This window comes from Solwaraspora sp. WMMA2065 (genome assembly GCF_030345075.1).
GTDB lineage: Bacteria > Actinomycetota > Actinomycetes > Mycobacteriales > Micromonosporaceae > Micromonospora_E.
In genome coordinates, this window is the sequence record NZ_CP128361.1 from 114,116 (window position 1) to 344,801 (window position 230,686).

209 protein-coding genes, 2 tRNA genes and 2 pseudogenes (2 of these 213 cut by a window edge) are annotated in these 230,686 nt (G+C 71.7%); 134 read left to right on the forward strand and 79 right to left on the reverse strand.

Annotated elements, in window-relative coordinates:
* The 4 genes from tnpC to O7610_RS00520 form a co-directional block, all read left to right on the forward strand.
* Positions 1 to 1,486, forward strand: partial view of an IS66 family transposase gene (gene tnpC, locus O7610_RS00505; RefSeq protein ID WP_289212436.1) — the 3' portion only. The gene continues 170 nt to the left of window position 1, outside the view; 1,486 of the gene's 1,656 nt are visible here — the last part of the coding sequence; its start codon lies beyond the left edge, outside the window; it ends in the stop codon at positions 1,484 to 1,486.
* A 554-nt stretch (positions 1,487 to 2,040) separates the two neighbouring features.
* On the forward strand, positions 2,041 to 2,871 hold the full coding sequence (locus O7610_RS00510) for a hypothetical protein (RefSeq protein ID WP_289212437.1): 831 nt from the start codon (positions 2,041 to 2,043) through the stop codon (positions 2,869 to 2,871).
* A 37-nt stretch (positions 2,872 to 2,908) separates the two neighbouring features.
* Positions 2,909 to 4,450: an RNA polymerase sigma factor gene (locus O7610_RS00515; protein WP_289212438.1), complete on the forward strand. Its 1,542-nt coding sequence runs from the start codon at positions 2,909 to 2,911 to the stop codon at positions 4,448 to 4,450.
* Positions 4,451 to 4,549: 99 nt separating this feature from the next.
* Positions 4,550 to 5,125, forward strand: a complete 576-nt coding sequence (locus tag O7610_RS00520; RefSeq protein ID WP_281553806.1) for a GNAT family N-acetyltransferase — start codon at positions 4,550 to 4,552, stop codon at positions 5,123 to 5,125.
* On the opposite strand, the gene O7610_RS00525 is transcribed toward O7610_RS00520, so the two are convergent.
* Complete coding sequence (locus O7610_RS00525; RefSeq protein WP_289212439.1) at positions 5,106 to 6,560, reverse strand: serine hydrolase domain-containing protein; 1,455 nt, start codon at positions 6,558 to 6,560, stop codon at positions 5,106 to 5,108. The two genes, O7610_RS00520 and O7610_RS00525, sit on opposite strands and share 20 nt — an antisense overlap.
* A 97-nt stretch (positions 6,561 to 6,657) precedes the next feature.
* Between O7610_RS00525 and O7610_RS00530 the strand changes: the two genes are divergently transcribed.
* A complete protein-coding gene (locus O7610_RS00530; protein WP_289212440.1) occupies positions 6,658 to 7,263 on the forward strand; it encodes a hypothetical protein in 606 nt (201 codons plus the stop codon).
* Between the two features lie 36 nt (positions 7,264 to 7,299).
* On the opposite strand, the gene dinB is transcribed toward O7610_RS00530, so the two are convergent.
* A complete protein-coding gene (gene dinB / locus O7610_RS00535; RefSeq protein ID WP_289212441.1) occupies positions 7,300 to 8,526 on the reverse strand; it encodes a DNA polymerase IV in 1,227 nt (408 codons plus the stop codon).
* A gap of 90 nt (positions 8,527 to 8,616) precedes the next feature.
* The gene (gene ilvD / locus O7610_RS00540; protein WP_289212442.1) at positions 8,617 to 10,464 is read right to left on the reverse strand and encodes a dihydroxy-acid dehydratase; all 1,848 of its coding nucleotides are present in this window, start codon (positions 10,462 to 10,464) and stop codon (positions 8,617 to 8,619) included.
* A 150-nt stretch (positions 10,465 to 10,614) separates the two neighbouring features.
* On the opposite strand from ilvD, the gene O7610_RS00545 reads away from it, so the two are divergent.
* From O7610_RS00545 to serA, 6 genes are all read left to right on the forward strand, one after another.
* Positions 10,615 to 12,942, forward strand: a complete 2,328-nt coding sequence (locus O7610_RS00545) for a putative bifunctional diguanylate cyclase/phosphodiesterase (protein WP_289213541.1) — start codon at positions 10,615 to 10,617, stop codon at positions 12,940 to 12,942.
* Positions 12,943 to 13,139: 197 nt separating this feature from the next.
* Complete coding sequence (locus O7610_RS00550; protein WP_281553811.1) at positions 13,140 to 15,029, forward strand: acetolactate synthase large subunit; 1,890 nt, start codon at positions 13,140 to 13,142, stop codon at positions 15,027 to 15,029.
* A gap of 49 nt (positions 15,030 to 15,078) precedes the next feature.
* Positions 15,079 to 15,594, forward strand: coding sequence for an acetolactate synthase small subunit (gene ilvN, locus O7610_RS00555; RefSeq protein WP_281553812.1), 516 nt, complete (start codon positions 15,079 to 15,081; stop codon positions 15,592 to 15,594).
* 37 nt (positions 15,595 to 15,631) lie between these two features.
* The gene (ilvC, locus tag O7610_RS00560; RefSeq protein WP_502959098.1) at positions 15,632 to 16,711 is read left to right on the forward strand and encodes a ketol-acid reductoisomerase; all 1,080 of its coding nucleotides are present in this window, start codon (positions 15,632 to 15,634) and stop codon (positions 16,709 to 16,711) included.
* A gap of 177 nt (positions 16,712 to 16,888) precedes the next feature.
* Positions 16,889 to 18,124, forward strand: a complete 1,236-nt coding sequence (gene mpgS, locus O7610_RS00565; protein WP_281553814.1) for a mannosyl-3-phosphoglycerate synthase — start codon at positions 16,889 to 16,891, stop codon at positions 18,122 to 18,124.
* 246 nt (positions 18,125 to 18,370) lie between these two features.
* Entirely contained in the window at positions 18,371 to 19,969 is a 1,599-nt protein-coding gene (gene serA / locus O7610_RS00570) for a phosphoglycerate dehydrogenase (protein WP_281553815.1), read from the forward strand.
* 63 nt (positions 19,970 to 20,032) lie between these two features.
* On the opposite strand, the gene O7610_RS00575 is transcribed toward serA, so the two are convergent.
* Entirely contained in the window at positions 20,033 to 20,401 is a 369-nt protein-coding gene (locus tag O7610_RS00575) for a hypothetical protein (RefSeq protein ID WP_278167706.1), read from the reverse strand.
* 246 nt (positions 20,402 to 20,647) lie between these two features.
* Positions 20,648 to 21,571, reverse strand: coding sequence for an FAD:protein FMN transferase (locus O7610_RS00580; RefSeq protein WP_281553816.1), 924 nt, complete (start codon positions 21,569 to 21,571; stop codon positions 20,648 to 20,650).
* Positions 21,572 to 21,792: 221 nt separating this feature from the next.
* On the opposite strand from O7610_RS00580, the gene O7610_RS00585 reads away from it, so the two are divergent.
* Both O7610_RS00585 and O7610_RS00590 read left to right on the forward strand, forming a co-directional pair.
* Complete coding sequence (locus tag O7610_RS00585; protein ID WP_289213542.1) at positions 21,793 to 22,824, forward strand: 3-isopropylmalate dehydrogenase; 1,032 nt, start codon at positions 21,793 to 21,795, stop codon at positions 22,822 to 22,824.
* A gap of 354 nt (positions 22,825 to 23,178) precedes the next feature.
* Positions 23,179 to 24,276, forward strand: coding sequence for a branched-chain amino acid aminotransferase (locus tag O7610_RS00590; RefSeq protein WP_281555490.1), 1,098 nt, complete (start codon positions 23,179 to 23,181; stop codon positions 24,274 to 24,276).
* A gap of 52 nt (positions 24,277 to 24,328) precedes the next feature.
* Here O7610_RS00590 and O7610_RS00595 read toward each other — a convergent pair whose 3' ends face one another.
* On the reverse strand, positions 24,329 to 25,147 hold the full coding sequence (locus O7610_RS00595; RefSeq protein ID WP_475053733.1) for a tyrosine-protein phosphatase: 819 nt from the start codon (positions 25,145 to 25,147) through the stop codon (positions 24,329 to 24,331).
* 19 nt (positions 25,148 to 25,166) lie between these two features.
* Positions 25,167 to 25,628 carry a PRC-barrel domain containing protein gene (locus O7610_RS00600; RefSeq protein ID WP_281553818.1) on the reverse strand — a complete coding sequence of 154 codons (462 nt, stop codon included), beginning with the start codon at positions 25,626 to 25,628 and terminating at the stop codon, positions 25,167 to 25,169.
* Between the two features lie 336 nt (positions 25,629 to 25,964).
* Here O7610_RS00600 and cimA point away from each other — a divergent pair, with 336 nt between their 5' ends.
* On the forward strand, positions 25,965 to 27,569 hold the full coding sequence (cimA, locus tag O7610_RS00605; protein WP_281553819.1) for a citramalate synthase: 1,605 nt from the start codon (positions 25,965 to 25,967) through the stop codon (positions 27,567 to 27,569).
* A 55-nt stretch (positions 27,570 to 27,624) separates the two neighbouring features.
* On the opposite strand, the gene O7610_RS00610 is transcribed toward cimA, so the two are convergent.
* The gene (locus tag O7610_RS00610) at positions 27,625 to 28,632 is read right to left on the reverse strand and encodes an endonuclease/exonuclease/phosphatase family protein (protein WP_289212444.1); all 1,008 of its coding nucleotides are present in this window, start codon (positions 28,630 to 28,632) and stop codon (positions 27,625 to 27,627) included.
* Between the two features lie 206 nt (positions 28,633 to 28,838).
* Between O7610_RS00610 and O7610_RS00615 the strand changes: the two genes are divergently transcribed.
* Genes O7610_RS00615 through arfB form a run of 5 tightly spaced genes read left to right on the forward strand, consistent with a single transcriptional unit; the run spans position 28,839 to position 33,270 of the window.
* Positions 28,839 to 29,885: an AAA family ATPase gene (locus O7610_RS00615; RefSeq protein WP_348650097.1), complete on the forward strand. Its 1,047-nt coding sequence runs from the start codon at positions 28,839 to 28,841 to the stop codon at positions 29,883 to 29,885.
* The gene (locus tag O7610_RS00620) at positions 29,882 to 30,889 is read left to right on the forward strand and encodes a DUF58 domain-containing protein (protein WP_281553821.1); all 1,008 of its coding nucleotides are present in this window, start codon (positions 29,882 to 29,884) and stop codon (positions 30,887 to 30,889) included. The genes O7610_RS00615 and O7610_RS00620 overlap by 4 nt, the downstream gene beginning before the upstream one ends.
* Positions 30,886 to 31,848: a VWA domain-containing protein gene (locus O7610_RS00625; RefSeq protein WP_281553822.1), complete on the forward strand. Its 963-nt coding sequence runs from the start codon at positions 30,886 to 30,888 to the stop codon at positions 31,846 to 31,848. Before O7610_RS00620 ends, O7610_RS00625 begins: the two co-directional genes overlap by 4 nt.
* A gap of 50 nt (positions 31,849 to 31,898) precedes the next feature.
* On the forward strand, positions 31,899 to 32,795 hold the full coding sequence (locus O7610_RS00630) for a S1C family serine protease (RefSeq protein ID WP_289212445.1): 897 nt from the start codon (positions 31,899 to 31,901) through the stop codon (positions 32,793 to 32,795).
* A gap of 46 nt (positions 32,796 to 32,841) precedes the next feature.
* Positions 32,842 to 33,270, forward strand: a complete 429-nt coding sequence (arfB, locus tag O7610_RS00635) for an alternative ribosome rescue aminoacyl-tRNA hydrolase ArfB (RefSeq protein ID WP_281555491.1) — start codon at positions 32,842 to 32,844, stop codon at positions 33,268 to 33,270.
* A 34-nt stretch (positions 33,271 to 33,304) separates the two neighbouring features.
* Here arfB and O7610_RS00640 read toward each other — a convergent pair whose 3' ends face one another.
* Positions 33,305 to 34,852, reverse strand: a complete 1,548-nt coding sequence (locus tag O7610_RS00640; RefSeq protein WP_281553824.1) for a S8 family serine peptidase — start codon at positions 34,850 to 34,852, stop codon at positions 33,305 to 33,307.
* 326 nt (positions 34,853 to 35,178) lie between these two features.
* Here O7610_RS00640 and O7610_RS00645 point away from each other — a divergent pair, with 326 nt between their 5' ends.
* The 14 genes from O7610_RS00645 (at position 35,179) to O7610_RS00710 (ending at position 53,995) form a co-directional block, all read left to right on the forward strand.
* Positions 35,179 to 38,613, forward strand: a complete 3,435-nt coding sequence (locus tag O7610_RS00645; RefSeq protein ID WP_289213543.1) for a diguanylate cyclase — start codon at positions 35,179 to 35,181, stop codon at positions 38,611 to 38,613.
* Positions 38,610 to 39,104: a hypothetical protein gene (locus tag O7610_RS00650; protein WP_289212446.1), complete on the forward strand. Its 495-nt coding sequence runs from the start codon at positions 38,610 to 38,612 to the stop codon at positions 39,102 to 39,104. Before O7610_RS00645 ends, O7610_RS00650 begins: the two co-directional genes overlap by 4 nt.
* A 24-nt stretch (positions 39,105 to 39,128) precedes the next feature.
* Positions 39,129 to 40,058 carry a 3-methyladenine DNA glycosylase gene (locus O7610_RS00655; protein ID WP_475054803.1) on the forward strand — a complete coding sequence of 310 codons (930 nt, stop codon included), beginning with the start codon at positions 39,129 to 39,131 and terminating at the stop codon, positions 40,056 to 40,058.
* Positions 40,059 to 40,251: 193 nt separating this feature from the next.
* Complete coding sequence (locus tag O7610_RS00660; protein WP_281553827.1) at positions 40,252 to 40,440, forward strand: thiazolylpeptide-type bacteriocin; 189 nt, start codon at positions 40,252 to 40,254, stop codon at positions 40,438 to 40,440.
* Between the two features lie 81 nt (positions 40,441 to 40,521).
* A complete protein-coding gene (locus O7610_RS00665) occupies positions 40,522 to 40,710 on the forward strand; it encodes a thiazolylpeptide-type bacteriocin (protein ID WP_281553828.1) in 189 nt (62 codons plus the stop codon).
* Positions 40,711 to 40,852: 142 nt separating this feature from the next.
* Positions 40,853 to 41,782: an ABC transporter ATP-binding protein gene (locus O7610_RS00670; RefSeq protein WP_281553829.1), complete on the forward strand. Its 930-nt coding sequence runs from the start codon at positions 40,853 to 40,855 to the stop codon at positions 41,780 to 41,782.
* 1 nt (position 41,783) lies between these two features.
* Positions 41,784 to 42,539: an ABC transporter permease gene (locus O7610_RS00675; RefSeq protein ID WP_281553830.1), complete on the forward strand. Its 756-nt coding sequence runs from the start codon at positions 41,784 to 41,786 to the stop codon at positions 42,537 to 42,539.
* The gene (locus O7610_RS00680) at positions 42,536 to 45,238 is read left to right on the forward strand and encodes a lantibiotic dehydratase (protein ID WP_289212447.1); all 2,703 of its coding nucleotides are present in this window, start codon (positions 42,536 to 42,538) and stop codon (positions 45,236 to 45,238) included. Before O7610_RS00675 ends, O7610_RS00680 begins: the two co-directional genes overlap by 4 nt.
* On the forward strand, positions 45,231 to 46,409 hold the full coding sequence (locus O7610_RS00685) for a lantibiotic dehydratase C-terminal domain-containing protein (RefSeq protein ID WP_281553832.1): 1,179 nt from the start codon (positions 45,231 to 45,233) through the stop codon (positions 46,407 to 46,409). Before O7610_RS00680 ends, O7610_RS00685 begins: the two co-directional genes overlap by 8 nt.
* Positions 46,409 to 48,475 (forward strand): hypothetical protein, encoded by a 2,067-nt coding sequence (locus O7610_RS00690; protein WP_289212448.1) that lies wholly within the window; start codon positions 46,409 to 46,411, stop codon positions 48,473 to 48,475. Before O7610_RS00685 ends, O7610_RS00690 begins: the two co-directional genes overlap by 1 nt.
* 3 nt (positions 48,476 to 48,478) lie before the next feature.
* Complete coding sequence (locus tag O7610_RS00695; protein WP_289212449.1) at positions 48,479 to 50,428, forward strand: TOMM precursor leader peptide-binding protein; 1,950 nt, start codon at positions 48,479 to 48,481, stop codon at positions 50,426 to 50,428.
* 8 nt (positions 50,429 to 50,436) lie between these two features.
* A complete protein-coding gene (locus O7610_RS00700; RefSeq protein WP_289212450.1) occupies positions 50,437 to 51,666 on the forward strand; it encodes a nitroreductase family protein in 1,230 nt (409 codons plus the stop codon).
* Positions 51,663 to 53,486: a thiopeptide-type bacteriocin biosynthesis protein gene (locus O7610_RS00705; RefSeq protein ID WP_289212451.1), complete on the forward strand. Its 1,824-nt coding sequence runs from the start codon at positions 51,663 to 51,665 to the stop codon at positions 53,484 to 53,486. Before O7610_RS00700 ends, O7610_RS00705 begins: the two co-directional genes overlap by 4 nt.
* 89 nt (positions 53,487 to 53,575) lie before the next feature.
* The gene (locus O7610_RS00710) at positions 53,576 to 53,995 is read left to right on the forward strand and encodes an ArsR/SmtB family transcription factor (protein WP_281553837.1); all 420 of its coding nucleotides are present in this window, start codon (positions 53,576 to 53,578) and stop codon (positions 53,993 to 53,995) included.
* 11 nt (positions 53,996 to 54,006) lie between these two features.
* On the opposite strand, the gene O7610_RS00715 is transcribed toward O7610_RS00710, so the two are convergent.
* Both O7610_RS00715 and O7610_RS00720 read right to left on the reverse strand, forming a co-directional pair.
* Positions 54,007 to 55,368 carry a radical SAM/SPASM domain-containing protein gene (locus tag O7610_RS00715; protein ID WP_281553838.1) on the reverse strand — a complete coding sequence of 454 codons (1,362 nt, stop codon included), beginning with the start codon at positions 55,366 to 55,368 and terminating at the stop codon, positions 54,007 to 54,009.
* Positions 55,369 to 55,506: 138 nt separating this feature from the next.
* Positions 55,507 to 55,698, reverse strand: a complete 192-nt coding sequence (locus tag O7610_RS00720; RefSeq protein WP_281553839.1) for a hypothetical protein — start codon at positions 55,696 to 55,698, stop codon at positions 55,507 to 55,509.
* Positions 55,699 to 55,912: 214 nt separating this feature from the next.
* Here O7610_RS00720 and O7610_RS00725 point away from each other — a divergent pair, with 214 nt between their 5' ends.
* The gene (locus O7610_RS00725) at positions 55,913 to 56,506 is read left to right on the forward strand and encodes a winged helix-turn-helix domain-containing protein (protein WP_289212452.1); all 594 of its coding nucleotides are present in this window, start codon (positions 55,913 to 55,915) and stop codon (positions 56,504 to 56,506) included.
* A 48-nt stretch (positions 56,507 to 56,554) separates the two neighbouring features.
* Here O7610_RS00725 and O7610_RS00730 read toward each other — a convergent pair whose 3' ends face one another.
* Positions 56,555 to 57,754, reverse strand: a complete 1,200-nt coding sequence (locus O7610_RS00730; RefSeq protein WP_289212453.1) for a hypothetical protein — start codon at positions 57,752 to 57,754, stop codon at positions 56,555 to 56,557.
* A gap of 198 nt (positions 57,755 to 57,952) precedes the next feature.
* Between O7610_RS00730 and O7610_RS00735 the strand changes: the two genes are divergently transcribed.
* From O7610_RS00735 to O7610_RS00745, 3 genes are all read left to right on the forward strand, one after another.
* Positions 57,953 to 58,756 (forward strand): fumarylacetoacetate hydrolase family protein, encoded by an 804-nt coding sequence (locus O7610_RS00735; RefSeq protein ID WP_281553842.1) that lies wholly within the window; start codon positions 57,953 to 57,955, stop codon positions 58,754 to 58,756.
* 78 nt (positions 58,757 to 58,834) lie between these two features.
* Positions 58,835 to 58,909: transfer RNA gene (locus tag O7610_RS00740), tRNA-Gln, on the forward strand.
* A 112-nt stretch (positions 58,910 to 59,021) separates the two neighbouring features.
* A tRNA-Glu gene (locus O7610_RS00745) sits at positions 59,022 to 59,094 on the forward strand.
* 156 nt (positions 59,095 to 59,250) lie between these two features.
* Here O7610_RS00745 and O7610_RS00750 read toward each other — a convergent pair.
* The gene (locus O7610_RS00750; protein ID WP_123600449.1) at positions 59,251 to 59,937 is read right to left on the reverse strand and encodes an IclR family transcriptional regulator; all 687 of its coding nucleotides are present in this window, start codon (positions 59,935 to 59,937) and stop codon (positions 59,251 to 59,253) included.
* Positions 59,938 to 59,986: 49 nt separating this feature from the next.
* On the opposite strand from O7610_RS00750, the gene leuC reads away from it, so the two are divergent.
* The 3 genes from leuC to O7610_RS00765 all read left to right on the forward strand — a co-directional run bounded on the left by leuC (position 59,987) and on the right by O7610_RS00765 (position 62,937).
* Positions 59,987 to 61,444, forward strand: coding sequence for a 3-isopropylmalate dehydratase large subunit (leuC, locus tag O7610_RS00755; RefSeq protein ID WP_289212454.1), 1,458 nt, complete (start codon positions 59,987 to 59,989; stop codon positions 61,442 to 61,444).
* A 38-nt stretch (positions 61,445 to 61,482) separates the two neighbouring features.
* Positions 61,483 to 62,070: a 3-isopropylmalate dehydratase small subunit gene (gene leuD, locus O7610_RS00760; protein ID WP_281553844.1), complete on the forward strand. Its 588-nt coding sequence runs from the start codon at positions 61,483 to 61,485 to the stop codon at positions 62,068 to 62,070.
* 237 nt (positions 62,071 to 62,307) lie between these two features.
* A complete protein-coding gene (locus O7610_RS00765; RefSeq protein WP_289212455.1) occupies positions 62,308 to 62,937 on the forward strand; it encodes an HU family DNA-binding protein in 630 nt (209 codons plus the stop codon).
* Positions 62,938 to 63,026: 89 nt separating this feature from the next.
* On the opposite strand, the gene O7610_RS00770 is transcribed toward O7610_RS00765, so the two are convergent.
* From O7610_RS00770 to cofC, 5 genes are all read right to left on the reverse strand, one after another.
* Positions 63,027 to 63,923, reverse strand: coding sequence for an NUDIX hydrolase (locus tag O7610_RS00770; RefSeq protein ID WP_281553846.1), 897 nt, complete (start codon positions 63,921 to 63,923; stop codon positions 63,027 to 63,029).
* Positions 63,911 to 65,440, reverse strand: a complete 1,530-nt coding sequence (locus tag O7610_RS00775; RefSeq protein WP_281553847.1) for a CYTH and CHAD domain-containing protein — start codon at positions 65,438 to 65,440, stop codon at positions 63,911 to 63,913. The genes O7610_RS00770 and O7610_RS00775 overlap by 13 nt, the downstream gene beginning before the upstream one ends.
* Positions 65,441 to 65,523: 83 nt before the next feature.
* Positions 65,524 to 67,743: an RNA degradosome polyphosphate kinase gene (locus O7610_RS00780; protein ID WP_475051773.1), complete on the reverse strand. Its 2,220-nt coding sequence runs from the start codon at positions 67,741 to 67,743 to the stop codon at positions 65,524 to 65,526.
* A gap of 393 nt (positions 67,744 to 68,136) precedes the next feature.
* Entirely contained in the window at positions 68,137 to 68,334 is a 198-nt protein-coding gene (locus O7610_RS00785; RefSeq protein ID WP_123600457.1) for a cold-shock protein, read from the reverse strand.
* A 1-nt stretch (position 68,335) separates the two neighbouring features.
* Positions 68,336 to 69,061, reverse strand: coding sequence for a 2-phospho-L-lactate guanylyltransferase (cofC, locus tag O7610_RS00790; RefSeq protein ID WP_281553848.1), 726 nt, complete (start codon positions 69,059 to 69,061; stop codon positions 68,336 to 68,338).
* 148 nt (positions 69,062 to 69,209) lie between these two features.
* Between cofC and O7610_RS00795 the strand changes: the two genes are divergently transcribed.
* The 3 genes from O7610_RS00795 to O7610_RS00805 are packed head-to-tail and all read left to right on the forward strand — an operon-like array spanning position 69,210 to position 72,122.
* The gene (locus tag O7610_RS00795) at positions 69,210 to 69,950 is read left to right on the forward strand and encodes a lysophospholipid acyltransferase family protein (protein ID WP_289212456.1); all 741 of its coding nucleotides are present in this window, start codon (positions 69,210 to 69,212) and stop codon (positions 69,948 to 69,950) included.
* Positions 69,947 to 70,951 (forward strand): NAD(P)H-dependent glycerol-3-phosphate dehydrogenase, encoded by a 1,005-nt coding sequence (locus O7610_RS00800; protein WP_282229781.1) that lies wholly within the window; start codon positions 69,947 to 69,949, stop codon positions 70,949 to 70,951. The genes O7610_RS00795 and O7610_RS00800 overlap by 4 nt, the downstream gene beginning before the upstream one ends.
* 40 nt (positions 70,952 to 70,991) lie before the next feature.
* The gene (locus O7610_RS00805; RefSeq protein WP_289212457.1) at positions 70,992 to 72,122 is read left to right on the forward strand and encodes a cystathionine gamma-lyase; all 1,131 of its coding nucleotides are present in this window, start codon (positions 70,992 to 70,994) and stop codon (positions 72,120 to 72,122) included.
* A gap of 463 nt (positions 72,123 to 72,585) precedes the next feature.
* Here the strand turns inward: O7610_RS00805 and O7610_RS00810 are convergent, their stop codons facing one another.
* Complete coding sequence (locus O7610_RS00810) at positions 72,586 to 73,476, reverse strand: WD40 repeat domain-containing protein (RefSeq protein ID WP_289212458.1); 891 nt, start codon at positions 73,474 to 73,476, stop codon at positions 72,586 to 72,588.
* A 197-nt stretch (positions 73,477 to 73,673) separates the two neighbouring features.
* On the opposite strand from O7610_RS00810, the gene O7610_RS00815 reads away from it, so the two are divergent.
* The 3 genes from O7610_RS00815 to O7610_RS00825 all read left to right on the forward strand — a co-directional run bounded on the left by O7610_RS00815 (position 73,674) and on the right by O7610_RS00825 (position 76,691).
* Positions 73,674 to 75,062 carry an IS1380 family transposase gene (locus O7610_RS00815; protein WP_289212459.1) on the forward strand — a complete coding sequence of 463 codons (1,389 nt, stop codon included), beginning with the start codon at positions 73,674 to 73,676 and terminating at the stop codon, positions 75,060 to 75,062.
* Between the two features lie 179 nt (positions 75,063 to 75,241).
* Complete coding sequence (locus tag O7610_RS00820; protein ID WP_353850363.1) at positions 75,242 to 75,376, forward strand: DUF397 domain-containing protein; 135 nt, start codon at positions 75,242 to 75,244, stop codon at positions 75,374 to 75,376.
* 211 nt (positions 75,377 to 75,587) lie between these two features.
* On the forward strand, positions 75,588 to 76,691 hold the full coding sequence (locus O7610_RS00825; protein WP_281553861.1) for a D-alanine--D-alanine ligase family protein: 1,104 nt from the start codon (positions 75,588 to 75,590) through the stop codon (positions 76,689 to 76,691).
* A gap of 62 nt (positions 76,692 to 76,753) precedes the next feature.
* Here the strand turns inward: O7610_RS00825 and O7610_RS00830 are convergent, their stop codons facing one another.
* Positions 76,754 to 77,440 (reverse strand): DUF3515 family protein, encoded by a 687-nt coding sequence (locus tag O7610_RS00830; RefSeq protein ID WP_281553862.1) that lies wholly within the window; start codon positions 77,438 to 77,440, stop codon positions 76,754 to 76,756.
* Positions 77,437 to 77,670: an Lrp/AsnC ligand binding domain-containing protein gene (locus tag O7610_RS00835; RefSeq protein WP_123600471.1), complete on the reverse strand. Its 234-nt coding sequence runs from the start codon at positions 77,668 to 77,670 to the stop codon at positions 77,437 to 77,439. Before O7610_RS00835 ends, O7610_RS00830 begins: the two co-directional genes overlap by 4 nt.
* A gap of 112 nt (positions 77,671 to 77,782) precedes the next feature.
* Between O7610_RS00835 and O7610_RS00840 the strand changes: the two genes are divergently transcribed.
* Positions 77,783 to 78,721, forward strand: coding sequence for a thiamine-phosphate kinase (locus tag O7610_RS00840; protein ID WP_289212461.1), 939 nt, complete (start codon positions 77,783 to 77,785; stop codon positions 78,719 to 78,721).
* 63 nt (positions 78,722 to 78,784) lie between these two features.
* Positions 78,785 to 79,270, forward strand: coding sequence for a GNAT family N-acetyltransferase (locus tag O7610_RS00845; protein ID WP_289213545.1), 486 nt, complete (start codon positions 78,785 to 78,787; stop codon positions 79,268 to 79,270).
* A gap of 99 nt (positions 79,271 to 79,369) precedes the next feature.
* On the opposite strand, the gene rpmB is transcribed toward O7610_RS00845, so the two are convergent.
* Positions 79,370 to 79,564, reverse strand: coding sequence for a 50S ribosomal protein L28 (gene rpmB / locus O7610_RS00850; RefSeq protein WP_123600473.1), 195 nt, complete (start codon positions 79,562 to 79,564; stop codon positions 79,370 to 79,372).
* Between the two features lie 232 nt (positions 79,565 to 79,796).
* Between rpmB and O7610_RS00855 the strand changes: the two genes are divergently transcribed.
* The gene (locus tag O7610_RS00855) at positions 79,797 to 81,494 is read left to right on the forward strand and encodes a DAK2 domain-containing protein (protein WP_289212462.1); all 1,698 of its coding nucleotides are present in this window, start codon (positions 79,797 to 79,799) and stop codon (positions 81,492 to 81,494) included.
* Between the two features lie 22 nt (positions 81,495 to 81,516).
* Positions 81,517 to 83,730 carry an ATP-dependent DNA helicase RecG gene (gene recG / locus O7610_RS00860; protein ID WP_289212463.1) on the forward strand — a complete coding sequence of 738 codons (2,214 nt, stop codon included), beginning with the start codon at positions 81,517 to 81,519 and terminating at the stop codon, positions 83,728 to 83,730.
* Positions 83,731 to 83,874: 144 nt separating this feature from the next.
* Here recG and O7610_RS00865 read toward each other — a convergent pair whose 3' ends face one another.
* Entirely contained in the window at positions 83,875 to 85,062 is a 1,188-nt protein-coding gene (locus O7610_RS00865) for a cell wall anchor protein (RefSeq protein WP_289212464.1), read from the reverse strand.
* Between the two features lie 400 nt (positions 85,063 to 85,462).
* On the opposite strand from O7610_RS00865, the gene rsmD reads away from it, so the two are divergent.
* The 8 genes from rsmD (at position 85,463) to mutM (ending at position 90,878) form a co-directional block, all read left to right on the forward strand.
* On the forward strand, positions 85,463 to 86,026 hold the full coding sequence (rsmD, locus tag O7610_RS00870) for a 16S rRNA (guanine(966)-N(2))-methyltransferase RsmD (protein WP_289212465.1): 564 nt from the start codon (positions 85,463 to 85,465) through the stop codon (positions 86,024 to 86,026).
* A complete protein-coding gene (gene coaD, locus O7610_RS00875) occupies positions 86,023 to 86,517 on the forward strand; it encodes a pantetheine-phosphate adenylyltransferase (protein WP_278167761.1) in 495 nt (164 codons plus the stop codon). Before rsmD ends, coaD begins: the two co-directional genes overlap by 4 nt.
* 217 nt (positions 86,518 to 86,734) lie before the next feature.
* Positions 86,735 to 87,232, forward strand: coding sequence for a hypothetical protein (locus tag O7610_RS00880; RefSeq protein ID WP_123604406.1), 498 nt, complete (start codon positions 86,735 to 86,737; stop codon positions 87,230 to 87,232).
* Positions 87,233 to 87,313: 81 nt separating this feature from the next.
* On the forward strand, positions 87,314 to 87,877 hold the full coding sequence (locus tag O7610_RS00885; protein WP_123600479.1) for a YceD family protein: 564 nt from the start codon (positions 87,314 to 87,316) through the stop codon (positions 87,875 to 87,877).
* A 5-nt stretch (positions 87,878 to 87,882) separates the two neighbouring features.
* The gene (gene rpmF, locus O7610_RS00890; protein WP_123600480.1) at positions 87,883 to 88,056 is read left to right on the forward strand and encodes a 50S ribosomal protein L32; all 174 of its coding nucleotides are present in this window, start codon (positions 87,883 to 87,885) and stop codon (positions 88,054 to 88,056) included.
* Between the two features lie 133 nt (positions 88,057 to 88,189).
* Positions 88,190 to 89,152: a phosphate acyltransferase PlsX gene (locus O7610_RS00895; RefSeq protein ID WP_289213546.1), complete on the forward strand. Its 963-nt coding sequence runs from the start codon at positions 88,190 to 88,192 to the stop codon at positions 89,150 to 89,152.
* Positions 89,149 to 89,982, forward strand: a complete 834-nt coding sequence (gene rnc, locus O7610_RS00900) for a ribonuclease III (protein ID WP_281553869.1) — start codon at positions 89,149 to 89,151, stop codon at positions 89,980 to 89,982. Before O7610_RS00895 ends, rnc begins: the two co-directional genes overlap by 4 nt.
* Before the next feature lie 41 nt (positions 89,983 to 90,023).
* On the forward strand, positions 90,024 to 90,878 hold the full coding sequence (gene mutM, locus O7610_RS00905; protein WP_281553870.1) for a bifunctional DNA-formamidopyrimidine glycosylase/DNA-(apurinic or apyrimidinic site) lyase: 855 nt from the start codon (positions 90,024 to 90,026) through the stop codon (positions 90,876 to 90,878).
* A gap of 11 nt (positions 90,879 to 90,889) precedes the next feature.
* Here the strand turns inward: mutM and O7610_RS00910 are convergent, their stop codons facing one another.
* Positions 90,890 to 92,479, reverse strand: a complete 1,590-nt coding sequence (locus O7610_RS00910) for a CAP domain-containing protein (protein ID WP_289212466.1) — start codon at positions 92,477 to 92,479, stop codon at positions 90,890 to 90,892.
* A gap of 415 nt (positions 92,480 to 92,894) precedes the next feature.
* Here O7610_RS00910 and O7610_RS00915 point away from each other — a divergent pair, with 415 nt between their 5' ends.
* Positions 92,895 to 93,089, forward strand: a complete 195-nt coding sequence (locus tag O7610_RS00915; RefSeq protein ID WP_123600485.1) for a hypothetical protein — start codon at positions 92,895 to 92,897, stop codon at positions 93,087 to 93,089.
* A 292-nt stretch (positions 93,090 to 93,381) separates the two neighbouring features.
* Positions 93,382 to 96,957 (forward strand): annotated as a pseudogene (smc, locus tag O7610_RS00920) (chromosome segregation protein SMC); the annotation flags it as partial.
* Positions 96,958 to 97,015: 58 nt separating this feature from the next.
* Here the strand turns inward: smc and O7610_RS00925 are convergent.
* Entirely contained in the window at positions 97,016 to 98,845 is a 1,830-nt protein-coding gene (locus O7610_RS00925; protein ID WP_281553872.1) for a DUF7800 domain-containing protein, read from the reverse strand.
* 321 nt (positions 98,846 to 99,166) lie between these two features.
* On the opposite strand from O7610_RS00925, the gene ftsY reads away from it, so the two are divergent.
* The 20 genes from ftsY (at position 99,167) to O7610_RS01025 (ending at position 117,764) form a co-directional block, all read left to right on the forward strand.
* A complete protein-coding gene (gene ftsY / locus O7610_RS00930; protein WP_281553873.1) occupies positions 99,167 to 100,372 on the forward strand; it encodes a signal recognition particle-docking protein FtsY in 1,206 nt (401 codons plus the stop codon).
* A 6-nt stretch (positions 100,373 to 100,378) separates the two neighbouring features.
* A complete protein-coding gene (locus tag O7610_RS00935) occupies positions 100,379 to 101,209 on the forward strand; it encodes a phosphotransferase (RefSeq protein WP_281553874.1) in 831 nt (276 codons plus the stop codon).
* 357 nt (positions 101,210 to 101,566) lie between these two features.
* On the forward strand, positions 101,567 to 102,820 hold the full coding sequence (locus tag O7610_RS00940; RefSeq protein WP_281553875.1) for an ammonium transporter: 1,254 nt from the start codon (positions 101,567 to 101,569) through the stop codon (positions 102,818 to 102,820).
* A gap of 24 nt (positions 102,821 to 102,844) precedes the next feature.
* A complete protein-coding gene (locus O7610_RS00945; protein WP_199757473.1) occupies positions 102,845 to 103,183 on the forward strand; it encodes a P-II family nitrogen regulator in 339 nt (112 codons plus the stop codon).
* Positions 103,184 to 103,217: 34 nt separating this feature from the next.
* Complete coding sequence (locus O7610_RS00950) at positions 103,218 to 105,473, forward strand: [protein-PII] uridylyltransferase (RefSeq protein WP_281553876.1); 2,256 nt, start codon at positions 103,218 to 103,220, stop codon at positions 105,471 to 105,473.
* A 178-nt stretch (positions 105,474 to 105,651) separates the two neighbouring features.
* Positions 105,652 to 107,211, forward strand: coding sequence for a signal recognition particle protein (gene ffh / locus O7610_RS00955; protein WP_281553877.1), 1,560 nt, complete (start codon positions 105,652 to 105,654; stop codon positions 107,209 to 107,211).
* A 20-nt stretch (positions 107,212 to 107,231) separates the two neighbouring features.
* Positions 107,232 to 108,311: an amidohydrolase family protein gene (locus O7610_RS00960; RefSeq protein ID WP_281553878.1), complete on the forward strand. Its 1,080-nt coding sequence runs from the start codon at positions 107,232 to 107,234 to the stop codon at positions 108,309 to 108,311.
* 81 nt (positions 108,312 to 108,392) lie between these two features.
* Positions 108,393 to 109,799: a proline--tRNA ligase gene (gene proS / locus O7610_RS00965; protein WP_289212467.1), complete on the forward strand. Its 1,407-nt coding sequence runs from the start codon at positions 108,393 to 108,395 to the stop codon at positions 109,797 to 109,799.
* A 137-nt stretch (positions 109,800 to 109,936) separates the two neighbouring features.
* Entirely contained in the window at positions 109,937 to 110,587 is a 651-nt protein-coding gene (locus O7610_RS00970) for a ribonuclease FAU-1 family protein (RefSeq protein WP_281553880.1), read from the forward strand.
* Between the two features lie 232 nt (positions 110,588 to 110,819).
* Positions 110,820 to 111,317: a 30S ribosomal protein S16 gene (gene rpsP / locus O7610_RS00975; RefSeq protein WP_281553881.1), complete on the forward strand. Its 498-nt coding sequence runs from the start codon at positions 110,820 to 110,822 to the stop codon at positions 111,315 to 111,317.
* The gene (locus O7610_RS00980) at positions 111,292 to 111,552 is read left to right on the forward strand and encodes an RNA-binding protein (RefSeq protein ID WP_199757474.1); all 261 of its coding nucleotides are present in this window, start codon (positions 111,292 to 111,294) and stop codon (positions 111,550 to 111,552) included. Before rpsP ends, O7610_RS00980 begins: the two co-directional genes overlap by 26 nt.
* 2 nt (positions 111,553 to 111,554) lie before the next feature.
* Complete coding sequence (rimM, locus tag O7610_RS00985; protein WP_289213547.1) at positions 111,555 to 112,121, forward strand: ribosome maturation factor RimM; 567 nt, start codon at positions 111,555 to 111,557, stop codon at positions 112,119 to 112,121.
* A gap of 29 nt (positions 112,122 to 112,150) precedes the next feature.
* Positions 112,151 to 112,924, forward strand: a complete 774-nt coding sequence (trmD, locus tag O7610_RS00990; RefSeq protein WP_289213548.1) for a tRNA (guanosine(37)-N1)-methyltransferase TrmD — start codon at positions 112,151 to 112,153, stop codon at positions 112,922 to 112,924.
* A 171-nt stretch (positions 112,925 to 113,095) separates the two neighbouring features.
* Entirely contained in the window at positions 113,096 to 113,452 is a 357-nt protein-coding gene (rplS, locus tag O7610_RS00995; RefSeq protein WP_278167775.1) for a 50S ribosomal protein L19, read from the forward strand.
* Between the two features lie 320 nt (positions 113,453 to 113,772).
* Positions 113,773 to 114,621: a signal peptidase I gene (lepB, locus tag O7610_RS01000; protein ID WP_281553882.1), complete on the forward strand. Its 849-nt coding sequence runs from the start codon at positions 113,773 to 113,775 to the stop codon at positions 114,619 to 114,621.
* The gene (lepB, locus tag O7610_RS01005) at positions 114,618 to 115,256 is read left to right on the forward strand and encodes a signal peptidase I (protein WP_281553883.1); all 639 of its coding nucleotides are present in this window, start codon (positions 114,618 to 114,620) and stop codon (positions 115,254 to 115,256) included. The genes lepB (O7610_RS01000) and lepB (O7610_RS01005) overlap by 4 nt, the downstream gene beginning before the upstream one ends.
* A 91-nt stretch (positions 115,257 to 115,347) precedes the next feature.
* Positions 115,348 to 115,848, forward strand: coding sequence for an NUDIX hydrolase (locus O7610_RS01010; RefSeq protein ID WP_281553884.1), 501 nt, complete (start codon positions 115,348 to 115,350; stop codon positions 115,846 to 115,848).
* A complete protein-coding gene (locus O7610_RS01015; protein WP_281553885.1) occupies positions 115,842 to 116,690 on the forward strand; it encodes a ribonuclease HII in 849 nt (282 codons plus the stop codon). Before O7610_RS01010 ends, O7610_RS01015 begins: the two co-directional genes overlap by 7 nt.
* Complete coding sequence (locus O7610_RS01020; protein ID WP_123604412.1) at positions 116,687 to 117,010, forward strand: DUF2469 domain-containing protein; 324 nt, start codon at positions 116,687 to 116,689, stop codon at positions 117,008 to 117,010. Before O7610_RS01015 ends, O7610_RS01020 begins: the two co-directional genes overlap by 4 nt.
* Positions 117,011 to 117,206: 196 nt before the next feature.
* The gene (locus O7610_RS01025) at positions 117,207 to 117,764 is read left to right on the forward strand and encodes a M23 family metallopeptidase (protein ID WP_281553886.1); all 558 of its coding nucleotides are present in this window, start codon (positions 117,207 to 117,209) and stop codon (positions 117,762 to 117,764) included.
* Here O7610_RS01025 and O7610_RS01030 read toward each other — a convergent pair.
* The 5 genes from O7610_RS01030 to O7610_RS01050 all read right to left on the reverse strand — a co-directional run bounded on the left by O7610_RS01030 (position 117,747) and on the right by O7610_RS01050 (position 123,397).
* Positions 117,747 to 118,949, reverse strand: a complete 1,203-nt coding sequence (locus tag O7610_RS01030) for an aminotransferase class V-fold PLP-dependent enzyme (RefSeq protein WP_289212468.1) — start codon at positions 118,947 to 118,949, stop codon at positions 117,747 to 117,749. The genes O7610_RS01025 and O7610_RS01030 overlap by 18 nt on opposite strands.
* 65 nt (positions 118,950 to 119,014) lie before the next feature.
* Positions 119,015 to 120,016: a tyrosine recombinase XerC gene (locus O7610_RS01035; RefSeq protein ID WP_281553888.1), complete on the reverse strand. Its 1,002-nt coding sequence runs from the start codon at positions 120,014 to 120,016 to the stop codon at positions 119,015 to 119,017.
* Complete coding sequence (dprA, locus tag O7610_RS01040; protein ID WP_281553889.1) at positions 120,013 to 121,269, reverse strand: DNA-processing protein DprA; 1,257 nt, start codon at positions 121,267 to 121,269, stop codon at positions 120,013 to 120,015. The genes O7610_RS01035 and dprA overlap by 4 nt, the downstream gene beginning before the upstream one ends.
* On the reverse strand, positions 121,269 to 122,786 hold the full coding sequence (locus O7610_RS01045) for a YifB family Mg chelatase-like AAA ATPase (RefSeq protein ID WP_289212469.1): 1,518 nt from the start codon (positions 122,784 to 122,786) through the stop codon (positions 121,269 to 121,271). Before O7610_RS01045 ends, dprA begins: the two co-directional genes overlap by 1 nt.
* A gap of 248 nt (positions 122,787 to 123,034) precedes the next feature.
* Positions 123,035 to 123,397: a YraN family protein gene (locus tag O7610_RS01050; RefSeq protein WP_281553891.1), complete on the reverse strand. Its 363-nt coding sequence runs from the start codon at positions 123,395 to 123,397 to the stop codon at positions 123,035 to 123,037.
* Positions 123,398 to 124,131: 734 nt separating this feature from the next.
* Here O7610_RS01050 and O7610_RS01055 point away from each other — a divergent pair.
* The 8 genes from O7610_RS01055 to O7610_RS01090 all read left to right on the forward strand — a co-directional run bounded on the left by O7610_RS01055 (position 124,132) and on the right by O7610_RS01090 (position 131,792).
* On the forward strand, positions 124,132 to 124,524 hold the full coding sequence (locus tag O7610_RS01055; RefSeq protein ID WP_281553892.1) for a hypothetical protein: 393 nt from the start codon (positions 124,132 to 124,134) through the stop codon (positions 124,522 to 124,524).
* A 222-nt stretch (positions 124,525 to 124,746) separates the two neighbouring features.
* The gene (rpsB, locus tag O7610_RS01060) at positions 124,747 to 125,595 is read left to right on the forward strand and encodes a 30S ribosomal protein S2 (RefSeq protein WP_281553893.1); all 849 of its coding nucleotides are present in this window, start codon (positions 124,747 to 124,749) and stop codon (positions 125,593 to 125,595) included.
* Positions 125,596 to 125,634: 39 nt separating this feature from the next.
* Complete coding sequence (tsf, locus tag O7610_RS01065; protein WP_281553894.1) at positions 125,635 to 126,465, forward strand: translation elongation factor Ts; 831 nt, start codon at positions 125,635 to 125,637, stop codon at positions 126,463 to 126,465.
* A gap of 197 nt (positions 126,466 to 126,662) precedes the next feature.
* Entirely contained in the window at positions 126,663 to 127,430 is a 768-nt protein-coding gene (gene pyrH / locus O7610_RS01070; RefSeq protein WP_370461410.1) for a UMP kinase, read from the forward strand.
* 79 nt (positions 127,431 to 127,509) lie between these two features.
* Positions 127,510 to 128,067, forward strand: a complete 558-nt coding sequence (gene frr, locus O7610_RS01075) for a ribosome recycling factor (RefSeq protein WP_281553895.1) — start codon at positions 127,510 to 127,512, stop codon at positions 128,065 to 128,067.
* Entirely contained in the window at positions 128,067 to 129,440 is a 1,374-nt protein-coding gene (locus tag O7610_RS01080) for a phosphatidate cytidylyltransferase (RefSeq protein WP_281553896.1), read from the forward strand. The genes frr and O7610_RS01080 overlap by 1 nt, the downstream gene beginning before the upstream one ends.
* Positions 129,441 to 129,523: 83 nt before the next feature.
* The gene (gene rlmN / locus O7610_RS01085; protein WP_289212470.1) at positions 129,524 to 130,651 is read left to right on the forward strand and encodes a dual-specificity RNA methyltransferase RlmN; all 1,128 of its coding nucleotides are present in this window, start codon (positions 129,524 to 129,526) and stop codon (positions 130,649 to 130,651) included.
* Positions 130,652 to 130,688: 37 nt separating this feature from the next.
* Positions 130,689 to 131,792, forward strand: a complete 1,104-nt coding sequence (locus O7610_RS01090) for a DivIVA domain-containing protein (protein WP_289212471.1) — start codon at positions 130,689 to 130,691, stop codon at positions 131,790 to 131,792.
* Between the two features lie 74 nt (positions 131,793 to 131,866).
* Here O7610_RS01090 and O7610_RS01095 read toward each other — a convergent pair whose 3' ends face one another.
* Positions 131,867 to 132,088 carry a DUF2631 domain-containing protein gene (locus O7610_RS01095; protein WP_281553899.1) on the reverse strand — a complete coding sequence of 74 codons (222 nt, stop codon included), beginning with the start codon at positions 132,086 to 132,088 and terminating at the stop codon, positions 131,867 to 131,869.
* A gap of 250 nt (positions 132,089 to 132,338) precedes the next feature.
* On the opposite strand from O7610_RS01095, the gene O7610_RS01100 reads away from it, so the two are divergent.
* Positions 132,339 to 133,931, forward strand: coding sequence for a Rieske 2Fe-2S domain-containing protein (locus O7610_RS01100; RefSeq protein WP_281553900.1), 1,593 nt, complete (start codon positions 132,339 to 132,341; stop codon positions 133,929 to 133,931).
* A 40-nt stretch (positions 133,932 to 133,971) separates the two neighbouring features.
* Here O7610_RS01100 and O7610_RS01105 read toward each other — a convergent pair whose 3' ends face one another.
* Positions 133,972 to 135,621, reverse strand: coding sequence for a phytoene desaturase family protein (locus tag O7610_RS01105; protein WP_281553901.1), 1,650 nt, complete (start codon positions 135,619 to 135,621; stop codon positions 133,972 to 133,974).
* 54 nt (positions 135,622 to 135,675) lie between these two features.
* Here O7610_RS01105 and O7610_RS01110 point away from each other — a divergent pair, with 54 nt between their 5' ends.
* A complete protein-coding gene (locus O7610_RS01110; protein ID WP_281553902.1) occupies positions 135,676 to 137,868 on the forward strand; it encodes an MMPL family transporter in 2,193 nt (730 codons plus the stop codon).
* Here O7610_RS01110 and O7610_RS01115 read toward each other — a convergent pair.
* A pseudogene (locus tag O7610_RS01115) lies at positions 137,855 to 138,661 on the reverse strand (YhjD/YihY/BrkB family envelope integrity protein); the annotation flags it as partial. The gene O7610_RS01110 and the pseudogene O7610_RS01115 sit on opposite strands and share 14 nt — an antisense overlap.
* 180 nt (positions 138,662 to 138,841) lie before the next feature.
* Between O7610_RS01115 and O7610_RS01120 the strand changes: the two are divergent.
* The 5 genes from O7610_RS01120 to O7610_RS01140 all read left to right on the forward strand — a co-directional run bounded on the left by O7610_RS01120 (position 138,842) and on the right by O7610_RS01140 (position 145,605).
* Positions 138,842 to 139,465, forward strand: coding sequence for a Uma2 family endonuclease (locus tag O7610_RS01120; protein ID WP_281553903.1), 624 nt, complete (start codon positions 138,842 to 138,844; stop codon positions 139,463 to 139,465).
* 94 nt (positions 139,466 to 139,559) lie between these two features.
* A complete protein-coding gene (dxr, locus tag O7610_RS01125; protein ID WP_281555498.1) occupies positions 139,560 to 140,750 on the forward strand; it encodes a 1-deoxy-D-xylulose-5-phosphate reductoisomerase in 1,191 nt (396 codons plus the stop codon).
* Complete coding sequence (locus tag O7610_RS01130) at positions 140,750 to 141,997, forward strand: M50 family metallopeptidase (protein ID WP_281553904.1); 1,248 nt, start codon at positions 140,750 to 140,752, stop codon at positions 141,995 to 141,997. Before dxr ends, O7610_RS01130 begins: the two co-directional genes overlap by 1 nt.
* Positions 141,998 to 142,005: 8 nt before the next feature.
* Entirely contained in the window at positions 142,006 to 143,178 is a 1,173-nt protein-coding gene (gene ispG, locus O7610_RS01135) for a flavodoxin-dependent (E)-4-hydroxy-3-methylbut-2-enyl-diphosphate synthase (RefSeq protein WP_281553905.1), read from the forward strand.
* A gap of 285 nt (positions 143,179 to 143,463) precedes the next feature.
* Complete coding sequence (locus tag O7610_RS01140) at positions 143,464 to 145,605, forward strand: cellulase family glycosylhydrolase (protein WP_281553906.1); 2,142 nt, start codon at positions 143,464 to 143,466, stop codon at positions 145,603 to 145,605.
* 154 nt (positions 145,606 to 145,759) lie between these two features.
* Here O7610_RS01140 and O7610_RS01145 read toward each other — a convergent pair whose 3' ends face one another.
* On the reverse strand, positions 145,760 to 146,272 hold the full coding sequence (locus O7610_RS01145) for a MerR family transcriptional regulator (protein WP_281553907.1): 513 nt from the start codon (positions 146,270 to 146,272) through the stop codon (positions 145,760 to 145,762).
* An 87-nt stretch (positions 146,273 to 146,359) separates the two neighbouring features.
* Between O7610_RS01145 and O7610_RS01150 the strand changes: the two genes are divergently transcribed.
* On the forward strand, positions 146,360 to 146,896 hold the full coding sequence (locus tag O7610_RS01150; RefSeq protein ID WP_281553908.1) for a DinB family protein: 537 nt from the start codon (positions 146,360 to 146,362) through the stop codon (positions 146,894 to 146,896).
* 49 nt (positions 146,897 to 146,945) lie between these two features.
* Here O7610_RS01150 and O7610_RS01155 read toward each other — a convergent pair whose 3' ends face one another.
* The 3 genes from O7610_RS01155 to O7610_RS01165 form a co-directional block, all read right to left on the reverse strand.
* Positions 146,946 to 149,390, reverse strand: coding sequence for a low temperature requirement protein A (locus tag O7610_RS01155; RefSeq protein WP_281553909.1), 2,445 nt, complete (start codon positions 149,388 to 149,390; stop codon positions 146,946 to 146,948).
* 195 nt (positions 149,391 to 149,585) lie between these two features.
* Complete coding sequence (locus O7610_RS01160; protein WP_281553910.1) at positions 149,586 to 151,271, reverse strand: sodium:solute symporter family protein; 1,686 nt, start codon at positions 151,269 to 151,271, stop codon at positions 149,586 to 149,588.
* A complete protein-coding gene (locus O7610_RS01165; protein WP_289212472.1) occupies positions 151,268 to 151,609 on the reverse strand; it encodes a DUF4212 domain-containing protein in 342 nt (113 codons plus the stop codon). Before O7610_RS01165 ends, O7610_RS01160 begins: the two co-directional genes overlap by 4 nt.
* Positions 151,610 to 151,999: 390 nt before the next feature.
* Between O7610_RS01165 and O7610_RS01170 the strand changes: the two genes are divergently transcribed.
* Both O7610_RS01170 and O7610_RS01175 read left to right on the forward strand, forming a co-directional pair.
* Positions 152,000 to 152,413, forward strand: a complete 414-nt coding sequence (locus tag O7610_RS01170) for a hypothetical protein (protein WP_281553912.1) — start codon at positions 152,000 to 152,002, stop codon at positions 152,411 to 152,413.
* A gap of 119 nt (positions 152,414 to 152,532) precedes the next feature.
* The gene (locus tag O7610_RS01175; protein ID WP_289212473.1) at positions 152,533 to 152,949 is read left to right on the forward strand and encodes a hypothetical protein; all 417 of its coding nucleotides are present in this window, start codon (positions 152,533 to 152,535) and stop codon (positions 152,947 to 152,949) included.
* Between the two features lie 35 nt (positions 152,950 to 152,984).
* On the opposite strand, the gene O7610_RS01180 is transcribed toward O7610_RS01175, so the two are convergent.
* The 5 genes from O7610_RS01180 to O7610_RS01200 form a co-directional block, all read right to left on the reverse strand.
* Positions 152,985 to 153,599 carry a hypothetical protein gene (locus tag O7610_RS01180; protein ID WP_281553914.1) on the reverse strand — a complete coding sequence of 205 codons (615 nt, stop codon included), beginning with the start codon at positions 153,597 to 153,599 and terminating at the stop codon, positions 152,985 to 152,987.
* Positions 153,596 to 154,993 carry an ABC transporter permease gene (locus O7610_RS01185; RefSeq protein WP_281553915.1) on the reverse strand — a complete coding sequence of 466 codons (1,398 nt, stop codon included), beginning with the start codon at positions 154,991 to 154,993 and terminating at the stop codon, positions 153,596 to 153,598. The genes O7610_RS01180 and O7610_RS01185 overlap by 4 nt, the downstream gene beginning before the upstream one ends.
* Positions 154,990 to 155,793, reverse strand: a complete 804-nt coding sequence (locus tag O7610_RS01190) for an ABC transporter ATP-binding protein (RefSeq protein WP_475051694.1) — start codon at positions 155,791 to 155,793, stop codon at positions 154,990 to 154,992. Before O7610_RS01190 ends, O7610_RS01185 begins: the two co-directional genes overlap by 4 nt.
* Positions 155,794 to 155,898: 105 nt before the next feature.
* Positions 155,899 to 156,708: a zf-HC2 domain-containing protein gene (locus tag O7610_RS01195; protein WP_281553916.1), complete on the reverse strand. Its 810-nt coding sequence runs from the start codon at positions 156,706 to 156,708 to the stop codon at positions 155,899 to 155,901.
* Entirely contained in the window at positions 156,705 to 157,244 is a 540-nt protein-coding gene (locus O7610_RS01200) for an RNA polymerase sigma factor (RefSeq protein WP_281553917.1), read from the reverse strand. Before O7610_RS01200 ends, O7610_RS01195 begins: the two co-directional genes overlap by 4 nt.
* A 227-nt stretch (positions 157,245 to 157,471) precedes the next feature.
* On the opposite strand from O7610_RS01200, the gene O7610_RS01205 reads away from it, so the two are divergent.
* Complete coding sequence (locus O7610_RS01205) at positions 157,472 to 158,941, forward strand: SDR family NAD(P)-dependent oxidoreductase (protein ID WP_281553918.1); 1,470 nt, start codon at positions 157,472 to 157,474, stop codon at positions 158,939 to 158,941.
* Here O7610_RS01205 and O7610_RS01210 read toward each other — a convergent pair.
* Complete coding sequence (locus O7610_RS01210) at positions 158,920 to 160,395, reverse strand: hypothetical protein (protein ID WP_281553919.1); 1,476 nt, start codon at positions 160,393 to 160,395, stop codon at positions 158,920 to 158,922. The two genes, O7610_RS01205 and O7610_RS01210, sit on opposite strands and share 22 nt — an antisense overlap.
* Positions 160,392 to 160,763: a hypothetical protein gene (locus O7610_RS01215; RefSeq protein WP_281553920.1), complete on the reverse strand. Its 372-nt coding sequence runs from the start codon at positions 160,761 to 160,763 to the stop codon at positions 160,392 to 160,394. The genes O7610_RS01210 and O7610_RS01215 overlap by 4 nt, the downstream gene beginning before the upstream one ends.
* A 401-nt stretch (positions 160,764 to 161,164) precedes the next feature.
* Here O7610_RS01215 and O7610_RS01220 point away from each other — a divergent pair, with 401 nt between their 5' ends.
* Complete coding sequence (locus O7610_RS01220) at positions 161,165 to 161,518, forward strand: beta/gamma crystallin domain-containing protein (RefSeq protein WP_281553921.1); 354 nt, start codon at positions 161,165 to 161,167, stop codon at positions 161,516 to 161,518.
* Between the two features lie 231 nt (positions 161,519 to 161,749).
* Here the strand turns inward: O7610_RS01220 and O7610_RS01225 are convergent, their stop codons facing one another.
* On the reverse strand, positions 161,750 to 162,067 hold the full coding sequence (locus O7610_RS01225) for a hypothetical protein (RefSeq protein WP_289212474.1): 318 nt from the start codon (positions 162,065 to 162,067) through the stop codon (positions 161,750 to 161,752).
* A gap of 45 nt (positions 162,068 to 162,112) precedes the next feature.
* Between O7610_RS01225 and O7610_RS01230 the strand changes: the two genes are divergently transcribed.
* Both O7610_RS01230 and O7610_RS01235 read left to right on the forward strand, forming a co-directional pair.
* Entirely contained in the window at positions 162,113 to 162,379 is a 267-nt protein-coding gene (locus tag O7610_RS01230) for a hypothetical protein (protein ID WP_281553923.1), read from the forward strand.
* A gap of 95 nt (positions 162,380 to 162,474) precedes the next feature.
* Positions 162,475 to 163,314: a GNAT family N-acetyltransferase gene (locus O7610_RS01235; protein ID WP_289212475.1), complete on the forward strand. Its 840-nt coding sequence runs from the start codon at positions 162,475 to 162,477 to the stop codon at positions 163,312 to 163,314.
* Between the two features lie 589 nt (positions 163,315 to 163,903).
* On the opposite strand, the gene O7610_RS01240 is transcribed toward O7610_RS01235, so the two are convergent.
* Positions 163,904 to 164,980, reverse strand: coding sequence for a hypothetical protein (locus O7610_RS01240; protein WP_289212476.1), 1,077 nt, complete (start codon positions 164,978 to 164,980; stop codon positions 163,904 to 163,906).
* Positions 164,981 to 165,082: 102 nt separating this feature from the next.
* On the reverse strand, positions 165,083 to 165,253 hold the full coding sequence (locus O7610_RS01245; protein WP_289212477.1) for a hypothetical protein: 171 nt from the start codon (positions 165,251 to 165,253) through the stop codon (positions 165,083 to 165,085).
* A gap of 674 nt (positions 165,254 to 165,927) precedes the next feature.
* On the opposite strand from O7610_RS01245, the gene O7610_RS01250 reads away from it, so the two are divergent.
* Together O7610_RS01250 and O7610_RS01255 are read left to right on the forward strand one after the other, a co-directional pair.
* Positions 165,928 to 166,266: a TIM barrel protein gene (locus O7610_RS01250; protein WP_289213549.1), complete on the forward strand. Its 339-nt coding sequence runs from the start codon at positions 165,928 to 165,930 to the stop codon at positions 166,264 to 166,266.
* A gap of 286 nt (positions 166,267 to 166,552) precedes the next feature.
* The gene (locus O7610_RS01255; RefSeq protein ID WP_289212478.1) at positions 166,553 to 167,110 is read left to right on the forward strand and encodes a glycosyltransferase family protein; all 558 of its coding nucleotides are present in this window, start codon (positions 166,553 to 166,555) and stop codon (positions 167,108 to 167,110) included.
* 55 nt (positions 167,111 to 167,165) lie between these two features.
* Here the strand turns inward: O7610_RS01255 and O7610_RS01260 are convergent, their stop codons facing one another.
* From O7610_RS01260 to O7610_RS01280, 5 genes are read right to left on the reverse strand one after another with little or no spacing between them, the layout of a single operon-like run.
* Positions 167,166 to 168,728, reverse strand: coding sequence for a serine hydrolase domain-containing protein (locus O7610_RS01260; RefSeq protein WP_289212479.1), 1,563 nt, complete (start codon positions 168,726 to 168,728; stop codon positions 167,166 to 167,168).
* On the reverse strand, positions 168,725 to 169,282 hold the full coding sequence (locus tag O7610_RS01265; protein WP_281553930.1) for an ArsR/SmtB family transcription factor: 558 nt from the start codon (positions 169,280 to 169,282) through the stop codon (positions 168,725 to 168,727). Before O7610_RS01265 ends, O7610_RS01260 begins: the two co-directional genes overlap by 4 nt.
* 10 nt (positions 169,283 to 169,292) lie before the next feature.
* Complete coding sequence (locus O7610_RS01270; RefSeq protein WP_281553931.1) at positions 169,293 to 169,925, reverse strand: DUF998 domain-containing protein; 633 nt, start codon at positions 169,923 to 169,925, stop codon at positions 169,293 to 169,295.
* Positions 169,926 to 169,968: 43 nt separating this feature from the next.
* Positions 169,969 to 170,286 carry a hypothetical protein gene (locus O7610_RS01275; protein ID WP_289212480.1) on the reverse strand — a complete coding sequence of 106 codons (318 nt, stop codon included), beginning with the start codon at positions 170,284 to 170,286 and terminating at the stop codon, positions 169,969 to 169,971.
* A complete protein-coding gene (locus tag O7610_RS01280; protein ID WP_289212481.1) occupies positions 170,273 to 170,590 on the reverse strand; it encodes a hypothetical protein in 318 nt (105 codons plus the stop codon). The genes O7610_RS01275 and O7610_RS01280 overlap by 14 nt, the downstream gene beginning before the upstream one ends.
* 141 nt (positions 170,591 to 170,731) lie before the next feature.
* Here O7610_RS01280 and O7610_RS01285 point away from each other — a divergent pair, with 141 nt between their 5' ends.
* Both O7610_RS01285 and O7610_RS01290 read left to right on the forward strand, forming a co-directional pair.
* Positions 170,732 to 171,535 carry a Scr1 family TA system antitoxin-like transcriptional regulator gene (locus tag O7610_RS01285; RefSeq protein ID WP_281553934.1) on the forward strand — a complete coding sequence of 268 codons (804 nt, stop codon included), beginning with the start codon at positions 170,732 to 170,734 and terminating at the stop codon, positions 171,533 to 171,535.
* On the forward strand, positions 171,532 to 171,714 hold the full coding sequence (locus O7610_RS01290) for a DUF397 domain-containing protein (RefSeq protein ID WP_281553935.1): 183 nt from the start codon (positions 171,532 to 171,534) through the stop codon (positions 171,712 to 171,714). Before O7610_RS01285 ends, O7610_RS01290 begins: the two co-directional genes overlap by 4 nt.
* An 89-nt stretch (positions 171,715 to 171,803) precedes the next feature.
* Here O7610_RS01290 and O7610_RS01295 read toward each other — a convergent pair whose 3' ends face one another.
* From O7610_RS01295 to O7610_RS01315, 5 genes are all read right to left on the reverse strand, one after another.
* Positions 171,804 to 177,362 (reverse strand): NACHT domain-containing protein, encoded by a 5,559-nt coding sequence (locus O7610_RS01295; protein ID WP_289212482.1) that lies wholly within the window; start codon positions 177,360 to 177,362, stop codon positions 171,804 to 171,806.
* Positions 177,363 to 177,466: 104 nt separating this feature from the next.
* On the reverse strand, positions 177,467 to 177,817 hold the full coding sequence (locus O7610_RS01300) for a hypothetical protein (RefSeq protein WP_289212483.1): 351 nt from the start codon (positions 177,815 to 177,817) through the stop codon (positions 177,467 to 177,469).
* A gap of 490 nt (positions 177,818 to 178,307) precedes the next feature.
* Entirely contained in the window at positions 178,308 to 178,571 is a 264-nt protein-coding gene (locus tag O7610_RS01305; RefSeq protein WP_289212484.1) for a Txe/YoeB family addiction module toxin, read from the reverse strand.
* Positions 178,568 to 178,843 (reverse strand): type II toxin-antitoxin system Phd/YefM family antitoxin, encoded by a 276-nt coding sequence (locus O7610_RS01310; RefSeq protein WP_289212485.1) that lies wholly within the window; start codon positions 178,841 to 178,843, stop codon positions 178,568 to 178,570. The genes O7610_RS01305 and O7610_RS01310 overlap by 4 nt, the downstream gene beginning before the upstream one ends.
* Before the next feature lie 206 nt (positions 178,844 to 179,049).
* A complete protein-coding gene (locus tag O7610_RS01315) occupies positions 179,050 to 179,736 on the reverse strand; it encodes an aldo/keto reductase (protein ID WP_289212486.1) in 687 nt (228 codons plus the stop codon).
* A 294-nt stretch (positions 179,737 to 180,030) separates the two neighbouring features.
* Between O7610_RS01315 and O7610_RS01320 the strand changes: the two genes are divergently transcribed.
* Positions 180,031 to 181,221, forward strand: a complete 1,191-nt coding sequence (locus O7610_RS01320) for a S1 family peptidase (RefSeq protein WP_289212487.1) — start codon at positions 180,031 to 180,033, stop codon at positions 181,219 to 181,221.
* 9 nt (positions 181,222 to 181,230) lie between these two features.
* On the opposite strand, the gene O7610_RS01325 is transcribed toward O7610_RS01320, so the two are convergent.
* The 14 genes from O7610_RS01325 to O7610_RS01390 all read right to left on the reverse strand — a co-directional run bounded on the left by O7610_RS01325 (position 181,231) and on the right by O7610_RS01390 (position 192,916).
* On the reverse strand, positions 181,231 to 181,587 hold the full coding sequence (locus O7610_RS01325; RefSeq protein WP_281553941.1) for a hypothetical protein: 357 nt from the start codon (positions 181,585 to 181,587) through the stop codon (positions 181,231 to 181,233).
* A gap of 442 nt (positions 181,588 to 182,029) precedes the next feature.
* On the reverse strand, positions 182,030 to 182,632 hold the full coding sequence (locus O7610_RS01330; RefSeq protein ID WP_281553942.1) for a GNAT family N-acetyltransferase: 603 nt from the start codon (positions 182,630 to 182,632) through the stop codon (positions 182,030 to 182,032).
* 7 nt (positions 182,633 to 182,639) lie between these two features.
* A complete protein-coding gene (gene rnhA / locus O7610_RS01335) occupies positions 182,640 to 183,137 on the reverse strand; it encodes a ribonuclease HI (protein ID WP_281553943.1) in 498 nt (165 codons plus the stop codon).
* Between the two features lie 154 nt (positions 183,138 to 183,291).
* Complete coding sequence (locus tag O7610_RS01340) at positions 183,292 to 184,011, reverse strand: DinB family protein (RefSeq protein WP_281553944.1); 720 nt, start codon at positions 184,009 to 184,011, stop codon at positions 183,292 to 183,294.
* 64 nt (positions 184,012 to 184,075) lie between these two features.
* A complete protein-coding gene (locus O7610_RS01345) occupies positions 184,076 to 185,053 on the reverse strand; it encodes a hypothetical protein (protein WP_289212488.1) in 978 nt (325 codons plus the stop codon).
* 129 nt (positions 185,054 to 185,182) lie between these two features.
* Positions 185,183 to 185,989, reverse strand: a complete 807-nt coding sequence (locus O7610_RS01350; RefSeq protein ID WP_289212489.1) for an IclR family transcriptional regulator domain-containing protein — start codon at positions 185,987 to 185,989, stop codon at positions 185,183 to 185,185.
* 29 nt (positions 185,990 to 186,018) lie between these two features.
* Positions 186,019 to 186,525, reverse strand: a complete 507-nt coding sequence (pcaC, locus tag O7610_RS01355) for a 4-carboxymuconolactone decarboxylase (RefSeq protein ID WP_289212490.1) — start codon at positions 186,523 to 186,525, stop codon at positions 186,019 to 186,021.
* The gene (gene pcaD / locus O7610_RS01360; protein WP_289212491.1) at positions 186,503 to 187,321 is read right to left on the reverse strand and encodes a 3-oxoadipate enol-lactonase; all 819 of its coding nucleotides are present in this window, start codon (positions 187,319 to 187,321) and stop codon (positions 186,503 to 186,505) included. Before pcaD ends, pcaC begins: the two co-directional genes overlap by 23 nt.
* On the reverse strand, positions 187,321 to 188,712 hold the full coding sequence (gene pcaB, locus O7610_RS01365) for a 3-carboxy-cis,cis-muconate cycloisomerase (protein WP_289212492.1): 1,392 nt from the start codon (positions 188,710 to 188,712) through the stop codon (positions 187,321 to 187,323). The genes pcaD and pcaB overlap by 1 nt, the downstream gene beginning before the upstream one ends.
* Entirely contained in the window at positions 188,687 to 189,274 is a 588-nt protein-coding gene (gene pcaG, locus O7610_RS01370; RefSeq protein ID WP_289212493.1) for a protocatechuate 3,4-dioxygenase subunit alpha, read from the reverse strand. The genes pcaB and pcaG overlap by 26 nt, the downstream gene beginning before the upstream one ends.
* A complete protein-coding gene (gene pcaH / locus O7610_RS01375) occupies positions 189,271 to 190,017 on the reverse strand; it encodes a protocatechuate 3,4-dioxygenase subunit beta (protein ID WP_289212494.1) in 747 nt (248 codons plus the stop codon). Before pcaH ends, pcaG begins: the two co-directional genes overlap by 4 nt.
* Before the next feature lie 35 nt (positions 190,018 to 190,052).
* Entirely contained in the window at positions 190,053 to 190,820 is a 768-nt protein-coding gene (locus tag O7610_RS01380) for a CoA-transferase subunit beta (RefSeq protein WP_281553952.1), read from the reverse strand.
* Positions 190,817 to 191,656 (reverse strand): CoA transferase subunit A, encoded by an 840-nt coding sequence (locus O7610_RS01385; protein ID WP_289212495.1) that lies wholly within the window; start codon positions 191,654 to 191,656, stop codon positions 190,817 to 190,819. Before O7610_RS01385 ends, O7610_RS01380 begins: the two co-directional genes overlap by 4 nt.
* Before the next feature lie 36 nt (positions 191,657 to 191,692).
* A complete protein-coding gene (locus O7610_RS01390; protein ID WP_289212496.1) occupies positions 191,693 to 192,916 on the reverse strand; it encodes a 4-hydroxybenzoate 3-monooxygenase in 1,224 nt (407 codons plus the stop codon).
* 155 nt (positions 192,917 to 193,071) lie between these two features.
* On the opposite strand from O7610_RS01390, the gene O7610_RS01395 reads away from it, so the two are divergent.
* The 7 genes from O7610_RS01395 to O7610_RS01425 all read left to right on the forward strand — a co-directional run bounded on the left by O7610_RS01395 (position 193,072) and on the right by O7610_RS01425 (position 200,948).
* Positions 193,072 to 194,034 (forward strand): ABC transporter substrate-binding protein, encoded by a 963-nt coding sequence (locus O7610_RS01395; protein WP_281553955.1) that lies wholly within the window; start codon positions 193,072 to 193,074, stop codon positions 194,032 to 194,034.
* Positions 194,031 to 194,900 (forward strand): ABC transporter permease, encoded by an 870-nt coding sequence (locus O7610_RS01400; RefSeq protein WP_289212497.1) that lies wholly within the window; start codon positions 194,031 to 194,033, stop codon positions 194,898 to 194,900. The genes O7610_RS01395 and O7610_RS01400 overlap by 4 nt, the downstream gene beginning before the upstream one ends.
* Positions 194,897 to 195,679: an ABC transporter permease gene (locus O7610_RS01405; protein ID WP_281553957.1), complete on the forward strand. Its 783-nt coding sequence runs from the start codon at positions 194,897 to 194,899 to the stop codon at positions 195,677 to 195,679. The genes O7610_RS01400 and O7610_RS01405 overlap by 4 nt, the downstream gene beginning before the upstream one ends.
* 63 nt (positions 195,680 to 195,742) lie before the next feature.
* Complete coding sequence (locus O7610_RS01410; RefSeq protein ID WP_281553958.1) at positions 195,743 to 196,540, forward strand: ABC transporter ATP-binding protein; 798 nt, start codon at positions 195,743 to 195,745, stop codon at positions 196,538 to 196,540.
* Between the two features lie 29 nt (positions 196,541 to 196,569).
* A complete protein-coding gene (gene pcaF / locus O7610_RS01415) occupies positions 196,570 to 197,775 on the forward strand; it encodes a 3-oxoadipyl-CoA thiolase (protein ID WP_281553959.1) in 1,206 nt (401 codons plus the stop codon).
* A gap of 186 nt (positions 197,776 to 197,961) precedes the next feature.
* Positions 197,962 to 198,783: an SAM-dependent methyltransferase gene (locus O7610_RS01420; protein ID WP_281553960.1), complete on the forward strand. Its 822-nt coding sequence runs from the start codon at positions 197,962 to 197,964 to the stop codon at positions 198,781 to 198,783.
* A gap of 2 nt (positions 198,784 to 198,785) precedes the next feature.
* The gene (locus O7610_RS01425; RefSeq protein ID WP_289212498.1) at positions 198,786 to 200,948 is read left to right on the forward strand and encodes a putative bifunctional diguanylate cyclase/phosphodiesterase; all 2,163 of its coding nucleotides are present in this window, start codon (positions 198,786 to 198,788) and stop codon (positions 200,946 to 200,948) included.
* On the opposite strand, the gene O7610_RS01430 is transcribed toward O7610_RS01425, so the two are convergent.
* Positions 200,899 to 201,417, reverse strand: a complete 519-nt coding sequence (locus O7610_RS01430; protein ID WP_281553962.1) for a DUF309 domain-containing protein — start codon at positions 201,415 to 201,417, stop codon at positions 200,899 to 200,901. The two genes, O7610_RS01425 and O7610_RS01430, sit on opposite strands and share 50 nt — an antisense overlap.
* A gap of 35 nt (positions 201,418 to 201,452) precedes the next feature.
* Positions 201,453 to 202,436 (reverse strand): hypothetical protein, encoded by a 984-nt coding sequence (locus tag O7610_RS01435; protein WP_289212499.1) that lies wholly within the window; start codon positions 202,434 to 202,436, stop codon positions 201,453 to 201,455.
* Between the two features lie 422 nt (positions 202,437 to 202,858).
* Between O7610_RS01435 and O7610_RS01440 the strand changes: the two genes are divergently transcribed.
* Complete coding sequence (locus O7610_RS01440) at positions 202,859 to 206,587, forward strand: SpoIIE family protein phosphatase (protein WP_289212500.1); 3,729 nt, start codon at positions 202,859 to 202,861, stop codon at positions 206,585 to 206,587.
* Positions 206,588 to 206,614: 27 nt separating this feature from the next.
* On the opposite strand, the gene O7610_RS01445 is transcribed toward O7610_RS01440, so the two are convergent.
* Positions 206,615 to 206,929, reverse strand: a complete 315-nt coding sequence (locus tag O7610_RS01445) for an STAS domain-containing protein (RefSeq protein ID WP_281553965.1) — start codon at positions 206,927 to 206,929, stop codon at positions 206,615 to 206,617.
* 128 nt (positions 206,930 to 207,057) lie between these two features.
* On the opposite strand from O7610_RS01445, the gene map reads away from it, so the two are divergent.
* On the forward strand, positions 207,058 to 207,918 hold the full coding sequence (gene map, locus O7610_RS01450) for a type I methionyl aminopeptidase (protein ID WP_281553966.1): 861 nt from the start codon (positions 207,058 to 207,060) through the stop codon (positions 207,916 to 207,918).
* Here the strand turns inward: map and O7610_RS01455 are convergent.
* The 3 genes from O7610_RS01455 to O7610_RS01465 all read right to left on the reverse strand — a co-directional run bounded on the left by O7610_RS01455 (position 207,905) and on the right by O7610_RS01465 (position 209,562).
* Positions 207,905 to 208,432, reverse strand: a complete 528-nt coding sequence (locus O7610_RS01455) for a PadR family transcriptional regulator (RefSeq protein WP_281553967.1) — start codon at positions 208,430 to 208,432, stop codon at positions 207,905 to 207,907. The genes map and O7610_RS01455 overlap by 14 nt on opposite strands.
* Positions 208,433 to 208,527: 95 nt before the next feature.
* Complete coding sequence (locus tag O7610_RS01460; RefSeq protein ID WP_281553968.1) at positions 208,528 to 208,941, reverse strand: ferritin-like domain-containing protein; 414 nt, start codon at positions 208,939 to 208,941, stop codon at positions 208,528 to 208,530.
* Positions 208,942 to 208,974: 33 nt separating this feature from the next.
* A complete protein-coding gene (locus O7610_RS01465; RefSeq protein WP_348650095.1) occupies positions 208,975 to 209,562 on the reverse strand; it encodes a hypothetical protein in 588 nt (195 codons plus the stop codon).
* 290 nt (positions 209,563 to 209,852) lie between these two features.
* On the opposite strand from O7610_RS01465, the gene rimP reads away from it, so the two are divergent.
* The 16 genes from rimP to dapB all read left to right on the forward strand — a co-directional run bounded on the left by rimP (position 209,853) and on the right by dapB (position 226,855).
* Positions 209,853 to 210,500, forward strand: coding sequence for a ribosome maturation factor RimP (gene rimP / locus O7610_RS01470; RefSeq protein ID WP_281553969.1), 648 nt, complete (start codon positions 209,853 to 209,855; stop codon positions 210,498 to 210,500).
* The gene (gene nusA, locus O7610_RS01475; RefSeq protein WP_278167954.1) at positions 210,497 to 211,534 is read left to right on the forward strand and encodes a transcription termination factor NusA; all 1,038 of its coding nucleotides are present in this window, start codon (positions 210,497 to 210,499) and stop codon (positions 211,532 to 211,534) included. Before rimP ends, nusA begins: the two co-directional genes overlap by 4 nt.
* A gap of 42 nt (positions 211,535 to 211,576) precedes the next feature.
* Positions 211,577 to 211,876, forward strand: coding sequence for a YlxR family protein (locus O7610_RS01480; protein ID WP_281555502.1), 300 nt, complete (start codon positions 211,577 to 211,579; stop codon positions 211,874 to 211,876).
* 93 nt (positions 211,877 to 211,969) lie between these two features.
* On the forward strand, positions 211,970 to 214,933 hold the full coding sequence (infB, locus tag O7610_RS01485) for a translation initiation factor IF-2 (RefSeq protein ID WP_281553970.1): 2,964 nt from the start codon (positions 211,970 to 211,972) through the stop codon (positions 214,931 to 214,933).
* Between the two features lie 172 nt (positions 214,934 to 215,105).
* Positions 215,106 to 215,399, forward strand: coding sequence for a DUF503 domain-containing protein (locus O7610_RS01490; protein WP_281553971.1), 294 nt, complete (start codon positions 215,106 to 215,108; stop codon positions 215,397 to 215,399).
* Positions 215,400 to 215,499: 100 nt separating this feature from the next.
* Positions 215,500 to 216,033 carry a 30S ribosome-binding factor RbfA gene (gene rbfA / locus O7610_RS01495; RefSeq protein WP_281553972.1) on the forward strand — a complete coding sequence of 178 codons (534 nt, stop codon included), beginning with the start codon at positions 215,500 to 215,502 and terminating at the stop codon, positions 216,031 to 216,033.
* Entirely contained in the window at positions 216,030 to 217,067 is a 1,038-nt protein-coding gene (locus O7610_RS01500) for a DHH family phosphoesterase (RefSeq protein WP_281553973.1), read from the forward strand. Before rbfA ends, O7610_RS01500 begins: the two co-directional genes overlap by 4 nt.
* 123 nt (positions 217,068 to 217,190) lie before the next feature.
* Positions 217,191 to 217,598, forward strand: a complete 408-nt coding sequence (locus O7610_RS01505; RefSeq protein ID WP_281553974.1) for a hypothetical protein — start codon at positions 217,191 to 217,193, stop codon at positions 217,596 to 217,598.
* Positions 217,595 to 217,813, forward strand: coding sequence for a DUF6186 family protein (locus O7610_RS01510; RefSeq protein WP_281553975.1), 219 nt, complete (start codon positions 217,595 to 217,597; stop codon positions 217,811 to 217,813). Before O7610_RS01505 ends, O7610_RS01510 begins: the two co-directional genes overlap by 4 nt.
* A 423-nt stretch (positions 217,814 to 218,236) precedes the next feature.
* Positions 218,237 to 219,601 carry an MATE family efflux transporter gene (locus tag O7610_RS01515; RefSeq protein ID WP_281553976.1) on the forward strand — a complete coding sequence of 455 codons (1,365 nt, stop codon included), beginning with the start codon at positions 218,237 to 218,239 and terminating at the stop codon, positions 219,599 to 219,601.
* A gap of 110 nt (positions 219,602 to 219,711) precedes the next feature.
* The gene (gene truB / locus O7610_RS01520) at positions 219,712 to 220,554 is read left to right on the forward strand and encodes a tRNA pseudouridine(55) synthase TruB (protein ID WP_502959099.1); all 843 of its coding nucleotides are present in this window, start codon (positions 219,712 to 219,714) and stop codon (positions 220,552 to 220,554) included.
* 63 nt (positions 220,555 to 220,617) lie between these two features.
* On the forward strand, positions 220,618 to 221,580 hold the full coding sequence (locus O7610_RS01525) for a bifunctional riboflavin kinase/FAD synthetase (protein ID WP_281553977.1): 963 nt from the start codon (positions 220,618 to 220,620) through the stop codon (positions 221,578 to 221,580).
* Positions 221,581 to 221,765: 185 nt separating this feature from the next.
* Positions 221,766 to 222,035: a 30S ribosomal protein S15 gene (gene rpsO / locus O7610_RS01530; protein ID WP_123600601.1), complete on the forward strand. Its 270-nt coding sequence runs from the start codon at positions 221,766 to 221,768 to the stop codon at positions 222,033 to 222,035.
* Between the two features lie 237 nt (positions 222,036 to 222,272).
* Complete coding sequence (locus O7610_RS01535) at positions 222,273 to 224,618, forward strand: polyribonucleotide nucleotidyltransferase (RefSeq protein WP_281553978.1); 2,346 nt, start codon at positions 222,273 to 222,275, stop codon at positions 224,616 to 224,618.
* A gap of 11 nt (positions 224,619 to 224,629) precedes the next feature.
* Positions 224,630 to 225,997 carry a M16 family metallopeptidase gene (locus tag O7610_RS01540; protein WP_281553979.1) on the forward strand — a complete coding sequence of 456 codons (1,368 nt, stop codon included), beginning with the start codon at positions 224,630 to 224,632 and terminating at the stop codon, positions 225,995 to 225,997.
* Between the two features lie 93 nt (positions 225,998 to 226,090).
* A complete protein-coding gene (gene dapB, locus O7610_RS01545) occupies positions 226,091 to 226,855 on the forward strand; it encodes a 4-hydroxy-tetrahydrodipicolinate reductase (protein ID WP_281555504.1) in 765 nt (254 codons plus the stop codon).
* Positions 226,856 to 226,929: 74 nt separating this feature from the next.
* On the opposite strand, the gene O7610_RS01550 is transcribed toward dapB, so the two are convergent.
* Positions 226,930 to 227,511 carry a GNAT family N-acetyltransferase gene (locus O7610_RS01550; protein WP_281553980.1) on the reverse strand — a complete coding sequence of 194 codons (582 nt, stop codon included), beginning with the start codon at positions 227,509 to 227,511 and terminating at the stop codon, positions 226,930 to 226,932.
* A gap of 31 nt (positions 227,512 to 227,542) precedes the next feature.
* On the opposite strand from O7610_RS01550, the gene O7610_RS01555 reads away from it, so the two are divergent.
* Entirely contained in the window at positions 227,543 to 228,787 is a 1,245-nt protein-coding gene (locus O7610_RS01555) for a glycosyltransferase 87 family protein (RefSeq protein WP_348650127.1), read from the forward strand.
* Here the strand turns inward: O7610_RS01555 and O7610_RS01560 are convergent.
* Positions 228,774 to 229,499: a GNAT family N-acetyltransferase gene (locus tag O7610_RS01560; RefSeq protein ID WP_289212501.1), complete on the reverse strand. Its 726-nt coding sequence runs from the start codon at positions 229,497 to 229,499 to the stop codon at positions 228,774 to 228,776. The genes O7610_RS01555 and O7610_RS01560 overlap by 14 nt on opposite strands.
* Positions 229,500 to 229,862: 363 nt before the next feature.
* Here O7610_RS01560 and O7610_RS01565 point away from each other — a divergent pair, with 363 nt between their 5' ends.
* Positions 229,863 to 230,686, forward strand: partial view of a helix-turn-helix domain-containing protein gene (locus tag O7610_RS01565; RefSeq protein WP_289212502.1) — the 5' portion only. It continues 424 nt past the right edge of the window; only the first 824 of its 1,248 coding nucleotides appear in the window; its start codon is at positions 229,863 to 229,865; its stop codon lies off the right edge, out of view.

Here is a 230,686-nt window from a genome sequence, read left to right on the forward strand (position 1 = left end):
TTCGTCGGAGCGGGTTCGGCCGCAGCCGACGGCGGGCGACGGTGACGGCCAGGGTGGGTATGGCGGTGAGCCTGGCGAGCGTGAGCGGGAGAGGGCACCGCGGCGGGGGCCGGGAGGGCGGGCCGGTCGCAGGGATTACTCGCATCTGCCGCGGGTGGAGGTGGTGTGGGACTTCGCCGGGGGCGGGTACTGCTGCCCGGACTGTTCGTCGCGGTTCGAGGCGTTCGACGATCACGCCTTCGAGCAGGTCGATTGGCGGGTGACGGTGCGGGTGGTGGTGCACCGTCGGCGCCGGTACCGGCGGCGGTGCCGGTGTGCCGGGGCGAGGACGGTGACCGCGCCGGGCCCGCCGAAAGCGGTCGGCAAGGGCCGGTTCAGTAACGGGTTCATCGCGATGCTGCTGGTCGAACGGTTCGTGGCCGGGCGCTCCCGGAACTCCCTGATCGCCGGGCTGGCACGCCAGGGCGCCGAGGTCAGCTCCTCGACGTTGGTCGGGACCTGCGCGGCCGCCGGGACGTTGCTGGCGCCGTTGGAGGAGCGGATCGTCGCCCGGTCCCGTGATTCGTGGCATCCGCACGCCGACGAGACGTCGTGGCACGTGTTCACCCCCGATGGTGGTGACGGGCCGGCCCGCTGGTGGCTGTGGGTGTTCATCGGCGCGGACACCACCTGTTTCGTGATGGACCCGACCCGCGCCGGCGCTGTTCTGGCCCGCCACGCCGGGATCGACACCGCCACCGGACAGCTGACCCCGCACGCTGATGGTGGGCCACGGCGGCTGGTCGTCTCCAGCGACTTCTACACCGTCTACGCCTCGGCCGGGCGTAGGACCGACGGCCTGACCAACCTGTACTGCTGGGCCCATGTCCGCCGGTACTTCGTGCGCGCCGGGGACGCGAACCCGACCCAACTGGCGTGTTGGACCCGAGACTGGCTGGACCGGATCAAGGCCCTGTACCACGCCCACGACGAGCTGACCGACGCGTGGAACGCATCCACGGCCGCCGCAGGGACGGCGGCGACCCGGCTGGACGACGCGTACACCGCCTGGGACACCGCCCTGCAGGCGATCGACACCGCCCGGCAGGCCCAGATGGCCAGCCCCGGCCTGCAACAACCCGCGAAGAAGGCCCTGGCCACCCTGGACCGCGAGTGGGACGGCCTGACCGCGCACCGCGACTACCCGATGATCAGCCTGGACAACAACACGTCCGAGCGGGCACTGCGACGGCCCGTCATCACCCGCAAGAACGCCTACGGCTCCCGCACCGACGACGCCGCGCGCCTCGCCGCGACCGTCTGGACCGTCACCGCCACCGCCGAACAGGCCGGCCTCAACGTCCTGACCTACCTCACCGCCTACCTCGACGCCTGCGGTCGCAACGGCGGCAGACCCCTGACCGGTCCGGACCTCCAACGATTCCTGCCCTGGACCGCGTCCCCCGCCGACCTGCACACCTGGGCCCAGCCACCCCCGACCGGCTGACACCCACACCGACCACCGCGACGGCGACGCCACACCCGGCCACGCCGACCATCAGCATGCCCACAAACCGCGTCGCCCAACCCCACGAGACTTGGGACTACTTACGCTTGTCCTTCCGGCCCGTATCGGGGCAGCTTCCTACCAGGAATCGACTGCCTTGCGTGCCGGTATCTTCTCTCGTCGTGCCCACATAGTCCAGGGTGGAGACGAAACTTGTATTGATCATCTTCGTCCAATTCCGTTCCGGATCGGAGATGCTCGTCGAGCTTGATGCCAGAGGTGAATCATGATGCACCTGTGGCATCAAGCTCGCGGAGACACCTTGGGTCCGCAGAGCTGGCACGGGCACTCCACCAGCAGGTCAGCCGCACATCTGGCTGACCCGTCGGCGGCGCACCCGGCTGACGGGCCGGCGAAAAGTTGTTGGTCCTCGGCCGGCCGCCGCCTCTCACCCGTGTCCGGCGACGTCGCCGGACGTCCCGCGCCCCGGGCGGGCCGGGACCCGGTTGGGCGTCGACTCACCCGGCACGGAGAGGGAGAGGCTGGAGGGCCAGATGATCTACACGACCAAGTTCGGGGTGCTGGCGCGGCGGTCGACCTGGCGGTGGGGCACCATCACCTTCGCCGCCGCCGCCGTCCTGGGCGTGCTGCTCGCGGTGGTGTTGGCGGCCTGCGGCCCGTCCGGGGCCGGGCGAGTCGGCGTAGCGTCAGACGGTGGCCAGGCGTCCGGGGCAGCAGGGCTCGGTGGCGCGCCGACCGGGGGCGGCGACAGCGGGTCGGCCGGTAGCGGCGAGCCGCAGACCGGCGGCAGCGGCGACGATCCTGACCACCCCGACGGTGGGGGTTCCGGTGACGGCGGTGACGGCGGTGACGGCGGTGAACTGGAACCGCCGGTGCAGCCTGCCGCCGAGGACTGTGTGACGTACGACCCGGCGAACCTGACGATCGAGCAGAGCGGCGACGCGTGGCGGATGCGCGACGGCGGCCACGCCATCAAGCTCTTCGCCACCAAGACCGACGCCGAGGACGGCGTCAAAGTGGCCCGCAACTGGACCCGGCTCTGCTTCATCGGCCGGGGCAACGACCGCGCCGACCGGCACCGCTACATCATCACCTACTTCCAGGGCCCGTCCGGGCTGCCGTTCGGCCCCGCTCCGCACTTCGACTGCATCACGTACGACCCGGCGGAGCTGGCGGTGCACGGACCCGACGGCGACGGCTGGGGGCTGCGGGCCGCGGCCACCCCGCTGCTCTTCCTGGCCAGTGCGGCCGACGCCGAACGGGCCCGGCTGGTCGCGGCCGGCAACACCCGGCTCTGCCTCATCGGCCACGGCAACGGGCAGCCCGACCCGTCGCGCTATCAACTGGAGTATTGGCGACAGTGACCGCCCGGCCTGGACCGCGCCGCCTAGCATTGCCCGGGTGGACGATCGCGCCATCGTGGCCGCGCTGGTCGCCGGTGACCCGCGCGGCCTCGACCGTGCCTACCGCATGTACGCCGACCGGCTGTACACGTACTGCCGATTCGTGCTGCGCGACGCGGACGGCGCGGCCGACGCCGTCCACGACACGTTCGTCCTGGCCGGTCAGCGGGCGGCGCAGCTGCGCGACCCGGAGCGGCTGCGCCCGTGGCTGTACGCCATCGCCCGCAACGAGTGCCTGCGGGTCATCCGTGGCCGGCGACGGCAGTTGCCGCTAGACGAGGTAGGCGAACTGCCCGCCACGCCGGTCGACCCGGTCACCGGGCTCGGTGCCGAACAGCTGCGGGAGCTGGTCCGGTCGGCCGCCGCCGGGCTGAACCCCGGTGACCGGCAGGTGATCGAGCTCGCCATCCGGCACGACCTGTCCGCCGCCGACGTCGGTGCCGTACTGGGGGTCTCCGACAGCCACGCGCACGCCCGGCTGTCCCGGGCCCGGGCCCAACTCGAACGGGCCATCGGCGCGCTGCTGGTGGCCCGCACCGGTGCCGACGACTGCCCGACGCTCGGTGAGCTGCTGCACGGCTGGGACGGCACCCTCACCGTGTTGCTGCGCAAGCGGGTCAGCCGGCACATCGAATCCTGCCCGACCTGCGCCGACCGTCGCCGCCGGCAGGTCAGCCCGGCCGCGTTGTTCTCCGCGTACGCGACCCTGCCGATGCTCGCCGTACCGGCGGAACTCTGGCCCCGGCTGAAGCTGACCAGCGCTGACGCCGGGCAGGCGGCGACCCGGGCGCGGATCGAGCAGCGGGCCGGCCGGTTCGACCCGGCCACCGGTTTCCCCCGCCGGGGCGGGCCGCGTCGAAATCGGCTGCTGGCCGGCCTGGCGGCGGCCGCGGTGCTGGCCCTGCTGATCGGCGGTGCCGTGGTGGTGCCCCGGCTGGGCGCGGTCGACGACACCGCCCGGTCGGTGCCGGCCGGATCGCCGGGCCTGGCCGCGCCACCGCCCGTGCCGTCGGCCAGCAGCGCACCGCCGACCACCCCGGGCGAACCGGCACCGACGACGCCGACACCGACCGCGCCGGCCGGTGGCGCTCCCGAGCCGAGCGGCCCCGCCGAGCCGGCGCCGCCGCTGACCGTCCAGGCCGAGGCGCGGGTCTCCTGCACCGGATTCAGCCGCTACCAGCTGACCGTGGTCGCCACCGTCACCGGTGGCACCGTCGAGTCGGCGGTCCTCACCTGGACCAGCGGCGCGGCCGGTCCGACGCAGCCGCCGACCACGGCTCCCACGCAAGGGCCGGGAACCGACCCGGATCCGACGTCCGGACCCGGTGCCGGCGGCCCGGGTGGCATCGCCGCGCCGGGCACGGTGCCGGCGCGGGGCGGCGAGGTGGCGATGACGGTTTCCGGGGACACCGCCACCGGGCAGGTCTGGCGGATGGCCGTCGCATCGGTCAGCTGGCAGGTCGCCGTCGTCGCAGTCGACGGGCGGCGGGCCGGTGCCGGCCCGTACCCGGCAGCCAACCCGTGCCCGGTGCCGGGCTGACCAGGGAAGACCGGCGTCGATGCGCCCGGCGGGCAAGGGTCTGTGACCGACGTCCTGCCCGGTCGACGTCACCTCGGCCGAGACGGCAGGATGTCCGGCATGCAACGTGACACCGACGACGGCGACCGCTTCGACGACCAGCTTCGGATCTACCACCGGGCCGGCACGCAGGCGGACGTCCCGGCGGTTCTCGCGCTGCTCGACGACGCGGTCCGCTGGCTGGCCGAACACGGCCGTACCGGGCAGTGGGGGACCGAACCGCAGTCGACCGACCCGCGCCGGATCGCGATGGTCACCGGCTGGGCGAAGGAGAGCGGCCTGGTGCTGGCCTGTGTGCCGACCGGCGACGGTGGTGAGCGGGTCGTCGGGGCGCTCGCCGTCGGCACGGCCCGGTCCTACGCGCCGCCGGTCAACGAACCCGAGTTGTACGTGAACCTGCTGGTCACCGACCGGTCGTGGGCCGGTCGAGGGGTCGGTCAGGCGTTACTGGACCGGGCGCGGACGCTCGCCGTCGAACGCGGCGCGACCCTGTTGCGGGTCGACTGCTACGCCGGTGGTGACCGGGCGCTGGTGCGCTACTACGAGCGGGCCGGGTTCACCGCCGCCGAGCCGTTCACCGTCGACCAGCCGACCGGCCCGTGGCCAGGCCAGATCCTCAGCCAGCGGATCCGTTGACCGACCGGCCGGTCCCGGTGGTCGGCTGGCCGGAGCCGGCACGCCAGCCGGCCGGGTCGACCCCGCCCGGCACCGCTGTCGCCGGCTGGTACGGCCCCCGGGTCAGCACCAGGGTGCCGAGATCGAGATGGCTGACCGCGCCGGCCGCGTCCCGGCACACCCGCAGCGTCTCGTCGGCGTAGAAGCCCTTGAAGCCCAACCATCGGTCATCAGCCGTACGGCGGAATTGGGTGCCCCGGTTGGCCACGCCGATCGGGGTGAGCTGCAGGGTGCCGTCGCCGAGCAGGCGGAGCGCCACCGGGCGCGCACCCCAGTACCACGGTCCGGTCAGGTCGACCAGCGCCAGGTCGACATCGGTGGCCGGCCGCCACGGAGGCGGGATCACCGGCTCCCGGTCAGCGACGATCTTGACGAGGTCGGCGGCGATCTCGTCGATCTGCGGTCCCGTCGTGACATTGGCCAGCACCACAGCGGCGACGTCCTGGTCGGGGCAGGTCCACAGCGCGGCGAGGAAACCGGGTACCGAGCCGGTGTGCCCGGCCAGCTCCAGACCTTCGTGGCGGAGCAGTTGCAGGCCGAGGCCGTACCCGCAGTCCGGGTCCGCACTCTCCGGCGGCGAGGCAGGGGTGCGCATCCGGGCCAGCGAGTCCGCCGACAACAGCCGGGTGTCCGCGCCGAGCAGCACCGCCGCCAGCCGTCCCAGGTCTGCGGCGGTGGACCAGAGTTGTCCTGCCGGGGCGAGGTGACCGTACTGCGGCGTCGGCTCGGGCAGCAGCACATCCGCCCACGGATGCACCGCCCATCCGGTGGCGTGCCGTCCACTCGGCTCGGCGCCGGTGGCGGACATGCCGAGCGGGTCGAGCAGCGCCTGCCGCAGGTGGTCGCCGCACCGGTGCCCGGACAGCCGCTCGATGAGCGCGCCGAGCAGCGCGTACCCGGGATTCGAGTAGCGGTAGCGGTGCCCGGCCGGCCGTCGGTCGGACGCCGGCCCGAGCACGTCGGACAGTTCGGGGCGCAGCTCGCCGGGGGTGCGCTCCCACCACGGGCCGGGCGGCTCGGCAGGTAGCCCGCCGGTGTGTGCCAGCAACTGCTCCACGGTCGCCGCGACCCCGCAGCCGGGCAGGTGCCGCTGGATCGGATCGGTCAGCTCCAGCCGGCCCGCCTCCCGCAGCAGCAGCACCTGCACTGCGGTGAAGGTCTTGCTGATCGACCCGATCCGGTAGCTGGTCGCCGCGTCCGGTGTGCCGTGGTCGACCTCACCTCGGCCGGCGGCCCTAACCAGCCCGTCGGCGCGGACCACCGCCGCCACCATCGACGGTGCCCGCCCGTCGACCTGGCCGACGGCGAGTCGGTGCAGCAGCGCCCGCCGGGTCGTCGGCAGGAGGCCGGCGACGGTGTGGTCCGGCGTCGACCCGGGTCGTTCCTCCGTCGTCATGACCGCCATTGTGTCGGGTGCGGCCGGCGGCGGTGCCGTTGACCGCCCGCCGCTGCGGCACCATTGACCAATGCCAGGTTCGTGGCATGGTTAGCCGATGGATACCGCAGATCCTCCGCAGGCAGGCGTTCCGCCGCGTCCGTGGCTGGCCCGCCCGGTGGCGGTGCTCGGCGGTGTGGTCGCCGGGCAACTGCTGCTGGCCCGCAGTGACCAGGCCGCGGTGATCCTGACCAGTGTGCTGGCGTACCCGACGGGTTTCGAGTTCGACATCAGCGCGATCCTGCGGGCCCCGGAGCCGGCGACCGCCGCCGGTCCGGCACGGCAGCCGGCCGGCGCGTCGGGGCCGCCCCGGCCGCGTACCCCGGTCGACGGGGTCGGCGGCCTGCAGGTGATGGTCCGGTTCGCCGACGGTACGGCGCTGAGCAGCCTGCACCGCAGCACGTCGCAGGCCGACCGCGAACCCGCCGGCCCGCTGCTGTCGCCCGTGGTGGCCAGCACCGACCAGCAGCGGCACGACGCCCGCTTCTGGGTGTGGCCGCTGCCGCCGGACGGCCCGGTGACGGTGGGGTGCGCCTGGCCGGCGCGGGACATCCCGCACAGCCGGGTGGAGGTCTCCGGTGAGTTGATCCGGCAGGCGGCGGCCGGTGCCGTCGAGCTGTGGCCGGCGGCACCGCCGGCCGACCCGGCGGTGTCGGCCGGCTGACCGGAGGCCTGACGCTGGCCATCGTCGGTGGCCGGGTCAGTCCGGCAGCAGTGGGGCGGCGGGGCCGAGGTCGCGGCCGAGCAGCACCGCGCGGTTGACCGCGCTGGACCCGAACCGGTCCCGGACGGCGTCGAGCGCGGCGTCCAGGCTCTCCTGCCGGCCGACGGGGTGTGGCGCTGCCTGCGGCGGCGCGTCGGCCGAATCGAGGGGCAGCGCCAACTGGGTGGCCTGTCCGTCGTCGAGGTTGCCGACCGAGACGCCGACCAGGGTCAGCCCGCGTTCGCGGATCATCGGACCGGCGGCGGCCAGCAGGTCGCGGGCGGTGTCCAGGATGGTCGACGTCTGGGCGGTGGCCCGGGGCAGGGTGTGGGCGCGGGTGGCCCGGGTGAAGTCGCCGAACCGCAGCCGCAGGGTGACCGTCCGGCCGGTGCGCCCGGCGGCCCGCATGCGTCGGCCGACCCGGTCGACCAGCCCGGCGAGGATCGCGTCCACGTCGGCCGGGTCCCGGTTGGCCCGGCCCAGCGCCTGCTGGGAGCCGATCGAGCCGCGTCGGCCGCCGGTCTGGACCCGGCGCGGGTCCTGATTGTGGGCGAGGGCGTGCAGGTGCCGGCCGGCGGCGGCGCCGACGATGCTGACCAGCGCCGCCTCCCCGAGGCCGGCGACCCGGCCGACCGTGGTGATGCCGCGTTCGCGCAGCCTGCCGGCGGTGACCGGGCCGACGCCCCAGAGCCGTTCGACCGGCAGCGGGTGCAGGAACGCCAACTCCTCGTCGGGCGGCACCACCAGCAGCCCGTCCGGTTTGGCGACGCCGCTGGCCACCTTGGCCAGGAACTTGGTCCGGGCGACCCCGACGGTGATCGGCAGCCCGACCTGGTCGCGGACCGCGACCCGCAGCCGGGCGGCGATGTCGGCCGGCGCTCCGACGAGCCGGCGCAGCCCGCCGACGTCGAGGAACGCCTCGTCGATGGAGAGCGGCTCGACCAGCGGCGTGGTCTGCCGGAACACCTCGAACACCGCCCGACTGGCCGCCGTGTAGGCCGCCATCCGGGGCGGCACGACCACCGCCTCCGGGCAGATCAGCCGGGCCCGCCGGGCGGGCATCGCGGTGCGTACACCGCGCGCCTTTGCCTGGTAGCTGGCGGCCAGCACCACGCCGGCGCCGACGATCACCGGCCGGTCGCGCAGCCGGGGGTCGTCGCGCTGCTCGACCGAGGCGTAGAATGCGTCCAGGTCGGCGTGCAGGATGCTGGCCTCACCCGCCACCGCGTCATCATCGCACAGATGTTCGACGAACGGGTGTGAGCTGCGCAGACGTCGCCGAAGCGGCGGTGGGTCACTGCGGGTGGCGGCGGGTCACTCCGGGACGAGACGGTACGCGCCGTCGCTGGCCGAGGTGGCCATCGAGGCGTACGCCCGCAGCGCCGCCGATACCGGCCGCTGCCGGTCGACCGGGGTGTACGGGCGGTCCCGCTTCTCCTGGGCGATCCGGCGGGCCTGCAGCACCTCGTCGGGCACGTTCAGCTCCAGCTTGCGGGCCGGGATGTCGATGACGATCTCGTCGCCCGGCTCGACCAGGGCGATCAGCCCACCGGAGGCGGCCTCGGGGGAGGCGTGCCCGATGGACAGCCCGGAGGTGCCGCCGGAGAACCGGCCGTCGGTGATCAGCGCGCAGGCCCGGCCGAGGCCACGCCCCTTCAGGAACGAGGTCGGGTAGAGCATCTCCTGCATGCCCGGCCCGCCCTTGGGGCCTTCGTAGCGGACCACGACCACGTCACCGGCGACCACCTCGCCGGCCAGGATCGCCGAGACGGTGTCCTCCTGCGACTCGTACACCTTGGCCGGGCCGCGGAAGGTCAGGCAGTCGTCGGGCACCCCGGCGGTCTTGACCACCGCGCCCTGCGGGGCCAGGTTGCCGTGCAGGATTGCCAGGCCGCCGTCGGCGGAGTACGCGTGGGCGACGTCGCGGATGCAGCCCTGCGCCGCGTCGGTGTCCAGACCGGACCAGCGGTTGGTGGTGGAGAACGGCTCGGTGGTGCGCACCCCGCCGGGGGCGGCGTGGAACAGCTCGACCGCCTCGTCGGTGGCGTTGCCGCCCCGGATGTCCCAGTCGGCCAGCCACCGGCTCAGCGACGGCGAGTGCACCGCGTGCACGTCGCGGCGCAGCGCGCCGGCCCGGTCCAGCTCGCCGAGGATCGCCGGGATGCCGCCGGCCCGGTGCACGTCCTCCATGTGGTACTTCGGGGTGTTCGGGGCGACCTTGGCCAGGCAGGGCACCCGGCGGGAGATGTCGTCGATGTCGGCGACGCCGAAGTCCAGCTCGGCCTCGCGGGCGGCGGCCAGCAGGTGCAGCACCGTGTTGGTGGAGCCGCCCATCGCCACATCCAGGGCCACCGCGTTCTCGAAGGCGGCCCGGCTGGCGACGGCGCGGGGCAGCACCGAGGCGTCGTCGCCGTCGTACCACCGTTTGGCGATCTCCACGACGGTCCGGCCGGCCTCGACGAACAGCGATTTGCGGGCGGCGTGGGTGGCCAGCACCGAGCCGTTGCCCGGCAGCGCCAGCCCGACCGCCTCGGTGAGGCAGTTCATCGAGTTGGCGGTGAACATGCCGGAGCAGGAGCCGCAGGTCGGGCAGGCGGACCGCTCGATGGTGTCGAGCTGGGCGTCGGTCACGTTGTCGTTCGACGCGGCGATCATGGCGTCGATCAGGTCGAGCTTGGCGTGCACGACGCCCTCGACGGCGACGGTCTTGCCGGCCTCCATCGGGCCGCCGGAGACGAACACGGTCGGGATGTTCAGCCGCAGCGCGGCGAGCAGCATCCCCGGGGTGATCTTGTCGCAGTTCGAGATACACACCAGCGCGTCGGCGCAGTGCGCGTTGACCATGTACTCGACGGCGTCGGCGATCAGCTCCCGGCTGGGCAGCGAGTAGAGCATGCCGCCGTGGCCCATGGCGATGCCGTCGTCGACGGCGATCGTGTTGAACTCGCGGCCCACCCCGCCGGCGTCGGCGACCGCGTCGGCGACCAGTCCGCCGAGGTCCTTCAGGTGTACGTGGCCGGGCACGAACTGGGTGAAGCTGTTGGCGATGGCGACGATCGGCTTGCCGAAGTCGTCGTCGGTCATCCCGGTGGCCCGCCACAGGGCCCGGGCGCCGGCCATCGTCCGACCGTGGGTGGAGGTCCTCGACCGCAGCTCAGGCATTCGACAAGTGTTACACCACGGTTGCCGGGCCGGCGGTCCCAGCCGTGTCGCGTTTCACGTGTCGGGATGTCTCCTGCCGGCAAACCCGCACCCCGGCACCACGGGCCGGCGCCGATCCGGCAGAGTTGTGGCGTGCACCTCCCCTCGGGCATGCAGGCGCTCGCGTTGGCGAGTGGGCTGGCGGCTGCGCTGGGCGTGGGATGGTTGTTCGTCGTGGCCCGCCGCCGGGACGGATCGTCGGACCGGGCCCACCGGCTGCTCGCGGTCGGCGCCGGGCTGACCACCGTCAGCGTGCTCACCGGGCTGGTCGGCGCCGTCGCGATGGCCGCCGAGTGGGATCGGCAGCAGCCTCAGCGGAGTCTGCTCGCCACGGTCGTCGCGGTCGGCTGCGCGCTCGGCGGACTGCTGCTGATCTGGGGCCTGCTGCGGCTGCCGGGCACCGCCGGGCGGTCCGCGCCGACCGCGCGTCACCTGCTCGACTGCCTGGCGGTCGGTGCGGCGCTGTGGTTCACCGGCTGGGTACTGGTCGCCCCACCGACCCGGCTGCTGGGCGCGGCCACCCCGACCGCCTGCCCGGCGATCCTGCTGGCCACCGCGACCGTCGCCGCGATCACCGGCGTGGCGGTGATGACCGCGCTGCACAGCGGCCGGCATCCGGCCGGTCCGCTGCTCGGCGGCGCGGGCACTGTGCTGATCGGGCTCAGCGGTATCGGCGCGGCGGCGGGCATCTGCCAGTACGGTGTGGGGCTCGTCCTGGTCGGTGCCGTCGGGTTGCCGGTCGGGCTGGTGCTGGTCTGGTTCGGTGGGGGACGGCCGGGGTGCGGCGGCAGCGCGCCGGCCGGCCTGGTGCCGCGCGGGGCCGGTTACGTGTTCCTGCCGATGGTGGTGATGGCCGCCGCAGGCTTCTACCACGTGGCCAGCGGCGGCGAGTTCACCACCGTCGCGGTGGCGGTCGGCAGCCTGGAGGGCTTCATCCTGGTGAGCCGGCAGTATCTGGCACTGCTCGACGTGCGCCGGTACGCGGCCCGGCTGGCGGCCAGCGAGGCGCACTTTCGCAACCTGGCGCACACCGACCCGTTGACCGGGTTGGCCAACCGGCGGGCGCTGCTGCGTGAGCTGTACGACTGCGTCGCCGATCGGCGTCCCGGCGGGCTGCTCACCCTGGACCTGGACGGTTTCAAGACGGTCAACGACATGCGGGGTCATGACGTCGGTGACGCGGTGCTGATCGAGGTGGGCCGGCGGCTGATCGCCGAGCTGGCCGGGGCGGGGCTGGCTGCCCGGTTGGGCGGCGACGAGTTCGCCGTACTGCTGTCGTTGCCGGACCCGGACGAGGCACACGGCGTCGCGGTCCGGATCCTGCGCGCCCTCGACGAGCCGTACCCGCATGACAAGGGTCCGATCTACGTGTCGACGAGCATCGGGATGGCCTGTTGTTCGACTGCGCAGGACGTGCCGACGCTGTTGCGCAACGCGGACCTGGCGCTGCGCTCGGCGAAGCAGCGGGGCAAGAACCGGGTGGAGCGCTACGACGTCTCCTACGACCAGGCCCAGCGTCGCCGGGTCCGGCTGGAGCACGAGATGCGCGGCGCGATCGACCGCGGCGAGCTGCGGCTGGCCTTCCAGCCGGTGGTGGCGGTGCCGTCGGTACGGCCGGTCGGTGCCGAGGCGTTGATCCGTTGGCGCCATCCGGAGCTGGGCAAGGTGCCACCGGACGAGTTCATCCCGCTGGCCGAGGAGTGCGGGATGATCAGCCGGCTGGGTGCCTGGGTGCTCGACGAGGCGTGCCGGCAGCTGTCCCGCTGGCTGGCCGAGGGGCACGACGTCTGGGTGTCGGTCAACGTGTCACCGCACGAGCTGCACGCCCCGGAGTACGTGCTGCAGGTCGACGAGGCGTTGCGACGGCACCGGGTGCCGTCGCAACGCCTGGTGCTGGAGGTCACCGAGCATGCCGTCGCCCGGGACCTCGCGGAGCTGATCCGCCGGCTGAAGGCGCTGCGCGCCACCGGGGTACGGATCGCCCTGGACGATTTCGGCGCCGGCTACTCGTCGCTCGGCCAGCTGCGGAACCTGCCGATCGACATTCTCAAGATCGACCACAGCCTGGTGGCGGAGCAGGGGCCGGTCGCGCCGCCGCTGCCGGGTCGGCGGGCGTTCGCGCCGATGGTCGACGTGGTGATGCGGCTCGGGCACCAGTTGGGTCTGGAGGTCATCGCCGAGGGGGTGACCAACCAGGCCGAGCTGGCCGTCGTGGTGGAGGCGGGCTGCCGGTTCGGGCAGGGTGCGCTGTTCGGCTGGGGGGTGCCGGCCGAGCATCTGGAGGCGATGCTGTCTGCGGCGACGTCGTCCGGTAACCGGCATGGAATCGGCGGCCGCCGCCGTCCCGGCGAAGATCAGCAGGCCAGCGCCGGTGCGGCGTCATTAGCCGCCCAGGATGTGAGATCAGTTGACTCATCGCGTGAGATGCGTCAGGCTTAGCCCCATGTCGCTGACTCTGTCGTCTCGAGTACTTACCTGAGCGCACTCTCCGATCGAGAGTGCGCTGGCCCCGTGCATCTGCACGAGGGCCGTTTTTATTGCCACATCCCTGCCGGTTCCGGCCGATCGGTCCCATCTGCCGGATACGCCGCCGAGACCCATGTCACGAGACCACTGAGCTGAAGGCCTGAATCGTCATGACGAGACCCACGCCCGAGACCCTCGCCCACCGCGCGCACTCGGCCGCGGCGGCCGCGCCGACCCCGGTCACCCTCGCCAACGCCGTGACCCCGCCGCCGGCCCCGCCGGTGCCGGTCTCCGGCGCGGGTTGCCTGGTCCGGTCCCTGGAGGCACTCGGCGTCGACGTGGTGTTCGGCATCCCCGGCGGGGCGATCCTGCCGGCCTACGACCCGCTGTACGACTCGACGGTGCGGCACATCCTGGTCCGCCACGAGCAGGGCGCCGGGCACGCCGCGACCGGCTACGCCCAGGCCACCGGTCGGGTCGGGGTGTGCATGGCGACCTCCGGTCCGGGTGCCACCAACCTGGTCACCCCGATCGCCGACGCGTACATGGACTCGGTGCCGATCGTGGCCATCACCGGCCAGGTGGCCCGCCCGTCGATCGGCACCGACGCCTTTCAGGAAGCCGACATCCAGGGCATCACCCTGCCGATCACCAAGCACAACTACCTGGTGCAGTCGGGCGAGGAGATCCCCCGGGTGCTCGCCGAGGCGTTCCACCTGGCGGCCACCGGCCGGCCCGGCCCGGTGCTGGTCGACATCCCCAAGGACGTGCTGCAGGCGCAGACCACCTTCGCCTGGCCGCCGACGCTGGACCTGCCCGGCTACCGGCCGACCCTGCACCCGCACGGCAAGCAGATCCGCGAGGCGGCCCGGCTGATGGCCGGTGCCCGCCGCCCGGTGCTCTACGTCGGCGGCGGCGTGCTCAAGGCGCAGGCCACCGAGGGGCTGCGCCGGCTCGCCGAACTGACCGGCATCCCGGTGGTCACCACGCTGATGGCCCGGGGCGCGTTCCCCGACTCGCACCCGCAGCATCTGGGCATGCCCGGCATGCACGGCACCGTCGCGGCGGTGTACGCGCTGCAGAAGGCGGACCTGATCGTGGCTCTCGGCGCCCGGTTCGACGACCGGGTGACCGGCAAGCTGGATTCCTTCGCCCCGGGCGCGGCGGTGGTGCACGCCGACATCGACCCGGCCGAGATCGGCAAGAACCGTACCGCCGACGTGCCGATCGTCGGCGACGCGCGGCACGTCATCGACGAGCTGATCGAGGCGTACCCGGCGGCGGAGCGGGCCGCCCCCCCCGCCGGCCGCCCGGCGGTGCGCCCCGCCGGCCCGGCCGGCGACCGCAGCGACTGGTGGGCGCAGCTGGACGACCTGCGGCAACGCTACCCGCTGGGCTACGACGAGCCGGACGACGGCACGCTGTCCCCGCAGTACGTGATCGAGCGGCTCGGCAAGCTGGCCGGACCGGACGCCATCTACGTCGCCGGCGTCGGCCAGCACCAGATGTGGGCCTCCCAGTTCATCTCCTACGAGAAGCCGAACACCTGGCTCAACTCCGGCGGCCTGGGCACCATGGGGTACGCGGTCCCGGCCGCGATGGGCGCCAAGGTCGGCCAGCCGGAGACGGTGGTCTGGGCGGTCGACGGCGACGGCTGCTTCCAGATGACCAACCAGGAGCTGGCCACCTGCGCCCTGGAGGGCATCCCGGTCAAGGTGGCGCTGATCAACAACGGCAACCTGGGCATGGTCCGGCAGTGGCAGACACTGTTCTACGGCGAGCGCTACTCCAACACCGACCTGGGCACCCACAAGCACCGCATCCCGGATTTCGTCAAACTGGCCGAGGCGCTCGGCTGTGTCGGGCTGCGCTGCGAAAACGCCGCGGACGTGGACAAGACCATTGCCGCCGCAATGGAGATCAACGACGTCCCGGTCGTGATCGACTTCGTGGTCGGCAAGGACGCCATGGTCTGGCCGATGGTCGCCGCCGGCACCAGCAACGATGAGATCATGTTCGCCCGGGACGTCCGGCCCACCTTCGACGAGGACGACCTGTGACGAGGACGACCTGTCACGACCCGGCCAATCCGATGATGACGAGGAAGAAATGACCAAGCACACGCTCTCCGTGCTGGTGGAGAACAAGCCCGGGGTGCTGGCCCGGGTGTCCGGCCTGTTCTCCCGGCGCGGGTTCAACATCGACTCACTGGCGGTCGGCGAAACGGAGAACCCCGAGGTCTCCCGGGTCACCATCGTCGTCGACGCCGACTCGTCGCCGCTGGAGCAGGTGACCAAGCAGCTGAACAAGCTGGTCAACGTACTGAAGATCGTGGAACTCGATCCGGCGGTGTCGGTCGCCCGCCAGTTGCTGCTGGTCAAGGTCCGCGCGGACCGGGCGATGCGCTCGCAGGTGCTGGAGACGGTGAACCTGTTCCGCGCCCGGGTGGTGGACGTCGCACCGGACACCCTCACCGTCGAGGCCACCGGCACGACCGACAAGCTGGACGCGTTGCTGCGCGATCTCGAACCGTTCGGCATCAAGGAGATGGTGCAGTCCGGTCTGGTCGCGATCGGGCGCGGCTCCCGGTCGATCACCACCGGGCCGGCGCTGCGCGCCGCCTGACCGCCGGCCGGCAGCATCGGCTGCCGGCCCTGATGACCTGCGGCAGGCAGCTGCCGCCCGAGGAAAAGCCGGCCACCGTGGCCGGGCACACGAGAGGGAAGTCATGACCGCTGAGGTGTTCTACGACGACGACGCCGACCTGACCGTCATCCAGGGGCGGAAGGTCGCCGTGCTGGGGTACGGCAGCCAGGGCCACGCCCATGCGCTGTCGCTGCGCGACTCGGGTGTCGACGTCGTGATCGGCCTGCCGGAGGGCTCCAAGAGCCGGGCCAAGGCACAGGAGCAGGGGCTGCGGGTCCTCGGTCCAGCCGAGGCTTCGGCCTGGGCCGACGTGATCATGGTGCTGGCCCCGGACACCGCGCAGCGGTCGCTCTACGCCGAGGCGATCGCACCGAACCTGACCGCCGGCAAGGCGCTCTTCTTCGGCCACGGGCTGAACATCCGGTACGGGTTCATCACCCCGCCGGCCGATGTGGACGTGGCGATGGTGGCGCCGAAGGGCCCCGGGCACCTGGTCCGTCGGCAGTACGTCGACGGCAAGGGCGTGCCATGCCTGGTCGCGGTCGAGCAGGACGCCAGCGGTGCTGCCTTCGGTCTCGCCCTGGCGTACGCCAAGGCGATCGGCGGCACCCGGGCCGGCGTGATCAAGACCACCTTCAAGGAGGAGACCGAGACCGACCTGTTCGGTGAGCAGGCGGTGCTCTGCGGCGGCGCGTCGGCGCTGGTGCAGACCGGGTTCGAAGTGCTGACCGAGGCCGGCTACGCGCCGGAGATCGCCTACTTCGAGTGCCTGCACGAGCTCAAGCTGATCGTGGATCTGATGTACGAGGGCGGCGTCGCCCGGATGCGCTACAGCGTGTCGGACACCGCCGAGTACGGCGACTACTCCCGTGGCCCACGGGTGGTCGACGCCAGGGTCAAGGAGGAGATGCGCAAGATCCTCGCCGAGGTGCAGTCCGGGGAGTTCGCCCGGGAGTGGATCGCCGAGGACGACGCGGGCCGGCCGAACTTCGCCAAGTGGCGGGCCGAGGGCGCGGCGCACCCGATCGAGGAGACCGGGCGGAAGCTGCGCGGCATGATGAGCTGGGTCGACCGACCGATCACCGAGACCGCCTGACGCCGGACAGAGCCCATCACCGACAGTGATCGGTGATGGGCTCTGCGCCTATCTCGGGCGGAGTTTCGTTACCGGAAGATTGCGGCTTGGGGTCGGTTTCGGGTAGTCGGTTTCCGACGCCGATAATTGACCTACGGTTACAGGTAGTTAATGGCCGCCTCGGGTAATGTGCCCCGCATGCGTCTGGAGCAATCGCACCGTACGGAGCGCTTCGGGGCCGTTCGCATCCATGAGCTTCAGCGTGTCATCGAGCTGGACTCGGGGGATGTCGCCGGTGACCGCAGCCGTGGGCTGGTCTCTCAGGAGGACATCCGGGCCGTCGAGCGGGACATGGTGGTGGTCATACCCTGCATGAATGAAACACGCAGGGTGATCGAAGGAGTGCTCTCTGGTATTCCGCACGACTGTCTGATCGTGCTCGTCTCGAACAGCGGCCGGCAGCCGGTGGACCGTTATGAGATCGAGGCCCATACCGTTGAGCAGTTCTGCCGGTCGGCGGACCGGCCGGCGGTCACCGTGCACCAACGAGATCCAGGGCTGGCCGCGGCGATGAAAGCCGCCGGCATGCCGGAGCTGATCGACGAGAGCGGGCTGATCCGCACCGGCAAGGGCGAGGCGATGCTGATCGGCATGGCGGTCGCCGCGCTCACCGGGCGCCGGTACGTCGGCTACGTGGACGCCGACAACTACGTCCCCGGCGCGGTCCACGAATACTGCAAGGTGTACGCCGCTGGCCTGCACCTGGCCGACAGCCCGTATTCGATGGTCCGGATTTCCTGGCACTCCAAGCCCAAGCTGCGCGACGGTCGACTGTTCTTCAGCCGCCGGGGCCGCAGTTCGGAGATCACCAACGGATTCCTCAACCGGCTGATCGCCGAGTACTCCGGCTTCGGCACCGAGGTGATCGCCACCGGCAACGCCGGCGAGCACGCACTCAGCCTCGACCTCGGCCTGCGGCTGCGGCTGGCCGGCGGTTTCGCCGTCGAGCCGTACGAGTACGTCGACCTGTTCGAACGCTTCGGCGGCATCCTGGACACCGACAGCCCCGAGGTGATGGCGCATTCGGTGCCGGTGCTGCAGGTGGAGACCCGCAACCCGCACTTCCACGACAACAAGGGTGAGGAGCACGTCCAGGGCATGCGGATGCAGGCGCTCAACGTGCTGTACCACTCCCCGGTGTGCCTGCCGGCGGTCCGCGAGGCGATTCTCGAGTTCATGACCGACCAGGGGGCGTTGTCGCCGGGTGCCGAGCCGCCCCGCGAGCGGGTCTATCCGCCGGTCGGTTCGCTCGCCTTCGACCTGCTCTACGACACCCTGGAGGCGGAGGCCGGCACGTTCCGGCAGATCGGTGACGGCGGCATCGTCCGCAGCCGGATCCCCCGCCATCCGGTCAGTCCGGCGGCAGCCGGCTGACGGTCCGGCGGCAGCCGGCTGACGGTCCGGCGGCGGTCGGAGTGCGGCGGCGGTTGGCCGGGGGCGGGTGTTAGGTCTGATTTGTGAGGGCCCTCACCCCCGGCCCTGAGCCGCGCCGTCCACGGCTGCGCCTACGATCGCGGGTAGGCCGCCTCCGTGCCGGCGCGACACCCGGGCGGGGGAGCGTAGGGCGCAGAGCGGCGCCCCACCGCCGCCGATACCCGTCCCGGACGACTTTGAGGACCAATGAATCCTGTCGTACTGATCGCTGAAGAGCTCGCGCCCGCCGCAATCGACGTACTCGCTCATGACTTCGATGTCCGCCACGTCGACGGCACGGACCGTCCCGCCCTGCTGGCCGCGCTCGCCGACGCCCACGCGGTGATCGTGCGCAGCGCCACCCAGATCGACGCCGAGGCGTTGGCCGCCGCGCCCCAGCTGAAGGTGGTCGCCCGCGCCGGCGTCGGCCTGGACAACGTCGAGGTGCCGGCCGCCACCGCCCGAGGCGTCATGGTGGTGAACGCACCCACCTCCAACATCGTCTCCGCTGCTGAGCAGGCGATCGCCCTGCTGCTCGCGGTGGCCCGCAACACCGCAAGCGCCAGCGCCGCGCTCAAGGCCGGCGAGTGGAAACGGTCGAAGTACACCGGCGTCGAGCTGCAGGGCAAGACCGTCGGCGTGGTCGGGCTCGGCCGCATCGGCGTGCTGTTCGCGCAGCGGATCGCCGCGTTCGGCACCCGGCTGATCGCGTACGACCCGTACATCCAGCCGGCCCGCGCGGCGCAGCTCGGGGTTCGCCTGGTCGGGCTGGAGGAGCTGCTCCGGGAGAGCGACTTCATCTCGATCCACCTGCCGAAGACCCCGGAGACGCTCGGCCTGATCGGCGAGAAGGAGCTGGCGATCGTCAAGCCCGGGGTCCGGATCGTCAACGCCGCCCGGGGCGGCCTCGTCGACGAGCAGGCGCTGGCCGATGCGTTGGCCGAGGGCCGGGTCGGTGGTGCCGGCGTCGACGTGTACGCGAAGGAGCCGTGCACCTCGTCGCCGCTGTTCGCCTTCGACAACGTCGTCGCCACCCCGCACCTGGGGGCCTCGACCGCCGAGGCGCAGGACAAGGCGGGTCTGGCCGTGGCCCGCAGCGTCAAGCTCGCGCTGCAGGGCGAGTTCGTTCCCGACGCGGTGAACGTGCAGGCCGGCGGGGTGGTCGCCGAGGATGTCCGGCCGCTGCTGCCGCTGGCCGAGAAGCTCGGCAAGGTGTTCACCGCGGTGGCCGGGGTGGTCGCGGCCAGCGTCACCGTCGAGGTCCGCGGCGAGGTCGTCGGCAACGAGGTGTCGGTGCTCAAGCTGGCCGCCACCAAGGGGCTGTTCAGCTCGGTGGTCGAGGAGCAGGTCACCTACGTCAACGCGCCGCACCTGGCCGCCGACCGGGGCGTCGAGGTGGAGCTGGTCACCCACCCGGACACCGTCGACCAGCCCAACCTGGTCACCGTCCGGGGGGTGCTGCCCGACGGCGGTACGGCAAGTGTCTCCGGCACCGTGGTGCAGTCCGCCGGGCGGGACGTGGTCCGGCTGACCGAGGTCGACGGCTTCGACCTCGAGCTGTCCGCCGAGGGCATCCTGCTCTTCTTCCGGTACGCCGACCGGCCGGGCGTGGTCGGGACGATCGGCTCGATCCTCGGCGAGTCCAGTGTCAACATCGCCGCCATGCAGGTGGCTCGGCGGTCCGCCGGTGGCGAGGCGCTGATGACCCTCACCGTCGACTCCGCCGTCGGCGCGGAGTCGCTGCACAATGCCGCCAGCTCGATCGGGGCGACCGCGGCCAGCGCGGTGGACCTTCGCGAGGAGTGACCCGCCGGACGTGTCGTCCGACTTCGGCGGTTCGGGGACCCTCGTCCCCGAACCGCCGCCCGCTCAGCGGGTCGACGCGCTGGCCGGCGGCGGGTAGACCGAGCCGTCCTGCGGGTCGAGCAGCAGCAGATCGTGTTCCTGAGCCAGCCGTTCGATGGTGAGCAGCACCTCGTCGGCGCAGGTCTGACGCAGGTTCATCTCGACGTGGTCGGTTGCGGTATGTAATGGGACCTTTGCCCAGGGGCAGTCTTCTGTGGTGGAAGCGGCACCTTGATCCGGGTAACTGGCGGTCAGCGCGGCGTGGAAGGACGTGATCCGGCGGTCGGTCGCACCGTCGGCGTGCTCACCCTGCCGGCACAGTTCGTGTGCGGCGTGTACGTCCGCCGAGGTGGACTGATCGTCCAACGCCCATACGACTAGATCGAATGTCACGCCGCACAGCGTGCCATCCATCAGGGGGATCATTCCACCCAGTGCCGTGGCCGACAAGCAATGTCAGAGGAATTGGAACCTTGCGCCCGGTTGTGCGGAATCGATAGCGTGGCGGTGCGGTTGCTCAGGAGTTGCTCCGGCGCCGGTCGCGTCTTCGGGTGACGTTCCGGCCGGGCCGTGGTCTCCCGGGTGACTGCACCCCCGGTGCGCGAGCTGAGCGCACGTGTCGCCGGCCCGCTCCCGTGGTCATTTGCCGAGATCACGGGGGTGGGCCGCGCCAGGGGGCGATCTTCTTTCGCCGACCAGGTCCAGTACGTGGTATCCGTCCACTGTAGGAAACCAGTCGCGGCCGGCGGGTCCGGCGGCGAACAGCGCGGTCGCGTAGCCGTCGGCCACCGCGAGGTCCGCGCCGATCACCATGGCGGCGCTGTCCCGCTCCACTACGGCCCCGGTGTGCGGGTCGACGACCTTTCGGCTGCCGGCGGTCAGTCCGCTGGTCCCGATCGCTCCGTCCACCATGGTCACGGTGGTCGGCTGGCTGCCCGGCGTGGCGCCGGCCGGGCCGTCGCCGGTGTCTGCGGACAGCGGCTGCTGCAGGGCGATCCGCCACGGTCCGCCGTGCGGGGCGCGTCCGCGTACCACCAGATCACCGCCGCTGACCACGGCGTATTCGGTGATTCCGGCGGCGCGCAACCGACCAGCGGCCCGCTCGATGGCCCAGCCCTTGATCATGCCGGCCGGGTCGAACCCACCGGGCACCGCCCACGGGTCGAACCAGCCCTCGGTGGCCACCCGCATCGCCTCGCACCGGTGCACGATATCGGCCAGCGGCGGATAGACCTCGGCCGCGACCTCACCCCGGCGCAGCAGCGAAACCAGACTGTTCGGCCGCAGCGGACTGTACGTCACGTCGATCGCCCGCAGCTCCGCGACCGCGTCGCCGATCGCCTCGCTCAGCCCACGCCGGCCGATCCGTTCGCTGCCCACCAGAACGAGCTGGTACTCGGTGGTGGACGTGGCGACGGTGTGCCGGGCGACCAGCTGGCCGGCCGGGCGGTTGCCGTCCGTCGCCGTGGCGGTGCCGGACGACCCGGTCGGGGCGCCGGCTCCCGGCGTCGGACCGATCCGCAGATCGGGCGGTTCCGGCTGGGCGGCGCGGTACGCCAGCATCGTCGATTCTCCTTCGCCGGTGCCCGGATCCGGTCTTCACCTACAGTAGCCGTCCGAGGTAAGTATGGTGTTAAGCCCGGCTGTGTGCCCCCCCTGGGCGGCGCGGGACTCCTCGACCAGCGGGTAACGTCCGTATCCTGGGACCGACGTACCGATTTCCGGGACGATCGCTTAACGTGCGCTAGGCGGTCGACGGAGCAGACGAGGGAGTTGACGTGGCGATGGCGCGGATCGCGGTCGTGGCCGGCGACGGCATCGGATCCGAGGTGACCGCGCAGGCCCGGAAGGTCATCGACGCGGTGCTGCCCGGCGTCGAGGCGACCGAGTACGACCTCGGCGCCGCCCGCTACCACCGCACCGGCGAGGTGCTGCCCGACTCGGTACTGGACGAACTCGCCGGTCACGACGCCATCCTGCTCGGCGCGGTCGGCGACCCCAGCGTCCCGCCCGGAGTACTGGAGCGCGGCCTGCTGCTCAAGCTGCGGTTCGCCTTCGACCAGTACGTCAACCTGCGTCCGTCCCGGCTCTGGCCCGGCACCGCCAGCCCACTCGGGGGCGTCAAGCCGGGCGAGATCGACTTCGTCGTGGTTCGCGAGGGCACCGAGGGCCTCTACACCGGGGCCGGCGGCACGATGCACCGCGACACCCCCGCCGAGGTCGCCACCGAGGAGAGCCTCAACACCCGGCACGGGGTGGAGCGGGTGATCCGGGACGCCTTCACCCGCGCCGCGCGCCGGGAGCGGCGCAAGGTCACCCTGGTGCACAAGACCAACGTGCTGACCCACGCCGGGTCGCTGTGGTCGCGGACCTTCGCCGCCGTCAAGGCCGACTTCCCGGACATCGAGACCGAGTACCAGCACGTCGACGCCGCGGCCATGTTCATGGTCACCCAGCCCCAGCGCTACGACGTGGTGGTCACCGACAACCTGTTCGGTGACATCCTGACCGACATCGCCGCTGCCGTGACCGGCGGCATCGGACTGGCGGCCAGCGGCTGCATCAACCCGGAACGCCGCTACCCGTCGATGTTCGAGCCGGTGCACGGCTCCGCGCCGGACATCGCTGGCAAGGGCGTCGCCGACCCGGTGGCCGCCGTGCTGTCCGCGTCGCTACTGCTCGACCACCTCGGTCACCCTGAATCGGCCGAGCGAGTAGCCAGGGCGGTCGCGGCCGAGTTGGCCTCCCGCGCTCCGGGAGCCACGCTGCGTACCGCCGAGATCGGCGATCGGCTGGCCGCTCACGCGGTGGGCTGAGCCCAACCGCTCGACCCGCGTACCGCCGGTCGAGCCTCGCCGTTGCCACACCGCGCACCGGCCGTGCGGACCGGTGTCCGCCCACGTCACGCGCGTCGGCGGCCGGATCCGCGCCGTCCTCCGTCGAGCCCGACCGGTACGGCCTCCGTCGATTCACGCGCCGATGCGCGGATCGATCCGGGTGCCCCGTGCCGGTCGGCGCGCCGACGTACCTCGGCCGTCGACGCCACCGCCGACGGCCAATCACCAGGTGGCGGACCTACCGGCCGTCGTGCCGGTTCCCGCTGAACGAACGTTCGGGGTAAGTTGCATGACACACAGCTTCGTCGCTTTCTCGCCATGGAGGTCAGCCCGATGATCGGCGGTGACAAACTCGAATTCGAGATCCGTCCGAATCCACACCCGGTAGCCGACGCGGAACGCGCCGCGCTGCTGGCCAATCCCGGGTTCGGTCAGATCTTCACCGACCACATGGTCACCGTCCGGTACGCCGAGGGCAAGGGCTGGTACGACGCCCGGGTGGAGCCACGGGCGCCGATCCCGATGGATCCGGCGACCGCGGTGCTGCACTACGCCCAGGAAATCTTCGAAGGACTGAAGGCCTACCACGCTGCGGACGGGGGAGTGACCCTGTTCCGCCCGGACGCCAACGCGGCGCGGTTCATCGCCTCCGGTGCCCGGATGGCGATGCCGGCCCTGCCGGAGCAGGTCTTCCTCGACTCGCTGCGGCACCTGATCACGATTGATCGACAGTGGATTCCCGCCGGTGACGACGGCAGCCTCTACCTGCGACCGTTCATGTTCGCCAGTGAGGTCTTCCTCGGTGTCCGGCCGGCCCGCGAGTACCTCTACGCGGTGATCGCCTCACCGGTCGGTTCCTACTTCTCCGGCGGCGTCAAACCGGTGACGGTCTGGGCGTCCTCGGTCTACACCCGGGCCGCCCCGGGCGGTACCGGGGCCGCGAAGTGCGGGGGCAACTACGCCGCCTCGCTGGTGGCCCAGGCAGAGGCGATCGAGCACGGCTGCGACCAGGTGGTCTTCCTCGACGCGGTGCAACGGCAGTACGTCGACGAACTCGGCGGCATGAACGTCTTCTTCGTCTACGACGACGGTTCGCTGGTCACCCCGCCGCTGACCGGCGCGATCCTGCCGGGCATCACCCGCGAGTCGGTGATCACCCTGGCCCGCCGGGCCGGTCACCAGGTCGTGGAACAGCCGGTCAGCCTGGCCCAGTGGCAGGCCGACGCGGCCAGCGGCAGATTGCGTGAGGCGTTCGCCTGCGGCACCGCCGCGGTGATCACGCCGATCGGCCGGGTCCGCTCGGCCGACGGCGAGTTCACCGTGGCCGACGGCGGGCCGGGGGAGGTCACCATGGCGCTGCGGCAGAGCCTGGTCGACCTGCAGCGGGGCCGGGGCGCCGACCCGGACGGCTGGGTGCACCGGGTGTTCTGAGCAGCGCCGTGACGTGGTGACCGGGCCCCGGCCCGGTCACCACGTCATCCGGTCACTGGGTCAACAGGTGGTCGCGCAACGCCGTGATCCGGTCTGCGGGCAGCCCGGCTGCGCGCAGGTACCCCTCAACCGAGCCGTGCCGCTGCCGCAGCTCGGTGAGGAACGTCTGCATCGCCTCGGCCGGGCAGGAGAAGAACGGCACCGGCACCAGATGGTCGTTGCCGGCCTGGGTACGCAGCCAGGCGAGCAGCCGTTCGCTGCCGGCGTTGCTCAACGCGTAGTCCTCGGCGATCACCGAATCCCGGACCCCGAGCAGGGACAGCGTCATCGCGCAGACCAGCCCGGTGCGGTCCTTGCCGGCCATGCAGTGCACCACCGCCGGTGCGGTCCGTGCCTCGGCCAGCAGCGAGATCGCCGCGACGAAGCCATCCGCGGCCTGCTCGGTCAGATCGTGGTAGCGGTCGGCCAGGTAGCGGGCGGCACCCTGATCCGGCTGGTAGGGGATCTCGCCCCAGTCCTGGTGCCGTAGGTGGATGTTGTGGTATTCGAAGCCGTCCGCTGGCGGGATCCGTCCGTACGTCTCGACCTCGTGCGGCCGGCGCAGGTCGATCACGGTCCGTACGCCGAGCGCGTCGAACGCCGCCGCGTCGTCGGCGTCGAGCCGGTGCGGCGAGTCGGCCCGGTAGATCCGCTGCCAGCGGACCGTACGGCCGTCGAGCCCCGGGTAGCCCCCGATGTCGCGGAAGTTGAACATGGTCGCGAAGGCCAACGAGCGGGTGGCGGCGGCAGTCATGGATCCTACGGTAGCCAGCCCGACCGACACCGGTAAACGGTGCGGGTAGCCGGTGCCACCCGCACCGGCCACCCGCACCGGGTGGGTCGTCACCGGGTCAGATGATCCGGCCCGGCGCCATCGGCGGGACCGGGGTGCCGGTGGCACCGCCGTAGTAGGCGCTCAGCTTGTCGCGGTACGCCGGATCTGTCGAGCTGGTCCCGTCGTACTCGGGGGCGTCCTTGATCTGGCTCTTGTCGCGGTCGACGTAGACCTTCTGCTCGTCGTGGTCGACGTGGTTGACCACCCCGGCCGGCAGCATCACCTTCCGGCCGAAGATCCACGGCCCGGTGTCGACCACCAGATGGCTGCCGTCCACCTCTTCGGTGGCGGAGTCGATCTTGCCGATGCCGCCGTCGGTCGCCTCGACGTGGTAGCCGGCCAGGTTGGCGCCGTCGACCCCCGCGTCGTCGCGGTAGCGCCACGGGTCGAACGTGCCGGCCGGGGTGCCGCCCACGACGTCACCCTGACCACCGGCCGGCCCCGTCAGTGCGGTGTGTTGCGGATCGAGCCTGTCCATCGGAGGTCACTCCCTCGCTCGGCGGAACTGACTGCGTCGTCGTCCCAGGAATACCCATGGCGCTCGATCGGTACACCTGACCTCGGACGGTCCCACTGTCCCGCGATGTGGATTCGACTACCGGTCCGGGCGCGGTCGGTGGCAAAGTACCCTGCGTGACTCGCCTCGTACTCATTATTGGCAGTTAGCGCGCCCGGCAACCGTCCGCCGAGCGCGCAGACCTCCCGCATCCGCGGGGGGTCTTTTTGTTGGCCGTACGAGGTCGGCCGGACGAGCGGGTGGGGACGGCCCGGCGCGAGCAGCGGGTGGTACGGGACGTCCGTCGAAAGGATCGAGATGACTTTCCAGGTCTATGACACGACTCTGCGCGACGGTGCGCAGCGTGAGGGCATCAGCTACTCGGTGGTCGACAAACTCGCCGTCGCGCGGCTGCTGGACGACTTCGGCGTCGGCTTCATCGAGGGCGGCTGGCCCGGCGCGATGCCGAAGGACACCGAGTTCTTCCGCAGAGCCCGCACCGAACTCGATCTGCGGCACGCCGTACTCGTCGCGTTCGGTGCCACCCGCAAGGCCGGCGTCAAGGTCGCCGACGATCCGCAGGTACGGGCCCTGCTCGACGCCGAGACACCAGCGGTCTGCCTGGTCGCCAAGTCCGACATCCGGCACGTCGAACGGGCGCTGCGCACCACCGGCGCGGAGAACCTGGCGATGGTCACCGACACGGTCGCGCACTTCGTCGCCGAGGGCCGGCGGGTCTTCCTCGACTGCGAACACTTCTTCGACGGCTTCCGGCACGACCCGGCGTACACCGCCTCGGTGGTCAGCGCGGCGGCCGCCGCCGGCGCCGAGGTCGTGGTGATGTGCGACACCAATGGCGGGATGCTGCCGTCACAGATCGGCGCGGCGATCGCCGATCTGGTCGACCGGACCGGGCTGAGCGCCGACCGGCTCGGCATCCACTGCCAGAACGACACCTCCTGCGCGGTGGCCAACACCATCGCCGCCGTCGAGGCGGGCGTCCGGCACTTCCAGGGCACCGCCAACGGGTACGGCGAACGCCCCGGCAACGCCGACCTGTTCGCCGTCGTCGCCAACCTGCAACTCAAGCTCGGGCTGCCGGTCCTACCGGACGGCTGCCTGGAACAGATGGTGCGCGTCTCGCACGCCATCGCCGAGATCGCCAACATCGCCCCCGACACCCACCAGGCCTACGTCGGGGCCGCCGCCTTCGCCCACAAGGCGGGGCTGCACGCGAGTGCGATCAAAGTGGATCCGTTGCTGTACAACCACGTCGACCCGTCGGTTGTCGGCAACGACATGCGGATCCTGGTGACCGAGATGGCCGGCCGGGCCAGCATCGAGTTGAAGAGTCGTGAACTCGGTGTCGACCTGGCCGGCCATCCGGACGCGCTGTCCCGGGTCACCAAGCGGGTCAAGGAGCTGGAGGCCGGCGGCTGGTCCTTCGAAGCCGCCGACGCCTCGTTCGAGCTGCTGGTCCGCTCCGAGTTGGCGGCCGACACCGGTGCCGTCACCACCCGGCCGTTCGCCCTGGAGTCCTACCGGGTGCTGGTGGAGCACCGCGAGGACGGCGCGGTGGTCTCCGAGGCCACCGTCAAGGTCCGGGTACGCGGCGAGCGGGTGATCGCCACCGCCGAGGGCAACGGCCCGGTCAACGCCCTCGACGAGGCGTTGCGGGTGGCGCTGCGCAGCCACTACCCGGACCTGGCCGACTTCCGGTTGGCCGACTACAAGGTGCGGATCCTGGAAGGCAGCCAGGGCACCGGGGCGATCACCCGGGTGCTGGTGGAGACGGTCGACGGCAACGCCCGGGACTGGACCACCGTCGGGGTGCACGAGAACGTGGTCGAGGCCAGCTGGCACGCCCTGGTCGACGCGCTCACCTACGGACTGGCCCGCAGCCGGACCACCACTGGCGTCTGACCTGCCGGCCCGGGGCCACCGGTGACCTGCCCTGGCCCCGGGCGGGCGGTCCAGGTCAAGCGGCCGGCAGCACCAGCCCGGCGACGACCATCCGGTGGTCGCTGCCGGGCACCCGGTGCACGGTCACCGACCGCACCCCGATCCGGTCGTCCACCAGCACCCGGTCCAGCGTCACCGGCGGGATCGGGCTACCGCTGTACGGCCCCCAGGTGCCGACCAGCCCGTCGCCGGTCGCGTCGGCGGCGTCGACGTAGCCTGCCGCGATCAGCCGGCGCAGCGCCGCGTGGTCCAGGGTGGCGTTGAAGTCGCCGGCCAGGATTCGCGGCGGGCCCTGCGGGTCGGGGCGGGGCTGTCCGGCCAGGTCGGCCCGCCACGACGACAGGGTGTGCAGCGCGAACGGCGCCATCGGGTGCGCCGACTCGACCCGTACCGGCCCGCTGCCCGGCGGGCGGACCGTGCCGTACGACTGGGCGAAGCCGCCCACGTTGCGCCGCACCCCGTCGTCGGTGACCGGCCAGCGCGCGTAGACCGCCGACCCGGTGGTCCCCACCTCCGGATCGGCCCGGCGGTACGGCAACAGGTCGCCGACGCCGAGCCGGTCCAGCTCGGCCTCGGCCGCCGGAGTGAACTCCTGCATCGCCAGCACGTCCACCCGCTCCCGGCGCAGCAACTCCATCAGCACCGTCAGGTCCGCCGCCCCGGCCAGCAGGTTGGCCGTGGCGACCCGGACCGTGACCCCGTCGGCGGCGGTCGCGGTCCGGCCGCCGTCCGGCACCGCCCGGGGCAGCACCGCGACGGCCAACGACACCACCGCCAGCAGCGCGGCACCGCTGGCCCACCACCGCCGGGACCAGACCACCACCGCCAGCGGGACAACCGTCCAGGCCGCCACGTACGGGGTGAACGCGAGCAGCTGCACCAGCGGGCCGGACTCCCAGCCGGCCAGCCGCAGCACCGCCCAGAGCAGCCCCGGCAGCACCACCGGCCACACCAGCCAACCGGCCGGGCGGCGCCTGGTGCTGGCCGGGGGTTGCGGGGTGGAACTGGTCTGTGGCGCGGTCACGCCGGAACGGTATCCGGTGTGACCGGCGTCGGACCTGCCACCCCGGTTCGGTGTCGGTCCTACCACCCCGGCCGGTCAATCACCCGGTCGGCGACGGATCCCGGCGTTAGAACGGCCCGATCCGGGGCACCCCTGCGCCGGCGCCGCAGTGGCCCCGCACCGTCGGGGCCGACCGGCGATTGGCGACCAGCGTCAAGGACGGTGCGATGACGACGACCGAGCCACAAGTCAGTACGGAACAGCCAGCCGACGCCGCTCCGGCCGCGGCCGCACTGGAGCAGACGCTGTTCGAGGTCAAACGGGTGATCGTCGGGCAGGACCGGCTGGTCGAGCGGCTACTCACCGCGTTGCTCGCCAACGGACACTGCCTGCTGGAGGGCGTACCGGGGATCGCCAAGACCCTCGCGGCGCAGACCCTCGCGGTCGCCGTCGGCGGCAGCTTCTCCCGGATCCAGTTCACCCCCGACCTGGTGCCCTCCGACATCGTCGGCACCCGGATCTACCGGGCGTCGACCGAGTCGTTCGACGTCGAACTCGGGCCGGTGATGGCCAATCTGGTGCTCGCCGACGAGATCAACCGGGCGCCGGCCAAGGTGCAGTCGGCGCTGCTCGAGGCGATGGCCGAGCGGCAGGTCTCGATCGGCGGCCGCAGCTACCCGGTGCCGGACCCGTTCCTGGTACTGGCCACCCAGAACCCGATCGAGTCCGAAGGCGTCTACCAGCTTCCGGAGGCGCAACGGGACCGGTTCCTGATGAAGGTCGTGGTCGACTACCCGACCGACGAGGAGGAGCTCGGCATCCTCTACCGGATGGGGGTGGACCGCCCGCAGCCCCGCCAGGTGCTGGACGCGGCCACCCTGTGCGCGATGCAGCAGCAGGCCCGGGAGGTGTTCGTCCACCACGCGCTCGCCGAGTACATCGTCCGGCTGGTGCTGGCCACCCGCCGCCCGCAACTGTTCGGGCTGCCGGAGCTGACCGGGCTGCTGGCGTACGGTGCCAGCCCGCGCGCCACCCTCGGTCTGGTCGCCGCCGCCCGGGGCCTGGCACTGCTGCGCGGCCGCGACTACGTGCTGCCCGAGGACGTCCGGGAACTCGCCACCGACGTGCTCGCCCACCGGCTGGTGCTCTCCTTCGACGCGGTCGCGGACGGCGTCGACGCCGGGTCGATCGTCCGCCGGCTGATCCAGGTGGTCCCGCCGCCGCGGATCGCGCCGGCCCACGACCAGCGACCCGGACTGGCGGCCGTCGCGTGACTGGCGACTGCCCGCCCGGCCCGGCCACCCTGCCGGAGCTGACCCCACCGGACCCGCTGCGCCGGCTGGAGCTGACCGTGACCCGGCGGCTGGACGGCCTGCTGCACGGGCAGCACCTGGGTCTGCTGCCCGGCGCCGGCAGCGAACCCGCCGGCAGCCGGGAGTACCGGCCCGGCGAGGACGAGGTACGCCGGATGGACTGGGCGGTCACCGCCCGGACCACCGTGCCGCACGTCCGCGAGGTCGACGCCGACCGGGAGCTGACCTGCTGGCTGCTGGTCGACGGGACGGCCAGCATGGACTTCGGCACCGGTGAGCTGGAGAAGCGGGAACTGGCGGTGGCGGCGGTCGCCGCGGTCGGCTTCCTGACCGCCGGCACCGGCAACGCGGTCGGGGCGCAGCTGATCGGGGCGGGCGGCATCCGCCGGTTCCCGGCCCGCACCGGCCGGGACCATCTGCTGCACCTGCTCCGTGCGCTGCTCGCGGCGCCCCGCGTACCGGCCGACCGGTCCGGCCGGGACGCGCCGCCGCCGCTGGCCGACGGGATCGACGGGCTCCGGCGGGCGGCCACCCGGCGCGGGCTGGCGGTGGTGGTCTCCGACTTCCTCGACGGACTGCCGGACGACCCGGCCGACCGGCCGGACTGGGAACGGCCGCTGCGCCGGCTCGCCGCCGGGCACCAGGTGCTGGCGATCGAGGTCACCGACCCCCGGGAACTCGACCTGCCCGACGTCGGGGTGATCACCGTCGAGGACCCGGAGACCGGCCGTCGGCGGGAGATCAGCACCGCCAGCCGGGACCTGCGGCGACGGTACGCCGAGGCCGCCGCCGAGCAGCGTGGCCAGGTGGCCGGGGCGATCCGCCGGTCCGGCGCGGCCCATCTGGCGCTGCGTACCGACCGGGACTGGGTGGCCGACATAGTCCGGCACGTGCACCGCCAACGGCAACTGGCCGGCTGCCCGCCGGCCCGCCCCGCCCCGGTACCGGCAGGAGGAGACCGATGACGTGGCAGTCCCCGGAGCGGCTGTGGCTGCTCGCCGCGGTTGCCGCGCTGGCCGGCGGCTATCTGCTGATGCAGCGGCGCGGTGCCCGGTACGCGGTTCGGTTCACCAACCTGCGGCTGCTGGACCGGGTGGCGCCGCAGCGTCCGGCCTGGCGTCGGCACCTGCCGGCCGGCCTGTTCCTGGCGATGCTGGCGTTGCTGGTGGCCGGGTTCGCCCGGCCGATGGACGAGGTCCGGGTGCCCCGGGAACGAGCCACGGTGATGGTCGCGGTGGACGTGTCCACCTCGATGCTGGCCAACGACGTACGGCCGGATCGGCTCGGCGCGGCGAAACGGTCGGCGCACGAGTTCGTCGGCGATCTGCCGGCGCAGTTCAACGTCGGCCTGGTGGCGTTCGCCGGCAACGCCTCGGTGCTGGTCGGGCCGGGTACCGACCGGGAGGCGCTGGGAGCCGGCATCGACCGGCTCGCCGAAGGGATCACCGGGGCCCAGGGCACCGCCATCGGCGAGGCGATCAAGACGTCGCTGGAGGCGATCCGGTCGCTGGACGCGCAGGCCGCCGAGGAGATCCCACCGGCGCGGATCGTGCTGCTGTCCGACGGGGCGAACACGTCCGGGCGGTCGCCGGAATCGGCGGCGGCCGAGGCGGTGGAGGCCGGGATCCCGATCGACACCATCTCGGTCGGGACCGCCGCCGGCTACATCGACTACGGCGGCGGCCGGCCGCTGCGGGTGCCGGTGGACGGCGAGAACCTCGAAGCGGTGGCCGAGTTGACCGGCGGTGCCTACCACGAGGCGGCCAGCAGCAGCCAGTTGAGTGCCGTGTACGCCGACATCGGCACCTCGGTCGGCTACCGGCTGGAGCTGGCCGACGTGTCGGCCCGGTTCATCGGATTCGGTCTGCTGCTCGCCGTGGCTGCCGCCGGGACCTCGCTGTTGTGGTTCTCCCGGCTGCCCTGACCCGCGTCACCCCCCCCCGCGAGACCCGACCTGGACCTGAGGAGGAGCCGATGACTGTGCCCACCGGGCTGGGCGAGCCGCGTGGCCCGTGGTTCGTCTCGCCGGACGCGGACCGCTGGCCGGGGCTGGACGGCTCCGCCGTACCGCCGGCACCGACCCCGCCGCGACGGTGGCGCCGCCGGCTGCTGACCGTCGCCGCGGTGCTCACCCTGTCGGCGGCGTCCGGCGGGCTGGCCGGCGCGGTGGTCGCCGGCCGGGGCGGCGACGCGGGACAGCCGGCGGCGCTGCCGTCGCCGTCGGCCACCCCCGGGGTGTCGCCGGACCTGGTGGCGGCGGCGGCCAAGGTGCTGCCCGGTGTGGTGTCGGTCCAGGTCGAGCGGGGCAGCATGATATCCGGCGGGTCCGGCTTCGCGATCGACGACCAGCATCACATCATCACCAACGACCACATCCTGGACGGCGACAGCGAACCGGGGACTCCGCTCAACGGCCACCAGGTCAGCGTCGTCGCCCAGGACGGTAGGCGGCTCGTCGCCGAGGTGGTCGGCCGGGACCCGGGCAGCGACATCGCGGTGCTGCGGGTGCCGTCGTCCGCCGGTCTTCGTCCGCTGGCCCTGGCCCAGCCCGGCGCCACCCAGGTCGGAGAGTCGGTCCTGGCGGTCGGCTCCCCGCTCGGCCTATCCGGCACGGTCACCGCCGGGATTGTCAGCGCCCTGGACCGTGAGGTGATGCTCGGCAACGGCGGGCGGCAGACCGCGGTGCAGACCGACGCGTCGATCAATCCCGGCAACTCGGGCGGGCCGCTGGTCAACGTCGACGGCGAGGTGATCGGGGTGAACACCGCCATCGCCACGTTGGAGGGTGTCGGGTCGATCGGCATCGGCTTCGCCATCCCGATCCACCGGGCCGAGCAGACGGCCGACGAGATCATCCGGCGGGGCGGCTGACCACCGCCCAGGTGGTCGGCGCCGAGGGCGGCGGTACTGTCGGATGATGGCGGCAGGCGAGATGCGGGTCACCGACTCGGTGGTGATCCCGGCGGGCGAGTTGACCGAGCGGTTCTCCCGTTCGTCCGGACCCGGCGGCCAGGGTGTCAACACGGCGGACTCGCGGGTCGAGCTGTCGTTCGACGTCGCCGGCTCGACCGCGCTGCCGTCGTGGCTGCGCCAGCGGGCGGTGCAGCGGCTGGCCAGTCGGTTGGTCGGCGGGGTGTTGACGGTCACCGCCAGCGAGCACCGCAACCAGTTGGCGAACCGGGCCGCGGCCCGGGACCGGTTGTCCGCGCTGCTGCGGGAGGCGATCGCGCCGCCGGCGCCGCCGCGGCGGCCGACCCGGCCGTCCCGGGCGGCGAAGGAACGGCGGATCAGCGACAAGAAACGCCGGGCGCAGACGAAGCGTCTGCGCCGCGGCGATCCTGACTGACCCGGTACGCGGCCTGGTCAGCTATTCGGCCCGGTCAGCACCAGCAGGCGTTGGCCCAGCTGTCGGTGGACCAGAAGTGCGATCCCCAGTCGCCCGGCGTCCACGATCCGGTGGACCAGAAGTGGCTCGACCAGGCGGGGTCCACCCAGGACCCAGAGCCGTCCCAGGACGGCGAGGTCCAGGCCGCGCCGCCCCAGGTGCGACTGGCCCAGGAGGTGCCGGTCCAGCCGTCCGCGGCCATCCGGTGGCCCAGCCAGACGCCGCCGGACCAGGCGGTCCGGGCCGCGGACTGGCTGGCCCAGGCCGGGCTGCTGAACGGGCCGAAGATGCTCTGCTCGCCCTGCAGCGTCACGTTGTTGCGGGCCACCCGGCTGGTGCCCCGGGACGCGTCGATCGGGCCGTGTCCGTCGGACCTTGTCCACTGCTGCGGCTGCCACACCGGGGTGTAGGTCAGCGCCGTCTGCAGGTTGATGCTGCGCAGACCGAGGTTCGCGCCCCCGCCGGTGGGCAGGAAGGTGCCGCTCTCCACCAGCACCTGCTTGACCTCGTCCGGGGTCAGCCACGGCTTGGCTTGGAGCAGCAGCGCGGCGACGGCCGAGGTGACCGCGACCGCCTGCGAGGTGCCGGTGCCCCGGAACAGGGTGCTGCCGACCCGGGCACCGGGGTAGTGGTTGTCGACGTTGGAGCCCGGGTTACGCAGCGACAGCACCGATTCGCCGGGAGCCAGCAGATCCAGTTGCCGGCCGGCGGTGGCGAGGTTGGTGAACGGCGCGAGTTCGTCGTCGGCGGTGGTCAGCGTGCCCTTGGTCAGACTGGCGCCGACCGTGACGACGTACGGGTTGGTCGCTGGATTGTCCAGCCGGCCGAACCCGTTGCCGTCGTTGCCGGCGGCCGCCACGACCACGATCCCGGCGTGCCACGCCTGTTCGACGGCGAAGTGCAGCGGATCGGTCCAGAAGGCTGGGTTGCCGGCGGAGCCGTACGCCAGGTTCAGTACCCGGATCGGATGGGTGGGGTCGTGGTCGCGGTTGGTGACGACCCAGTCGACCGCCGCGATGACCTGTGAGACGTCGACCGCGCCGTTGGCCGTACCGACCTTGACCGAGGTCAGTTTCGCCTTCGGTGCCAGCCCGCGTGCGCCGCTGGTCGGATCGTCGCCGATCAGTACACCGGCGAGGTGGGTGCCGTGTCCGTAGGTGTCGAGCCAGCGCAGATTTGTCGCCTGCGACTCGAAGGACAGGTCCGGGCCGTTGACCAGCCGGTTCGCCGGCAGGCCGGGGACCGGTACCACCCCGGTGTCGATCATCGCGATGCCGATCCCGGTGCCGTCCAGTGCCGCCGTCGCCGGGGTGTCCGCGCCGACGATGCTCCGGACGTCGGCCAGTGAGGTGCCCTGGCCGATGCCGGGGGAGCCGTTCCACAGGCTGGCGAAGTCCCCGGCCGGTGCGGTGCCCGGCCGCGTCGCGGGCACGTCGTCCGGCCGCGTCGCCGACCCGCCGGCCACGGCGGCGGCGAGCACCACGACCGTCGACAGTGCAGCGATTTGTTTTCGGTATCCGCGCCGTTGGTGTACAGCGCTCATCGTCGGCACCGGTGCGATCCTCCTGGCGAATAACAAGATCATGGCTACCGGAGAGTCGATCCGATAAGGACGCGTTCCCGGTACCACGGTGGACATGTTACGTAGCAGAAACCTCTCGGCTGAGAACGAACATCCCCCTATCGTGCAGGACGTGCGTCGGGCCGGTGGACTCCCATGCCCGGTGACCGACGGATAGCATCCAATTCGGTGGTGCCGTAGTGGAGGCACCGTTAACCACGCCGACACGCCCGTCGGCCCACCAGGTCGCGGCAGGCGGGTCCGGTGACCGGCACGCCGGTGGTGACGAGGGCGGTGAGAAGTACGACGTGGCGGCGACCGATCCGGTCACGGGAGCCCGTCCGCGCGCGTCCCTTGATCCATTCCTCAGACGCCAGTTGGGTCGGGCGGGGCATCCCTGCGGGGTGTTCCTGTTCGATGTCGACTTCTTCAAGACGGTCAACGACGTCTACGGCCACCTACGCGGTGACCGGGTGCTGCGCCAGCTCGCCGAGCGGGTACGCGCCACCTGCCGGCCGCAGGACGTGCTGTTCCGCTACGGCGGCGACGAATTCGTCGTGGTGCTACCGCAGACCGACCGCACCGAGGCGGTCCGGCTCGCCCTGCGGCTGACCGAACGGATCCGCAGTACCGAGTTTTCCGGAGACCCGCCGCTGCACCTGACGGTCAGCCTCGGGGTGGCGAGCGCACCTGCGGACGGCACCACCGCCGAACACCTGCTGGACCACGCTGACCGGCGCAACTATCTCGCCAAACGGCGAGGGCGGGACAGCGCCGTCGCCGATGACGTGGAGATCACCGACGGGAGCGGCTCCCGGCTGTGGGAGCGCGACGAGGCGCTGCGCCGTACCCACGAGTTCCTGACCCGGCTGCAGGTGACCGGCCGCGGCGCGGCCCGGGTGCACGGGCAGCGGGGTGCCGGGCACACCCGTTTCCTCGTCGAGACCGCCCGGCTGGCCGCGTTGCGCGGGTTCGCCGTGGTCACGGTGCCGCCCGAACCGGAGCCGCTGCCGCTGCCGGTCTTCGCCAACCAGGTGGTGCTGATCGCCGACCTCGCCGCCGTCGACCGGGTCCCACACCTGCTGCGGGTCTGGTCCCGTCCGCGGCTGCTGCCCGCCGTGCTCGGGCTGGTGCAGGCCAGCACCGAGACGGCCGGCCCGGCCGGGCCCGCCGGTGCCGGCGAGCCGGTCTCGGTGACCGGTCCCGGACCGCTGCCCGGTGTCGGTCCGTCCGGTGTGCACCTGCCAGAGCTGGAGCAGATCGAGCTCGCCCCGTGGTCGCCGGCGACGACTCGGATCTGGTTGCGGACCGCGCTGCGCGGCGAGCCCAGCCGGACCCTGGTGAACTGGTTCGTCCGGCAGACCGGCGGGCTGCCGGCCGCCGCCGACCGGGAACTCGACCGGGTACGTGCCCGCCGTGGCCTGGTCGGTTCCGGCACCGGCGGCTGGACGTTGAGCCCGGACCTGCTCGGCCGGCCACGGCGGCGGGTGCGGCTGCCGGCCCCGCTGACCCCGCTGGTCGGCCGGGACCGCGACGTCGCCCGGATCGACGCGCTGCTGGCGACCAGCCGGCTGGTCACGCTCGTCGGCGCCGGCGGGATCGGCAAGACCCGGCTGTCGCTGTCGGTGGCCGCCGGTCTCGCGGCCCGGTTCGACGACGGGGTGTGCTTCGTGGCGCTGGCCGCCTGCCGCACCGCGACGGAGGTGCTCACCGCGGTCGCCGCCGCGCTGGACGTGCCGGTTCGCGCCGGGCAGGCGGTGCTGGACGCGGTGGTCAACCACACCGCGGACACCGAGTTGCTGCTGGTGCTGGACAACCTGGAGCAGGCGTTGGCCGCCGGACCGCCGTTGGGCCAGCTGCTGGCCGCCGCCGGGCGCGTTCGGGTGCTGGCCACCAGCCGGGAGCCGTTGGGGATCTACGGCGAACAGGTCTACCGGGTGCTGCCGCTGCCGCTGCCCCGCCTCGACGACCTGCCGCGCGGGGCGTCGGCCGCCGCCCGCGCGGTGGCGCAGCATCCGGCGATCGCCCTGTTCGACCAGCTCGCCCGAGCTGCCGACGCGGATTTCCGGCTGACCGCTGACGCGCTGCCGGCGGTGGCGGAGCTGTGCCGGCGGCTGGACGGACTGCCGCTGGCGATCGAACTGGCCGCCGCGCGTACCGACCAGTTGAGCCCGGCGGTGGTGCTGGACCGGCTCGGCCCGCATCTGGATCCGCTCGGTCCCGGGCCACGCGACCGGCCGGCCCGCCAGCGGACCCTGCATGGCACGGTCGACTGGAGTTTCGGCCTGCTGGAGCCGGCGCACCAGGACGTGTTCACCGCGACCGCCGTCTTCACCGCCGAGCCGACGGCGGCAGCCGTGGCCGCCGTCGCCGGGCTGGGGTCTGCTGCGGCCACGGCGGGGTCTGCGGCCGTCGACCGGGTCGCCGAAGCGTTGGAGGCGTTGGTCCGCAAGAGCCTGGTGGTGGCGGTGACCAGGCGGTCCGGCACCCGCCGGTACGCGATGCTGAACACCATCCAGGCCCGGGCCCGCCAGCTGTGCACCACCGGGCAGCGGGCCCGGCAACTGCGCAACCATCTGGCGTACTGCGCCGGGCTGGCGGACCGGGCGGCCGCCGGGATGGCCGGGCCGGAGCAGAGCCGCTGGGCGGACGAGATCGACCACGACTACCCGGACCTGCGGGCCGCGCTGGAGTACGCGCTCGCCGCCGACGACCTGGCCACCGCGACCCGGCTGTGCCTGGGGCTGTGGCGGTACTGGCGCAACGGCAACCAGATCCGCGACGGCCGCCAGTGGCTCGACCGGCTGCTTTCCGCCCCCGCCGGGCTGGCCGTGGAGCACCGTCGCCAACTGCTCTATCCGGCGGCGGTGCTGGCCGCCACCCAGGACGACACCGCCACCGCCGCCCGGCTCGGCGAGGAGTGCCTGCGCCTCACCGAGCAGGCCGGCGACGCCGAGGGCGCCGCGCAGGCCCGCAACATCCTCGGCGTCGCGGCGATGCTGGCCGGCCGCTACGGCGAGGCCGGCGAACACTTCCGGTACGGACTGGAGGTGTGGCGCGAGCTCGGGGCGAAGCCCGGCATGGCGATCGCGCTCGGCAACCTCGCCAAGGTCTGCCTGCGGACCGGCGACATCGCCGACGCCGACTGGCACATCAACCAGTGCCTGGCGCTGGAGCGGGAGGCCGGCAACAGTCGCGGCGTGCTGCTCGGTCTGACCTGTCTGGCCGAGATCCTGCTGGCCCGGCCGGATCCGGCCGGCGCGGCAGCCGTGGCCCGGGAAGCACACGACCTGGCCACCGGGCTGGGGGACCTGTTCGGCGAGGCGGTCGCGCTGCACCATCTCGGGCAGTGCGAGCTGGCCGGCGGGGACCGGCCGGCCGCACTGCGGTTGTTCGTCGCCGCCCTGGAACGGCGGTTCGAGCTGGGCGACCGGGCGGACCTGTCCACCTCGTTGGAGACGGTGGCCGAGGTGACCGTCGACGACGACCCGGCCCTGGCGGTACGGATTCTCGCCGCGGTCGACTCGTTGCGCTACCGGTTCGGTCTGGTCGCACCGGTGGCGGTGCAGCAGCGGCGGGACGCCGCCCTTGACGTCGCGCGGCGCGCGTTGACCCCTGACGCGTTCGACGCCGCCTGGTGCACGGGTGTGGCCACCCCGCTGGACCTGGTCGTCGACCAGGCACTGGACTGCGCACCGGAGGGACCCCGGGACCCGGCCACGGTGCTAGGGTCCCGGGGGTGATCGAAGCAGCTGTCCACCTTGCCGCCCAACCCCGTCTCGACACCCTGGTCACCGAGTGGCGTTCCGAGGCGCAGCGGCTGCGTACCGACTATGCCGGCACCGCGTGGCTCGGTGACCGCCCGGCGGACGACACCGGCCTGGCCGGCCCCGACTACACCCGCCGCAGCGTGGACGCGCAGCTGTTCCTGCCGGACACCCACTGGTACGCCGTCGATGCCCTGGATGACGTGGAAATTCAGGTGACGGGCGGGCTGGTGCAGGTGGCCGCCACCGCCCGGCAGACCCAGGGGCTGGTCGGCGCGCTCGCCGCGCCGACGGTCGACTTCTTCGAGCACCCCGACGGCGAGCCCGGTGTCGGGCTCTGCCTGTCCCTGAGCGGTGAGATCTGGTCCAACCTGGGGCTGTCCTACCGGGTGAGCGTGCTCTGCCGGCCGGACGCGGTGCTGCGGTCCGGCGCGCGGCTCGACGACGAGCCGGCCGACGAGGCCTGACCGGATCGGACCTGGCGGGCCGGCCTGACCGGGCCGGCCTACCCTGGTCGGGTGGTGACCGACACCCTGCTCGACCGGGTTACCTGGACCCGGCGCCGCGACGCGCACGCCGAGCGCGTCGACCGGCTGGTGGGCGCACACCTGGAACGCCGCCGCCGGGGCGAGCCACATCCGGTCGCCGACTTCCTGTTCACCTACTACGCGTACCGGCCGGCGCAGCTGCGTCGCTGGCATCCGGGGGCGGGGGTGCGGCTCGCCGACACCGAGCCGACGCGGTGGGGCCGGGACTACCGGACGGTTCCGAGCGGCGACGGGGTGGCGGTCACCGTGGACACCGCCGGGCTGTTGGCCCGGCGCGGCGAGTTCGTCACCTGGGTACGGGACCTGCTGGCCCGGACCGCGGCCCGGCCGGCGCACCTGGGCTGCTTCGGCCTGCATGAGTGGGCGATGGTCTACCGGCAGCCCGCCGACGAGGTCCGCCACCACCGGTGGCCGCTGCGGATGAGTCCGGCCGGCCTCGCCGAGTTCGTCGACGGCCAGCGGATCCGGTGCAGCCATTTCGACGCGTACCGATTCTTCACCCCGGCGGCCCGGCCGCTGAACCTGTTTTCCCCGCAGCGCTCCGACCAGGCCGACTTCGAACAACCGGGCTGCCTGCATGCCAACATGGATCTGTACAAGTGGTCCTTTCGGTTGAGTCCGCTGGTGCCCGGCGAGTTGGTGGTGGACTGCTTCGAGTTGGCCCGTGACATCCGGGACCTGGACATGCGGGCCAGTCCGTACGACCTGCGGGAGCTGGGCTATCCCCCGGTGCGGATCGAGACCGCGGCAGGTCGGGCCGAGTACGCGACGATGCAGCGGGATTTCGCCGAGCGGGCCGCAGTACTGCGGAACCGCCTGTTGCGGTGTATCGCCCGATTCGATGGGTTTGGTCAGTCGGATCAGCTGAGCTGACATTTCCGACTCACCCTCAGCTTTCTGCGCCAATCGTGGCCACCTGCTGAGCGCTGCCCTAATTCAGTCAGCTCCAATGATTGACCGGACCTAGACGTTCAACTAATCTCAAGCGCAGCAACAAGCTAGAACGTCAGGTGGAAGTCAAGGAGCGGCCCAGCGAACGGCTCCCGGGCCGACAAGGAGGTGCGCGATGTTGGCGGAACTGTCGACGTCCTGGGGTGCCACCCAGGACTACGACCTGGACATCGACGTGGACGGGCTGGACCTCGGGCCACTCACCGTCACCGCGATGCGGGACTCGGTGGCGTTGCCGGAGACCGGCGCCTCCTCGGCCGGTGACGGCGGTCGCGCCTCCTGCTCCTGCTGCTACGTCACCTGATCCACCGGCGCCACCGTCGGCGCCGGTCACCGACGTCCTCGCCGACCGTGCGGGGCGAACCTCTCCCGAAAGGTGCATCACATGTCCGACGAGATCATCGACGTCGAAGACCTCGAGCTGGACGAGCTGTCGGTCAGCTCCATCCGCGACTCGGCCGCGCTGCCCGAGACCGGTGCCTCCTCCGGCTCGTCGAGCTGCAGCTCCAGCTCCTGCTGCGGCGCCAGCTCGTGCTGCGCCTCCTGCGCCGAGATCGAGCAGCCCGCGCTCTGACACCAGCGACCGCCCCGACCGAGGGCACCACCGGCAGTGTCAGGGATTGCCGGTAGCCGAGGCCGGGCGAATCACGTCAGTTCGATCGAGCGGAGGGGGCGCGGTGCGCCCCCTCCGCCCGTCACATGCCCAAGGAGTGCTCGTGGAAGTCTTCGCCCGTCTCGACAGTGTCACCAAGACGTACGGCAAAGTGGTCGCGCTCGACGCGGTATCCCTCGTGGTGCCCGCCGGGGTCACCGCCGTGCTCGGCCCCAACGGCGCCGGCAAGTCCACCATGATCGAAATTCTCGCTGGTCTGCGCCGCCCCGGCTCGGGTCGGGTCGAGGTGCTCGGCGGGGATCCCGCCGACGTACGGATCAAGGGCCGACTCGGCCTCACCCCGCAGCGCACCGCGTTGCCCTGGCGGCTCACCGTCGCCGAGACCCTCGCCCTGGTCGCCGCCCACTACCCGGACCCGGTGCCCCGCGCCGACCTGGTCGAGCAGCTCGGCCTCGGGCCGTTCCTGACCAAACGGTGCGGCAGCCTCTCCGGTGGCCAGCGCCGCCGGGTCGCCCTGGCCACCGCCCTGGTCGGCCGCCCCGAACTGCTCTTCCTCGACGAGCCGACCACCGGCCTGGACGCCGACAGCCGCGACGGACTGTGGACGGCGATCGCCGCCGTCGCCGCCGCCGGCAGCGCGGTGCTGCTCACCACCCACGACATGGCCGAGGCCGAACACCTCGCCGAACAGGTCGTGGTGGTCACCGGCGGGCAGATCGCCCGCACCGGCGCGGTTACCGAGGTGGTCGCCGAGGTCGGGTTGCACCTGGTCGACATCGAAGTGACCGGCGCGCTGCCGCCGATCGCCGTCTCCGGCCCCGCCGACCGGGTGGAGACCGTCGGCAACCGGACCCACATCTACACCGCCGACCCGGACGCCACCGTCCGGGCACTGGTCCGCGCCGACGTGCCGTTCACCGGCATCCGGGTCGAACGGGTCGGCCTCGAGGAAGCGATCCGCACGATCAGCCGGTCCACCGACCCGGGTGGCGTCACCCGGCCCGGGATCCGCGTTGCCGAAAAGGTGGCCTGACATGCGCTACGTCCTGCTGCACGCCCGCGCGCACGCCCTCGACACGCTACGGATGCCCGCCTACTGGGCCCCGGCGCTGGGCTTCCCGCTGGTCTTCTTCCTGCTGTTCGGGCTGGTCAATGCCAACCGCTTCGCCGACCTCGGGTTGGGCAGCGAGTACGCGATCACCCCGTTCCTGCTCTACACCACGCTCAACGTCACGGTCGCCTCGCTCGCCGCCGGCGTCGCCGCCGACCGGGAGAACCCGTGGGAGCAGCGGCTGCGGCTGCTGCCACTGTCCCCGCTGACCCGGTTCGCCGGCCGGCTGGTCTACGTCCTCGGCTTCAACGTGGTCAGCTGGATTCCGCTGCTGGTCGTCGCCGCATTCACCACCGACCTGCGGCTGCCGCTGGCTGCCTGGCCGGTCTGGCTCGGCGCGGTGGTGCTCGGTGCCGTCCCGTTCGGCCTGCTCGGCATGGCGATCGGCTACCGGTTCGCCCCGCAGCCGGCGATGATGCTGGCCAACCTGCTGTTCATGCTGCTGGCGTTCTTCGGCGGGCTGTTCGTGCCGATCGACTTCCTGCCGTCCGCGCTGCACGCCGTGGTGCCGTACGTGCCCACCTACCAGTACCAGTACTTCGTGCTGGCGCTGATCGACCGGGCCGACCATCTGATCGGGCCGAGCTGGATCGCCTTCCTGCTGCTGGGCTGGACGACCCTGTTCGCCCTGCTCGCCCGCGCCGCGTTCCGGCGCGACGAGGGGGTGCGGTACGGATGAGCGAGGCCGCCGTCGTCCCGGCCACCGCCGACCGGCGGCCGGCGACCGACCCCACCCTGGCACCGTACGCGCTGGTCCGGCTGGCCGCGCTGCCGTACCCGCCGACGCCGGACGGTGCCCGCGAGTTCCGTGCCGCGCTGCGCCGGCTGGTCGAGCTACGGTCGCGGATCACCGAGCTGGCCCCCCGGCTCGCCGACGCGCTCTACGCCAGCGCCGACGGGCACCCGGCCGACTTCCACCGCAAGGCGGTGCTGCCGCTGCGCCGCGACGTGCACAACGGACGGCTGCCCCGGCCGGACCGGGTCGCCGAACTCGACGGCCTGCTCGACCGGGTGCCCGACCTGCCGGCCTGGCTGGCCGTCATGCGCCAGGCCGCGCAGGTGCGCGCCGAGCTCGGTGAGCTGGCCACCGGCGCGCTCGGCGCGGAACGCGCCGCGCTCGCCGCGGTCTGCGCCGCCGAACCACTGCGCCGCGCGGTCACCCTCACCGGCGCCGACCTGCTACGCGGGATCGACCGCGCGGCCGCCAGCGGGGCCAACCCGGACAGCCGGGCCCGCAAGTCCGAACCCAACGCGCTGCGGTACGCGCTGCGGGCCACCGCGAAGACCAGCCCGCTGTCCTGGTTCACCTACGTCGCCTGGGGCAACTGGACCACGGTGTCGGAGCCGGCCGGCGGTGCGGCACCGGCCGACCCGGCCGGCAGCGCCGATCCGGCCGGTGCCGCGGCCTCGGCCGGCGGGCAGCCGGTGGCCGTCGCCCAGGCCAACCGGACCCTGCTGGCCCGGCTGCTCGCCGCAGTGATCGCCGACCCCGGGCTGCGCGACACGGTGCCGCACCGGCTGGCCGCCGCGATCACCGTCACCGGTGACCAGCTGACGTTCCGCCGGGACCGCCCGGTGCAGGGCGTCGACCGGGTCATCTCGGTGCTGGAGGAGGAGGTGTCGCTGGCCTGCACCGGACCGCTGCGGCTGCTGCTCGACCGGACCCGGGCCGCCGGGCCGGCCGGCATCACCCCCGGCGACCTGGTCGCCGAACTGGCCCGCCGGCTGCCCGGCGGCCCGCCGCGCACCACCGCCGCCGCGACCCGCTACGTCGGGCAGGTGCTCGCCGCCGGGCTGCTGCTCGCCGTCGAACCCGTCGACCCGCAGGACCCGAAGGCCGTACGGCACCTCGCCGACTGGCTGGACCGGCACCATCGCGGCGAGCTGGCCGACCTGCTCATCGCGATCGACGAGCAGACCAGCGGCTTCGGAGCCGTCCCGGCCGGCGACCGGGCCGCCGCCCTGGGCCGGCTGCGCGACACCTGGCGCTCGGCGTACCAGGCGGTGGGGCTGCCCTGGTACGACGCACCGGTACTGGCCGAGGACGTGGCGCTGCGCGAACCGGTGCGGCTGGGCCGGCGCCACGGGCGCGCCGCCGCCGACCGGCTGCCCCGCCTGGCCGGGCTGGTCGAGCTGTTCGACCAGTACCTGCCGCTGCGTCGGCTGGTCCGGGACCGCTTCGTCGCCCGGTACGGCGTGGGCGGACGCTGCGAGCGCGCCGCCGACTTCTCCACCGAGATGAGTCAGGTGTGGCGGGCGTACAACCTGGTCTCGCCGTCCGGGGTGATCAACCCCGACCCCGAGTTCGCCGACCTGGTCACCCCGGCGCTGCGGGAGCTGGCCGACACCCGGGCCGGGCTGCTAACCCGGATCCGGGCGGCGGCGCCGACCGACGCGGCCGAGTTCACCCTGCCCGAGGAGATCGTCCGGGACGCCGCCGCCGCGCTGCCCGACTGGGTCAGCGCCCGGCCCGCCTCGTACGCGTTCTTCGTCCAGCCGGCCCGCCGCGACGGCGACGACCTGCTGGTGCTCAACCACGTGTACGCCGGCTGGGGCCGGTTCACCAGCCGGTTCCTGGACCTGGTGGCGCCGCAGGCGAAGACGCAGCTGGCCGCGCAGATCCGGGCCACCGCCGGGCGGCACGCCCAGGTGGCCCAGTTCCGCCCGGTCACCGGGTTCAACGCCAACCTGCACCCGTTGCTGGTCGACCACGAGGTGGGCGAGGACGGGAGGTGGGCCGACCTGCTCGCCGACCGGGTCGGGCTGCGCCACGACCCGGTCACCGATCAGGTGCGGCTGGTCCGCGACGACACCGGCGCCGACCTGGACGTGCTCTACCTCGGGTTCCTCGTCCCGTTCGTGATGCCGGACCGGACCGTACCGTTGCACTTCGACCTCAGCAGCGGACTGGTCGGCCCCGGCCTGCTGGCGCCGACCGGCGAGCTGGCCGGTGTCCGGCACCGGACCCGGCTGCGCTACCACGACCTGGTACTCAGTCGCCGGTCCTGGACGTTGCCGACCGACGACGCCGGGCGGCTGCGTGCCGACCTGGACGCCGACGGCGACGTGCCGTTCGACGCGGTCAGCAGCTGGCGGGCCCGGCTTGGCCTGCCCGCCGAGGTGTTCGTCGCCGCCGCCGGCGTCGACGTACGCGGCGGCCCGGACGACTACCAGCGCTACCTGTCGCTGCCCAAACCGCAGTACGTCGACCTGGACAACGCCCTGCACCTGCGGAACCTGCCTCGGCTGCTGGGCCGCCACGACGGACCGGTGCGGATCGAGGAGGCGCTGCCGGTGCCGGGGACCGGCAGCCCGCACGGGCGGGTCGTCGAGCTGGTCGCCGAAACCTATCGGAAGGGGTGGGGCGGCAATGACTGACGCCCTCGACATCGTCAGCTACTACTATTCGCCGACCAAGCTGCCGCTACTGCGCTCGGCGGTGCTGCCGGCCGCCCGGTGGGCCGCCGACCAGGGGGTCGCCGTACACCTGGAACGGCACTGGCTGCACGGCCCGCACCTGCGGATCCGGCTGGCCCGCCGCGACCAGGTCGACCCGGCGGACCTGGCGGTGGTCGCCGCCGCGGTCGCCCACCGGCTGCGCGGGCACCTCGCCGAGCGGCCCAGCACCGAGCAGATCAGCGTCGCCGATCTGCTGGCGCAGGCCGAGCAGGCCGGCCGGATCGAACTGGTGCCGCCGCCGTACCAGCCGATCCACCCGGACAACACGGTCCGCGTCGAGCCGGTGGACGACAGCGCGATGGCTACCCTGTTCGGCTCCGCCGAGGCCGTCGAGTGCCGCGCCGAGCTGCTGCGCCTCGGGGTGCCGGCGGTCACCGCCGCCGCCGACGGGTTGGCCGCCGCCGGTGCCGGCGCCGCCGCCCGGGTACGGACCTGCCTGACCGCGATGGCGCTGCACGCCAGCCGCTACCCGCTCGGGCTCGGCAACGGCCACCAGTCGTTCCTGTCGCACCTGGAGGAGTTCCTGGTGCTCAACGACCCGGACGGCCGGGTGCGGGCGGCGTTCGACGCCCAGTGGCGGCGCTCGGCCGACCCGGCGACCGCACTGGTCGCCCGGCTGGCCGCCCCGACGCACGCGCAGGAGCCGGGACCGGAGTCGGGGCTGGACCCGGTTGAACGCGGGTGGGAACAGTGGACGGTGTCCGCCGCCGAGGTGACCGGGGTCGCGTACCAGCGCGGCGAACTGCCCCGGGTGCCGGCGTTCAGCTACCTGGACCGGGCCGAGCAGATCGGCGACCCGGACACGGTGCGCCGCTGGCATCCGGACCGGACCGAGTACAGCGAGTACCACCAGCTGCTGCGGCAGATCGACTTCGACCGGGTTCCGTACGAGCGGGAGTTCGTCACCTACCGGTTCGCCACCAATGTGCTGTACCTGCTGCTCGGCCTGCTGGACGTCCGGCCGACCGAGCGCTATCTCGCCGCCTACCTGCTGAGCCGGGCAGCGGAGCGGATCACCGGGGTCACCTGGCAGGAACGGATCAACGGCTACCTGACCAGGTTGGCCGCGACCGCACAGGAGGTGGCGTGATGAGCCCGCGACCCTCGACCGCCGAAGCTGGTTCCGCCGACCGCACCGTGACCGCCCCCGCTGTGGCCGACCGTACCGTGACCGCCCCCGCTGTGGCCGACCGCGTTGTGGCCGACCGCGTTGTGGCCGACCGCGTTGTGGCCGAACACGCCGTGCCGTCGGCGGCGGAGATCGTCGTACGGCTGCGGCCCGTGGTGTTCGCCACCCCGACCGCCACCGGGGTGCACGTACGCGGATGGTCGTCGAGCTTCACCGTCAGCGGCGGCGCCGGAGTGTGGAAGGTGTGGCAGGTCCTCGCCCGGCACCTGGCCGGTGGGCTGACACCGCAGCGGCTGGCGCAGCCAGCCGGGCGGCCAGAGGTGGACCGGGTCATCCGACTGCTCCTCGACCAACTGCGGGAACACGACATGCTGGTCGAGGTGCCGGCCGGCTGGGGCGACCGGGAGGAACCGGATCTGCCGCCGGCCGACCTGGCCCGCTGGCTGGAGTCGGTGGCCGCCGACCCGGCGGCGGCCTGGCAGCGGCTGCGGTCGACCACGGTCACCGTCGCCGGCACCGGGCCGGTGGCGACGTCGGCGGCCCGCACGTTGACCGGCGCAGGTCTGGCAGTCGACCCGGTCGGCGCCGCGACCACCCAGGACACCGTGGTACGGGCCGGCGAGGCGGCGGTCGCGGCCCGCTGCCTGCCGGAGATCGGGTACGTGACCCCGGTGTCCACGCCGGACCGGTCGCTGGCCCACGGTGCGGCGGTCGCGGCCCGCCTGTCCCGCGCGCCCGGCCCCGCGGCTGCGGGGGCGGCCGGTCCGGGCCTGAGCGAGGCGCCCGGCCCGGCGCTTGCGGGGGCGTCGGTGACACCGGCGCTGGCTGCGCTGATCGGGGCCGCCGCGGCGCACCGCATCGTCTGCGCCGTCGCCGGTCTGCCCGACCCGGCCGAGGAAGCCGCCACCCTGCCCGGCGGCGAACCGGCCGCCCCCGGGCCGTACTACCCGTCGGTCCTGGTCGCCCGGCTCGACCCGGTCCGCGCCACGTACCATCCGTGGCTGCCGGCCGCCCGCGTGCCGCTGCCCGGTGCGCCGTCCGACATCGACGCGGTCGGGCTGCGGCTGGAGGCGCTGAGCGACCCGGAGCTCGGCGTACTGCCGCCGGCGGTCCCCGGCGACCTGCCGCAACTGCCGGCGATGCTGGCCCTGGCCGGCCCGGCGCTGGGGGTCGCGGCCACCGCCGACGCCGCCCGGGTCGACGCCACCCTGCGGTACGCCGAGACCGTCCTCGGTATCGGTGCGCCGCGCGGCGACGGTGACGCGCGGGACGCCGGTGCCGAGGACGGTGCCGGGTCAGCGGTCCGCTGGGCGGAGACGGCCGCGATCGGCGTCGACGTCCGGCACGCCAGCGGGGCGGCGCTGCGCCGGCTGGTGCACGCCGTACGCAGCCGGCTCGACACGGACCCGGTGCCGGAGGCCGAGTGGGCCGGCGAACCGGCGGCGCGCCGCTGGTGGAAGGCGCTCACCCTGCGGTTCGCCGTACCGGCGCGGGTGGTGGCCCGCCGGCTGCCGGCCGGCGCGGTACACGCCGAGATCGTCACCGACGCCGGGCCGCTGGCCTGGGCGGTGGAGGCCACCGCCGCCGACGCGGTGGCGATGGCGGCGCTGGCCGCCACCGGTGTGGCCCAGGCCCGGGCCGCCGGCGTCGAGGTGCCGGCCGGGCCGGCGAGCCTGACCGGCACGGCACCGACCTGGCGGCCGGCCGACCAGCACCTGGCACCGTGGACGGACGACAGCTGGTACTGGCCGGCCGGGGTGATCGACAACGAGGAGCGGTTGCAGGCGGCGCTGCGGGCCGCGCTCACCGCCGACGGCGCGACCCTGACCGGGCGACCGGTGGTGCCGGTCGCCGCCGACACCGGTGCCGCCGACGCGCACCCCGACGCCGACTCGGTCGGCCACGCGCTGGCCGTCACCGGTTTCGTGGCGCAGTCCTTCTGGTGGACGGCGGCTGCCACCGGCACCGCCGTGGACGTCACCGGGAGCACTGTGGCCGCCACCGCCGCCGCGAGCCGAGGAGCCTGAACCATGTCGACCCGTACCGTTGCGACCCCGACCGACGATCTCGCGGCGGCGCTGGCCGCCGCCGGTCACCCGGCCGTCCCGGTGCTGGACGCGGTGACCGCGCTGGACGCCGTGACGGCGCCAGACGGCACCGGCGGCCGGACCGCGGTCGTCCTGCTGGACCACTGGACCCCGGCACTGGCCGCGAAGCTGAGCCGCCGGGCCTGGGAGACCGCCGCGACGGTCGTCCCGGTCCGCCTCGACGGCGGCCTGGTGCTGGTCGGCCCGGTGCTGCGGCCGAGAGCCGGCACCTGCCTGGCCTGCGCCGAGCAGGCCCGACTGCGGGTGTTCGGGCCGGGCGTGCCGAGCCGGGACCCGCAGCTGCGGCAGGGCGGCGTCATCCCGCCGAGCCTGCTGCCGATGGTGGCCGGCGCGGTCGGCGACGCGCTGACCGACCCGGGCCGGTTGGACGCGACAGTGGTGGCGATCCGCACCGACCACGCCACCGTCAGCAGCCACCGGGTCCGGCCCCGCCGGCAGGGCTGCCGGATCTGCCGGCCGGTGCCGCTGGACACCCCGCATGGTGCCGAGGTGCCGCTGACCGCCGCGCCGACCAGCGACCCGTACTCGCTGCGCGGCGACAACCCACGGACCAGCCGGGCCGCGTTGCGCGCCGAACTGTTCGACTGGCGGCACGGGCCGGTCGCCCACATGATCCGTACCGAGCGCTCGCCGATGGCCCTGAGCACCAGCGAACTGTCCAGCGACACGGCGGTCCGCGAAGCCGGCTACGGCCGGGCCCGCAGCTTCGCCGAGTCGGAGCGGATCGCCCTGTTCGAGGCCGTCGAGCGGGCCACCGGGATGCGGCCGCACCGGCGGCGTACCGCCGTCGAAGCGGCCTTCGCCGACCTCGGCCCGGACCGGGCGGTCGACCCGGCCCGGCTCGGCCTGCACGACCCGGCGCACTACGACCACCCGGCGTTCCGGATGGTGCCGTACACGCCGCAGACCCGGGTCCGCTGGGTGCACGGCTGGTCGCTGGGCCGCCGCCGCCCGGTGCTGGTGCCCGAGCACGTCGCCTACTGGGGACTGCACCGCAGCGACGGCCCCCGGTTCCTCTACGAGAGCTCCAACGGCTGCGGGCTGGGCAACAGCGCCGTCGAAGCCGCGCTGTACGGCATGTACGAGGTCGCCGAACGGGACGCGTTCCTGATGGCCTGGTACGCGCGGACCCCGCTGCGGCCGGTCGCCGTACCCGACGACGACCCGGTGCTGCCGCACCTGGTCGACCGGCTCGACACGGTCGGCTACGACCTGCTGTTCTTCGACGCCACGAACGACCTCGGGGTGCCGACCGTGCTGGCCCTGGTGCTGCACCGCGACCCGACCAGCGGTGCCCCGCAGGCGTTCTTCGCCGCCGGCGCCCACCCGGACCCCCGGTCGGCGCTGCGGTCGGCGGCGGCCGAGGCGGTGGTCGACGTGTTCAGTCTGCCCGAGGTGGCCCGCAACAAACCCGGCCATCTGGACCCGGACCGGCTGCAGGCGATGTTCGACGACCCCCGGATGGTCACCGGCCTGGAGGAGCACGTCGCGGTGAACACCCTGCCGCAGGCCCGGCAGCGGTACGAGTTCCTGCTCACCGGCGACGCCCCGGCGCACTGGCGGGACGTGTGGCCGGACCGGCCGGCCCCGGTGACCGACCTCGCGGTGCTGCTCGGCGAGACCGTCGAGCGGTGGGCGGCACACGGCCTGGAGACGATCGTGGTGGACCAGACCGACCCGGCGAGCCGGGACCGGCTCGGACTGCACTCGGCGAAGGTGATCGTCCCCGGCACGTTGCCGATGACGTTCGGCCACGTGCACCACCGCACCCGGGGCCTGGACCGGCTGCTGCGGGTCCCGGCCCAGCTGGGCCGGCTGCCGTCCCCACTTGACTACTCCGACCTGCCCCTCTACCCGCACCCGTTCCCGTGAGGTCGGCCATGTCGTCCAGTCAGCTCACCGCCAGTCAGCTCACCGCCACGCTCGCCGAGGTGTACGCGCACGGCCCCGGCAAGGACGTCCGGCCCGCGTCGGCGCGGCCGTACCGTCGCCGGCCCACCGGCCCGGCCGTGCCGTTCGCCGAGCTGGCGGCCGTCGCCGGGCCGACCGGTGCCCGGCTGGTCCGGACGCTCGGTACAGCGCTGGCGCCGCGCCGGTTCGAGCCGTGGAACGGCTTCAACGAGCACCGGGCGTACCCGTCGCCCCGGGCGGCGCACCTGGTCGACGTGCTGCTGCGGCACGACGGCGTCGACTGGCTGGTCGACCCGGTCCGCGAACTGCTGTATCCGACGTCCGCTGAGTCGCTCGTCGCAGCGCCGGACGGGTCGGTCGAGCTGGTGCTGCGGGAGCAGCCGACGCGGATGCCGGCCGGCTACGGCCGGCTCGCCGACGCGCTGGCCGCGCTGGAGGCCGGTCACGTCGCCGGCGCGCTCGCCGAGGCCGCCGCCGGCCACGGACTGCGGTACGCCGCCGGCACCACCGCCAGCGCCACCGCCACCAGTGGGCCGTGGCTCACCGTCACCCTCGGACCGTCGACCGCCCCCACCTGGTCACGGCACCGGCTGCGGGCGGTACGCAGCTCCGGGCTGAGCCCACGCGGGTTCGGCGCGGACCCCCGGCCGCTGCCGGCGGAGGCGTTCGAGCGGCTGGTCGCCGCCGCGTACCGACCGCCGGCCGGGTCACCGGTGACCGGGGTGCGCCTGCGGCACACCCTCGCGGTCGGCAACGTCGCCGGCCGGACGGCCGGCTGGTACCACCTCGATCCGGCCGCGACCGGCCGACCCGGGGCTGCTGCGCCGCAGCCGACCCGGCCGGGTGACGCGACCGGGCAGGTGCAGCGGGCGTACAGCTATCCGCGTACCGAGGTCGACGTCGCCGGCATGCCGCTGGCCTGGCTGGTCAGCGCCGACGTGCCGGCTGCCGTCCGCACCGGCGGCCCGGCGGCGTACCGGCGGCTGCTGCACGCGGCCGGGGCCACCGCCCAGCACGTCGGCACCGCCGCCGCCGAGGTCGGCCTGTTCTGCCGGCCGGTACGCGCGGTGCGGGAGGCAGCCGCCGAGGCAGCCGCCGGTCTGCCCGCCGGGCACGACCTGATCTACCTGTTGTTGATCGGCCGGTCACGGGTGCGTGACTTCGCCTACGACCTGAGTAACCCGGAGGTGTCGCCGTGACCGCACCGACCATCACCGTCACCACCACCCGCACCTGGGTGGGACTGCACTGTTTCGCCTACTGGTCGCCGGCCGACCTGGACACTTTCCTGGCGGTGACCGTGGCTCCGCTGCTGGCCCGGCTGCGCGCCGACGGCGCGATCGCCGACTGGTTCTACATCCGCTACTGGGAGGGCGGGCCGCATCTGCGGATCCGAGTTCGGGACCCGCTGCCGGGCGTCGGCGACCGGTTGCGGGCGGAGCTGGCCGAGCTCGCCGGCCAGGCACCGTACGAGGTGTTCCCGATGGACAGCGGAAGCTACTACCGGCGGCTGGGTGGCAGCGCCGCCCGGTCGGCCGCCGGCTGGCACGACCACGGCGACGTCCGGGAGATCCCGTACCGGCCGGAGACCGCCCGGTACGGCGGACCGCAGGCGCTGCTGGTCGCCGAGGAGGTCTTCTGCCGGTCCAGCGAGATCGCCGCCCGGATCGTCGGCGCGGTCCCGCCCGGCCCGGCCCGGTTGTCCGTCGCCGCCGAGCTGGCCACCGCCACCGCCGCCGCGTTGGGCCTGGACGAGTTGGGTGCGGCCCGGTGGCTGCGCGGCCACGCCGCCGGTTGGCGGTGGCAGAACGAGGTGGCGATGCTGCCGGCCGCGGCGGTGCAGGGGCAGGCGGCCCGGGTGCTGGCCAGCCAGGGCGCCGCGCTGCGCCGCCGGTGGGACCGGACCGTGGCCCGGGTCGACGCGCAGCGTACAGCGGCCGGGGCTGCCCGCGATGACGCGCAGCGTACCGACGCCGCGGCGGACCCGGCGGGGGAGCGGTCACCGGCCGGGTACTGGGCGCAGGTCGTCCGGGCCGCCCGCGACGCGTTGGAGGGGCCGGCCGCCGCCGGCCCGGCCGACCAGCGGTGGCGCTGGGTGTGGGGCTCCCAGCTGCACATGCTGTTCAACCGACTGGGCATCCTGCCGGATGAGGAGCGGTCGGTGTGCTGGCTGGTCGCCGGGACCGCGCTGGCGCCGGGCGGGCCCACGGACTTCTTCGCCGACGGCGCGGCGGCCGCCGACCGCCGCTACCACGAGGCGAGCAAGTTCCTGCCGGGGATGTTGCAGACGCAGAGGCCGCGCGAGGCCGTCTCGGAACGGAGCGGGACCCCGTTCCGGTTCGGCGGCCGGCCGGTTCCTCTGCCCGACGGGGACCCGCCGCGTGCCGCACTCGCTGATGTGCTGCGCCGGCGGGTCTCCGGTCGGGGGCGGCTGACCGGGCCGGTCACCGCCGAGCAGTTGGGCACCCTGGTGTGGAGCGCGCACGGGGTGACCCACCGCAGCCAGGTGCCGCTGCCCAACGGGGACCTGTACGACTACGCCCACCGCCCGTACCCGAGCGCCGGCGCGGCGTACGCGGCGCGGATGCGGCTGATCGTGCGCGACGTCGCCGGTGTCGCCCCCGGCGCGTACCACGTGGACGACCTCGACCGTCAGTTGTGGCGGCTCGGCCCGGCCCCGTCGGTGCCGGAGCTGGAGGCGTCGTCGATGTGGTTCGGGGCGGACGCCCTCGACGTCGGCGGGATCGAGCTGGCCGAGGTGCCGGCCCTGCTCGGTCTCTACGTGCAGCTGGGGGAGCTGCGGGAACGCTACGGGATGCGGGCGCTGCGGTTCGCGGTGGCGGAGGCGGGTCACCTGGCGCAGGCGCTGTCGATGGTGGCGGCGGCGAGCGGGCTGGCGCTCGGCATGATCGGCGGCTTCTACGACGACGTCGCCCACGAACTGCTCGGCCTGGACGGCATCGACGACGTGCTGGTCTACCTGCTGCCGGTGGGTCGTCTCCCGGGAGGTGCGCGGTGAGCCCCCGACCCGCAGATGGTGCCAGGTTCACAGACGGCGCCAGTTCTACAGACGGTGCAGCCCCCGACCGTCAGGGAACGTCGGGGGCTGTGTCCAGTGTGCCACGGCAACCGGGGTCCGCGCGACCGCCCGGCGGTACCGGTCCGCCGACCCCGGCGGTACGGGTGCTCGAGGGCGTCAATCAGCTGCGTGCCGTCGCCGATCCGATCCGGTTGCGGGTGCTCGCGGTGCTCACCACCGAGCCGGACCGGGCGCTGTCCGCCCGCCAGTTGGCCCACCAGCTGGGCATCACCTTCAGCCTGATGCACTACCACCTGCGGGTGCTGTCGGACGAGGGGATGATCCGGGTGGTCAACCAGCGGACCGACCAGGGCCGGGCGGAGCGGTACTTCCAGGCCGCGCAGTTGGCGCTGCGCTGGGACTTCCCGCCGGCCGACCGGTCCGGCGACGACGCCGCGTCGGCGAACCGGGCAGGCGACGACGGGTCAGACGGGAAGCAGGCCCGGTGAGCAGCGGCGGGTCAGACGGGAAGCAGGCCGGATGAGCGGACGGACAGGTCGATCCGGCCGGCCAGGTTCTCCTTCATCGGCGGGCACGGTGCGATGCCCTCCCGCCACAGTTTCGGGCAGGCGCCGCCGCACACCGGCAGGATCGGGCAGCCCTGGCAGCCGGTCTCGCCGGCGCGCAGCCCGGTGTACCAGTCGTCGAACTGGCCGGTCGGTCGCAGCTGGTCGACCGGTGCCCGGTCCACGGTGTCCAGATGCTGTTCGGTGAAGCCGGGCACCAGCGGCTGCTCGGTGCAGGAGTAGATCCGCCCGTCCGGGGCGATCACCTCGCTGTGCCGGGAGACGGCGGTGCACACCACCCGTACCGGGTGGGTGGGCAGCAGCCGGCAGTGCAGTCCGGCTGCGAGGTAGGCGGTGTACCAGCGCAGTTCGGTCTCGGCGGCCTGCTGCTGGCGCAGCCGTACCTCGCTGACGTCGTTGCCCCACGAGTGGACCGGTGCCGGGTAGAACCGGATCCGGGGGTCGGCGAGGCCGGCGTCGCGCATCGCCGCGGCGAACTCGTCGGCCCGGTCGGCGTTGTGCCGGCCGATGTTGGTCCGTACGGTCACCTGCAGCCCGGCCAGCTCCGGATCGGTGAGCACGGTCCGCAGCGCGGCGGTGATGCGGTGGAAGGAACTCTGTCCACTCTTCAACGGCCGGGCGGCGTCGTGCACCTCCGCCGGTCCGTCGATGGTGATCTCCATCCGGTCGATCCGGCAGTCCTGGTGCAGGGTACGCAGCTTGCGGGCGTCGAGCAGGGCACCGTTGGTGACCAGCATCGCCGAGTAGCCGACCCGGTGCCGGGCCGCGGCGGCCACGAACCGGGCGGACAGCGAGCGGAGTACGGCGTACCCCATCAGGGGTTCGCCGCCGAACCACCGCACCACCACGGTGTCGTGCTCGCCGCTGGCCATGGCGTGTTCGACCCGGGCGGCGATGGCGTCGCGGTGCCGGGTCGGCCGGGTGGCCGGGGTGTCCCGACGGTGCTCCTGCCCGCAGTAGTCGCAGCCCATGTTGCAGTAGCCGGTCGGCATCAGCACGAACTGCCGGTGTCGGGCGTCGTCGGCCGCCTGCGCGCCGGCGTCGATCGTCGCGGTGGTCTCGTCGAGGTCGGCGGGCACCAGCAGGCCGAGTTCGGCGAGCCGGGCCTGTTCGTCGGCGGGCAGGCCGGCCGGGCCGGGGCCGTCCAGGAGGGTCCGCACGGTGTCGGTGTCGAGCAGGAGGGTACGGGCCCGTCCGGTGTGGAACACAGCGCGCAGTTGCCGGCCGGACGGGTGCCGGTAGGTGGTCGGGCTGAACACGAGGTAGCGGCTGAGCACGAGGTCGGGCTGGGCCATGTGGGGCCTTTCGGAGGTCTCGACGAGTGGCTACCGAGGGCTACCAGGGTGGTGGAGTGGGCGGCGGTGGACCGTGGGGTGCAACGTCACCGGACCCGGAGCGGTCGCTCCGGGTCCGGTGCTGGTGAGAGCTGCGGGTCAGCTGAAGGCGCAGGCGAAGTTGACGCTGGAGCCGTCGTCGAGCAGGCCGGTGCTCTCGGCGGGCAGCTCGAAGACGACCATGCCCTGGCTGGGTGTCTCGTCCGGCTGCTGCGCTTCTACGGCGGCCTGGGTGGCCGGGGCGGCGATGGCGATCGCGGCGACGACGGCGAAGAAGGGGTTGGTGGGCACGGTCGACCTCCGGAAGGGGAGCGGGGGCGGCGAAGGAAGTGGTGACGCAGGTGGGGTGACGCGGGCAGGTGGGGGTGGTGCCGGCCCGCGTGGTGAGTCGGTGGAATCGGAAGTGATACGATCTTGCTGACGTTCAAAATAAACTGAGCGACGGATGGAAGTCAATCGTCGGGGTAGAATCAACCGTGGAACGTTGGTTGAACGGAGGTCTGCGGTGACGGAGCTGATGGCCAGCCGGGTGATCGAGGACGTGGCTACCCTCAAGGCGCTCGCCGACCCGATCCGGATGCGGGTGCTGGAGCTCGCGATGTCCGAGCCCGAGCGGACCTGGACCGCCAAGGAGCTGGCGAAGATCGTGGGCGTCGCGCCCACCAAGATCTACTACCACATCAACCAGCTGGAACAGCACCAACTGCTGCACATCCGGGACACCCGGGTGGTCAATGGCATCATCGAGAAACAGTACGGTGCCGGCCAGCTCAACCTGACCTTCCACCGCCGCTCCGGCGAGGAACCCAGCTCGGTGCACGAGGTGGTGGCCACCCTGTTGGACCAGATCAAGGACGAGATCGAGGCTGGGCTGCACGCCGGCACCATCTCCGGTAGCAGCGAGGCACCCGACCCGGTCCGGATGATGCTCAGCCGGGGGGTCGCCGAGATCCCCGTGGACCGGATCGCCGAGTTCCGCCACGAGTTGCAGGCCCTGATGCGGCGGTTCGAGCAGGCCGGTGTCCCCCGTGACGGCACCACCACCGGCGGGCACCGGTTCGCGATGCTGGTCGGCATGCACCCGCTCGGGTTGTCCTGACCCGCCTGCCGAGTCACCCCGTCAGGCCGGGCCACCGGGAGCCGACCGTCAGATCCACCGTACGGCGACCCCGGCGGAGAACGCGCCGCTACGCAGCTCCAACCGGTCCGGGATCAGCTCGCCGCCGACCGTGAAGGCCAGCGGGACCAGCATCCGACCCCCGGGTGGCACCGGCTCGGCGAAGACGTCCCGACCACCGTTCTCCTGCCGGGTCGCCGCCTCGTCCACCCCGACCCAGTCACCGGTCGGCAGGTACGCCCGCTGCAACGGCCCGTACCAGAACTGTTCGGTGTCGCTGCGGTTGCGCAGCCCGACTGTGGCGACACACCGCCGATCCTGCCTCTGCCCATCAGCCGGCGCGCAGGCCATCCGGAAGACGGTGAACTCGAAGGCGGCCTCGGTCAGCAGCACCCCGAACCCGCCGGCCGGCGGCGCACCGATCCACCCGCTGGGCGCCTGGTTGGCCCGGTCCAGCACCTCGCTGCCGTAGCTCGCCACGCGTACCGCCGCCACCGCCAGCCCGGTCAGCATCGCCAGCAGCAGGCCGAACACCAGCGGCGTAGCCGGGCGCCAGCGGCGCTTCGGGGCGGCCGGCACCGCCGCCGGCAACCGCACCCGCCGCCCGGCCGGGGTGACGACCCGGCGTCGGTCGACCCGGCGCTCCCGCAGCCGGCGGCGCCACCCGTACCCGATCATCGCCACCACGACGAGTGCCGTCAGCCCGCCGATCAGCGGCATCGACGGGCGCTGCCACCAGGCCGGGTCCGCCGCCTCGATGCCGGCCGTCGGGGTCCACCGGGCGCTCGCGCAGTCGTACGGCCGCGCGGTGTCCCGCTCGTACGCGCAGACCGGGAAGGTCTGCGCGGTGCCGGCACCGCCCGGCCGAAACGACGCGGTGACCGTTTGCCCGCTGTTCGCCGGCAGGCTCAACTGCCAGGTGATCTCCGAGGCGTCGACCCGGCCGCCGGCGCCGACCGTGGCCACTGAGGTGGTGGTCGGTACGGCCATCCGCAGGGTGACGTCGACCGGGGACACCGTCCGGTTGACCGCCTCGACCCGGTAGGTCGCCGCGCTCTGCCCGATCTCGTTGATCGTCACCGCGACCAGCTCCTGCCCTTCGGCCGGTGCCGAAGCAGCCCTCTCGGCCCGTGCCGGGGTCACGCCCGGTGCCAGGATCCCCCCGCCGACCACAAGAACGACGCCGAACAGCCCGGCCCGCAGCGCATGTCGCCACCATGACATAGCCATCTCGATTCCGCCCCCCGACCCGAACGGTAGGCCGGTACCGGCCGTCCAGTCGGTAAAGCGCGGTTCCGCACACCTGATCCGGTGACCGGTGCTAGATTTCCGCCCCTTGTCGCGCCCGTTGTCGCCCTCGTCGTGACCGTTGTCGCCCTTTGCCGTGACCGTCGGGGTGGTGCAGGCACGGGACGATACATTGACCGGGTGCGTATCGCTCGTTTCGCCCATGGCAAGGGAATGTCGTTCGGGGTCGTCGAGGGGGAGCCGGGAGCCGGCCCCGAGGCGTTGACCGTCGCCGAGGTCGACGGCCACCCGTTCGGCAAGCTGACCTTCACGTCGCAGCGCTGGGCGCTGGCCGACGTCCGGCTGCTGTCGCCGATCCTGCCCAGCAAGGTGGTGTGCGTCGGGCGCAACTACGCCGACCACGCCGCCGAACACGGTGCCGAGGTGCCGGCCGAGCCGTTGCTGTTCCTCAAGCCGTCGACCTCGGTGATCGGTCCACGGGACGCGATCCGGCTGCCCGCGCAGTCTCGGCAGGTGGAGCACGAGGCGGAGCTCGCCGTGGTGATCGGACCGCCAGGTGCCCGGCGCGCCGACCGGGCCGCCGCCGAGCGGGCGATCTTCGGCTACACCTGCGCCAACGATGTCACCGCCCGGGACCTGCAGCGGTCGGACGGCCAGTGGACCAGGGCGAAGGGCTTTGACTCGTTCTGCCCGATCGGCCCGTGGATCGTCACCGGGCTGGACGTCGCCGACCTGGAGGTCCGCTGTGAGGTGGGTCCGAAGCCGGACGAGATGGACGTACGGCAGCTGGGCCGGACCAAGCAGATGGTCTTCGACGTGCCGACCCTGGTGTCGTACGTGTCACACGTGATGACGCTGCTGCCCGGTGACGTGATCCTGACCGGGACGCCGGCCGGGGTGAGCGAGTTGACCGCGGGCGACACGGTGTCGGTCCGGATCGAGGGCATCGGTGAGCTGGCCAACCCGGTGGTCGCGGCGGACTGAGGCAAACCGCTGCGGTATCCCGATTTGGCGCGCACCATGGGGTCAGGTAGAGTTCTGTCCCGGTGCGGCGAGCACCGATGGGGTATGGGGTAATTGGCAGCCCGACTGATTCTGGTTCAGTTAGTCTAGGTTCGAGTCCTGGTACCCCAGCCACCGACGCCGGAAGGCTCCAGATGGCGTCGGGGTGCTGGTCTCTGTTAGAGTTCGGCACCGTGTCCAACAGGACACAGCAGCACGAAACGGTAGTTTGCACCAGGAAAGTTCTGGCCCCGTCGTCTAGCGGCCCAGGACGCCGCCCTCTCAAGGCGGTAGCGCCGGTTCGAATCCGGTCGGGGCTACAGCGCTCAAGGCGCCCTCCTCAACGAGGGCGCCTTTTTCGTCGGCGGGTCACCGTCCGTCGCTGACCATCTTGCCCGACCTGGCCCGGCCTGCGCCGAGTTATCCGGAAACTGGGCCTGCTCAGAGCACGGCAGGGCGCGGAGCCAATGCCCGATTCAGAGCCCGGAGAGCCGTTGACCGGCGCGGACCACGGCCATGGCGTGCCGCTCACCTGGCCGGCGGCCGAGCCGCTCGATCGGCCCGGAGACGCTGACCGAGGCGATCACCCGGCCGGTGCGGTCCCGGATCGGTGCGGAGACACTGGCCACCCCGGCCTCCCGCTCGGCAACGCTCTGCGCCCAGCCGCGCCGGCGCACCTCGGCGAGCGTACGGCCGGTGAACTTGCAGCGGGGCAGCAGCGGCATGACGGCCTCGGGCGGCTCCCAGGCCAGCAGGATCTGGGCGGCGGACCCGGCGGTCATCGGCAGCACCGAGCCGACCGGCACGGTGTCGCGCAGGCCACTGGCCCGCTCGGCGGCGGCGACGCAGATCCGCTCGTCGGCCCGGCGCAGGTAGAGTTGGGCGCTCTCGCCGGTGGCGTCGCGTAGCGCGGCCAGCAGCGGCTCGGCGGCGGTCAACAGCACGTCGGGCGCGGCATTGGCCAGCTCGCCCAGCCGGGGGCCGGGCCGCCACCGCCCCTGGGTGTCCCGGACCAGCATCCGGTGGATCTCCAGGGCCTGTGCCAACCGGTGCGCGGTGGCCCGGGGCAGCTTGGTCCGGTCGACGAGTTCGGCCAGGCTGGCGCCGTCCACGCAGGCCGCGAGGATCACCACCGCCTTGTCGAGAACGCCGACACCGCTCATACTGTGTCCCACAAGCCGAAACATACCTCCCAGAATTTAGGATGTCCAGATGGTGGGAGCCACTTCGAAGCCGACATCGCCCAGGACCCTGGCCGAGAAGGTCTGGGACGCGCACGTGGTGCGATCCGCCGCGGGCGAGCCGGACCTGCTCTACATCGACCTGCACCTGCTGCACGAGGTCACCAGTCCGCAGGCCTTCGACGGGCTGCGGATGGCCGGCCGGCCGGTGCGCCGGACCGACCTGACCCTCGCCACCGAGGACCACAACACCCCGACCGGGTACGCCGACCCGGCGTTCAACAGCCGGCGCGGCGACCTGCTGACCATCAGCGACCCGACGTCGCGTACCCAGATCGAGACGCTGCGCCGCAACTGCGCCGAGTTCGGCATCAAGCTGCACGCCCTGGGCGACGACAACCAGGGCATCGTGCACGTCATCGGCCCGCAGCTGGGCCTGACCCAGCCCGGCATGACGATCGTCTGCGGCGACTCGCACACCGCGACCCACGGCGCGTTCGGGGCACTCGCCTTCGGCATCGGCACCAGCGAGGTCGAGCACGTGCTGGCCACCCAGACGCTGCCGCAGTCCCGGCCGAAGACGATGGCGGTCACCGTCACCGGCGAACTCGGCCCGGGGGTCACCGCCAAGGACCTGGTGCTGGCGCTGATCACCAAGGTCGGCACCGGCGGTGGTCGCGGCTACGTGGTCGAGTACCGGGGCGAGGCGATCCGCCGGCTCTCCATGGAGGGTCGGATGACGGTGGCGAACATGTCCATCGAGTGGGGTGCCAAGGCGGGCATGGTGGCGCCGGACGAGACCACCTTCGCCTACCTCAAGGGTCGGCCGAACGCGCCGCAGGGTGCCGACTGGGACGCCGCCGTGGCGTACTGGTCCAGTCTGGCCACCGACGAGGGGGCGACGTTCGACGCCGAGGTGATCCTGGACGCCGGCGAGATCACGCCGTTCGTGACCTGGGGCACCAACCCCGGGCAGGGCACCGCGCTGAGCGCCGTCGTGCCCGACCCGGAGCAGTTCGACACCGACGCGGAGCGGATCGCCGCCCGCCGGGCGCTGGAGTACATGGACCTGCGGCCCGGCACCGCGCTGCGCGACGTGCCGGTCGACGTGGTCTTCGTCGGCTCCTGCACCAACGGCCGGCTGGAGGACCTGCGGGCCGCCGCCGACGTGCTGCGCGGGCGCAAGGTCGCCGACGGGGTACGGATGCTCGTGGTGCCCGGGTCGGCCAAGGTACGGGAGGCGGCCGAGAACGAAGGGCTGGACAAGGTCTTCGCCGACGCCGGTGCCGAGTGGCGGTTCGCCGGCTGCTCGATGTGCCTGGGCATGAACCCGGACACGCTCAGGCCGGGGGAGCGCTCCGCCTCCACCTCCAACCGCAACTTCGAGGGCCGGCAGGGCCGGGGCGGGCGTACCCATCTGGTGTCGCCGCCGGTGGCCGCCGCCACCGCCGTGGTGGGCCGGCTGGCCGCGCCGGCGGACCTCAACTGACCGCCGCCGGACACGCACCACGAGACGGGACCACGAACATGGACAAGTTCACCGTGCACACCGGGACCGCCGTCCCGCTGCGCCGATCTAATGTAGATACCGATCAGATCATCCCGGCGGTGTACCTCAAGCGGGTCACCCGGACCGGCTTCGCCGACGGTCTGTTCAATGCCTGGCGCGAGGATCCGGGATTCGTTCTGAACAATCCTTCGTATTCCGGAGCATCTATTCTCGTCGCTGGCCCAGAGTTCGGCACCGGGTCATCGCGTGAACACGCGGTGTGGGCGCTGCGGGACTGGGGCTTCCGAGCCGTGCTGTCCCCCCGCTTCGGCGACATCTTCCGCGGCAACGCGCTCAAGGAAGGTCTGCTGCCGGTCGAGTTGGAAATGCCCGCCATTGAGGAATTGTGGTCGCTGGTCGAGGCCGACCCGGCCGCAGGGGTGACCGTCGACCTGGCCGCCCGGGAGGTCAGGGCAGGTGCCTCCGGCTGGTCGTTCCCGATCGACGACTTCAGCCGGTGGCGGCTGATGGAGGGATTGGATGACATTGGACTGACCCTGCGTCACGAGTCGGTCATCACCGAGTATGAGCGTGGGCGGTTGTCGTTCAAGCCCGTCGTGGCATAGCGCACAACCGTCGAGCCGGCCCCTTCTCAACGGGTTCCCGACGCCGATTCCGCCCCCATCCGGTGGCCCACCAACCGTCCGGCTATACCAACCGGTCGGCCCGGGCCACCGGTTGGGGGCGAATCCGTTACGACACAAGGACTTTTTTCCGGCAGATGTTTGTGTCCTGCCGGTACAGGGCATACCGTGCGCGCAGAATGGCTCGTTGAGTCCAGTTGCACATACGGGAGGGAACTCGTGAACAAGGCAGAGCTCATCGATGCGCTCGCTGCTCGCCTGGGAGACCGCAAGACGGCGACGACGGCGCTCGACGCCGTCTTGGCCGAGGTTCAGTCGGCAGTCACCAAGGGCGACCGGGTGGGTATCACCGGTTTCGGGGTGTTCGAGAAGCGCGTCCGCGCGGCTCGAACAGCGCGCAACCCGCGTACCGGCGAGTCGGTGAAGGTCAAGAAGACCTCGGTGCCGGTCTTCCGGCCCGGCGCGGGCTTCAAGGACATGGTGGCCAGCGGCAAGGCGCCGAAGGCCACCGCGGCCAAGTCGACCGCGGCGAGGTCCACGGCGACGAAGGCCACCGCGGCCAAGTCCACGGCGGCCAAGTCCACGGCGGCCAAGAGCACCGCCCGTGGCGCGGCGAAGTCCACCGGTACGGCCGCCAAGGCGACCGCCACCAAGGCGCCGGCGAAGCGGGCGGCCGGCGGTACGGCGAAGAAGACCGCCGCCGCCAGGACCACCCGGTCCGCTGCGGCCGCGCCGGCCAAGAAGTCCACGGCCAAGAAGACCACCGCGACCCGGTCCACCGCGGCCAAGTCGACGGCGGCGAAGAAGTCGCCGGCGCGCAAGTCCACCGCCCGTAAAACCACCCGCTGAGCCGTCCGGCCACACCGGCCGGACACCACCAGCGCGAAGGCGCCCACCGCGTACCGGCGGTGGGCGCCTTCGTACATGCGACAGAGCCGCTAGAGCCGGTCCGCGCCGACCAGCCGCTCCCCGGCGAACGACAACAACCAGCCGCCGCCCTTCGCGGTACGGTGATCCGCCGCCGCCCGCCGGGTCAGCACCGTCAACGCGGCCGGGATCACCTTGCCCTGACTGCACACCGCGGCCGGCGTACCGGCCGCCGCCAGCTCGGTCAGCCGGCCCGCCGCCGCCAACGCGTTCTCGTCCGGCTGCTGGCCGGCGGCCGGCTCGTCGAACACCGACTCCACTTCGACCGGCAGATCCAGCGCCTGCGCCAGCGGGACGACCGTCTGCACACACCGCCGGGGCGACGCCGACAGCACCCGACGCGGCCCGGTCAGCACCAGCATCGCCGCCAACGCCCGCGCCTGCCGCAGCCCGGCGGTGTCCAACGGGCGGGCGCTGTCCGGACCCGGCCAGGTGTCCCGGCTGCCGGCGTGCGCGTGCCGCACCAGGGTGAGCGTCGCGGTCACCGGCGGCAGCTGCGCGAACCCGTGCAGCACCCCGACGTCGTGCCGGTACGTCAACCGCTGCCGCGCCTGCGCCAACGGCAGCCAGCACAACTCGTCAACCTCGTCGGCGGCGTCGACCGGCACCGGCCCGGCCGACGCCTCCACCGCCCGCATCGACCAGTAGTCGACCACCTTCAGGTTGCCGTCCGGCATGGTGTAACGGATCGACGGCAGCCGCACCTGCGGCACCGCCCGAATCCCGGTCTCCTCACCGACCTCCCGGACCGCCGCCGCCAACGGATGCTCCGCCGGCTCCAGTTTGCCCTTCGGCAGCGACCAGTCGTCGTGCCGGGGCCGGTGCACCAGACACACCTGCACCGCCCCGGTGTCGTCGGTGCGCCACACCACCCCGCCGGCGGCCCGGACCTCGGTCACGGCAGCCACTTCGTCCGCTGCCCCGCCGACGCCCGCTCCCAGGCGGCGGCGAACTCGGCCCGCGCCGCGCGGATCGCGGCCCGCTCCCGCTCGACCAACCGGCCGACGGTCATCGCCAACTCGTGGTCGTCCGGATGCTCGGCCAGCACCCCCTGCCAGGTCTCGGCGGCCACCGCCGCGTCCTGGTGCTCGCCGAGCAGGTTCTGCACCTTCGACAACGCCTTGGCCAGCTTCGCCGCCCCACCGCCGATCACCGGCGCCACCGCGTCCACCGCGTACCGGGCCTTCTTGCCGTTGATCCGCACCGCGTGCCAGCGTTCGTCGGAGGCGTCCAGGGTCAGATCGGCGGCACCGTCCACGCCGCTGCCGCCGTACGCCAGCCGACGCCACGGCTTGGCCACCAGCCGGGGCAGCACCTCGGTCGCCGGGCCGGACGCAGCCCCGGTCAGTCGCGGCTCCCGGGCCGCCTGCACCAGCATCTCCACCAGGGCAACGTACCGGTCCGAGCGCAGCGCCGCGTCCACCTCGGCCAGTGCCGCGGCCTGCCGGTCGGCGAGCGTCGCGTCGATCAGCTCGACCGCCGCCGACGGCAGCGGCGCCAACGGGTCCGCCCCGGCGGTACGCCGCAACCGGTCCCGCAGCACCTCGGCGTCGCGGGCACCGCCGAGCACCCCGGCGACCCACTTCAGTTCGTCGCGCAGCGCACCCGCCCACTCGCGGTCCACCAACGCCCGGAAGGTCCGCAGGTCGCTGCGCAGCCGTCGACAGCCCACCCGCATCTGGTGCACGGCGGTGTCGTCGTCGCCGACCGGGGCGTGCAGCCGTACCAGCGGGTCGTGCGCCAGGATCCGGGCGACGCCGTCGCGGACCGCCCGGGTGACCACGTCGGCGGCGGTCGGCTTGGCCGGCAGGTCCTCGACCGCCGGCAGCTCCGCCGGACCGGCGGCGGCCGCACCCAACGCCCGTACGTGCTTCGGGGTGAACCCGCCGGCGGTCGCCCCCGCCGCGACCAGGTCGGCCTCGACCCGGTCCAGCAGCGACCGCTTGGCGGCCTTCAGCTCGACCTCCACCTCGCGGAACCGCGACCGGACCGTCTTGCCGTCCAACACCGACACCGCGTCGTCGGCCAGCTCCACCAGCAGCGCTTCGTCGGCGTCGCGCAACTCCAGCACCGTGCGTACCGTGCGCACCGTCGCGGCCGGCGTCAGCTCCACCCCCCGCGAGTACGCGGTGACCAGCCACACCAGCTCCGTCGGCGGTTTGCCGCGCTTACCGGACCGGCTGATCTCATGCCGTACGCCCGGGGCGTCGGCGGGCAGCTTCACCGTCCACGGCTTCGAGTCGCCCACCCGGTGGCGCAGCGACACCCCGGCGCGGGCCAGCCGCAGATCCGGGGTGTCGTAGTAGGTGGCGGTCAGCTTCACCGCCGGCTGCTGCACCAGCCGGCCACCGTCCGGCAGACAGCCGGACAGGTCCGGCACGGTGAAACCCGGCTCGACCTCGTACTTGCGTTCCTCCTCCACCATCGGGCCAGCCTAGCGCCGCCGGCCCGGGGTCGCCGCTGCCGACAGGGCACCGCCGGCCCGCCGACGGCCGGTGACAGCAGGAGCTATTTGCCGGTGCCGATGAACCGCCGGAGCAGCCGCTCCTGCAGATGCACCAGCGGCCGCTCGTCGGTCGACCGGTGCCGGCTCCAGGTGCCGTCGGGGTGCAGCTCGAACGACTCGCACTCCGGGCTGAACGCGTCGCTCATCAGCTGGTCCAGCTCGGCGCGGGCCACCGGGTCGGTCACCTGCACCAGCGCCTCCACCCGGCGGTCCAGGTTGCGGTGCATCAGGTCGGAGGAGCCGATCCAGAACTCGACGTCGCCGTCGTTGCCGAACCGGAACACCCGGGAATGCTCCAGGAACCGGCCGAGGATCGACCGGACCCGGATGTTGTCCGACAGCCCCGGCACCCCGGGCCGCAGCGTGCACATCCCCCGGATCAGCAGATCCACCTGTACGCCGGCCTGCGACGCCCGGTACAGCGCGTCCACCAGCTCCTCGTCGACCAGCGAGTTCACCTTGATCTGGACCAGCCCGCCCCGGCCCTCGCGGACATGGGCGACCTCCCGCCCGATCCGCTCGATCAGCCCGCTGCGCACCCCGTGCGGGGCGACCAGCAGCCGCCGGTACGCGGTCTGCCGGCTGTAGCCGGTCAGCACGTTGAACAGGTCGGTCAGGTCCGCGCCGACCTCCGGGTCGGCGGTCAGCATGCCGAAGTCCTCGTACAGCCTGGCCGTCTTCGGGTGGTAGTTGCCGGTGCCGATGTGGCAGTAGCGGCGGATCTGGTTGCCTTCCTGGCGTACCACCAGGGCGGTCTTGCAGTGGGTCTTCAGCCCGACCAGGCCGTACACGACGTGACAGCCGGCCCGTTCCAGCATCCGCGCCCAGCCAATGTTGGCCTGCTCGTCGAACCGGGCCTTCACCTCGACCAGCACCACCACCTGCTTGCCGGCGGCGGCCGCCTCGATCAGCGCGTCGACGATCGGCGAGTCACCGCTGGTGCGGTACAGCGTCTGCTTGATCGCCAGGACGAGCGGGTCGGCCGCCGCCTGCTCGATGAACCGCTGCACGCTGGTGGAGAACGAGTGGTACGGGTGGTGCACCAGGATGTCGCCGTCGCGCAGGGTGGCGAAGACGCTGCGCGGCACCTCGCCCTCGACCAGCCGCGGGTGGGTGGCCGGCACGAACGGGCGGTCCTTGAGGTCCGGCCGGTCGGAGCTCTCGTACACCTGCCACAACGCGGACAGGTCCAGTAGCCCCGGCACCCGCAGCACGTCGTGGCTGTCCATGTCCAGCTCGCGGACCAGCAGGTCGAGCATGTGGTCGGAGATGGAGGCGGCCACCTCCAGCCGCACCGGCGGGCCGAACCGTCGCTGGGCGAGCTCCCGCTCCAGCGACTGCAGCAGATCCTCGTCGCGGTCCTCGTCGACTTCGAAGTCGGCGTTGCGGGTCACCCGGAACAGGTGGCACTCCACCACCTGCATCCCGGAGAACAGCTGGCCGAGCTGGGCGGCGATCAGATCCTCGACCGGCAGGAACCGGGCACCCAGCCCTTCCTGGCTGACCACCACGAACCGGGGCACGTTGTTCGGCACCTTGATCCGGGCGAACAGCTCCGGACCGCCGTCCGGGTCACGGACCGCGACGGCCAGGTTCAACGACCGGCTGGAGATGTACGGGAACGGGTGCGCCGGGTCGACGGCCAGCGGGGTCAGCACCGGGAAGATGTGCTCCCGGAAGTAGGTGCGCAGCCCTTCCCGCTCACCGGTGCTCAGATCGCTCCACCGGATCAGGTGGATGCCCTCGGCGGCCAGCCGGGGCCGGACCTCCTCGGTGAAGCACCGGGCGTGCCGGGCGACCAGGCCGGCGGTCTTCGCGGCGATCAGCTCCAACTGGGTACGCAGCGGCAGCCGGTCACCGCCGCGGACCGGCAGCCCGGCCTGCAGCCGGCGCTTCAGCCCGGCGATGCGGACCATGAAGAACTCGTCGAGGTTGCTGGCGAAGATGGCCAGGAACTTGGCCCGTTCCAGCAGCGGCGTCTGCGGGTCCTCGGCCAGCTCGATCACCCGGGCGTTGAAGTCGAGCCAGGACAGCTCCCGGTTGAGGAACCGGTCGTCGGGCAGCGGCTGGCGGGCCAGGGTGGCCGGCTCGTCCGGCTCGGCGGTGTCCGACACCGGGTTGGCCGGGTCGGGGGCCTGCAGCGGCAGCGGCGCGGCCGGTGCGTCGGTCGCGGACTCGGCCACCGCCTGCGGCGCCGGCTCGGTGGTCTCCGGCGCGGCCACCGCCTCCGGTCCAGCGGTCTCCGGTGCCGGTTGGGGCGCCGCCTCCGGTGCCGCCCTGGTGCGTCGGCGGGCGGTGCCGCCGGCTGACTTGCGGGCGCTGCCGGCCGTGGATCTCCGGGCGGTGCCGGGCGTCGACTTGCGGGCCGTGCCGGCCGATGCCTGGCGGGCGGTGCCGTTCGACGACTGACGGCGGGCCGGCCGTGGCGTCGCGGTCGCGCCGCCGTCGGCTGCGGGCTGGTCGGCGGCAGACTGGCCGGTGCCGGCGGGCTGGTCAGCGGTGGGCTGGTCGGCTGCGCGGCGCGGACGGGCGGCGGCGCGCCTGGAGGGGGCGGGCGTCACCCGGTAATCATGACCTGATCACGGTGAACTTGGCATGAATTCGCCCGGCTCCAGCTAGCCGAATGTGGGCAACGTAACGCGGTTGACGTGCCCGGACTCGTCACGCTCGATGCGTACCCGCTGACCCAGCCGCAGCAGCCGCAACCCGGAAGCGTCGAACGCGGCCGCCGGGAACGCCAGCTCCGCCCCGTCGTCGAGCAGCACCGTGCCGCTGCGGGTCGCCGGATCGAAGGTCGCCACCGTGCCCTGCATCTCAGCTCACCGACCTCTGCCGCATGTCAGCACGGTACCCGCTGGCGTACAGCGCGGCGGTGTGCCGACCCAGGCCGAGCCGGGCCGCGTCGGCGAGATCGGCGGCGGTGTCCACGTCGCGGCGCAGCGTCGGCCAGTCCCCGCCGCGCCGGACGGCACCCGACCGTTGATGCCGTACCGCCGATCCGGCGCCGAAACCCGGCCGCAGCGCGGTGCCGACGGCGGCCGCCAGCAGCACCGTGCCGGTGCCGGCGGCGTCCGGCACGAACCAGCGGCGGGCCCTGGTGCCTGCGGTGTCGACGGCGCTGGCGGTGTCGGTGTCGAGGGCGGCGGCCAGCTCCGCCGGCCGCAACGCCGGCAGGTCCGCGGTCAACGCGGCGACCGGCCGGCTGCCGCCGACAGTCGCGGCCCCGTGCGCCACCGCCGCGTTCAGCCCGCTCACCTCCGGTGCCCCGAGGTCTGGGGCGGCTAGGTCTGGGGCGGCGAGCTCCGGGTCGGCGACGGTACGGGCCCCGAGCGCGCCCAACGCGGCGGTGGCCGCCGGATCCGAGGTGACCACCACCACCTCGGCGACCAGCGGGCAGGCCAGCGCGGCGGCGACGGTGTCGCGGGCCAGGGCCAGCGCCAGCTCCTCATGCGGTACGCCGTCGAGCGCGCCCCGCAGCCGGCTCTTCGCCACCGCGAGCCGCTTGACCGGCAGCACCACCGACCAGGTCGCGTTCCGCACCGCTCCATCCTGCCGGCTGGGCTCGCATTGGCTCTGGCCGGGTCGGACAGGGCATGATTCGCTGCGTCGGTCGGCAAGACGGCGGTCGGGTGCGGTGACCCGGTGGTGGCCAGGGTGGTGGCCAGGGTGCGGTGACGAGGAGGATCGGGTGGCGCGGCGGAAACTGGGCTTCTGGCGACGCTTCATCGTGATGGTGGTCAAACCGACCCTGCTCGTATGGACGAAGCGGAACTGGTCCGGGATGCAGCACATTCCCGGCACCGGTGGGGTGATCGTCGTCGCCAACCACATGTCGCACGCCGACCCGATGGTCATCGGTCACTTCCTCTACGAGACGGGCCGCTGGCCCCGGTTCCTCGGCAAGGCCAGCCTGTTCACCATCCCGGTCATCGGGCGCTGGCTGCTCAAGGTGAAGCAGATCCCGGTGCACCGGGGCAGCGTCGACGCGATCAAGTCGCTGGAGGCGGCGATCGTCGGCGTCGACGAAGGCGGCGCGGTGGTGATCTACCCGGAGGGGACCACCACCCGCGAGCCGGACCTGTGGCCGATGCGCGGCAAGACCGGCGCGGCCCGCCTGGCGTTGACCACCGGTGCCCCGGTCGTGCCGGTGGCGATGTGGGGTCCGCAGCAGATGTACGACCCGCGGACCGGGAAACTGAACCTGCTGCCCGGCCGGAAGGTGACCGTCGTCGCCGGTGAACCTCTCGACCTGAGCAGATGGGCCGAGGTCGAGCCGACCCGGGCGGTGCTGGAGGAGATCACCGAGACCATCATGCTGCGACTGCGGGACATGGTCGCCGAGATTCGGGGCGGCGAGGCCCCGCCGCTGTACACCCCGAGTGCCCGCCGCAACAACCGGACCACCGGCGCCCCGGAGCCGGGACAGTGACCGGGACCGGCCGGGCCGTCGTCCTGGGCGCCGGCTCGTGGGGGACCGCGTACGCCAAGGTGCTCGCCGACGCCGGGGCCGACGTGGTCCTCTGGGCCCGGCGCGAGCAGGTCGCCGCCGCGATCCGCGAGTACGGCACCAACCCCGACTACCTGCCCGCGGTGCGGCTGCCCGACCGGGTCACCGCCACCAGCGACGCCGCCGAGGCGATCAAGGGCGCGGGGCTGGTCGTGCTCGCCGTACCGTCGCAGACGCTGCGCGGCAACCTGGGCGACTGGGTCGCGCACATCGGCCCCGACGCGACCCTGGTCAGCCTGATGAAAGGGATCGAACTCGGCACCACCAAGCGGATGAGCGAGGTGATCGTCGAGACCACCGGGGTCGGCCCGGACCGGGTCGTGGTGGTCTCCGGCCCCAACCTGGCCGCCGAGATCGCCGCCGAGCAGCCGGCCGCCAGCGTCGTCGCCGGCACCGACACCGCGCGCACCGCCGCCGTGCAGCGGGCGATGCTCACCGGCTACCTGCGGCCGTACACCAACGACGACGTGATCGGCTGCGAGCTGGGCGGGGCCGTGAAGAACGTGATCGCCCTGGCGTACGGCATCGCCACCGCGATGCGCCTCGGTGACAACACCAAGGCCACCCTGATCACCCGGGGGCTGGCCGAGACGGCCCGGCTGGGGGTGGCGCTCGGCGCCGACCCGCTGACCTTCTCCGGGCTGGCCGGCCTCGGTGACCTGGTCGCCACCTGCTCGTCGCCGCTGTCGCGCAACCGGACGTTCGGCGAGCACCTGGGCCGGGGGGAGACCCTGGAACAGGCGCAGGCCGCCACCCGGCAGACCGCCGAAGGGGTGAAAAGCTGCCTGTCGATCCGGGACCTGGCCCGCGCGCACGGGGTGGAGATGCCGATCACCGAGCAGGTCGAGCGGATCTGCCACGAGGGCCTGGACCCGCGTACCGCGTTGACGCTGCTGATGACGCGGGCCACGAAACCGGAATAGGCTCTGCCACCGGCCGGCGACCTTGGCCAGGATGAAGGCCATGACCGCTACTTCCCGCGACCCGGGGTACGGCGACGGCACCCGGTGCGTCGCCGCCGGGCTGCCCGAGCCGACCCCCGGCCAGCCGTTCCTGCCCGGCCCGGTGTTCGCCGCCCCGTACCACCTGGACCCGGTTTCCGGGCCGTCGCCGGACCGCGACGGCTACGCTCGGGAGGACAACCCGACCTGGCGGGCGCTCGAATCGGCCATCGGTGACCTGGAAGGCGGCGACACGCTCGTCTTCGCCAGCGGCCAGGCGGCGATCACCGCGCTGCTGCTGACCACGCTGCGCCCCGGCGACACGGTGCTGCTGCCCGCCGACGGCTACTTCACGGTGCGGGCGCTGGCCGCCACGGTGCTGGAGCCGATCGGTGTGACCGTGCGGCTGGTGCCGACCGCCGGGCCGTACCCGGATTTCGCCGGGGTGCGACTGGTGCTGCTGGAGACCCCGGCCAACCCGGGCCTGGACGTCTGCGACGTCGCCGCGCTCGCGGCGGCGGCGCACCAAGCCGGCGCGCTGGTCGCGGTCGACAACACCGCCGCCACCCCGCTCGGGCAGCGTCCGCTGGACCTGGGTGCGGACATCGTGGTCGCCTCCGGCACCAAGGCGCTGACCGGTCACTCGGATCTGCTGCTCGGCTACCTGGCCACCCGTTCGGCGGCGGCGCTGGCCGATGCGAAGCGGTGGCGCAAACTTACCGGGTCGGTGCCGGGCCCGTTCGACTGCTGGCTCGCCCACCGGTCCCTGGCCACACTGGACCTGCGGCTGGCCCGCCAGTCAGCCAACGCGGAAGCGGTCGCCGCCGCGCTGGTCGGGCGCCGTGACGTCACCGGCGTACGCTGGCCCGGCCTGCCGACCGATCCGTCGTACGCGGTCGCTACGGCCCAGATGCGCCGTATCCCGGGGATCGTGTCGTTCGACCTGGGCGACGCCGAGCGGGTCGGCCGGTTCCTGACCGCGTCGAAACTGGTGTCGGCGGCCACGTCGTTCGGTGGTCTGCACACGGCCGCCGACCGGCGGGCCCAGTGGGGCGACGACACCTCACCGGGCTTCGTCCGACTCTCCTGCGGCATAGAGGACACTGTGGACCTGGTACGCGACGTCGTCGCCGCCCTGGATGCCACCAACTGAGTCGCCATGGCAGTTATTGGCTCGGACTCGGCGGCCTACTGGTAGATGCATCGCGGTTCGGTTAGGCGGTGCGGGTTGGTGTCAAGAGATATGTAAGGCCCTGATCGTTAAACGGGCCATCTCCAAGTACAACGCCTGCGGACCCGATATGGACCGCGTCAGCTACCGGACCACGATCGACATCACGATCATGACCAGCCCCTTGACACCACCCACACCGCCCAACTGAAACAGCGATGGTATTGGCTGATGCCGGACCGGCAGGACCCGGGCAGCGATGTCCGCCTGGTAAACGGCGAAGTTCAAGCCACTGTCCGGCATACCGTCCGTGTTCGGCGCACCGTCGTAGTCGTATGACCGCCGCAAGATCTTGTACCGGCCGGCGCACTTGTGGGAACCACTCCCAAACTCCGATGAGGAGGTACGGCAGCGTCACCACTGACAGCCGTTGCGTTGACCAGCATCAACGATCACCGAAGGCGAAGGGACCGATGTCATCGACGATCTCAACGGCCAAACCCGCCTCGTGAAGATCATCGATCAAGACTTGGTCACCTGTGATCAGGACAGGCGACGTCCTGGGGCCCAGCCGTCGTAAGAAGTCGACGACCGGGCGCCGGCGAGCCGCCGCCGTTACTGGCACGTCGAGGATCGCGTACCCGATACTGGCCAAGGCGTGTCGGAACGTTGCGAGTCCTGGCACGTCAGGGCAGCACAGGATACCGACGGCGGTCGAACCCCCGATCTCCGCCAACAGACGGCCGAGATCAGCGCGGGGCTGGCCACGCAGCCATGCCTGGTCGACAAGTACGACGCGGCCGGTGAGCGACTCCGGCGCCGGTAATGTGCGTGGCGTCGCTGCCCGAAGCTCGAGGTGCGGCGTACGCTCAGCTACGGCGGCGGACTCAGCCTCGGCCGCATCGACGGGCACCGGAGTCACCAGATCGAGCAGGCTAGCGCCCCCGTTTCGGTCGGCGACCAGCAGACCGCCCTCCCATTCGACGATCCGCAGAGGGATACTCGCTGGGACCAGCTTCGCGGAAGGTTCGGACGCCTGAGTCCGCGCCTGGGCCTCCCAACAGCACACCGCTCCATCGTCGCCGCCCGTCACGACCCATCTTCCGCCGGCCAACGGCAGGACGGCCTGGATGCTCGCGCCACCCAGGTGATGCCCTAGCGTCTGCTCCTTGACTGCGCTTGGCCGCTGGCCGTCGGGCAGGGACCAACGCACGAGCCGACCTGCCTGATCTCCGGTGAAAACGGCTTTGCCATCGCGAGAAAAGGCGAGCTGCTTGACGGAGTGCGGATTTCGAGAAAACTCCTGCGCAGAGCCTCCCGTCAGCTTCCAGAGCACCAGCCTGCCATCCTCCCCGGCGGATACCGCCCGTAAGCCGAAGGGGCAGACCGCGATCCGAAGGGCTTGCCCACTGTAGCCTCGATCCACCGATGAAGGTCGGACCGGCAGGACCCCGGCTATAGAAAGTGCCCTCTGAACTGGAAGGATAGGAGTTCTGACGCTTCTATCGCTCGGTTCGAGAGGGCACCTCGCAGGTGAGAATACGCCAGGACGCGCCGGTGGTGCGCGCGACGTTCGACGATCCGAATCTGGTGTCGTGTGCCGGTCTCGTTCCGGTGATGCGCCTGGCCGAGCAGGCCGGTCTGCATGACGCGGTCACCGACCGGGTGCGGCTGCCGACGGACAAGGGCGCGAACCCCGCCGGGAAGGTCGCCACGGTCGTGGCGGGGATGCTCGCGGGCGCGGACAGCATCGACGACCTCGACATCGCCCGGCACGGTGGCATGCGGTCGCTGTTCGGCAGCGTGTACGCGCCGTCGACGCTCGGGTCGTTCCTGCGTACGTTCACCCACGGGCACGTACGGCAGTTACAGGCCGCCGCCCGCGACACCCTGATCGGTCTGACCGGCCGGGCACCGATCCTGACCGGCGCCGACACCCTGTGCTTCGTGGACATCGACTCCATGCTGCGGCGGGTGTACGGCAAGCAGAAGCAGGGCATCGGGTTCGGCCACGCCAAGGTCGGCGGCTACAACGTCTACCTGCGCGGCTACAACCCCCTGGTCGCGACGCTGTCCACCCCGCTGTCCGCGCCGGTGATCGCCGCCACGAGGCTGCGGTCGGGTAACGCCGGCTCGTCCCGGGGCGCCGCCACCATGATCGCCGAGGCCATCACGACCGCCCGGGCATGCGGCGCTTCGGGGGAGATCATGGTGCGAGCGGACTCGGCGTTCTACGCCAAGACGGTGATCAGCGGCTGCCGGCGTCGTGGCGTGCGGTTCTCGGTCACCTGCCGCATCGACCCGAAGATCCGCGCCGCGTGCGACGGCATCGCCGCCGACCAGTGGGTCGACATCACCTATCCGCAGGCCGTCCGGGACGAAGACGCCGGCCGGTGGATCTCCGACGCGCAGATCGCCGAAACCACGTACACCGCGTTCGCCGGCACCCGACACGAGGCGACCGCCCGGCTGATCGTGCGCCGCGTCCGCCGCGACGACCCGCAACAGATCCCCGGCCAGGACGAACTCCTACCGACCTACCGGTACCACGCCGTGTTCACCGACAGCCCGTACACCCTCGTACAGGCCGAAGCCCAGCACCGGCAACACGCGATCATCGAGCAGGTCAACGCCGACCTGATCGCCGGCCCCCTCGCCCACCTGCCCTCCGGACACTTCAGCGCCAACGACGCCTGGCTGACCTGCGCCGCGATCACGCACAACCTCACCCGCGCCGCCGGACACCTCGCCGCGGGCACCTGGTCGACCGCCAGACCCGCCACCATCCGGACCCGGATCATCACCGTCGCAGCCCGCCTCGCCCACCGGGCCCGCACCATCCACCTACACCTGCCCGAGTACTGGCCCTGGCAGGCGGCGTTCGACAACCTGTTCACCGCCGTCCAGCCGGCACCCGGCTGACCACACCCCACCAGCCGAAACCAGGCGGCCCGACCACAGGCCACAATCCCGTTCCACCCCGAACACTCACCCTCGGAGCAAGCCGATCACGTGATCGGCGACTCCCTCACGCCCGCCGCACCACCCAATACAGAAATGATCGACCAACATTCAGCGGCAACCGCGTCGGTGGATCGAGGCTGAGGGACGGCAGTGTGGCGCTACGGGACAGCAAGGACATGTCCGGTCCGGTGCTGCGGTTCGACCCGGGCACGTGGTCGACCTTCGTCGACGGTGTGAAGGCGGGCGGGCTCGCCTGCGCATGGCGCCGGTAGCCCGCCGCCCGACGAACGCGGGTCCCGGGTCCTCAGCTACTCGGCGGTTACTCCTTGCATCATCAGGAGGATCCCGGGCCGGTCAGGGCACGGTGGGCGGGTACGCAGAGTAGGGTCAGCCGCGTGAGCGCGAAGACGTGAACCGCGTACCGCCGGGCTCCCCCGACCTCGCCCGGCGGGCGCGTGCAGGCCGCGAACGAAAGGCACCCCTGTGACCAGCCCAGCCAAGACCCGCGTCGCCATCGTCTTCGGCGGCCGCAGCACCGAGCACGCGATCTCCTGCGTCAGCGCCGGCAGCATCCTGGCCGCCCTGGACACCGACGAGTACGAGATCGTCCCGGTCGGCATCACCCGCGCCGGGCGGTGGGTGCTCACCACCGGCGACGGCAGCCAGCTGGCCATCACCGACCGGCAACTGCCGGAGATCACCGACCGGTCCGGCTCGGCCGTGGTGCTGCCCGCCGACCCGACCGGCAACGGGATCATGGTGCTGGACCCGGCCGACGGTCCGGCCGCTGCCCTGGCCGGCGTCGACGTCGTCTTCCCGGCGCTGCACGGCGCGTACGGCGAGGACGGCACCATCCAGGGGCTGCTGGAGATGGCCGGCATCCCGTACGTCGGGGCCGGGGTGTTCGCCTCGGCCGCCGCGATGGACAAGGAGTTCACCAAGAAGCTGGCCACCGTCGAGGGCATCCCGACCGGCCCGTACGCGGTGCTGCGCCCCGGGGTGAGCCTCAGCGACGCCGACAAGGAGCGCCTCGGCCTGCCGGTGTTCGTCAAGCCGTCGCGGGCCGGTTCGTCGTACGGCATCACCAAGGTCTCCGACTGGGCCGACCTGGACGCCGCCGTCGCCACCGCCCGGGAGATCGACCCGAAGGTGCTGGTCGAGGCGGCGATCGTCGGCCGTGAGGTCGAGTGCGGGGTGATCGAGGGCGAGGCCGGCGGCGGCCCCGAGGCGTCCCTGCTGGCCGAGGTACGGGTGGTCACCGACCACGAGTTCTACGACTTCGATGCCAAGTATCTCGACAGCTCCTGCGAGTACGACATCCCGGCCGGGTTGTCGGAGCAGGTCACCCGGCAGGTGCAGGACTACGCCTGCCGCACGTTCACCGCGCTGGACTGCGCCGGGCTGGCCCGGGTCGACTTCTTCGTCACCGACGACGACCAGATCTACCTCAACGAGATCAACACCATGCCGGGGTTCACCCCGACGTCGATGTTCCCTCGGATGTGGGCGGCCGCCGGCCTGGAGTACCCGAAGCTGGTGGACCGGCTGATCCGTACCGCGCTGAGCCGGGGCACCGGGCTGCGCTGACCGACCGCCGGGACCCCAGACCGGACCAGACCGGACCAGACCGGATCCGGACCGGACCCGAATCAGGCGCGGCAGCCGCGCGGGGCGGCGTCCGCGTCGCTGGGCACCGTCTCGATCAGCGGGTCGGCGAACGCGGTCACCCACTGGCCCGGCTCGTCGTAGGAGCCGGGCACGCTCACCCGCACCGGGATCTCCCGGTCGACGGTGGTCCAGACGGTGGCGTCGGCCTGCTCGGCGGCGTGCCAGCAGACCCCGTCCAGCGCGTACACCAGGTCGGTCGGTGGGAACTGCGCCGCCGGCACCCCGCAGGCGACGGTGATCGGCGGTTCGCCGTACGCGGCGTTCTGCTCGGCACCGTCGGTGACCCGCCGCTGCGGCAGGTCGCGCAGCGTACCCGGTAGTTGGGAGACCAGCGCCCGGCAGACGATCTCGGCGCGTTCGTCCAGCGTCGGGGCGGCGATCTGCACCGGCGTGGTCGGCACCGGCGCGCCACCGGCGGACGTCGCCGCCGACGGGTCCGCGGCGGCCCCGGGGTCGTCGTCGGACCCGGCCGGGGCGAGCCGGCTGAACGCGGCGAGCGCCACGATCACCGTCAACGGCAACGCCACCACGGTCGCCCAGATCGCCGCCTGCCGGGTCGTCCGGTCCGGCCCACCCGGAGCCGCCGGCCTGTCCGGAGACCGTCCGTCCGGAGCCGGATCGCCGGCCGGCGACTCGGCGGCAGAGACGTCCACCTGCTCAGTCGTCACAGTCGTACCACCGAACACGTCAGGGTCCGGGTGATGCCCGGCACCATCTGGACCCGGCTGACTATCATCGTCCCGAGTTCGTCCACGGTGTGCGCCTCGGTGAGCACGACCACGTCGTACGGCCCGGTCACCGCGTCCACCCGGACCACGCCGGAGATGTCCGCGATCGCGTCGGCGACGTCGCGTGCCTTTCCGACTTCGGTCTGGATGAGGATGTATGCCTGGACCACGACCCGACTCCTATCCGCCGCCCGGGAGCGGCTCGAACGTGAAACTACCGTACGGAGCAGGCCGGATTCATGACGGTGCCCGAGTGGAGACGACAATGATCGAGGTGGACCGGTGAATGTGGCACAGGCCGGTGAATTCGGGCTCATCTCCCGGGTCACCGCGCGGCTGCACCCGGGGGCCGCCACCCTGCTCGGCCCCGGCGACGACGCGGCCGTGGTGGCCGCCTCGGACGGCCGGGTGGTCGCCTCCACCGACGTGCTCGTCGAGGGCCGGCACTTCCGGCGGGACTGGTCCAGCGCCGTCGACGTCGGCCACCGCGCCGCCGCCGCGAACCTCGCCGACATCGTGGCGATGGGGGCGGTGCCGACCGCGTTGCTGGTGGCGCTCTGCGCCCCGCCCGAGACCGACGCCGGCTGGGCCGAGGACCTGGCGGTCGGCCTGTCCGACGAGGCGGCCAAGGTCGGCGCGAGCGTGGTCGGCGGCGACATGTCGGCCAGCCCGACCCTGACCATCGCGGTGACCGCCCTCGGCGACCTGCACGGCGCCATCCCGGTGCTGCGCGGCGGCGCGCACGCCGGTGACGTGCTGGCCATCGCGGGCCGGCTCGGCTACGCCGCCGCCGGTTACACGGTGCTGTCCCGGGGCTTCCGGTCACCGAAGCTGCTCGTGGAGGCGTACCGACGCCCCGAGGTGCCGTACGCCGCCGGCCCGGCCGCCGCGAACGTCGGCGCCAGCGCCATGATCGACATCTCGGACGGGCTGATCGCCGACCTGGGCCACGTCGCCACCGCCAGCCGGATCGGTATCGACCTGCGCCGGGCCGCCTTCGAGGTGCCGCCGCAGATGCGCGACACCGCCAACGCGCTCGGCGTCGACCCGTACCAGTGGATCTTCGGCGGTGGTGACGACCACGCCCTGGCCGCGACGTTCCCCGAGGATCTGCCGCTGCCGAAGGGCTGGCGGCGGGTCGGCCACGTGGTCAAGGGCGCCGGGGTCACCGTCGACGGTCAGCCCTACCAGGGCGTCGCCGGCTGGGAACACTTCCAGTGAGGCCGCGCCGGTCACCGCTGAGCCACCGCCGGTGACCGCACTACGCTTTACCGCGTGACTGATCTGCTTCAGACCGGCGTCGAGATCCGCCGGGTCCGCTACACCGACGCGGTGGCGCAACGCCTGGTGGCCGCCGCCATGGCCGATCTGGGTGCCCGCTACGGCGGCACCGGCGACGACACCCCGGTCGACCCGGCCCACTTCGACCCGCCCGGCGGTGCCTTCCTGATCGCCCACCTGGACGGGGCGCCGGCCGGCTGCGCCGGCTGGCGCAGCCATGGCAGCTCCGGCGAGGACGCCGAGCTGAAGCGGATGTACGTCGCCGACGCCGCACGCGGTCGCGGGGTGGCCCGCGCGCTGCTGGCCGCCGTCGAACGCTCTGCCGCCGGCCAGGGCCGCCGCCGGGTCATCCTGGAGTGCGGCGACAAGCAGCCCGAGGCGATCGCGCTCTACAGCAGCTGCGGGTACGCCCGGATCCCGAACTTCGGCTACTACCGGGACTCGCCGGGCTGCCTGTCCTTCGGCCGGGTGCTCAGCGCCGACTCGTGACGGGTGCTCACCGCCCGACTGGTGACCGTACACAGTCAGCCGCCGGACCCGATCGGGTCCGGCGGCTGCGCTGAAACGTCGAGGTCGTGGGCGGCGCGGTCAGGCGCCCCGGACCACCTTGCCGGCCTTGAGGCAGGAGGTGCAGGCATTCACCTTGCGGGTGTTGCCGCCACCGGCCGGGGTGCGAACGGTCTGGATGTTCGGGTTCCAACGGCGGTTGGTCTTCTTCTTCGACCACGGCACGTTGTGACCGAAGCCCGGCCCTTTGCCACAGACGTCGCACACGCTAGCCACGGGATACTCCTGGGGATTTGTCGTTCATCAGGTCGCCGGTCGCCGGGACACACCACGCCCAGACAACCTGGCCAGGCTACCCGATCGACCACCCGGGCGGCCAATCGCCCCGGCCCGACCGTCCCGATGCCGCCGCCCGGCCGGATCGGGTCGTCTCCGCGCGCCGACCGCCCGGCCCGCACCCGGGTCGTCTTCACGGCGGCTGTCGGCGCGCGCCAGTAGGCTCATCGCCGTGCTGGACACCCTTGACGCCGCCGCCGTGCGCCGGTGGTGTTCGGGTGCGCTGGCAGCGCTGCATCGCCACCAGGGCGAGATCGACGCGCTCAACGTCTACCCGGTGCCGGACGGTGACACCGGCACCAACCTGGTCCTCACCCTCACCTCGGCGCAGCATGCCCTGGCCCTCGACCTGGACAACTCCTCGGAGGGGGAGCAGACCTCGCACGGGCGGGTGCTGCGGCTGATGGCCCGGGGTGCGCTGCTCGGTGCCCGGGGCAACTCCGGGGTGATCGTCTCGCAGATCCTGCGCGCGTTGGCCGACGCGCTCACCGACACCGCCGTGGTGCGCGGCCGGGCCCTCGCGTCGGCGTTGACCGCCGCAACCGACGCGGCGTACGCGGCGGTCGCCCGCCCGGTCGAGGGGACGGTGCTGACCGTGGTCGCCGCCGCCGCGCGGGCCGCCGACCGGACCGGCTCCGACGACCTCGCCACCGTGGTACGGGCCGCCGCCTCGGCCGCCCGCGACGCCCTCGCCGCGACGCCCGGTCAGCTGCCGGTGCTGGCCCGCGCCGGGGTGGTCGACGCCGGCGGCCGCGGCCTGTGCCTGCTGCTCGACGCGCTGGCCGCCGTGGTCGGCACCCCGGTCACCGACAGCACCGGCGATCACCCGGCCGACCCCGGCGACACCGGCGATCCCGCCGACCGGGTCCCTGGTAACCCCGGTGACGTCGGGCCCGCCGTCGACCCCCGCAGTGGGACCGGCTCCGAGGGGTACGCCTACGAGGTGCAGTTCCTGCTCGAAGCGCCGGCCGGGGCGGTCGACCGGATGCGGGCCGCACTCGCCGAGATCGGCGACTCGCTGGTCGTCGTCGGCTCCGACGCAGGGGGCGAAGACGACGGGGGCGAAGACGCAGGGGGCGAAGACGACGGGGACGGTCCGGTGTGGAACGTGCACGTGCACGTCGACGACATCGGCGCCGCCGTCGAGGCCGGCATCGCCGCCGGTCGCCCGTACCAGATCTCGGTCACCCGGTTCGCCGACCAGCCGGCGCCGCCGCTCGCCGGCCGGGCCGCCGTGGTGGTCGCCGCCGGCACCGGCCTCGCCGCCCTGTTCACCGGCGAGGGCGCAGGCGTGGTCGGCGGCTCCCCGTCCACCGCCGAGCTGCTCGACGCCATCCGCCGCACCGGCGCCGCCGAAGTGGTGGTGCTGCCCAACGACCCGGACACCCAGGCCGTCGCCGGCCTCGCCGCCCGGGAGGCCGAGGCCGGCGGCGTCACCGTCGCCGTCGTGCCGACCCGATCACCGGTGCAGGCCCTCGCCGCCCTCGCCGTCCGCGACCCGCGACGCCGCTTCGACGACGACGTGATCGCGATGGCCGAGGCGGCCGGGGCCTGCCGGTACGCCGAGGTCTGCCACGCCGCCCGGGAAGCGCTCACCGTCGCCGGCCGCTGCCGCCCCGGTGACGTGCTCGCCCTGGTCGAGGGGGAGGTGCTGCTGATCGGCACCGACCTGGCCGGCACCTGCCGCAACCTGCTGGACCAGCTGCTCAGCGGCGGCGGTGAACTGGTCACCCTCATCATCGGCGAGCAGGCACCGGACGGCCTGGGCGAGGCGGTGGCGGCGCACGTCGCCCGCTGCTGGCCGTTCGTCGAGGTGCACACCTTCGTCGGCGGGCAGCCGCACTACCCGCTGCTGGTAGGAATCGAATGACGCAGCCGTTGTTGGGGGCCGGATGACGCAGCCGTGCACGATGGACAGTCCGCTGAAGGTCAACCTGGGCGCGAAGACCGCCAAGGCGATGGCCGACCACCTCGACCTGCACACCGTCGGGGACCTGCTCTACCACTTCCCGCGCCGCTACGACCAGCGCGGCGAACACACCGACATCCGTTCGCTGGAGGTGGGGGAGCAGGTCACCGTCCTGGGCCAGGTGCGGCGGACCACCGTACGGCCGATGCGCCAACGGCGCGGCAAGCTGCTCGAAGTGGTCGTCGAGGACGGCACCGGCGGCACCCTGACGTTGACCTTCTTCGGCAACCAGGCGTGGCGGGAACGGGACCTGAAACCGGGCCGCTGGGGGCTGTTCGCCGGCAAGGTGACCGAGTTCCGGGGCGTACGCCAGCTCAACGGCCCCGAGTACGTGCTGCTCGGTGACGGTGCCGCCGACGGCGAGGTGGCCGCCGAGGACCCGGTGGAGGAGTTCGCCGGTGCGCTGATCCCGGTCTACCCGGCCGCCGCCGCCGTACCGACCTGGGTGATCGCCCGCTGCGTACGGACCGTGCTGGACGTGCTCACCCCGCCTGAGGATCCGATGCCGGCGGCGGTCCGGGCCAGCCGCAACCTGCTCGGCCTGCATCCGGCGCTGCGGCAGATCCACCGCCCGGCCGACGAACCCGAGCTGTTCCAGGCCCGGCGGCGGCTCAAGTGGGACGAGGCGTTCGCCGTACAGCTGACGTTGGTGCAGCGCAAGCTGCGCGCCGCCGACTGGCCCGCACGGCCCCGGCCCCGCGCGGACGGCGGCCTGCTGGCCGCGTTCGACGCCCGACTGCCGTACGAGCTGACCGACGGTCAGCGGCGCATCGGCGAGGAGGTCGCCGCCGACCTGGCCACCGCGCATCCGATGCACCGGCTGCTGCAGGGCGAGGTCGGGTCCGGCAAGACGGTGTGCGCGCTGCGGGCGATGCTGCAGGTCGTCGACGCCGGCGGGCAGGCGGCGCTGCTCGCCCCGACCGAGGTGCTGGCCGCCCAGCACCACCGGGGCATCCAGGAGCTGCTCGGCCCGCTGGGGCGGGCCGGTGAGCTGGACGGCGACCCGGCCGGCACCCGGGTGACGCTGGTCACCGGGTCGCTGGGTGCGGCGGCCCGCCGGGCCGCCCTCGACGAGGTCCGCGACGGCCGGGCCGGCATCGTGATCGGCACCCACGCCCTGCTGTACGAGGGCGTCGACTTCGCCGACCTGGGTCTGGTCGTCGTCGACGAGCAGCACCGGTTCGGGGTGGAGCAGCGCGACGCGTTGCGGGCCAAGGCCGAGCAGCCGCCGCACGTGCTGGTGATGACCGCCACCCCGATCCCGCGGACGGTCGCCATGACCGTGTACGGCGATCTGGAGGTGTCCGCGCTCACCCAGCTGCCCGGCGGCCGGTCGCCGATCGTCTCGCACGTGGTGCCGGCGGCGGAGAAGCCGGCCTTCCTGGAGCGGGCCTGGCGGCGGGTACGCGAGGAGGTGGCCGCCGGCCATCAGGTGTATGTGGTCTGCCCGCGCATCGGTGACGCGACCGGAACCGGCGTCGATGAGGAGCCCTCCGGTGACGGCGACGATCCCGGGGCGCGGCGGCCGCCGCTGGCGGTGACCGAGGTGGCGCCGCTGCTCGCCGACGGGCCGCTGCACGGGCTGCGGATCGAGGTGCTGCACGGCCGGCTACCGGCCGACGCCAAGGACGCGGTGATGCGTGCCTTCGCCGCCGGTGACGTCGACGTGCTGGTCGCCACGACGGTGGTCGAGGTGGGGGTGAACGTGCCGAACGCCACCGTGATGATCGTGCTGGACGCCGACCGGTTCGGGGTGTCGCAGCTGCACCAGCTGCGTGGCCGGGTCGGTCGGGGCTCGGCGGCCGGGCTGTGCCTGCTGGTCACCGACGCCGCCGACGGTACGCCGGCCCGCGAGCGGCTGGACGCGGTCGCGTCGACCACCGACGGGTTCCGGCTGGCCGAGCTGGATCTGGAGCAGCGCCGCGAAGGTGACGTGCTGGGCGCGACCCAGTCGGGTCGCCGGTCCCACCTGCGGCTGTTGTCGCTGCTGCGCGACGCCGACCTGATCGGGCAGGCCCGGGCCGAGGCGATCGACCTGCTCGGCGACGATCCGGAGCTGACCCGGCATCCGACGCTGGCGGCATCCGTCGGCACTTTGGTCGACGCCGAACGCGCCGAGTACCTGGAGAAGGGCTGAATCCACGGCCAGGGCTGCGGCGGACCGGGGAACGGCTGCGGCCGGACAGGCGGAAGGGCGCCGACCGGGGGGATGGTCGACGCCCTTCCTCGGGGTGGTGCGGGGGGATGACTTGTCAGTCAGTCACGACCCAGGGTGGCTGACTCAGGCAGTGAAGGTGACCCGCCGACGACGCGCCAGGTAAAACAGCACGCCACCGATGGCCAGCAGCGCGACGGCGCCAGCGGCGAGTCCGCCGGCGGCGGCACCGGTGACCGGCAGGGAACCGCCGCCCTCGCCACCGGTGTCACAGTCCTCCGGCAGCTCCCAGGCGATCGTCTCGTCGAGCGCTGCCTCGCTGCTGAGCACGTGGACCTGGAAGCCTTTGGCGGCGTCGAACTCGACGACCTCGGTGACGCCCGGCTCGACGGTTACCACGATGGCGTCGCCCTCGCTCGGGGTCAGGGTCACGGTGAAGGTTGCGCCGTCCTCCGGATTGGCGAAACCGACGACCAGCTGGTCGCAGGTGGACTCGTAGCCGCCCTCGGGCTCGCCCGGCTCGACGCAGTTCTCCGGCTCAACCCACTTGTAGGGCTCGCTGACCGGCTCTTCGCCGTGGGTCACGGTGACCGGGCCGGCATCGCCAGGAACCTGAATGTCGTCCTTTCTCCGGCCCGGCTCAACGGTGTAGGTCTCGGAGAAATCCCCGGCCGTGACAGTCAGCTCGGCCGACTCGGTTGCGTTCTCGCCGTTGCTTACCGTAACCCAGACGGTACCCGTACAGTCGGACAGGAAGCTGGCCGCCGGAATCACGACCGGGTCCTGGACATCTGGGGTCGGCGTGACATCGGGCGACGGGGTCGGCGACGGCGACTCCTCCGGAGACGGGGTCGGCGACGGCGACTCGGGGATGTCAACGGTGCAGTCGCCGCCGAGTTCGATCTTCCCCTTGCGGAACTTCTGCTCGGCATACCCGTCGTTCCACGCGCCCTTGACCGCCAGCGTGGCCTTGGTGGTGGTGCCCGGCACCCGCTGGGTACCGATGATGGCCGAGTTGACGCTGTACGGGTAGCCGTCCCGAATTCGGGTTCGGGCGATGCCGTCCAGCGTGGTGTCGGCCGGGGTGTGGTACACCGCGCTCAGCCGGAACTTGGTCGCCCTGAAATGCCACTCGCTGCGGACACTCCAGGTGATCTCCCATTCCCCGGTGGCGGTGTCACAGACGGCACTGCCGGTCGGCGCGGTGTAGTGCGCGCTGGCGGGGGTGGCGAGGGCCACCGCGCCGACCATGCCGATCGTCGCGCCGGCGGCGATGGCCACAGCGCGCCGAAGCGGAGACTTCAGACGGTTCACAGGTACTCCCGAGTGAGGGGGTTCAGGTGCCCGGCGCGGGCGTGCGCAACCGGACTGGTGAGGTGCAGTCCATGGTTCGGCGCGACAACGTCCCCGCGTCGTGCGTTGTGCCGGCGTATCCCGCGGCACAGCGCCAGACCTTAGCTGTTCCTGAACTGATGCGGTGACCCACAGGTCTGGCTAAGGATGATGTTGTCGATCCGAGACAATTGATATACGCAACGTGTTTGCTCTCCGCGTACCGGGTGGCCTTTCTTGCCCTCACCTTTCTGCGGCAACAAGGGATGTGCTCGGTCACCTGAAAAGGGACTCGGTCGTCCGGGTCGGCATTCGACCGGTTTGGCTGATCGCGTAGCGTGCCGGGGATGAGCGCACCGGCCGCCGTTGGGGTCCGCCGCCGATGACCCGGATCATCTCCGGCCGGCTCGGCGGCCGGCGGATCGCCACGCCGCCCGGCGCGAACACCCGGCCCACCTCCGACCGGGTCCGCGAGGCACTGTTCAGCACCCTCGGCACGATGACCGACCTGGCCGGGGCGCGGTTCGCCGACCTCTACGCCGGCAGCGGCGCGGTGGGTCTGGAGGCGCTGTCCCGGGGCGCCGAACACGTCCTGCTGGTCGAATCCGACGCGCGGGCAGCCCGTACCGTCCGGGCGAACATCGCCGCGCTGGGAGCCGGCACCGGTGCCCGACTGATCACTGCCAAGGTCGCGACCGCGCTGGCCACGCCGCCGGACGGCGGCGGCTACGACGTGGTCTTCGCCGACCCGCCGTACGCGGTGACCGACGCCGAACTCCGGACCGCCCTGGACTGTCTCGTCGCCGGCGGGTGGCTCGCCCCGCACGCCGTCGTGGTAGTCGAGCGGTCAGCCCGGGGACCGGCGTTGACCTGGGTGGAAGGCGTCACTGCCGAACGCGGGCGGCGTTACGGCGAGACCATGCTTTGGTACGGTCGGCGATCATGAGACGAGCGGTGTGCCCCGGCTCTTTCGACCCGGTCACCAACGGACATCTCGACATCATCGGCCGGGCCAGCCGGCTGTTCGACGAGGTCATCGTGGGTGTCCTGATCAACCAGTCCAAGGCTGGCCTGTTCACCATCGACGAGCGGATATCGATGCTCCGCGAAGTGACCGGATCGTACCGCAACGTTCGGGTCGCGTCGTTCCGTGGCCTGCTGGTGGACTTCTGCCGTGCCCAGGAGGCGGCCGTCGTGGTCAAGGGCCTGCGGGCGGTCAGCGACTTCGACTACGAACTGCAGATGGCGCAGATGAACATCGGCCTGGCCGGGGTGGAGACGCTGTTCATGCCGACCAACCCGCTCTACTCGTTCCTCTCCTCCAGCCTGGTCAAGGAGGTCGCCAAGTGGGGCGGTGACGTCTCGGCGCACCTGCCCGAGGCGGTCCACGACCGGCTGCTCGCCCGGGTCACCGCGCCACCGACCCAGCAGGTGTGAATTGGGCCGGCCCGGCAGCTCCGGGCGGGCCGACCGAGCCGCGATGAACCGCCCGGCGCGTCGCGACGCGCCGGACCCGGGGTGGGATGGACCACATGTCGTCCGGGGTCGCATCATGATGGAGCGCCGACCGGTCCGGCAGTTGGGATGATGACGTTCTGGCCCGGCCTTGCCATCATGGTGGGTCGACCCTCCGACAACAGGGAGTGAGATGCCGGTGGATCCATTCGACCGCATCGACGAGATCATCGCGATGGTGGAGACCGCGCGGGCCGTGCCGATGTCCCGGAACAACTGCATGATCGACCGGGCCGAGATGATCGGTGTCCTGGACCAGTTCCGGGCCGAGCTCCCCGCCGACCTGCGCCGGGCGGCGGCGCTGCTGGAGGAACGCGACAAGATCATGGACGCCGGCAAGCGCGAGGCGGACCGGATCATCAGCGAGGGCGAGGCCGAGCACGCCCGGCTGGTGTCGGTGAACGAGATCACCGTCTCCGCCGAGCACGAGGGCGCGCGCATAGTAGCCGAGGCCCGCGCCGAGGCGCAGCGGCTGCGCGCCGAGGTCGACGACTACGTCGACACCGCGCTGGCCAACTTCGAGCAGTTCCTCACCCGGGCGCTGGCCTCAATAGAGCGTGGTCGGGACAAGATGCACGCGCTGCGGGAGATCGGTACCTTCTCAGGTGAAGAGAACGAACGCCCGCTGCCCTTCTGACTGACCGGTGCCCCGGTTCGACGCCGCCGCCGCTGCTCGGGTAACCTGTTTTGTCGGCCTCTACCAGGCCGGAGTCCAACTATGCGCAATCACTCGTCGAAGACACTCAACCCCAGGTCGCCGCTGGTTCTCGATACCCGGGAACTGCCGCGTCGCCCTGGCGCGTTGCGTACGGTGAGCCGGGTGGTGCCCGCGCCGGCGGACCTCGGGCTGGAGCTGAACGGCGTACCGGAAGGTGCCGACCTGAGCCTCGATCTGCGGCTCGAGTCGGTCTCCGAAGGGGTACTCGTCTCCGGGACGGTCTCCGGGCCGGTCTCCGGCGAGTGCGGGCGTTGCCTGCGCCCGATCAGCGAGTCGCTGACCGTACCGATCCAGGAGCTGTACGCGTACGAGAACAGCACCACGGACGAGACGACCGACATCGACGAGGTGGGCCGGTTGCAGGGCGATCTGATCGACCTGGAGCCGGCACTGCGGGACGCGGTGGTGCTTGCACTGCCGACCACCCCGCTGTGCCGCAGCGACTGCCCTGGGCTGTGCCCCGACTGCGGGGTGCACTGGGACGAGCTGCCGGACGACCACAACCACCAACAGGTCGACCCGAGGTGGGCCGGCCTGTCGCAACTGACCCGCCAAGAGGAGTAAGAGCCGTGGCCGTTCCCAAGCGCCGGATGTCCCGCAGCAACACCCGTTCCCGCCGGTCCCAGTGGAAGACCACGCCGGTGGTGACCGTCGAGTGCCCGCAGTGCAAGTCCGCGAAGCTGCCGCACACGGCGTGCACCGTCTGCGGCACCTACAACGGCCGCCAGGTCATCGAGGTCTGATCCGGTCGTCGTGACGCCGCCGGTCTCCGACCGGGCGGCGCGGACCTCCCGGCGAACGCCGGGTGCCTCGTCTCAGGAGCGGGCCGGTCGGCCGGAACCGGCCGGCGCTGACTCCGGGACCGGCACCTCGCGGATCGCCGTCGACCTCCTCGGCGGGGATGGGGCACCCGCCGTCGTGGTTGACGGCGCTCTGCGCGCCTGCCGCGCCGATCCCGATCTCCAGCTCCTGCTCGTCGGCCCGCCGGACGCGGCGGACGACGTTCGCGCCGCGCTGCCCGACGACCAGCGCCGGCGGATCACCGTACGCCCGACAGGCGCGGCTGGCGGGTCGGCGGCCGGTACCGCCGCAGAGCCCGGCACCGGCCGGGCCGACGAATCGATCTGGGCCGGCATGGCCGCCGTCGCCGACGGCACGGCCGACGCGTTCATCTCCGCCGGGTCAAGCGGCGCGATCGTCACCGCCGCCGCTCTCGGCCTCGGCCGGTGGCCGACCGTACGCCGGCCCGCCCTGGTCGTCACCCTCCCGGCGGTCTCCGGCCCGGTGGTGCTGCTCGACGTCGGCGCGACGGTCGAGGCGCGCCCGGCGACCCTGACCCAGCACGCCCTGTTCGGGGCCGCCTACCGTGCCGTGCGGCTCGGCCTGGACCGGCCCCGGGTCGGACTGCTCTCGATCGGTGCCGAGCCGGGCAAGGGCGACCGGGTCCGGCGTACTGCCGACACCCTGCTGCGGAGCCTCACTCTGCCCGCCGACGGCCGGTACGTCGGGCTGGTCGAGGGACAGGACGTCACACTCGGCGATGGCGTCGACGTGGTGGTCACCGACGGTTTCACCGGAAATGTGCTACTCAAAGGCATCGAAGGCGCGTACGCGATGGCCGGCGGCCCAGAGCCGGGCCGGATCGCGCCCCGGGCGGCAGCCCTGCTCGGCGTCAACGGGACGGTGGTCGTCTGCCACGGCGCCGCCAGCGGCGCCGACATCGCCGCCGGTATCACCCTCGCCGCCGGACTGCACCGTGGCCGGGTGACCTCGACTGTCGCCCGGATGCTCGATGACATCACCCGGCTGATCGCAGAACAGGACGAGGTATCGCCATGAGTAACAACCAGTTCCGTCGTCCGCCGGTTGCCCACCTGGAGGCCGCGTTCGGTGTGGCGTTCGAACCGGACCTGCTGGAACGGGCGTTGACCCACCGGTCGTACGCGTACGAGAACGGCGGTCTGCCCACCAACGAGCGGTTGGAGTTCCTCGGCGACTCGGTGCTCGGTGTGGTGATCACCTCGGCGTTGTTCCACAGCCACCCCGACCTGCCGGAAGGGCAACTGGCCAAGCTGCGGGCCAGCGTGGTCAACATGCGGGCGCTCGCCGAGGTGGCGCGTGCCCTCGGCCCCCAGGGGCTCGGCCCGTACCTACTGCTCGGCAAGGGGGAGGAGAGCACCGGCGGGCGGGACAAGGCGAGCATCCTGGCCGACACCCTGGAGGCGCTGCTCGGCGCGATATACCTGCAGTACGGGCTGGACACCGCGTCGATCGTGATCCGCCGGCTGTTCGACCCGTTGATGGCGGACTCCGCGAGCCGGGGTGCCGGGCTGGACTGGAAGACCAGCCTGCAGGAGCTGACCGCGACGCTTGGACTGGGCGTGCCCGAGTACCGCATCGACGACGCCGGTCCGGACCACGCCAAGACCTTCACCGCCTGGGTGGTGGTCGCCGGGCAGCGCTACGGCGGGGCCGAAGGCCGCAGCAAGAAGGAAGCCGAGCAGCGGGCCGCCGAAGCCGCGTGGCGTACCCTCTCCGCCCAGATGGCGGACTCCACTGCGGTCGCCGGCACCGCTGCGCCTGCCAACGAGAGCGGTCCGGCTGTCGACGAGCCCGGTCCGGCTGTCGACGAGAACAACGCTGATGATGATCCGCCTGCCCAGGTCTGAGCAGGCAAACACCACCGGCACCGGTCACGGAAAGGCCTGTCATGCCTGAGCTGCCCGAGGTCGAGACGGTCCGGCAAGGACTGGCCGGCTGGGTGATCGGCCGGCGGCTGGACTCCGTGCAGGTGCACCACCCCCGGGCGATCCGCCGGCACCTGCCCGGCCCGGTGCACTTCGCCGCCGTACTCTCCGGCCGGCAGATTCGTGACGTCCGCCGCCGTGGCAAGTACCTGTGGCTGCCGCTGGACAGCGGCGACGCGATCGTCGGCCATCTCGGCATGTCCGGTCAGCTGCTGCTGCAGCCGGCCCACGCCCCGGACGAGACGCATCTGCGGGTCCGCTTCCGGTTCGCCGAGGGCGACCCGGAGCTGCGCTTCGTCGACCAGCGGACGTTCGGCGGGCTCGCCGTGTCACCCGGCGGCGCCGAGTTACCGGCCGAGATCGCGCACATCGCCCGGGATCCGCTCGACCCGGACTTCTCCGACGCCGCGTTCGTCGCGGCGGTACGCCGACGTCGCACCGAGATCAAGCGGGCCCTGCTGGACCAGTCGCTGATCTCCGGGATCGGCAACATCTACGCCGACGAGGCGCTGTGGCGGGCCGGCCTGCACGGCACCCGGCCGACCGACCGGCTGCCGGCCGCGACGGTCACCAGGCTGCTCGCACACGTACGGGACGTGCTGCGGGCGGCGGTCACCGAGGGTGGCACCAGTTTCGACGCGCTCTACGTCAACGTCAACGGCCAGAGCGGCTACTTCGACCGGTCACTCAACGTGTACGGGCGGGAGGATCAGCCCTGCACCCGGTGCGGGGCGCTGATCCGCCGGGAGTCGTTCATGAACCGGTCGTCGTTCAGCTGCCCCCGCTGCCAACCTAGGCCGCGGGCCGTCCGCCGCTGACCGACGTCAGCTCAGCGCTCCGACCCGAACATCTGCGTCCAGTAGAGGGTCCCGTTCGACGAGGTGGCCGTGCCGACCCCCATGGCGACCGCGTCGCAGTTGAGGATGTTGGCCCGGTGGCCCGGGCTGTTCATCCAGCCCTCCATGACCGCCTCGGCGGTGGGGTAACCGGCCGCCACGTTCTCGCCGATCGCCTGCTCGTAGCCGGCCCGCCTGGCACGTTCCCACGGGTCGCTGCCGTCGCTGCCGTCGTGCGACATCTCGTTGTTGGCTGCCTGGTCCTCGCTGTGCAGCCGGGCAGCCTCGGCCAGCTGGTTGTTGATCGTCACCGCGCCGCACCCGTTGTCGTCGCGCGCCGCGTTGACCAGCACCAGGACCTGCTGCTGCCGGCTGGTGTCCCCGGTGGCGGTCTGCTGCGGCGCGGCGCTGGTCTTCGCCGGCGCGGCGGTGGTGCGCTGCGGCCGGGAGCTCTCCGGGGCGGCGGTGCTGCGGCGTGGGCTCGGGGCAGCCGAGGTCGGCGGTGGCGGTGCCGGGCTCGCAGCCGGGGTCGGGGCGGCGCCGAGCTCGGCGTCGAGCACCTCCGGCTCGCCGATCTGCGGATCCTCCGTACCAGCGGACTGTTCGGTGAGTGGGTCGGTGACCGAATCTACATCCGTTGCCACGACGGTGTCGTCGGTGCCTTCGGTTGAGTCGTCGCCGAACCCGGCGCGCAGCATCGCGCCGCCGCCACCGATCGCCACCAGCAGCACGACGACCAGCGTGGCCAGGGTGACCGGCCCGACGGCGAGTCGGCGCCGTCGGCCGTCGGCAACCTCCGGGTCGGAGTCGTCGCGCGCGTCAGACCGCCGCCGACGGGCCACGCGGGTCAGCGACCCGGTGTCGGTCGGGTCCTCACGCGGCCCCCGGTCGTCGTCGGTCCAGCGATCGTCGCCGCTGGCCCAGCCGTCGTCACCACCGGGCCAGCCGTTGGCGTCGCCGGGCCCGTCGGACAGGTCCCGCAGCACGCTGTACCGGTGCGTCTCGGTCTCGTCGTGCCAGGCGTCGCTGCCGGTCCTGTCGTACCCGTGCGGAGCGTCGGCGTACCCCGGCCCGTCGGCGTACCCCGGCCCGTTTGGGCGGGCGATGAGGTGGGTGTCGTACCCCTCATCGGCGGGGCGGCCGTACGGCTGCGGGTGGTACCCGGCCTCGTGGGGGAGCTGCTGGGTCGGGTCAACGGGGTAGCCGCCGTGGGGTACGCCGTCGTACCCCGGGTGCCCGTCGTACCCCGGGTGCCCGTCGTACCCCGGGTGCCGGTCGTATGACTCCTGTCCATGGCGGTCCGCTCCGTACGCCGGGTAACCGCCGTCGCCGTAACTGACGCCGTCGTAGCCGCCATCGCCGGGTGACCGGCCGGCGGTCGGGTAGCCGTCGGTCGCCGCCGGGCCGGGGTAGCCGTCGGCCGATGAGGGGTCGGGCCGCCAGCCGGCGTCGAGGTGGTCGCGCCAGGAACTCTGCCCGAACCGGTCGGTGTCCCAGCCGGCGTCACCGGGTGCGGTGTGGTCAGCGGGCGGCGTCGGATCGCCGGGGATGGATCCATCGGCCCGGTCGTTGCGCCGGTACAAGGTCGTTGCCTCCGCAGGTGGGTGGTCGGCCAGCGAGCCGCGTCCGGTGGGACCGGGGGCGCTGTGCCGGGTGCGACGCTAAGGCGTCCGGCGGCGCCCGGCAACGCTGCTAAGACAAACCGGCGATCCAGCTAAGGAAGAGATAAGGCGGACAGCTGTCCGGCTGAGGTTCTGCCGGTGAAACTGTGATCTGTGCCGCTAAACCGCCGCTGTTCGCACCTTTTGGGCGATAGATTCGATGGAGGAGGTGGGGTCCTCGTCTGGTGGAACTTGACGAAGCGGCGACTTCGGCGGACCATGGGGGTGTCGCCAGTCGCGCCCAGTCGCGCCCCCGCATGCCCGGGGGTTGACCGACACGAGGGTTCACGGGCGCGCGTTGGCCGGCCTTTCCGGCAGCGCATTACAAGGAGACGAAATGGCGAAGGCCCTCTACGGCCACGTTGGTGCAGCACCCGACCGGCGCCTGCTCGACGAGGTCACCCGATTGCGTGCCACGGTACAGGCACTGGAGTTCGAGATCACCCGGCTGCGGGCGGAGAACGACCGGCTCGCCGCAGCGGTCGCCGAGAGCGACGACCTGCTGCGGATCCCCGAGCCTGCGCTCACCTGATCTCCACGGGCGCCGGTGCAGGCCGGCGCCCGCCGCCAGTGACCGTACGTACCGCTGATCGCACGCACCCCGCGCGCCGACACTCAAGTGCCGGCGCGCAGCTTTTTGTCCGGGCCCGTCTGTGGCCCCGTTCACGTCCCATCCGTCGGCGGCCGCTGTGGCCCCGTCCGGGCCCCGGTGACGGCGCCCCAGCCGCGTCGGATCCGGTGACCGTCCGACCGACGGGTTAGCCTGTGCGGTACTGACCAGCACTGACGGCCGCACGGCGACCCGTCGGACGAGGAATCGGACCGTGCATCTCAAGAGTCTGACGGTGAAGGGCTTCAAGTCCTTCGCCTCCGCCACCACCCTGAAGCTGGAGCCCGGGATCACCTGCGTGGTCGGCCCGAACGGCTCCGGCAAGTCCAACGTCGTCGACGCCATCGCCTGGGTCCTCGGCGAGCAGGGCGCGAAGGCGCTGCGGGGCGGCAAGATGGAGGACGTCATCTTCGCCGGCACCGCCGGCCGGGCCCCGCTGGGCCGGGCCGAGGTCACGTTGACCATCGACAACACCGACGGTGCGTTGCCGATCGAGTACACCGAGGTGTCGATCACCCGCCGGATGTTCCGCTCCGGCGAGAGTGAGTACGAGATCAACGGCAACCACTGCCGGCTGCTCGACATCCAGGAACTGCTCTCCGACTCCGGCATCGGCCGGGAGATGCACGTCATCGTCGGCCAGGGCCAGCTCGACGCCGTACTGCACGCCAAGCCGGAGGACCGGCGGGCCTTCATCGAAGAGGCCGCAGGTGTGCTGAAGCACCGCAAGCGCAAGGAAAAGGCGCTGCGCAAGCTGACCGCGATGCAGACCAACCTGGACCGGCTGACCGACCTGACCGGCGAACTGCGCCGCCAGCTCAAACCGCTGGGCCGGCAGGCCGAGGTGGCCCGCCGGGCCGCCGGCATCCAGGCCGATCTGCGCGACGCCCGGCTGCGGCTGCTCGCCGACGACCTGACCACCCTGCGGACCACCCTCGACAAGGAGATCGCCGACGAGACGGCACTGCGGCAGCGCCGTACCGAGGTGGAGTCCGAACACGCCGAGGTGCAGTCCCGGCTGGCCGAGCTGGAGTCGGCGCTGGCCGAGGACGCGCCGCTGCTCGCCGCCGCCCAGGACACCTGGTACAAGCTCGCCGCCCTGCAGGAACGCTTCCGGTCGACCGAGCAGCTAGCCGGTGAACGGCTGCGGCACCTGTCCGGCGTGCCCGACGACGAACGACCCGGGCGTGACCCGGACCAGCTCACCGACGAGGCGCACCGGGTCCGCGAGCAGGAGGAGGAGCTGCGGGCCGCACTGACCGAGGACCAGATCCGCCTCGCCGAGGCGGTGGAGGGCCGCCAGCAGCTGGAGGCGCAGCTGGCCCAGGCCGAGCGGGCGCTGGTCGCGGCCGCCAAGGCGATCGCCGACCGGCGGGAAGGGCTGGCCCGGCTGACCGGCCAGGTCAACTCGGCACGCGCCCGCACCTCCAGCGCCGCCGACGAGATCTCCCGGCTCACCGCCGCGCACGCCGACGCGCAGGCCCGCGCCGACCGGGCCCAGCAGGAGCTTGATGCGGCCGCCGAACTCTCCACCGAGGCCGACCGGGACAACGCCGACCTGGACGCCCGGCACGCCGAGGCGGTCACCGCGCATGACGCCGCCGCCGCGCAGGTACGGCAGCTGTCCGACGCCGAGCGCCGGGCCGAGAAGGAGGCCGCCACCTGGCAGGCGCGGGAGGACGCGCTGGCGATGGGGCTGCGCCGGGGCGACGGCGCCGGGGCGCTGCTGGCCCGGGCCGACCAGGTTCCCGGGCTACTGGGCAGCCTGGCCGGCCTGCTCACCGTCGCGCCTGGACACGAGGCGGCGCTGGCCGCCGCGCTGGGTGGTCTCGCCGACGCGGTGGCGGTCACCGGCATTGACGAGGCGGCCGAGGCGATGCGGCTGCTCAAGATCCAGGATTCCGGCCGGGCCAGCCTGCTGGTCGCCGGACCCGCCGGGCCGGGAATGATCGGCTCGCCGGACACCCTGCGGCCGGTCATGCCACCCGGGGCGACCTGGGCGCCGGACGCGGTCAGCTGCCCCGATGAGCTCCGCCCGGCGCTGCACCGGGCGCTGCGGGACGTGATCCTGGTCGGCGACCTCGCGGCGGCCACCGCAGCCGTCGCCGACCATCCGCAGCTGCGGGCGGTCACCCCGGACGGCGACATCGTCGGCGCCTACGCTGCCGCCGGCGGGTCCGCCAAGGCCCCCAGCTTCATCGAGGTGCAGGCGGCGGTCGAGGAGGCCCGCAGTAACCGGCTCACCGCCGAAGCCACCGTCGCCGAACTGCGCGGGCAGCTCGACACCGCTCGGGAGGCGGCGGCCGGCCTCAAGGAGCAGGTCGCGCAGGCCGCCGCCGAGCGTCGACAGGCGGAGGGGCAGCGTAACGCCGCCGCCCGCCGGCTCGCCGAGCTCGGCGCTGCGGCCAGGTCGGCACGGGCCGAGGCGGAGCGGCTCGGGGCCTCCCGGGACAAGGCCGCCGAGTCCCGGGACCGAGACCTGGCCACGCTGGAGGAGCTGGAGGAGCGGCTCCGGCTGGCCGAGGCGACCCCGATCGACGAGGAGCCGTCGACCGCCGAACGGGACGAACTCGCCGCGATGCTGCCCGGTGCCCGGCAGAACGAGATGGAGGTCCGACTCGCCGTCCGTACCGCAGAGGAGCGGGTGTCGTCGATCGCCGGCCGGGCGGACTCACTGTTGCGGCAGGCGGCGGCCGAGCGGGCCGCGCGGGAACGCGCCGCCGCCCGCCGGGCCGCCCGGGCCCGGGGCGCGCAGATCGCCCGCGCGGTCACCGCCGGCGCTCGCTTCGCGCTGACCCAGCTGGCCGACTCGATGGTCGACGCGGCCGCCGCCCGGGACGAGATCGCCAGCGCCCGCGCCGCGCGGGAGGCCGAGCTGCAGGAGGTACGCGGCGCGGCAAAGCGGCTCGGGGCCGAGCTGGAGCGGCTGACCAGCGCCGTGCACCGCGACGAGGTGGCCCGCGCCGAGCAGCGGCTGCGTATCGAGCAGCTGGAGGCGAAGGCGGCCGAGGACTTCTCGCTGGACGTGGAGACCCTGCTCGTCGAGTACGGCCCGCACCAGCCGGTGCCGCCCACCCAGGCCCAGCTGGCGGCGGCCGCCGCCGACGGCAAACCGGAGCCCACCCCGGTGCCGTTCGACCGGGCCACCCAGGAGAAGCGGTCGGCGAAGGCCGAACGGGAGCTGGCCCTGCTCGGCAAGGTCAACCCGCTGGCGTTGGAGGAGTTCGCCGCGCTGGAGGAGCGGTACAAGTTCCTCTCCGACCAGTTGGAGGACCTGAAGGCGACCCGCAAGGACCTGCTCACCGTCGTCGCGGACGTGGACGACCGGATCCTCGAGGTCTTCTCCAGCGCATACGCCGACACGGCCCGCGAGTTCGAGCAGGTGTTCACCGTGCTGTTCCCGGGTGGCGAGGGGCGGCTGGTGCTCACCGACCCGGACGACCTGCTGACCACCGGGGTGGAGGTGGAGGCCCGGCCACCAGGCAAGAAGATCAAGCGGCTGTCGCTGCTGTCCGGCGGGGAGCGGTCGCTGACCGCCGTCGCCATGCTGGTGGCCATCTTCCGGGCCCGGCCCAGCCCGTTCTACATCATGGACGAGGTGGAGGCGGCGCTGGACGACGTCAACCTCGGCCGGTTGATCACCCTGATGGCCCAGCTGCGGGACCGCAGCCAGCTGATCATCATCACCCACCAGAAGCGGACCATGGAGGTCGCCGACGCGTTGTACGGGGTCACCATGCGCAACGGCGTCACCCAGGTGATTAGCCAACGGCTCAAGTCGGCTGACGAGTCAGCGGCGCTGACCGGGCCGGAGTCGCCGGAGCCGAGCGCGTCGGAGCCGAGCGCGCCTACTGCGCAAGCCCCGCAGCCTGCTGAGGAGGCTGCGGCGTCGGCTGCGCCGCCGCCGAATCGGTGAGCCGGCGGCGGGCCACCTCACGCAACGCGCCGTCGGTTGTCGTGCCCTCCAGCGTCACCTCGGCCGTCGCGCCGTCGTGCAGCAGCGTGCTGACCGCGTTGCCGAAGTATGGGCCGTCCAGCTTGCGCCAGCGCACCGATGGCCTTGGCAGTCCGGCGGTGCGGGCCAGCGCCCGCAGCGCCGCCGTCGGCCCCCGCCACCAGCCCAACCGCATCAACGGCCGCATCAGCGCCGGCACCTGGTTGTGGATCGGTGAGCAGGTGAGCTGGTGCACCGGGGTGCGAACCCGCCCAGGCAGCACGGCCCGCGCCACGTACGAGTGGTGCACGTCGCCGGAGAGCATGCTGATCGAGGCCGGTGGCGGATGGCCCGGCCCGGTGCCGATCCGGTCCGGTTGCGTCCTGTCGGCGGCAGACGGCCCCGCGCCGATCCGGGCGAACAGTTGCCCGAGGTCGTCGAAGGAGCGCCGGAACGCGGCCCAGTGCTCCAGGTCCAGGGCCTGGCGCAGCCACTCCGACGCAGCCGCGACCCACCGCCGGGGCGACTCGGCCAGCCGTTCGTTCCACGACTCGAGGTGGTGGATGCCGGGCGGCATCAGCCAGGGCAGCGACGCGCCGACCACCAGATGGTCGTAGCGGCCGTGGGCCCGGTCGGTGAACCAGGCCCACTCACCGGCCGGCAACATGCTGCGTGCCCCCGGCCGCAGTACCCGGCTGCACCGGTTGTCCAGCACGATCACCCGGGTCCGGCCGACGTCCAGCGAGAAGCTCCACTGGTACTGCACCTGCGACCAGCGCTGCGGGTCGTGCGCGACGTCCGCCTCGGCGTCCACCCGGGCGCCGAATTCGCGCAGCACATCGGTGGCGTCGTCGGCGGCGGTGACCGCCCGGAACACCGGGTCGGCGGCGACCTCGTCCGGGGCCAGGTTGCCCAGGTGCTGGTAGACCCAGTAGGAGGCGAGTCCGCGGCTGATCCGCTCCGGCCACCAGGGCTCGCCGCGCATCCGTGCCCGCCAGGCGGCCGAGGTGTTCCAGTCGTCGATCACCTCGTGGTCGTCGAAGATCATCACGCTCGGGACGGTCGACAGCAACCAGCGGATCTCCGGGTCCCGCCACGACTCCAGGTACAGCCGGGTGTACTCGGGGAAGCTGACCACCTGATCGGCTGGGGCACCGGGCGGTAGCCCGCGATGTCGGCGCCGCCGCCGCAGGAACCGTCGGATCACCGGCGACGTCTCGTCGGCGTACACCTGATCGCCGAGCAGGAGCAGCAGGTCGGGCCAGTCGTCGCCGGCCGGGTCCAGGCCGGCCAGCCGCCGGGCGTACGCGTCGAGCGCGTCCGGCGGCAACCGTCGGGCGGTGGAGTGCTGGGTGGTCTCCCGGCAGGATCCGAAGATCAGCCGCACCGGCTGGGCGTCGTCGTCGGCCCGCCGGGTCCGGATCACACTGCCCGGGTACGGCGAGTCCGCCTCCGGCCAGACCCGCCGGTCGTCGAGGAAGACCTCGTAGCGGTGGCTGGAGCCGGGGGCCAGCCCGTTGACCACCACGAGCGCGTAGTGGTGCCCGAACGCGCTGAAGGTGCGGGCCGAGCCGCCCGCCGTGCCCGTCGTCGCGACCCGTACCGTGGCCGGGGCGTCGGTCTCCACCCAGACGGTGGCCTGCCCGCCGACCACCCGCCGCAGCAACGGCCCGATCAGTAGCCGGGGGCCGGCCGCCGGTCGGAGCTGCGGGTCCGGTCCACCGGCGGTTGTGCCGTCGGTCACCGGTGGTCCCTGCCGAACTGGTGTGCAGACATGGTCGACCTTTCGCGAGGGACGCGGGACGGCCTCTTTTCTACCCCGCATGCAGGCCCGTCACCCAGTTCCCTGACCGGTACCTGGGGTGTGGTCGCCGGCCGGCGACACTGTTCCCGGGGGGGTGTGGTCGCCGGCCGGCGACACTGTTCCCGGGGGGTGTGGTCGCCGGCCGGCGACACTGTTCCCGGGGGGTGTGGTCGCCGGCCGGCGACACTGTACCGGGGGGTGGGTGTCACCGATGGGTGCGGTGGGCGGGACTCGGTCGCGGCCATCTGTCAGGATTTCCGCATGGATTACCTCGTCCTCGCCGCGATCCTGCTCGGTGTGCTGCTGCTCGCCGGTCTCGGGCTGGTGGTGCCCCGGATGCGCCGGCAGCCTCCGCTGCCGCCGGCACCGCCGACCCCGCTCGGCGGCGAGCAGCCGCAGGAGCGCCCACCAGCCGACGGCGAGCGTCCGGCCGGCGTCGCCGTCGAGGAACGTCCGGTCGCGCCACCGGCCGAACCGGAGCAGGCGCCTGCGGAGCCGGTGGCGCCGGCGCCACCGACCCTGGAACGTCCGGAGCCCACGGCCGGGCGGCTGGTCCGGCTGCGGACCCGGCTGTCCCGGTCGCAGGGCCTGCTCGGCAAGGGACTGCTGAACCTGCTCTCCCGGGACCGGCTGGACGAGGAGGTCTGGGAGGAGATCGAGGAGAGCCTGATCACCGCGGACGTCGGCATCGAGCCGACCCGGGAGATCGTCGACCGGCTGCGGGAGCGTACCCGGGTCCTCGGCACCCGCAGTGCCACCGAACTGCGTACGCTGCTCACCGAGGAGCTGGTCGCCGCGCTGGACCCGCAGCTCGACCGGGCGTTGAACACGGGCGGCGAGCCGAGCGTGATGCTGGTCGTCGGGGTCAACGGGGCAGGCAAGACCACCACCTGCGGCAAGATCGCCCGGGTGCTGGTCGCCGATGGCCGTACCGTGCTGCTGGGCGCCGCCGACACGTTCCGCGCCGCCGCCGCCGACCAGTTGACCACCTGGGCCTCTCGGGTCGGCGCCGAGGTGGTCCGCGGCCCGGAGGGTGCGGACCCGGCCAGCGTCGCCTTCGACGCGGTGAAGCGGGGCATCGACACCAAGGTCGACGCGGTGCTGATCGACACCGCCGGCCGGTTGCAGAACAAGATCGGCCTGATGGACGAGCTCGGCAAGGTCAAGCGGGTGGTGAGCAAGCATGGTCCGGTGCACGAGACACTGCTCGTGCTGGATGCCACCACCGGGCAGAATGGGTTGGAGCAGGCCCGGGTGTTCACTGAGGCGGTGGAGGTGACCGGGGTGGTGCTGACCAAACTCGACGGCACCGCCAAGGGCGGTATCGTCATCGCGGTGCAGCGCAAACTTGGCATTCCGGTCAAACTGGTCGGTCTCGGCGAAGGTCCGGACGACCTCGCCCCGTTCGATCCGGCGCAGTTCGTCGACGCCCTGATGGGCGCCGATCCACGTGGAATGGATGCGTAGCCTCGGGTGACGTACCGCAATCAGGAGCCACGTCTCGGGAGACCGTACGTGACCCAGCAGGAGATCCCACTGCGTGGCGGCAACGTCAGCACCGTGGTGCGGGTCGGAGACACCGTCCGGCGCAACGTCGGCCCGTGGACGCCCTCGGTGCACGCGCTGCTGCGGCATCTGGAGTACGTCGGGTTCACCGGCTCGCCCCGGGTCCTCGGCATGGACGAACGCAACCGTGAGGTCCTCTCCTACGTCGAGGGGGAGTGCGGCGAGTATCCGCTGGCGCCGCACTGGGTCAGCGACGAGGCGCTGGTCACCGTCGCGACGATGTTGCGGATGTTCCACGACGCCCAGTACGGGTTCAATCCGCCGCGTAGCGCGGTCTGGCGTTCGTTCGGCCCGCCGCCGCCGGACACCGAGGTGATCTGCCACCACGACGCGGCCCCGCACAACGTGATCTGGCGTCCGGACGGTACTCTCGCCCTGATCGACTTCGACCTGGCGTCGCCGGGGGCGCGGATCTACGACGTCGCGTACGCCGCGTGGACCTGGGTGCCGCTCTTCTCCGACCGGGACTCCTACACGCTGGGTTGGCGGCACCCGGACCGGCCGCGCAGGCTGCGGCTGTTCGCCGACGCGTACGGGCTGATCCCCCGCGACCGGCACCGGCTGGTCCGGACCATCCGCAAGCGGGTCGTCGACCACGTGGAGGGAATTCGTCGGATGGCCGCCGCCGGAGATCCGGCGTTTGTTCGGATCGTGCACAAAGGTCATCTTCGTCGGCCGATGCGGGATCTGCGGCTGCTTGACTACGAACGGCACATCTTGGAGTACGCGCTGCGCTGACGGGCGGCGAGTACCAGTTGCGCTGACCGGTCGCGGCCCGGGGCGGCAGCGGTCCGGGTACGGGTGACGAGTTCTGTCGCCTTCCGGACAGTAGGCGGTGGCTATTCGGTTGATATGACCCTGCCTGATCTGGCGATAGTGAAGTGTTCTTCACATGTTGGAAACAACCCGTCACGTGTTGGAAACGGCACGGGCACCCTGCGTGAAACAGCTGCCCAGCAAGCTTCGCGCAACCGGCGAGCGGGCGATGCTGCCTCTTGGAGCCGGTTATGTTTCCAACTGAGAGGAGGCAGCGTGCCGGAACTAGATTCTGGTGCCACCGCCTGGATTTTGACTTCAGCCGCCCTGGTGTTGCTCATGACGCCCGGATTGGCGCTGTTCTATGGTGGCATGACGCGGTCCAAGTCCGTGCTCAACATGATGATGATGAGCTTCGGCGCGATCGGCCTGGTCAGCCTGCTGTGGGTCTTCTACGGCTACAGCATCGCCTTCGGTGAGGACGTCGGCGGCGTCACCGGTGACCTCTCCATGGCCGGCCTGCGCGGCATGCTCGAGTCGGGCTCCGAGGGCGGCATCCCGGACCTGCTGTTCGCCGTCTTCCAGATGATGTTCGCGATCATCACCGTCGCACTGATCAGCGGTGCGATCGCGGACCGGGCGAAGTTCGGCGCCTGGCTGCTCTTCGCCGGCCTGTGGGCCACCCTGGTCTACTTCCCGGTCGCGCACTGGGTGTGGGGCGGTGGCTGGATCTTCGAGCTCGGCGTCCTCGACTTCGCCGGTGGTACCGCGGTGCACATCAACGCCGGTGCTGCGGCACTCGCGCTGGCCCTGGTGCTCGGCAAGCGGGTCGGCTGGCCGAAGGACAAGTTCAAGCCGCACAACCTGCCGATGGTCCTGCTCGGCGCCGGCCTGCTGTGGTTCGGCTGGTTCGGCTTCAACGCCGGCTCGGCGGTCGCCGCCGACGGTGCCGCCGCGGTCGCCTTCATCAACACCCAGGTGGCCACCGCGGCCGCCGTGCTGGGCTGGATCGTCGTCGAGTGGTTCCGCGACGGCAAGCCGACCACCCTCGGCGCCGCCTCCGGTGCCATCGCCGGTCTGGTCGCCATCACCCCGGCCTGTGCCTTCCTGGAGCCGCTCGGGGCGATCGCGCTCGGCATCATCGCCGGTGTGGTCTGCGCCCTGGCGGTCGGCCTCAAGTACAAGCTCGGGTACGACGACTCGCTTGACGTGGTCGCCGTGCACATGATCGGCGGCATCATCGGCTCGCTGCTGATCGGCTTCCTGGCCGTCGAGGTGCTGGCCGGAGAGGGCAACGCCGGACTCATCTACGGCGGTGGCATCGACCTGCTCGGTCTGCAGGCGCTCGGTGTGGTCGCGGTGCTGGTCTACTCATTCGTCGTCGCCTACATCATCGGCTTCGCGATCGACAAGACCATCGGCTTCCGGGCCAGCGCCGACGCCGAGGTCGAGGGCATCGACACCGCCGAGCACGCGGAGAGTGCCTACGAGTTCGGTAGCGCCTCGGGTGGCGGCTTCGCCGCCGCCGGCATCGGGAAGGCGCCCGCCGGTTCGGGCGAGTCCGCACCGGTCAGCGAGAAGGTCGCCGGTTAACGTTCCCTGATGGAGGGGTTAGACATGAAGCTGGTGACCGCGGTCATCAAGCCGTACCAGCTCGACGCGGTCAAGGAGGCCCTGCACGCCCTCGGCGTCGCCGGCCTGACCGTGAGCGAGGTCCAGGGGTACGGACGCCAGAAGGGCCACACCGAGGTGTACCGGGGTGCCGAGTACACCGTCGAGTTCCTGCCGAAGATCCGGATCGAGGTGCTGACCGACGAGATCGACGTCGAGAAGGTCGTCGACGCGGTCGTCACGGCGGCCCGCACCGGAAAGATCGGCGACGGGAAGGTCTGGGTGACGGCCGTTGAGGACGTCATCCGGGTCCGCACCGGCGAGCGTGGTCTCGACGCGCTCTGAGTCGGCGAGCCCACCCAACCGGTAGGGAGAACACATGACCGACGGAGTCGGGGTCCGGCAGCGTCCTGCGGCCGGCCCCGGCCCGTCGCTGTCCGACGGCATCGGTGCCGCCGCCCGCGTGGACCGGGCGGCGGCACTCGATGTCTGGCTGACCTCGCTGATGCCGGCCGGGCTGACCGGTATCGCCCTGGTGGCGGTCGGCGGACTCGGCCGGCTGCAGTGCTCGCCGTACAGCGATCTCGATCTCGTGCTGATGCACCGCGGCGTCGCCGGGATGGACGAGATCGCCGCCCGCCTCTGGTACCCGGTCTGGGACGCCCGCCTCGGGCTGGACCACTCGGTGCGTACCCTGCCGGAGGCGCTGTCCGTCGCCCACGACGATGTCAAGGTCGCGCTCGGCCTGCTCGACGCCCGGCACGTCGCCGGCGACCGGGAACTCACCGCCGAGCTGCAGGCCGCCGCGACCGACCAGTGGCGGCGCACCGCCGTCCGCCAACTGCCGGCGCTGCGTGAGGTCACCGAGGCCCGTTGGCGGACCCACGGCGAGTTGGCCTTCCTGCTGGAAGGCGATCTGAAGGAGGCCGCCGGCGGGCTGCGCGACGTCGGGATCCTGCGCGGGATCGCCCTGGCCGGCATCGCCGACAGCATGCGTCCGGCCGCCCGCGCGGCCCATCTGCGGCTGCTGGACACCCGCGACGCGCTGCACGTCGCTGTCGGCCGGCGGGTGGACCGGCTGGTGGCCCAGGAACGCGCCACCGTCGCCGGCCTGCTCGACCTGGACGACCCGGACACCCTGCTGCGCCGGGTCGCCTCGGACGCGCGCACCATCACCCACGCCCTCGACGACGCCTGGCGCAGCGCCGACCGGCTGCGCTCGGGCCGTCGGCGCGGCGGCGGTCCGCCGGTGCGCCGGCCGGTGGCCCGCGACGTGGTCGAGCACGACGGTGAGCTGGTCCTCGCCCGGACCGCGATCGGGGCCCGCCCGGACCCCAGCCTGTCGCTGCGGGTCGCCGCGGCCGCCGCCACCAGCCGGCTGCCGATCGCCCGGGCGACCTGCGAGTGGCTCGCCGCGTACTGTCCGCCGCTGCCCGCGCCGTGGCCGGATGCTGCCCGGGCCGCGCTGATCACCCTGCTCGGCGCCGGTCCCGGTCTGGTGCCCACCTGGGAGACCTGCGACCGGTACGGGCTGGTTGACGGCTGGCTGCCGGAGTGGCCCCGGATGCGCAGCCTGCCGCAGCACAACCCGGTGCACCGGTTCACCCTGGACCGGCACCTGGTCCAGGCGGCACAGGAGGCGACCGCGTTCACCCGCGAGGTGGACCGGCCCGACCTGCTGCTGCTCGGTGCGTTCCTGCACGACGTGGGCAAGGGGCTGCCCGGCGACCACAGTACGGTCGGCGCGCCGGTGGCGACGCGGATCGCCGCCCGGATCGGGCTGCCCCCGGCCGACGTCAACATGATCGACAAACTGGTCCGGCTCCATCTGCTGCTGCCAGAGGTGGCCACCCGGCGTGACCTCAGCGACCCGGTGACGATCTCCCAGGTCGCCGCTGCGGTGGGCGACACCACCACGCTCGGTCTGCTGCACGGTCTGGCCCGCGCCGACGCCCTGGCGACCGGCCCGGCGGCCTGGTCGGACTGGAAGGGGCGGCTGATCGCCGAACTGGTCCGCCGAGTGCACACCGCGCTGGACACCGGGGTGCTGCCCCAGCCGCCGCGACCCGATCCGGCGCTGGTGGCGGGTCCACTGCCGGCCGTACACATCGACGGTGACGACCGGGTCGCGGTGGCCGCTGCGGACCGGCACGGCCTGCTCGCCGCGGTCGCCGGCTGCCTGGCCCTGCACCGGCTGGACGTGCTGACCGCGGACGCCTCCACGGTCGACGGGCGGGCGCTGGTCGAGTTCCGGGTCCAGCCCCGGTACGGCACCCCGCCGGACACCATCGCGCTCGCCGCCGACCTGCGGCGGGCGGTCGCCGGTGACGTGTCGGTCACCCAGCGGCTGCGGGGTCGGGCACTCGCCGCCCGGCGGGCCGGAGCCGACCCTCGGGTGGTGTGGCACCGGGAGGCCGCCACCGACGCGGTGGTGCTGGAGCTACGGGCGGCCGACTCGGCCGGTCTGCTCTACCGGGTGACCAGCGCACTCGACGAGGCCGGCGCCCAGGTGCGGGCGGCCCGGATCTCCACCCTGGGCGGTGACGTGGTCGACGCCTTCTACCTGGTGGGTGCCGGCCCGGACGACGCCGAGCGGGCCCGCCTGGAAGCCGCGGTGCTGGCCGCCGCCGGATGACCGGGCGGCGCAGCGGCGGAGCCGGATGCCGGAGTGGCGGAAGCGGGCGGCGGCCGCAGGCGCTGGAGTGGCAGGAGCGGGCGGAGCGGGCGGCGGCTAGGCTTGCCAGGTCGGGCGGAGTCGCGTTCCGACGCCGCCGTGAGTTGCCCTGCCGGATCGACATACAGGATGTTGCGTCGTGTTTGACACTTTGAGTGATCGACTGTCCGGGATCTTCGGCAAGCTCCGGGGCAAGGGTCGGCTCACCGACGCCGACATCGACGCGACCGCCCGGGAGATCCGGCTGGCGCTGCTGGAGGCGGACGTCGCGCTGCCGGTGGTGAAGGCGTTCATCGGCCGGGTCAAGGAGCGTGCCCGTGGCTCCGAGGTCTCCCAGGCGCTCAACCCGGCCCAGCAGGTCATCAAGATCGTGCACGAGGAGCTGGTCGGGGTCCTTGGCGGCGAGCAGCGCCGGCTCCGGTTCGCCAAGCAGCCGCCGACGGTGATCATGCTGGCCGGGCTGCAGGGTTCCGGCAAGACCACCCTCGCCGGCAAACTGTCCAACTGGCTCAAGGCGCAGGGGCACCAGCCGCTGCTGGTCGCCGCCGACCTGCAACGCCCGAATGCGGTCGGTCAGCTGCAGGTCCTCGGCGGGCGGGCCGGGGTCGAGGTGTTCGCCCCGGAGCCCGGCAACGGGGTCGGCGACCCGGTGGCCGTCGCGAAGGCGTCGATCGAGCATGCCCGCCGGTCGGCGCGCGACGTCGTCATCGTCGACACCGCCGGTCGGCTCGGCATCGACGCCGAGATGATGGCCCAGGCCGCCGCGATCCGCGACGCGGTCGACCCGGACGAGGTCATCTTCGTCATCGACGCGATGGTCGGGCAGGACGCGGTCCGCACCGCCGAGGCGTTCCGCGACGGCGTCGGCATCACCGGCGTGGTGCTGTCCAAGCTCGACGGCGACGCGCGCGGCGGTGCGGCGCTGTCCGTCCGGCAGGTCACCGGCGAACCGATCCTGTTCGCCTCCACCGGTGAGAAGCTGTCCGACTTCGACGTCTTCCACCCGGACCGGATGGCCAGCCGGATCCTCGGCATGGGCGACATGCTCACTCTGATCGAGCAGGCCGAGCAGGCCTTCGACGCCGATCAGAAGGAGAAGATGACCGCCAAGTTGATGGGCGGCGAGCAGTTCACCCTGGAGGACTTCCTCGACCAGCTCATCGCGGTGCGCCGGATGGGGCCGATCGCCAACGTGCTGGCCATGATGCCCGGGATGGGGCAGATGAAGGACCAGTTGGCCGAGGTCGACGACAAGCACTTCGACAAGGCCACCGCGATCATCCGCTCGATGACCCCGGGCGAGCGGACCAACCCGAAGATCATCAACGGTTCGCGCCGGGCCCGGATCGCCAACGGCTCCGGGGTCACCGTGATGGACGTCAACCAGCTGCTCAACCGCTTCGCCGAGGCGCAGAAGATGATGAAGCAGATGGGCGGGATGATGGGTCTGCCCGGTGGCGGGCGGCGCAAGGCGACCAAGTCGCCGAAGAACAAGCGCAAGGGGAACAAGGGCGGCAACCGGGGCGGCGGTGCCCGGCAGCGGGGCGGCGGCGGGGTGCCGGCCGGCTTCCCGGGCGGCATGCCGCAGCTGCCACCCGGCCTCGACCCGAACGCGCTGGGCGGCGGCGACGGTCTGCCGCCCGGCTTCAAGCTCCCCAAGATCGACTTCAACAAGTTGAACAAGCGGGAGAAGGGCTGAGCGCCGTCGACCCCGCACCCGTGCCGCTGCACGTCCGCGGGGTCGTGCTGCCCGAGGACCGAACCCGGGACCTGTGGCTGGTCGGCGACCGGGTGACGCTGCACCCGGTGCCCGGCGCGACCACCGTGGTCGACGGCGGCTTCATCCTGCCCGGGCTGGTCGACGCGCACTGCCACATCGGCATCGCCCGGGGCGGGACGCCGATCGGCTCGCTCGACGACGCCCGCCGGTTGGCCGGCGTCGACCGGGACGCCGGTGTGCTGGCGCTGCGCGACGCCGGGTCGCCGTACCCGTACCCGCAACTCGACGACGAACCGGACCTGCCCCGGCTGGCCCGCGCCGGCCGGCACGTTGCACCGCCCCGGCGCTACCTGCGCGACATCGGCGTCGAGGTGCCGGCGGAGCGGCTGTCCGACACGGTGGCCGAGCAGGCCAAGGCGGGCAACGGCTGGGTCAAGCTGGTCGGCGACTGGATCGAGCGGTCCGCGGGGGACCTCGCCCCGGCCTGGTCGGCGGAGGCGATGACCGACGCCATCGCCACCGCGCACCGGGCCGGTGCCAGGGTCGCCGCGCACACCTTCGACGAGGAGGCGGTACGGATCCTGGTCCGGGCCGGGGTCGACTCGGTCGAGCACGGCACCGGGCTGAGCCCTGACCTGATCGACGAGATGGCCCGGCACCGGACTGCGCTGATCCCGACGATGATCAACATCGCGACGTTCGGCGGGATCGCCGACCGGGCCCGGGAGAAGTTCCCCCGGTACGCCGCCCACATGATCAGCCTGCGGGACAGGTTCCCCGAGGTGGTACGCGCCGCGCACGAAGCCGGCGTGCCGGTCTTCGTCGGCACCGACGCCGGTGGCGGCATCGCCCATGGCCGGGCCGCCGACGAGATGCTGACCCTGCACACTGAGGCGGGCATGCCGGCCGAGGCGGTGCTGGCCGCCGCCTCCTGGGGTGCCCGGGACTGGCTCGGCTTCCCTGGCCTGGTCGAGGGAGGGCTCGCCGACCTGGTTGTGTACCCGGCGGACCCGCGGGCCGACCTGCGGGTGGTCCGCGCACCCGAGCGGATCATCCTGCGCGGGCGGGTGCTGCGCTGACCCGGTGGCCGGGGCGGCCCTGAGCCGGCTGCGGCGGGTGCGTCGCGCAGCCGCCACCGGCGGCGCATAGGATGTCCGGTCATGGCCCGCGTGCTCACACCTCGTGCGGAGGACTTCCCCCGCTGGTACCAGGATCTGATCGCCAAGGCGCAGCTCGCCGACAACGGACCGGTGCGCGGCACCATGGTGATCCGGCCGGCCGGGTACGCCATCTGGGAGCGGATGCAGTCCGAGATGGACAACCGGATCAAAGCGGCCGGCGCGGAGAACGCGTACTTCCCGCTGTTCATCCCGGAGAGCTATCTGCGCCGCGAGGCCGAGCACGTCGAAGGCTTCTCCCCGGAGCTGGCGGTGGTCACCCACGGTGGCGGCAAGCAGCTCGCCGAGCCGGTGGTGGTCCGGCCGACCAGCGAGACGGTGATCGGCGAGTTCATGGCCAAGTGGGTCGACTCCTACCGGGACCTGCCGCTGCTGCTCAACCAGTGGGCCAACGTGGTGCGCTGGGAGCTGCGCCCCCGGGTGTTCCTGCGGACCAGCGAGTTCCTCTGGCAGGAGGGGCACACCGCGCACGCCGACGAAGCCGACGCACGGGCGTACGCCCGACGAATCCTGCACGAGGTCTACGAAGACTTCATGGTCAACGTGCTCGGCATCCCGGTGCTGGTCGGGCGTAAGACCGCCCGGGAGCGCTTCGCCGGAGCCACCAGCACGTACACCCTCGAAGGGATGATGGCCGACGGCAAGGCGCTGCAACTGGGCACCTCGCACGAGCTCGGGCAGAACTTCGCCCGCGCGTTCGACATCACCTACACCTCCGCGGAGCGGGCGGTCGAGCACGCCTGGACCACCTCCTGGGGGGTCTCGACCCGGATGCTCGGCGGGCTGATCATGGTGCACGGCGACGACAACGGGCTGCGGGTGCCGCCACGGCTGGCCCCGGTCCAGGCGTACGTCATGGTGGTCAAGGCCGGCGACGGGGTCGCCGAGGCGGCGGCCAAGCTGCGCGACGCGTTGCGCGACGCCGGGGTACGGGTCGGCCTGGACGACCGGGTGGACACGCCGTTCGGCCGCCGGGCCGTCGACGCCGAGCTCAAGGGATATCCGGTACGCGTCGAGGTCGGCCCGCGCGACCTGGCCGCCGGCAATGCGGTGCTGGTCCGGCGTACCGACGGGTCGAAGACCCCGGTACCGGTCGCCGACGTGGTCGGCGCGGTCCGCAACGCCCTCGACGCCGACCAGCAGCGGCTCTACGACCAGGCGCTGACGCTGCGTCAGACGCGTACCATCGAGGTCGGCACCCTCGCCGACGCCGTCGCCGCTGCGGCGACCGGATGGGCCCGGGTGCCGTGGTCGGTGGTCGGTCCGGCAGGTGAGGCCGAGGTCAACGCGCAGGGCGTCACCGTACGCTGCCTGCTGCGTCCGGACGGCTCGGTGCCCGACTCCGACGACGAGCCCGACCTGGTCGCGGTGCTGGCCCGCTCGTACTGACGCCCTGCCCTGCCGTCGGTGAGCGGCGCCGCCCGTTCGCGGGCGGCGCCGCTGTCGGGTCGTTCGTGCGGGCCCGCCGGCGGGCCGTTCGTGGACGGTGTCGCTGTCGTTGGGCATGGTGAGCGAGGGAGATGAACATGCGGTTTCAGCCCGGTCAGTTGATCATGCATCGGAATGTGCGGCGCGGGCGTCTCGGCTGGGTCCGTCCGGCCCGGGTCGTCGTCGACGACGAGCGGGGTCTGCTGGTCTGGGTCGACCGGGGCTCGCCAGTGGTCAACGAGGTGGCCGACGACGGCCGTGGCATGCGGGCGATGCCGTTCACCGAGTGGATCACCCGGTCGTACCGGATCAAGCACGGCCGCTGGCTCGGCCCCCCGGTGCTGAAGTTCCTGCCCGCCGGGGCCGCCCACTCGGTGTGGTGGTTCCGCGACGACGCCGGGAACTTCCTCAACTGGTACGTCAACCTCGAAGAGCCCGGTGTGCGCTGGGCCGACGGCGACCTCGCCGGAGTGGACGTAATCGACCAGGACCTGGACGTGGTGGTCCGCCCGGACCGCAGCTGGGTCTGGAAGGACGAGGAGGAGTTCGCCGAGCGGCTCGCCTTCCCGGAGCACTACTGGGTGCGTGACGAGGCGGCGGTACGGGCCGAGGGGCGGCGGGTGATCAAGATCGCCGAGTCGGGTGACTTTCCGTTCGACGGGACCTGGTGCGACTTCCGGCCGGACCCGGCCTGGGCGCCTCCGGCCGAGCTGCCGCCCGGCTGGGACCGCCCGCCGGCAGCCGGCTGACCGCCGGGCACCTCGGGCTGACCGGCGACCCACCGGGGCCACCGGGTGTGGCGGTACGCCGCGGGTCTGGCAGAATAGTGTGTTGGTATCCGGTACGTGTTCGGCGCCCTCTACCCGGGCACGTCGCCAGTCCACCCGAGCTGCCTCTGGCCCAACCCCACTGTGCCGGTCGGCGTTCACCCGCGCACCGCCCTCGGGGGCCGGTGAAGATCGCAACAGGAGCGAACAAACCGTGGCCGTAAAGATCCGGCTTCTGCGGATGGGCAAGATCCGCAACCCGCAGTACCGCATCGTCGTCGCCGACTCGCGTACCAAGCGCGACGGGCGGGCGATCGAGTTCGTCGGGATCTACCACCCGAAGGAAGACCCGTCGGTCATCGAGGTGACCTCGGACCGTGTCCAGTATTGGCTCTCGGTCGGCGCTCAGCCGAGCGAAGCCGTCCAGCGTCTGCTGGAAAAGACCGGCGACTGGCAGAAGTTCAAGGGCCTGCCCGCCCCGGCGCCGCTGCTGGTGGCACCCGAGCGGGCCGACCGCAAGGCGGCGTACGAGGCGGAGGCCAAGGCCGCCGCAGGCGTCGCGGACACGCCGACCAAGCCGGCGAAGAAGGCCGAGAAGAAGGCCGAAGCGAAGTCCGAGCCGAAGGCCGAAGCGAAGTCCGAGCCGGCGGCTGCCGAAGCGCCGGCCAAGACCGAGGAGCCCACCGGTGCCGGCTCCGGCGAGCAGGCCTGACATGGTCCTCCGGCCCGCGCTGGAGCACCTGGTCAAGGGGATCGTCACCCACCCCGACGACGTACGGGTCCGGCTGGTCGACTCGCGCCGGGGCAAGCGCCTGGAGGTACGGGTGCATCCGGAGGACCTCGGCACCGTGATCGGCCGCGGCGGGCGCACCGCCAAGGCGCTGCGTCAGGTGATCGGGTCGATCGGCGGGCGTGGCGTGCGGGTCGACATCGTCGACTCGTACTGATGCTGTTGATCGTCGGTCGGATCGGCCGACCACACGGAATCCGTGGCGAGGTCACGGTCGAGGTCCGGACCGACGAACCGGAGATCCGGTTCGCCGCCGGATCGGTGTTGATCACCGATCCGGCGGCGGTGCCGGCCGTCCGCGAACCGCAGCAGCCGCCACCGCCCGGCGCGACCCTGGTCCGCGTCCCTGACCGGTTGACCATCGAGACGGTCCGCTGGCATCAGGGCCGACCGTTGGTGCAGTTCGCCGGGGTTGTCGACCGCGACCTCGCCGAGGCGTTGCGGGGCGTACTGCTCTGCGTGGACAGCAGCGACATCGCCACCCCGGAGGATCCGGACGAGTACCACGATCACCAGCTGGTCGGCCTGACGGCGGTCACGTCGTCCGGCGAGGTCCTCGGCGAGGTGGCCCGGATCGACCACGCGCCCGCATCCGATCTGCTGGTGCTCCGCCGGCCCGGCGGCGGGTCCGCCCTGGTGCCGTTCGTCCGGACGATCGTGCCGGAAGTGGATCTCGCCGGTGGGCGGGTGGTCGTCGACGCCCCACCCGGCCTGCTCGACCTGTGAGCGCTCCGATGCCATCCGGCGCGGTGGCGCTGCAGGTGGACGTCGTCACGATCTTTCCGGACTACCTGGCGCCGCTGGACCTGTCGCTGATCGGCCGGGCACGCCGAGCCGGCCTGCTCAGCGTCGAGGTGCACGACCTGCGCCGCTGGACGCACGACGTGCATCGGACGGTGGACGACACCCCGTACGGCGGTGGTGCCGGGATGGTGATGCGCCCGGAGCCGTGGGGCGCGGCGCTGGACGAGCTGGCTGCTGCCGGACGGCCGCCCGCGCGGCTGGTGGTGCCGACCCCGGTGGGGGAGCGGTTCGACCAGGCGATGGCGCAGCGGTTGGCCGCCGAGCCTCGACTGATCTTCGCCTGTGGCCGCTACGAGGGGATCGACCAGCGGGTGATCGACGAGGCGGCGGGAGCGCTGCCGGTGACCGAGGTGTCCCTCGGCGATTTCGTCATCTTCGGCGGTGAGGTCGCCGTGCTGGCCATCCTGGAGGCGGTGACCCGGTTGATTCCCGGAGTGCTCGGCAACGCCGGATCGCTCGTCGAGGAGTCCCACTCGGACGGGTTGCTGGAGGGGCCGGTCTACACCAAGCCGCCGCAGTGGCGGGGACGCGAGGTGCCGGAGGTACTACGATCGGGCGATCACGGCCGGATCGCCCGGTGGCGGCGAGACCAGGCGCTGCTCCGTACCGTATCGCGTCGGCCGGATCTGCTCGCCGGACTGCCGGCCGGAAAACTTGACAAAAGAGACATTGCGCTGCTGGTTGCGGCCGGATTTCAACTGCCGGCCGGTGATGTGGCAGAGTAGTGGGGTTGCCGCAGACGGGCATGCGTGTCCGGCTGCGAGGATCCCGCCAGCGGGAAGGCGTCGAACGTTGCGGCATCGAATGCTGAGGCGTCGAGCGTTCCGGCCCGGGATCAGAATCATCCATCCGCGCACCGCGAGACGGTGCGCCTTGAGTAGCCCAAGGATGCAGCGATGAACACGCTGGACGCTCTCGACGCCCAGTCGCAGCGGACCGACCTTCCGGACTTCCGCGCCGGTGACACGCTCAAGGTGCACGCCCGGGTCGTCGAAGGTAACCGTTCCCGGGTGCAGGTCTTCCAGGGCGTGGTGATCCGCAGGCAGGGTGCCGGCCTGCGGGAGACCTTCACCGTCCGCAAGGTCAGTTTCGGTGTCGGAGTCGAGCGGACCTACCCGGTCAACAGCCCGGCCATCGACCGGATCGAGATGGTGACCCGTGGTGACGTCCGTCGCGCCAAGCTGTACTACCTGCGGGAACTCCGTGGCAAGGCCGCCAAGATCAAGGAAAAGCGGGAGAAGCAGGTCAGCTGAGCCCGCTGATCCCGGTTCCCGATCTCAGGACTGCCGCTGGGAGCTTTCGCCAACTACCCTTGCGGTAGTGACCGATGGGGAGCGCTACATCCGCGGCATCCGTCGTGGCGGCGGGAGTCAACTGTGCTACCGCTCGTGGCGCCTGACGAGAGGCGCCGTGGGCGGTAGCGCCGTGTCTCGGGACCGGGGAGATGCGTAGCGTGTATCCACAAGGAGACCAGGATCAGTGGCAGCGGCGTGCCTCGTCGGGGGCGCGGTCGCAGCGCAACCGTCGGGACGGCCGGGCGGTAGCGCGCCCGCGTCGGTCGGGCCAGTCCGGCATGCAGATGGTGCAGCGCAGGCGTCGGCAGATGCCGCTGTGGCAGGAGTTGCCGCTGCTGCTGGTGGTGGCCTTCTGCCTGGCGGTGCTGATCCGCTCCTTCCTGCTGCAGGCGTTCTTCATCCCGTCCGGCTCCATGGAGGACACACTGCTGGTCGGTGACCGGGTGCTGGTCAACAAGGTCGTTTACGACGTCCGGGATCCGGTGCGCGGCGAGGTCGTCGTCTTTCGGGGCACCAACGACTGGGCACCGGAGCACACCGACGACCCCGACCTCGGTTTCGTCGCCAAACTCGGCCGCACCGTTGGTGATCTGGTCGGGGTTGGCCGGCCCGGTGAGAAGGACTTCATCAAGCGGGTCATCGGCGTACCGGGCGACCGGATTCGCTGCTGTGACGACCAGGGCCGGCTGACCGTCAACGACCAGCCGTTGGACGAGGCCGGCTACGTCCTGGAGGACTCGCCGCTGGACGTCCCACCGAGCCCAGGTGAGTGCCGGTCCCGGCAGTTCGCTGAGGTCGTGGTCGAGCCTGGACACCTGTTCGTGATGGGTGACCACCGACTGGTCTCACAGGACTCCCGCTGTCAGGGCTCGGTGCCGATCGAGAACGTCATCGGCCGGGCCTTCGTGATCGTCTGGCCCCAGGATCGCTGGGACGGCCTGTCCGTGCCGGACACCTTCGACAGCCTGCCGCCGACGGCTCCGACTCCGGCGGCGGTCGATCAGCCGGGGGACGTTCCGGAGACCTCCGGTGACCTGGTGGTTGTGCTGCCAGTGATGATTCCGCTACTTTTCGCTTCGCGCTCCGTGCCGCTGTTCTCAGCCAGACGTCGTAGGCTCCGGTTGTGATCGACGAGCAGACCGAGAAGAAGCCCAGTTCCTTCTGGCGTGAACTACCGATCCTGTTGGGTGTGGCGGTCCTCGTCGCGGTCCTGGTCCGGGCGTTCGTCCTGCAGACCTTCTACATCCCGTCGCCGTCGATGGAGCACACCCTCGACATCAACGACCGGGTGCTGGTCAACAAGGTCGTCTACCACTTCCGGTCGCCCGAACGCGGCGAGATCGTCGTGTTCCGGGCCCCACCGGAGTGGAGCAGCAACCCGGACGGTGAGGACTTCATCAAGCGGGTCATCGGGGTCGGCGGAGACCGGGTCGAGTGCTGTGACGCCGAGGAACGGTTGATCATCAACGGCCAGCCGCTGGACGAGCCGTACATCTACTCCGAGGGCGGGATCAGCGATCCCGCAGCGGTCGGTCCGTTCGACATCACCGTGCCGGAAGGACGGCTCTGGGTGATGGGTGACCATCGCTCGGCATCGGGTGACTCGCTGGAGCACTGGGACCGCAGCGGCGACATCGACTACGCGACCATCACCGAGGACTCCGTGGTCGGCCGGGCGTTCACCGTCTTCTGGCCACTGGACCGGGCCACCTGGCTCACCGTGCCGGAGCCGTTCGAGACCGTGCCGAGTTCGGGACCGTGACCGGTCACGTCACGCCGTCCCGGACGGTGCGGTCGGCGGTGGCAGCGGCCCACGTGTCGTGCCGGTCGGCTTGTTCTCCTACTCTGGTCGGGTGACCGACGCGGAGCTGACGGTGGACCGAGCGCCAAAGCCGGCGTGCAACCGGCACGCGGCCCGGGTCCTGCTCGTCGACTCGGCGGGTCGGGTGCTGCTGCTCCGCGGGTACGACCCGGCCCGTCCCGGGCACCGGTACTGGTTCACCCCCGGCGGTGGACTGGAGCCCGGCGAGACCCCGGCCGACGGCGCGGTCCGCGAGTTGGCCGAGGAGACCGGGCTGCGGGTGACACCGACCGAGTTGGGCACGCCGGTCTGGCAGGAAACCGTCGAGTTCCCGTTCGACGGACGGTGGTACCGCCAGGAACAGCACTTCTTCCTGCTGCGGGTGCCCAACTGGCAGGTCGACACGAGCGGGTTCGACGCCATCGAACGCCGTACGATCGACGCTCACCGGTGGTGGCCGATCGGCGAGCTCGCGGCCACCCCGGAACGGGTCTATCCGCCTGAGCTGCCGACCCTGCTGCGCCGGCTGACGGGAGAGGCCGAACCGTGCTGACTCCACCGCGTACCGTGGTGCGCCGTGAGGCCGGGCTCTACGCGTTGGAGCAGGCCCTGCGCCGACGCGGATTCGCCCAGGTCGCCGGCGCCGACGAGGCCGGTCGGGGTGCGTGTGCCGGGCCGCTGGTGGCGGCTGCGGTGGTGCTCGCGCCGGGCCGGCGGGGTGAGATCGACGGGCTGGCCGATTCGAAGCTGCTCACCCCGGGGGCGCGGGAGCGGGTCTACGCCTCGGTCCGTGACCGGGCACTCGCCCACCGGATCGTGGTGGTTCCAGCGGACGAGATCGACCGTCGGGGCCTGCACGTGTGCAATCTCGCCGCGATGCGCCGGGCGCTGGCCGGGCTCAGTCCCGCACCCGAGTACGTGTTGACCGACGGGTTCGGCGTCGACGGGCTCGGAGCGCCCGGGCTCGCGGTGTGGAAGGGTGACCGGGTGGCGGCTTGCGTGGCGGCGGCCAGCGTGCTCGCGAAGGTCACTCGGGACCGGCTGATGGTCGAGCTCGACGGGCGGTTCCCGGGTTACGGTTTCGCCGAGCACAAGGGCTATGCCACCGCCGAGCATCAGGCCGCGCTGAGTCGGCAGGGGCCGTGTGCCGAGCACCGGTTCTCGTACGTCAACGTAGCGGCTGCCTCCGGCCGGTCCGCGAGCCCGCCCCGCTCCCGCCGACCGGCCGCCGAAGCTGACCGGGCCGATGGAACCGACTCGGCCGGTATCGGCATCCGTGAGCCGATGGGGCGTCCGGACCCCGTACGGGGTACCGTCGGCGTGGCGTTGGACGAGCAGCTTCGCCAACCGGCGCTACTGGGGGAAGATGTGGTCATGGAAGGCGGATGGCGATGAGCGCCGAGGATCTCGAGAAGTACGAGACAGAGATGGAGCTGCAGCTCTACCGGGAGTACCGCGACATCGTCCGCCAGTTTTCGTACGTCGTCGAGACCGAGCGTCGCTTCTACCTGGCGAACCAGGTCGACCTGCACGTGCGCAATTCTGACGGCGAGGTGTACTTCGAGGTCGAGATGCACGATGCCTGGGTGTGGGACATGTACCGTCCTGCCCGTTTCGTGAAGAACGTCAGAGTAATGACGTTCAAGGATGTAAATGTGGAAGAGTTGGACAAGCCGGAAATCTCACTACCGGCAGATTCCGGATTCAGCGGCTGACTTCAATGGGCGTCACCAGGTCGTCCGGGAACCGGGTATCGACGGGCACCGTCGGCGACCGAGACTCGACACATCGGCCGGCCGGTCCTTAGCAGATCGGCTGCGACGAGGTTCCGTTCTCCACAGTTGAGTCAGTATCCACAGTCTGTCGTCCGCTCGTCGAGGCCCTGCCCCGGTCGGGTGCCAGGTTGTCGGCATGAGAATACTGCTCCTGCCGATGCTGGTAGCGACGATCCTGTTCAGCACTGCGCCCGCGGTCCCCGCCACGGCGTTGGTCGCCGCTGCCGGACCACCACCGACCGGGTCCGCGCGCCCAGCTGCAGACCCGCGTTTCCATCCGCCACTGGCCGGGGCCGTCACGCTGAGCCGCCGGTTCGACCCGCCCCCGGTGCCGTGGGGGCGCGGACACCGGGGCGTCGATCTCACCGCCGACGTCGGCGCCACCGTGTACACCGCTGGAGCCGGCACGGTCAGCTACTCCGGTCGGATCGTCGACCGGGGCGTGGTGAGCATCAGTCACCCGGGTGGGTTCAGGACCACCTACGAACCCGTGGACGGCTGGCTCGCCGTCGGCACCGCGGTCAGCGCCGGTCGTCCGATCGGCACCGTTACCGAAGGCCATCCGGGTTGTCCTGCCGACGCGTGCCTGCACTGGGGCCTGCGGCTGACGGACGGCAGCTACCTTGACCCGTTGCTGTTGCTCGGCAACGGACGTGTCCGCCTGCTGCCGCTCGGGTCAGCCGGCCCGGTGTAGCAGCGTGGGCAGCAGTTCCGCGAGCCGGTCGTAGTCTGCTGCCCGGTTGTACACCTGAGCGCAGATTCGCAGCCACGCCCGACCGGACCACCAGGCGACCGACACCTCGGTGGCCAGCTCGTCGGCGATCCGACGACGCAGCGCGGCCGCTGCGGCAGCGCTGTCGGCCGCGCCGGCCGGTAGCGGGACCAGCCGCATGGCCAGCTGGGCCGACTCTGGCCGGCGCGGATCGGGTACCGGGAGCCGCTGCGGCGGGACCCCCAGCGCATCGGCGATGGTCCGCTGGCCGTAACCGGCCAGTGCGGCGTTGTGCGCCCGGACCCGGTCCAGGCCGAGGCTGCGCAACGCGTACAGGCCAGCCGGCGCAGCCAGCCACGCGGTGTAGTCACGGGTGCCCTGCCACTCCACCCGCGACGGGAACCCGGATTCCTGCTCCCAGGAGACCCCCAGCGGCTCTAACCGTTCCCGCCACCGGGGCGCGACCGCCAACAGCGCCGTGCCGCGCGGCGCGAACGCCCACTTGTGCAGGTTGCCCACCCAGAAGTCGGCGCCGATCCGGTCGACCTCGACCGCCAGCATCCCCGGTACGTGGGCGGCGTCGACCAGGACCGGTACGCCGGCGTCACGGGCTACCGGGACCAGCTCGGCGACCGGGAACACCTGTGCGGTCGGCGAGGTGACCTGGTCGACCACCAGCAGCCGGGTCTGGCCCGGCCGGAGCGCGGCGCGCAGCCGCTCGACGACCTCCTCAGCCGGCGCCCCCAGCGGCACGGCTACGACGCGTGCCGTCGCGCCAGTGCGTCGGCACTCCCGCTCGACCGAGAGCGCGACCGCGCCGTACCCGTGGTCGGTCAACAGCACCTCGTCACCGCTGCCCAGACGCAGCGTCTGCAGCACGGTCGCGGCGGCGACGGTGACGTTGTCGACCAGTGCGGCGCACTCCGGGTCGGCACCGAGGAAAGCGGCCAGATGGCGGCGGGTGTGGCCGATCCGGTCCAGCAGACCCTGGGTGAAGAACCGCTGCGGGTCGGCCTCCATCTCGTCGCGTAGCCGCTGCTGCACCCGCTGCACCGTGACTGGGACCGCGCCGAACGCGCCGTGGTTGAGGTGGGTGACCGCCGGGTCGAGGGAGAACAGCATCCGTGCCCCAGGTAGCGGTTCGGGTGGGACCAGGCCGCCGCTCATCGGCATATCGTAGGCGAGCCGTCTCGGCCCGGTCCGGTGAGCAGCCCCTCCCCGGGCCGGCAGCCTCAGGCCCGCGGATGGGCCTGCCGGTACGCCGCCCGCAACCGTTCCACCGACACGTGGGTGTAGAGCTGGGTGCTGGCCAGCGAGGCGTGCCCGAGCAACTCCTGGACCGATCGCAGGTCGGCGCCACCCTCCAACAGGTGGGTGGCCGCCGAGTGGCGCAGTCCGTGCGGGGTGACGCGGGGTACACCCGCGTCGCGGGCAGCCGCGGTGACGATGCGGCGTACCACCGTGGCCTGGAGCCGGCCGCCCTTCGCGCCGAGCAGTAGCGCCTCGCCGGAGTGGGGCGACGCGAGCGCTGGTCGCCCATGAACCAGCCAGTCGTGGAGCGCCGCCCCGGCCGGCACTCCGTACGGCACGGTCCGCTCCCGGCCGCCCTTGCCCAGCACCCGGAGTACCCGCCGGCCCGGGTCGAGGTCGGCGAGGTCGAGCCCGCAGAGTTCGCTCACCCGGACCCCGGTCGCGTACAGCAGCTCCAGGACCAGTCGGTCGCGCAGCCGCAGCGGGCCGTCCGGACCGGTGCCGGTCGGTTCCCGGGTCTGTTCCCCGGCCGGCTGAGCCTGCGAGCCGGTGCCGTCGCCGTGCGGCATCAGCTGCGCGGCCTGCTCGACGCGCAGCACCGCCGGCAGCGTCCGGTGCGGCCGAGGGCTGGCCAGGGCCGCACCGGCATCGGCGCCGGTCAACCCGCTGCGGTGCGCCCAGCCGCTGAAGGCGCGTGCGGCCGCCGCCCGCCGGGCCAGCGTGGCCCGGGCGGCGCCGAACGTCCGTTGCCTGGCCAGCCAGCTACGCAACACCGTGATGTCGAGCCCGGCGGGGGAGTGGACCCCCATCCGGGCTGCGTGATCGAGCAGCGACACGACGTCACCGACGTACGCCCGTACGGTGTGGGCCGAACGGTTGTCGACCAGAGCGAGGTGCCGCGCGAACGCGTCCACGGCGTCGCGCAGGCCGGACGGCAGACCGGCGTGCCGCGCGGCGGTGCCCCGGCTGTCGTCGTCGCTCACTTCCCGACCGTCGGCCCGGCGGCCCGATCGGTCAAGTCGCCACGCCGGCCGACCCCGGTGCCGGACCGTGGCGGCAACCGGTAGCGCCCGTCCGCGCCGGTGAGCAGCCCTCGGGCCTGCAGCGCGGAGACCGAACGCATCGCGGTGCGGATGTCGACGCCGGCCCGGCCGGCCAGCTCGTCCAGGTCGACCGAGCCGCGGCCGGGAACCGCCTCCAGGACCCGCGCCGTCTGGGGATCGAGCGAGTCACGGGGACGCTCGGGCCCGCGCGGTGGCGGTGCGAGGTCGATACCGATCCGGCCGATCTCCTCCTGCACGTGGGCGACCCCGGCGACGAGCCGGGCCTGCGGGTGGTCGCGCAGAATCTCGTGACAGCCGACAGACACGGCGGAGGTGATCGGCCCCGGCACCACCATGGTCGCCCGGCCCAGGGCCAACGCGCGCCGGACCGTCTGGGCGGCCCCGCTGCGGGCACCGGCCTCGACCAGCACGGTCCCGGCCGTCGCGGCGGCGATCAACCGGTTGCGGGTGAGGAACCGGTGCCGCAGCGGCTCGGCGCCGGGCAGCCACTCACTGACCAGCAGCCCGGACTCGACGATCTGGTCGAACATCGCCGTGTTGCCGGTGGGGTACGGCCGGTCGATCCCGCAGGCCAGCACCGCCACCGTGCTGCCGCCAGCGGCGAGCGCACCGCGATGGGCGCAGGCGTCGATGCCGTACGCACCTCCGGAGACGATCGTCCAACCCTGCTCGGCAAGGCCGTGGCCGAACTCCATGCTGACGTGACGTCCGTACTCGCTGGGCGCCCGGGAGCCGACCACGGCGACCGACCGGGCCAGCGCCTCGGCGAGCGGCAACGGCCCACGGATCCACATGGCCAGCGGGGGCGCGCCGCCCCGGGAATCTCCGAAACCGGCACCGCCCGACCCCCCGCCGGGGCGACGGGCCAGCCGGGTCAGGTCCTCAACCTGGCACGGCCAGTCCGGATCGTCCGGCGTCACCAGCCGGGCGCCGACCCGCGCCGCCCGGTCGAGGGCGGCGGCGGCCACCTGCAGCGGATCGGCGGTCGCCAGCCGCGCGGAGCTCGCCGTCCGGGTCGGGTCGTCCGGGCTCCGCCCGGCGCGCAGCCGGGCCAGCGCCTCGACCGGGCCGACCGCCCCGACGAGCCGGTGAACGGCTTCGTTTCCGGGCTCGGCGAGCCAGGTCAACGCGATCCGGGCCAGCCGGCTGCCGGCCGTCTCGGCGCCCGGCATCACAGCTCGCCCGTCCGCAGCTGGATGGCTTCGTCGATGTCGGCCGAGTCCGGCCGGGACCGTCCGTCCAGGTCCGCGATTGACCAGGCGAGTCGCAGAATGCGGTCGAAGCCCCGGGCGGAGATCGCACCGACGTCCAGCCGGCGGCGCAGTGCGGCGGTCTCACCGGCGGGCAGCCGCCACGGCGGGCGTCGCAACGCGGGCCCGGGGACCACCGAGTTGGTCCGCCACCCCTGGTTGGCCCAGCGCTGCCGGGCGGCCTCGCGGGCGGCGGCCACCCGGTCGGCGACCGTCGCGGTCGGTTCCGCCGGCGTCTGGGTCGTCATCAGGTCCACGGCCCGCAGCGCGGTGAGGCTCACCTGCAGGTCGATGCGATCCATCAGCGGACCGGACAGTCGGTTGCGGTAGCGGCGCCGTACCACGGGCGGGCACTCGCAGAGCTGGTCGCCGGCCGGTCGGGCGCACGGGCACGGGTTGGCCGCCAGCACGAGCTGGCACCGGGCGGGGTACTCGGTGACCCCCAGGGCGCGGGTGATCAGCACCCGCCCCTTCTCCAGCGGCTGCCGCAACGAATCCAGCACCCGGCCGTGGAACTCGGGTGCCTCGTCAAGGAACAGGACGCCGTGGTGAGCCAGCGAGACCGCGCCGGGGCGGGCCAGCCCGGAACCGCCGCCGACCAGCGATGCGACGGTCGCCGAGTGGTGCGGGGCCTGGAACGGCGGTCGGCGTAGCAGGGCGCTGCCCGGTGGCAGCACCCCGGCGATCGAGTGCAACGCGGAGACCTCCAGCGCCGCCGCGTCGTCCAACGGCGGCAGCAGGCCGGGGAGCCGTTCCGCCAGCATGGTCTTGCCGGCACCGGGCGGCCCGATCAGCGCCAGGTGGTGGCCGCCGGCTGCGGCGATCTCCAAGGCCCGCTTGCCGAACGCCTGCCCGGCTACGTCCGCGAGGTCCGGGCCGGCCTGGATGGTGCCCGGCTTCGGTGGCGGCGGATCGAGCAGCTCGCCGGCGCCACGGATGAACGCGATCAGCCGGTGCAGCGTGTCGACGGCCTTGACCCGGACTCCCGGCACCACCGCCGCTTCGGCCGCGTTCGCGGCCGGCACCACCACCTGGGTCACCCCGGCCCGGGCTGCGGCCACCACCATCGGCAGCAGCCCGCGCACCGGTCGTACGGTGCCGTCCAGGCCCAACTCGCCGAGCAGCGCCACACCGTCGACCGGGGCGAGCGGCAGCTCTCCGGTGCCGCCGAGCAGCGCGGTGGCCACTGCGAGATCGAACCCCGAACCGACCTTGGGCAGCGTCGCCGGTAGCAGGTTGACGGTGATCCGCCGGTTCGGCCAGTGCTGCCCGGAGTTGACGATCGCGGCGCGTACCCGGTCCCGTGCCTCATGCAGGGTGGTGTCCGGCAACCCCGAGATGATCACTGCCGGGAGCCCAGCGGCGAGGTCGGCCTCCACCTCCACGAGATGTCCGGTGACGCCGACCAGACCGACGCAGAGCACCTTCGCGTAGCTCATCGCCCGGTCTCCACCGGTGGGCCGTCCGTCGTGGAGGGTGGTCGGTCGTCGGTGCGCGGCGGGCGGCGGATGTCGTTTCTCATGGCTCGACGGTCGCTGTCGGCGACCCGGGCGCCGGGCCGGGAAGGGGCGCGCCTGTGGACAAAGGTCCCGCTGTGGACAACGCGGCGACCGGTCGATGCCGGATGCTAGGCAACGGCTGCCAGGCAACGGCTGCCAGCCGACGCCGACCGGTCGGGCGACGGTGGTCAGAAGACCGCCGTCAGGTGCCGGACCTGGGCCGCGCCGGACCGACCGACGGTCACGCAGATCAAATCGAATCGCACCGGCCGCCGGCCATGTCCCGGGTTCGCGGCCAGCCAGCCGGCGGCCAGCCGGCGGATCCGCCGGGCCTTGGCTGTGGTGACCGCTTCCTCCGGCGCGCCGTAGCGGCCACTGCGGCGGGTCTTCACCTCGCAGAACACGATGGTGTCGGCGTGCCGGGCGATGATGTCGATCTCGCCGGCCGTACAGCGCCAGTTGCGTTCGACGACGACGAGCCCGGCGTCGATGAGGTGCCGTACGGCGCAGCGTTCGCCGTAGGCGCCGACGGCCTGCCTGATGTTGGTCATGTCTGGCAAAGTGCCCGGCGGTGACGGCCGATGTCGGGTGCGGTACGCCGTGGTTGTGGACGGCGGGCAGGCTGTGGACGCCGCGACGGCACCGGCCGCCGGCCTGCTAGCGCCGGTCTGACCAGCACCGGTACAAGATCGTCGGGGACGTCCGTGGAGCGGACCCGAGTGGCGGCGGCGGTTGCGGTGACATACGGTCCCTGTCCGTGGACCCGAACCGAAACTATCCGGACGACCCCGATCCCCGGTGGTACTCCGAGCGCACTTACGTCGATCCGTCCTGGCAATCCTCCGACTCGAGCAGCGACCGGCTCGGTGACGACCCGTTCGGCGGCACCAGCCGGTACGCCAGCGGCGACGGTACCGGTGAACTTCGGGCCGCCCGGGCTACCCGGGCGGACACGACGGAAGGGGGCCGACGGCGCGCGGCGCCGGACCCGGCGTCGGCACCGCCGTACGGCGGAGTTCCCGCGTCGGCCCCGCCGTACGGGGCGCCCGCGTCGGCCCCGCCGTTTGCGCCCGCGTCGGCCCCGCCGTTTGCTCCGCCGACGTCGGCACCTCCCGGAACAGCGAGCGGTCCACCGTTCGCGACTGCGGAGCCTCGGCCCGAGTCCGGTCCGGCAATCGATCCCGGCCGGCGGTCCGACTCCGCAAGGCGGTCCGATCCCGGCCGGCGGTCCGACCAGGGGCGGCCGGACGAGTCGGCCAGTTCGGTCGACGTCCCCACCGGGCTCATGCCACCGGTCACGCCCCGTCCGGCCGGTGATCCACCACTGATCGGGGAGTACGGCGGCCGGCGGGCACCAGCGGGCAGCGTCGTCAGCGACGGGGTGTACCGCAGTCGACGTCCTGCGCTGGGGATCCTGTTCGCCGTCCTGGTGATGATCTTCGAGGTGCCGGCGTTGCGGCTGTTGCTCGATGGAGCGCTCGCCGATCCGGCCGAGGTCGGCGCGGTGGTCGCCGGTACGGCGCTGATGATCGGTCTGCCCGCGTTCGGTATCGGTCTCTACGCGCTGGCCACCGGGGCGACCAAGGTGGGTTCTCCGGTCGAGGCGTTGCTGCGTCCGCCGACCGCGCATCTGCTGGTCGGCCTGCTGCTGTTCGTGGTGGCCGGACTCGCGGGCTGAACCCTGCGGGCTGGCCGGGTCGCGACCCGGCGCAGGGCGTACACTTGACAACCGGCGACCGCCTCGCGCGGTCGACCTCGCGCGCCCTTCTCCCCGGCGACAGCCGTGGGGGCGACGGTCCCCTGGTCCTGATCACTCAGGCCCACCATGATCGCCGACCGGGCGCCAGGACGCTCGGCCGCCGGCCGGCGTGACAACCAGGGACAAAAGGGAGAAGACACCATGGCCGTGGTGACCATGCGTCAGCTGCTGGAGAGCGGTGTGCACTTCGGGCACCAGACCCGGCGCTGGAACCCGAAGATGAAGCGGTTTATCTTCACCGAGCGTAACGGCATTTACATCATCGACCTGCGCCAGACTCTCGACTACATCGAGAAGGCGTACACCTTCGTCCGTGACACGGTGGCCGACGGCGGCAACATTTTGTTCGTCGGGACCAAGAAGCAGGCACAGGAGGCCATCGCCGAGCAGGCGACCCGGGTCGGTCAGCCGTACGTCAACCACCGCTGGCTCGGCGGCATGCTGACCAACTTCCAGACGGTGTACAAGCGACTGCAGCGGATGAAGGAGCTGGAGGCGCTGGACCTGACCGGCACCGCGCAGGGCTACACCAAGAAGGAAACCCTGCAACTGTCCCGGGAGAAGGACAAGCTCAGCCGTACGCTCGGCGGTCTGCGGGACATGCAGAAGGTGCCGGCGGCGATCTGGGTCGTCGACACCAAGAAGGAGCACATCGCCGTTGACGAGGCCCGCAAGCTGGGCATTCCGGTGATCGCGGTGCTCGACACCAACTGTGACCCGGACGAGGTCGATTTCCCGATCCCGGGCAACGACGACGCGATCCGCTCCGCCGAGCTGCTCACCCGGGTCGTCGCGACCGCCGTGGCGGACGGCCTGATCGCCCGTTCCGGCAAGTCGCGTGGTGCCGAGGAGAAGCCGGAGCCGGGCGCCGTGGCCACCGATGAGCCGCTGCCCGAGTGGGAGCGCGAGCTGCTCGAGGGGCCGGCCAACAAGGAGAACGAGCCCTCGGCCAGCAAGGAAAACGAGCCCGCTGCCGCCGCCGCGGAGTGACGACCACCCAAGCCGTCTGACGAGACTGAAGAGAGAGTCATGTCCAACTTCACCGCCGCGGACGTCAAGAAGCTCCGCGACCTCACCGGCGCCGGCATGATGGACTGCAAGAAGGCGCTGCAGGAGGCCGAGGGCGACTTCGACAAGGCCGTAGAGATCCTGCGGATCAAGGGTGCCAAGGACGTCGGAAAGCGGGCCGGCCGCACCGCCGCGAACGGTCTGGTGGCCCACGCCGGATCGGCGTTGCTGGAGCTCAACTGCGAGACCGACTTCGTCGCGAAGAACACCGACTTCATCGATTTCGCGCAGTTGCTGGTCGAGCACGGAGAGCAGATCAAGGCCACCGACGCTGAGGTGCTGCTCGGCTCCACCCTGCCGGACGGCCGGCCGGTCGCCGACGCGGTCCAGGAGCAGTCCGCCAAGATCGGCGAGAAGCTGGTGCTCAACCGGTTCGCCCGGCTCGACGGCACCGTCACGGTCTATCTGCACCGCAAGGCGCAGGACCTTCCGCCGCAGGTGGGCGTCCTGGTGGCGTACTCCGGCAAGGAGGACGAGGCGGCCGACGCCGACGCCCGCGGCGTGGCGATGCAGATCGCCGCGATGCGGCCGCGCTTCCTCACCCGTGAGGAGGTGCCGGCGGAGACGGTCGAGTCGGAGCGCCGGATCGCCGAGCAGACGGCCCGCGAGGAGGGCAAGCCGGAAGCGGCCATGCCCAAGATCATCGAGGGCCGGGTGAACGCCTTCTTCAAGGACTTCGTCCTGCTGGAGCAGGCCTCGGTGGCGGACAACAAGAAGACGGTCAAGAAGGTGCTGGCTGAGGCCGGCATCGACGTGACTGGTTTCGTCCGGTTCGAGGTCGGCCAGGCCTGAGCTGCGGTCCGGGCCGGTGTCCGGTGCGCCGGCCGGTCAGCGGCCGGCGCAGCCAGGTACCCGGTGAGGATCGAGACGATCGATCGATAGAGGAGGCCGTTGGTGTACGTGACAGGCACCACGGCCTCCTCGTTCCGTAGTCTGGGCACAAGGGTGAGTACGGCGGCGCTGAGGGCAGCTAGCGAAGGGCGGGTCGGATGACGCAGGTAATGAGTGGACACACGCTGGCGGCGGACGACCCGACCGCGCCTCCACCCGGGCGGTCCCGGCGGGTGGTACTGAAACTGTCCGGTGAGGTATTCGGCGGCGGAGCCATCGGCGTCGACCCGGATGTGGTGCAGGACATCGCCCGGCAGATCGCCACTGTCTCCCGGCTCGGGGTCCAGGTTTCGGTGGTGGTCGGCGGCGGCAACTTCTTCCGCGGCGCCGAGCTGCAGAAGCGCGGCATGGACCGGGCCCGGGCCGACTACATGGGCATGCTGGGCACTGTGATGAACTGCCTGGCCCTGCAGGACTTCCTGGAGAAGGAAGGCGTCGAGACCCGGGTGCAGAGCGCCATCACGATGGCCCAGGTCGCGGAGCCGTACATCCCGCTGCGCGCGATCCGGCACCTGGAGAAGGGCCGTGTGGTGATCTTCGGCGCGGGTGCCGGTATGCCGTACTTCTCCACCGACACCGTCTCGGCGCAGCGTGCTCTGGAGATCCACGCCGACGTGGTGCTGATGAGCAAGAACGGCGTGGACGGGGTGTACACCGCCGATCCACGGACCGACCCGACCGCCAGCAAGCTCGACACGGTGACCTTCGCCGAGGCGCTACGGCGCGGACTGCGGGTTGCCGACGCTGCGGCGTTCAGCCTCTGCATGGACAACGACCTGCCGATGTTGGTCTTCGGCGCGCAGGGCGACGACACGATCGTGCGCGCAGTCGCCGGCGAGCGCATCGGTACCTTGATCACGACCTGACCGGCCGGACCGCGCGGCGGATCCGTACCGGCAGGTGCCAGCAGGGACACCGGACCATCAGAAGGAGGCGACGGAACAGGTGATCGAGGAGACTCTGCTCGAAGCAGAGGAGAAGATGGAGCGCGCCGTCGAGCACGCCAAGGAGGAGCTGGGCGCGATCAGGACCGGTCGGGCCACTCCGGCGATGTTCTCCCGCATCGTGCTCGACTACTACGGAACCCCGACGCCGATCACTCAGATGGCATCCGTCGGGGTGCCCGAGCCGCGGATGGCCATCGTCAAGCCGTACGACATGTCGCAGCTCGCCGCGATGGAGAAGGCGATCCGCGACTCGGACCTCGGAGTCAACCCCAACAACGAGGGGACCCAGCTCCGGATCCTGCTGCCGCAGATGACCGAGGACCGCCGGCGAGAGATGATCAAGGTGGCGCGCGGCAAGGGCGAGGACGCCAAGGTCGCCATCCGCAACGTCCGTCGTAAGGCCAAGGAAGAACTCGACCGCATCGTCAAGGACGGCGAGGCCGGCGAGGACGAGGGACGCCGGGCGGAGAAGGAACTGGACGATCTCACTCACCGGTACGTGTCCAGCGTCGACGAACTGGTCAAACACAAGGAAACCGAGCTGCTCGAGGTCTGATGTCCTACCCCGAGACCGCTGGCGGCGATCAACCGGACGCTCGAACAAGGGCGCGGCACCCCGGCGCCGCGCCCGAACCGTCAGCTCCGGAGACCCGTAACGGCCATCCGCTGGCTGAGCGGTCCCAGCCGTACGGCGGCCCGAACGCCGTGCCCGGCCCGGTGTACGGCGGCGCCGCCCACGGCGGTCCCGTCCCCACCGGGCCGTACACCGGTACGGGGGAATTCCCGTACACCGGTTCCCACCTTGGCAACGGCGGTCTGCCCCACGGCGGCGCGCCAGCCGGTAACGGTCACGGCGCCGGGCACTGGTCGACCGGGTACCGGGACGGCGAGCGGGTAGCGCCGTCAACGGACCCGGCTCCGCAGGCGGGGCCGGACAGCTCGGCAGCGCGCCGGCGGGCCGGCGCGCGACGCCGTCGATCCGGCCGGTCTGGTCCGGCTCGGCCGGTGACCGAGCGCTCCGACCCGGATCAGCCGGTGCCGGAGCCGATCGACCCGCGTCGGGCCGGTCAGGATCCGCCCGGCGAGGCCGGGAACGCACCGCCGACCGCCGACCGCCGGCCGTCGGCCGGCCGAAACTTGCCGGCTGCCATCGGCGTCGGCCTCGGGCTGGTCGTCGTGGTGCTCGGTTCGTTGTTCCTATGGCGGCCAGCCTTCCTGGTCGTCCTGCTGGCCGCCGTCAGCCTGGGCACCTGGGAGATGATCCGGGCGGTGCGTACCAGCGGCGCCCGTCCGCCGACGATCCCGTTGCTCGCCGGCGGCGCGCTGATGTCCGTGTTGGCCTGGCGGATCGGCCCGGATGCTCTGGCGCTCGGGTTGCTGGTGACGGTTCTGGCGATGCTGATCTGGCGGCTGGGCGATGGACCGTCCGGGTACCAGCGGGACGCGGCCACGGCCACGCTGATCGCGGTTTACGTCCCGTTTCTAGGTGGTTTCGCCGCGCTGCTGGCCAGTCGGCCGGATGGCGACCTGCAGATCCTGGTCACCCTGGCTGCGGTGATCCTCTCCGATACCGGTGGCTATGCCGCCGGTGTCTTCTACGGCAGGCACCGGATGGCGCCGACGATCAGCCCGAAGAAGTCCTGGGAAGGCTTTGCCGGGTCGGTGGCCGCCGCCGGGATCGGCAGCGCGGTGCTGCTGCTTCTGCTGCTCGACGTCATGCCGCTGTGGGGGGCGTTGTTCGGCGTGGCGGTGTCGGTCGCGGCAGTGCTGGGGGACCTAGGCGAGTCCATGCTCAAGCGGGATCTCGGGGTCAAGGACATGAGCAACCTGCTGCCCGGACACGGCGGGCTGATGGACCGGCTCGACTCGATCCTGTTCGCGTTGCCGGTCTCCTACCTCGTGCTGTCGTTGATCGCGTTGGCCGGCTGAGCGGTCGTTCAGAAGGGGGTGCCGGTCGATGCGCCCACCGTGGCGAGCCGGCCACGGCGGGATCGTGGGAGACTGGTCCTGCCATGAGAAGCCTGCCGCTGACCCCGAGCCGTCCGGCGACCGTCGCGTCCGACGGTCGCCCCGCCCTGCCGCCCCAGCACCTGGCTGATCTCGATCTCGGCGAGCGGCAGACGCTGCTTGCCGGGCTCGGTCAGCCCGCCTACCGGGCGAAGCAGGTTTCCACCCACTACTTCGGCCGGCTGACCCGGGACCCGCAGGCGATGACGGATCTGCCGGCCACCGTCCGGGCAGGGGTCGCCGAACGGCTGCTGCCGACCCTGCTCACTCCGGTGCGCGAAAGCGCGTGTGACAGCGGCGCCACCCGCAAGGCGCTTTGGCGGTTGCACGACGGAGCCCTGGTGGAGAGCGTGTTGATGGGCTACCCGGACCGGGTGACCGTCTGCGTGTCCAGCCAGGCCGGGTGCGGGATGGCCTGTCCGTTCTGTGCCACCGGTCAGGCCGGGCTGACCCGGAACCTGTCTACCGCGGAGATCGTCGATCAGGTCGTCCACCTCGCGGGGGTGGCTGCGGCGGGTGGCATCACCGGTTCACCGCCCCGGCTGTCACACGTCGTCTTCATGGGGATGGGCGAGCCGTTGGCCAACTACGGCCGGGTGATCGCCGCCGTCCGACGGCTCTGCGCGCCACCACCGGAAGGGCTGGGTCTGTCACAGCGGCACCTGACGGTCTCGACCGTCGGACTGGTGCCGGCAATGCGGCGTCTCGCCGGGGAAGACCTATCGGTGACTCTTGCGCTGTCGTTGCATGCGCCCGATGATGATCTGCGCGACGAACTCGTGCCAGTCAACCAACGGTGGAAGGTCGCCGAAGTCCTGGACGCCGCGTGGGAGTACGCGGACCGTACGGGTCGGCGGGTGTCCATCGAGTACGCGATGATCCGGGATGTGAACGACCAGCCATGGCGAGCCGATCTGCTGGGTCGATTGCTGGCTGGTCGCATGGCCCACGTGAATCTCATTCCGCTCAATCCGACTCCGGGCAGTCGTTGGGACGCCAGTCCCAAGCCGGTCGAGCGGGAATTCGTTCGCCGGCTGCGTGCAGCTGGTGTCGCGGTGACCGTTCGCGACACCCGGGGCCGGGAGATCGATGGAGCATGCGGGCAGCTCGCGGCCGCCGAGACGGCGTCATGAGCTACCGGTGTGATCAGCGAGTGAATCAGGAGACGTAGTGGCGAGTCAGGGACAGCGCTTCCGGCGTCGGGCGCTTCGTCGGGGCTACAAGGTCGACGAAGTGGATGCCTTCCTCGACCGTGTAGAGGCCACACTCGCCGGCGAGCCGGTAGGGTCACCGGTTTCCGCGCAGGAAGTGCACGATGTCGTATTCAGAGTCCGGTTCAACGGCTACGACGAATGGCAGGTCGACCTGCACCTGGACCGGGTGGAACGACAGCTCGCCGAGCTGGAGGAGCGTGGCCCGGCCGGTCGTGGCGCGGACACCCGTGCCGGCCGGCCCGACCGGCCGGCCCCGGCCGGGCGCGACGATCGTCCGATGCGTGACGAGCGCCCGGTCCCGTCGGCCGCCGCCGCGCTGCCGCCGCGGCCGGCGCCCGGTCAGCCAGGGCCGGTGCCCGGTCAGCCCGGGCCGGTGCCCGGTCAGCCCGGGCCGGCCCCCGATCCGTACGGCCACTATGCCGACCAGCCGACCGGGAGTTACGGCCGCTACGAGGACCCTCGGGGCGGCTACCCGCCGGGTGCTCCGGCAGGCGGCCCGCCGGTGCCGGCTCCGGGCGGGCCGCACCGCGGATTCGGTCCCGGCCCGGGCGGTCGGTTCGACGGTTTCGAGCAGGGCCGGCACGGTAAGGCCGACATGACGGCCGAGATCTACTTCCCGGATCGGCGGTCCGGCCAGTCCGGCCCGCCGTCGGGCGGCCACCCCGGCATGGGTGGCGCCCCCGGCGGCCACCCGGGGGTGGCAGGCGGCTACCCCGGCATGGGTGGCCCTCCCGGGGGCGGCGGCCACCCGGGCATGACGGGCGGCCACCCGGGCATGACGGGCGGACCGGCGGGACTGTCCGGTGGCGGCAGCCTGCAGCGGGTGGACCAGATCCGGCGGACCTTCCAGGTCCGCCGGTTCGGCAGCGGCTACGACCCGGCGCAGGTGGATCGGCTGTTCGAGGACATCCTCACCGCGATGGCCGGTCGGGGGCCGATGCCGGTGGACACGGCGGAACTCGACACAGTGCAGTTCGGGCTGGTGACCGGTGGCTACTTCGAAGCCGAGGTCGACGCAGCGCTCAAGGAGGTGCAGGACATCCTGCAGCGCGGCCGGTGACCGTTGATCCGGCCGCCCCGGCCGGATCAACGTCGGCGGTCAGGACCGGCATCACCGACCGGGCCGGACCCCGGTCAGGATCGTAGGCCGTTGCGTCGTAGCACGGCGTCGCCGACGACGATGGCCAGCAGTCCGACGGCCAGGCCGATCAGCCAGATGTCCTCGACGCGGCCCTCATGGTTACCGATCAGCATGGAGAGCAACACCAACGCCGAAACGATGGCGCCGATCCGCCCCAACTTGCGATGGCCCGGCTTGTGCTGGTCGGGTGAGGTCACCGGCTCGGTTCCGGCCACGGCTGGTCCTCCTTCTCGAACCGGCCCCTTCCGATGAACGGAGCCCGGTCACTCGCATGGATCCTGCCCAGTCTGGCATGACGTCGGCGGGCGCGGCATCGGGACCCCGCCGGGGGATCCGTGCCGGTGCCGGGCCACCCGGGCAGGCAGAGCCGGAGCGAGCGGATCCAGACGTCGCCAGTCGGGGCGACCGCCGCCTCCGGTAGCGTTTCCGGCGTACACATCGCTTGTGACCGAGGGGGTCTGTACGGTGCGACTGACGGGTACCGGGCACGCCAGTATGCGGATCGACACGGCTGCGGGCAGCATCCTGTGCGACCCGTGGGTCAACCCGGCCTACTTCGCCTCATGGTTTCCCTTTCCGGACAACTCCCAGCTGGACTGGGAGTCCCTCGGCCAGGTCGACTATCTGTACGTCTCCCACCTGCACCGGGATCACTTCGACGCGGCGCACCTGAAGCGCTTCGTGTCGAAAAGGGCGACCGTGCTGCTGCCCGAGTACCCCACCTCGGAGCTGGAGGACGAGCTGCGCGAACTCGGCTTCACCAGCTTCCTGCGGACGAAGACCAACGAGGTGGTCGAGCTGGACGGCGGCCTCAACGTCATGATCCAGGCGTTGACCAGCCCGACCGACGGCCCGATCGGTGACTCGTCGTTGTGGGTCGAACACGACGGAGTCCGGCTGCTCAACCAGAACGACGCCCGCCCCACCGATCTGTCGGTCTTCGCCGCGCTCGGCCACGTGCACGCCCACCTGCTGCAGTTCTCCGGTGCCATCTGGTACCCGATGGTCTACGAGCTGCCCACCAACGCCAAGACCGCGTTCGGCAAGCAGAAGCGGGAGCGCCAGTTCGACCGCACCTGGCGGTACATCGACGATCTGAAGGCGTCGTACGTCTTTCCGATCGCCGGGCCGCCCTGCTTCCTCGACGACGCACTGTGGCAGTTCAACGACATCCACGGCGACGAGGGCAACATCTTCCCCGACCAGCAGGTCTTCCTGTCCGAGTACGCCAAGGTCGGCGGCAGCAACGGAGTGGTGCTGCTGCCCGGCTCGGTCGCCGAGGTCACCGCCGACGAGTGCCGCACCACCCACCCGCAGCCGGTCGACGAGCTCTTCGCCAACAAGCAGGCCCACCTGGTCGAGATGCGGGAGCGCAAGCGCCCGGTCATCGAGGCTGAGAAGGCTTCCTGGCGGCACCCGGAGATCGACGTACTGGGCGAGATGAAACGTCGTATCGAGCCGTTGCTGGAGGAGTCGGTCTACCTGGCCAAAGGGGTCGGCGGCCCGGTCCGGTTCGACCTGGTCGACTACGACGGCGAGTCGGTCGAGTCGATCGTGGTGGACTTCCCCGGAAAGCAGGTGCGGCCGTACGGCGACGAGAAGGTCCGCTACCGGTTCCGCACCGATCGGGCCCTGGTGGAGCACCTGCTGCACACCGGCGAGGTCGACTGGGTCAACTCGCTCTTCCTGTCCTGCCGGTTCTCCGCCGCGCGGATCGGCCAGTACAACGAGTTCGTCTACGCGTTCTTCAAGTGCCTGTCCACCGAGCGGCTGCAGTACGCCGAGGGCTGGTACGCCGAGCAACGCCCGGACGCCGAGGACGTCAGGATCGGTGACTGGATCGTGCAGCGCCGCTGCCCGCACCTCAAGGCCGACCTGACCCGGTTCGGCATCATCGACGGCGACCAGCTCACCTGCCAGCTGCACGGCTGGCGGTTCGACCTGACCAGCGGACGGTGCCTGACCAGTGTCGGGCACGAGGTCCGAGCCCGGCGGGCCGGCACCCCGGCACCGGTCGAGTCCCAGACCCCAGCCGGCGAGCCGGTGGCGCAGGCCTAGCGCCTGACGTCGGCCGCGCCTGAAGTCCGCCGCGCCGCGACTAGCGCTCGCCGTGCCCCAGGTCGGTGAGGATCCGCCGGGCGGCGTTGTGCCCGGCGGCACCGATCACGCTGCCCGCCGGGTGGCAGCCGGCGCTGCCCGCGTACAGGCCGGGCAGCCCGGTGGCGTACGGCATCCGGTCAGTGAACGAGACGGTGTTGTCCACGTGGTGGATGTGCCCGCCGGTGATGCCGAAGTGCGCCTCGATGCCGGGTGGGGCGAGCGGCACCGCGTCGGCGACCAGCGCGCTGGTGCCCGGCGCGTACCGGTCGCAGACGGCCAGCAGTTGTTCGACGTACCCGGGCAGCTCGGTCGCCCACGACGAACCCGCCGGCTGCCACGGCACCGACTGGACGAACAGCGCCGACGAGTGGTGCCCGGCGGCGTCGCGCAGCGACGGGTCGACGGTGGTGTGCAGGTACCACTCGATGGTCGGCTCGACCGGCAGCCGGCCGGCCCGCACATCGGCCCACATCGCCCGCAGCGCCGTCATCGGCGACTCGCCGTCGCCGCCGGGCAGCAGCGACGCCGAGCCGGGCAGCAGATGGATGGTGGCCCCGAACGGGCTGGGCGCGGCGTCCGGCAGGCAGCTGAACCGGGGCAGCCCGGTCAGCGCCAGGTTGACCTTCAACGTGCTGCCCGGCCGGCGGGTGGCGGCCAGCCGGTCGGTCAGCTCGGCCGGCAGCACGCCGTCGGGGGCCAGCTCCAGCAGCCGGTACGGGTCACAGGCACCGAGTACCACCTCGGCGGCCACTGACCGGCCGTCGGCGACGACGACACCGCTCGCGCTGCCGGCGTCCACGGTGATCGCGGTGACCGGCGTGTCGGTGACGATCCGCGCTCCGGCGGCCCGGGCGGCGTCGGCAAAGGTCCGCGACACGGTGCCCATCCCGCCGGCGGCGATCATCCAGGTGCCGTCCGAGCCGGGCAGTCGGCACATGTTGTGCACCAGGAAGTTGTGACCGGTGCCCGGGTCGTCCGGCCCGGCGGTCAGCCCGCTCAGCCCGTCGGTGACGGCGTACATGGCGACCAGCAACTCGGAGCGGAACTCGAAGCGGGCCAGGTAGTCGGCGACCGAGCCGCGGACCAGGTCGACGAGGACCTGCCGCAGCGCAGGGCGGACATAGCGCTGCGCGGTCTGTTCGACCGGCAGCGGCTCGGCCAGCCAGGCCGGCGCCAGGTCGTCGCGTAGCGCCGCCAGCTCAGCCTGCATGGCGTCGTCGGCGGCCACGTCGGCGGCGGAGAAGGCGGCGGACATCTGTGCCCGGGTCGCGGCCCGGTCGGTGCCGAACAGCAGGTACGGCGACCCCGGCCCACCGGGGGTGGGCAGGAAGTAGTGCGGGTCGCGGCGCAGCACCGGGATGGCCACGTCGAGGGTGGCCAGCAGTTCCGGCGGCATCAGCCCTAGCAGGTACGACCCGGTGGAGTGGCGCAGCCCCGGCGCCCGGGCGAACGGCTGCTCGGTGCGGGTGGCGCCGCCGATCACCTCGGCCGCCTCCAGCACCAGCACGTCGAGCCCGGACCGGGCCAGCAGGACCGCCGCGACCAGACCGTTGTGCCCGGACCCGATGACGACCACGTCGGCGCGGGCGGGCAGGTCGGCGCGCGTCGACGGGTCGGGTCGCGGCGCCGGAGAGTGTGACGTACCCATGTCCCGACCCTAGTCGCCGTGCGGCGTCCATGATGGGCCTGCGATAGTCGAGACGTGTTCGCGTGGTGGGGACGGACCGTGGTCCGGTTGCGATGGGTGGTGCTGGCCGCCGCCGCGTTGCTGGTCGTCGTCGGGGTGACCTGGGGGACCGGCCTGTTCGGGGCGGTCTCCGGTGGCGGTTTCGCCGACCCGGCGGCCGAGTCGACGCAGGCCCGGGAGCGGATCAACGCCGAGCTGGGCAACCAGGACGTCGACGTGCTGGTGCTGTACCGCAGCGACGCGGCCACCGTCGACGACCCGGCGTTCCGCGAGCCGGTCACCCAGACCCTGGAGTCGCTGGCCACCCGGCCGGAGGTGACCAGTGTCACCAGCTACTACGACACCGAGTCGCCGGCGTTGGTCGCCACCGACCGGCGGGCCACCTACGCCCTGGTCCAGCTCGCCGGCGACGACGAGGACGCCAAGACCGCCGCCTTCGAGCAGATCCGGCCGCTGCTGGACGCACCGGGGCTGGTCACCCGGGCCGGCGGTGCCGTGCCGTTCCTCGACCAGGCCAACGAGCAGACCATCCGGGACATCACCCGGGCCGAGCTGATCGCCCTGCCGATCCTGCTGGTGCTGCTGGTGCTGATCTTCGGTGGGCTGGTCGCGGCGTCGATGCCGCTGCTGGTCGGCGTGCTCGCCATCCTCGGTGCGTTCGTCGCGGTCCGGGCGCTGACCCTGGTCACCGAGGTCTCGGTGTTCGCGATCAACGTGATCACCCTGATCGGGCTGGGCATGGCGATCGACTACGCGTTGTTCGTGGTCAGCCGGTTCCGGGAGGAGTTGGCCGCCGGCCACCCGACCCCGGAAGCGCTGGTACGTACCGTCGCCACCGCCGGTCGTACCGTCGCTGTCTCCGGTCTGATCATCGGTACCTCGCTGATCAGCCTGCTGATCTTTCCGCAGCCGTTCCTGACCGGGATCGGCTTTGGCGGGATGGCAGCGGTGCTGGTCGCCATGCTCGCCTCGGTGACCGCACTGCCCGCCCTGTTGGCGGTGCTCGGCCCGCGGATCAACGCGCTCACCGTACCGTTGCCGTGGCGTCGCCGGTCGGCGCCGCAGCCGGGGGAGGCCGCCCGGGCCGGCGCCTGGGCCCGGATCGCCCGCAGCGTGATGCGGCGCCCGGTGCGCTACGTCACCGTGGTGGTGGTCGGGCTGCTGCTGCTGGCCACCCCGTTCCTGCGGGCCGAGTTCGGCGGCTTCGACGAGCGGGTGCTGCCGGCCGGTGCGCAGTCGCGGGTGGTGGCCGAGACGATCGCCGAGGAGTTCCCTGACGGCGCCAGCATCGGCCCGGTCGAAGTGCTGGTCTCCGGCGCCGGCCCCGACCTGGCGCAAGCCTTCGCCGAGGACATCGCCGGGCTGCCGGGCGCCACCGGTGCCCAGATCGCGGCGGTACGCGACACCTCGGCGCTGATCCGGGTGAGCTACGTCGGCGAGCCGACCGGCGACGAGGCCGAAGCACTGGTGCGGGCCATCCGGGACCTGCCGCCCCCGGCCGGGGCCGAGGTCCTCGTCGGTGGCCGCACCGCCGCTGACATCGACATGCTGGACAGCCTCGGCACCTACCTGCCGTGGATGGCGCTGCTGATGGCCACCGCCACCATGGTGCTGCTGTTTCTGGCGTTCGGCTCGGTGGTGTTGCCGGTCAAGGCGGTGCTGATGAACCTGGTGTCGATCGGCGCCTCGTTCGGCGTGGTGGTCTGGGTGTTCCAGGACGGGCACTTCGCCGACTGGCTCGGATTCACCCCGACCGGGTTCATCGATCCGACCAACCCGATCCTGATGTTGGCGGTGCTGTTTGGGCTGGCCACCGACTACGAGGTGTTCCTGCTGTCGCGGGTGCGTGAGGAGTGGGACCGCACCGGCGACAACACCGCGTCGGTCGCCGCCGGGCTGCAGCACACCGGGCGGATCATCACCGCCGCCGCGTTGCTGCTGATCGTGGTGGTGGCCGGTTTCGCCGCTGGTGGCATCTCGTTCATCAAGCTGATCGGGGTCGGGATGATCGTGGCGATCGTCGTCGACGCGACCCTGGTGCGGGTGCTGCTGGTGCCGGCGACGATGCGGCTGCTGGGTCGGTGGAACTGGTGGGCGCCGGGTCCGTTGGGCCGGCTGTACCGCCGGTTCGGCCTGCACGAGGCCCCGGCGAACCCGCAGTTGGCGTCGGTCGGCTCCGGTGCCGGTCCCGACGGCGCCACCGGCTGAACGCCAGCGTGGCGGAGTAGCCGGCCAGCACGATCACATGCAGCAGGTAGAGCCAGAGCAGCACCGCGACCGCCGCGCCGACCTGGTCGAGCCCGCCGAACGGCACCCCGAGGTCCAGCGGCAGCGAGCAGAACAGGATGAACCCGTGCAGGAAACCGGACAGGTTGGCGGCGGTGAACGAGCCGACCGCGACCGTGGCCAGCCAGTCCGGCTTGCCCGGCCCGACCACCCGGAACACCCAGACCAGCACCGGGCTCAGCCCCAACCAGACGGCCAGGAACGACACCACCACCCCGAGCGCGCCGGCCCAGCCGCCCCGGGCGAACAGCCCGGCGGCCGACGGTAGGGCCAGCAGCACCAGCAGCATCAACGCCGGTGCCGCGCCGAGCAGCGGTAGCAGTAGCACCCGGCCCCGCCAGCCGACCATCGACTCGGCCGGCTCCGGTGGTGGCGCCACCGACACGAATGCCCGGCGCAGCCCTTCGCCGTACAGCGAGGCGGGCAGCACTGCGGCCAGCGCCAGCACCGGGGTGAGGTGCAGGCCGGCGTCGATCAGGGCGGCGGCGGCCCGGTCGGCGCCGATCTGTTCGGGCAGGGTGTCGATCGCCGGGTCGGTGAGCCGACGGATCCGGCCCGCACCAGCGAACAGCCCGGTCAGCCAGATCGCCAGCAGCACCACCGGGACGACCGCGATCGCGCCGAAGAAGGTGATCGAGGCAGCGTGCAGCGACAGGTCCCGCCCGCGCAGCGGCCGGAATGCTGCCCGGACCAGCCGGCGACCTCGGGAGACCATGTTCCTCAGCTTTCCCCACCGGGGCGGTCTCCACTCCCGTACGGCGGTGGCCCGGCGTGGGGTGGCCCGTACGGTCCGGCTTTACGGTCGGCCAGCCGACATGGCCCGGTGCGCCGCCGTGGCGGGGCGTCGCGGCTAGTCTGGTCGGTGCATCATGTCCCGCGGAAAGGGGTGAGCACGTTGGCACAGCCGGCATTCGTGCCCGATCCGGAGCCGCCGCGTGAGCCGTCGTTCGACGTACTCGGCGATTTCGACGAGCCGTGGACCGCGCAGCTCGCCCTTGACCTGTTGCCGGAGACCAATGGTCCCAAGGTCGAGGTCCTCAGCGGGAGCGTGATCGTGACACCACATGCCGGGTACGACCATCAGACGATCGAGCTGGATCTGGCGTATCTGTTGAAGCAGGCAGCGCGCCGGGCGAAGCTCTGGCTGTACCACGAGGTCAACGTCGTCTCGGGCGACGACTTGTACACCCCCGACATCGTGGTGCTCCGCTCACCTGGTGGAGGACACGTCTCGATGCCGATCTCGGAAGCCGTGCTGCTCGGCGAGATCGTCTCCAAGGGCAACCGGCGCAAGGACGTGATCGACCGGCCACGGCAGTACGCCGCAGCCGGTGTGCCCTTCTTTCTCCGGGCGGATTTCCGGAACCGGGTGCCGGCACTGGCGTTGCACGAGCTGAGCGACGGGGAGTACCGGCCGGTGGCGGCGGCCGCGGCCGGAACCGCGTTCGTGATGAAGGAGCCGTTCGAGTTCACCATCGATCCGGCCGATCTGCTCGACGAGGCCGACGACGCACGGTGACGCGGTGTCCCGGTGACTCGGCGGCGCGCCCGGCGGCCGGGCGGCTGCGGCGCTGCGGGACAATGGGTCGGTGACTTCCTCCCCACGGGATATCGTGCTGCTCGGCTCCACCGGCTCGATCGGCACCCAGGCGGTCGACATCGTCACCCGCAACCCTGACCGGTTCCGCATCGTCGGGCTCGGCGCCGGCGGGGGAAACGTCGAGCTGCTCGCCGTACAGGCACTACTGTTGCAGGTCGAGGTGGTGGCGGTGGCCCGGGCCTCGGCGGCGCAGGACCTGCAGCTCGCCTTCTACGCTGAAGCGTCCCGGCGCGGCTATCCGACCGGTGGGTTCCGGATCCCGAAGATCCTGGCCGGCCCGTCGGCGATGGCCGAGCTTGCCGAGTGGCCGTGCGACGTGGTGCTCAACGGAGTGGACGGCTCCCGGGGGCTGGCCCCCACCCTGGCGGCGTTGCGGGCCGGCCGGACCCTGGCGCTGGCCAACAAGGAGTCGCTGATCGCCGGTGGTCCGATCGTGCGGGCCGCGATACAGCGCCCGGACCAGATCGTGCCGGTGGACTCCGAGCATTCGGCGCTCGCCCAGTGCCTGCGTTCGGGCACCGCCGACGAGGTGCGCAAGCTGGTGGTGACGGCGAGCGGCGGCCCGTTCCGGGGGCGGCCCCGTGCCGAGTTGACCGAGGTCACCCCGGAGCAGGCGATGGCCCACCCGACCTGGAACATGGGCCCGGTCATCACGATCAACTCGGCGACCCTGGTGAACAAGGGCCTGGAGATCATCGAGGCGCACGAACTGTTCCGCATCCCGTACCCGCGTATCGAGGTGGTGGTCCACCCACAGTCGGTGATCCACTCGATGGTGGAGTTCGTGGACGGTTCGACGGTCGCCCAGGCCAGTCCACCGGACATGCGACTGCCGATCGCGCTGGCCCTGGGCTGGCCGGCCCGGGTGCCGGCAGCGGCCGCGCCGGTCGACTGGACCCGGGCGCAGAGCTGGGAGTTCGCCCCGCTCGACGAGACGGCGTTCCCGGCGGTGGCGCTGGCCAAGCAGGCCGGCGCGGACGGCCGCTGCCGGCCGGCGGTCTACAACGCCGCGAACGAGGAGTGCGTGGCGGCGTTCGTCGCCGGCAGGCTACCGTTCCTCGGCATCGTCGACACGGTGGAGCGGGTGCTGCAGGCGGCACCGGACTTCGGCGAACCGGGTACGGTCGACGATGTGCTCACTGCGGAATCCTGGGCGCGAACCCGGGCGCATGAGCTGATCGGTGCATCGGCGGAGGGAGCTTGATGGCGTACCTGCTCGGGGTGGTTCTCTTCGCCCTCGCGATTCTCATCTCGGTCAGCCTGCACGAGGCCGGTCACATGGTGACCGCGAAAAAGTTCGGGATGAAGGTGACCCGGTACTTCGTCGGTTTCGGCCCGACCATCTGGTCGTTCCGGCGCGGTGAGACCGAGTACGGGCTCAAGGCCATCCCGCTGGGTGGCTTCTGCAAGATCGTCGGTATGACCCCGCAGGACGACGACGTGGCACCCGCCGACGAGTCCCGGGTGATGTGGCGCTTTCCGGTGTGGAAGCGGACGGTGGTGATGTCCGCCGGGTCGGTGACCCATTTCGGGCTGGCGATCGTCGCCCTCTGGCTGGCTGCGGTCTTCATGGGCCTGCCGAACCCGGACTTCCCCGCCACCGAGGAGCAGGCCCGTCAGGAGCCGGCGGTGGTCGCGGTCACCGACTGTGTGGTCGTCGAGTACGTGGCCCGTGCCTGCGAGGCCGGCGACCCGGCCAGCCCGGCCGCGCAGGCGGGCCTGCGTGACGGCGACCGGATCCTCGCGGTGAGCGGCACCCCGGTCGACACCTGGGGTGACATGCTGGAGGCGATCCGGGGTGCCGATCCGGGGCCGGCGACCGTCCGGTACGAGCGGGACGGGACGACCGGCACCGCCGAGGCGGAGCTCGCCGCAGTGCAGCGCCCCGAGCTGGGCACCGACGAGGGCCCGCTGAGCACGGTCGCCGCGCTCGGCGTCGGGCTGCGGATCGAGAAGCCCGGCATGGTGACGTACGGGCCGATCGAGGCATTCGGCGCGACCGGCGACTACCTGCGCCAGATGGCGGTCGGCACCGTCGAGGCGATGATGCGGATCCCGGAGAAGATCCCGGCGCTGTGGGCCTCGATCACCGGCGCGGAGCGCGACATCGACACCCCGATCAGCGTGGTCGGTGCCAGCCGGCTCGGCGGGGAGGCGGTGGCCAACGATGCCTGGGAGTTGTTCGTGCTGCTGTTCATCTCGCTGAATTTCTTCGTCGGGGTGTTCAACCTGCTGCCGCTGCTGCCGCTGGACGGCGGGCACATCGCGATCGCCTGGTTCGAGAAGGCCAGGTCCTGGCTGTACGCGGTGCTGGGCCGACCCGACCCGGGGCGGGTCGACTACTTCAAGCTGATGCCACTCACGTACGCGGTTCTGCTGATCGGTGGCGCGTTCACGCTGCTGACCATCACCGCGGACGTGGTCAATCCGATCACGCTGTTCTCGAGGTGAGTTGAGAAGTGACCGCTGTCAGTCTGGGCATGCCCGCAGTGCCGCCGCCGCCGTTGGCGCCGCGCCGGGTCAGCCGGCAGATCATGGTCGGTCCGGTGCCGGTGGGTGGCGGTGCACCGGTCTCCGTACAGTCGATGACCACCACGGTGACCTCGGACGTCAACGCGACGTTGCAGCAGATCGCCGAGCTGACCGCGTCCGGCTGCCAGATCGTGCGGGTCGCCGTGCCGTCGCAGGACGACGCGGACGCGCTGCCGACGATCGCCCGCAAGTCGCAGATCCCGGTGATCGCCGACATCCACTTCCAGCCGAAGTACGTCTTCGCTGCGATCGACGCCGGCTGTGCGGCAGTGCGGGTCAACCCGGGCAACATCCGGCAGTTCGACGACAAGGTGGCGGAGATCGCCAAGGCGGCGTCGGCGGCCGGTACACCGATCCGGATCGGTGTCAACGCCGGTTCGCTGGACAAGCGGTTGCTGGCCAAGCATGGCAAGGCGACCGCCGAGGCGCTGGTGGAGTCGGCGTTGTGGGAGTGCTCGCTGTTCGAGGAGCACGACTTCCGGGACATCAAGATCTCGGTCAAGCACAACGACCCGGTGGTGATGATCCGGGCGTACCGGCTGCTGGCCGAGCAGTGCGACTATCCGCTGCACCTCGGGGTGACCGAGGCCGGCCCGGCGTTTCAGGGCACGGTCAAGTCGGCGGTGGCGTTCGGCGCGCTGCTGGCCGAAGGGATCGGCGACACCATCCGGGTGTCCCTGTCCGCGCCGCCGGTGGAGGAGATCAAGGTCGGTACGGCGATCCTGGAGTCGCTCGGGTTGCGTGAGCGGGGCTTGGAGATCGTTTCCTGCCCGTCCTGCGGGCGGGCGCAGGTGGACGTGTACACCTTGGCCGACCAGGTGACCGCTGCGCTGGACGGGTTTCCGGCTCCGTTGCGGGTGGCGGTGATGGGATGCGTGGTGAACGGGCCGGGCGAGGCCCGGGAGGCCGATCTCGGGGTGGCGTCCGGCAACGGCAAGGGCCAGATCTTCGTCAAGGGCGAAGTGATCAAGACGGTGCCGGAGTCGCAGATCGTGGAGACCCTGGTGGAGGAGGCGCTGCGGATCGCCGACGAGATGGGCGCCGAGTTGCCGGCGGAGATGCGTGAGCTTCTTCCCGGGCCGACGGTCACGGTGCACTGAGGCGTGACGCGCGCCGGCCCGGGGCCGGCTGTCGTTTCTGATCCCGTTGGCGGACGTCGGTCCGCCAACGGGATCTCTTTGTGCCGGTCAGGGGGCGTTGCCGGCAGCGGCGGATTGGTCGGGGTGCACCTCCGGGGGCATCAACATCGGCGTGCGCCGATTGACAAAGTTTGGGCTCCCGACTTAGTCTGCGGCCACTTCGCTGGTGCTGGCTGCTCGTTTGCGACCGCCGGTGCCCGTCCCTTCGTGCCTGACCCGCAGGCACACCCCACGGCGAGGAGCGACATGACTCAACAGACAACGACGGCTCGCGGGAGAAGGTGGCGCGCCGGCCTGGTCGCTGGCGGTGTGACCGCCGCACTGGTCGGCGGAAGCGTCGCCGTCGCGGCCAGCGCGCACGCGGCCGCCGGCTGCCGGGTGGTCTACTCGGCACCCGCCCAGTGGCCAGGCGGCTTCACCGCCAACGTCAACGTCACCAACCTGGGCGACCCGATCAACGGTTGGCAGCTGACCTGGGCCTTCCCGTCCGGACAGCAGGTCACCCAGGCCTGGAACGCCACCATCACCAGCTCGGGCAGCCAGGTCACCGCGACCAACGTCAGCTACAACGCCAACCTCGGCACCAACGCGACCGTCTCGTTCGGCTTCAACGGCTCCTGGTCGGGCAGCAACACCGCCCCGACGTCGTTCGCGCTCAACGGTGTCACCTGCACCGGCAGCGTGGGTCCCACCACGCCGCCGACCGACCCACCGTCGCCGACGGTGCCGCCGACCACCGCGCCGCCGTCCCCGACGCCGACCGCGACCCCGCGTCCGCCGGGCAACCCGCAGGACGTCGTCGACGCCATGCAGCCGGGGTGGAACCTGGGCAACACCCTCGACGCGACCGGCGACAACGTCGACGGCAGCGGTGAGACCTCATGGGGCAACCCGTTGGTCACCCGGGATCTGATCCGCACCATCAAGACGCAGGGCTTCAACAGCATCCGGATTCCGGCGACCTGGACGCACCACCACGGCGGCGCGCCCAACTACACGATCGACCCCACCCGGCTCGCCCGGGTGAAGCAGATCGTCGACTGGGCCCTCGCCGAGGACCTCTACGTGATGATCAATCTGCATCACGACTCCTGGCAGTGGATCAACACGATGCCCAGCAACCGCACCGGCGTCCTGGATCGCTACTCGGCGCTGTGGACCCAGCTGGCGAACACCTTCCGTGACTCGTCGCCAAAGTTGCACTTCGAGAGCGTCAACGAGCCGCAGTTCAGCAACAGCTCCGGCGATGCCCAGAACGCCCAGTTGCTCGACGAGCTGAACCGGACGTTCCATCAGATCGTCCGCAACTCCGGCGGCAACAACGCCACCCGGCTGCTCATCCTGCCGACCCTGCACACCTCGTCCGACCAGGCCCGGCTCGACGAGCTCGCCAGCACGTTCACCGCACTGAACGACCCCAACCTGATCGCCACGGTGCACTACTACGGGTACTGGCCGTTCAGCGTCAACGTCGCCGGCGGCTACCGCTTCGACGCCACCGCCCAGCAGGACGTGATCGACTCGCTCAACCGGGTGCAGAACACCTTCGTGTCCCGGGGCATCCCGGTTGTCATCGGCGAGTTCGGTCTGCTCGGCTTCGACCGGCACACCGGCACCATCCAGCAGGGCGAGAAACTGAAGTTCTTCGAGTTCTTCGGTTACCACACCCGGACCCGCGGCATCGCCACCCAGCTGTGGGACAACGGCCAGCACCTCGGCCGGACCAGCTTCCAGTGGAGCGACCCGGAGCTCATCGCCCACATCAAGTCGGCCTGGACCACCCGCTCCGGCACCGCCGCCAGCGACATGATCTTCGTGCCGCGTACCGGCAGCGTCACCGCCAAGACCCTCGCGTTGAACCTCAACGGGCTGACCTTCCAGGGACTGCGGCAGGGTAGCACCGACCTTGTCCGGGGGACCGACTACACGGTCAGCGGCAACCAGTTGACGCTGCCCGCGTCCACCGTCACCCGCCTGGTCGGCAATCGGGCGTACGGGGTGAACGCCACCCTGCACGCCCGCTTCTCGTCCGGCGTGCCGTGGCGAATCAACATCATCTCGTCGGATCCGCCGGTACTGGCCAACGCGAGTGGTACCACCTCGTCGTTCAACATCCCGACGACCTTCCGCGGTGACCAACTGGCCACCATGGAGGCGCGGTACGCGGACGGTTCCAACGCCGGCCCGCACAACTGGACGTCGTACAAGGAGTTCGACGTCACCTTCCGGCCGAACTACGCCGCGAACACGATCACCTTGACGTCGGACTTCTTCGCTGAGGTCAACGACGGCTCCCCGGTGACGCTCACCTTCCACTTCTGGAGCGGTACGACGATCGCCTACACCGTTGCACGTAACGGCTCGGCGGTGACCGGCACCACCTCGTAACATTCCTCTGGCACCCGGTGGGTGCCGCCGACACACCCGGCGGCACCCACCGGCCCGGTACCCACCCGGCCCTGAGGGCCGACTGGTCAGCAGCAGTCCGGCCCGCAGCAGTCCGGCTCGCAGTCGCAGCGCGTGGTCAGCTCCAGCATCGTGATCACCTCCCGTCCCCATCCGGTGGGCACCATCGGCCCGGTTCCGGTGGCGGGCAGGCCGTGGTCGGCAGCTTCTCAGCCATCGCCGCCATCTCCGCCCGTAGCGCGGTCAGCCGGGCCAGCTCCACGTCGACCTCGGCGATCCGGCGGCGCAGCAACTGCTCCGCCGGCTCACACGGGCAGACGCCGGTGTCCCGGACGGCGAGCAGATCGGCGATTTCCCGCAGCCGGAGCCCGAGTCGCTGACAGCCCCGGATGAACCGGAGCCGGTCGACCGCCGCGGTGCCGTACACGCGGTAGCCGGTAGGGGTCCGCTCCGGCGGGTGCAGCAGCCCGGCCCGTTCGTAGTAGCGGACGGTGTCCGGCGAGACACCGGCGGCGACGGCGAGTGCGGCGACCCGCAGGCCGCGCCGCCCGGATCCGCCGGTTCCGGAGGCATCGGTCCCGCACGCCTCATCCGCCCCGGCGGCGCAGCCGGTGAGGTCGAGAACCTCGACTCTTGTGCCCGTGGTCATGTCGACGACGGTAGACCTCGGAGTGCACTCCAAGGTCAAGCCGGTATTCGCTGGCCGTGCCGAAGCAGTCCGTCGATGATGACCGACATGACGATCGACATGTTCACCGACCCGGACGCCGACCCCCGTACCGATCCGCCGGTGCTCGGCGACGAGCGGGCCACCCTCACCGGGTTCCTCGACTGGCACCGCCGGACCCTGGAGCTCAAATGCGGCGGACTCGACCCGCAGCAGCTGGCCCGGCGGTCGGTGCAGCCGTCGGCGCTGTCGCTGCTCGGGCTGGTGCGGCACCTCGCCGACGTGGAACGGTACTGGTTCCGGCGGGTGATGGCCGGCGAGGAGGCGCCGCCCCGCTTCTACTCCGAGGCCGCGCCCAACGACGACTTCGACGCTGCTGTCGCCGACCCGGCGGCGGTCACCCAGGCGTGGGAGGCGTGGCGGGAGGAGATTGAGTACGCCCAGCGTTTCGTCGCCGACGCGGCCGGACTGGACGTCACGGGCTCGGGCCGGCGCGGCCCGATCTCGCTGCGCTGGGTGCTGACCCACATGATCGAGGAGTACGCCCGGCACAACGGTCACGCCGACCTGCTGCGGGAATGCATCGACGGGGCGGCCGGCCAGTAGGACCCGCCGGTCCACCCGCCGGCGGCCGAGCTGACCACCCCGTCGAAGGTCAACGGGTCCGCGAAGGCGGTTGAGTCCGCAGGTCACCGATCCGCACGAACTCGACGGCTGCGGAGATCAGCCCGAATACTGTGAGCGCCGGCAGGCTGATCACAGCGGGCAGTGCGGCGGTCGGGAAGGCCAGCACGATGACCGCACCGCCGCTGGCGATCCGGTACCAGCTGATTGCGCGCCAGGTCCGCCACCAGTACACCTGATTGGCGAGCAGGTAGAACCCCACCCCCCAGTAGAAAGCGTAGTGGCCGAACCGGATACCGGTGTCGTCGCGCGGCACCGCGGCCTGGTGCAGGCCGTACGCGATCAGGATGACGCAGGCGACCATCGGCAGGTGCAGGTAGGTGAACGCGTCGCGGGCGAGTCTGGCCCGGTCGACGCCGGTCTGCGCGTCCAAGGTGAGGCGGGCCGAGTCGATCGTCGTGGAGTATGGCCACCAGAGAGCGCCGACGGTGACCGCCGCCGTGACGACGATGACCATGACACTGGTGGAGACCGGCTGATCCGCGACGGCCAGACCGACCGAGATGATCGTCTCGCCGAACGCGACGAGCATGATCAGCGCGTACCGGTCCACCCAGTGCCGAGCGGATCGGGGCCGCCAGGATTTCACCCCGGTGGGGTAGCTGCCGGCGAGTTGGATGGTGAGCGCGGCGACCCAGAGCAGCGTGACGGCCGGGATTCCGGCCAGCCAGTCGGGCGACGCGAACTCCACCACCGCGGACCCGATGAGCAGCAGCAGCGCGGCCGTCGACGGTACGGCGTTCTGCAGTGCGAGCGCCCCCAGCACCGGCTCGGTACGCGATGCCTGCAGGATCAGCACGGTCTGCATGAGCTGGGCGCCGAGATAACTGGCGACGATGATCAGCGAACCGGGCAGACTTCCCGGGGCCGGTTCGAAGGCCTGCGGGGTGGCGATCCCGATCGTCAGAACCGAGGCGGCGATGCCGATCGTGGTGAACCGGACCAGGACCGTATCGGTGCGGACCGCGTTGGTGAGCCAGGAGAAGGAGGTCCAGGCCCACCACAGCAGCGCCAGCAGGGTCAGCCCTCGGACGAGGCCCCAGACCGAGGCGTGCCGGGTCATCAGCGTGGTGACCTGGATGAACGCGAAGACGAAGACCAGGTCGAGGAAGAGTTCCCGGGGGGTGACCCCGTGCAGGCGGGACGTCTCGGATTCGGCCAGCCGGTGCAGTTGGACGTGGCGGCGGCGGAACACCGTCCGGTCGGCGATCAGCATCGCCACGACGCCGACGGCCAGCAGCGCCAACGCGCCCAGCGGTGGGACGCGGGTGGCCACCGGGAGCAGGCCTACTAGCAGGGCGATGCCAAGGAGCGGGCTGCGACCCAGCAGACGTCCGGACAGCCATTCGAAGGCGACCAGCGCCAGCAGGTAGAGCAGCACGCCGCCGTAGAGGATGGCCGCGTCGGCGGTGGTCCAGGGGTGTTCGGAGCCGCCGGTGATGGTGGCGGTCGCATGTTTGAGGCCGAGGGCGAAGAAGATCAGCCCACCGATCATCGGCAGGTGCAGGCCGCTGTACACGTCCCGGGCCATCCGGGTCTGGTCGACGCCGGATCTCCGGGAGAGAGCATGCTCGGCGAGGATCTTGGCTAGATCGAAGTAGGTCCACCACAGGGCGGAGACGATGACCAGGCCGAGCGTCGCGGCGGCGATCAGCGGCCAGGTGACCGGGAGGTCGGCACCAATACCACCGCCGGTGCCCATCGAGATGATCGTCTCGCCGAGCGCGATCAGGACGATCAGCGCGTGCCGTTCCGCCAGATGCCACGGCGAGACGATCTGCCAGCTGCCGCGACCGACCGCGGTCAGCACCACGAAGTCGATGGACAGGGCCAGGGCGAACAGCACCAGCCGTACCAGATCGGCGTCGAACCGGGCCGGCAGGTGCGGCGGCAGCAGCGCGGCGGCCAGCAGCACCGACGCCGACGCGGCGAGCGTCAGCCAGGCGATCGCAGCGGGCCGGCGGCCGGCCGGACCTTCCGACCAGCGGGACCGGGTGAGGACTGTGAGGACGCTGACCCGGATCGCCAGGTAGCCGACCACCACCACGACCGGTCCCGGCAATTTGCCGGGCAGGTCGACGAACGTCTCGGGTACGGTCACGCCGATGACCAGCAGGACGGTGGCGATGCCGGCCATCATCAGCGGCATGCCGCCCCGGTCCAGGTGGACGACGTTGCCGAGCCAGACGACCGGGGTCCAGCAGTGCCACAGCAGCAGGATCACCAGGACCCCGCGGAGCATGCCGACCGCGGTCAGATCGGCCGCCATCAAGGTGGTGACCTTCAGGAAAGCGAACACGAAGAACAGGTCGACGAACAGTTCCATCCAGCTGACGTCGCCGGTGACCAGCGGATTCCGGCGCACCAGGCGGAGACCGCCAGCGGTCGGATGCGGGTGCGGGCTGTCGTCGTGCACGCCCCAACTGTGGCAACCATCGCCCCGCACCGGAGCGGATCGCTGAACTCTCGACTGCCCGGACGCTCGTCCGGGCGGGTCAGCCGAGATACCGCGGTCGGGTCGGTGAGACCTGGAACGGCCGGAGGGCGGGCCCCGACGTCGTTGTCGGGGCCCGCCCTCCGGGACTGTCCGGGATTGGAGAAACGGTCCGGGTCAGGCCGAGTCGCCGGTGGAGCCGGCCGGCACGGTGCGGCGGGCCGCCGGGTAACGGATGCTCTCCACCATCTCGGAGATCTCCTCCGGTGGCGGCGCCGTCATCTTCGACACGACGATCGTGACGATGAAGTTGACGACCGCACCGATGGTGCCGATGGCCTCCGGGCTGATGTCGAAGATGTGCGGGTTCGCTGAAGTGCCGAACACCTCCAACGTGTAGATCATGTACGCGGCGGTGAACGCCATTCCGGACACCATGCCGGCCGCGGCACCGGTGGCGTTACATCGTTTCCAGAAGATGCCGAGCACGATGATCGGGAAGAAGCTCGCTGCGGCGAGACCGAAAGCGAACGCCACCACCTGGGCCACGAACGCCGGCGGGTTGATGCCGGCGTAGACCGAGATCAGTACCGCCAGGCCCATGGCGATCCGTCCGGCGAGCAGCCGCTGCTTGTCCGTCGAGTCCCGCTTCACCCGGCGGAAGTACAGGTCGTGCGAGAACGACGAGGAGATGACCAGCAGCAGGCCGGCGGCGGTCGACATCGCGGCCGCCATGCCGCCGGCGGCCACCAGGCCGACGATCGGTGCCGGCAGGCCGGCGATCTCCGGACTGGCCAGCACCAGGATGTCGTTGTTGACGATCAGGTCGGCCCCGGACGTCGGACTGTTGCTGACCGTCTGGATCGTCTGCGCGTTCTCGTTGACCGTGACCAGGCCGGTCGCCGCCCAGTTCTCGATCCACCTGGGCAATGAGTCCGCCGCCACGCCGTTGACGTCCTGCAGCAGGTTCAGCTTGGTGAACGCGCCCACCGCCGGAGCGGTGGTGTAGAGCAACGCGATGAAGAACAGTGCCCAGAACGCCGAGTAGCGGGCGCCTCGGACCGTCTTCGTCGTGTAGAACCGGATGATCACGTGCGGCAGGCCAGCGGTACCGATCATCAGTGACATTGTCACCAGGAACACGTCGATCTGCGGTCGGGCGGAGAACGCCTCGGTGAACTGGCTCAGCCCCATCTGGGTGCTGAGCGCGTTGAGTTCGCCGAGGATCTGCCCGAAGGTGACCTGCGGGATCGGCAGCCCGGTCATCTGCTGTGCCACCGCGATCGCCGGGATCAGGTAGGCGATGATGAGCACCGTGTACTGCGACACCTGGGTCCAGGTGATGCCCTTCATGCCACCGAGCACCGCGTACGCGAAGATGATCAGCGCCGCGACGATGACGCCGCCGGTGATGTCCAGCCCGAGGAACCGGCTGAACACGATGCCGCCGCCGCGCATCTGTCCGACGACGTACGTGAAGGAGATGATGATCGCGGCCACGGCGGCGATCGTCCGTACGGTCTCCGAGTAGCGGTCGCCGACGAACTCCGGGACCGTGAACTTGCCCCACTTACGCAGGTAGGGGGCGATGAGCAGAGCAAGCAGAACGTAGCCGCCGGTCCAGCCCATCAAATAGATGGAACCGTCCGAACCGAGGAACGCGATCAGACCGGCCATCGAGATGAACGACGCGGCCGACATCCAGTCGGCGGCGACGGCCGCACCGTTGGCGACGGTCGGGATTCCCTGACCGGCCACGTAGAAGCCGGTCGTTTCCTTGACCCGGCTGCGCCAGGCGATGCCGAGGTAGAGGGCGAAGGTGAGGATGATGAAGCCGAGCGTCCAGCCCTGGATCTGGGTCACTTCTCTCCCCCTTCCGCCGGTCGCTCACCGACACCGAACTGGTCGTCCATCCGGTCCATCATTTTCGCGTATACCAGAATCAGAATGACAAAGGTGTAGATTGATCCTTGCTGGGCGAACCAGAACCCCAGCGGGAATCCAAGAATCTCGATATTGTTCAACGGCTGGATCAACAGGATTCCGCAGACGAACGAGACGACGAACCAGATGGCGAGCAGGATCACCATGAGGCGCAGGTTCTTGCGCCAGTACTCCTGGCGCCAGCCGTTGTCCGGTGGTGACGTCGCCGGTGGCGGTTCCCCGCCACCGGCGTTGTTGTCGGGGGTTACGTCAGTCACTGTGGGGCCTCCTAGTCGTTATGGGAACGGCAGGTGACGGGCCGTGGCGCAGCGACCGGCAGGCCACCGTGCCGCGACTGTGCCGCTGTCCGATCCGCACCTCCGCTGGTCGGTCGGGACCGCCCGACGGCTTGTGCGGTCGGTCACACCCTTAATCTGGGAAGAGAACGTGACCCGGCCCGGACAGGCAATAGTTGATCTGCCTTACGCCGGGTTGGGGCGGTGAACGGTCTACCTGGGCCTGCGAGCGGTCGGCGGTCGTGGATGAGCGGGGGAGCGTCGCCCGGTTCGCGCGTTTTGTGGTGACTATCTGGCCGCCCAGCGGCCCCGCCCGACCACTCACCGATTGCCGGCTGGGGCACACCAGGGATCCCGGCCTAGCATCCGGTCATGGCTGACACCGCATCCACCGCCGCCCCCGCCCGTCGGCGCATCCTGCACGCCGGCAGCCTCGGCATGATCATCGGCGGTCTGCTCGCGCTGGTCGGCTCGCTGCTCCCCTGGGTGATCACCCCGTTCGGGTCGCTCTCCGGTACCGTCGGACCCGGCCTCTGGACGCTGTCCGCCGGATTCATCGCCGTCGCCGGCGCGCTGCTGCCGTACCGCAAGGTGGCCATCGCACACGCCCTGCTACCCGGGCTGGCGGTCGCCGTCATCATCGGCTGGCAGGCTGCCCGGCTGATCTACCTCAGTTCGACCACCGGCAGCTGGGGGCAGCTGATGCCCGGCATCGGGATGGTCATGGTCGCCGGCGCCGCCGTCGTGCTGCTGCGTACCGCGATCCGGCTGGTCTCGATCCGCTGACGGCCCGGTGGACCGGCCACCGGCCGGCCGCTGAGCAGCGACGGAGGACCGGCGGAGGACCGGCGGCGGACGACCGAACGTACGGTGTTGATCTCCATCGGAGCTGGGAGACTGAGCCGGTGACCTACCCCAACCCGTACCAGTCGGGGCCGCAGCAGCCGATGCCCACCCCGGCGCAGCCATATCAGGGGCAGCCGTACCAGGGGCAGCCGTACCAGCCGGGCGGCTATGCCCCCGTGCCCGGCCCCGGCCCGGCGGTGCCGAAGTCGGCCGGCGCGGCGGTGGCTCTGGAACTGGTGCCCGGCCTGTTCGGGATCTTCGGCATCGGCAACATCTACGCCGGCAAAATGGCCACCGGCATCGTGCTGATGGTCTCGTTCTGGGTGTTCTTCTGGATCAACGTTCTGCTCACGTTCATCGTCATCGGCTGGATAACCCTGCCGATGACCTGGGTGGCCTATCTGGTGGCCGGCCCGGTCCTGGCGCTGCGGGCGACCGAGAGGTACAACTCGCAGTTGCTGTCCGGCCACCGCTGACCGGCGGCGGGAAACCGCCGCCGGTCAGTCGCCGCTCAGTCGTGCGGCAGCGTCTCCGCTGCGGGCCGCAGCGGGCAGCCACGCACCGTGTACGCCACCAGCCCGGCCACCGCCAGCAGTATGGCGCAGACCGTGGCGGCGGAGGTCCCGGCCGGCTGAATCAGCCACGCACCGAGCTGCATTCGCAACTGTCCACTGGGCCCCATCCACGGCATGATCGCGACGATGGTCCAGACCAGCGGAGCGATCCAGGACAGCGCGGCACCGAGCAGCACGGCACCGAGTGCGGTGAGCCCGAGCAGCCCGGCAGTGTTGCGGGCGACGACACCGAGCGGCTCGAACCGGGCGTCGGTGAGCGTGGTGACCAGCAGCAGCCCGATCACCGCGGCGGCAGAGAGCAGCAGATGCGCGGCCCGGCGGGTCGGCCAGCTGACCGCCGCGGTGTGGTCGAGGGCGTCGTCGGCACCGCTGAGCGTGGTGCCGATCGCGACGACCGCGAGCATCACGGTGACACTGATCATCCGGGTGTTGATGGTCTGCCCGTCGGAGAAGACCGGCCAGCTGATCCAGATCAGCGCGATGACACCGACTACGACGGCGGCGGCCATCGGCACTCGACGGGCGCGAAGGTGCAGGCCCAGCCACCTCATTGGTCACCTGCCAGCAACAGCTCCTCGATCCGGTCGAAGTCGCAGTCGAGAGCCGCGTCGCGGGCCTGCCCGACAACCTGTCGCTGCTGCTCGGCCGGCAGACCGGTCAACGCCTGGTACGAAGCGTCGGCCAACTGCCGGTCCTCCGGACGCCACCAGCTCTGCGGTTGCGGCGGCCCGCCGACCAACCAGGCCACCGCGACCTCCTGCGCCAGGTACGGGGCCACCTTGAACACCAGGTGAGGCTCGTCGCCCTCGCACTCCTGTGACCACGCGGACCGCAGCAACTCCGCCTGAAAGTACCCGCTGGACAGATCGGCCCGGCCCGTCCGGCTGATGTCCGGGGTATCGAAGACCAGTACGTCCGAGTCGTTGCGGACCGCCGTCTGCTCGGGTGCGGCCCAGGCGGCCAGCTGGTCGCTCTCCACCGCACGCGTCGGCGGATCCGGCAGCTTGGCCCCCAGCGCAGCGAGCGCCTCCCGGACCGGTCCGACGACGTCGGGCAGCACCGCCGCGTGCACCCTGCGGACACACACCTGCGGGCGGTCGTCGTCGCAGACCAGCTCGACGGCGACGGGGTCGACGACAGCAGCCCCGGTGTATCCGTTGGTGGGCAGCAGCGGTATCGCCACGGCGGCACCGAGGACGGTGGGCAGCACCGCCAGGGCGAGCACACCACGGCGTACCGCGCCGATCAGCAGCAGCGCGGTGCCGGCGAGCGCCGTCAACCACATTGCCTGCAGCAGACTGACCGAGGTCGGGATGGTCTGGAAGTCGTCGACTCCGTTGGGCGTCGCCGGGACGAGCAGCAGCGCCGACGGGTCCGGCCGGGTCTTGACGAAGTTCTCGTCGAAGCCGGACATCGTGACGAAGTCCGGGATCAGACCGATCACGGCGAACCCGACGACCGCGAGGACCGGCGCGGTGACGATCCGGGGCACGGCCCGGCCGGCGGCCAGGCCCAACCAGCTGGCGGCGACCATCGCCAGCGCGCCGACCGCGGTGATGCCGAGGACGGTACCGGAGAAGTAGCTGGCCGTCGGTGCCACCCAGAACGCCCCGACGGCGAGGACCAGCAGGTACACCGCGATCATGGCGGCCGCGTACCCGACGGTGAGCGGTAGGGTCCGTTGCCAGCGCGGCCGTACGGTGGTGGCGAACAACTCGCCGACACGGTGCTGCCGGTCACGCCGGCCCAGCCACGCGCCGCCGGCCAGGGCCAGCGGGAACAACAGCAGCAGCGAACCCCGTCCGTACATCGCCAGCTGGGTCCACCGGCCGGCGAAGGACTGGACAGACGTGAGGGTGACGCCCGCGCCGACCAACACGAGCAGTCCGGCAAGGGCGGGTACCGCCGACCGGCGTACCTCGGTCCGCATGATCCGCCCGGTCATGCCGGAACCTTCCCCCGGTACGCGCGCAGCAGCGCCGAGTAGCCACGTTCGGTGGCGCTGTCCCCGGCGTCCCCGGCGCTGCCCTGCTCGGCCAGCTGCGCCGGGGTTCCCTGCCAGACCAGCTGACCCTCGTTGACCAGCACTACATCGGTGCAGGCCGCGGCGACGTCCTCGACCAGGTGGGTGGAGACCAGCACGCAGCTGTCCGAGCCGACCTCGCGCAGCAGCTCCCGGAAGTCCAGCCGCTGCTCCGGGTCGAGGCCGACGGTCGGCTCGTCGAGCAGCAGCACCTCCGGATCGTTGACGATCGCCTGGGCGATTCCGGCCCGGCGCAGCATCCCACCGGAGAGCGTCTTCAACTTGGAGTCGGCCCGGCTGGTCAGACCGACCCGGTCGACGGCGCGCTGCACGGCGCCGGTAACGGTGGCCTTCGGCATCTCCTTGAGCCAGGCCATGTACTCGACGAACTCCCGCACCGTGAAGCGCGGATAGAAGCCGAAATGCTGTGGCAGGTAACCCAGGCGCTGGCGGACCTGGCGCAGATCGGCCCGGCCGGTCACGTCCTCGCCGAGCAGGGCCAGCCGGCCGCCGGTCGGCTTCAGCACCGTCGCGAGGGCCCGCATCAGGGTCGTCTTTCCGGCGCCGTTCGGGCCGAGCAGGCCGTGTACGCCGGTGCCCAGCGCCAGGTCCAGCCCGTTGACGGCAAGGTGCCGGCCGGTCCGGACGACCAGGCGCTCGGCGTGCACCGCCCACGCGTACGTGGAGGGTGCGGTCTCTGCCGCGCTGACCGCACGCATCATCAATCTCTCCTTAAGTGGACAATTCTGGTGCCTGGCGGATCACCGCCAGGCGGGAGACGTGAATCGATCGGCCGTACGTGCGTACGGCCCGGTCGGTGGGTGGAGTCAGGACCGGTCGGACGAGATCCGGTCGAGGCGTAGCCGGTTGTGGTCGCCCGCCCGTACGGCCGTCACGGCCACCAACGCCACGGTGGCCAGTGCCCAGCCGGGCCAGCTGTCGGACTCCAGGATGACCGGCAGTTGCCGGCCGACCAGACTGGGCAGGATCACCCCGACCGACCAGAGGACCGTCAGACCGAGCGCGGCTCGGTCCACTCCGACCAGCCCGCCCAGTGCCAGCGCGCCGGTGGTGAAGGCCAGACCGGGCAGCAGCCACAGCGCGGGGGACTGCCCGGTCGACCAGCCGGCCGCCGCGAGCACCGGCACGACCACGGTCAACACCGCGAGGGTGCGGCGCAGCAGCAACGGCAACCCGGTCCGGGGCATCGTCGCCATCAGCTCCCAGGCAGGGTCGGTACGGCGGCTCCACGCAGCGGCCACCGGCAGCAGGGGAGCCACTGGAGCGACCAGCAGCACCAGCGAGGGCAGGCTGGCAAAGGTCGTCTCGAACAGAACCGCGATCAGCATCAACGCGCCGGCGGTGGCCAGCGAGGGGAGGATCCGCGCGGCGAACCCGGAACGCCGCAACCGGCGCCGACGTACCGGTGCCGGGCCGGCCTCGATCCCGGCCACGACGCCGACCGCCACCCGGTCGAGCAGTTGCCGGTCGGCTGGGCCGACGGCGTCGGAAAGCTGCGCCCGGCAGGGTGCGCAGGACTCCAGGTGGGCTTCGACCGCCCAGACGGTCGCGTCGTCGACCCGGGGGTCACCGGACGCGTAGCGGGAGATGAGGGTGGGGGTGGGATGGGTGGTCAAGACAATGCCTCCCGTAGCGCGAGCCGGGCCCGCCGCGCGTAGGTCTTCACGGTTCCTTCCGGCATGCCGAGCAGGACCGATGTCTCCCGGGTGGTCAGACCGTCGAGCACCATGGCGCGCAGTACCTGCCGCAGGTTGGCCGGCAGGGCCAGTAGCGCCTGTTCCAGGTCGGCGTTCATCCGGCCGGCCAGCGCCTCGTCCTCGGCGGCCGGGGCGACGGTGGCGGCGGTCTGCACCGCCGGGACCCGTTCCCGGCGGGCGCGGGCGCGGAACGCGTCGACCAGCCGGCGGGCGGCGATGGTCCACAGCCAGCCGACCGCGCTGCCCTTCGCCGCGTCCTGAGCCTGGCTGCCGGCCGAGCGCCATACCGCCAGGTAGGTGTCCTGCAGCACCTCGGCGACCATGTCGTCGTCGGCGCACCTGCGGCGTAGCCGCGCGGTCAACCAGGGCGACGTCCGGCGGTACAGCTCGTCGAAGGCCCGCCGATCGCCCCGGGCGATGCGGCGCAGCAGCTCACCCTCGTCGAGTGCGTCCAAGCTCCGTCTCACAACAGGCAAGACGATCCGCGCTCCCACGATGGTTCTCCATCTTGCGTGAGCTGGGTCACGCAGTGTCGTCAATCGGCCGGTTCGCCGACGACAGAGGTTCCTCGATGTGCGCAACGCCGCTGTTCCCCGGTGCAGCGCTCTCGCGACCAACCTGGCTGGGTGCGTAGAGTTTCAGGTCGCATCTGCGACGCTCCAGGGACGAGACGGGTACGGGAATGACGGTGGACGACGTACGGCCGCTTGATGAGTCGGCCCAGGCCGGGGTCGACCCGGCGCAGCTGGCGGTCTGCCTCGACGTCATCGAGGCGCTGTCGGCGCTGCCGTCCGACCATCCGGACGTGGTACGGGTGCAGCGGGCCACCGCGAAGCTGTACAAGTCGGTGAAGCGCCAGCGGCGGGCCGAGCGACGCGACGCCGTCCTCTCCGCCGACCGGGCCGTCACCGCCGCGACCGCCACCGGGGCACCCGGGCGCATCGACGACGAGACCAAAGGCATCCCGCTGGTGTCGTCGACCGCCGGCGCCACCGCCGGCATCCTGCGCCAGCCCCGCGCCTGCTACATCTGCAAGGAGCGCTACCGGGAGGTGGACGCGTTCTACCACCAGCTCTGCCCGCCGTGCGCCAAGCTCAACCACGAGCGCCGTGACGCCCGTACCGACCTGACCGGCCGCCGGGCGCTGCTCACCGGCGGCCGGGCCAAGATCGGCATGTACATCGCGCTGCGGCTGCTGCGCGACGGCGCGCACACCACGATCACCACCCGGTTCCCGCAGGACGCCGCCCGCCGGTTCGCCGCCATGGACGACAGCGACCAGTGGCTGCACCGGCTGCGGATCGTCGGCGTCGACCTGCGCGACCCGGCCCAGGTGATCGCGGTCGCCGATTCGGTGGCCGCGCAGGGTCCGCTGGACATCCTGATCAACAACGCGGCGCAGACCGTCCGGCGCAGCTCCGGCGCGTACGCCCAGCTGGTCGCCGCGGAGTCGGCGCCGCTGCCCGACGGGCCGCTGCCGGAGATCGTCAGCTTCGCCTCGGTCGGTGGCCGGGGCGCCGCCGCGACGGCGATCGCCGGACCGTCGCAGCCGTCGGCGATCACCCCCCAGGCGCTCACTGCGTTGGCGTTGACCAGTGGCTCGGCCACCCCGGACCGGATCGCCCTGGCCACCGCGATCGACGCCGGTGGGCTGGTGCCGGACCTCGACCCGGTGAACAGCTGGGTGCAGCGGGTGCACGAGGTCGACGCGGTGGAGCTGCTGGAGGTGCAGCTGTGCAACTCCGTCGCCCCGTTCATCCTGATCAGCCGGCTGCGACCGGCGATGGCCGCTGCGGCTGCCCGGCGCAAGTACGTGGTGAACGTGTCGGCGATGGAGGGAGTGTTCAGCCGCGGCTACAAGGGGCCCGGTCACCCGCACACCAACATGGCCAAGGCCGCGCTGAACATGCTGACCCGCACCAGCGCGCGGGAGATGCTGACCGATGGAATCCTGATGACCGCCGTCGACACCGGCTGGATCACCGACGAACGGCCGCACCCGACGAAGATGCGGCTGGCCGACGAGGGCTTCCACGCACCGCTGGACCTGGTCGACGGCGCGGCCCGGGTGTACGACCCGATCGTCCGTGGTGAGCAGGGCGAGGACCTGTTCGGCTGCTTCCTGAAGGACTACGCACCGGCCGCCTGGTAGGTCGGGGCAACGTGATCCTTCCGCGGCTGCTGGGCGCGGTACGAGACCGGTGCGACCGGTGCGGTGCGACCGGTGACGGCCGACCCACTGCCGCCGTCGGCCGCTGGGCTCGCCGGTTCGACCGCTGGTGGCCGTGTGCCATCTGCTCCGCTGGGACCGCTCGTGGCGACCAGGAGCCATCCCACCGCGCTGAGGCAGGCCAGCATCGCGGTCGGCAGCGTGACCCGGTCCGCTGACGCGCCCAGCCACCAGGTGATGTCCGATCTGCCGGTGACGTAAATGAGGACCAAGGTGGCCGTGTAGCCGAAGTTGAGCAGCCAGAGCCAACAGTCTGAACCGACGCCGAGTTCCGTGCGTCGATGCCGTAGGAGAAGGGTGCCGGCGACGGAACAGATGACTGCGGCGGCCGCCAGCGGACCGACGTTTCCCCAGAACGCGTCGAGGGTCGGCTGCAGCCGGGCGTTGAGGTGCGCGCCGCCCCGGGACAGGTTGCCGAGGGGCCCAGACTCCTGGATGTCCGACGTCGAACCCACCAGCCGTGACAGCACCACCCAGGCGCCTCCGGCTGCGACGGGGACCCACACCATCCACACCCTGCTGATGCGGTGCCTTTCCCGCAGCGTCACCAGGACAGCCAGGATGCCCCCGCCTACCAGACCCTCGTTCTTGGTGAGGATCGCGGCGGCGAGCAGGATCAGGGCCAGGGCGGGCTGCCGCAGCGGGTCGGGTGAGAGCAGGAGCAGGGCTGCGGCGCCGAGCAGGCTGACGGACCACAACGCGTCGGCGTAGCCGGCGGCGACGTACTCACCGCCGGTCGCCCACGTGGAGAGTCCCACTGCCAGCCCCGCCGACCAGGCGAGTACCGGCCGGGTGCGGGCGAATGCGGTGCGGACGGCGACGACCGCCATCGCAATCGCCGAGAACGTCGTCAGCGCCGACACAAGCTGAGCGGTGCGGTAACCCTGGCCGAGGAGACTCCAGACCGCGGCGACCGGGGCGGAAGCGAGTGGCGGGTAGTCCGTGTGGGAGAACGCGAACCCGGGGTCTGCCATCGCGGTCCGGGCGACCTGCCCGTCGAACAGGAAATAGCCCGCATGCAACCACCAGATCGAGTGCGCGTCCCATGCGGTCGGTGGGTGGAGAATCGGTAGGAAGGGTGCTGCCAGCACGGCGATGGTGGCGACCGCGGCCCGCCACGACATCGACATGGTGGCGATCCGTGGTCGCGTCAGCCACCAACCGGCAGCAGCCCAGCTGACGAGGTATGTCGATGCCAGCCAGAATCTGAACGGCAGGCCGATCGTCACCATGAGGACGACAGCCGCCGTGCTGATGAGCGCGGTGACCAACGGTGCCAGCAGCAATGCCACGAGCGGGGTACGGACGATCGCGTACGACAGCGGCAGGCTGCCGGCCACGACGAGTGCCGTCGTGAGGAGACAGGTGTCGATCATCGGTTGATCTCGTTGAACTCGACGTGGTAACGCGTGCCGGTGGACGTACGGCGCTCGATCAGGCGCACCTGGTAGTCGGCCTGCTGGTGATCGACGACCAGGGTGCCGCCGGTCAACGCGGTGAACTCGGCGAGTCGTTGGTGCCACAGGTGTCGCAGCGGTGGATCGATGACCACCCGACTGCCGGGTGGGACAGTCGCTACGAACGTGGCGCGGGCGGCTTCGAAGTCGCGGTGCAGGCGACGCTGCGACGCCAGGTGCTGCGGCGCCCTGGCATAACTGAAGCCGGTGGTCCCGGCATCGACGGCACCCTGGACTGCCAGGCCGGCGGAGGTGAGGCCGAGCGCGATCACCAGAATCTGTGCCACGTAGCGTCGTGGACCTGTCCCGCGGACATGCACTGCTGATCCCGTTCTCTCCGAATTGTGGCAGGCCGACACTCCGTCCGAGGCAGCTGAGTGATCGCCGGTGGACGCCGGCTCCCAGGTGCCTCGTCGCGGTAATGATCCCTCGACAGAGGGACGACAGTTGGACAAATCAACGTTTCCGGTGCGCGCGCCGCGGCTTGGTGGCTCTCGGCCGGCTCCGTCGTGCCGGCCCTGTCGTGCCGGTCGGGTCGTTGGCAAGCGTTTCGGAGAATTTCCCTAGATTCGACACTTGCCGGCGAACCAACGCCAGGGCCGGTGCCGTCGACACCTGGACACCGGTATATCGGACGGCAGGTGCCGCCTGCGCGATCGCCACGGTGCGGATAGAAAGGACAAGTCGGATGATGACGCGCTTCAAGAAGGTCGCCGTCGGGCTGACGGCGGTCGCCGCCCTGACGTTGGGCCTGCCGGCGAGCCCAGCGTTCGCCATCAACCAGGTTTCCTGTGCCGACCGTAACGACTTCCTGAAGCTGCACATCGATCTCGGTGGTGGCTACCGATTGGTCCGATGCTTCGCGAACGCAGGAGCGACCGGGACGAACATCAGCGGCGTCTACCGGTTCGACAGCGGCAACAACAAAGCGACCGTCAACTACGAGCGGGATGGCCGCTATTACAGCACGACTCTGGAGAAGTGGTGGGGTACCGATTTCGCGGGTGCCCGGGTCCGGGTGTACGAGGTACGGATCTGGTGATCGGCGACTGACCACCTGCCGTCGGCCTGCCCTGCCGCGTCCTGTCGTCCAGCGGAGGGCGGGCCCCACGGCGAGCGTTTCGGGCGGTCTCGACGGATCAGTCAGTGACCGGTGGGGCGGTCCGGGTCGCCTCGGCCAGGGCGGCCGCCGCGCTGGCGTACGGGTTGTGGGTATTAGGCGCGGGCCAGCCCACCGGGGACGGTGAAGTACTCGGCCGACAGCTTCGCCGGATCAGTGGCTATCTCGCCTGGCCGGGGTCGTAGAGCGGCTGGCCGGAGATGTCGATGGTCGCGCCCGGTGCGGCGTGCTGCCGGCGTTGGCGATGAGCTGCCGGACCTCGTTGTAGGTCGCTCCATTCTGGGTGAAGATGCAGATCTGCACCCATACGGCGGTCGGCCGGCCGTACTGGGCGGCTTGCCGGTCGAAGGCCTGCCACGAGCTGGAGTTGGTGTTGGTCCAGGACTGGACGACCGCTCCGCCGGTGCCGTAGGGCCCCCACATGCGTTGGCCGCCGATCGCGACGTAGCCCTGGGCGATGTTCTCAGCCATCGAACAGCCGATGAAGCCCATCGATCGGGCAGGTTGCGGTCCGGGATGTTCGTCAACATCGCTGAGCTGTCGGCGTACCGGGGTGGGCAGTTCTGGCGCTGGGTGGCCAACACCGCGCGGTACGCCGGGGTCGGCGCGGCGGTCTCGGCGGCGCTGTCCGGGCTCAGCGGCTACCGGAATGCGGGCCAGTGCTCCGGCCTTCAGGCCGGGGGTGAAGGCCCGCGCTGGGAGGGCCGCCAGGGCCCGAGCAGTGCTCTAACCTGGTCCGGTTGCTGCTCGGCCACCTGGCCGGCGACTCACACGCCGCAGTGATCCTGCCGACCGAACTGGTGGTGCGGGGCAGCGCCTGACCCCTGGTGCCCGGATCGGGTCTGCCGGGCGGCATCGGATCTGGCAGGCTGGTAACTGTGCTGACGGTGCCGGTGCGGCAGCTCGGGGAGACCGAGCGTGGGGCGGTGGAGCGGATCCTCGACCTCGACCCCTATGCCGCGCCGCAGGTCGCGGAGCGGATCGCCGCGCGCGGACTGGCCTGGTGGCGCTCGGACGGGCGGGTCTTCGGCTACGGGCCGCGCCGCCAACTCGAGTCGCTGTGCTGGCTCGGCGGGCATTTGACCCCGGTGCACGCTTCGCCGGCTGCGGTCGCGGCGTTTGCCGACCGGCTCGCCATCGAGGAACGGGTCTGCTCGTCGATCGTCGGTCGGGCCGACGCCGTACTCGGGCTGTGGGAGCGGATCGGCGGGCAGTGGGGGCCGGCCCGGGAGATCCGTGCCGACCAGCCGCTGCTGATCGCCGACCGGCCGCCGGCGGTGCCGGCTGACCCGGGGGTACGCCTGGTCCGGCCCGACGAGATCGACCTGCTCTTCCCGGCGGCGGTGGCCATGTACACCGAGGAGGTCGGCGTCTCCCCGGTCGCCGAGGACGCCGGGCGCGGCTACCGGCGGCGGGTCGGCGAGCTGGTCCGGGCCCGTCGCACGTACGCCCGGATCGTCGACGGCACGGTGGTCTTCAAGGCCGAACTGGCCGTCGTCACCCGGCACACCGCGCAGGTCCAAGGGGTCTGGGTCGATCCGATATGGCGCGGCCGTGGGCTGGCCACCCCGGCGATGGCGGCGGTGGTCCGCGACGCGCTGCGCCGGGTCGCGCCGACCGTCAGTCTGTACGTCAACGATCACAACACCGCGGCCCGTCGGGTCTACGACCGGTGCGGTTTCCGCCGGGTCGGCTCCTTCGCCACCGTGCTCTTCTGAGCCCTGCCATCTGCGGCGTCGGCACGGTCCAGCCACTCCTACTCGTCCAGCCAGCCACTCCTACCCGTCCAGCGGCCACGGAACCGCGTCCGACAGCGGTGGTACTTTGTTCGGCGTTCGTCCAGGACGAACGCCCAACAAGGTTGGGGAGGCTGAGCGGGCCGGGGTGTCCGGTCTTGGCGGCGCAGCGCACGCGCGTACCGGCTGGTGCCGGCCAGCCAACCCGCCAGGCAGGTCCATCAGTGAAGGCAACCCGATCGTGGCACACGGTTACCGGGAATTCGTCCGTCGCCAACGGGCCGAGCTGCACGCCGGCAGCACACTGGTCACGACCCGGGCCGGTCTCGTGGAGTACGGGGAGGTCGGCCCACCCGCTGGCCGGGCGGTGCTGCTCTTCGCGGGCGGCGGTGGCGGCTACCGGAATGCGGGCCAGTGCTCCGGCCTTCAGGCCGGGGGTGAAGGCCCGCGCTGGGAGGGCCGCCAGGGCCCGAGCAGTGCCCTAACCTGGACGGTTCTGCTGCTCGATGTGCTGCGTCACGATGCTCGGTGGCGCGCCGGCGCGACCACACGACAAGCCAGGTCCACGTTCCTAGCCGAGTGACACCCGGTAGAGCCGGCCCGTCGTGACACACGGATCCGGGGTCACCCGGGCGGCGGTGGAGAGCAACGAGCGTGGCTCGTCGTGTCGCCGGACGGTCCGCGGATCGGCGTCCGCCGGCAGCGGCAGCAGGTGGAGCTGGTCGACTCCCCAGGTGGCGATCCGGTCGCGCCGTTGCGCGACCGGGATGTCGGCGAAGTTATCCGGGAAGAACGTCGTCCGCCGGCCGGTCAGGGCGCTGTGCCGGCCGACTTCCGTGCTGGTGGCGATGGTCAGCGTCCCGTCGCTGCGGCAGCGCCGCAGCCCCTGCTCCACCACGCCACCGGTGAGGCTGTCCGGGTCCGGCGGCACGGTGGTTAGCTGGTGTCCGAGCGCCCAGCCTGCCGGCAGCGTCAGCAGCAGCACGCCGACGGCATGCCCGGTCCGCCGCCCGGTCAGCCGGGCCGGGACCGGGGCCCGCAGGATCAGCACGACTGCGGTCAGCAGCGTCAGCAGCACGGCCAGGCTGAGATAGCGTCGGCTCAGGTAGCCGGTGCTGAGCTCTGAGAAGGCGACCTGTGCGGTGAATGCGGCCAGCGCGGCCAGGCCGACCAGCAGCCATCGCGGCCCATGGCGCAGCGGTCTGCGGCCGCGGCGGAGCAGCAGGCCGGCGGCGACAGTGGTGGCCACGACGGTGGGTGCCCAGACCGCGGCCTTGGCCGCCTGCAGGACAGCCGCCGGCGCGTTGCCGACGAGCCGGGCCAGCCAGCCGATCGGGTCGTCGGCGGCGGTCGGAAGCTGGTCGACGTCGATCACGTCGGTGACGTACAGTTGCGGCACGGCCAGCGCGATGATGCGGTTGTCCGCCGGGAACGGCGTACCGAAGTGAACCAGCCCGTAGACCGCCCACGGCGACATCACGAGGGTGAAGACCAGGCCGGCTGGCAGCAGCCAGCGCCAGTCCCGGCGGCGGATCACGACCAGCTGCACCGCCAGGAGCAGCACAGCCGGCAGGGTGTCCGGTCGGGGGAGCACCAGGCCGCCGCCGGTGACCCCGACCAGAATCGGCCAGAGCGGACCACAGCCCATCGAGTACGGCTCGGGCGACTGGTAGCTGTGCCGGGAGGCGATCCGGAAGAAGTCGCCGCCGAGGGTCTGGGACAGCTCGTAGTAGCGCCACGAGTCCGGGTTCTACGGCGGGCCGTCCCAGTAGTAGAGCAGCAGGACGGCCAGTACGCCGACGAGCGTCGCCCAGCCGGCGGCGGGCAGCCAGCCGGGCACCGACAGGGTCCGCCGGGCGTCGACCGGGTCGCTGGTCGAGTCCTCGGTCGGTCGCCCGGTGAGCCGGGTGAGCGTGCTCACGCCCCCGCCCCGATCGTCGCCGCAAGGTCGTCCGATGTGGCCGGACGGGCCGATGCGGCCCGGGCGGTCGTCCGGTGCGCCGGTCACCTGATCGTGCAGGTATGGCCCTGGTGGTCCGGCGGTACGCCCTGGTGCCTCGGCCGGCTGGCAGACCACCACGTCGCGGACCGCGTACATCGGCCGGGCCCGTACCTCGACCAGGATCCGCCAGGTACTCGCCGAGCACCCCGAGGATCAGGAACAGGCCGGTGAATCCGCCGGACACCAGGATCGCCAGGGTGGTCCACCCTTCGATGGGGTCGGACTTGACGAGGAACACCGCGACCGCGTACGCGATGCCGGCGAGCGAAAGGGCGCCGAACGTCAGGGACAGTCGGTGTGCCACCCGTGGCCCGAAGTCGGAGAACGACAGCAGGATGTCGAAGGCCAGGCTCGACGTCTCCCGGTCCAGCCGCCGGCGCGCGGCGGTGTCCACCGTGGTCCGGATGTACCGCAGGTGCTCGTGCCGGTGCCCGAGGATCGCGTACAGGGCCTTGCGGTAGCGGACCTTTTCCGCATGGCGAGCATCGGGGCCAGCGTGCGCCGGGAGGTCAGTCTCAGACGCTCGGTACGCAGCGGGGTGTCGAGGTCGCTGTACCGGTTGACCAGGCGGTAGAACACCCGGCGCCGACTACCTGGTCCGGGCGGAGGAGGCGGCGCGGCTGGTGGCCGCCGTCGACTCGCCGGGGCTGCGGCTGCACCTGGACACCGCCTGCATGGCGCTGGCCGGTGACGACGCGGCGGCCAGCGCCGACCGCTTCGCTCCGCTGCTGCGCCACGCCCATCTCAGCGAGCCCGACCTGGCGGCGGTCGGCACCCCGGACCGCGCCCACGCCGACTTCGTCGCCGCGCTGCGGGCCGTCGGGTACGACCGGTACCTGAGTGTCGAGATGCGCCCGACGGACGGCGATCCAGTCGCCGCCGTCGATCGCGCCGCCCGGTACGCCGTGGCACTGTGCCGTGAGCGGCCTTGACCGGCACCCGACAACTCGACCCCCCAGGCGACCAGGTACCAGGCGACCAGGTACCAGCGCCCTCCCGGAGCGACCGGCGGGTACCGCGTTACGACCGACGCGACTTCGCACCCCGGCGCAGCCGGTACGCGGTAGTGGTTCCGGTGATCAACGAGGGTGACCTGCTGCGGGCGCAGCTGAGCCGGATGCACGACCACGGTCACGGCCTTGACGTGCTGATCGCCGACGGGGCAGCACGGACGGCTCCGTCGCCGACGACTTCCTGGCCGGCCACGGCGTACGGTCGGTGCTGGTCAAACGCGGTCCGGGCCGGCTCAGCGCGCAACTGCGGATGGCCTTCGCCGCAGCCCTGGACGACGGCTACCACGGGGTGGTCACCGTGGACGGCAACGGCCAGGACGGCGTCAAGGCGATCGGCCGGTTCCGGGACAGGCTGGACGACGGGTACGACTACGTGCAGGGCTCCCGCTTCGTCCCGGGCGGCGTGGCGGTCAACACGCCCTGGTCCCGGTACCTCGGCATCCGGCTGCTGCACGCACCGTTGCTGTCGGCCGGGGCGCGGACCTGGTACACCGACACCACCAACGGTTTCCGGGGCCACTCGGCCCGGCTGCTCGCCGACCCCCGGGTCAACGTGTTCCGGGACGTGTTCGACGCGCACGAACTGCTGGCGTACCTGCCGGTGCGGGCGGCCCGGCTGGGGCTGCGGGTCTGCGAGGTGCCGGTGACCCGCGCCTACCCGGCGGGAGCGGTGCCGACCAAGATCAAAGGCCTGTCCGGGAACCTGGACCTGCTGGGCGTCGCCGCCCGCGCCGCCACCGGCCGCTACGACCCGGCACCCTGACCGGCCGCTACGACCCGGCACCTGACCAACCCAGCGGCGGATCGCCCGGCGGAGCTCAGCCCAGCAGCAGGGTCAGGGTGAGCGCGACGGCGGTGACGGTGACGGTGGCCACCAGCCCGGTCCAGCGCAGCCACGGCCGGCCGGACCCGGTCACCGGCAGCCGTCGCCAGCGCAGCACGCCGGCCGCCACCCCACCGGCGGCGAGTCCGGCGGCCACCGCCCACCAGCCGGCCCACACGTCGTGCCAGGCACCGGCGAGGTGCCCGATCAGCAGGTAGAGCAGCGCGCTCGACGCCGAGCCGATAACGTTGAGCCGGTCGGTCACCGGCAGCCAGCGCCGCCGGCCGCCGAACGCGGTCGCCGCCGGGGTGGCCGCGACGGCCAGCAGCAACACCACGGTGACGCCGATCAGCAGCGGCCCGGCCCCGGCGGCGTCGCTGTCACCGGCCACCCCGAGCAGCGCCAGCCCGATCGGCTCGACACCCTTGTCGGTGTTGCCGAGCACCACGACGCCGTCGCCGGTGGCCGGGTCGAAGCCGACGTACGACCGGAAACCGCCGGTCCCGCCGTTGTGCCAGGTGATCGCCCGACCGTCGTACGTGGTGGTGAACCAGCCGTAGCCGATCCGGCGGGTGTCGTCGTCGGCGGTGAACCGGGGCTGGGTGGCGTCCGCGCCGGGCGCGGAGCCGTCGAGCAGCGCGGTGACCAGCCGGGCCAGGTCCGGGGCGGTGGACCACAGGCCGATGCCGGCGCCGGCCAGCCCGGAGCCTTGCCACGGATCGGCGGCGCGCCCACCGGCGGTGGATCCGGTCGTCGCACCGGCCGGCAGGTCGGCCCCGTCGAGGGAGTAGCCGGTGTCGCTCATGCCGAGCGGGCCGATCAGCCGTCGCTCGACCAGCGCCGGGTAGGAGCCGGCGTCGGCCTCTCCAACACTCCCGGTCTGCTCAGCCTGGTCAGTCTGCTCGGCCAGCGCGATGCCGAGCAGCGCCGCGCCGAAGTTGGAGTAGTGCACCTCGCCCCGACCGTCACCGACCCGGGCGCGGGTCAGCGCTGCGCGGATCCGGTCGACGTCCAGACCGGCGTACGGGTCGGTGCCGCGCAGCGCCCCCAGCGTCATGGTGAGCGTCGCGGTTGCGCCGACCGTCGGCAGCCGGGGCAGCCCGGACCGGTGGCTGGCCAGCTCAGCCAGGGTGATTTCACCGACCGTCGGGTCGGCGAACTCCTGACCGGGCAGCGCCTCGGCGAGCGTCGTGTCGCCGTCGACCTGCCCGGCGGCGATCTGGTCGGCCAGCAGCATCCCGGTCAGCGTCTTGCCGATCGAGCCGATCTCGAACGGGGTGTCCGGCCGTACCGGCTCGCTGGCGCGGCCGACGGTGCCCGGAGCGCGGTCACCGAGTCCGGCGACCCGTACCTGCCCGTCGGCGATCCGCGCCACCGCCAGACCCCGGTAGCCACCGGGGTCGTCGATCACCGCGCGGACCTCGTCGGCGAGCGCGAGGTCACCGGTGGCGGCGTCGCCGAGGCGGGCCGGCCAGGGCGCGATCAGCGCGGCGAGCAGCCCGCCGACGACGGCGACAGCCGCCGCGACGATCAGAGCGCGGGTACGCGTCGGGGTCATCGGTGTGCTCCGGACAGGACGATCAGCAGGGGGACGACCCGTTCCGGCGGTACGGCGTACTGCCCCCGGGTCGACGTGCGCAGCCAGCCGGCGCTGACCAGTTGCCGCAGGTGGTGGTAGAGCTGACCGGTGGTGCCGAGCCCGTCGATCTCGGCCAGGGCGGCGACGGTCCGGGTGCCGGCCAGGATGTGCCGGACCAGCAGCAGCCGCACCGGGTGGGCGAGCGCGGTGAGGGTGTCGGCGTACCCGGTCCAGTCGGCGTCGAGCAGGTCGTCGACGGTGTGCCCGTACTGCCAGTCGTAGTGTTCGCCGGTCGGCAGGGTGACCGTGCCGGTGTAGAGCACCGCGCCGGAGGTGCCGCCGACCTGGTCCTTGAGTCCGTCGAGCGCCCAGAACGGGTTGCCGGTGTCCGGTCCGACGGCGTTCGGTCCGGTCGACGCGTCGCCGACGGCTCGGTCGGCGTCAACGGCTCGGTCGGCGTCGAGACGCGCGACGAGGTCCTGCACGGTCCGTTCCAGGGCGGTGACCCGCTCGGTCAACTCCGGCTCAGTCATCACCCCATTATTACGTAGTTACGTAATTTCTGCAATCGGAGTGGGTCGGGTCGCGGGCCACCTGCCCCGCCGTCGCCACGCACCACACCACGATCAGCAGCAACAGCAGCCGCTCCAACGTGCCGACCAGCAGCCCGCCGCCGACCAGCAGCATGCCCAGCCCGACTGCGGCGGACAGCGGCAGCGCGGCGGCGGCCCCGAGCAGCGCCAGCCGGCGCAGCGGACAGGTCGACACCGGCGACCAGAACACGGCGATCATCGCGAAGACGCAGCAGGCGACGGCGACGATGCTGGCCCCGCCGTGCACCAGGTCGGTGGCGGTGACCGGGTCGTGTGGCGGCAACGGGCAGCCGTCCCGGCAGGAGACGGTCGCCGAGACCGTCGTCGCGCCGGCCGCCGCGACCAGCAGCCAGGCGGCGGCGCGGACCGGGCGCAGCGCCCCGGCGAGCAGCAGCAGGCTCACCGCCAGGGCGAGCAGCCCCGACTGGTACGCCACCACGGAGCCGCCGTCGCCGACCCCGGACTCGCTGACGTACCCGCGCAGTCCCGGACCGGGACCGGCGACCACCGCGACCGTCACGGTCACCGCCCCGCCGACCGCGCCGACCGCCGCCCCGACCGCCCACCACCTGGTACGCCTCACCCGCCTACGGTGTCACGTGGTCCCGGCTCACGTGGCTGCGGTGTCACGTGCGCCAGCCCGGGTCGGTGTCCCCACCTGCCGGGTGTGCCGGTGGCGCCGGCCGGTGGTGCCGGACCGGCCGGATCACGGCGCCCGGCCGCAGCAGCGCCACCAGCCGGGCCTGGATGTGTCGGGTGACGCCGTCCCGGCCGTCGAAATTGATCTGCGCGCCAATCAGTTGCACCCATCGGATCCCGTCTTCGATCGACACGTCGCCCACGTGCTGCACCCGCAGTCGGAGCGCGCCGATGCCGTACCGGTAATCGGTTTCCGACATCTTGATCACGTCGCCGACCTCTACCGGAAGATCACTGTTGCTCATTGTCGTCCATCCTTTCCGGGACCATTTCCGGTGGTTGCAGGCCGTGTAGTTGCAGTACCGCGCGGACTCTTCTGGCCGCCGGATCCCGGTGCCGGTCGAGGTAGGCCAGCGCCTTGCGGAACGGCCGGCAGTACACCTGCCCGCACGGCAGGCAGCCGTCGTTGCGGCGGGGCATGTGCCGGGTGACCAGCCGTCGGGCGTGGGTGATCACGTCATCGTGTGCGGTGGTGTGCTGCGGGCCGGCGTTGCCGGGCAGCCGGCGTAGTTGTCGCGGTAGTCCGCCGATCCCGTCGTTTCTCGACATCCGTTCACCTCCCTGGTGGAGTGTCGAGCCGAATTTCCATCCACTCCACCCTGGACTTCTCCAGCCGGTCAGCGGAAGATAGGTCAGCGGCAATCCGCACCCATCTACCGGACAATCACCTGTATCCGAAAGGTGTGCACTGTGAATACACTTCCGGAAATCCTCCGTCAGCTGCGCAGCGAGCGCTCCGTCACCCAGGATCAGGTCGGTGAGGCGATCCTGGTCTCCGGCTCACTGATCGCAGCCTTCGAGCAGGGCCGGCTGGTCCCGCAACCGGACACCGCCGCGCGACTGGACGAGTTCTTCGGCTCGGGTGACCGGGTCCGCAAGTCGGCGGCCGAGGCGGCCGAGGCCCGTGAGCTGGAGCGGGAGCGGCGTCGGATGGCCCAGGCGGTCTGGTTCCGCCCGTGGGTCCAGCTGGAGGAGTCCGCCACCACCCTGCGGTACTACCAGGCGTCACTCATCCCCGGCCTGCTGCAGACCGAGGAGTACGCCCGGTCGGTGCTGGACAGCGGCCTGCGCAGTCAGCGCGAGGTCGACGAGCTGCTCGCCGTCCGGATGGAGCGCCAGTCCGTCGTGCTGGGCCGCGAGGACCCGGCGATCTGCGTGTTCATGATGGACATGGCGGCGCTGCGCTCGGCGCACCCGGCGATGGCCAAGGCGCAGCTGGAGCGGCTGCTGGCCGAGTCGGAGCGCCACCGGACCTTCGTGCACGTGGTGCCGGACGGGGTCGGCATGCACATCGGCCGGTCGGTGTCGTTCGTGCTCGCCTCGCTCGACAACGGCGCACTCGCTGGATACATGGAGGATATTTTCGAGGGCCGGCTTGTCACGGAGCCGGCGCGGGTGACCGGGCTCGATCGGGCGTGGCACACTGTCAACGCGCTCGCCCTGAACGCGGCCCAGTCCCGGGATCTGATCCGGCAGATGGTGAGGGAGCTATGACCACCGAGCCGATGTGGCGCACGTCCCGCCGCTCGAACGCCTCCGGCGGTGACTGTGTCGAGGTCGCCGACAACCTGCCCGGCCGGGTGCTGGTCCGCGACTCCAAGGACCGCACCGGCGGCACCCTGGCCTTCGACCCGCCCGCCTGGTCCGCCTTCGTCGCCACCGTCAAACGCTGAGCCGCATCAGTCGCTGTAGTGGTACCGGGCGTACCTCCGAGCCCGCCGCCGTTCTCCGGTTACCAGGGAGCAGGCCGGGCTGGGGTGGGCTATGAGCGGTCTCCCTGTTGGGGAATCCAGCCCGAGCCGTTGGCAATGGAAGCCACGGACCGGTGCAGCCGGCGGCGGGCGCGCGGGTCGAGGTGGTCGCCGTCGAGCGTCTGGAGCGCGTCGCGGGCGGTGCGCTGGTGTGAACGCGCCGTCTTGGCCAGGGCTTCGGCCGCCCATCGCCGGTGATTCAACGGGCTTCCGGCGTCGGTGATCACCGCGAGCAGGCGGCGTGCGCATGTGCCCGCTTCCGCGAAGTCCATCTCGGGGATCGCGGCCAGCGCCATGAACCGCACGTACGGATGCGTTGCCGGGTTGTCGGCCAGTTGGCGCATCGTCGTCGCGGCGGCTGCGCGGTCCGCCCAGACTCCCGTGCCGCCGAGTGCCCGCGCGGCGGTCAGGATCGTGTACGGCTTGGCGCCCGGCAGTGCCAGCAGCTCTCGCATGCGCATGGACGCCGACGGCTCCCGTGGGCATAGGCGAACGGCCGGCTCCGGACCGTCGGTGCGTAGCACCGCGACAGCTGCTGCCAGGCGATCGTCCGGGGCGGCGTCCAGTACCAGAAGGCGTGCCCGAGTCTCCGCGCGCCGTGGTCCGGGCGCGTCGAGCAAGGTCTGACCGGCGAGCACCCGGAGGTAGCCGGGCGTGCCTGGGTTGTCCAGCAGGTCGTGGAGCACGTCGTGTGCCGGCCGCGCGGCGGCGCCCGATCCGAGGCCTAGCAGGATGGTGGCCGCTCGGATTCGGACGAACGGTGGCAGGTCGGGGTCGGTGGCGATGCTGGTCGCCTCGGTCACCACTCTGTGTACGGTGCCCGGAAGCATCCGAGCCAGTAGGGCGAGCAGCGCGGCCCGGCGCGCCGGGGTGAGCTCCGAACGTTCGAGGATCTCCTCCATCGCCAGGCCAGCGCGAAGTCGCTGAACGGGCGTGCCCGCAGCCAGCGTTTGCACGATCTCGATGACGGTGCCGAAGGGGGTGTCGCTGGCGGTCAGCAGCGCGAGGAGTTCGGTGAGGGGCTCGTCCTGCTCAGGATCGACAGTCACCATGGCCAGTTGGACGGTGGTCCGGGCGGTCCTGTTGTCAGCGGCGGTCAGCATGCTGCGAAGCCGGTCAAGGGTGTCGGCCAGGGTGCCCGGCACCTCGCCTGCTCGCCGCACCAGGGCGGCGCAGCGGTCAGCCAACGACAGCCGCTCGTCACACGACTCCGCGAGGAACGACAGGTCGGCGTGCCGGAGCCCGTGCGGACCGCCGTCTTTGGCCAGGATGGCTCGGGCCTCGCGGCGGCGGCGCCAGGTCTCCTTGTTGTCACCGGTGGCCGTCGCGAGCGCCGCGCCGGCCTCGGCTCTGCTGTGGACGACCTGGTAGAGCAACCGGGCGGCGTCGACCGGGTCGATCGGTGGCGGCACCAGGTCGTCGCCGGGCGGGCGCAGCGCGGCGTGAAGGATCTCTATGGCGGGTATGCGGTGCGCTGGCGACAGGTCGAGTTGCAGTTCCAGAACCTGGGCTCGGTCCTCTGGCGTGGCGGCGGGCTCGTCCAGGATCCGCTGGATGCCGGTCAGCGCTGCGGATTCCTCCTCCGGGAAGGCCATGACGGCGGTGGTGACCGCCGCCGTTGTCGGCGGCCGGGCAGCCAGGGCGGCGCGGACCGCCGTTTCGGCACCGTCGATGCGGGCCAGTCGACGGACGGTCTCGGGCGAGACATAGCCGCCGAGGGGATATCGCCGCGTCAGCGATCGAAGAAGTAGGTCACCGATCGCCCGTTGCACGGCCGTGTCGCGCCCCCACTGCGTGCGGAACAGAATTTCGGCTGTGCGTTGGGCGTCGTAGACGGAAGGAACTTTGGTCCACAGCAGATCGTCTGCCAGCTGCAGTGGGGGAACGTGCCGGTCGTCCCCGTGGCGCAGGAGCACCTGGAGCGCCTGTACCCGGTACTCAATCGGCTCGTACCTGTCGGAGAAGAACGACAGCAGCCCAGCATCGTACCGGCTGGTTCCATTCGTCTCGGTCTGCGCCAACCAGGCAAGAGCGTTGACGCGTTCCACGTTCGGGGCGTAAACGTCGGATGCGGCCAGCTCCAACACCTGAACGGCATCGGCCACCGCCCGGTTCTCCGCCAGCCTGATCGCGATCGAGCGACGATCTTGGAGGTCGTTGGTCCGCTCCGCCAGCATGTCCCGCAACAGTGCCAGCCACTCCGCCGCCCGCTGTGGCGCCCGGTCGATGAGTAGTGGGATCACATCAACCCGGTATGCCGTCTCTATGTGCGGATCTCGTGCATAGGTCTCCAGGACCCCGAGGGCGGAAGCGTGCCGGCTGACCAGACCGCTGTATGCATTGAACAGCTGCCACCGCTGCCAGGGCGGGACATGAACATCGAGAATAGCTTTCGTCGCTGCGGCGCTGTGCAAGGGGTTGTCCATGAGGGCAAGCGCCGCATCGATACGTGCTTGCGCCCGTGTCGACGACCCGATCATCAATCCTTGGAGCAACGACTCGACAACAGGGTCGGGACGATACGCGTGTATGGAGCGCGCCGTGGCGCGCACGGTCTCATCGGGCAGATCGACCTCAGGGCTCGCAAGAAGCTGTTTCAACTGCCGATCGAACTCGGCGGCGACTGGGAGAGAACAGTCGCTGGACAGTGCGATGAGGCTTGTTGTCTCCTTGACGGCCCATGAGCAGCCGGCGGCAGCTCGCAGGACGTCGTCCGCATCGGGCTGAAAACGAGGGTCGAGGTCGACGGCTGAAGCTCGGATGCGGGACACCTCGGCGGTGTCGAGCGTTGATTCGCCGGTCAGCGTTTCGATCGCATCCGCGATCCGATCCCGCAGGTCACGTTCGATCTTCCGCAAAAGCCAATATGGCACGAAACCTCGGGTCGACCTGCCGCTGTCATACAGTGCACGACATATCGCTTCGACCACCTCGGGCCAGTGTTCCTCGCCCACTCGTGCCAGGCTTACGGCAGCCTGCGTGCGAATGTAAGGAATGACGTCGTCACCGGATGACAGGTGGCGCAGGCACCGGATCCCGTCCGGGCGATACTCCGGCCCCAGTTCGGTCAACAGCCGCGCGGCCTGAATGCGATTGTCGTCCTCGATATTCATCTCGGACAGGAAGTACGCGCAGCGACCAGCGATTTCGGCCCGGCAGGTCTGGTCGACGGCGAGCATGGTCTCCGCTGTGTCGGTCAGCTCGTAGACGTTGAGATCCGGTTTGTCGAGGGTGAAGCGAAGCTCGGCGAGGATCAGCTGACGGGATGCGTCGTCCCACTCGGCCAGGGCCTCCGCCGCCACCCGTCGTTCGGATGGTTGCGCGGCGACATCGCCGAGGGTTTCCCGCATGACCTGGAGCGCCCGGTCCCTCGGGTCGCCTTCCCGGTCGATGAGGTGGCTCGCGACGTCGACCCGCTGCGAAATGGTGCCGCTGGCCGTCGTCAGTGCGTCCGCGAGCAGCCCGGCGAGCTCCGCCTCCTGGGTTGAGCCGATGTTCTCCAGGGCGATCACCGAGGTTAGCCGCGCGGTCAGCGAATCGCCCCCGCCTGCCTGGGCCAACAGTTCTGCCTCCAGGGCCGGCCGTCGTGAGCGATCCCGGTCGGCGAGCAGGGCGGCTAGCGCGGCCCACGCCGCCGAGCCAGGCTCCGCGAACTCGAGGTATCGGGCGAGCCAGCCGACGAGGACCGGCGTGACCGGAAATCGGCGTAGTGGGGCGACCAGTTCGACCGCCCCGGGCGGTGAAGCCCCCCACAGCTGGTCGGAAAGCGAGTCCAGGCAGGCGGCGAGCTGCCGGTCGGTGGCCGCAGCACCCTCGGCGACCAGCCGCACCGCGGCGGCCCGGTGGGCGGCCCCGCCGCTGAGCAGCCAGCTCAGCAGGTCCCCGTCCTCTGGATGGAACCTGGTCCACCTGATCAGCACCGCCATCGCGCCCGGCTCGTTGCGGACGGCGAGGTGCAGCGCGCGGCGCCATCCCGTGTCGTCCGCGTCGAAACGGTCCGGCAATTCGGCGGCGAACCGCCGGGCGGCGAAGTGCTCGGCGAACGTCAGGTGGATGAAGTCCGGTCCTGCGTCCCGGCGGCTGAGCAGTCCCGTGCTGAACAGCACCTCGGAGACGAGTTCCGCCATGTCCTCGGGCGGTCTGCCGCTGACCGGACCGGCCTCGCGGCGCAGCCACTCCATCGCGGTCAGGACCAGCGAGCGGCGGCTGCGCACCCGTACCACCGCGAGTTCTTCGACCAGATCGTCCGTGCGGTCGCAGAGCGCGGCGACCAGTTCGGAGTTGTTGCGGTCACCGTCCAGTGCGGCGGTCAGCGCGGTGCGGGCCGAGTTGCGGCGGGCCGCGTTGTGCTGCCGGAGCCAGTGCAGGCAACGCTCGTAGAGGTCGTGGCGGTTGCGCGGCAGGCGGGAGTCGGGATCGTCCGCGTACACGTTGATCGCGATGGTCGCCATCAACGGCACCGCCGCCATTTCGTGCAGGCCGGCTGACGCGACCTGAGACAGGAAGCCAGCGGCCTGGTCGGCGCCCTCCGGCGACGGACCGAACCAGCGGTGGGCGAACTCGGCGAGCATCCGTCGGTCGAACGGCAGCAGTGTGTAGTGGCCGATCGCTCCGGCGCCGAGCATCGCCGTGGCGTGCCCGACCAGCGGCCGGGTCGTGATCAGCAGACGCCACGGCCGATCGGCGGCGGCCGTCCATCCGGACAGCACCGCCATGAAGGTCTCCCGCTCATCGCTCGGGACCTCGTCCAAACCGTCGATCACTATCAGCCACTCGGTGCCGTCGACCGGACCGGCGAGCAGCGCCGGATCGACCGAGTCGCGGGCGGCCATGCCGAGGCCCTGTGACGCGGCCGCCGCCAGTGCTTCCGGCCACTTCCGGCCAGCGTGGGCGGCCAGCGACCGCGCCGTGACCAGCAGTGGCAGTAAAGGCTTAGCGGTCAGCCGACGCCCGTGTTCGTCGGCGTGCAGCCAGGCCCTGGCCAGCTGACGACAGATCTGCGCCGCCGTGGTCGACTTGCCGGTGCCGGGGCCGCCCTCGATCAGCAGATGACGGTGCTGGTCGAAGACCTTTTCCAGCGGCCGGCGCACCGGGATCACCCGGGGGCGCTCGTCGAACGGAAGGAACAGCCGCTCGTCGGCGAAACGGCTCAGCCGACGCCGCCGTTCGTCGGCGCGGCTCTCGGCGGACTGTGGCTGTTCCACCCGCTGCTGAACGTAGACGGTGGACACCTCGTTCCGCCGGTTGCGCAACAGCCGGCTCGGTGACAGGTCGGCGGCGGCCTCGATGTCCTGGAGCAGCCGCCATACGTCGTCGCGCAGCGGACGGCGGCCCCAGGCGGTCCGGTGTCGCCGGGTCCGCACCGGTGACGTAACCGTCCGGCCCTGACGCACAGCGATCACGGCCGCGCCAAAGGCGAGGACCCCGATGAACATCGCGACGACGCTCGCGAGCTGATCGGCGCGCTCCAGGCCGAGGCGGCTGAGGATTACGGCGAGGCCGCCCAGGAAGAGTGCGGTGAGGGCCAGGATCCCGGCGGCGATGAGTCGTCCGGACGAGGGGGTTCGCACTCGGTCATCATCCCAAGCGAACGCACCCATCAGTGTCCGTCACTGAGCAGCAGCGCGGACCGTACGAATGATCCACTCCATCAGCCGTATAGCGGCGGCGGCGATCAGCGACCTTTGTCCTGGCGGCTGCGCGCCAGGAGGTAGCCGGCGTAGGCCGCCAGCGCCACGGCTGCCAACGCCGCAGGCGGGCCGATCAGCGCGCCGGCCCGCTCACGGGAGCCCATCACGGCTCCGAAGGAACGGTCAGCCATCACCGACCAGCGGGACCGCCAGGACAGGGCCGACCCGATCGAGAGCGCGGAGCCGACGGACAGCACCGATCCTGCGGAGCCGACGCTGCCGACGGAGGCGATCGAGCCGACGCTGCCGATGGACAGCACCGAGCCATGGGATCCGATCGACAACAGCGAGTCGGTGGACCACAACGACAGCCATGACGAGCCGGTAGCTTTCATGGGGAGAGTATGCGCCCCCTGCTTTCACAGGTCGTCGGGCAGGACCCGGAACGCCGTGTGCCCGCTCAATGGACGGATGGCCCGAAAATCCCGCCGATCCAGTGTCAACACCGCATCCGTCTCGTACTGCTCGGCAACCACGACATTCACGGCGTCCGTGAGATCCAGGCGCAGTGCCCACGTACCGTGACTGGACGGTGCGGGCTCCGCGCAGCACGGTCGCGGTCACTTCCGGGACCAGGACCCGCAGGTTTCGCTCCTGCCCCAGCAGCCAGTCCTGCACAGCGTGGGCCGTCTCGCGGTCCACGTGCCGAGTGGCTGTGTTGGCCGACGGCTGACGCTGACGGTGACGACGGAACCCCGGCTCCCCCGGGGTTCCGTCGAGCCCTGTCGCGTCGGGAGGTGTGGGCTCACCCGCGACGACATCCGCACCATCAACAGGTGCTGGAGGCTGCCGTCAGCGCGCAATGCCCGGCTGGGGCGAGACCGGTCAGTCGCTGTAGTGGTACCGGGCCTTAATGATCTTCACTTCCTTCTCGTCGGCCCGGTACACGAGGCGGTGTTCGTCATCGATCCGCCGCGACCAGTAGCCGGTCAGGTCGCCTTTCAGTGGCTCCGGCTTGCCGACGCCGGCGAACGGGTCACGCTGGATCTCGCCGATCAGACGGGTGATCCGGCGCGCCTTCTTCCGATCCGAGGCGAGCCAGAAGAGCAGGTCCTCCCATGCGTCGGGATCAAAGTTGACCCCCCTCACTCCTCGCCCCCGGCCATCTCCCGTAGCTCATCCATGGTCCTGGCGATCGAGGGGCCGCCCGCTCGGTCCCGGGCGACGGCCTCCATGAGCCGCCTCGCGTTCGCGGGAGACCGGAGCAGGTACACGGTCTCTTGCCAGGCGTCGTAGTCCTCCGCCGACATGAGCACCACGTCCCCGCTGCGCGAGCTGATGCGTACCGGGTCGTGGTCGTCGTTGACCCGCTCGATGAGGGGGAACAGGCGCTGCCGCGCTTCGCTTGCGCTGATGGACATGGTTGCGCTCCTTCCAGCCAGTACAGGAATACCGTACCATTGTCGTACCTAAAACCTGTACGACTTTGGTCGCTGAATGGCGAAGCGCGCGGCGGATGCCGGGCTGGCGTCGAGGATGCGTACGAGGCGGCGCTTCAGGCACCAAACCCGGCGATAGCGCAGCGTGACGGTTAGCCAACCGGGCGACGTGCTTGCGTCGTCGAGGGTCAGTTGCCGGTGCCGAGGTTGGCCATCATCGCGGCCGGGTAGCGGTCGCCCCGTGCCGAGCCGGCCGGCACGGCCTTCTCGATCTCGGCCAGGTCGTCCGCGGAAAGCACCAGGTGGGCGGCGGGCAGGGCCTCGGTCAATCGATTGCGGGTACGGGCGCCGACGAGCGGGACGATGTCGCCGCCCTGAGCCGCCACCCACGCGATCGCCAGCTGAGCCACGGTGCAGCCCTTCGCCTCGGCCACCCGCCGCAGCGCCTCCACCAGGGCCAGGTTGTGTTCGACGTTGTCACCCGAGAACCGTGGCATCCGGCGGCGGTGGTCACCCGGTCGCGCTTCGACATTCTGCCAGTGGCCCGAGATCAGGCCTCGGCTCAGGACGCCGTACGCGGTCATCCCGACGCCCAGCTCCCGCAGCGTCGGCAGCACATCGGCCTCCACCCCGCGCGAGATCAGCGAGTACTCGATCTGCAGGTCGGCGACCGGGTGCACGGCGTGCGCCCGGCGGATCGTCTCAGCGCCCACCTCGGAAAGTCCCACGTGTCGTACGTACCCGGCTTCGATCATGTCTTTGATCGCACCCATCGTGTCCTCGATCGGCACCTCCGGGTCCAGTCGCGCCGGCCGGTAGATGTTGACGTAGTCGACACCCAGCCGGGTCATCGCGTTGACGAAGACGAGGAGCATGATCCTGATCGGCTGCGAGAAGTCGCGCGGCCGGGTAGGACCCGCGAAGCAGGCGCCAGATGACCCGGCCGGCAGGGCCGCACGAGGTCTGTCTGCAGCCCGACCAGCCTCGATCAGTAGATCAGTTGAGAGGTTTGAATGTATCGATAACTGCCGGTAAGGTCGTGCTTGCATGTCGTTACCGAGATGGGAGCATCTGTGAGCAAGATCAGAAGCATCTTGGTAGGGGGCATCATCGTCGCGTTGGTCGCAGCCGTGCCTGCGCCAGCCTCGGCAGAGCCTGGGAAGTCGGAGGTGTCTGACATCGCGCCGGCGATAGAACCGGCCACAGACGAAGCGCACAAGTACGCCCAGCTCTTCGCTCGCCAGGAGAAACTCAACGATGCGGCTGACGCCATCCGGGTGGCAGCCGGCGACCTGGCTCTGTCGGGTTTCGCTGGTGACCGAGTTGATCCCGCCGCCAACACCCTGACTGTTTACTGGCACGGTGAGCTGACAACGGCGGTCGAGATCGTTATCGCGAAGGTGCGCCGGGCTGGAATTGACGTCGAGGTGCGGGCCGCAGCCTACTCGCTGCACATCCTCGAAAAGGAGGCTGACCGTCTCGCGGGACAACAATTCTCGTCTGGCCGCGTCGTGCTCGTCGGCCCGGCCCCGGACGGCAACAGCCTTGAAGTCGGTGTCACACTGGCCGACGGCGACAGGCGCGCATCTACCGATCTGCGCCAGGTGTCTGACGAGCTAACCGGTAGCGTGAAACTGGACGTGTCGCTCGAGTCGCCCGCCGAATTTACGACCCGGTTCGCGGACACCCAGCCCTACTGGGGTGGCGCGCTCATCCTGAATGGCGGTGCCTGTACCTCAGGCTTCGGTGTACGGGGCAACAACGGCGCAGCCCGCTACCTGCTCACTGCGGCGCATTGCGGTGCTGGGCAATGGCGAACGGGCAACGGCACCGTGATCGGCAACACCCTCTCCAACACGACGGTCGAGTACGACGGCATGCTGATCCTCACCAACGCTGGCTACAGCGTGTACGAGGGCCCATCCTTCGCCAGCGGCGACACCAACACGGGTCGCAACATCAGCGCTGCGTCCACCAACCACGTCGGCAACCTCGTCTGCTCCGGTGGATCCTTCTCCGGCTCCGCCTGCGGCTGGACCGTCCAAGCGCTCAACCAGACCCTCACGCCCATCGGCGGACCCACGATTCGAGGCTTGGTCCGAGCTGAGGGCGCGAACCGCGTCGCCGCTGTCGGCAACGGCGACAGCGGCGGCCCGGTCTATGTGCAGTCCGGCAACAGCGGCACGGCCCGCGGCATCATCAGCCTACGCTCGGCGAACCGCGACGAAATTGTGCCCTGCAGCGGAGTACCCAGCGGAGACATCAACGATCCCAACTCCCGGCAATGCTCGTGGAAGTGGTGGTACGTCGACATCAACGAGCAACTTTCCCGGCTCAGTGTGAACTTCCTCACCCCCTGACATTATCGTTCAGCTACTGGTCGGTCCGGACGGAATTCCGTCCGGACCGACCGAGAAAGGCGCGAACTCAGCCGAGCCCCGTTCCACCACGATTGGCTTCCGATAATGGTCAGATAGTCTCTCCGCCTCACCTGCTGCCCCATCCACCGTCATCACCAGCACAGCTGAGCCGTCGGGCGACGGACCCGCGCCAGAAACAGCGATACCTTCGCTGCGCCAGTACTCCACATCGGCCATGACCTGCTCGGTCAACACCAGCATCTCCTGCTCCGAGAGCCGGGCGTCCGCGAATCGGATGTCGACGTTGGCGAACCGATTCCGGACCACCACGTCGAGATCGCTGCCCGGCTTACGATAGACGGTCATCGTCCCGGCGGGCTCATCCAATATGATACCCGCATACCATCGTGCGTACCTCGTGCGCAGCAAATCCTCTACCTGCTCCGCAGCTTGGTCAGGCCTGGCCCCACCAACGTCGTCTCCCACGGCGCACCCAGTAGCGGCCAGCACCACGGCGACAACCAAGGCCAAGATTCTAGTCTTGCTGGGCACTACGCTTCTCCTCACTACACGAGTACTACCTCTCGCATTCGACGCTGCACGGGCTGCCCGGGTTCCCGTCCTGCTGCATCCCATGGGTCCTCGCATGGGGACGGTGAGCGCGCGGTGGGTCGGCGGATTGAAGCAGGCACAGATTGTCTTTGTCGACCATCACGGTTGGCGCCACGTCGTCGGACACACCCTGGGCTCCCGGGAGCCGGCACGGACACTTCGCTGACGGCCTGAGCCGTCCGGCCGGCGATCGACGTCACCGCAGATCGAGCCGCATGAGCACCCGCGCGAACCCGGCGAGTACCGAGGCGGTGTCGGCTACCTTCACGAAACCGGCGTGCTCGAAGGCCGCGCGGGTACCGACATAGGCCATCGTGAGGTCCACCTTTTCGCCACTGTTGTCGACGGGGTAACCCTCGATCGCTGGCGCGCCGCGCTCGCGGGCGAAGGCGACGGCACCGGCGAGCAGGTGGTGCACGACACCCCGCTTGCGGTGGCCCGGCCGAACCCGGAAGCACCACACGCTCCACACATCGAGATCGTCGATGTGCGGGATCCGCCTGTTGCGCGCGAAGCTCGTTGCGGCTCGCGGGTGCACCGCCGCCCAGCCGACGACCTCGTCGCCGTCGTAGGCGAGTACTCCGGGAGGTGGATCGAGTCCGACGAGTTCGCGCACCCGCTCACCGCGCATCGGTCCGCGCAGCAGCAGGTTTTCCTTCGAGCCGATGCGGTAGCTCAGGCACCAGCACACGTTCGCGTCCGGTCGCTTCGGGCCGACGACAGTCGCGACGTCCTCGAACACCGTCGCCGGGCGGACTTCGATCGTCATGACGCCTACCCTGCCACCGTCCACCGACACACGGCGGTCAGCTGCGGCGCGGTGTCGCTCGGCGGCGCGGCTGCGGCACCGGCGGCACCGGGACGCCGGCGGCCTCCAGCGCCTCCCGCTGACCGCGAGCGGCGAGCCGGTCGGCGCGCTCGTTCTCCACGTGACCGGCGTGGCCCTTCACCCAGTGCCAGACGACCTCGTGGTGACGGGCGACGGCGGCGTCGAGCTCCCGCCACAAATCCTCGTTCTTGACCGGCTCGCCGGCTTTCGTACGCCAGCCGTTGCGTTTCCAGTTCGCCATCCACGACAGGACACCGTTACGGACGTACGTGCTGTCGGTGTACAGGTCGACGGTGGACGCCCGGGTCAGCGCGGCCAGCGCCCGGATCGGGGCGGTGAGTTCCATCCGGTTGTTCGTCGTCGCGCCGGCCTCACCGCCGCACAGTTCCTTCTCGGCCTCGCCGTAGCGCAGCAGGGCGCCCCAACCGCCCGGCCCCGGATTGCCGCTGCACGCGCCGTCGGTCCAGATCTGCACCCGCGTCGTCCTCAGCCCTGCCACCCGGACAACCTACTGGTCGGCTTGACCGCGGTCGTCCCGGCACGGCCGTTCACTCCGGTACCCACCGTTTCGCGACAGCAGGCGGAAGGGCGGAGCGGTACGTCGAGTCGTCAACTCCGTGTCGGCAACCTCAACCCTGCACGTCGAGGTCACGCAGCGCGTACCGCAGGTGCGACCACTCCTCGTCGAGGATCACGTGAAGGCAGTGCAGGACGGACACGTCGTGCTCGGGTGACCACGCGCTCGGTCGGGGCTCGGCGAGCAGGTCCGCCGTGACGGTGGTGAGGAACTCCCGGACCATGGCCTGCCGCTCGGCACGTAGCTGGAGCACCACCGTGAGGGCCGGCTTCTCCGTCGCGAAGATCGACATGTCGAAGCCGTCCAACTCGTACTCGGCGTGGGGCTGGCCGAGCGGGTGGAAGGGCTGAGGCAGGCGCAGGATCGCCTTGCCGAGCCAGGCGTCGGTGGCGAACACGAGGTGGCGAAGCGTCTGCGCGAAGGACCACTCACCGTCGACCGAGACGTCGACGGCACCCTCGGGCAAGGACGGAATACGGTCAACCGCGGCCGCCCACGCCAGTTCGAGTGCCCTCCACGCCGTGCGCAGACCGTCCGGATCCTCGGCCCGCATCAGCTCACGCCCGGGGAACCGCCGGTTGAGTTCGGCCTCGACGAGCGGCACGACGTCGACCCCGTTGACCAGCAGCGCGCCGTCGGCAAGCCACGGCGCGTCGATGTCCAGCCCGCGCACGTCGACGCCGCGCATCACCGCGCCGGCCAGCGTCGACCGGTTGAACCGGGCACCCCGCAGGTCCCGGTCGACGAAGCTTGTGACGTCCTCCCGAGTCATCGCACTCCTCCTGTCCTCTCGGCTCCGGTCCCCCCGGCTCCCGCCGTCGGCGACCGCAGCGAGGCTACCGCCCGGGTACGACGCGGGCTGGCGTCTCTGCGGCGCCGACCGTTGGGCGCAGCGGCAGTCGGAGTGCGAGGCCGACAACGGCCAGGCCGTACCCGAGGAAGACGGGTTGGAGCCAGGAGACCGGACCGATGACGGCGACCTGGACGACGATCCACAGGACCAGTGCGGCCCCGACGACGAGGTGGCCGAGCGGTGCCCACGACCGCCGGCTGACCGCGGCGACCACCACGACGCCGGGCAGGACCCCGTTGACCGCCGCCAGGGCGGCGCCGGCCAGCACCGGAGAGGCAAACGGCAGGTCAGCGGTGACGGGCCCGAGGTCCATGCCGCCGGTGGTCAGCCCAACGGCACCGCCGACCGCGCTGACGGCGAGGAACGTTTCGAGCCCGATGAGAACCCGCTCCCGGCGGAGCAGTCGCCGCCGGTCGGGGAGTCCACGCTCCGGCGCGGCCTGCCCTACCTGCTGACCGGGCGCGACGTCGCGGTCCGGGGTCAGCGCCAGCGAGCGCCGCAGCGACGCGGTCGAGCACAGCCCGACGAGCCCGGCCGCCAGGATGCCGTAGAGCGCCTCGATGATCGACCGCTGCGGCAGCAGGACGACCTCCAGCAGGATCCATCCGCCGAGCGCGATCCCCGACACCCCGGTGGCGGCCCACGACCAGTGCCGGCCGGTCACCCGTTGCACCGGGGCGAGCCAGCGCCACCGTGGTCTGCGCAGCAGCCCGAACGCGCTGACCAGCGAGCCGAGACCGAGACCGGCCCCCAGCACCAGCCCGGGTAGCCGCCAGGTGTCGATCAACGGCAGGTCACGGAGCCATTCCGTACGCACGAATTCGTTGCCGTACGGGTACAGCCACATCTCCACGCCGCCGCCGACCGCCGTGACGCCGACGAAGATCAGCAGGCCGGCCGCCACCCGTACCGTCCACGGGCGGGACCGGATCGGCTCGGGAAGCCCGGTGGTTGAGCCCATACCTCAACAGTGGCCGCCCGGCGCTGCGCCGGCATTGGGCCGAAGGTCCCGGACGGGCCGTTTCGACCGGGTCCCCGGCCCCGGTCCGGCCCGGTCACCGGTTCGGCGGGTACGGCGGGTGCGGCGCGGTCAGGCGCCGGGCAGCCGGGTGGCCCGACCCGGCGCGGCGATCCGCAGATCGGCCTCGATCTTGGCGGCGGTGGCCAGCAGGTGCGGCAGCAGTTCGCGGCGGATCGACTCGACGGTGTTGCGGCTGGCGTGCACCGAGATGTTCACCGCAGCGACCACTTTGCCGGCCCGGTCCCGGATCGGTGCCGCCACCGACCGCAGACCTTCCTCCAACTCCTGGTCGACGATGGCGTAGCCCTGGGCGCGGACCCGGTCCAGCTCCGCCCGCAATGCCGCCATGGTGTGGGCGGTACGGGAGGTGAGCCGGTCCAGCCGGCTGCGCTCCAGCCGGGCGAGCACCTCCTCCTCCGGCAGGTGCGCCAGCAGCACCCGGCCGACCGAGGTGGCGTACGCCGGGAACCGGGTCCCTACGTTGATCGACACCGTCATGATCCGCGAGGTCGGCACCCGGGACACGTAGACGATCGAGTCGCCGTCCAGCACGCACACCGACGACGACTCGTGCACCTGGGCGACCAGCCGTTCCAGGTGCGGCTCGGCCACCTCGGGCAGCGAGATGGCCGACAGGTAGGCGTAGCCCAGCTCCAGCACCCGGGGAGTGAGCGAGAACATCCGTCCGTCGGTGCGGACGTAGCCGAGGTCGACCAGGGTGAGCAGGAACCGGCGGGCGGCGGCGCGGGTCAGGTCGCAGATCCGGGCCACCTCGCTGAGTGTCAACTCAGGATGCTGGGCGTCGAAGGCGCGGATCACGGCCAGGCCGCGTTCCAACGACTGCACGAAGTGAGCTTCCCGCCCGTGCTCGCTCATGGCTCTCCTGTGGTGATGGTCGCAGAACCCTAACCGGGTTCCACCGTGCCCGGATCCACCGGTGGCCCTGCTTCGCTGTCGGAGATCCGACCACCCGGTCCCGGGTTCTCGGCCAGCACCCGCTGGGCCACCGCGTACGCGCTGTTCGCGGCCGGTACGCCCGCGTAGACCGCCGTGTGCAGCAGCACCTCGCTGATCTCCTGTGCGGTCAACCCGTTGCGCAGCGCGGCCCGCACGTGCATCGCCAGCTCGTCGGTGCAGTGCAGGGCGGTCAGTACGGCGAGCGTGACGCAGCTGCGGGTCCGCCGGTCCAGCCCGTCGCGGGTCCAGACGCTGCCCCACGCGTACCGGGTGATGAAGTCCTGGAAGTCGGCGGTGAACTCGGTCGTGTTGGCCACCGCCCGGTCCACGTGCGCGTCGCCGAGGACCGCCCGGCGTACCGCCATCCCGGCGTCATACCTCGGATCCGACGACGACGGTGCGGCCCGAGGGCCGGGCGACGGAGTCGTGGCGTCAACCGGCGGATCGGTCGGCATCGCCGGTCACCTCCTGTCCGGTGAGATGCGTCAGGATCAACTCGGACACCTGATCGGCCTGCTCGACGCTGGCCAGGTGCGCGGCGTCGGCGACGATCTGCAGGGTGGCGTCGGGGATGCCGGCGACGATCGTCTCGCTGTGCGACGGCGGGGTGGCCGGGTCGTCGGCGCCGGCGATCACCAGGGTCGGCGCGGTGATCCTCGGCAGCAGCCCGGTCAAATCCATCTGTCCGATCGCGACGCAGCAGCCGGCGTACCCCTCGGCCGGGGTGGCCGCGATCATCGCGCGGGCGGCGGCGAAGACGTCGGGTCGCCGGGCGGCGAACCCGGGGGTGAACCAGCGGGCCGCGACCGTGTCGGCCACCACGCCGGTGCCTTCGGCCCGCACCGTGGCCGCCCGGTCGGCCCATGCCTGGGCCGGGCCGAGCAGCGCGGAGGTGCAGCAGAGCACCAGCCGGTCGACCCGGGCGGCGGCGTGTCCGGCCAGCCACATCCCGGTCATCCCGCCGAGGGACACCCCGGCCACGTGGACCCGGTCCAGCTCCAGCCGGTCGAGCAGGGCGAGCACGTCGGCCCCGAGATCGTCCAGACTGTACGGACCGGGCGGTACGGGGGAGCGGCCGTGCCCCCGGGTGTCGTAGCGCAGCACCCGCAGCCCGGCACCGGTGAGCACCGGCACCTGCGGATCCCACATCGCCCGGGTGCTGCCCAGCGAGTTGGCCAGCAGCACCACCGGCGCGCCGTCGGGTCCGACGATCTCGTGGTCGACCTCCACCGGGTGGCGGTCGGTGGTCATCAGCGGTCCTCCTGAGTCAGTCGGCTGCGGTGGGCGCGCAGCGCCCGGTCGATCAGTTCGCGGTACGCACCGAGGTAGCCGGCCGGGTCGAGCAACTCGTCCAGCTGGGCCCGGGTGAGCACCGCGCTGACCTGTGGGTCGGCGGCCAGCCGTTCGGCCAGCCCGGCGGCGGGACCGCCGGTGACCGCTACCTTGACGATCTCGTTGGCCCGGTGCCGGCCGAGCTGCCCGGCGAGTGCGCCGCTGACCCGTTCGGCGAGCAGCCCACCGCCGGTCAGGTCGAGGTTGGCCCGCATCCGCACGGCATCGACCCGTAACCCTTCCAGGCAGGTACGTAGCCAGTAGGCGGCCGAGCCGACCGACTCCAGCAGGCTGCGCAGCGCCCGCCACTCGGCGTGCCAGCCGCCGGCCGCCCGTTGGTGCTCCTGGGCCATCGCGGCAAGCAGGGTGGCGACCAGGCCGGGCGCCTGGTCGGCGCAGGCGACGGCGGTGACGGCCGCGACCGGGTTGCGTTTGTGCGGCAGGGTCGACGATCCGCCGGGGCGTTCCTCGGCCAGCTCGGCGACCTCGGTCTGGGCGTGCAGCGTGACGTCGCGGGCGATCTTGCTGATGCTGCCGGCGGTGCCGCCGAGCACGCCGGCCAGCTCGGCCAGCCGGCTCCGGTCGGTGTGCCAGGGCAGCTGCGGGGCGGCCAGGTCGAGCTCGACGGCGAGCCGATTGACCAGAGCCGGGCCGTCGGTGCCGAACGCGGCGAGGGTGCCTGCGGCGCCGCCGAGCTGAACGGCGGGGACCTCGTCCCGGACGGTGCCCAGCCGGCGGGCGGCGGTGTCCAACGCGGTCAGCCAGCCGGCGGCGACCAGTCCGAAGGTGGTCGGCAGTGCCTGCTGCAGCAGGGTCCGGGCGGGCAGCAGGGTGTCCCGGTGTGTGGCGGCCAGCCGGGCGGCGGCCGAGGCGGTCCGCCGTACGTCGTCCAGCATCGGACCCAGCGCCCGGCGGACCACCAGCATTGCGGCCGTGTCCAGGATGTCCTGGCTGGTGGCCCCGGCGTGCACGTACCGGGCGCTGTCCGGCCCGACGGCGGCGCGCAACGCGGCGACCAGCGGCACCACCGGGTTGCCGGCGCCGGTCGCACCCGCGCCGATCGCCGCCGGGTCGAACCGGTGGTCGCGGGCGGTGGCGGTGATCGCCTCGGCGGCGGCCGACGGCACCGACCCGCCGGCCGCCTGGGCGCGGGCCAACGCCGCTTCGGCGTCGAGCATGGCGCGCAGCCAGGCCCGGTCGTCGACGGCGGCCCGGACCCCGCCGGCGGCGAGCAACGGGTCGAACAGACCGACCGGCTCGGGATCGTCGATGGTGGACTCCGGGTCAGACGGCGAAGAAAACGGTTTCATGCTCGCCCTGCAGTCGGATGTCGAACCGGTAGCCGTCCGGCTCGGCGGCCGCGATCACCGTGCCGCGTCGGGCCTGCGGCAGCCCGGCCAGCACCGGGTCGGCGGCGTTCGCGTCGGCCTCGTCCGGGAAGTAGATCCGGGTGACGACGCGGTGCAGCAACCCCCGGGCGAACACCGACACGGCGATGTGCGGGGCCTGCGGCTGTCCGTCCAATCCAGGTACCGGCCCCGGTTTGCGGGTGCGTACCGCCCACCCGCCGGTCCCGTCGGTGGGGCAGCGGCCGAAGCCGCGGAACCCGGCCACCGCGCCGCGCGGATCGTCCGGGTGGTCGAACCGGCCCTGCGGGTCAGCCTGCCAGGTCTCGATCAGACCGTCCGGCACCGGTTCGCCGGCGCCGTCGAGGAGCCGGCCACGCAGCCAGATCGCCGCCGGGTCGGTCTCGTCGACCACGAACGGCCCGTCCGGCCAGGGCAGGCCGATCCCCAGGTACGGTCCGACGGTCTGCGCCGGGGTCAGCCCGGTCTGCTGGTCCCAGTCCGACGCGGTCACGCTGATGGTCATGATTCCTCCATCGGGGTCGCCTCGGTGCCGCGCAGCACGATGTCGAACCGGAAGCCGAGCGCCCATTCCTCGACCGTGTTGGCCAGGTCGAAGCTGGCGATCAGCCGTTGCCGGGCGGCCGGGTCGGGGATCGAGTTGAAGACCGGATCGTAGGGGAACAGCGGGTCGTCGGGGAAGTACATCTGGGTGACCAGTCGCTGGGTGAAGGCCCGGCCGAACAGCGAGAAGTGGATGTGCGCCGGCCGCCACGCGTTGGAGTGGTTGCGCCACGGGTAGGCGCCGGGCTTGATGGTGACGAACCGGTAGCGGCCCATCGAGTCGGTCATCGCCCGGCCGACGCCGGTGAAGTGCGGATCGAGCGGTACGTCGTGCTGGTCGAGCTTGTGCAGGTAGCGCCCGCCGGCGTTGGCCTGCCAGACCTCCACCAGGGTGTCCGGCACCGGTCGGCCGTCGCTGTCGCGGACCTGGCCGTGCACGATGATCCGTTGCCCCTGGGCTTCGCCGTCGCCGCTGCGGCTCAGGTCGGCGTCGGTCGCGCTGACCCGGCCCTCGCCGAGCAGCGGGCCGGTGATCTCGGTGAGCGTCTGCGGGAGCAGCACCGGCGACTGGGCGGGGGCACGCAGCACGGTGGACTTGTAGTCGGGGGAGAGCAGCGGCGGGTGCACGGCGGTGTCGTCGCGTCGGTAGCGCGGCAGGAGCAGCTCGCCGGGGCGGTCGGCCCGTACGGGCGTGGTGTCGGGCATGGCGGTGCCTCCTTGGTCAGCTGTCCCCGCCGGGGTCAGGGGTTCAGCAGCTGGCGCAGGGCGGCCAGCTCCTGCGGGGTGGGTTCGTCGGTGGTCGTCAGGTCGGCGGCGACCTTCAGCGGCCAGCCGGTGGCCGCCACGGCCTGCTCGACACCCACTCCGGGGTGCAGCTGGGTGAGGGTCAGCTCGCAGGTGTCCGGGTCCGGGCGCAGCATGCCGAGGTCGGTGATGACCAGGGTGGGACCCCGGCCGCGCAGGCCGAGGCGTTGCCGGTCGCCGGGGCCCGCGCCGAAGCCGACCGAGGTGACGAAGTCGACCCGGTCGACGAACGTACGCCGACTCTGCGGCACGATGACGATCACCTCGCCGCACGAGGCGGCGATTTCCGGTGCTCCGCCCGCGCCGGGCAGCCGTACCAACGGGTCGGTGTAGTCGTCGCCGATCACCGTGGTGTTGATGTTGGCGTACCGGTCTATCTGCGCGGCACCGAGGAAGCCGACGTCGATCCGGCCGGGCTGCAGCCAGTAGTTGAAGATCTCCGGCACCGACACGACCGTGTCGGCGGTCTCGGCGAGCACCCCGTCGCCGATGGACAGCGGCAGCCGGCCGGGCTTGGCGCCGATGGTGCCGGACTCGTAGACCAGCACCAGGTCGGGGGAGTGGGTCCGCCGGGCCAGGTTGGCTGCGGTGCTGGGCCGGCCGATGCCGACGAAGCAGCGGGCGTCGTCGCGCAGCGCCCGGGCGGCGGCGACGGTCATCATCTCGTCGCGGGTGAACCCCTCGACGGCTTGCGGCTCGTTCATTCCGCACCACCGTACGTCGCGTCGGTCCCCGCCGCGGCCAGGACGTGTTCGTCGAGCCAGCGGGTGAAGGTGTCCCGGTCCCGGCTGATCTCGTCCCACTCCTGGTAGTAGTCGTTGGCCCGGTCGCTGTAGTCCATCGCGTACGACGGGTGCGCCCCGCCGGGCACCTCGGCGACCCGGGTGACCGCCCAGCCGGGCAGCACCACGGCGCCGGGTCGGGGGGTCAGCTCGTCGACGATCTCCTCGACGGTGACCAGGGACCGTGCGGACGCCAGTACGACCTCCTTGTGGACCCCGGTGATGCCCCAGATCTGCACGTTGCCGTGCCGGTCGGCGCGTTGGGCGTGCACGATGCCGACGTCGGGGTTGAGCGCCGGTACGGCGGTGAGCACTTCGCCGGTGAACGGACAGGTGATGGGCGCGATGGTCGGGGTGCGGTCGGCGAGGTCGGTGCCGACGTAGCCGCGGAGTACGGCGAACGGCAGGCCGGCGGCGCCGGCGACGTACCGGTTGGCCATCCCGGCGTGGCTGTGCTCCTCGATCTCCAGCGGACGGGGCCAGCCGCGCTGTACCGCGTCGCGGAACCGGTGCAGCGAACCGACCCCGGGGTTGCCGGCCCAGCTGAAGATCAGCTTTTTGGCGCAGCCGGCGCCGATCAGCTGGTCGTAGACGACGTCCGGGGTCATCCGGATCAGCGTGAGGTCGCGTCGGCCCTGCCGGATGATCTCCTGCCCGGCCGCGGTCGGGATCAGGTGGGTGAATCCCTCCAGGGCGACGCTGTCGCCGTCGTGGACCAGGTCGGCGACACCGTCCGCCAGCGAGGAAATTTCAGCCATGCATCATCCCCGGTGCGTGTGATGAACAAAAGTTCGCTAAGCGAACGGTACGGTCGGGGTCACCGGCGTGTCAACGCGGCTGCTCCAGTCCAGCGGTAGTCCCACGTAGTTCTCCGCCAGGGTGGTCGCCGCCGCGGTGGAGGTCGTCACGTACTCCAACTGGGCCACCTGGAGCCGGTGACTGAACTCGTCGGCGTCGGCGGGCCGGTGCAGCAGCCCGGTCATCCAGGAGGAGAAGTGCTGGACCCGCCAGATCCGGCGTAGGCACCGGGCCGAGTACTCGTCCAGCCCGGTCCCGCGTCCCTGACGGAACCAGGTGGTCAGCGCCTCGGCCAGGAAGCGGACGTCGGCGACCGCCAGGTTCAGCCCTTTCGCGCCGGTCGGCGGTACGATGTGCGCCGCGTCGCCGGCCAGGAACAGCTGGCCGTAGCGCATCGGTTCGGTAACGAAGCTTCGCATCGGGGTCACCCCCTGCTCCAGGATCGGGCCCTCCTGCAGGGTGAAGCCGTCGTTGGTCGCCAGCCGGGTGTGCAGCTCGTCCCAGATCCGCGCGGTCGGCCAGTCGCTCGATTCGGTCCGGTTGGGCACCTGGAGGTAGAGCCGGGTCACCTCGGGGCTGCGCATGCTGTGCAGGGCGAAGCCGCGTTCGTGCTGGGCGTAGATCAGCTCGTGCGCCGAGGGGGCGGCCTGGGCCAGCACCCCGAGCCAGCTGAACGGGTACGTGTGCTCGACGGTGCGTCGGGCCGAGGCGGGGATGCTGCCCCGGGAGACCCCGTGGAAACCGTCACATCCGGCAACCACCAGGCAGTTCAGTTCGCGTATCGTGCCCTCGTGCGCGAACCGGATGACCGGGGCATCGCTGTCGATCCCGGCCAGCTCGACGTCGGTGACATCGAACAGGATCTCGCCGCCGGCTGCCAGCCGGGCGGCGATCAGGTCCTTCACCACCTCCTGCTGACCGTAGACGGTGATCCCTCGACCGCTGGTCAGCGCGGCCAGGTCGATCCGCCGGCTGACGCCTTCGAAGCGCAGCTCAAGGCCGGTGTGCACGAGTCCTTCGCGGCGCATCCGGGCGCCGACGCCGGTGTCGGCGAGCAGTTGCGCCGTGTCGTGTTCGAGCACCCCGGCCCGGACCCGGCTCTCCACGTACGCCCGCCCGCGGGTCTCCAGCACGACCGAGTCGATACCCTCGAGACGCAGCAGGTGGGCGAGCATCAAACCCGCTGGTCCCGCTCCGATGATGCCAACCTGGGTTCGCACGACGCTCCCTCCACCTGCCAGATTGGCAGGGACTCTTCCGATATGTGACATTGACGTGGGCCCTCGCTGGGTCGTACGTTCATCATAAGAACCACCGTTCGGTCAGCGAACACCCCTGACCGGCTCAACCTCGAACCCATCCCCCTGGAGGTCCCATGCGACGGCCCCTCGTCGCCCTCACCCTGGCTGCCGCGCTGCTGGTCACCGCTGCCTGTGGTTCCGACTCGTCCACCGACGAGGCCGGCGGCACCGAAGAGGTCACCGACGTCACCGTCGGCATCATCCCGATCGTCGACGTCGCGCCGATCTACCTCGGTGAGGAGAAAGGCTTCTTCACCAAGCGCGGCATCAACCTGACCATGGAGAGCGGTCAAGGTGGTGCCGCCATCGTCCCCGGCGTGGTCAGTGAGCAGTTCCAGTTCGGCTTCAGCAACGTGACCTCGCTGCTCACCGCGCAGACAGCCGACGTGCCGGTACAGATCGTGGCCAACGGTGTGGCCTCGACCGGCAACCCCGAGGCCGACTTCGGCGGCGTGGTGGTCCGTGGGGACAGCCCGATCCAGACCGCCGCCGACCTGGCGGGCAAGAAGGTCGCGGTGAACACGCTGAAGAACATCGGCGACACCAGCGTCCGCGAGTCGGTACGCAAGGCCGGTGGCAACCCGGACGAGATCGAGTTCGTCGAGATGGCGTTCCCGCAGATGCCGGCCGCCGTCGAGGGCGGCCAGGTCGACGCCGCCTGGATGGTCGAGCCGTCGCTCGCCATCGCCAAGGACGCCGGTGGCCGGGTCGTCGCCTGGAACTTCGTCGACACCGCCCCGAACCTGACCGTCGCGGTCTACTTCACCAGCACCAAGCTCGCCCAGGAGAACCCCGACCTGGTTGCGCGGTTCCAGGAGGCGATGGCCGAGTCGCTGTCCTACGCCAACGCGCACCCCGACGAGGTGCGCACAGTGCTGCGCAGCTACACCGACATCGACCAGGCGATCCTGGACGCGATGACGCTGCCGATGTGGCCGGCCGAGATCAACCGGGCGTCGATCGAGCGGGTCGCCGAGCTCGGTCTCGCCGACGGTGTCTTCGAGTCCGAGCCCGATCTGGACGCGCTGCTGCCGTGACAGCGGTCGACAACACCCCGGTCGGGGCCGGCTCCGCCGGCCCCGACCGGGGCACGTCAGCAACAGCCCACCGGGCCGCACCCAGCCGGCGACGCCGACCACCGACAGCGCTGCTCGGCGTCGCCGGCCTGGCCGGCCTGCTGGTCCTGGTGCAGGTCCTCCCGTCGACCCCGCTCGTCTCGGCGCGCTACCTGCCGCCGGCCACCGAGATCCTCGCCGCCCTGGTCGAGCTGCTCGGCGACGGTGCCTTCTGGTCGGCACTCCGTGACACGCTGACCGGCTGGGCGATCGGCCTGGCCATCGCGGTCACCGCCGGCATCGCGTTCGGCGTGGTCATCGGTTCGGTGCCGGCCCTGCGCGCGGTCACCGCCTCGACCATCGAGTTCCTGCGGCCGATCCCGTCGGTCGCGCTGATCCCGCTCGCCGTGCTGCTCTACGGCACCGGCCTCGAATCCACCCTGCTGTTGGTCGTCTACGCAGCGTTCTGGCAGGTGCTGGTCCAGGTCCTGTACGGCGTACAGGACGTCGACCCGGTCGCCGACGAGACCGCCCGCAGCTACGGCCTCGGCCGGTGGGCCCGAATCCGCCACGTCGTCTGGCCGACCTCGCTGCCGTACGTGATGACCGGTGTGCGGCTCGCCGCCGCCGTCGCCCTGGTGCTGGCGATCACCGCGGAACTGGTCATCGGCGCTCCCGGGCTGGGCAGCCGGATCGCGGTCGCGCAGACCTCCGGCGCCGTTGACCTGATGTACGCCCTGGTGGTGGTCACCGGACTGCTCGGCGTCGGGATCAACCTGATCGCCCGCGCGGTCGAGCGGCGGGCACTGTCCTGGCACCAGTCGATGCGCGGCGAGGTGATCGTGTGAGGGCGGCCGGGGTGCTGAAGCGGGCCGGGCTGGTCGTCGCGTTGCCGGCCGTACTGCTCGCCGTCTGGTGGTTCAGCAGCGCCGGTAGCACCAGCTTCTACGCGCCGCCGCTGAGCAGGATCCTCGGCTCCTTCGCCGAGACCTGGACCGTCGAGCGCCTGCGGGCCGACGTGCTGCCCAGCCTGCTGCGGCTGGCCGCCGGTTACGCGGTGGCGGTGTTCGTCGGCGTCGCGCTCGGCGTACTGGTCGGCAGCATCCGTACCGTGCGGGCCACGCTGGAACCGGTGCTGGAGTTCTTCCGGGCCATCCCGCCGCCGGTGCTGGTGCCGATCATCATGCTCTTCGCCGGCATCGAGAACACCATGAAGATCGTGGTGATCGCGGCCGGCTGCGTCTGGCCGATCCTGCTCAACACCGTCGAGGGCGTGCGCGCCACCGACGAGGTGCTCTCCGACACGGCCCGCTCCTACGGCCTCAACGGCCCGGCCCGGCTGCGGCACCTGGTGCTGCCGGCGGCCAGCCCGCAGATCGCCGCCGGCATGCGCCAGGCACTGTCGATCGGCATCATCCTGATGGTGATCAGCGAGATGTTCGCGGCCAGCAACGGTCTCGGGTTCACCATCGTGCAGTTCCAGCGCACCTTCGCGATCCCGCAGATGTGGACCGGCATCCTGCTGCTCGGTCTGCTCGGCTTCGCCCTGTCGGTGCTCTTCCGCTTCGTCGAGATGCGGGCGTTGGCCTGGTACCACGGCCTGCGCCAGGCACAGCGCGGCACATGATCCGCTGCCCGGCGCGGCCGGCCGACGTGGCGGCGCCGGAAACGATAGAGAGGTAACGAGCCCATGCTCGATGTCCAGGGCCTGCGCAAGGTCTACGACGGGCGGCAGCGCCAGGTCGAGGCGGTGCGCGACCTCACCTTCACCATCGAGGACGGCGACCTGGTCTGCCTGGTCGGCCCCTCCGGCTGCGGCAAGACCACCCTGCTCAAGTGCATGGCCGGGCTGCTGCCGCCGACCTCCGGCGAGGTCCGGCTGCGCGGTAGGCCGATCACCGGGCCGCCGCCCGGCATGGCGGTCGTCTTCCAGGAGTACGGGCGCAGTCTGTTCCCGTGGATGAGCGTGCGGGACAACGTCGAGCTGCCGCTGCGGCAGAAGCGCATCGCCCGGGGCAAGCGCCGGGAACTGGTCGACGAGGCGCTGGCCGCCGTCGGTCTGGCCGACACCCACAACGCCTATCCGTGGCAGCTGTCCGGCGGCATGCAGCAGCGGGTGGCGATCGCCCGCGCGGTCGCGTACCAGCCGGATGTGCTGTTGATGGACGAGCCGTTCGCGGCGGTCGACGCCCAGACCCGCGCGGACCTGGAGGACCTGATCCGCCAGCTGTGGCAGCGGCTCGGGGTGACCATCCTGTTCGTCACCCACGACATCGACGAGGCGGTCTACCTGGGGCAGCGGGTGCTGATCCTGTCCTCGTCGCCGACCGTGGTGCAGGAGAGCCTGCGGATCGACCTGCCGGACGACCGCGACCAGCTGCACACCCGCGCCGAGCCGCGCTTCACCCAGCTGCGCGGGCACGTCTACGAGCAGATCCAGGCGGCCAAGCGGGGGCAGCGACCACCCGCCCAGGCCGGCCGGCCCTGACCCTTTCCGCCCTTCCGAGGAGGACCGAGATGCCCGTCGCCTATCTCGTCGCCGGGGTGCGTACGCCGTTCGGCCGCTACGCCGGGGCGCTCGCCCCGGTGCGTCCGGACGACCTGGCCGCCCACGTGATCCGCGAACTCGTCGCCCGGCACCCCTCGGTCGACTGGGACGCCGTCGACGACGTGGTGCTCGGCTGCGCCAACCAGGCCGGCGAGGACAACCGCAACGTGGCCCGGATGGCGGCGCTGTTGGCCGGCCTGCCGACCGGGACCAGCGGCACCACGGTGAACCGGCTCTGCGGTTCCGGGCTGGACGCGGTGGCGATCGCCGCCCGTTCGGTGGTAGCCGGCGAGGCGGACCTGGTTGTCGCCGGCGGGGTGGAGAGCATGAGCCGGGCGCCGTTCGTGCTGCCGAAGGCGGCCACGGCGTACGCGCGCACCGCGGAGATCCACGACACCACGATCGGCTGGCGGTTGGTCAACCCGCTGATGCGGGCCGGCTGGGGCACCGACTCGATGCCGGAGACGGCGGAGAACGTGGCCGCCGAGTACGGCGTGGATCGGGCCGCGCAGGACGCCTTCGCGCTGCGGTCCCAGCAGCGGGCCGCCCAGGCCCAGGCGAGCGGCCGACTGGCCACCGAGATCGTGCCGGTCGAGGTGCCGCAGGGCCGTAAGGGCACGGTGACCGTGTCGGTCGACGAACACCCCCGGCAGACTTCGCTGGAGAAGCTGGCTGCTCTGCCGACGCCGTTCCGCTCCGGCGGTACGGTGACCGCCGGCAACTCCTCCGGGGTCAACGACGGCGCGGTCGCGCTGCTGGTGGCCAGTGACGCCGCCATCCGGCGGTACGGACTCACCCCGCTGGCCCGGGTGGCCGGCGCCGCCACCGCCGGCGTCGAGCCCCGGGTGATGGGCATCGGGCCGGTACCGGCCACCCGTCGGTTGCTCGGTCGACAGGGTGTCAAAATGTCCGAAGTGGATGTTGTGGAGCTCAACGAGGCGTTCGCCGCGCAAGCGGTGGCGGTACTGCGGGAGCTCGGTTTGCCGGCCGACGCGGAGCATGTCAACCCGAACGGTGGGGCGATCGCCCTCGGGCACCCGCTCGGGGCCAGCGGGGCGCGGCTGGCCCTGACCGCAGCGCTGGAGCTGGGGGCCCGCGACGCAGACCGGGCGCTCTGCACGATGTGCATCGGGGTCGGGCAGGGTATCTCGCTGCTGCTCGAGTCGGCCAGCTGAGATGGTGTCGATCCGGTGGGCGGATCTCGGGCCGGATGAGGGCAATGTCGTGAACCTGCCAACGGTGCACATTCCACCGTCGCGGCGTTAGCATTGGCCGGCGCCCGGTGCGGACGGCTGGTGCCCGTACCGACCCGCCCGTCACGCCTGGGCCGACGTGGACGTCGCGAACGAGCTGGAGGCAGGATGGCGGAGCAGGCCAGTGGAGTCCCGTCCGGAGTCGACCTGAGTCGTCCCAGCGCCGCCCGGGTCTACGACTTCTTCCTCGGTGGGGCCCACAACTTCGAGGTCGACCGTCAACTCGCCGAGCAGATCGCCGCGATGACGCCGCACCTGGCGGAGACCATGAGGGCCGGTCGGGCATTCCTACGCCGCGCCGTGCGGACGCTGCTCGCCGACGGCGTCGACCAGTTCCTGGACATCGGCTCCGGTATCCCGACGGTGGGCAACGTCCACGAGGTGGCCCACGCGGTCAACCCGGCGGCCACCGTGGTCTATGTGGACATCGACCCGGTGGCCGTGGCGCACAGTCGGAGCATCCTGGCCGAGGTGGGCCGGGCCGCCGTCCTGCAGGCCGATCTGCGCGAACCGGAGGCGATCTGCGCCCAGGCCGCCGCGACCGGGCTGGTCGACTTCACCCGGCCGGTCGGCATCCTGCTCGCCGGGGTGGCGCACTTCGTGCCCGACGCCGACGATCCGCAGGGCGTCCTGCGGCGGCTGCGAGCGACCGCGGCGGTCGGCAGCTACCTGGTGATCTCCCACGCCACCTACGAGGACCAGCCACCGGAAGTGCTGGCCGCGCAGCGGTTGTCGGCCCGGACCGACACCGAGATCACGCTGCGCTCGCGAGCCGAGGTGGCCGCGATGTTCGGTGACTTCACCATCGTCGAACCGGGGGTGGTCCACCTGCCACTGTGGCGGCCGGACACCGACGCCGACGTGGACGCCCACCCGGAGCGGTTCGGCGCCTTCGGCGGCGTCGCCCGCCTGGACGCCGCCGCGGTCTGACCATGGCGACGTCCGCGACGGGCGATGGCGGTGCCGATCCCGAGGGCGCGCGACGCTTCGCCCGGGACTGGGCGACCGCCGCCGCCGGGCTCGGCTATCTGCCGTTGAGCCACGCCGAGACCGCCGACATCCTGCACGGGCACACTCTGCGGCTGGCCGCGGCGGTGCTGGCCGGGACGTTCGACGGCCAGGCCGGCCGGGATGTCGGGCGCTGGCTGGTGGAGGGCCACCTGACCGAACCGGCCGTGCTGGGCTGGACCGTCCAGGCCCTCGGCCAGGGCTTCCTGCCGCTGGTGCTACCGCAGCTGGCGACGTCGGCACCGGCCCGGGAACGGATCAGCCACCTGCAGGGCGGGCTCGCCGAGGAGTACGCCCGGGCACTGCGCAACCGGACCTTTGCCCAGCAGTCCAGCATCCGGCAGGCGGCCTGGTCCGCCCGGGACGCGGCCGAGCAGGCGCTGCGGGACAGCGAAGTGCGGTTCCGGGCGGTCTTCACCGGCGCGGCGATCGGCATCGGGCTGGCCGACCTCGACGGGCGGATCATCGACGTCAATCAGGCGTTCGCCGACATGCTCGGCTACACCATCGCGGAACTGCGGGAGATCAACGTCGGGCAGCTGTTCCACCCGGACGACGCGCCCGGCATGTACCAGTTCTACCTCGAACTTATCGAGGGCAAGCACGACCGCGCCCGGGTAGAGAAGCGTTACTACCGCAAGGACGGCGCACCGATCTGGACGGACCTCGCGGTGTCGCTGATCCGCCACGACGACGGCCGACCCCGGTTCACCGTCGCGATGGTCGAGGACATCACCGACCGCTACGAGCTGCAGGAGCGGCTGCGTTTCCAGGCCGAGCACGACCCGCTGACCGGGCTGCCCAACCGGGTGCTCTTCTTCGACCGGCTCGCCCAGGCGTTGGCCGACCCGGACGGACAGGTCGGCGTCTGCTTCCTGGATCTCGACGGGTTCAAGTCGATCAACGACGGGCTCGGTCACGACATCGGCGACCAACTGCTCGCCGTGGTGGCGCGGCGGCTCGCCGGCAGCGCCGCCGACGCCGGGCACCTGGTCGCCCGGATGGGCGGCGACGAGTTCGTGATCCTGGTGACCCGTTGCACCGGCACGCCGCAACTGGTCGGTGTCGCCCAGTCCGCCCAGTCCGCGCTGGCCGCACCGATCCAGGTCGATGGGCACCAGCTGACCGTCTCGGCGAGCATTGGGGTCGTCGCCTCGCCCACGGCCGGCACCACCCCCACCGAGGTGATGAAGGCCGCCGACACCACGCTGTACTGGGCAAAGGCCGACGGGCGAGGCCGGTGGGCCGTCTTCGACCCGGTACGCGGCGCACGCGACGTCACCCGCTCGGCGCTCGCCGCCGCACTGCCGGCCGCGCTGGACCGTGGCGAGTTCGTCGTCGAGTACCAGCCGATCACCCGGCTGTCCGACCGGACGGTGGCCGCCGTCGAAGCGCTGGTCCGCTGGCAGCATCCGATGCTCGGCCGGCTCGGGCCGGACCGGTTCGTCGCCCTCGCCGAGGAGACCGGGCTGATCGTCAGGCTCGGCCGGTGGGTGCTGGAACAGGCGTGCCGGCAGGCGAGCCGGTGGCGGGCCGAGCACCCGCAGGCCCCGATCGTGGTCAGCGTCAACATCTCCGCCCGCCAGGTCAGTGATCCGCAGCTCGTCGGGGAGGTGGCCGGGGCGCTCACCCGGACCGGTCTGCCACCGGAGCTGCTGCAGCTGGAGCTGACCGAGAGCGCGGTGATGGCCTCCGGCGGTGAGCCGCTGCCGGCGCTGCGCCGGCTGGCGGGGCTCGGCGTCCGGTTGGCCATCGACGACTTCGGCACCGGCTACTCCAACCTCGCCTACCTGCGGCGGATGCCGATCCACGTGCTCAAACTCGCCGGTCCCTTCGTAGAAGGGATGCGGGTCGCCGGTCCGGAGGGCGACCGCGACGAGCGGATCGTTGACGCGCTGGTCCGGCTGGCCCACGCGCTCAACCTGACGGTCACCGCCGAGGCGGTGGAGACCGGTGAGCAGGCGGACCGGCTGGTGGCCCTCGGCTGCGACCAGGCTCAGGGCTGGCACTTCGGCCGTCCGGTGCCGGCCGGGGAGATCACCGAGCGGTTGTCGCGTGGCCCGGATCGACCCGCAGCCGGACAGTGAGGTCGACGGCCCCGTCGTGGGCGAGCCGGTCGGCCGTGTCCCGGCCGAACCGCACCAGATCCGGCACGGGTACGCCGTACGGCCGCTGCCCGGCGTACGGCGCGATCCGGTCCGCGGCCCTGGCCAGCAGCCGCGCCGCACCGGCCAGGTTGCCCCGTCGCGCATGGGTGAGCCCGACCGCCAGCTGCGCCAGCCCGCGCCAGAACTCCCGCTCCACCGGCGGGGCCGCCTTCCAGGCCGACTCCAGCACCTCGTGGGCGTGGAACGGCCGGCCGGCGTCGAGCAGCCGCTGCGCCTCGTCGAGCGCGTCGTGCGGGGTGAGCACCAGGTCGTCGGGCATGGTCGGTACGCCCGACGCGCCCGGCGGCAACGGCCGACCCAGCTCGTCGCGCGGCCGGGCGTTGCGTGGCCGTCCCGCGGGGTCGCGGTCCCGCTCTGGACGGTGGTCACCTGGCGACAGACGGGCCATCGGTCAACAGTAGTGCGGGCGACGGGGCCGGCTGGTCAACGGGTACCGGCCACCGGCAGCTCGCCGAACCTGACGTCGCCTTCGCGTACCAGGTCCGCTGGCAGCCGGGTACCCCAGCGCGGATCGAGGACGACGGCGAGGGTCTCCTGGCCGGTCAACGCCGTCGGTAGTGGTGTGCTCCGGGCCGGGCCTCCTCCGCAACGGGCCAGATCCAGCCGGATCAGTAGGCCGTCGGCTCGGTGGTACCGCACGGAGCGGCCACCGAGGCAGGTGCCGGCGCCATCGTCGAAGATGACCGTGCCGCCGCCGGCCAGTGGGTAGCAGATCTGGCCGGCGGCGCAGCCTGCCGCCAGTGCTTCCTCCGACAACTGGTCGGGCGACACCGAGAACCGGATCAGCAGGGGCCCGTCTCCCCGGTCCAGCTGCAGCTGCACCGCCACCGCGCCGGCCGACCCGGCCGGGTCGACCTTGGCGTACCCGCTTGTCCGGCCGGCCGGCAGCAGCCGGGTGAGCAGTTCCACCGCGCCCGCCGCGGTGGCCGGTGCGGTGGTGCCGGCGGCGACCGGCGGTATGTCGAGATCCCACACCTCAGCGACCGGACAGTTGGCCACCTCGGTGGGCGCGGCCGGCAGCGCGGTGACGGTGGACGAGCTGCCGTTGACGTCACATCCGGGTCGGACCGTCGGCTCCCCGGCGGCCGGCGGCACAGGTTCGATGCTCGTCGCCTCGGCCAGATCCGCGCCGGGGGTGACCGACCAGGCCGGTGCCACCGGCTGACCGACGCCCGGCGCACCGACGTCGGCCGGTGCGCCGTCCGGCACCGGCAGCCCGCCCCCCACCACCGCCGGAACCAGCAGGACGGCGCCCGTCGCCAATGCGGCGGCGATTCCGATGCCGGCGGCCCGTCGGTTGCGGCGCTGCCGCCCCAGGCGTACCGACTCGGCGACCAGATCCCCGATCGGTGGGGCCGGCCGGGCGGCCAGCTCCTGTTCCAGCAGCCGCCTCATCTCACCTGCCACGGTGACCGCCTCTCCGGTGCCGCTGGCCATGTCTGTCGGCGCCGGCGCGGCGCCCGTACCCGGCATGACGTCCCGGCCAGGCGGTCCGGTGACAGACAGCGCCGCAACCAGAGCGGGCCGGCGACCTCCCCGGGCGGGTCGCCGGCCCGGCCGCCCGACCTGGTACCCCACCGTCCAGATCCGGCGGAACCGACCCTGGCCACCCCGCAGCTCAGCTGATGTTCTTCGACCAGCATCCATGATCTGCCAGCCTTCTCCTGACCGCCCGGTCGACCACACGTTACGTTCGAGCGGCGCCGGGGTAGGAGGCGACCCACGCCGCATGACTGGGCCCGGCCCGGCCGGCGGGCGTGGCGGGGCTCCGCAGGTGGACGCGGTGGCGGCGGCCGGGTGACGGGTTCGACGAGCGAGGGTGGCCAGCGATGACAGAGGGCGAGCGGTCGGTCGGCGCACCGATGGTGCCGGCTCCTCGACCGGCCGTCCCTGCCTTGCTCGCCGCGGCCCTCGGCCGGGCCGGCGAGACCAACCGGCTGATCCGGGAGCGCGACTGGAGCCGCAGCCCGCTCGGCGCGCTGGGCAGCTGGCCGGCCAGCCTGTGCCAGGCGGTCGGCATGATGCTCTCGTCGCAGGCCCAGATCGTGCTCTACTGGGGGCCGCAGCTGCGCGCCTTCTACAACGACGCCTACCTGCCCACGATCGGCGCCAAGCATCCGGCCGCCCTGGGCGAGCCCGCCGCCGAGCACTGGTCGGAGCTGTGGGACGTGCTGGAGCCGCTGTTCACCGGGGTGGTCGAGAGCGGGACCGCCTACCGCGGCACCGATCATCCGTTCCTGCTCGAACGGCACGGCTTCCTCGAGCAGACCTACTTCGACGTCTCCTACGACCCGCTGCTGGTCGAGGACGGCAGCGTCGGGGGTGTTTTCTGCATCGTCAGTGAGACCACCGGGCGGGTGCTCGGCGAGCGTCGGATCCGTACCCTCGCCGGGCTGGGTAGTCGGTTGTCCGATCTGCAGAGCCAGGCCGACCTACGCCGTGGTGTGCTGGAGGTACTCGACACCTGCCACGATGACATCCCGTTCGCCCTGCTCTACCTCGGATCGGATGCGGACTCCGCGCGACTGGCCGGCTGCACCGGCGTCGCGACGCAGACCGTCATCGCGCCGACGCAGCCGAGCCCGGGCGACGCCCCGGCCGCGCTGTTGGACGCCCTGCGTGGCGGTACCGTACAGACCGCCCGGGCGGCGGACTTCGTCGCCGCACCACCGGACGCCGCAGCACCGGAGGTGCTCGTCCTGCCGATCTGCGCGGCGACCGACCCGGTCGGTGCGCTCGTCCTCGGCCACAGCCGGCACCTGCCGTTCACCAGTGACTACCGCGACTTCCTCGACCTGATCACCACCCAGATCTCCAGCGCGGTCAGCCAGCAGCGGGCCTATCTGCACGAGCGGGCCCGAGCCGCCGAACTCGCCGTGATCGACCAGGCCAAGACCGACTTCTTCGCCAACGTCAGTCACGAGTTCCGGACCCCCCTGACGTTGCTGCTCGGCCCGATCGAGGACCAGCTTGCCGACGCGGGCCTGCCGGTGGCACACCGCGAGCGGGCCGAGATGATGCACCGCAACGCCCTTCGCCTGCTCAAGCTGGTCAACACCGTGTTGGACTTCTCCCGGCTGGAATCCGGCCGGGCGCGGGCAGCGCTGCAGCCGGTCGACCTGGCCGACTTGACGAACCGGTTGGCCAGCACGTTCCGCTCGGCTGCCCAGCGGGCCGGGCTGGACCTGGTCGTACAGTGCCCGCCGCTGCCCGGGACCGTGCAGGTTGACCCGGACCTGTGGGAAAAGATCGTCCTGAACCTGCTGTCCAACGCGGTGAAGTTCACCTTCGACGGCACCATCACCGTGCGGTTACGGGCGCTCGGCACGTCGGTCGAGCTGGCTGTCGCCGACACCGGGGTCGGTATCCCCGCCGCCGACCTGCCGCATCTGTTCGAGCGGTTTCACCGGGTGGCCGGCACCCGGGCCCGCAGCCACGAAGGCACCGGGATCGGGCTGGCGCTGGTCCGGGAGCTTGTTCAGCTGCACGGCGGGGCCGTCGCGGTCCGCAGCGAACCGGGTCAGGGCAGTGTCTTCACCGTCGAGATCCCGGTCGGCGTCGGGCCGACCCCGCCGGCCGGCCCGGTCGCCGATCCGGCGACCGGCGAGGACTCCGAGCGGCCGGCCGGGCGCGACGAGGTCGGCGACACCAGACAGCTGTACCTGGCCGAGACGCAGCGGTGGAGCGTCGGGCCGGCGCGGGAGGTGACCGAGCAGCCACGGGTCGACCAGTCCGTCGGGCGGATCCTGGTGGCCGACGACAACGCCGACCTGCGCGACCACGTGACCCGGTTGCTGGCACCGCACTGGCAGGTGGTCGCAGCGGCCGACGGTGCCGCGGCGCTTGCCCTCGCCACCCGTACCCCCTTCGATCTGATCCTGACCGACGTGATGATGCCGGAACTGGACGGTTTCGGCCTGGTCACCGCGTTGCGCGCGGACCGGCGGACGCGGCATGTGCCGATCGTCGTGCTCTCCGCCCGGGCCGGGCCCGAGGCCGCCGTGCTAGGGCTGTCCGCTGGCGCCGACGACTACCTGGTGAAGCCGTTCGCCGCGCAGGAGCTCGTCGCCAGGGTGCGGGCCAACGTCGAGCTGGGTCAGCTGCGGGGCCGGATCATCCACCAGCTGCGGGCCCTCGCCGACGCCGCCGTCGCGGTCAACACCGCACAGACCACCAGCGAGGTGCTGCGGGTCGCGGTCGAACACGTGCAGCGGCTGGTCCGGGCGTCGAAGGTGGTCGCCACCGCACCGGGTGCCCGCTACGAGGCGGACGGCGGCGGCCAGCCCTCCGCCCACCCGGCGACGGTCACCCCGTTCATCGGCGCCGACGGGGAACGGCTCGGCGAGTTGTCGGTCTGGCCGTTCGACGGCGTCGGCGCCGACCCGGACATCGACGAGGCGGCGCTGGCGGAGTTCGCCCGGATGGTCGGGCTGCGGCTGGGCAATGCCCGGCTGTACGAGGCGGAGCACCGCATCGCCAGCACCCTGCAGCACAGCCTGCTGCCCCAGACGCTGCCCAGGGTGCCCGGCGCGCTGATCGCCAGCCGCTACCTGCCCGGCAACGCCGAGGCTGAGGTCGGCGGCGACTGGTACGACGTGGTGGAGGTCGGCGGCGGTCGGCTGGTCCTGGTGATCGGCGACGTGGTCGGCAAGGGTGTGAACGCGGCGGCCACCATGGGTCAGCTGCGTAACGCGCTGCGGGCGTACCTGCTGGAGGGCTTCTCGCCCGGTGACGCCCTCACCCGGCTGAATCGGCTGGTCACGACGATGGGCCGGCGTTCCCTTGCCACCGTGCTCTGCCTGTGGCTCGAGCCGTCCAGCGGTGTGCTGCGGTACGCCAGTGCCGGCCATCCGCCACCGGTGGTGGTTGACGGCGCAACGGCCGAGCTGCTGCACGAGCGGGCGCTCGGCCCGCCGATCGGGGCGATCCGGGACAGCCGCTACGACACGGCGACCGATCGGCTCGACATCGGCAGCCGACTGATCTGCTACACGGACGGGCTGATCGAGGACCGCACCAGGGGCATCGACGCCGGGCTGGACCAGGTCCGGGCCGACGCCCGAGCCGGCGGCGATCACGTCGAGGAGATCGCCGACCGGCTGCTGCGCCGGGTGGCCCGCCGGCCACGTCGCGACGACGTCGCGGTGCTGGTGCTGGAGGCGACCGAGCTGGACCGCCTCAGGATGCGGCTGCCGGCGCAGGCGCGGGCACTGGCGCTGCTGCGTCGACGGCTGGCGGACTTCTTCGCCGCGCACCGGATCGGCGACACCGACCAGTTCGATCTGACGGTGGCGATCTCCGAGGCGGCGGCCAACGCGATAGAGCACCCGGTCACCCCGGCGCAGCCGGACATCTGGCTGGAGGTTGGTATCGACGGGGACCACCTGGTCGCCAGCGTCCGGGACAGCGGCGGTTGGCGGGAGGACTCCGACATCGGGTTCCGGGGTCGGGGACTGGCGTTGATCGCCGCCCTGGCCGAACTGCGGATCGACCGGGACGGGCAGGGCAGCGAGGTCACGTTGCGCCGTCGACTGGATCCCCGACCGGATCCCTCCTGACCGCCCGGACCGGGCCGCCGGTCGGTGTCAGTCGGCGGCCAGCCACGGCTGCCCGCCGAGGCCGGAGATGTCCAGGACCCGGCGGACCTGCCGGGACGGCAGCACCGTCAACGCCTGCGGGTAGTGGTCGGTGAGCTGGAGCAGCGCGTGGATGGCCGCCGAGTCGAAGAACGAGACCGTACGCAGATCGAGGGTCACCTTGCCGGCGTCCTCGTGGATCGCGGCCCGGTACATGCGATCGGCGGTGGCCATGTCCACCTCGCCGGTGACAGTGACGGTCAGACGGTCACCGTCCAGGTCACTGGTGGCGGAGAAGTGCTGCTCCTGACCCTGCTGATTCACGAACGTTAAGATGGCACAACTGTGCGGATCCGGCAAGATTCGGCGGTAAAAGGTCGACTGCCCAGCGTGATGGTGGTGGCCCGGTCGCCGGCCGGTTGGGTCGGCACCGACGGCGCTAGGCTGGACGCATGACCTCCGTCCGCGCTCCGCTGACCCCTGGAAAGATCTCGCCGTGGCGGCCGGTGCCGGCGCACATCACCCGGCCGGAGTACGTCGGTCGCAAGCAGCCCGCGCCCTGGCGGGGCTCGCACGTGCAGTCCCCGGAGACGATCGAGCGGATGCGGGTGGCGGGTCGGCTCGCCGCCCGGGCCGTGCAGCTCGCCGGTGAGCACTGCAAACCAGGGGTGACCACCGACGAGATCGACGCGGTGGTGCACGACTTCCTCTGTGACAACGGCGCCTATCCGTCGACCCTGGGCTACAAGGGGTTCCCCAAATCCTGCTGCACCAGCCTCAATGAGGTCGTCTGCCACGGCATCCCCGACTCCACGGTGCTGGCCGACGGCGACATCGCCAACGTCGACGTGACCGCCTACATCGGCGGGGTGCACGGCGACACCGACGCGACCTTCTGCGTCGGCGAGGTCTCCCAGGAGGCCCAACTGCTGGTCGAGCGGACCCACGAGGCGATGATGCGGGGCATCCGGGCGGTGGCCCCGGGGCGGCAGATCAACGTGATCGGCCGGGTGATCGAGTCCTACGCCCGTCGGTTCGGCTACGGCGTGGTACGCGACTTCACCGGCCACGGCATCGGTGAGGCGTTCCACAGCGGGCTGTACGTTCCGCACTACGACAGTCCACGACCCACGGACGTGATGGAACCGGGAATGACGTTCACCGTCGAGCCGATGATCACGCTCGGCACGCACGAGTACGACATGTGGCGGGACGGCTGGACGGTGGTCACCAAGGACCGCCGGTGGACCGCCCAGTTCGAGCACACGATCGTGGTCACCGAGGACGGCTTCGAGATCCTCACCCTGCCCTGACCGGACCGGGGCCCAGCAGACTGGTCTCACAGTGGTCGAGCCAGCGGATCTCCGCCTCCGCCCGGAACAGCATCGCGTCGAGCACCAGCCGGCCGACGCGGTCGACGTCGGCCGACCTCGCTCGGGCACGGGTCAGCTCCCGTACCGCGTCCAGGGTCGCCGCCCGTTGCGCCGCGACCACCCCGCGTACGTCCGCCCGGGGTGTGCTCAGCGCGAGGGCGATCTTCACCGTCAGCTCGTCGCGGCCTTGGCCGACGCGGCCCACCGGGCTGCTGAACCAGCCGGCCAGCGCGTCCCGGCCGGCGTCGGTGATGGCGAACGGTCGCTGCCCGGCCGCGTTGCCCGCCAGCGCGTGCACCAGCCCGTCGCGTTCCAGCCTGCTGAGCGTGGTGTACACCTGACCGATGTTGAGCGGCCACGCCCCGCCGGTGGCCTCCTCGAAGGCGGCCCGGAGCTGGTACCCGTGCATCGGGCCCCGGTCGAGCAGCGCGAGCAGCCCGTGGCGGATCGACATGCCAGCTGAGTATGCATACCGGGTAGGTGGGCGGCAACCGGGATCATGAATTGCGGTTCCGGTCGCGGGATTTCCGGTCGCGCGTCAGCCTCGCTTCAGCCGGGCCGGCCCGGCCAGGTCGGTACGGCCGGTGTGACGCCGGCCGCCTGTCGCCAGCGGGTCGCGCGGACCGCGTACTCGATCAGGACGGTGAGGGCCGCCTCACGGTCCGCGCCGGAGGTGACCGGCAGCACCGCCCGCCAGACGGCGGCGGCCCGCTCCTCCACCTCGGCGGCCAACCGCAGGGCGCTGGTCGTGTCGGTGACCGGGAACGGCAGCTGATAGGCCGGGTCGACCGGCGGTGCGGCGGCGCCGATCCGCAGGATCAGCTGGTCGCGCCGGTCCCGGTGGGCGGCCTCGGCGTCCCGGGCCCGGCCAGCGGCGTCGCCGTCGAGCTGGACCCCGAGTACGCCGTAGGCGAAGATCGCCGCGTACTCGGCGGCGAGTGCCTGCTCCCACCCGTCAGCCACGGTCTCTGCTCCTTCTGATCCGGTGATGCACGCTCAACGCAGCACCTCAAGGTGGCAGGTGCGGGCGGCGGCGATCGAGCCCAGTAGTGCGGCCCGGTCGGCAGCGGCGGTGTGGCACGCGGCTGCGGCCTCGGTTGCGGCAGCCTCCTCCGCGGACCGCAACGCGGTGAGTACGGCGGCCCGGTCGCCCGGCGGGGCCGAGGTGCCGGGCCCCGGTACGGCCGTGCCCGGGTCGGTGGGTTGGCCGCCGGGGGCGGCGGTCGTCGGGGCCGGTAGGGCGATCCCGGTCAGCCGGCTGAGCTCCTCGGCGTGCGCCCGGTGGGTGGCGACGACCGGGGTCAGCAGCGGGCCGAGTCCGGCCGCCGTGGTCATCGCGGCGTCGTAGCGACCTACCAGCTCCAGCGTGGCGGCGAGCAGGCCGGCGAGTGGATCCGGCTCCGGTTCGGGCTCCGGCTCACCGCCGAGCAGGCCGCATCCGGCCAGCCCGGCCGGGACGGCGAGGGCGACGGCCGCTCCGACGGCACCCCGGATCACTCCGCGTCGGCTGCAGCCGCTGGCCGCAGAGGTGGCCGGGTGCGCGATCCTGCCGATCGCCCGCCGGCCTGGTTGGTTCGCGAACACCGGACCAGTCAACACCATCGACGCCGCGTTCGGTCCGCGCCTCCCGGGATCGGCCCGGCCGGAGCCTATCCGGAAAGTTCTGTACTCGCGACTCAGTGTGGTCGTCGCTGTCCCGGGTGGCTACCCGTATCCGCGTGCGGTCGGGTGTCCGGTTTCCTCGGTGCGCCGGGGGGTCGATCGCCTCGGCCGCGCGTTACGCTCTGCCCAGTCGCGTCGGAGTAACATCCGGCGGCACCGCTGGTGTCGCGTCGAGCGGCCAACGAAGAAGATAACGGTGGAAGGGTGCGGAGATGACACAGCGTGACCGCGCTGGTGGCAGGTCACCCGGTTCCCGCGCCCGTCGGGCCGCCGCCACGCGGCCCCGTCCGGACGGCACGCAACGGCCCCAGGTCGCAACTGCGGCCCGGCGTGACCGGTTGCGTGCGATCGTCGAGCCAGTGGTCCGGGCTGCCGGCTTCGACCTGGAGGACGTCTCGGTCTCCCGGGTGGGTCGTCGATACCTGGTCCGGGTGATCGTCGACGCCGACGGCGGCGTCGGGCTCGACTCGGTGGCCGAGGTGTCCCGCGCGGTCTCGGTGGCCCTGGACGAGGCCGAGTCGGTGGCCGGCGCGGAGCTGATCGTCGGCGAGTACCAGCTCGAGGTCAGTTCCCCCGGCGTGGACCGGCCGCTGCGGTTGTCCCGGCACTGGCGCCGCAACGCCGGCCGGCTGGTGCGGGTGACCGTGGCCCAGCGCCAGGTGACCGGCCGGATCGTCACGGCCGACGATGAGTCGGTGGAGCTGGACGTCGACGGTGACGTGCAGCGGTGGCCCTACGACGACCTCGGCCCCGGGCGGGTCCAGGTGGAGTTCAACCGCCTCGACGAGGTCGTCGACGACGACCCGGCGGATGTCGACGACCCGTCCGACGACGACGAAGTGGAGGACGAGGAGAGGTGAACATCGACCTCGCGGCGCTGCGCGCACTGGAGCGCGAGCGGGAGATCCCGTTCGACACGATTCTCGCGGCTATCGAGGCCGCGCTGCTGACCGCGTACCGGCACACCGAGGGCGCGCAGACCCATGCCCGGGTCGAGATCGACCGGCGCAGTGGGATGGCGCTGGTCTACGCCCAGGATCTCGACGCCGAGGGCGCGGTGCTGCGCGAGTGGGACGACACCCCGCACGATTTCGGGCGGATCGCCGCGATGACCGCCAAACAGGTGATTCTGCAGCGGTTGCGGGAAGCAACCGACGAAGTTCACTTCGGGGAGTACGCCGGGCGCGACGGTGACCTCGTCACCGGGGTGATCCAGGCCCATGAGGCCCGCACCGAGAAGGGGATCGTCACCGTCGACCTGGGCAAGTTGGAGGCAGTGCTGCCGGCCGCCGAGCAGGTGCCGGGTGAGACCTACCCGCACGGCCAGCGGATCCGGTGCGTGGTGGTGCACGTGGCCAAAGGGTTCCGGGGGCCGCAGATCACCCTGTCCCGTTCTCACCCCAATCTGGTCAAGCGGCTGTTCGCGCTGGAGGTCCCGGAGATCGCCGACGGCACCGTGGAGATCGCGGCGATCGCCCGGGAAGCGGGCCACCGGACCAAGATCGCGGTACGGTCGACCGCTTCCGGGGTCAACGCCAAGGGTGCCTGTATCGGTCCGATGGGCCAGCGGGTGCGGGCGGTGATGAGCGAACTGCACGGCGAGAAGATCGACATCATCGACTGGTCCGACGACCCGGCCGCCTTCGTGGGTAACGCGCTGTCGCCGGCGAAGGCGTTGCGGGTCGAGGTGGTCGACGCGGCCACCCGTACCGCCCGGGTGACGGTGCCGGACTTTCAACTTTCGCTGGCCATCGGCAGGGAGGGGCAGAATGCCCGGCTTGCTGCCCGATTGACCGGCTGGCGGATCGACATCCGACCGGACACCGAGGCCGGTTCCGCTGGTCGGGATCCGGCTCCGGAACCGGGCGGCGCGGTCTCTGGCGCGTCGGGGTAGACTTTTCTCGTGGTACGACGTGCGTTGCCGGTGCGCACCTGTGTGGGCTGCCGACGACGTGCACCGGTTCACGAGCTGCTACGGGTTGTCGTAGTCGCAGGCGAGGACGTGTCGCGCCTGCGACCTGATCCGATCCGTGGTTTGCCGGGGCGGGGTGCGCACCTGCATCCCGGTCCGGCATGTCTGGAGCTGGCACAGCGGCGTCGCGCCTTCGGGCGGGCGCTGCGGGTGTCCGGTGTCGTTGACACCGGCGAGCTGGCCGAGTACATCAGCACGTCAACCGCTACGTCCGGTCATCCGGCCGGACGAGGGTCGCACAGCAAGGTAGGACGACCGACATGAGCACACGATGAAGTCCCAGCAATGAGCAGGCTTCTAGTGCACGAGTGAGGTCGCTGCGGGTGCTGCCCGCACGACCTCGGAGTGAGGAGTGCAGTGGCAGGCAAGGCCCGCGTACACGAGCTCGCCAAAGAGCTCGGGGTCGAAAGCAAGACCGTTCTCGCCAAACTCAAGGAGATGGGCGAGTTCGTGAAATCCGCGTCGAGCACGGTGGAAGCACCGGTCGCCCGACGCCTCCGTGGTGCGTTCGCGGCGGCGTCCCAGTCGTCGTCACCGTCGGCACCGGCCCGGCCGGCCGCGGCGCCGACGAACAGCACCGAGCCGAGAGTCTCCGCCAAGCCGGCGCCACCGCGCCGGCCGGCGGCGCCGTCGTCGATGCGCCCCAAGGCCCCGGTGCCCGGTCCGCCGCCGTCGGCGGCCCCGGTGGCCAAGCCAGCGAGCGCGCACGACATCGAGGTGGCCGCCGCCGAGGCGCGGGCGGCAGCGCTCAAGGCCGAGCAGGAGGCCAACGTCAAGGCCGCCCAGCAGGCGGCGAAGCAGCGGGACACCGGCCGGCGGGAGCCCCCGGCGGACGGCGGTCCCCGACCCAAGCCCGGACCAGGGTCGGTGCCGCCGCGTCCAGGTAGCCCGGCAGCCGGTCGCTCGACCGGCGGTCGGCCGTCGACGCCCGGTGCGCCATCGTCGGGGGCACCCGGTCGGCCGGGTGCCCGCCCGCCGGCGCGGGGCGGCAACAACCCGTTCGGCATCAGCCAGGGTGGTGGGCAGCGACCCGCCGCCGGTGGTGGGCAGCGGCCCAACCCGGCGTCGATGCCACCGCGGCCGAGCCCGGCGTCGATGCCACCGCGGCCGAGTCCGGCGTCGATGCCGTCGCAGCGCCCGGGTCGCCCGGGTGGTCCCGGCGGCGCCGGCCGACCCGGTGGTCCCGGTGGCGGCCGTGGCGGCGGTGGCGGCGGTTACCGTGGCGGCCCTGGTGGCGGCGGCGGTGGCGGCGGTTACCGTGGCGGCCCTGGTGGCGGCGGCGGTGGCGGCGGTTACCGTGGCGGCCCTGGTGGCGGCGGCGGTGGCTTCCGCGGTGGCGCCCCTGCCGGCGGCGGGGGTCGGCCCGGTGGTGGCGGCCGTGGCCGTGGTGGCGGCACCGCAGGTGCCTTCGGGCGGCCGGGTGGGCGCCCGACCAGGGGCCGCAAGTCCAAGAAGCAGCGCAGACAGGAATTCGACAACCTCTCCGCGCCGACGATGAGTTCCGGCGCGCCGCGTGGCCAGGGTCAGGCGGTACGGCTGTCGCGTGGGGCGTCGCTGTCGGACTTCGCTGACAAGATCAACGCCAATCCGGGGTCGCTGGTCCAGGAGATGTTCAACCTGGGCGAGATGGTCACCGCCACCCAGTCCTGCTCGGACGAGACGCTGCAGTTGTTGGGTGAGCACCTCGGGTTCAACGTGCAGATCGTCAGCCCGGAGGACGAGGACCGCGAACTGCTCGCGCAGTTCAACATCGACCTCGATGCCGAGGTGGACTCCGACCGGCTGGTCACCCGACCGCCGGTGGTGACCGTGATGGGTCACGTCGACCACGGTAAGACCAAGCTGCTCGATGCGATTCGGCAGACCAACCTGGTCGAGGGCGAGGCCGGCGGCATCACCCAGCACATCGGTGCCTACCAGGTGCACGTGCCGCACGACGGGGTGGACCGCGCGTTGACCTTCATCGACACCCCGGGTCACGAGGCGTTCACCGCCATGCGTGCCCGTGGTGCGCAGGTCACCGACATCGTGGTGCTGGTGGTTGCGGCCGACGACGGAGTCATGCCACAGACCATCGAGGCGCTGAACCACGCCAAGGCGGCCGACGTGCCGATCGTGGTCGCGGTCAACAAGATCGACAAGCCGGAGGCCAACCCGGACAAGGTTCGCCAGCAGTTGACCGAGTACGGTCTGGTCGCCGAGGAGTACGGCGGCGAGACCATGTTCGTCAACGTGGCGGCCAAGCCCGGCACCGGCATCGACCAGTTGCTGGAGGCGGTGCTGCTGACCGCCGACGCTGCGCTCGAGCTCACCGCTCCGGTCGACGGCCCGGCGCAGGGCATCGCGATCGAGGCGCACCTGGACAAGGGCCGGGGCGCGGTGGCGACCGTACTGGTGCAGAAGGGCACCCTGCGTACCGGCGACTCGATCGTGGCGGGCGGCGCGCACGGCCGGGTCCGGGCCATGCTGGACGAGAACGGCAACCAGGTCGCCGAGGCGGGTCCGGCCCGTCCGGTGCTGGTGCTCGGTCTCACCGCAGTACCCAGCGCGGGTGACACGTTCCTCGCCGCGCAGGACGACCGGACGGTGCGGCAGATCGCCGAGCAGCGACAGGCACGGCGGCGGGCGGCGAGCTTTGCCAACTCCCGCGGCCGGGCGACGCTGGAGACGCTCATGGAGCAGATCAAGGAGGGCGAGAAGACGTCGCTCAACCTGATCCTCAAGGGCGATGTCTCCGGCTCGGTCGAGGCGTTGGAGGACGCGCTGTTCAAGCTCGACATCCCGGACGAGGTCCAGCTGCGGATCCTGGACCGGGGTGTGGGTGCGATCACCGAGAGCAACGTGATGCTCGCGAGCGCGTCCGCCGAGGCGGCGACGATCATCGGCTTCAACGTCCGGGCCTCCAACAAGGTCCGGGAGATCGCCGACCGCGAAGGCGTCGAGATCCGGTACTACACCGTCATCTATCAGGCCATCGAGGAGATCGACGCGGCGCTCAAGGGCCTGCTCAAGCCGGAGTTCGAGGAGGTCGAGCTGGGCAGCGCGGAGATCCGCGACGTGTTCCGTTCGTCCAAGATCGGCAACATCGCCGGCTGCATGGTCCGGTCGGGCATCATTCGACGCAACGCCAAGGCCCGGCTGCTGCGCGACGGCGCGGTGGTGGCGGACAACGTCACCATCAGCTCGCTCAAGCGCTTCAAGGACGACGCGACCGAGGTCCGGGAGGGCTTCGAATGCGGTCTGACCCTGGGGAACTACAACAACATCCAGGTGGGCGACATCATCGAGACCTTCGAGATGCGGGAGAAGGTACGTACCTGATCCGCTCGGCGTAGGGCTCGCAGCACGCCGACGGGCGGTCGGCAACCGGGTGCGCTTCACCGGTTGCCGACCGCTTGCTCGCGTCGGTGCCGCCTGGCGGTACCGCCTGCCGATCGCCGGTCGGCGTCGGGTGCCGGCCGAGTCCGCCGCTGACCGCGTATTCTTCGGGACGATGTTCACCGGAACCGCCACCTTCGACATGCTGCTGCCGGGCGACTCCCAGTCGCTGAAGGCGAAACGCTCCTACGTACGCCCGATCGTCGCCGCGCTGCGCCGCTTCGAGGTCTCCGCCGCCGAGGTCGGCGCGCTCGACCGGTACGGCCGGGCGGAGATCGCGGTGGCGGTGGTCGCGGCCGACGCGGCGCACGTACGTGAGGTACTTGACAACTGTGAACGGATGGTGACCGGTCGGCCCGAGATCGAGCTGCTCTCCGTCCGGCGCCGGCTCTACGGCGCCGACGACTGATCCACGACACCGACTGGTCCGGCACGCACGCGCACCGACCGGCCCGGCGTACGGCGCACAGGTAGGGTCGACACGTTGACCGGACACCGCGGAGGTAGAAATGACGGACCCGGCGCGGGTGCGCAGGCACGCGGAGCGCGTGCGCGAGCTGGTGGCTTCGGTGGTGCGTACCCAGATCAAGGACCCCAGACTCGGCATGATCACCATCACCGACGCGCGGATCACCGCTGATCTGCGCGACGCGACGGTCTTCTACACGGTCCTCGGTGACGCCGCCGCCCAGGCCGGCACCAAGGCGGCGTTGGACAGCGCGAACGGGCTGCTGCGCAGCACGGTCGGCAAGGCGCTCGGGCTGCGTCACTCACCGACGCTCACCTTCGTCCTCGACGACGTGCAGGAGCATGCCAAGCACATCGACGATCTGCTTGCCGCAGCCCGCAGCGCCGACGCCGAGGTGCAGCGGCTGGCGGCGAACGCCGAGTACGCCGGTGACGCCCAGCCGTACCGGGCCGATTCGGATGACGACGAGGACGCAGCGGACGACGAAGACCCAGCGGAGGCGGCCCCGAAGGGCACGGCGACCGCTGACGCAGCCGGGTCCGGCCAGCCCCATCCGGACGGGCGACCCCGATGATCAGCGTTCCGTCTCCGGTCGGTCCACCGGCCGCCGATCAGGCGACCGGGCCGACCGGGGACGAGTGGGCGGCCGCAGTCGCCGCCGTCCGTGCGGTCCCGCCCGGCGGGAGGGTCCTGCTGCTGTGCCACGTCAACCCCGACGGTGACGCGCTCGGCAGCATGCTCGGCTTCGGGCTGGGCCTGACCCGGCTCGGCGGCTGCGCGGTGCAGGCCGCGTTTCCCGGCAACCAGGAGCTGCCGCCGTCCCTGCGGGGAATGCCCGGCTCCCACCTGTTGGTCCAGCCGGACGAGGCGTGGGCCGATCCGGATCTGGCGCTCTGCTTCGACGTGGCGAGCGCGTCCCGGCTGAACGCCCTGGCCGATCGGATGACGACCCGGACGGCGATCGTGGTCGACCACCACGCCTCCAACACCCGGTTCGGCGGTATTCATCTCGTGGACCCGACTGCGGCGGCCACCTCGGTGGTGGTCGACCAGTTGCTCGGCCGGCTCGGCGTACCGCTGGACCGGGAGATCGCCGAGTGTCTCTACATTGCGCTGATCACCGACACCGGTTCGTTCCGGTTCGACATGACCACCCCGGCGGTGCACCAGTTCGCCGCCCGGTTGCTGGCCACCGGCATCAGCCCGGCCGAGGTCTCCCGGCGGGTCTTCGACAGCCGACCGTTCGGGGCGGTCCAGCTCTTCGGTGCGGTGCTGCAACGTTGCGTCCTGGAGCCGGCGGCAGCCGGCGGCCAGGGCCTCGTCTGGACCCATGCCACCCTGGCCGATCTGGAACGTTTCGACCAGCCGCCGTATGTGCTTGAGGCGTTGATCGATTCGGTCCGGTGCACGGTCGAGGCGGATGTGAGCTGCGTGCTCAAGCAGGTGAGCGAGACCGGATGGGCGGTATCGATGCGCAGCAAGGGCGGTGTCGACGTGAGTGCGGTGGCGGTGGCGCTCGGCGGCGGTGGGCATCGGCTCGCTGCCGGCTTCACCGGTGTCGGCAGCGCCGACGAGGTCATCGCTGCCATCCGTGCCCAGCTTGGCTGAGTGCCCCGATCGCTGACCCGGGCGCGGGTCGGTCTCCTCCACAGGTGCCAGATCTCGCCAACCGAGCCCCGACCACCTGCATAGACACTTCACTCGTCGTCACCGACCAGGGACAATCGAGTGATGGAGCAGCCGTCTGAGCTCACCGCGGAGGTGCCGCGGGCCTGGGACCGACCGGTCGTCTCGATCCCGGTCATTGCCGTACTGTCGCTGGTGGGTGGGCAGCTGCCCTCGTTCTCGACGGCGGCGAACCTGTACACCATCGGCACCGGCGGGGCGCTGATCTGGTTCGGTCTGTCGCACCGGGTGCCACGGCGGCCGACCCCATGTCGACTCGGTGACGGTGCGGTGTGGTGGATCGTGCCGGTCGCGATGTTCACCGTCGTCGAGGGCGCCACGTTCGCGATGGGCTCGACCGACGACTTCCCGACCTTCTCCAAGCTGGCCGATCCGGTGCTGGACGGGCCAGTGGCCCGGTCGGCGGCGTACTGCGGCTGGCTGGCCGCGTTCTGGGTGCTGGTGCGGCGATGAGTGGTACTCGGGCGGCGGTGATCGGCGGTTTCGTCGTCGCGCTGGCGCTGTTCGGGGTGCTGGAACTGCTCGCCAGGCGGCCGGGCTCGCGGATCCCGACGTTCGGTGACGTTTGCGCGTACGTGATGCAGTACGAGGTGGGCAGGGTGCCGGTCGGTCGGATCGGGGTCTTCGGATTCTGGTGGTGGGTCGGGTGGCACTTCTTCGCGCGGTGATCGACGTAGACTAATGTATTTCTCTCGCATTGTGGGAACAGTGCGCAGGATGTGGACCTGAACGATAACTTGGGTGTGGTGCGGGCCACACCTGCCCGCCGCCTGTCCGCCTGGTCGCGGCCCCGGTGATCCCGGAGGTGCCGTCGTCGGCAATCCGGTGTCAACCTGTGGGAAGGTCGTGGCGTCATGCCCAGCAAGCCCAAGCCCGAAACCGCCGACGAAGCGCGCGAGCAGGCCCGGCGGGCATTGCAGATGTCGATGGACACCCGCCAGTAACGTCTGCGGGTCGCCTCCGGCCGCGCCGTCGCGCGAGACCGCGCGGCCTGGGTCGGTGTGTTGCGGGAATCGGTCTGCGGTGTTCCGCCTAGGTAAGTGACCTGGGCAATAGCGCTCCTTACCAATCGGCTGTCAGGCTGTACCGCGATGGCCACCTCCGGCACTACGCCACCGTCGCCACCGTCCGGCCCGGGGTCCGAACCACGGTCGGCGTCCACCCGACGGATCGTGCGCCTGGCACTACCCGCTTTGGTCGTGCTGGCGGCCGAGCCGATCTACGTCCTCGTCGACACCGCCGTCGTCGGCCGCCTCGGGCCGGTGGCCCTCGCCGCCGTCGCGGTGGGTGGCACCGTGATGTCGGTGGCCGCCTGGCTCGGCACTGTCGCGGCGTACGGCACCACCGGCCGCGCCGCCCGCCGTTACGGCGCCGGTGACCGGGCCGCCGCCCTGGCCGAGGGGGTTCAGGCGTCCTGGCTCGGGGCGTTCGCCGGACTGCTGCTCGCCGTAGCGCTGCAGATCCTGGCCGGTCCGATCACCGCTGGGCTCGCCGGGGCGCACGGCCCGGTCGCCGACGCCGCCGAACAGTGGCTGCGGATCGCCGCCTGGGGCGCGCCGGGTCTGCTGCTGGCCGCCGCCGGCAACGGCTGGATGCGCGGTGTGCAGGAGACCCGCCGTCCGGTGTGGTACGTGCTGGCGGCCAACGTCGTCTCCGCCGTGCTCTGCCCGGTGCTGGTCTACCCGCTGGGTCTGGGGCTGACCGGGTCGGCGGTGGCCAACGTCGTCGCGCAGACCCTGGGCGGTCTGCTCTTCGTCCGGGCGCTGGCGACGGCCGGGGCGCCGTTGCGCCCCCGGCCGCACCTCCTGCTGACCCACCTCACCGTCGGACGTGACCTGCTGATCCGAGGCGCCGCGTTCCAGGTCAGCTTCCTGTCCGCCACCGCTGTCGCGGCACGGTACGGCACCATCCAGGTCGGCGCCCACCAGATCGCCATCCAGCTGTGGTTCTTCACCGCGCTGGCGATGGACGCGCTGGCGATCGCCGGCCAGTCGCTGGTCGGCGCGGCGCTGGGCGCCGGTGACGCGGCGGGCGCCCGGCTGCTCGCCCGCCGGCTGGTGCTGTTCGGCCTCCTCGCCGGCGTCGGATTCGCGGTGCTGTTCGCCGCCGGTGCCCCGGTGATTCCCGGCTGGTTCAGCCCTGACCTCGGCGTGCACGACCAGGCGATGGTCATCTGGCCGTGGTTCGTGGCGCTGCAGCCGGTGGCCGGGGTGGTCTTCGCTCTCGACGGGGTCTTCATCGGGGCGGGTGATCTGCGTTACCTACGTGACCTCACGATCGGTGGCGCGCTCGGCGGATTCCTGCCGGTCATCTGGGCCGGCTACCTGCTCGATTTCGGTCTGGCCGGCATCTGGGCCGGGCTGGCGGTGTTCATGCTGGTCCGGCTGGTCGGGCTGGTCCACCGGCTGAGGTCGCCGCAGTGGACGGTGCTCGGCGTGCCGGCCGGCCGGACCTGATCGCTGCGGCCATCGGGCGACCGGACCTGATCGCCACCAAGTATCGGGATCTGGCAGGCTTGGCAGTCGTGAGTACGCACGGACTGATCGTGGTCGACAAGTCGGCCGGGATGACCTCGCATGACGTCGTCGCCCGGATACGGCGGCTGGCCGGCACCCGTCGGGTGGGCCACGGCGGCACCCTGGACCCGATGGCGACCGGCGTGCTGGTGGTCGCGGTGAACCGGGCCACCCGGCTGCTTACCTACGTGATCGGCGTCGGCAAGACCTACACGGCCACCATCCGGCTCGGCGTGTCGACGGTGACCGACGACGCCGAGGGGGAGGTCACCGCCCGGTTGCCGGTGGACGGTGTCACCGAGGAGCGGATCCGGGCCGGGCTGACCGCGCTGACCGGGGAGATCGACCAGGTGCCCAGCGCCGTGAGCGCAATCAAGATCAACGGGCAGCGGGCGTACCGGCGGGTCCGCTCCGGCGAGCAGGTCGAGCTGGCCGCCCGCCGGGTGACCATCTCCCGCCTCGACCCGATCGCCGTCCACCCGCCGACCGACGGCAGCGTCGACGTCGACGTCGAGGTGGCCTGCTCGTCCGGCACGTACATCCGGGCCATCGCCCGGGATCTGGGGACTGCGCTCGGCGTCGGCGGGCACCTCACCGCGCTGCGCCGGACCGCGGTCGGCGGGTTCACCGCGGCCGAAGCCGCCACTCTGGCGGAGCTTGAGCAGCGGGCACCGGACGTGGTGCAGTTGCCCATGGCGACCGCCGCCAGCCGCTTCCTCACCGGCCGCGAGGTCGGCGCGGAGGAGGCCCGGGTGCTCGGTCACGGTGGCCCGATCGCACCGATCGGCCGACCCGGGCCGTATGCGGTCTACGCCCCGGACGGCGAACTGCTCGCGGTGGTGTCGGAACGTGACGGCCGGGCCCGCGCGGAGGTCGTCCTCGCGCCGGCGTGACAGCATCGAACCCGGCCGGTCACCCGGTTGGGGCAAACCTTGGCGGCACAGGCGGGAGGCATCATGCAGCGGTGGCGGGGAGTGGAGGCGGCCGGTGGTGGCTGGGGTCGCGCGGTGGTCACCATCGGGGTGTTCGACGGCATCCACCGCGGGCATCAGGCGACGATCGGGCATGCCGTCAAGCGGGCCCGCGACCTCGGTATCCAGTCCGTGGTGGTGACCTTCGACCCGCATCCGGCCGAGGTGGTGCGGCCCGGTAGCCATCCGGCGGTGCTCACCGGGCCGGCCCGCAAGGCCGAGCTGATCGAATCGCTCGGCGTGGACGTGCTCTGCGTACTGCCGTTCACCGTCGAGTTCTCCCGGCTGACCGCTGAGCAGTTCGTCCACGACCTGCTGGTCGAGCATCTGCACGCCGCCGTGGTGGTGGTGGGGGAGAACTTCCGGTTCGGGCACCGGGCCACCGGGGACGTCGCGCTGCTGGCGCGGCTCGGTCGCCGGTTCGGGTTCGCGGTCGAGGACGCCAGCCTGGTCACCGACAGCGGCACGGTCTTCTCTTCGACGTACATTCGGGCCTGTATCGACGCCGGGGACGTGACCGCCGCCGCCGCCGCGCTCGGCCGGCCGCACCGCCTCGAAGGGGTGGTGGTCCGCGGCGACCGTCGCGGCCGGGAAATCGGCTTTCCCACCGCGAACCTGCTCACCCCGCGGTACGCGGCGGTGCCGGCGGACGGCATCTACGCGGCCCGGCTGGTGCGCTCGGACGGCCCGGTCCGCCCGGACGGGCTCAGCGGAGGAGGCCCCGGGCTGCCGGCTGCGGCCTCCATCGGCACCAACCCAACCTTCGCCGGCCGCGACCGCCGGGTGGAGGCGTACGTCCTCGACTTCGACCGGGACATCTACGGCGAGCAGGTGGCGATCGACTTCGTCGCCCGGCTGCGGGAGACCCGCCGGTTCGACGGGGTCGGTCCGTTGGTCGTCCAGATGAACGAGGACGTCGCCCAGGTCCGGACGGTGCTCGGCGCCTGACGTCCACCGGAGCCTCCCGGGCCGGTGGGCAGCCGCGATCCGACGCACCGTGGGCTTGCCGGCCGCCGTGCCGACCGGCTGGTAGCCTGAACACAGCGTCGGACCACCGACGATTCGTCTCGCCTGCCTGCACGACGCCGCGGGCGCCGAGACGAGGGACGACCCCACACAGATTCAGGGAGACCATGGCGCTCGATCAGGAAGCCAAGCGCAAGATCCGCGAGGAGTACGCCACCGCCGACGCGGACACCGGTTCGCCGGAGGTCCAGGTCGCGGTGCTCACCAAGCGGATCGCCGACCTCACCGGGCACCTCAAGGTGCACAAGCAGGACCATCACAGCCGTCGTGGTCTGCTGCTGCTGGTCGGCCGGCGCCGCCGGCTGCTTAACTACCTGCAGAAGAAGGACATCAACCGCTACCGTTCGCTCATCGAGCGGCTCGGTCTGCGGCGGTGACGTAGCGGCGCGGCGGCGGCCGTCCATGGCCCCGCCGCGCCGCACCACCATCATCCGACACCGGGCACCACGACCCACCCGTCGACGGGAGCCGGTCAACGTACCGGTCCTCGGTAGTGGCCCCCGGGCCAGCCGGCCACGACGCCGGCTCCCCCGGGCGCTTCGATCGATGACCGGCCGGTTGAGTAGCTCCCCGAGGTCGTGGCCCCACGACGCGTAAAGGAGCGCGACATTACCATGACCGAGCAGCACAATCTCGGCACCCAACGCAGCACCGCCGTGATCGACAACGGAGCTTTCGGCACCCGCGAGGTCACCTTCTCCGCCGGACGGCTGGCCCGCCAGGCCGCCGGCTCGGTGATCGCCCAGCTGGGCGACACCGTGGTGCTCTCCGCGACCACCGCCAGCAAACAGCCGCGTGAGCACCTCGACTTCTTCCCGCTCACCGTCGACGTCGAGGAGCGGATGTACGCCGCCGGGCGAATCCCCGGCTCGTTCTTCCGCCGCGAGGGTCGGCCGAGCGAGGAGGCGATCCTCACCTGCCGGCTGACCGACCGGCCGCTGCGCCCGACGTTCGCCAAGGGCCTGCGCAACGAGGTCCAGGTGGTGGCCACCGTGCTGGCGCTGGACCCGGCCCACCCGTACGACGTGATCGCGATCAACGCGGCGTCGATGTCCACCAAGCTGTCCGGCCTGCCGTTCTCCGGGCCGATCGGGGCGACCCGCGTCGCCCACGTCGACGGCGCGTGGGTGGCCTTCCCGACCCTGGACGAGCTGTCCCGGGCCACCTTCGACATGGTGGTCGCCGGCCGGGCCCTGCCGGACGGCGACGTGGCGATCATGATGGTCGAGGCTGAGGCCACGCCGCACGCGGTGGGGCTGATCGCCGGCGGCGCCACCGCCCCCACCGAGGACGTGGTGGCCAGCGGGCTGGAGGCGGCCAAGCCGACCATCCGCGAGCTGTGCCGGGCGCAGAGCGAGCTGGCCGAGGTGGCGGCGAAGCCGGTCGCCGACTTCCCGGTCTTCCTCGACTACGGCGACGACGTCTACGACGCGGTCGTGGCCGCCGGCCGCGACGAGGTCGCCGAGGCGTTGAAGATCGCCTCCAAGGCGGAGCGTGAGGACGCGCTGGACCGGATCAAGGACAAGGTCGCCGGCGAGCTCGTCGAGCGCTTTGAGGGCCGGGAGAAGGAGATCGGCGCGGCCTTCCGGTCGTTGACCAAGTCCGAGGTCCGGGCCCGGGTGCTCCGCGAGCAGGTACGCATCGACGGCCGCGGCCCACGGGACATCCGACCGCTGACCGCCGAGGTCGGGGTGCTGCCCCGGGTGCACGGCTCGGCGCTGTTCGAGCGCGGCGAGACGCAGATCCTCGGGGTCAGCACGCTGAACATGCTGCGGCTGGAGCAGACGCTGGACACCCTCTCCCCGGAGAAGTCCAAGCGCTACATGCACAACTACAACTTCCCGCCGTACTCCACCGGCGAGACCGGCCGGGTCGGCTCGCCGAAGCGGCGGGAGATCGGTCACGGCGCGCTCGCCGAGCGGGCCCTGGTGCCGGTGCTGCCGACCCGCGAGGAGTTCCCGTACGCGATCCGTCAGGTCTCCGAGGCGCTCGGCTCCAACGGGTCGACGAGCATGGGCTCGGTCTGCGCCTCCACGCTGTCGCTGCTGTCGGCCGGGGTGCCGATGAAGGCCCCGGTGGCCGGGATTGCGATGGGCCTGATCTCCGACGAGGTCGACGGGCAGACCCGGTACGTCACGCTGACCGACATCCTCGGCGCCGAGGACGCGTTCGGCGACATGGACTTCAAGGTGGCCGGCACTCCAGAGTTCGTCACCGCGTTGCAGTTGGACACCAAGCTCGACGGCATCCCGTCGGACGTGCTCGCCGGTGCCCTGCAGCAGGCCCGCGAGGCCCGGATGACCATCCTCGAGGTGATGCGCCAGGCGATCGAGGGGCCGGCCGCGATGAGCGAGCACGCCCCGCGGGTGACCACGGTGAAGATCCCGGTCGACAAGATCGGCATGGTGATCGGCCCGAAGGGCCAGACCATCAACGCGATCCAGGACGAGACCGGCGCGGACATCTCGATCGAGGACGACGGCACCATCTACGTCGGCGCCACCAACGGGCCGGCCGCCGAAGCCGCCGTCGAGCGGATCAACGCGATCGCCAACCCGACGCTGCCGAAGGCCGGCGACAAGTTCCTCGGCACGGTCGTCAAGACCGCCGCGTTCGGCGCGTTCATCTCGCTGCTGCCCGGCCGCGACGGACTGCTGCACATCTCCAAGGTGGGCGACGGCAAGCGGGTCGAGCGGGTCGAGGACCACCTCAACGTCGGCGACAAGGTCGAGGTGCAAATCGCCGACATCGACGCCCGCGGCAAGATCTACCTGGACAAGGTCCGCCCGGAGGGCGCCGAGGCGCCGGCCGCGTCCGACGGCGGCGAGCGTCCCGGTGGCCGCGACCGTGGTGACCGGGGGCCGCGCGATCGCGGGGACCGGGACCGTGGCGACCGGGGCCCCAGCCGGGGCGACGGTGGCGAGGGCGGCGAGCGCCGCCGACGTAACCGGCACAGCTGACGCCGGCCAAGATGGCCAGGACCGAACCGGTCACCGGCCGGGGCCTGTCCCGGCCGGTGACCCGGACACTCACCGCCGACCCGTTGGGCGGTACGGTACGCCGTACCGTGCTGCCCAACGGGCTGCGGGTGATCACCGAGGCGATTCCGGCGATGCGCAGTGTGTCGTTCGGCGTGTGGGTCGGGGTAGGCTCGCGCGACGAGACCCCGGCCCGCTCCGGGGCCTCGCACTTCCTAGAACACCTGCTGTTCAAGGGGACGCAGCGGCGTACCGCGTGGGATATCTCGTCGCAGATCGAGGCTGTTGGCGGCGAGACCAACGCGTTCACCACCAAGGAGTACACCTGCTACTACGCCCGGGTGCTCGACGAGGACCTGCCGCTGGCCGTCGACGTCGTCTGTGACCTGGTGGCCAACTCGGTGATCGACCCGGCCGACGTGGAGACCGAACGTGGCGTGATCCTCGAAGAGATCGCCATGCACGACGACGAGCCCGACGACGAGGTTCACGACCTGCTCGCCGAGGCCGTCTTCGGCCCGCATCCGCTCGGCCGGCTGATCTCCGGCACCGAGGCAACGATCTCGGCGTTGACCCGCCGGCAGATCCACGACTTCTACCGGCGCCGCTACACGCCCGGGGCGATGGTGATCGCTGCCGCCGGCAACCTCGACCATCGGGCGGTGGTCCGCCAGGTACGGGCCGCGCTGCGGGGCAGCCCGTTGGACGCCGAACGGCCCGGTGCTCCGGCGCCGCTGCGCCCGGCCACCCCGGCGGTACGCGCCCGTCGGCCCCGAGTGATGGTGCGCCATAAAGAGACCGAGCAGGCCCATCTGGTGCTCGGCGGCCCGGGTATCAGCCGCGGCGACAACCGTCGGTTCGCGCTCGGCGTGCTGAACAACGTCCTCGGCGGCGGGATGTCCAGCCGGCTGTTCCAGGAGGTACGGGAACGCCGAGGGCTCGCCTACTCGGTCTACTCGTACGCCAGCCAGTACGCCGACGGCGGGACGTTCGCCGTCTACGCCGGTTGTGCGCCGAGCCGGGTCGACGAGGTGCTGGAGCTGGTCCGGGCGGAGCTGGCGGCGGTCGTCGAGCACGGGCTGAGCTCCGACGAGCTGGCCCGGGGCAAGGGCATGAGCCGCGGCGGGTACGTGCTGGGCCTGGAGGACACCGGATCCCGGATGGGTCGGCTGGCCAAGGGGGAGCTGCTCTACGGCGAGCAGTTGACCGTGGACCAGCTTCTCGCACGGGTGGCGGCGGTGACCGCCGAACAGGTCGGCGCGGTCGCCGCCGAGCTGCTCACCCGGCCGATGTCCCTGGCGGTGATCGGCCCGGTGGAGTCCACGATGTTAGCCGGCGCGCAGCCCTCGCCGGTGGGGTAGGCGCTGGCCGGACCGTTGTCTCCGCCGGTGGGATAGGTTGTGCCGGTGAGCGAAGACGGTACGAATGTGACAGTCCCTCCGGGCGGCTCCGCAGTGGCCGCCCGGTCGTCCGCCGGGCCGGTCCGGGTCGGCGTGCTCGGAGCCCGCGGCCGGATGGGCGTGCAGGTCTGCAGAGCGGTCGAGGGGGCCGACGGTCTCGCACTTGTCGCCACGATCGACGAGGGTGACCGGTTGTCCGACGCCTCGGACGCCGCCGCAGAGGTGGTCGTCGACTTCACCAACCCAGACGCGGTGCTGGACAACTTGCGCTGGTGCATCGACCAGGGGATCAACGTGGTCGTCGGGACCAGCGGGTTCACCGATCAGCGCCTCGACCTGGTCCGCTCCTGGCTGTCCGACAAGCCCGAGGTCGGCGTGGTGATCGCCCCCAACTTCGGCATCGGCGCGGTGCTTATGATGCAGTTCGCGGCGAAGGCGGCACGGCACTTCGAGTCCGTCGAGATCATCGAGCAGCACCACCCGGCCAAGGTGGACGCGCCCAGCGGCACCGCAGGACACACCGCGCGGGTGATCGCGACGGCCCGGGCCGCCGCCGGGTCGGCTGAGATGCCGGACGCCACCACCGCCGAGGTGCCGGGCGCGCGGGGCGCTGACATCGACGGGATCCGGGTGCACTCGGTACGGGCGGCCGGCCTGGTCGCACACCAGGAGGTACTGTTCGGCACGGCGGGGGAGACCCTGACGATCCGGCACGACTCCTACGACCGGGCGTCGTTCATGCCGGGGGTGCTACTGGCGGTACGGGCCGTGACGCGCCGTCCCGGGCTGACCGTCGGGTTGGACAGCCTGCTCGACTGAGCTTTACCGGGTCCTGTTGCCGGACTCTGGTGGGTCCTGCTGCCGGGCCCTGTCGGGTCGTGCGGCGGGCCGGGTCACTGCTCCGCGGCAGCCGCCGGTGGGACCGCCACGTGCAGCCGTAGCTGCGGGACCAGCATGTCGGCCACGTCCAACGCCCGCGTCGCCCCGTCCGGCTCCCAGCCGGCCGAGCCGAGGAACTTGCGGGTCGCCGGGTCCCGTTCGTACGCCCAGGCGAGCGCGGTGTCGAAGCCGTCGGTGCGCCACAGGTCCACGGCGGCGGCGAGCAGTCGGCTGCCGTGTCCCCGCCGGCCCCAGCGCGGCTCGACCAGCAGGTCGGTGACGGCGGCGATCCGGTCACCGAGCGCCCCGGCCGGTTCCTCGGGAGCCAGGGCCTGCTCGTCGGTCGGGCCGGACGCGGTGAAGCCCACCAGATAGGATTGCTCGGCCTGCTCGACGGCGACGAGCACCCGGTGCCGCTGCGACGGCGGATCGTTGATCGCAGCGTCCCACCGCTGCGCCAGCCAGCCCTCGTCCACCTCGTCGAGCGCCTGGCGGGGCAGCAGTCGCCGGTAGGCGACCCGCCAGGTGGTCAACTGGATGCGGGCAATCTCACCAGCGTCGCCCGGTCGGGCAGGACGGACATATCCGAGCGCCATGAGTGGTCAGCGTACGGACAGGGGCGAGGTCATGCCGCAGCGGGCCGCCGGGGGCACCGGTCGGCGGGTGGCGATCGTCGCGGTACTCGCGGTCGTCGTCGCGGCCTTCCTCGCCGTCGCCGCCGAACGGCACGGCTTCTTCGACCTCAAGGTCTACTACGGGGCGATGCACCACTGGCTGCGCGACGGCGGCGAACTCTACGATCACATGAAGCCGTTCAGCCAGTACGGGTTCACCTACCCGCCGTTCGCGGCGCTGGTGATGTCGCCGATGGCGGTCCTGCCGTGGCATCTGGCGATCGTGGTGAGCGTGACGCTCGCCGTGGTGACCAGCGCGCTGGTGCTGTGGTGGCTGGTCGACCCGATCTCCCGCCGCGAGGGCTGGACCCGCTGGTTCGCCTTCGCGGTCGCTGCCTGCCTGGTGGCCGCGTACGAGCCGATGCGCGAGACGGTGAACTTCGGCCAGGTCAACACGCTGCTGCTGGTCCTGGTCGCGGCCGACCTGCTGTGGCTGGTCGCGGCCGGGTCGCCGGTGCCGCAGCGGTGGCGCCGGTTCGCCGGAGTCGGGGTCGGTCTGGCGACGGCGATCAAGCTGACCCCTGGCATCTTTATCGTCTACCTGCTGGTCACCCGGCGGTGGCGGGCGGCGGTCACCGCCGCCGGTACGGCGACCGTGGCGACCCTGGTCGCGGCGGCGGTCGCCCCGGACGCGTCCCGGGAGTTCTGGACGCAGGCGCTGTGGAACACCGACCGGGTAGGTGCGTTGGACTTCGTCTCCAACCAGTCGCTGCGCGGGGTCGTCGCCCGGATCGATCCGCTGCATCCGAGCACCGTCGCCTGGCTGGTGCTGGTGCTGGTCACCCTGATCTGGTGGGCGTGGCGGTGCCGCCGCGCTGTCGCAGCCGGTGACGAGGCGACCGGGCTGGCGTTGACCGGCGTGGTCGGCTGCCTGGTCAGCCCGGTCACCTGGGTGCATCACCTGGTGTGGTTGCTGCCGGCGCTGATCCTGCTGGTGGACAACGGGCTGCCCGCGGCGCGGGGCAGCCGGCGGCGGCGGGCGTTGCTTGGCTTCGCCGTGGTCGGCTATCTGCTGCTGATCAGCCGGCTGGTGTGGATCTGGCGCGAATCCGACGCCGCGAACGTGGCCGGCTTCGTCGGCAGCAACGCGTACGTGTGGGTGAGCCTGGGGCTCCTGCTGTTCCTGCCGGTGCGTGAGCTGGACCCGTCCGCCCGCTGGCCGGCACCGGCCGCCGGTCGACCGATCACGTCGAGGTGAGGCTGACGCACGTCATCTTTGCGTCTTTACGTGCGTCAGCCTCACCTCGACGCCGGATGCCGGGCCATCGTGCGGCGGTGCCGGTGGTTGGGCTGGCCGGCTGCGGCTGCCGCCACATCGGCCACAGCGGCGGGCCGTTGTCGGGTAACGCCAGCGGGTGTCGGGTGGTGGGTCGGTAGCCGTGGCGTAGGTAGAGGTCGCGGGCGGCGGGGCTGGTGGCGACGAGGTAGCTGGCGATGCCGGCGGTATCGCAGATCTGGTGTCGGTGACGTAGTAGCGCGCCGCCGATGCCATTGCGCTGCCGGTGTGGCGCCACCCCGAGGTACGCCAGGTAGGTGTGTGGTTGGCGCGGGGCGTGGGTGTGCAGCAGGCCGGCGAGTTGGAGGAACCGGTCGGCGTGGCGGCCGGTGATGCGTCGTAGCCGGGCGGTCTGCCGGTCGGTGGTGGTGTGGGCGATCGGGTACGGCAGCCACAGCGCCGCTGCGGCCCGGTCGATCGTCGTGTGGACGGTGCCGTCGGTCATCGCCTGGGCCAGCAGGCCGGGGCAGAGCCGCTGGTAGACGTCCCGCCGCCGTGCCGTGCCGGGGATCAGCCAGCGGGCGTCGGGGGTGTCGACGAACGCGTCAACCAGCACCCGGGCCAGGCGCGGTACGTCGTCCACCCCGGCCCGCCGCACCCGCACCGTGCCGGCGGGGCCGGCGGTCGCGGTCACCGCCGGCCCTGTCGGCCGTGCCGGCTCCGTCGGCCGTGCTGGCTGTGCCGGCTTCGTCGGTCGGTGGCGGCCAGGTGTCGCACCAGCTGATCGACCCCCGGCGGTACGGGTGTGAGCAGTTGCCGTAGTTGCCGTCGGGCGAAAATCCACAACGCTCCTCCAACGGCCACTTGATCGACTTCAGCACAGCGATTGCACGTACAGCACGAGCGAGCATCATGGCGTCGAACGTTGAAATTATTGATCAACGACATGGTCATCCGCCTGCGCCAAACCCACGCTGGACGATGCCGACCTGAACCTGTAGGGGTAACCTGTCGCCTGACGGCTGTAGGCAGCGATGGGCGACAGCGGGGAGGCGCGATGACATCACAGCCAGGAGTTGCCGATGAGAGCAACCCGCCTCACTTCGGTGGTGTGCTGCGAGCACGTCGGGTCGGTCGCGAGTGGTCGCTTCGGGATCTTGGCGAACGGATACGGTTCAATCGCGGCTACATCGGAAAGGTGGAACAGGGCGACAAGTTTCCTGAACGGCAGTTCGCCGAACTTGCCGACCGGGCACTAGGTGCTAATGGTTTCCTGGTGGCAGCGTGGCGAGACGCAGCGGAGGAGCGACGAAAGGCTCTGGTGACGGGGCGGATGCTGACCGCCTCAACCAAAGACTCGCTAAAGATGATTGCAGCCGTGGAAGATTCCATGGATCTGACCGATCTGGAGCAAGCTACGACCCGGCTCTCGACTGCATACCTCGGCACCGCTCCTGCGCCGATGCTGCATTCCGCTGTAGAGTTACGAGGCGATGTCCTGCGCCGCCTACGAAGCCGCCAGTACCGGCCGAATGAGTTGGCCGACCTGTATCAGATAGCTGGCCGCCTTCAAGGGGTGCTTGCGTACGCCGCTCTCGATTTGGGGGACTCGGCGGTAGCGATGACGCATGCAGATGCGGCGCTGGTCTGTGCAGAAAATTCAGGTGATCGTGAGCTCCGAGCCTGGGTGCGGGGAACCCAGAGTCTCATAGCCAGATTCGACGGCAACTATAGCCAAGCTCTCGCGTCCGTCACGGATGGGCTCGCGCACTCAGCTACCAGTGCGAGCAGACTTCGCCTGATATGTGGGTACGCCCAGTGCAAGGCGAACCTTGGGGACTCGGCAGGCAGCAACCGGGCCCTCGACCAAGTGCAACATGA

Bases quoted from the DNA above. Each gene is read 5' to 3' on its own strand.
- O7610_RS00885 (WP_123600479.1), top strand. From the start codon at position 87,314: ATGCGCAATCACTCGTCGAAGACACTCAACCCCAGGTCGCCGCTGGTT.
- leuC (WP_289212454.1), top strand. From the start codon at position 59,987: ATGGTGGGAGCCACTTCGAAGCCGACATCGCCCAGGACCCTGGCCGAG.
- O7610_RS00680 (WP_289212447.1), top strand. From the start codon at position 42,536: ATGAGCGAGGCCGCCGTCGTCCCGGCCACCGCCGACCGGCGGCCGGCG.
- O7610_RS01510 (WP_281553975.1), top strand. From the start codon at position 217,595: ATGAGTGGTACTCGGGCGGCGGTGATCGGCGGTTTCGTCGTCGCGCTG.
- O7610_RS01540 (WP_281553979.1), top strand. From the start codon at position 224,630: ATGGCCAGGACCGAACCGGTCACCGGCCGGGGCCTGTCCCGGCCGGTG.
- O7610_RS00630 (WP_289212445.1), top strand. From the start codon at position 31,899: ATGACTGTGCCCACCGGGCTGGGCGAGCCGCGTGGCCCGTGGTTCGTC.
- O7610_RS01535 (WP_281553978.1), top strand. From the start codon at position 222,273: ATGACCGAGCAGCACAATCTCGGCACCCAACGCAGCACCGCCGTGATC.
- O7610_RS00640 (WP_281553824.1), bottom strand. From the start codon at position 34,852: ATGAGCGCTGTACACCAACGGCGCGGATACCGAAAACAAATCGCTGCA.
- proS (WP_289212467.1), top strand. From the start codon at position 108,393: ATGGCCCGCGTGCTCACACCTCGTGCGGAGGACTTCCCCCGCTGGTAC.
- O7610_RS00940 (WP_281553875.1), top strand. From the start codon at position 101,567: ATGACGCCCGGATTGGCGCTGTTCTATGGTGGCATGACGCGGTCCAAG.
- O7610_RS00970 (WP_281553880.1), top strand. From the start codon at position 109,937: ATGCGGTTTCAGCCCGGTCAGTTGATCATGCATCGGAATGTGCGGCGC.
- O7610_RS01395 (WP_281553955.1), top strand. From the start codon at position 193,072: ATGCGACGGCCCCTCGTCGCCCTCACCCTGGCTGCCGCGCTGCTGGTC.
- O7610_RS01020 (WP_123604412.1), top strand. From the start codon at position 116,687: ATGAGCGCCGAGGATCTCGAGAAGTACGAGACAGAGATGGAGCTGCAG.
- O7610_RS01515 (WP_281553976.1), top strand. From the start codon at position 218,237: ATGGCCACCTCCGGCACTACGCCACCGTCGCCACCGTCCGGCCCGGGG.
- recG (WP_289212463.1), top strand. From the start codon at position 81,517: ATGACGCAGCCGTGCACGATGGACAGTCCGCTGAAGGTCAACCTGGGC.
- O7610_RS00625 (WP_281553822.1), top strand. From the start codon at position 30,886: ATGACGTGGCAGTCCCCGGAGCGGCTGTGGCTGCTCGCCGCGGTTGCC.
- O7610_RS01420 (WP_281553960.1), top strand. From the start codon at position 197,962: ATGGCGGAGCAGGCCAGTGGAGTCCCGTCCGGAGTCGACCTGAGTCGT.
- mutM (WP_281553870.1), top strand. From the start codon at position 90,024: ATGCCTGAGCTGCCCGAGGTCGAGACGGTCCGGCAAGGACTGGCCGGC.
- O7610_RS00730 (WP_289212453.1), bottom strand. From the start codon at position 57,754: ATGGCTATGTCATGGTGGCGACATGCGCTGCGGGCCGGGCTGTTCGGC.
- ilvN (WP_281553812.1), top strand. From the start codon at position 15,079: ATGACCAAGCACACGCTCTCCGTGCTGGTGGAGAACAAGCCCGGGGTG.
- pcaF (WP_281553959.1), top strand. From the start codon at position 196,570: ATGCCCGTCGCCTATCTCGTCGCCGGGGTGCGTACGCCGTTCGGCCGC.
- tsf (WP_281553894.1), top strand. From the start codon at position 125,635: ATGTCCAACTTCACCGCCGCGGACGTCAAGAAGCTCCGCGACCTCACC.
- O7610_RS00615 (WP_348650097.1), top strand. From the start codon at position 28,839: ATGACGACGACCGAGCCACAAGTCAGTACGGAACAGCCAGCCGACGCC.
- coaD (WP_278167761.1), top strand. From the start codon at position 86,023: ATGAGACGAGCGGTGTGCCCCGGCTCTTTCGACCCGGTCACCAACGGA.
- O7610_RS00550 (WP_281553811.1), top strand. From the start codon at position 13,140: ATGACGAGACCCACGCCCGAGACCCTCGCCCACCGCGCGCACTCGGCC.
- O7610_RS01490 (WP_281553971.1), top strand. From the start codon at position 215,106: ATGTTCACCGGAACCGCCACCTTCGACATGCTGCTGCCGGGCGACTCC.
- O7610_RS01345 (WP_289212488.1), bottom strand. From the start codon at position 185,053: ATGGGCTCAACCACCGGGCTTCCCGAGCCGATCCGGTCCCGCCCGTGG.
- pyrH (WP_370461410.1), top strand. From the start codon at position 126,663: ATGACGCAGGTAATGAGTGGACACACGCTGGCGGCGGACGACCCGACC.
- O7610_RS00530 (WP_289212440.1), top strand. From the start codon at position 6,658: ATGGATACCGCAGATCCTCCGCAGGCAGGCGTTCCGCCGCGTCCGTGG.
- pcaH (WP_289212494.1), bottom strand. From the start codon at position 190,017: ATGCCCGACACCACGCCCGTACGGGCCGACCGCCCCGGCGAGCTGCTC.
- O7610_RS01315 (WP_289212486.1), bottom strand. From the start codon at position 179,736: ATGCTCCTCGTCTTCGTCAACGCGATGACCCGGCTGGGTGTCGACTAC.
- O7610_RS01190 (WP_475051694.1), bottom strand. From the start codon at position 155,793: ATGATGCGTGCGGTCAGCGCGGCAGAGACCGCACCCTCCACGTACGCG.
- O7610_RS01430 (WP_281553962.1), bottom strand. From the start codon at position 201,417: ATGGCCCGTCTGTCGCCAGGTGACCACCGTCCAGAGCGGGACCGCGAC.
- O7610_RS00525 (WP_289212439.1), bottom strand. From the start codon at position 6,560: ATGACGACGGAGGAACGACCCGGGTCGACGCCGGACCACACCGTCGCC.
- O7610_RS01410 (WP_281553958.1), top strand. From the start codon at position 195,743: ATGCTCGATGTCCAGGGCCTGCGCAAGGTCTACGACGGGCGGCAGCGC.
- pcaB (WP_289212492.1), bottom strand. From the start codon at position 188,712: ATGAAACCGTTTTCTTCGCCGTCTGACCCGGAGTCCACCATCGACGAT.
- O7610_RS01505 (WP_281553974.1), top strand. From the start codon at position 217,191: ATGGAGCAGCCGTCTGAGCTCACCGCGGAGGTGCCGCGGGCCTGGGAC.
- rpsB (WP_281553893.1), top strand. From the start codon at position 124,747: ATGGCCGTGGTGACCATGCGTCAGCTGCTGGAGAGCGGTGTGCACTTC.
- ilvD (WP_289212442.1), bottom strand. From the start codon at position 10,464: ATGCCTGAGCTGCGGTCGAGGACCTCCACCCACGGTCGGACGATGGCC.
- O7610_RS01170 (WP_281553912.1), top strand. From the start codon at position 152,000: ATGGCTGACACCGCATCCACCGCCGCCCCCGCCCGTCGGCGCATCCTG.
- O7610_RS01260 (WP_289212479.1), bottom strand. From the start codon at position 168,728: ATGACCCCGACGCGTACCCGCGCTCTGATCGTCGCGGCGGCTGTCGCC.
- rpsO (WP_123600601.1), top strand. From the start codon at position 221,766: ATGGCGCTCGATCAGGAAGCCAAGCGCAAGATCCGCGAGGAGTACGCC.
- O7610_RS00675 (WP_281553830.1), top strand. From the start codon at position 41,784: ATGCGCTACGTCCTGCTGCACGCCCGCGCGCACGCCCTCGACACGCTA.
- O7610_RS01310 (WP_289212485.1), bottom strand. From the start codon at position 178,843: ATGTCCATCAGCGCAAGCGAAGCGCGGCAGCGCCTGTTCCCCCTCATC.
- O7610_RS00580 (WP_281553816.1), bottom strand. From the start codon at position 21,571: ATGCTGGCGTACCGCGCCGCCCAGCCGGAACCGCCCGATCTGCGGATC.
- O7610_RS00750 (WP_123600449.1), bottom strand. From the start codon at position 59,937: ATGAGCGGTGTCGGCGTTCTCGACAAGGCGGTGGTGATCCTCGCGGCC.
- arfB (WP_281555491.1), top strand. From the start codon at position 32,842: ATGGCGGCAGGCGAGATGCGGGTCACCGACTCGGTGGTGATCCCGGCG.
- O7610_RS01350 (WP_289212489.1), bottom strand. From the start codon at position 185,989: ATGAGCGAGCACGGGCGGGAAGCTCACTTCGTGCAGTCGTTGGAACGC.
- O7610_RS01050 (WP_281553891.1), bottom strand. From the start codon at position 123,397: ATGACCAACATCAGGCAGGCCGTCGGCGCCTACGGCGAACGCTGCGCC.
- O7610_RS01280 (WP_289212481.1), bottom strand. From the start codon at position 170,590: ATGTCGAGAAACGACGGGATCGGCGGACTACCGCGACAACTACGCCGG.
- O7610_RS00775 (WP_281553847.1), bottom strand. From the start codon at position 65,440: ATGGTGGAGGAGGAACGCAAGTACGAGGTCGAGCCGGGTTTCACCGTG.
- pcaC (WP_289212490.1), bottom strand. From the start codon at position 186,525: ATGCCGACCGATCCGCCGGTTGACGCCACGACTCCGTCGCCCGGCCCT.
- O7610_RS01220 (WP_281553921.1), top strand. From the start codon at position 161,165: ATGATGACGCGCTTCAAGAAGGTCGCCGTCGGGCTGACGGCGGTCGCC.
- O7610_RS01385 (WP_289212495.1), bottom strand. From the start codon at position 191,656: ATGGCTGAAATTTCCTCGCTGGCGGACGGTGTCGCCGACCTGGTCCAC.
- rlmN (WP_289212470.1), top strand. From the start codon at position 129,524: ATGAGAAGCCTGCCGCTGACCCCGAGCCGTCCGGCGACCGTCGCGTCC.
- O7610_RS01290 (WP_281553935.1), top strand. From the start codon at position 171,532: ATGACCACCGAGCCGATGTGGCGCACGTCCCGCCGCTCGAACGCCTCC.
- O7610_RS01325 (WP_281553941.1), bottom strand. From the start codon at position 181,587: ATGACCGTCTATCGTAAGCCGGGCAGCGATCTCGACGTGGTGGTCCGG.
- O7610_RS01080 (WP_281553896.1), top strand. From the start codon at position 128,067: ATGTCCTACCCCGAGACCGCTGGCGGCGATCAACCGGACGCTCGAACA.
- O7610_RS00590 (WP_281555490.1), top strand. From the start codon at position 23,179: ATGATCGGCGGTGACAAACTCGAATTCGAGATCCGTCCGAATCCACAC.
- O7610_RS01275 (WP_289212480.1), bottom strand. From the start codon at position 170,286: ATGAGCAACAGTGATCTTCCGGTAGAGGTCGGCGACGTGATCAAGATG.
- O7610_RS01440 (WP_289212500.1), top strand. From the start codon at position 202,859: ATGACAGAGGGCGAGCGGTCGGTCGGCGCACCGATGGTGCCGGCTCCT.
- O7610_RS01380 (WP_281553952.1), bottom strand. From the start codon at position 190,820: ATGAACGAGCCGCAAGCCGTCGAGGGGTTCACCCGCGACGAGATGATG.
- O7610_RS01055 (WP_281553892.1), top strand. From the start codon at position 124,132: ATGCCACCGGTCACGCCCCGTCCGGCCGGTGATCCACCACTGATCGGG.
- O7610_RS01145 (WP_281553907.1), bottom strand. From the start codon at position 146,272: ATGACCACGGGCACAAGAGTCGAGGTTCTCGACCTCACCGGCTGCGCC.
- rnc (WP_281553869.1), top strand. From the start codon at position 89,149: ATGAGTAACAACCAGTTCCGTCGTCCGCCGGTTGCCCACCTGGAGGCC.
- rbfA (WP_281553972.1), top strand. From the start codon at position 215,500: ATGACGGACCCGGCGCGGGTGCGCAGGCACGCGGAGCGCGTGCGCGAG.
- mpgS (WP_281553814.1), top strand. From the start codon at position 16,889: ATGCGTCTGGAGCAATCGCACCGTACGGAGCGCTTCGGGGCCGTTCGC.
- serA (WP_281553815.1), top strand. From the start codon at position 18,371: ATGAATCCTGTCGTACTGATCGCTGAAGAGCTCGCGCCCGCCGCAATC.
- O7610_RS00805 (WP_289212457.1), top strand. From the start codon at position 70,992: ATGACCGCTACTTCCCGCGACCCGGGGTACGGCGACGGCACCCGGTGC.
- O7610_RS01210 (WP_281553919.1), bottom strand. From the start codon at position 160,395: ATGATCGACACCTGTCTCCTCACGACGGCACTCGTCGTGGCCGGCAGC.
- O7610_RS01240 (WP_289212476.1), bottom strand. From the start codon at position 164,980: ATGGGCTGTGGTCCGCTCTGGCCGATTCTGGTCGGGGTCACCGGCGGC.
- O7610_RS00715 (WP_281553838.1), bottom strand. From the start codon at position 55,368: ATGGCCCAGCCCGACCTCGTGCTCAGCCGCTACCTCGTGTTCAGCCCG.
- O7610_RS01225 (WP_289212474.1), bottom strand. From the start codon at position 162,067: ATGGCTGAGAACATCGCCCAGGGCTACGTCGCGATCGGCGGCCAACGC.
- O7610_RS01300 (WP_289212483.1), bottom strand. From the start codon at position 177,817: ATGAAAGCTACCGGCTCGTCATGGCTGTCGTTGTGGTCCACCGACTCG.
- leuD (WP_281553844.1), top strand. From the start codon at position 61,483: ATGGACAAGTTCACCGTGCACACCGGGACCGCCGTCCCGCTGCGCCGA.
- ftsY (WP_281553873.1), top strand. From the start codon at position 99,167: ATGGATTACCTCGTCCTCGCCGCGATCCTGCTCGGTGTGCTGCTGCTC.
- O7610_RS01205 (WP_281553918.1), top strand. From the start codon at position 157,472: ATGACGGTGGACGACGTACGGCCGCTTGATGAGTCGGCCCAGGCCGGG.
- O7610_RS01500 (WP_281553973.1), top strand. From the start codon at position 216,030: ATGATCAGCGTTCCGTCTCCGGTCGGTCCACCGGCCGCCGATCAGGCG.
- O7610_RS01555 (WP_348650127.1), top strand. From the start codon at position 227,543: ATGCCGCAGCGGGCCGCCGGGGGCACCGGTCGGCGGGTGGCGATCGTC.
- O7610_RS01550 (WP_281553980.1), bottom strand. From the start codon at position 227,511: ATGGCGCTCGGATATGTCCGTCCTGCCCGACCGGGCGACGCTGGTGAG.
- map (WP_281553966.1), top strand. From the start codon at position 207,058: ATGACCTCCGTCCGCGCTCCGCTGACCCCTGGAAAGATCTCGCCGTGG.
- O7610_RS00600 (WP_281553818.1), bottom strand. From the start codon at position 25,628: ATGGACAGGCTCGATCCGCAACACACCGCACTGACGGGGCCGGCCGGT.
- truB (WP_502959099.1), top strand. From the start codon at position 219,712: ATGACCTCGCATGACGTCGTCGCCCGGATACGGCGGCTGGCCGGCACC.
- O7610_RS01455 (WP_281553967.1), bottom strand. From the start codon at position 208,432: ATGTCGATCCGCCACGGGCTGCTCGCGCTGCTCGACCGGGGCCCGATG.
- O7610_RS00945 (WP_199757473.1), top strand. From the start codon at position 102,845: ATGAAGCTGGTGACCGCGGTCATCAAGCCGTACCAGCTCGACGCGGTC.
- O7610_RS01045 (WP_289212469.1), bottom strand. From the start codon at position 122,786: ATGAGCTACGCGAAGGTGCTCTGCGTCGGTCTGGTCGGCGTCACCGGA.
- O7610_RS01105 (WP_281553901.1), bottom strand. From the start codon at position 135,621: ATGGGTACGTCACACTCTCCGGCGCCGCGACCCGACCCGTCGACGCGC.
- O7610_RS01525 (WP_281553977.1), top strand. From the start codon at position 220,618: ATGCAGCGGTGGCGGGGAGTGGAGGCGGCCGGTGGTGGCTGGGGTCGC.
- O7610_RS01340 (WP_281553944.1), bottom strand. From the start codon at position 184,011: ATGACTCGGGAGGACGTCACAAGCTTCGTCGACCGGGACCTGCGGGGT.
- O7610_RS01130 (WP_281553904.1), top strand. From the start codon at position 140,750: ATGGCGTACCTGCTCGGGGTGGTTCTCTTCGCCCTCGCGATTCTCATC.
- O7610_RS00585 (WP_289213542.1), top strand. From the start codon at position 21,793: ATGGCGCGGATCGCGGTCGTGGCCGGCGACGGCATCGGATCCGAGGTG.
- O7610_RS00950 (WP_281553876.1), top strand. From the start codon at position 103,218: ATGACCGACGGAGTCGGGGTCCGGCAGCGTCCTGCGGCCGGCCCCGGC.
- O7610_RS00700 (WP_289212450.1), top strand. From the start codon at position 50,437: ATGTCGTCCAGTCAGCTCACCGCCAGTCAGCTCACCGCCACGCTCGCC.
- O7610_RS01425 (WP_289212498.1), top strand. From the start codon at position 198,786: ATGGCGACGTCCGCGACGGGCGATGGCGGTGCCGATCCCGAGGGCGCG.
- rsmD (WP_289212465.1), top strand. From the start codon at position 85,463: ATGACCCGGATCATCTCCGGCCGGCTCGGCGGCCGGCGGATCGCCACG.
- O7610_RS00690 (WP_289212448.1), top strand. From the start codon at position 46,409: ATGAGCCCGCGACCCTCGACCGCCGAAGCTGGTTCCGCCGACCGCACC.
- O7610_RS00520 (WP_281553806.1), top strand. From the start codon at position 4,550: ATGCAACGTGACACCGACGACGGCGACCGCTTCGACGACCAGCTTCGG.
- O7610_RS01030 (WP_289212468.1), bottom strand. From the start codon at position 118,949: ATGAGCGGCGGCCTGGTCCCACCCGAACCGCTACCTGGGGCACGGATG.
- pcaD (WP_289212491.1), bottom strand. From the start codon at position 187,321: ATGACCACCGACCGCCACCCGGTGGAGGTCGACCACGAGATCGTCGGA.
- lepB (WP_281553882.1), top strand. From the start codon at position 113,773: ATGCAGATGGTGCAGCGCAGGCGTCGGCAGATGCCGCTGTGGCAGGAG.
- dprA (WP_281553889.1), bottom strand. From the start codon at position 121,269: ATGCCGGGCGCCGAGACGGCCGGCAGCCGGCTGGCCCGGATCGCGTTG.
- O7610_RS01150 (WP_281553908.1), top strand. From the start codon at position 146,360: ATGACGATCGACATGTTCACCGACCCGGACGCCGACCCCCGTACCGAT.
- O7610_RS00665 (WP_281553828.1), top strand. From the start codon at position 40,522: ATGTCCGACGAGATCATCGACGTCGAAGACCTCGAGCTGGACGAGCTG.
- O7610_RS00915 (WP_123600485.1), top strand. From the start codon at position 92,895: ATGGCGAAGGCCCTCTACGGCCACGTTGGTGCAGCACCCGACCGGCGC.
- O7610_RS00545 (WP_289213541.1), top strand. From the start codon at position 10,615: ATGCAGGCGCTCGCGTTGGCGAGTGGGCTGGCGGCTGCGCTGGGCGTG.
- O7610_RS01180 (WP_281553914.1), bottom strand. From the start codon at position 153,599: ATGAGGTGGCTGGGCCTGCACCTTCGCGCCCGTCGAGTGCCGATGGCC.
- rplS (WP_278167775.1), top strand. From the start codon at position 113,096: ATGAACACGCTGGACGCTCTCGACGCCCAGTCGCAGCGGACCGACCTT.
- O7610_RS00510 (WP_289212437.1), top strand. From the start codon at position 2,041: ATGATCTACACGACCAAGTTCGGGGTGCTGGCGCGGCGGTCGACCTGG.
- O7610_RS01185 (WP_281553915.1), bottom strand. From the start codon at position 154,993: ATGACCGGGCGGATCATGCGGACCGAGGTACGCCGGTCGGCGGTACCC.
- O7610_RS00685 (WP_281553832.1), top strand. From the start codon at position 45,231: ATGACTGACGCCCTCGACATCGTCAGCTACTACTATTCGCCGACCAAG.
- cimA (WP_281553819.1), top strand. From the start codon at position 25,965: ATGACTTTCCAGGTCTATGACACGACTCTGCGCGACGGTGCGCAGCGT.
- O7610_RS00785 (WP_123600457.1), bottom strand. From the start codon at position 68,334: ATGCAGGGCACGGTGGCGACCTTCGATCCGGCGACCCGCAGCGGCACG.
- O7610_RS01230 (WP_281553923.1), top strand. From the start codon at position 162,113: ATGTTCGTCAACATCGCTGAGCTGTCGGCGTACCGGGGTGGGCAGTTC.
- rimP (WP_281553969.1), top strand. From the start codon at position 209,853: ATGACACAGCGTGACCGCGCTGGTGGCAGGTCACCCGGTTCCCGCGCC.
- O7610_RS00695 (WP_289212449.1), top strand. From the start codon at position 48,479: ATGTCGACCCGTACCGTTGCGACCCCGACCGACGATCTCGCGGCGGCG.
- O7610_RS01265 (WP_281553930.1), bottom strand. From the start codon at position 169,282: ATGACTGAGCCGGAGTTGACCGAGCGGGTCACCGCCCTGGAACGGACC.
- O7610_RS01025 (WP_281553886.1), top strand. From the start codon at position 117,207: ATGAGAATACTGCTCCTGCCGATGCTGGTAGCGACGATCCTGTTCAGC.
- O7610_RS01140 (WP_281553906.1), top strand. From the start codon at position 143,464: ATGACTCAACAGACAACGACGGCTCGCGGGAGAAGGTGGCGCGCCGGC.
- pcaG (WP_289212493.1), bottom strand. From the start codon at position 189,274: ATGACCATCAGCGTGACCGCGTCGGACTGGGACCAGCAGACCGGGCTG.
- O7610_RS00660 (WP_281553827.1), top strand. From the start codon at position 40,252: ATGTTGGCGGAACTGTCGACGTCCTGGGGTGCCACCCAGGACTACGAC.